The 211,068-nt window shown below is 62.3% G+C and carries 190 protein-coding genes, 2 tRNA genes, 2 pseudogenes and 1 riboswitch (1 of these 195 running past the window's edge); of the genes and pseudogenes, 87 read left to right on the forward strand and 107 right to left on the reverse strand.

What is annotated here, in order from left to right:
• The 4 genes from CO670_RS08130 to CO670_RS08145 all read left to right on the forward strand — a co-directional run.
• A protein-coding gene (locus CO670_RS08130) for an ABC transporter permease (RefSeq protein WP_097589777.1) crosses the window boundary here: on the forward strand, window positions 1–1,471 show its 3' portion. Its footprint begins 1,073 nt before the window's first position; the window shows 1,471 of its 2,544 coding nt (coding positions 1,074–2,544); its start codon lies off the left edge, out of view; it ends in the stop codon at window positions 1,469–1,471.
• A gap of 182 nt (window positions 1,472–1,653) precedes the next feature.
• The gene (locus CO670_RS08135) at window positions 1,654–2,382 is read left to right on the forward strand and encodes a Bax inhibitor-1/YccA family protein (protein ID WP_097589778.1); all 729 of its coding nucleotides are present in this window, start codon (window positions 1,654–1,656) and stop codon (window positions 2,380–2,382) included.
• A 74-nt stretch (window positions 2,383–2,456) separates the two neighbouring features.
• Window positions 2,457–2,777 carry a hypothetical protein gene (locus CO670_RS08140; RefSeq protein WP_097589932.1) on the forward strand — a complete coding sequence of 107 codons (321 nt, stop codon included), beginning with the start codon at window positions 2,457–2,459 and terminating at the stop codon, window positions 2,775–2,777.
• 107 nt (window positions 2,778–2,884) lie between these two features.
• Window positions 2,885–3,442, forward strand: coding sequence for a GNAT family N-acetyltransferase (locus CO670_RS08145; RefSeq protein WP_097589779.1), 558 nt, complete (start codon window positions 2,885–2,887; stop codon window positions 3,440–3,442).
• A 4-nt stretch (window positions 3,443–3,446) separates the two neighbouring features.
• On the opposite strand, the gene CO670_RS08150 is transcribed toward CO670_RS08145, so the two are convergent.
• The 3 genes from CO670_RS08150 to acnA form a co-directional block, all read right to left on the reverse strand.
• Window positions 3,447–3,848 (reverse strand): DUF2794 domain-containing protein, encoded by a 402-nt coding sequence (locus CO670_RS08150; RefSeq protein WP_097589780.1) that lies wholly within the window; start codon window positions 3,846–3,848, stop codon window positions 3,447–3,449.
• A 313-nt stretch (window positions 3,849–4,161) separates the two neighbouring features.
• Complete coding sequence (locus CO670_RS08155) at window positions 4,162–4,902, reverse strand: thioredoxin family protein (protein WP_097589781.1); 741 nt, start codon at window positions 4,900–4,902, stop codon at window positions 4,162–4,164.
• A 234-nt stretch (window positions 4,903–5,136) separates the two neighbouring features.
• Window positions 5,137–7,827 carry an aconitate hydratase AcnA gene (acnA, locus tag CO670_RS08160; protein ID WP_097589782.1) on the reverse strand — a complete coding sequence of 897 codons (2,691 nt, stop codon included), beginning with the start codon at window positions 7,825–7,827 and terminating at the stop codon, window positions 5,137–5,139.
• Window positions 7,828–8,088: 261 nt separating this feature from the next.
• On the opposite strand from acnA, the gene ccmA reads away from it, so the two are divergent.
• The 5 genes from ccmA (at window position 8,089) to CO670_RS08185 (ending at window position 11,232) form a co-directional block, all read left to right on the forward strand.
• Complete coding sequence (gene ccmA, locus CO670_RS08165; protein WP_097589783.1) at window positions 8,089–8,724, forward strand: heme ABC exporter ATP-binding protein CcmA; 636 nt, start codon at window positions 8,089–8,091, stop codon at window positions 8,722–8,724.
• A 265-nt stretch (window positions 8,725–8,989) separates the two neighbouring features.
• On the forward strand, window positions 8,990–9,649 hold the full coding sequence (gene ccmB, locus CO670_RS08170) for a heme exporter protein CcmB (protein ID WP_097589784.1): 660 nt from the start codon (window positions 8,990–8,992) through the stop codon (window positions 9,647–9,649).
• Window positions 9,650–9,697: 48 nt separating this feature from the next.
• Window positions 9,698–10,459, forward strand: coding sequence for a heme ABC transporter permease (locus tag CO670_RS08175; protein ID WP_097589785.1), 762 nt, complete (start codon window positions 9,698–9,700; stop codon window positions 10,457–10,459).
• 3 nt (window positions 10,460–10,462) lie between these two features.
• The gene (ccmD, locus tag CO670_RS08180; RefSeq protein ID WP_097589786.1) at window positions 10,463–10,630 is read left to right on the forward strand and encodes a heme exporter protein CcmD; all 168 of its coding nucleotides are present in this window, start codon (window positions 10,463–10,465) and stop codon (window positions 10,628–10,630) included.
• Window positions 10,627–11,232, forward strand: coding sequence for a DsbE family thiol:disulfide interchange protein (locus tag CO670_RS08185; protein WP_097589787.1), 606 nt, complete (start codon window positions 10,627–10,629; stop codon window positions 11,230–11,232). Before ccmD ends, CO670_RS08185 begins: the two co-directional genes overlap by 4 nt.
• Before the next feature lie 7 nt (window positions 11,233–11,239).
• On the opposite strand, the gene CO670_RS08190 is transcribed toward CO670_RS08185, so the two are convergent.
• The 6 genes from CO670_RS08190 to CO670_RS08215 form a co-directional block, all read right to left on the reverse strand.
• Window positions 11,240–11,827, reverse strand: coding sequence for a DUF2585 domain-containing protein (locus CO670_RS08190; protein WP_097589788.1), 588 nt, complete (start codon window positions 11,825–11,827; stop codon window positions 11,240–11,242).
• The gene (locus CO670_RS08195) at window positions 11,824–12,468 is read right to left on the reverse strand and encodes a septation protein A (RefSeq protein ID WP_097589789.1); all 645 of its coding nucleotides are present in this window, start codon (window positions 12,466–12,468) and stop codon (window positions 11,824–11,826) included. Before CO670_RS08195 ends, CO670_RS08190 begins: the two co-directional genes overlap by 4 nt.
• 78 nt (window positions 12,469–12,546) lie before the next feature.
• On the reverse strand, window positions 12,547–14,103 hold the full coding sequence (gene ftsY, locus CO670_RS08200; RefSeq protein ID WP_097589790.1) for a signal recognition particle-docking protein FtsY: 1,557 nt from the start codon (window positions 14,101–14,103) through the stop codon (window positions 12,547–12,549).
• A gap of 16 nt (window positions 14,104–14,119) precedes the next feature.
• On the reverse strand, window positions 14,120–15,391 hold the full coding sequence (gene mtaB, locus CO670_RS08205) for a tRNA (N(6)-L-threonylcarbamoyladenosine(37)-C(2))-methylthiotransferase MtaB (protein WP_097589791.1): 1,272 nt from the start codon (window positions 15,389–15,391) through the stop codon (window positions 14,120–14,122).
• The gene (gene dapF, locus CO670_RS08210; protein ID WP_097589792.1) at window positions 15,388–16,293 is read right to left on the reverse strand and encodes a diaminopimelate epimerase; all 906 of its coding nucleotides are present in this window, start codon (window positions 16,291–16,293) and stop codon (window positions 15,388–15,390) included. The genes mtaB and dapF overlap by 4 nt, the downstream gene beginning before the upstream one ends.
• A gap of 110 nt (window positions 16,294–16,403) precedes the next feature.
• Window positions 16,404–16,607, reverse strand: coding sequence for a hypothetical protein (locus CO670_RS08215; RefSeq protein ID WP_097589933.1), 204 nt, complete (start codon window positions 16,605–16,607; stop codon window positions 16,404–16,406).
• A 423-nt stretch (window positions 16,608–17,030) separates the two neighbouring features.
• Between CO670_RS08215 and ffh the strand changes: the two genes are divergently transcribed.
• The 10 genes from ffh (at window position 17,031) to CO670_RS08280 (ending at window position 25,637) form a co-directional block, all read left to right on the forward strand.
• Complete coding sequence (gene ffh / locus CO670_RS08225) at window positions 17,031–18,611, forward strand: signal recognition particle protein (protein ID WP_097589793.1); 1,581 nt, start codon at window positions 17,031–17,033, stop codon at window positions 18,609–18,611.
• 16 nt (window positions 18,612–18,627) lie between these two features.
• Window positions 18,628–18,948: a chorismate mutase gene (locus tag CO670_RS08230; protein WP_097589794.1), complete on the forward strand. Its 321-nt coding sequence runs from the start codon at window positions 18,628–18,630 to the stop codon at window positions 18,946–18,948.
• Window positions 18,949–18,997: 49 nt separating this feature from the next.
• On the forward strand, window positions 18,998–19,369 hold the full coding sequence (rpsP, locus tag CO670_RS08235) for a 30S ribosomal protein S16 (RefSeq protein ID WP_097589795.1): 372 nt from the start codon (window positions 18,998–19,000) through the stop codon (window positions 19,367–19,369).
• 116 nt (window positions 19,370–19,485) lie between these two features.
• Complete coding sequence (gene rimM, locus CO670_RS08240; RefSeq protein ID WP_097589934.1) at window positions 19,486–20,055, forward strand: ribosome maturation factor RimM; 570 nt, start codon at window positions 19,486–19,488, stop codon at window positions 20,053–20,055.
• On the forward strand, window positions 20,055–20,756 hold the full coding sequence (gene trmD / locus CO670_RS08245) for a tRNA (guanosine(37)-N1)-methyltransferase TrmD (protein ID WP_097589796.1): 702 nt from the start codon (window positions 20,055–20,057) through the stop codon (window positions 20,754–20,756). The genes rimM and trmD overlap by 1 nt, the downstream gene beginning before the upstream one ends.
• A gap of 211 nt (window positions 20,757–20,967) precedes the next feature.
• Window positions 20,968–21,504 (forward strand): 50S ribosomal protein L19, encoded by a 537-nt coding sequence (rplS, locus tag CO670_RS08250; RefSeq protein ID WP_097589797.1) that lies wholly within the window; start codon window positions 20,968–20,970, stop codon window positions 21,502–21,504.
• Between the two features lie 138 nt (window positions 21,505–21,642).
• Window positions 21,643–22,440, forward strand: coding sequence for a basic amino acid ABC transporter substrate-binding protein (locus tag CO670_RS08255; protein WP_097589798.1), 798 nt, complete (start codon window positions 21,643–21,645; stop codon window positions 22,438–22,440).
• 18 nt (window positions 22,441–22,458) lie between these two features.
• Entirely contained in the window at window positions 22,459–23,274 is an 816-nt protein-coding gene (locus CO670_RS08260) for an amino acid ABC transporter permease (RefSeq protein ID WP_097589799.1), read from the forward strand.
• 243 nt (window positions 23,275–23,517) lie between these two features.
• Window positions 23,518–24,927, forward strand: coding sequence for a 3-isopropylmalate dehydratase large subunit (gene leuC, locus CO670_RS08270; RefSeq protein ID WP_097589800.1), 1,410 nt, complete (start codon window positions 23,518–23,520; stop codon window positions 24,925–24,927).
• Window positions 24,928–25,289: 362 nt separating this feature from the next.
• Window positions 25,290–25,637, forward strand: coding sequence for a cell surface protein (locus tag CO670_RS08280; RefSeq protein WP_097589802.1), 348 nt, complete (start codon window positions 25,290–25,292; stop codon window positions 25,635–25,637).
• Window positions 25,638–25,720: 83 nt separating this feature from the next.
• Here CO670_RS08280 and CO670_RS08285 read toward each other — a convergent pair whose 3' ends face one another.
• Together CO670_RS08285 and CO670_RS08290 are read right to left on the reverse strand one after the other, a co-directional pair.
• Window positions 25,721–26,551 carry an aldo/keto reductase gene (locus CO670_RS08285; RefSeq protein WP_097589803.1) on the reverse strand — a complete coding sequence of 277 codons (831 nt, stop codon included), beginning with the start codon at window positions 26,549–26,551 and terminating at the stop codon, window positions 25,721–25,723.
• Between the two features lie 133 nt (window positions 26,552–26,684).
• Window positions 26,685–27,206: a L,D-transpeptidase family protein gene (locus tag CO670_RS08290; protein ID WP_097589804.1), complete on the reverse strand. Its 522-nt coding sequence runs from the start codon at window positions 27,204–27,206 to the stop codon at window positions 26,685–26,687.
• Between the two features lie 167 nt (window positions 27,207–27,373).
• Here CO670_RS08290 and CO670_RS08295 point away from each other — a divergent pair, with 167 nt between their 5' ends.
• Both CO670_RS08295 and CO670_RS08300 read left to right on the forward strand, forming a co-directional pair.
• Window positions 27,374–28,057: a response regulator transcription factor gene (locus CO670_RS08295; RefSeq protein WP_011427159.1), complete on the forward strand. Its 684-nt coding sequence runs from the start codon at window positions 27,374–27,376 to the stop codon at window positions 28,055–28,057.
• Between the two features lie 216 nt (window positions 28,058–28,273).
• Window positions 28,274–28,729 carry a cyclic nucleotide-binding domain-containing protein gene (locus CO670_RS08300; protein ID WP_097589805.1) on the forward strand — a complete coding sequence of 152 codons (456 nt, stop codon included), beginning with the start codon at window positions 28,274–28,276 and terminating at the stop codon, window positions 28,727–28,729.
• A 31-nt stretch (window positions 28,730–28,760) separates the two neighbouring features.
• On the opposite strand, the gene CO670_RS08305 is transcribed toward CO670_RS08300, so the two are convergent.
• From CO670_RS08305 to tesB, 7 genes are all read right to left on the reverse strand, one after another.
• On the reverse strand, window positions 28,761–29,546 hold the full coding sequence (locus tag CO670_RS08305) for an ATP-grasp domain-containing protein (RefSeq protein ID WP_097589806.1): 786 nt from the start codon (window positions 29,544–29,546) through the stop codon (window positions 28,761–28,763).
• On the reverse strand, window positions 29,546–30,349 hold the full coding sequence (locus CO670_RS08310; protein WP_097589807.1) for an exodeoxyribonuclease III: 804 nt from the start codon (window positions 30,347–30,349) through the stop codon (window positions 29,546–29,548). The genes CO670_RS08305 and CO670_RS08310 overlap by 1 nt, the downstream gene beginning before the upstream one ends.
• A gap of 124 nt (window positions 30,350–30,473) precedes the next feature.
• Entirely contained in the window at window positions 30,474–31,139 is a 666-nt protein-coding gene (locus tag CO670_RS08315) for an outer membrane lipoprotein carrier protein LolA (protein WP_097589808.1), read from the reverse strand.
• A gap of 139 nt (window positions 31,140–31,278) precedes the next feature.
• Complete coding sequence (locus CO670_RS08320; protein ID WP_097589809.1) at window positions 31,279–33,963, reverse strand: DNA translocase FtsK; 2,685 nt, start codon at window positions 33,961–33,963, stop codon at window positions 31,279–31,281.
• A 270-nt stretch (window positions 33,964–34,233) separates the two neighbouring features.
• Window positions 34,234–35,658, reverse strand: a complete 1,425-nt coding sequence (locus CO670_RS08325) for an ammonium transporter (protein WP_097589810.1) — start codon at window positions 35,656–35,658, stop codon at window positions 34,234–34,236.
• Window positions 35,659–35,686: 28 nt separating this feature from the next.
• A complete protein-coding gene (locus CO670_RS08330; protein WP_003543684.1) occupies window positions 35,687–36,037 on the reverse strand; it encodes a P-II family nitrogen regulator in 351 nt (116 codons plus the stop codon).
• A gap of 210 nt (window positions 36,038–36,247) precedes the next feature.
• Entirely contained in the window at window positions 36,248–37,132 is an 885-nt protein-coding gene (gene tesB, locus CO670_RS08335) for an acyl-CoA thioesterase II (RefSeq protein WP_097589811.1), read from the reverse strand.
• An 84-nt stretch (window positions 37,133–37,216) separates the two neighbouring features.
• Between tesB and CO670_RS08340 the strand changes: the two genes are divergently transcribed.
• Entirely contained in the window at window positions 37,217–38,431 is a 1,215-nt protein-coding gene (locus CO670_RS08340; RefSeq protein ID WP_097589812.1) for a ubiquinone biosynthesis hydroxylase, read from the forward strand.
• A 5-nt stretch (window positions 38,432–38,436) separates the two neighbouring features.
• Here the strand turns inward: CO670_RS08340 and CO670_RS08345 are convergent, their stop codons facing one another.
• The 4 genes from CO670_RS08345 to CO670_RS08360 form a co-directional block, all read right to left on the reverse strand.
• Entirely contained in the window at window positions 38,437–38,625 is a 189-nt protein-coding gene (locus CO670_RS08345; protein ID WP_003567459.1) for a Trm112 family protein, read from the reverse strand.
• A 9-nt stretch (window positions 38,626–38,634) separates the two neighbouring features.
• Complete coding sequence (locus CO670_RS08350) at window positions 38,635–39,321, reverse strand: LON peptidase substrate-binding domain-containing protein (protein ID WP_176538902.1); 687 nt, start codon at window positions 39,319–39,321, stop codon at window positions 38,635–38,637.
• 75 nt (window positions 39,322–39,396) lie between these two features.
• The gene (trxA, locus tag CO670_RS08355) at window positions 39,397–40,374 is read right to left on the reverse strand and encodes a thioredoxin (protein ID WP_097589813.1); all 978 of its coding nucleotides are present in this window, start codon (window positions 40,372–40,374) and stop codon (window positions 39,397–39,399) included.
• A gap of 160 nt (window positions 40,375–40,534) precedes the next feature.
• Window positions 40,535–41,044, reverse strand: a complete 510-nt coding sequence (locus CO670_RS08360; protein WP_097589814.1) for a prolyl-tRNA synthetase associated domain-containing protein — start codon at window positions 41,042–41,044, stop codon at window positions 40,535–40,537.
• Window positions 41,045–41,301: 257 nt separating this feature from the next.
• Here CO670_RS08360 and CO670_RS08365 point away from each other — a divergent pair.
• Window positions 41,302–41,376, forward strand: a tRNA-Gly gene (locus CO670_RS08365).
• A gap of 81 nt (window positions 41,377–41,457) precedes the next feature.
• Here the strand turns inward: CO670_RS08365 and CO670_RS08370 are convergent.
• Window positions 41,458–42,066: a TetR/AcrR family transcriptional regulator gene (locus CO670_RS08370; protein ID WP_097589815.1), complete on the reverse strand. Its 609-nt coding sequence runs from the start codon at window positions 42,064–42,066 to the stop codon at window positions 41,458–41,460.
• Window positions 42,067–42,162: 96 nt separating this feature from the next.
• On the opposite strand from CO670_RS08370, the gene CO670_RS08375 reads away from it, so the two are divergent.
• From CO670_RS08375 to CO670_RS08390, 4 genes are all read left to right on the forward strand, one after another.
• On the forward strand, window positions 42,163–42,891 hold the full coding sequence (locus CO670_RS08375; protein WP_097589816.1) for an NIPSNAP family protein: 729 nt from the start codon (window positions 42,163–42,165) through the stop codon (window positions 42,889–42,891).
• Between the two features lie 148 nt (window positions 42,892–43,039).
• On the forward strand, window positions 43,040–44,476 hold the full coding sequence (locus CO670_RS08380; protein WP_097589817.1) for a M81 family metallopeptidase: 1,437 nt from the start codon (window positions 43,040–43,042) through the stop codon (window positions 44,474–44,476).
• Window positions 44,477–44,518: 42 nt separating this feature from the next.
• Window positions 44,519–46,303, forward strand: a complete 1,785-nt coding sequence (locus CO670_RS08385; protein WP_097589818.1) for a gamma-glutamyltransferase family protein — start codon at window positions 44,519–44,521, stop codon at window positions 46,301–46,303.
• A 241-nt stretch (window positions 46,304–46,544) separates the two neighbouring features.
• A complete protein-coding gene (locus CO670_RS08390) occupies window positions 46,545–47,876 on the forward strand; it encodes a glucoamylase family protein (RefSeq protein ID WP_097589819.1) in 1,332 nt (443 codons plus the stop codon).
• A gap of 55 nt (window positions 47,877–47,931) precedes the next feature.
• Here CO670_RS08390 and CO670_RS08395 read toward each other — a convergent pair whose 3' ends face one another.
• The 5 genes from CO670_RS08395 to CO670_RS08415 all read right to left on the reverse strand — a co-directional run bounded on the left by CO670_RS08395 (window position 47,932) and on the right by CO670_RS08415 (window position 54,770).
• Window positions 47,932–48,969 carry an ABC transporter ATP-binding protein gene (locus tag CO670_RS08395; RefSeq protein WP_097589820.1) on the reverse strand — a complete coding sequence of 346 codons (1,038 nt, stop codon included), beginning with the start codon at window positions 48,967–48,969 and terminating at the stop codon, window positions 47,932–47,934.
• Window positions 48,966–50,633: an iron ABC transporter permease gene (locus tag CO670_RS08400; RefSeq protein WP_097589821.1), complete on the reverse strand. Its 1,668-nt coding sequence runs from the start codon at window positions 50,631–50,633 to the stop codon at window positions 48,966–48,968. The genes CO670_RS08395 and CO670_RS08400 overlap by 4 nt, the downstream gene beginning before the upstream one ends.
• A 63-nt stretch (window positions 50,634–50,696) precedes the next feature.
• On the reverse strand, window positions 50,697–51,719 hold the full coding sequence (locus tag CO670_RS08405; protein WP_097589935.1) for an iron ABC transporter substrate-binding protein: 1,023 nt from the start codon (window positions 51,717–51,719) through the stop codon (window positions 50,697–50,699).
• 200 nt (window positions 51,720–51,919) lie between these two features.
• Complete coding sequence (locus CO670_RS08410) at window positions 51,920–53,461, reverse strand: aldehyde dehydrogenase family protein (RefSeq protein ID WP_097589822.1); 1,542 nt, start codon at window positions 53,459–53,461, stop codon at window positions 51,920–51,922.
• 25 nt (window positions 53,462–53,486) lie between these two features.
• Complete coding sequence (locus tag CO670_RS08415; RefSeq protein WP_097589823.1) at window positions 53,487–54,770, reverse strand: FAD-binding oxidoreductase; 1,284 nt, start codon at window positions 54,768–54,770, stop codon at window positions 53,487–53,489.
• Window positions 54,771–54,969: 199 nt separating this feature from the next.
• On the opposite strand from CO670_RS08415, the gene CO670_RS08420 reads away from it, so the two are divergent.
• The 3 genes from CO670_RS08420 to CO670_RS08430 all read left to right on the forward strand — a co-directional run bounded on the left by CO670_RS08420 (window position 54,970) and on the right by CO670_RS08430 (window position 57,506).
• On the forward strand, window positions 54,970–55,878 hold the full coding sequence (locus CO670_RS08420) for a LysR family transcriptional regulator (RefSeq protein WP_097589824.1): 909 nt from the start codon (window positions 54,970–54,972) through the stop codon (window positions 55,876–55,878).
• Window positions 55,879–55,946: 68 nt separating this feature from the next.
• Entirely contained in the window at window positions 55,947–56,183 is a 237-nt protein-coding gene (locus CO670_RS08425; protein ID WP_097589936.1) for an Lrp/AsnC ligand binding domain-containing protein, read from the forward strand.
• 144 nt (window positions 56,184–56,327) lie between these two features.
• Window positions 56,328–57,506: a glycosyltransferase family 4 protein gene (locus CO670_RS08430; RefSeq protein ID WP_097589825.1), complete on the forward strand. Its 1,179-nt coding sequence runs from the start codon at window positions 56,328–56,330 to the stop codon at window positions 57,504–57,506.
• Between the two features lie 22 nt (window positions 57,507–57,528).
• On the opposite strand, the gene CO670_RS08435 is transcribed toward CO670_RS08430, so the two are convergent.
• From CO670_RS08435 to epmA, 9 genes are all read right to left on the reverse strand, one after another.
• The gene (locus CO670_RS08435) at window positions 57,529–60,840 is read right to left on the reverse strand and encodes an alpha/beta fold hydrolase (RefSeq protein WP_097589826.1); all 3,312 of its coding nucleotides are present in this window, start codon (window positions 60,838–60,840) and stop codon (window positions 57,529–57,531) included.
• An 88-nt stretch (window positions 60,841–60,928) separates the two neighbouring features.
• Entirely contained in the window at window positions 60,929–62,107 is a 1,179-nt protein-coding gene (locus tag CO670_RS08440) for a glycosyltransferase family 4 protein (protein WP_097589827.1), read from the reverse strand.
• A gap of 41 nt (window positions 62,108–62,148) precedes the next feature.
• The gene (locus tag CO670_RS08445) at window positions 62,149–64,629 is read right to left on the reverse strand and encodes a glycoside hydrolase family 2 protein (protein ID WP_097589828.1); all 2,481 of its coding nucleotides are present in this window, start codon (window positions 64,627–64,629) and stop codon (window positions 62,149–62,151) included.
• A gap of 16 nt (window positions 64,630–64,645) precedes the next feature.
• Window positions 64,646–65,605 carry a DUF1839 family protein gene (locus CO670_RS08450; protein WP_097589937.1) on the reverse strand — a complete coding sequence of 320 codons (960 nt, stop codon included), beginning with the start codon at window positions 65,603–65,605 and terminating at the stop codon, window positions 64,646–64,648.
• Window positions 65,606–65,613: 8 nt separating this feature from the next.
• Complete coding sequence (locus tag CO670_RS08455) at window positions 65,614–66,522, reverse strand: amino acid--[acyl-carrier-protein] ligase (RefSeq protein ID WP_097589829.1); 909 nt, start codon at window positions 66,520–66,522, stop codon at window positions 65,614–65,616.
• A gap of 5 nt (window positions 66,523–66,527) precedes the next feature.
• Window positions 66,528–67,709 carry an acyl-CoA dehydrogenase family protein gene (locus CO670_RS08460; RefSeq protein WP_097589830.1) on the reverse strand — a complete coding sequence of 394 codons (1,182 nt, stop codon included), beginning with the start codon at window positions 67,707–67,709 and terminating at the stop codon, window positions 66,528–66,530.
• Window positions 67,709–67,960 (reverse strand): acyl carrier protein, encoded by a 252-nt coding sequence (locus CO670_RS08465; protein WP_097589831.1) that lies wholly within the window; start codon window positions 67,958–67,960, stop codon window positions 67,709–67,711. The genes CO670_RS08460 and CO670_RS08465 overlap by 1 nt, the downstream gene beginning before the upstream one ends.
• A 263-nt stretch (window positions 67,961–68,223) precedes the next feature.
• Window positions 68,224–69,276 carry a lysine-2,3-aminomutase-like protein gene (locus CO670_RS08470; RefSeq protein ID WP_097589832.1) on the reverse strand — a complete coding sequence of 351 codons (1,053 nt, stop codon included), beginning with the start codon at window positions 69,274–69,276 and terminating at the stop codon, window positions 68,224–68,226.
• Window positions 69,273–70,334, reverse strand: coding sequence for an EF-P lysine aminoacylase EpmA (epmA, locus tag CO670_RS08475; RefSeq protein ID WP_097589833.1), 1,062 nt, complete (start codon window positions 70,332–70,334; stop codon window positions 69,273–69,275). Before epmA ends, CO670_RS08470 begins: the two co-directional genes overlap by 4 nt.
• Window positions 70,335–70,483: 149 nt before the next feature.
• On the opposite strand from epmA, the gene efp reads away from it, so the two are divergent.
• The gene (gene efp, locus CO670_RS08480) at window positions 70,484–71,053 is read left to right on the forward strand and encodes an elongation factor P (protein WP_008528334.1); all 570 of its coding nucleotides are present in this window, start codon (window positions 70,484–70,486) and stop codon (window positions 71,051–71,053) included.
• An 84-nt stretch (window positions 71,054–71,137) separates the two neighbouring features.
• Here efp and CO670_RS08485 read toward each other — a convergent pair whose 3' ends face one another.
• Complete coding sequence (locus tag CO670_RS08485; protein WP_097589834.1) at window positions 71,138–71,812, reverse strand: GntR family transcriptional regulator; 675 nt, start codon at window positions 71,810–71,812, stop codon at window positions 71,138–71,140.
• Between the two features lie 145 nt (window positions 71,813–71,957).
• On the opposite strand from CO670_RS08485, the gene CO670_RS08490 reads away from it, so the two are divergent.
• From CO670_RS08490 to CO670_RS08505, 4 genes are all read left to right on the forward strand, one after another.
• The gene (locus CO670_RS08490; RefSeq protein WP_097589835.1) at window positions 71,958–72,884 is read left to right on the forward strand and encodes a transporter substrate-binding domain-containing protein; all 927 of its coding nucleotides are present in this window, start codon (window positions 71,958–71,960) and stop codon (window positions 72,882–72,884) included.
• 9 nt (window positions 72,885–72,893) lie between these two features.
• Window positions 72,894–73,637, forward strand: a complete 744-nt coding sequence (locus CO670_RS08495) for an amino acid ABC transporter permease (RefSeq protein WP_097589836.1) — start codon at window positions 72,894–72,896, stop codon at window positions 73,635–73,637.
• 3 nt (window positions 73,638–73,640) lie between these two features.
• Window positions 73,641–74,441 carry an amino acid ABC transporter ATP-binding protein gene (locus CO670_RS08500; protein ID WP_097589837.1) on the forward strand — a complete coding sequence of 267 codons (801 nt, stop codon included), beginning with the start codon at window positions 73,641–73,643 and terminating at the stop codon, window positions 74,439–74,441.
• A gap of 85 nt (window positions 74,442–74,526) precedes the next feature.
• Window positions 74,527–75,723, forward strand: a complete 1,197-nt coding sequence (locus CO670_RS08505; protein ID WP_097589838.1) for an FAD-dependent oxidoreductase — start codon at window positions 74,527–74,529, stop codon at window positions 75,721–75,723.
• Between the two features lie 47 nt (window positions 75,724–75,770).
• Here the strand turns inward: CO670_RS08505 and CO670_RS08510 are convergent, their stop codons facing one another.
• The 6 genes from CO670_RS08510 to metA form a co-directional block, all read right to left on the reverse strand.
• The gene (locus CO670_RS08510; RefSeq protein ID WP_097589839.1) at window positions 75,771–76,499 is read right to left on the reverse strand and encodes an SIS domain-containing protein; all 729 of its coding nucleotides are present in this window, start codon (window positions 76,497–76,499) and stop codon (window positions 75,771–75,773) included.
• A gap of 118 nt (window positions 76,500–76,617) precedes the next feature.
• Entirely contained in the window at window positions 76,618–77,769 is a 1,152-nt protein-coding gene (gene nagA / locus CO670_RS08515) for an N-acetylglucosamine-6-phosphate deacetylase (protein WP_097589840.1), read from the reverse strand.
• A complete protein-coding gene (locus CO670_RS08520) occupies window positions 77,769–78,800 on the reverse strand; it encodes an SIS domain-containing protein (RefSeq protein WP_097589841.1) in 1,032 nt (343 codons plus the stop codon). Before CO670_RS08520 ends, nagA begins: the two co-directional genes overlap by 1 nt.
• On the reverse strand, window positions 78,797–79,570 hold the full coding sequence (locus tag CO670_RS08525) for a GntR family transcriptional regulator (protein WP_097589842.1): 774 nt from the start codon (window positions 79,568–79,570) through the stop codon (window positions 78,797–78,799). The genes CO670_RS08520 and CO670_RS08525 overlap by 4 nt, the downstream gene beginning before the upstream one ends.
• A gap of 128 nt (window positions 79,571–79,698) precedes the next feature.
• Window positions 79,699–80,721 (reverse strand): aldose epimerase family protein, encoded by a 1,023-nt coding sequence (locus CO670_RS08530; protein WP_097589843.1) that lies wholly within the window; start codon window positions 80,719–80,721, stop codon window positions 79,699–79,701.
• Between the two features lie 117 nt (window positions 80,722–80,838).
• The gene (gene metA, locus CO670_RS08535) at window positions 80,839–81,762 is read right to left on the reverse strand and encodes a homoserine O-succinyltransferase (RefSeq protein WP_097589844.1); all 924 of its coding nucleotides are present in this window, start codon (window positions 81,760–81,762) and stop codon (window positions 80,839–80,841) included.
• Window positions 81,763–81,811: 49 nt separating this feature from the next.
• Window positions 81,812–81,889, reverse strand: a riboswitch (SAM riboswitch).
• A gap of 155 nt (window positions 81,890–82,044) precedes the next feature.
• On the opposite strand from metA, the gene CO670_RS08540 reads away from it, so the two are divergent.
• The 3 genes from CO670_RS08540 (at window position 82,045) to CO670_RS08550 (ending at window position 84,509) form a co-directional block, all read left to right on the forward strand.
• The gene (locus CO670_RS08540; protein ID WP_097589845.1) at window positions 82,045–83,895 is read left to right on the forward strand and encodes an ABC transporter ATP-binding protein/permease; all 1,851 of its coding nucleotides are present in this window, start codon (window positions 82,045–82,047) and stop codon (window positions 83,893–83,895) included.
• 78 nt (window positions 83,896–83,973) lie between these two features.
• Window positions 83,974–84,222, forward strand: coding sequence for a type II toxin-antitoxin system ParD family antitoxin (locus CO670_RS08545; protein ID WP_097589846.1), 249 nt, complete (start codon window positions 83,974–83,976; stop codon window positions 84,220–84,222).
• Window positions 84,219–84,509, forward strand: a complete 291-nt coding sequence (locus CO670_RS08550; protein ID WP_097589847.1) for a type II toxin-antitoxin system RelE/ParE family toxin — start codon at window positions 84,219–84,221, stop codon at window positions 84,507–84,509. The genes CO670_RS08545 and CO670_RS08550 overlap by 4 nt, the downstream gene beginning before the upstream one ends.
• Before the next feature lie 48 nt (window positions 84,510–84,557).
• Here the strand turns inward: CO670_RS08550 and CO670_RS08555 are convergent, their stop codons facing one another.
• The 4 genes from CO670_RS08555 to CO670_RS08570 form a co-directional block, all read right to left on the reverse strand.
• Complete coding sequence (locus CO670_RS08555) at window positions 84,558–85,187, reverse strand: hypothetical protein (RefSeq protein ID WP_097589938.1); 630 nt, start codon at window positions 85,185–85,187, stop codon at window positions 84,558–84,560.
• 119 nt (window positions 85,188–85,306) lie between these two features.
• Complete coding sequence (locus tag CO670_RS08560) at window positions 85,307–87,127, reverse strand: ABC-F family ATP-binding cassette domain-containing protein (RefSeq protein ID WP_097589848.1); 1,821 nt, start codon at window positions 87,125–87,127, stop codon at window positions 85,307–85,309.
• A 3-nt stretch (window positions 87,128–87,130) separates the two neighbouring features.
• Window positions 87,131–87,787 carry a thiamine diphosphokinase gene (locus CO670_RS08565; RefSeq protein ID WP_176538896.1) on the reverse strand — a complete coding sequence of 219 codons (657 nt, stop codon included), beginning with the start codon at window positions 87,785–87,787 and terminating at the stop codon, window positions 87,131–87,133.
• A 58-nt stretch (window positions 87,788–87,845) separates the two neighbouring features.
• Window positions 87,846–88,373: a MarR family winged helix-turn-helix transcriptional regulator gene (locus CO670_RS08570; RefSeq protein ID WP_097589939.1), complete on the reverse strand. Its 528-nt coding sequence runs from the start codon at window positions 88,371–88,373 to the stop codon at window positions 87,846–87,848.
• 116 nt (window positions 88,374–88,489) lie between these two features.
• On the opposite strand from CO670_RS08570, the gene CO670_RS08575 reads away from it, so the two are divergent.
• On the forward strand, window positions 88,490–90,025 hold the full coding sequence (locus CO670_RS08575; RefSeq protein ID WP_097589850.1) for an MDR family MFS transporter: 1,536 nt from the start codon (window positions 88,490–88,492) through the stop codon (window positions 90,023–90,025).
• 384 nt (window positions 90,026–90,409) lie between these two features.
• Entirely contained in the window at window positions 90,410–91,954 is a 1,545-nt protein-coding gene (locus CO670_RS08580) for a M48 family metalloprotease (RefSeq protein WP_088677464.1), read from the forward strand.
• 52 nt (window positions 91,955–92,006) lie between these two features.
• On the opposite strand, the gene CO670_RS08585 is transcribed toward CO670_RS08580, so the two are convergent.
• The 5 genes from CO670_RS08585 to CO670_RS08605 form a co-directional block, all read right to left on the reverse strand.
• Window positions 92,007–92,870, reverse strand: a complete 864-nt coding sequence (locus CO670_RS08585) for an RNA polymerase factor sigma-32 (RefSeq protein WP_018244054.1) — start codon at window positions 92,868–92,870, stop codon at window positions 92,007–92,009.
• A 374-nt stretch (window positions 92,871–93,244) separates the two neighbouring features.
• Window positions 93,245–93,817: a CarD family transcriptional regulator gene (locus CO670_RS08590; RefSeq protein ID WP_003543775.1), complete on the reverse strand. Its 573-nt coding sequence runs from the start codon at window positions 93,815–93,817 to the stop codon at window positions 93,245–93,247.
• A 393-nt stretch (window positions 93,818–94,210) separates the two neighbouring features.
• Window positions 94,211–94,549: a ferredoxin FdxA gene (gene fdxA / locus CO670_RS08595; RefSeq protein WP_049733327.1), complete on the reverse strand. Its 339-nt coding sequence runs from the start codon at window positions 94,547–94,549 to the stop codon at window positions 94,211–94,213.
• 194 nt (window positions 94,550–94,743) lie between these two features.
• Window positions 94,744–95,148 (reverse strand): RNA-binding S4 domain-containing protein, encoded by a 405-nt coding sequence (locus tag CO670_RS08600; RefSeq protein ID WP_097589851.1) that lies wholly within the window; start codon window positions 95,146–95,148, stop codon window positions 94,744–94,746.
• 2 nt (window positions 95,149–95,150) lie between these two features.
• On the reverse strand, window positions 95,151–98,348 hold the full coding sequence (locus tag CO670_RS08605; RefSeq protein WP_097589852.1) for a helicase-related protein: 3,198 nt from the start codon (window positions 98,346–98,348) through the stop codon (window positions 95,151–95,153).
• Between the two features lie 797 nt (window positions 98,349–99,145).
• On the opposite strand from CO670_RS08605, the gene CO670_RS08610 reads away from it, so the two are divergent.
• From CO670_RS08610 to CO670_RS32905, 3 genes are all read left to right on the forward strand, one after another.
• Window positions 99,146–99,301, forward strand: coding sequence for a DUF3309 family protein (locus tag CO670_RS08610; protein ID WP_017962528.1), 156 nt, complete (start codon window positions 99,146–99,148; stop codon window positions 99,299–99,301).
• Window positions 99,302–99,328: 27 nt separating this feature from the next.
• Window positions 99,329–99,589 (forward strand): glycine zipper domain-containing protein, encoded by a 261-nt coding sequence (locus CO670_RS08615; RefSeq protein WP_009991900.1) that lies wholly within the window; start codon window positions 99,329–99,331, stop codon window positions 99,587–99,589.
• A gap of 209 nt (window positions 99,590–99,798) precedes the next feature.
• A complete protein-coding gene (locus tag CO670_RS32905) occupies window positions 99,799–99,954 on the forward strand; it encodes a hypothetical protein (protein ID WP_176538897.1) in 156 nt (51 codons plus the stop codon).
• A gap of 333 nt (window positions 99,955–100,287) precedes the next feature.
• Here the strand turns inward: CO670_RS32905 and CO670_RS08620 are convergent, their stop codons facing one another.
• The gene (locus CO670_RS08620) at window positions 100,288–101,013 is read right to left on the reverse strand and encodes a beta-ketoacyl-ACP reductase (RefSeq protein WP_097589853.1); all 726 of its coding nucleotides are present in this window, start codon (window positions 101,011–101,013) and stop codon (window positions 100,288–100,290) included.
• A 72-nt stretch (window positions 101,014–101,085) separates the two neighbouring features.
• Entirely contained in the window at window positions 101,086–102,267 is a 1,182-nt protein-coding gene (locus tag CO670_RS08625) for an acetyl-CoA C-acetyltransferase (RefSeq protein WP_097589854.1), read from the reverse strand.
• Window positions 102,268–102,509: 242 nt separating this feature from the next.
• Here CO670_RS08625 and phaR point away from each other — a divergent pair, with 242 nt between their 5' ends.
• Window positions 102,510–103,082 carry a polyhydroxyalkanoate synthesis repressor PhaR gene (phaR, locus tag CO670_RS08630; RefSeq protein WP_088677459.1) on the forward strand — a complete coding sequence of 191 codons (573 nt, stop codon included), beginning with the start codon at window positions 102,510–102,512 and terminating at the stop codon, window positions 103,080–103,082.
• Here phaR and CO670_RS08635 read toward each other — a convergent pair.
• The 5 genes from CO670_RS08635 to mtgA form a co-directional block, all read right to left on the reverse strand.
• Window positions 103,077–103,484 (reverse strand): hypothetical protein, encoded by a 408-nt coding sequence (locus CO670_RS08635; RefSeq protein WP_088677458.1) that lies wholly within the window; start codon window positions 103,482–103,484, stop codon window positions 103,077–103,079. The two genes, phaR and CO670_RS08635, sit on opposite strands and share 6 nt — an antisense overlap.
• 145 nt (window positions 103,485–103,629) lie before the next feature.
• Window positions 103,630–103,815 (reverse strand): 50S ribosomal protein L32, encoded by a 186-nt coding sequence (rpmF, locus tag CO670_RS08640; protein WP_003543812.1) that lies wholly within the window; start codon window positions 103,813–103,815, stop codon window positions 103,630–103,632.
• A gap of 156 nt (window positions 103,816–103,971) precedes the next feature.
• Window positions 103,972–104,619 (reverse strand): glutathione S-transferase family protein, encoded by a 648-nt coding sequence (locus tag CO670_RS08645; RefSeq protein WP_097589855.1) that lies wholly within the window; start codon window positions 104,617–104,619, stop codon window positions 103,972–103,974.
• A 13-nt stretch (window positions 104,620–104,632) separates the two neighbouring features.
• Window positions 104,633–105,355, reverse strand: coding sequence for a DUF1868 domain-containing protein (locus tag CO670_RS08650; RefSeq protein WP_097589856.1), 723 nt, complete (start codon window positions 105,353–105,355; stop codon window positions 104,633–104,635).
• 96 nt (window positions 105,356–105,451) lie between these two features.
• Window positions 105,452–106,189 carry a monofunctional biosynthetic peptidoglycan transglycosylase gene (mtgA, locus tag CO670_RS08655; protein ID WP_176538898.1) on the reverse strand — a complete coding sequence of 246 codons (738 nt, stop codon included), beginning with the start codon at window positions 106,187–106,189 and terminating at the stop codon, window positions 105,452–105,454.
• Window positions 106,190–106,323: 134 nt separating this feature from the next.
• Here mtgA and CO670_RS08660 point away from each other — a divergent pair, with 134 nt between their 5' ends.
• Window positions 106,324–107,238 carry a polyprenyl synthetase family protein gene (locus tag CO670_RS08660; RefSeq protein ID WP_097589857.1) on the forward strand — a complete coding sequence of 305 codons (915 nt, stop codon included), beginning with the start codon at window positions 106,324–106,326 and terminating at the stop codon, window positions 107,236–107,238.
• Between the two features lie 7 nt (window positions 107,239–107,245).
• Here CO670_RS08660 and hisC read toward each other — a convergent pair whose 3' ends face one another.
• The 4 genes from hisC to CO670_RS08680 all read right to left on the reverse strand — a co-directional run bounded on the left by hisC (window position 107,246) and on the right by CO670_RS08680 (window position 111,809).
• Window positions 107,246–108,307 carry a histidinol-phosphate transaminase gene (hisC, locus tag CO670_RS08665; RefSeq protein ID WP_097589858.1) on the reverse strand — a complete coding sequence of 354 codons (1,062 nt, stop codon included), beginning with the start codon at window positions 108,305–108,307 and terminating at the stop codon, window positions 107,246–107,248.
• Window positions 108,308–108,323: 16 nt separating this feature from the next.
• Complete coding sequence (gene ispG / locus CO670_RS08670; RefSeq protein WP_097589859.1) at window positions 108,324–109,574, reverse strand: flavodoxin-dependent (E)-4-hydroxy-3-methylbut-2-enyl-diphosphate synthase; 1,251 nt, start codon at window positions 109,572–109,574, stop codon at window positions 108,324–108,326.
• Between the two features lie 199 nt (window positions 109,575–109,773).
• Window positions 109,774–110,967, reverse strand: coding sequence for an MFS transporter (locus CO670_RS08675; RefSeq protein ID WP_097589860.1), 1,194 nt, complete (start codon window positions 110,965–110,967; stop codon window positions 109,774–109,776).
• 65 nt (window positions 110,968–111,032) lie between these two features.
• A complete protein-coding gene (locus CO670_RS08680; RefSeq protein WP_097589861.1) occupies window positions 111,033–111,809 on the reverse strand; it encodes a DeoR/GlpR family DNA-binding transcription regulator in 777 nt (258 codons plus the stop codon).
• Window positions 111,810–112,018: 209 nt separating this feature from the next.
• On the opposite strand from CO670_RS08680, the gene CO670_RS08685 reads away from it, so the two are divergent.
• The 4 genes from CO670_RS08685 to CO670_RS08700 all read left to right on the forward strand — a co-directional run bounded on the left by CO670_RS08685 (window position 112,019) and on the right by CO670_RS08700 (window position 115,455).
• Window positions 112,019–112,888, forward strand: coding sequence for a DMT family transporter (locus CO670_RS08685; protein WP_097589862.1), 870 nt, complete (start codon window positions 112,019–112,021; stop codon window positions 112,886–112,888).
• A 153-nt stretch (window positions 112,889–113,041) separates the two neighbouring features.
• Window positions 113,042–113,815, forward strand: a complete 774-nt coding sequence (locus CO670_RS08690) for an amino acid ABC transporter substrate-binding protein (RefSeq protein ID WP_097589863.1) — start codon at window positions 113,042–113,044, stop codon at window positions 113,813–113,815.
• 201 nt (window positions 113,816–114,016) lie between these two features.
• Entirely contained in the window at window positions 114,017–114,697 is a 681-nt protein-coding gene (locus tag CO670_RS08695; RefSeq protein WP_097589864.1) for an amino acid ABC transporter permease, read from the forward strand.
• Window positions 114,694–115,455, forward strand: a complete 762-nt coding sequence (locus tag CO670_RS08700; RefSeq protein ID WP_097589865.1) for an amino acid ABC transporter ATP-binding protein — start codon at window positions 114,694–114,696, stop codon at window positions 115,453–115,455. Before CO670_RS08695 ends, CO670_RS08700 begins: the two co-directional genes overlap by 4 nt.
• Window positions 115,456–115,505: 50 nt before the next feature.
• Here CO670_RS08700 and CO670_RS08705 read toward each other — a convergent pair whose 3' ends face one another.
• The 3 genes from CO670_RS08705 to CO670_RS08715 form a co-directional block, all read right to left on the reverse strand.
• Entirely contained in the window at window positions 115,506–116,078 is a 573-nt protein-coding gene (locus tag CO670_RS08705) for an NAD(P)H-dependent oxidoreductase (RefSeq protein ID WP_097589866.1), read from the reverse strand.
• Between the two features lie 272 nt (window positions 116,079–116,350).
• Window positions 116,351–119,815 (reverse strand): pyruvate carboxylase, encoded by a 3,465-nt coding sequence (pyc, locus tag CO670_RS08710; protein ID WP_097589867.1) that lies wholly within the window; start codon window positions 119,813–119,815, stop codon window positions 116,351–116,353.
• A gap of 178 nt (window positions 119,816–119,993) precedes the next feature.
• The gene (locus CO670_RS08715; RefSeq protein ID WP_097589868.1) at window positions 119,994–120,734 is read right to left on the reverse strand and encodes a LuxR family transcriptional regulator; all 741 of its coding nucleotides are present in this window, start codon (window positions 120,732–120,734) and stop codon (window positions 119,994–119,996) included.
• A gap of 303 nt (window positions 120,735–121,037) precedes the next feature.
• Here CO670_RS08715 and CO670_RS08720 point away from each other — a divergent pair, with 303 nt between their 5' ends.
• The gene (locus CO670_RS08720) at window positions 121,038–122,801 is read left to right on the forward strand and encodes a glucan ABC transporter ATP-binding protein/ permease (RefSeq protein ID WP_097589869.1); all 1,764 of its coding nucleotides are present in this window, start codon (window positions 121,038–121,040) and stop codon (window positions 122,799–122,801) included.
• A 426-nt stretch (window positions 122,802–123,227) separates the two neighbouring features.
• Window positions 123,228–123,581, forward strand: a complete 354-nt coding sequence (locus CO670_RS08725) for a VOC family protein (RefSeq protein WP_097589870.1) — start codon at window positions 123,228–123,230, stop codon at window positions 123,579–123,581.
• Between the two features lie 51 nt (window positions 123,582–123,632).
• Here the strand turns inward: CO670_RS08725 and opgC are convergent, their stop codons facing one another.
• The 13 genes from opgC to CO670_RS08785 form a co-directional block, all read right to left on the reverse strand.
• Entirely contained in the window at window positions 123,633–124,865 is a 1,233-nt protein-coding gene (gene opgC, locus CO670_RS08730) for an OpgC domain-containing protein (protein WP_097589871.1), read from the reverse strand.
• 101 nt (window positions 124,866–124,966) lie between these two features.
• A complete protein-coding gene (locus CO670_RS08735) occupies window positions 124,967–133,486 on the reverse strand; it encodes a glucoamylase family protein (RefSeq protein WP_097589872.1) in 8,520 nt (2,839 codons plus the stop codon).
• 518 nt (window positions 133,487–134,004) lie between these two features.
• Window positions 134,005–134,169: a hypothetical protein gene (locus tag CO670_RS32910; RefSeq protein ID WP_176538899.1), complete on the reverse strand. Its 165-nt coding sequence runs from the start codon at window positions 134,167–134,169 to the stop codon at window positions 134,005–134,007.
• A 124-nt stretch (window positions 134,170–134,293) separates the two neighbouring features.
• The gene (locus CO670_RS08740; RefSeq protein WP_097589873.1) at window positions 134,294–134,482 is read right to left on the reverse strand and encodes a hypothetical protein; all 189 of its coding nucleotides are present in this window, start codon (window positions 134,480–134,482) and stop codon (window positions 134,294–134,296) included.
• A gap of 162 nt (window positions 134,483–134,644) precedes the next feature.
• Complete coding sequence (locus tag CO670_RS08745; protein ID WP_097589941.1) at window positions 134,645–135,394, reverse strand: ABC transporter ATP-binding protein; 750 nt, start codon at window positions 135,392–135,394, stop codon at window positions 134,645–134,647.
• A complete protein-coding gene (locus CO670_RS08750) occupies window positions 135,391–136,224 on the reverse strand; it encodes an ABC transporter ATP-binding protein (RefSeq protein WP_097589874.1) in 834 nt (277 codons plus the stop codon). The genes CO670_RS08745 and CO670_RS08750 overlap by 4 nt, the downstream gene beginning before the upstream one ends.
• Entirely contained in the window at window positions 136,221–137,156 is a 936-nt protein-coding gene (locus tag CO670_RS08755; RefSeq protein ID WP_097589875.1) for an ABC transporter permease, read from the reverse strand. Before CO670_RS08755 ends, CO670_RS08750 begins: the two co-directional genes overlap by 4 nt.
• On the reverse strand, window positions 137,153–138,220 hold the full coding sequence (locus CO670_RS08760) for an ABC transporter permease (RefSeq protein ID WP_097589876.1): 1,068 nt from the start codon (window positions 138,218–138,220) through the stop codon (window positions 137,153–137,155). Before CO670_RS08760 ends, CO670_RS08755 begins: the two co-directional genes overlap by 4 nt.
• 19 nt (window positions 138,221–138,239) lie before the next feature.
• A complete protein-coding gene (locus CO670_RS08765) occupies window positions 138,240–139,883 on the reverse strand; it encodes an ABC transporter substrate-binding protein (RefSeq protein WP_097589877.1) in 1,644 nt (547 codons plus the stop codon).
• Window positions 139,884–139,982: 99 nt separating this feature from the next.
• Entirely contained in the window at window positions 139,983–141,041 is a 1,059-nt protein-coding gene (locus CO670_RS08770) for a dipeptidase (protein ID WP_097589878.1), read from the reverse strand.
• Between the two features lie 166 nt (window positions 141,042–141,207).
• Window positions 141,208–142,233 carry an ABC transporter permease gene (locus tag CO670_RS08775; protein WP_097589879.1) on the reverse strand — a complete coding sequence of 342 codons (1,026 nt, stop codon included), beginning with the start codon at window positions 142,231–142,233 and terminating at the stop codon, window positions 141,208–141,210.
• A 34-nt stretch (window positions 142,234–142,267) separates the two neighbouring features.
• Window positions 142,268–143,809 (reverse strand): sugar ABC transporter ATP-binding protein, encoded by a 1,542-nt coding sequence (locus CO670_RS08780; protein ID WP_097589880.1) that lies wholly within the window; start codon window positions 143,807–143,809, stop codon window positions 142,268–142,270.
• Between the two features lie 69 nt (window positions 143,810–143,878).
• A complete protein-coding gene (locus tag CO670_RS08785; RefSeq protein ID WP_088677430.1) occupies window positions 143,879–144,808 on the reverse strand; it encodes a sugar ABC transporter substrate-binding protein in 930 nt (309 codons plus the stop codon).
• A gap of 366 nt (window positions 144,809–145,174) precedes the next feature.
• Between CO670_RS08785 and CO670_RS08790 the strand changes: the two genes are divergently transcribed.
• Complete coding sequence (locus tag CO670_RS08790) at window positions 145,175–145,672, forward strand: DUF1993 domain-containing protein (RefSeq protein WP_097589881.1); 498 nt, start codon at window positions 145,175–145,177, stop codon at window positions 145,670–145,672.
• Here CO670_RS08790 and CO670_RS08795 read toward each other — a convergent pair.
• Together CO670_RS08795 and galE are read right to left on the reverse strand one after the other, a co-directional pair.
• Window positions 145,660–147,246 (reverse strand): alkaline phosphatase family protein, encoded by a 1,587-nt coding sequence (locus tag CO670_RS08795; protein WP_097589882.1) that lies wholly within the window; start codon window positions 147,244–147,246, stop codon window positions 145,660–145,662. The two genes, CO670_RS08790 and CO670_RS08795, sit on opposite strands and share 13 nt — an antisense overlap.
• Window positions 147,224–148,207, reverse strand: coding sequence for a UDP-glucose 4-epimerase GalE (gene galE, locus CO670_RS08800; RefSeq protein ID WP_097589883.1), 984 nt, complete (start codon window positions 148,205–148,207; stop codon window positions 147,224–147,226). Before galE ends, CO670_RS08795 begins: the two co-directional genes overlap by 23 nt.
• A 230-nt stretch (window positions 148,208–148,437) precedes the next feature.
• Here galE and CO670_RS08805 point away from each other — a divergent pair, with 230 nt between their 5' ends.
• A complete protein-coding gene (locus CO670_RS08805; protein ID WP_097589884.1) occupies window positions 148,438–149,082 on the forward strand; it encodes a ThuA domain-containing protein in 645 nt (214 codons plus the stop codon).
• Window positions 149,083–149,148: 66 nt separating this feature from the next.
• Here the strand turns inward: CO670_RS08805 and CO670_RS08810 are convergent, their stop codons facing one another.
• On the reverse strand, window positions 149,149–149,403 hold the full coding sequence (locus tag CO670_RS08810) for a DUF2934 domain-containing protein (protein WP_097589885.1): 255 nt from the start codon (window positions 149,401–149,403) through the stop codon (window positions 149,149–149,151).
• A 238-nt stretch (window positions 149,404–149,641) separates the two neighbouring features.
• On the opposite strand from CO670_RS08810, the gene CO670_RS08815 reads away from it, so the two are divergent.
• Both CO670_RS08815 and CO670_RS08820 read left to right on the forward strand, forming a co-directional pair.
• A complete protein-coding gene (locus tag CO670_RS08815) occupies window positions 149,642–151,078 on the forward strand; it encodes a DUF6880 family protein (RefSeq protein ID WP_097589886.1) in 1,437 nt (478 codons plus the stop codon).
• Between the two features lie 37 nt (window positions 151,079–151,115).
• The gene (locus tag CO670_RS08820) at window positions 151,116–151,676 is read left to right on the forward strand and encodes a thioredoxin domain-containing protein (RefSeq protein WP_097589887.1); all 561 of its coding nucleotides are present in this window, start codon (window positions 151,116–151,118) and stop codon (window positions 151,674–151,676) included.
• Between the two features lie 53 nt (window positions 151,677–151,729).
• Here CO670_RS08820 and CO670_RS08825 read toward each other — a convergent pair.
• Window positions 151,730–151,819 (reverse strand) — tRNA-Ser (locus tag CO670_RS08825).
• Between the two features lie 305 nt (window positions 151,820–152,124).
• Here CO670_RS08825 and rplU point away from each other — a divergent pair.
• From rplU to CO670_RS08845, 4 genes are all read left to right on the forward strand, one after another.
• Complete coding sequence (rplU, locus tag CO670_RS08830) at window positions 152,125–152,442, forward strand: 50S ribosomal protein L21 (RefSeq protein WP_007824851.1); 318 nt, start codon at window positions 152,125–152,127, stop codon at window positions 152,440–152,442.
• A 33-nt stretch (window positions 152,443–152,475) separates the two neighbouring features.
• The gene (gene rpmA / locus CO670_RS08835; protein ID WP_004127267.1) at window positions 152,476–152,745 is read left to right on the forward strand and encodes a 50S ribosomal protein L27; all 270 of its coding nucleotides are present in this window, start codon (window positions 152,476–152,478) and stop codon (window positions 152,743–152,745) included.
• A gap of 125 nt (window positions 152,746–152,870) precedes the next feature.
• On the forward strand, window positions 152,871–153,527 hold the full coding sequence (locus tag CO670_RS08840) for a GNAT family protein (protein ID WP_097589888.1): 657 nt from the start codon (window positions 152,871–152,873) through the stop codon (window positions 153,525–153,527).
• Window positions 153,524–154,111 carry a GNAT family N-acetyltransferase gene (locus tag CO670_RS08845; protein WP_097589889.1) on the forward strand — a complete coding sequence of 196 codons (588 nt, stop codon included), beginning with the start codon at window positions 153,524–153,526 and terminating at the stop codon, window positions 154,109–154,111. The genes CO670_RS08840 and CO670_RS08845 overlap by 4 nt, the downstream gene beginning before the upstream one ends.
• Window positions 154,112–154,209: 98 nt before the next feature.
• On the opposite strand, the gene CO670_RS08850 is transcribed toward CO670_RS08845, so the two are convergent.
• Window positions 154,210–155,076, reverse strand: coding sequence for an endonuclease/exonuclease/phosphatase family protein (locus tag CO670_RS08850; RefSeq protein ID WP_097589890.1), 867 nt, complete (start codon window positions 155,074–155,076; stop codon window positions 154,210–154,212).
• Window positions 155,077–155,160: 84 nt separating this feature from the next.
• Between CO670_RS08850 and obgE the strand changes: the two genes are divergently transcribed.
• From obgE to modC, 7 genes are all read left to right on the forward strand, one after another.
• Complete coding sequence (gene obgE, locus CO670_RS08855; protein ID WP_097589891.1) at window positions 155,161–156,237, forward strand: GTPase ObgE; 1,077 nt, start codon at window positions 155,161–155,163, stop codon at window positions 156,235–156,237.
• Complete coding sequence (gene proB, locus CO670_RS08860) at window positions 156,224–157,393, forward strand: glutamate 5-kinase (RefSeq protein ID WP_097589892.1); 1,170 nt, start codon at window positions 156,224–156,226, stop codon at window positions 157,391–157,393. The genes obgE and proB overlap by 14 nt, the downstream gene beginning before the upstream one ends.
• Window positions 157,386–158,669 (forward strand): glutamate-5-semialdehyde dehydrogenase, encoded by a 1,284-nt coding sequence (locus tag CO670_RS08865; protein ID WP_097589893.1) that lies wholly within the window; start codon window positions 157,386–157,388, stop codon window positions 158,667–158,669. The genes proB and CO670_RS08865 overlap by 8 nt, the downstream gene beginning before the upstream one ends.
• A 37-nt stretch (window positions 158,670–158,706) precedes the next feature.
• Entirely contained in the window at window positions 158,707–159,306 is a 600-nt protein-coding gene (locus CO670_RS08870) for a nicotinate-nucleotide adenylyltransferase (protein WP_245425776.1), read from the forward strand.
• 483 nt (window positions 159,307–159,789) lie between these two features.
• A complete protein-coding gene (modA, locus tag CO670_RS08875) occupies window positions 159,790–160,578 on the forward strand; it encodes a molybdate ABC transporter substrate-binding protein (protein ID WP_097589895.1) in 789 nt (262 codons plus the stop codon).
• Window positions 160,579–160,790: 212 nt separating this feature from the next.
• Window positions 160,791–161,492 carry a molybdate ABC transporter permease subunit gene (gene modB, locus CO670_RS08880; protein ID WP_097589896.1) on the forward strand — a complete coding sequence of 234 codons (702 nt, stop codon included), beginning with the start codon at window positions 160,791–160,793 and terminating at the stop codon, window positions 161,490–161,492.
• Window positions 161,489–162,556, forward strand: coding sequence for a molybdenum ABC transporter ATP-binding protein (gene modC / locus CO670_RS08885; RefSeq protein ID WP_097589897.1), 1,068 nt, complete (start codon window positions 161,489–161,491; stop codon window positions 162,554–162,556). The genes modB and modC overlap by 4 nt, the downstream gene beginning before the upstream one ends.
• On the opposite strand, the gene CO670_RS08890 is transcribed toward modC, so the two are convergent.
• Window positions 162,557–162,928, reverse strand: coding sequence for a winged helix-turn-helix domain-containing protein (locus CO670_RS08890; protein WP_097589898.1), 372 nt, complete (start codon window positions 162,926–162,928; stop codon window positions 162,557–162,559).
• Window positions 162,929–163,138: 210 nt separating this feature from the next.
• On the opposite strand from CO670_RS08890, the gene rsfS reads away from it, so the two are divergent.
• The 6 genes from rsfS (at window position 163,139) to CO670_RS08920 (ending at window position 168,882) form a co-directional block, all read left to right on the forward strand.
• Window positions 163,139–163,582 carry a ribosome silencing factor gene (gene rsfS / locus CO670_RS08895; RefSeq protein ID WP_088677414.1) on the forward strand — a complete coding sequence of 148 codons (444 nt, stop codon included), beginning with the start codon at window positions 163,139–163,141 and terminating at the stop codon, window positions 163,580–163,582.
• 119 nt (window positions 163,583–163,701) lie between these two features.
• On the forward strand, window positions 163,702–164,184 hold the full coding sequence (gene rlmH / locus CO670_RS08900; RefSeq protein WP_088689073.1) for a 23S rRNA (pseudouridine(1915)-N(3))-methyltransferase RlmH: 483 nt from the start codon (window positions 163,702–163,704) through the stop codon (window positions 164,182–164,184).
• Between the two features lie 167 nt (window positions 164,185–164,351).
• Window positions 164,352–165,752, forward strand: a complete 1,401-nt coding sequence (locus CO670_RS08905) for a murein hydrolase activator EnvC (RefSeq protein WP_097589899.1) — start codon at window positions 164,352–164,354, stop codon at window positions 165,750–165,752.
• Window positions 165,742–167,064 (forward strand): S41 family peptidase, encoded by a 1,323-nt coding sequence (locus CO670_RS08910; RefSeq protein ID WP_097589900.1) that lies wholly within the window; start codon window positions 165,742–165,744, stop codon window positions 167,062–167,064. The genes CO670_RS08905 and CO670_RS08910 overlap by 11 nt, the downstream gene beginning before the upstream one ends.
• A 78-nt stretch (window positions 167,065–167,142) precedes the next feature.
• Window positions 167,143–168,336, forward strand: coding sequence for a divergent polysaccharide deacetylase family protein (locus CO670_RS08915; protein WP_097589901.1), 1,194 nt, complete (start codon window positions 167,143–167,145; stop codon window positions 168,334–168,336).
• Between the two features lie 12 nt (window positions 168,337–168,348).
• On the forward strand, window positions 168,349–168,882 hold the full coding sequence (locus CO670_RS08920) for an RNA pyrophosphohydrolase (RefSeq protein ID WP_097589902.1): 534 nt from the start codon (window positions 168,349–168,351) through the stop codon (window positions 168,880–168,882).
• 108 nt (window positions 168,883–168,990) lie between these two features.
• Here CO670_RS08920 and bfr read toward each other — a convergent pair whose 3' ends face one another.
• From bfr to CO670_RS33335, 5 genes and pseudogenes are all read right to left on the reverse strand, one after another.
• Window positions 168,991–169,476 carry a bacterioferritin gene (gene bfr, locus CO670_RS08925; protein WP_064696427.1) on the reverse strand — a complete coding sequence of 162 codons (486 nt, stop codon included), beginning with the start codon at window positions 169,474–169,476 and terminating at the stop codon, window positions 168,991–168,993.
• Window positions 169,442–169,850: pseudogene (locus CO670_RS08930) on the reverse strand ((2Fe-2S)-binding protein). The gene bfr and the pseudogene CO670_RS08930 overlap by 35 nt, the downstream one beginning before the upstream one ends.
• A gap of 107 nt (window positions 169,851–169,957) precedes the next feature.
• On the reverse strand, window positions 169,958–173,404 hold the full coding sequence (locus CO670_RS08935) for an error-prone DNA polymerase (protein WP_097589903.1): 3,447 nt from the start codon (window positions 173,402–173,404) through the stop codon (window positions 169,958–169,960).
• Window positions 173,401–174,948 (reverse strand): DNA polymerase Y family protein, encoded by a 1,548-nt coding sequence (locus tag CO670_RS08940; protein ID WP_280951334.1) that lies wholly within the window; start codon window positions 174,946–174,948, stop codon window positions 173,401–173,403. Before CO670_RS08940 ends, CO670_RS08935 begins: the two co-directional genes overlap by 4 nt.
• The gene (locus tag CO670_RS33335; RefSeq protein ID WP_245425772.1) at window positions 174,860–175,816 is read right to left on the reverse strand and encodes a hypothetical protein; all 957 of its coding nucleotides are present in this window, start codon (window positions 175,814–175,816) and stop codon (window positions 174,860–174,862) included. The genes CO670_RS08940 and CO670_RS33335 overlap by 89 nt, the downstream gene beginning before the upstream one ends.
• A gap of 162 nt (window positions 175,817–175,978) precedes the next feature.
• On the opposite strand from CO670_RS33335, the gene CO670_RS08945 reads away from it, so the two are divergent.
• A complete protein-coding gene (locus tag CO670_RS08945; RefSeq protein WP_064708126.1) occupies window positions 175,979–176,416 on the forward strand; it encodes a metallopeptidase family protein in 438 nt (145 codons plus the stop codon).
• A 23-nt stretch (window positions 176,417–176,439) separates the two neighbouring features.
• On the opposite strand, the gene CO670_RS08950 is transcribed toward CO670_RS08945, so the two are convergent.
• Together CO670_RS08950 and CO670_RS08955 are read right to left on the reverse strand one after the other, a co-directional pair.
• Window positions 176,440–176,646 (reverse strand): DUF1737 domain-containing protein, encoded by a 207-nt coding sequence (locus tag CO670_RS08950; RefSeq protein ID WP_088677404.1) that lies wholly within the window; start codon window positions 176,644–176,646, stop codon window positions 176,440–176,442.
• Entirely contained in the window at window positions 176,646–177,551 is a 906-nt protein-coding gene (locus CO670_RS08955; protein ID WP_097589905.1) for a CoA ester lyase, read from the reverse strand. Before CO670_RS08955 ends, CO670_RS08950 begins: the two co-directional genes overlap by 1 nt.
• A 113-nt stretch (window positions 177,552–177,664) precedes the next feature.
• Here CO670_RS08955 and CO670_RS08960 point away from each other — a divergent pair, with 113 nt between their 5' ends.
• From CO670_RS08960 to leuD, 3 genes are all read left to right on the forward strand, one after another.
• Window positions 177,665–177,898 (forward strand): hypothetical protein, encoded by a 234-nt coding sequence (locus CO670_RS08960; protein ID WP_097589906.1) that lies wholly within the window; start codon window positions 177,665–177,667, stop codon window positions 177,896–177,898.
• Window positions 177,899–178,006: 108 nt separating this feature from the next.
• Window positions 178,007–178,426, forward strand: a complete 420-nt coding sequence (locus tag CO670_RS08965; protein WP_097589907.1) for a VOC family protein — start codon at window positions 178,007–178,009, stop codon at window positions 178,424–178,426.
• A 133-nt stretch (window positions 178,427–178,559) separates the two neighbouring features.
• On the forward strand, window positions 178,560–179,168 hold the full coding sequence (leuD, locus tag CO670_RS08970) for a 3-isopropylmalate dehydratase small subunit (protein ID WP_097589908.1): 609 nt from the start codon (window positions 178,560–178,562) through the stop codon (window positions 179,166–179,168).
• Window positions 179,169–179,334: 166 nt separating this feature from the next.
• Here leuD and CO670_RS08975 read toward each other — a convergent pair whose 3' ends face one another.
• Window positions 179,335–180,267, reverse strand: coding sequence for a pyridoxal-phosphate dependent enzyme (locus CO670_RS08975; RefSeq protein ID WP_097589909.1), 933 nt, complete (start codon window positions 180,265–180,267; stop codon window positions 179,335–179,337).
• Window positions 180,268–180,435: 168 nt separating this feature from the next.
• Between CO670_RS08975 and leuB the strand changes: the two genes are divergently transcribed.
• On the forward strand, window positions 180,436–181,548 hold the full coding sequence (gene leuB / locus CO670_RS08980) for a 3-isopropylmalate dehydrogenase (RefSeq protein ID WP_097589942.1): 1,113 nt from the start codon (window positions 180,436–180,438) through the stop codon (window positions 181,546–181,548).
• 253 nt (window positions 181,549–181,801) lie between these two features.
• Window positions 181,802–182,554: a lipid A 1-phosphatase LpxE gene (gene lpxE / locus CO670_RS08985; RefSeq protein ID WP_176538900.1), complete on the forward strand. Its 753-nt coding sequence runs from the start codon at window positions 181,802–181,804 to the stop codon at window positions 182,552–182,554.
• Between the two features lie 43 nt (window positions 182,555–182,597).
• Here lpxE and CO670_RS08990 read toward each other — a convergent pair whose 3' ends face one another.
• The 5 genes from CO670_RS08990 to CO670_RS09010 form a co-directional block, all read right to left on the reverse strand.
• Window positions 182,598–184,484, reverse strand: coding sequence for an MFS transporter (locus CO670_RS08990; protein ID WP_097589910.1), 1,887 nt, complete (start codon window positions 184,482–184,484; stop codon window positions 182,598–182,600).
• Between the two features lie 249 nt (window positions 184,485–184,733).
• Window positions 184,734–186,020, reverse strand: coding sequence for an FtsX-like permease family protein (locus CO670_RS08995; protein ID WP_097589911.1), 1,287 nt, complete (start codon window positions 186,018–186,020; stop codon window positions 184,734–184,736).
• The gene (locus tag CO670_RS09000) at window positions 186,017–186,709 is read right to left on the reverse strand and encodes an ABC transporter ATP-binding protein (RefSeq protein ID WP_097589912.1); all 693 of its coding nucleotides are present in this window, start codon (window positions 186,707–186,709) and stop codon (window positions 186,017–186,019) included. The genes CO670_RS08995 and CO670_RS09000 overlap by 4 nt, the downstream gene beginning before the upstream one ends.
• Window positions 186,710–186,715: 6 nt before the next feature.
• Window positions 186,716–187,177 (reverse strand): hypothetical protein, encoded by a 462-nt coding sequence (locus tag CO670_RS09005; RefSeq protein WP_088689061.1) that lies wholly within the window; start codon window positions 187,175–187,177, stop codon window positions 186,716–186,718.
• 96 nt (window positions 187,178–187,273) lie between these two features.
• Window positions 187,274–189,028: an alkaline phosphatase gene (locus CO670_RS09010; protein ID WP_097589913.1), complete on the reverse strand. Its 1,755-nt coding sequence runs from the start codon at window positions 189,026–189,028 to the stop codon at window positions 187,274–187,276.
• A 121-nt stretch (window positions 189,029–189,149) separates the two neighbouring features.
• Here CO670_RS09010 and CO670_RS33235 point away from each other — a divergent pair.
• The 3 genes and pseudogenes from CO670_RS33235 to CO670_RS09020 all read left to right on the forward strand — a co-directional run.
• Window positions 189,150–189,329, forward strand: a pseudogene (locus CO670_RS33235) (hypothetical protein); the annotation flags it as partial.
• 111 nt (window positions 189,330–189,440) lie between these two features.
• Window positions 189,441–190,475 carry an aspartate-semialdehyde dehydrogenase gene (locus CO670_RS09015; RefSeq protein ID WP_097589914.1) on the forward strand — a complete coding sequence of 345 codons (1,035 nt, stop codon included), beginning with the start codon at window positions 189,441–189,443 and terminating at the stop codon, window positions 190,473–190,475.
• A 165-nt stretch (window positions 190,476–190,640) separates the two neighbouring features.
• Window positions 190,641–191,465 (forward strand): lytic murein transglycosylase, encoded by an 825-nt coding sequence (locus CO670_RS09020; RefSeq protein WP_097589915.1) that lies wholly within the window; start codon window positions 190,641–190,643, stop codon window positions 191,463–191,465.
• A 50-nt stretch (window positions 191,466–191,515) separates the two neighbouring features.
• Here CO670_RS09020 and CO670_RS09025 read toward each other — a convergent pair whose 3' ends face one another.
• The 3 genes from CO670_RS09025 to pdxY form a co-directional block, all read right to left on the reverse strand.
• A complete protein-coding gene (locus CO670_RS09025) occupies window positions 191,516–193,129 on the reverse strand; it encodes a GGDEF domain-containing protein (RefSeq protein WP_097589916.1) in 1,614 nt (537 codons plus the stop codon).
• A 96-nt stretch (window positions 193,130–193,225) separates the two neighbouring features.
• Complete coding sequence (locus CO670_RS09030; RefSeq protein WP_097589917.1) at window positions 193,226–193,867, reverse strand: carbonic anhydrase; 642 nt, start codon at window positions 193,865–193,867, stop codon at window positions 193,226–193,228.
• A 72-nt stretch (window positions 193,868–193,939) separates the two neighbouring features.
• Window positions 193,940–194,815, reverse strand: a complete 876-nt coding sequence (gene pdxY / locus CO670_RS09035; RefSeq protein ID WP_097589918.1) for a pyridoxal kinase PdxY — start codon at window positions 194,813–194,815, stop codon at window positions 193,940–193,942.
• 276 nt (window positions 194,816–195,091) lie between these two features.
• On the opposite strand from pdxY, the gene CO670_RS09045 reads away from it, so the two are divergent.
• Window positions 195,092–199,867, forward strand: coding sequence for an NAD-glutamate dehydrogenase (locus CO670_RS09045; RefSeq protein ID WP_097589919.1), 4,776 nt, complete (start codon window positions 195,092–195,094; stop codon window positions 199,865–199,867).
• Window positions 199,868–199,890: 23 nt separating this feature from the next.
• Window positions 199,891–201,279 carry an MFS transporter gene (locus CO670_RS09050; protein WP_097589920.1) on the forward strand — a complete coding sequence of 463 codons (1,389 nt, stop codon included), beginning with the start codon at window positions 199,891–199,893 and terminating at the stop codon, window positions 201,277–201,279.
• Between the two features lie 39 nt (window positions 201,280–201,318).
• On the opposite strand, the gene purH is transcribed toward CO670_RS09050, so the two are convergent.
• The 4 genes from purH to htpX all read right to left on the reverse strand — a co-directional run bounded on the left by purH (window position 201,319) and on the right by htpX (window position 207,246).
• A complete protein-coding gene (purH, locus tag CO670_RS09055) occupies window positions 201,319–202,935 on the reverse strand; it encodes a bifunctional phosphoribosylaminoimidazolecarboxamide formyltransferase/IMP cyclohydrolase (RefSeq protein ID WP_097589921.1) in 1,617 nt (538 codons plus the stop codon).
• A 156-nt stretch (window positions 202,936–203,091) separates the two neighbouring features.
• On the reverse strand, window positions 203,092–204,765 hold the full coding sequence (locus tag CO670_RS09060) for a heparinase II/III family protein (protein ID WP_097589922.1): 1,674 nt from the start codon (window positions 204,763–204,765) through the stop codon (window positions 203,092–203,094).
• A 148-nt stretch (window positions 204,766–204,913) separates the two neighbouring features.
• Window positions 204,914–206,302 (reverse strand): RsmB/NOP family class I SAM-dependent RNA methyltransferase, encoded by a 1,389-nt coding sequence (locus CO670_RS09065; protein ID WP_097589923.1) that lies wholly within the window; start codon window positions 206,300–206,302, stop codon window positions 204,914–204,916.
• A complete protein-coding gene (htpX, locus tag CO670_RS09070; RefSeq protein ID WP_097589924.1) occupies window positions 206,293–207,246 on the reverse strand; it encodes a zinc metalloprotease HtpX in 954 nt (317 codons plus the stop codon). Before htpX ends, CO670_RS09065 begins: the two co-directional genes overlap by 10 nt.
• 111 nt (window positions 207,247–207,357) lie before the next feature.
• Here htpX and CO670_RS09075 point away from each other — a divergent pair, with 111 nt between their 5' ends.
• From CO670_RS09075 to CO670_RS09080, 3 genes are read left to right on the forward strand one after another with little or no spacing between them, the layout of a single operon-like run.
• Window positions 207,358–207,582, forward strand: a complete 225-nt coding sequence (locus CO670_RS09075; RefSeq protein WP_097589925.1) for a DUF1674 domain-containing protein — start codon at window positions 207,358–207,360, stop codon at window positions 207,580–207,582.
• Window positions 207,583–207,630: 48 nt separating this feature from the next.
• Window positions 207,631–207,774: a hypothetical protein gene (locus CO670_RS33340; RefSeq protein ID WP_245425773.1), complete on the forward strand. Its 144-nt coding sequence runs from the start codon at window positions 207,631–207,633 to the stop codon at window positions 207,772–207,774.
• A gap of 12 nt (window positions 207,775–207,786) precedes the next feature.
• A complete protein-coding gene (locus CO670_RS09080) occupies window positions 207,787–208,077 on the forward strand; it encodes a thermonuclease family protein (protein WP_245425774.1) in 291 nt (96 codons plus the stop codon).
• Between the two features lie 29 nt (window positions 208,078–208,106).
• Here the strand turns inward: CO670_RS09080 and acs are convergent, their stop codons facing one another.
• Entirely contained in the window at window positions 208,107–210,062 is a 1,956-nt protein-coding gene (gene acs / locus CO670_RS09085; RefSeq protein ID WP_097589926.1) for an acetate--CoA ligase, read from the reverse strand.
• Between the two features lie 229 nt (window positions 210,063–210,291).
• On the opposite strand from acs, the gene CO670_RS09090 reads away from it, so the two are divergent.
• Window positions 210,292–210,993, forward strand: a complete 702-nt coding sequence (locus CO670_RS09090; protein ID WP_097589927.1) for a DUF1013 domain-containing protein — start codon at window positions 210,292–210,294, stop codon at window positions 210,991–210,993.
• The last annotated feature ends 75 nt before the right edge of the window (window positions 210,994–211,068 follow it).

A 211,068-nucleotide genomic window follows, 5' to 3' on the forward strand; every position in this document is an offset into this window, starting at 1 on the left:
CGCGCTGCTGCTCGCGACCCTCTTCGGCATCCTGACGACGCTCGCCTTCGCCATCCTGCCGCTCGGCCATGCCCGCGAAGTGCCGGCGACGGCACTCTTCCGCGAGCAGGGCTTCGAGGCCCGCCACCTACCGTCCTGGCCCTATGTCCTGCTGGCAGCCCTCTTCATGGCGGCCCTTGCCGGCCTCGCCATCCTCACCGCCTATGACCGCTTCATCGCCGTCGTCTTCGTCGGCGCGATCGTCTTCGCTTTTGTCGTCCTGCGCCTCGTCGCCGCGTTGATCGCCTGGCTTGCGCGCCGCAGTCCGCGCGTCAACTCGCCGGCGCTCAGGCTTGCGATCGGCAACATCCATCGGCCTGGCGCACTGACGCCATCGGTCGTGCTTTCGCTCGGCCTCGGCCTGGCATTGCTGGTGACGCTGACCCTGATCGACGGCAATCTGCGCCGGCAATTGACCGGCCGCATGAACGAAGGCGCGCCGAATTTCTTCTTCGTCGATATCCAGAGCGCCGAGGTCGCCGCCTTCCGGAATCTCGTCCAGGCGCAGGCGCCGAACGGCAAGCTGATGGAAGTGCCGATGCTGCGCGGCCGGATCGTCGCCTTCAACGGGGAAGACGTGAGCAGGATGAACGTGCCGGCCGCCGGTCGCTGGGTGCTGAACGGCGACCGCGGCATCACCTATGCCGACACCTTGCCGGAAAATGCGGCGCTGACCGAAGGCAGCTGGTGGGACAAGGACTACAGCGGCGAACCGCTCGTCTCCTTCTCCTCCGAAGAGGCGCACGAGCTCGGCCTGAAGATCGGCGATACCGTCACCGTCAACGTGCTCGGGCGCAATATCACCGCAAAGATCGCCAATCTGCGCCGTGTCGAGTGGGAATCGCTGTCGATCAATTTCGTCATGGTCTTCTCGCCCAATACCTTCCGAGGCGCCCCGCATGCCTGGCTTGCGACGCTGACCGATCCCTCCTCGACGCCGGCCGAGGATGCGGCGATCCTGAAATCCGTCACCAACACCTACCCGACGATCACCAGCGTCCGCGTCAAGGACGCGATCGATATCGTCAACCGGCTGGTGGCCCAGCTGGCGACCGCGATTCGCGCCGCAGCCTCCGTCGCCCTCGTCGCCTCGATCCTCGTCCTTGCCGGCGCGCTCGCCGCCGGCAACCGGGCGCGCACCCACGACGCGGTGGTGCTGAAGACGCTCGGCGCCACCCGCGCCATGCTGATCCGCGCCTTCAGCTACGAGTATCTGATCCTCGGGCTGGCGACCGCGATCTTCTCGCTGATCGCCGGCGCGGCCGCCGCCTGGTTCATCGTCGCCCGCATCATGCGCCTGCCTTCCACCTTCCTGCCCGATGTGGCGGGGCTGACGCTCGTCACCGCGCTCGTCCTGACCGTCGGCATCGGCCTCATCGGCACCTGGCGCATCCTGGGGCAGAAGGCAGCGCCCGTCTTGCGCGAACTTTGACGAGGCAGCGGCCTCCAGAAGCCCTTCACCTTACGGCGATTTAACCCGGCCGGCCCTTTGCAAGCCCCTTGTTTACAATGGGCGAAGGCCTCATATTGTCTGCAGGCATGCTGGAGCTCCGCAGCGGCGCCCGGGTCGAAAACCCGACACCGTATCTTCATCGGAGCTTGTAAGAGGAAACTATGGCTGATCTTCGTAACTATCAAAGCCGCGCTCAGACCGGCGAGATGATTGATCAAGGCCTGCGCGCATATATGCTCAAGGTCTACAACCTGATGGCGCTGGGTCTGGCGATCACCGGTGTGGCCGCATATCTCGGATTCAACTTCGCTGTTCAGGACGGTCAGCTCACCCAGTTCGGCGAGCTGTTGTTCCGGTCGCAGCTGCGCTGGGTCGTGATCCTTGCGCCTCTTGCGGTAGTCTTCTTCCTGAGCTTCCGCATCCACCGCATGAGCGTGTCCGCGGCGCAGACGACCTTCTGGATCTATGCAGCCCTGGTCGGTCTGTCGCTGTCGTCGGTCTTCCTGGTCTATACGGGTGAAAGCGTCGTCCAGACCTTCTTCGTCACCGCCGCCTCCTTCGGCGCGCTGTCGCTATACGGCTACACGACGAAGCGTGACCTGTCGGCGATGGGCTCGTTCCTGATCATGGGCCTCTTCGGCCTGATCATCGCTTCGATCGTCAACATCTTCCTGGGTTCGTCCGCCCTGCAGTTCGCCATCTCGGTGATCGGCGTGCTGATTTTCGCAGGCCTTACCGCCTACGACACGCAGCGGATCAAGGAACTCTACTACGAAGCCGATGATGTCGCTGTGGCCGGCCGCAAGGCGATCATGGGTGCGCTGACGCTCTATCTCGACTTCATCAACCTCTTCATGTTCCTGCTGCAGTTCATGGGCAACCGCAAATAAGCAGGGGCAGATCGAGATCGAAAAGGCGGCTTCGGCCGCCTTTTTTGTCGTGACGAATGTCGAAGGGGTTAGGCATGCTGCTTCAAGGATTTGTTTTCATCCCGTGCTTTGTCGTTGCCGTACTGTTGGCGAAAGGGTTGCCGGATAGCCTGATCTATTCGGTCGTTGCTTGGCTCAGCGCCGTCATTGCCGCCTTGGCCGGCGCAATTTTAGGGGTTCTGGCAATCGACTATTGGCAGCTGGTACCGATCGACCCGCATACGGGAAATGACCTGGTGCTCTTTGGTGTGGTGCACGTCGTCATGGCTTTCGTCTTGTCGCCATTGCTGATCATGTATGTGAGGCGCAAGGCGCGCAAGCAAGCCGAAAGTTTGAGGATCCAGATTCTCGAATAGCCGCAGCATGAGCATATCGCACCTCGATTTGCGTCGGCTTTTTTGTTGCACTGATTTCGCAGGAATGGTTTTAGAGAAGCCTGCCCCGCCGCTGGACCAGCCGCCCGATGTCTTTCTTTCTGCGCGACGCCTCGCAAGCCGATATCCCCGCCATTACCGATATCTATCGTGAATCCGTCCTGAACGGCACGTCGAGCTACGAGATCGCAGCGCCCTCCGGGACCGAGATGATGCAGCGTTTCGCAGCGATCGTCGGCCAGCACTATCCCTACATCGCCGCAGCAGATACGGACGGAAACCTTCTCGGCTACGCCTATGCCTCGGCCTTCCGCACCCGCCCTGCCTATCGCTGGATGGTGGAGGATTCGATTTACCTTGCGCCTGAAGCCCGCGGCCGCGGCATTGGAAAGGCACTGATGACCGAGCTGATCGACCGTTGCACCGCTCTCGGTTTCCGTCAGATGGTGGCCGTCATCGGCGGCGCAAGCCCTGCCTCGATCGCGCTTCATCTCAAGGCGGGTTTTGTCGAGGTCGGTCTGATGAAGGGCACCGGCTACAAGCACGGCCGCTGGCTCGACACGATGCTCATGCAGCGCAGCCTCGGCGAGGGCATGACGACCGATCCGGATCCGTCCATCTATCCCGGCACGCTGTTCGGAGGCTGAGGGCTTACTTGTCGACCAGCTTCAAGGCCTTGTCGAACACCTTGAGCACCTGGTTCAGCTCGTGCCCGCGCTTCAGGATCATGCCGTTGACGTTGATGACCGAATAGGCGCCTTGCTTGGCGGCGAGCTTCGGGTTCTTTTCGATCCGGAACAGCGGCATCTCGCCGGAGCGCTTGAAGACGGAAAACACCGCCCTGTCTTTCAGGTGATCGATGGCGTAATCGCGCCATTCACCCTCGCCGACCATGCGGCCGTAGATCCGGAGGATCGCATCCAGCTCGCGCCGGTGGAAAGTCACCGGAAGCGGGTCCTTGCTTTGTTTGTATTCCCTGAGATCGACGACGACTGAGGAACTATTGTCGACGGAGCGGCTTTCGCCGTGTCGCAAATCCGGCTGATCTGTCATCAGTCTCCCGAGGCCTCCGCTTGTGACAGGAGAGTGACAGTTTGCCCGAGCCGTCACAAATTGCAAGACCGCTGCCCGTCACATTCGGCCGCACCGCAGCGCCGCGCATGCGAGCACAATGTCCTGGGGAGAGCCGACGCTTTCTCGGCAGCGCCGCATTTCAGTCAAAACAGCGCCTCATTTGCAGGGGATTTATGCATCCCGGTTTGGCGCCAGCGCGCCAAAGGGCCCGGCGGAGCGTATCGACCTTAACCCCAGCCCCGAATACGCTCGGCCGGGCCGCCCGGCATTTCATCCCTATCGGGATGAAATCTCAGATGTTTTTTCCCGCCATCACCACTGTCGCGCCAAGGATCTCGGCCGGATCGCCGTCCGCGGTCGCCGATTGCAGCAGGATCGCGCAGCCCTCGAGCTGCGGCCGTTGCAGCACGCTCGCCGGCAGCGTCAGATTGGTCGCCTTGCCGTCCCACATGCCGACGGTTTCGACATTGGTGACGCTGTGCAGGTAGGAGATTTTCTTGCCGCTGTTCTCGCCCTTTTCGACGTCGATGGTCTTTTCCTTGTCGAAATAGACCATCACGACATTGGCCTTGCCCTGCCCTGCGCCAATCTTGATCTCCAGCTCGTCGCCGCGCATCGCAGCGCTGATCGGAATGGTCAGCCCATTGCCTTCGCTGCTGTAGCTGGCGATCTTGCTGTTTATGCCGTTGAGATCGGCGCCGGCGAGATGGCCGCGTCCGTTGACGATGGCCTGCGGCGTATAGACGTTGCTGCGGCCCATGGCCCTGGCATAGCCATATTGCCGCTCGGTATTTTCCTTCGAACTCAGCGTGTCGGCCCAGCCGAGGTAGTTCCAATAGTCTATGTGGTAGGCGAGCGCGATGACGTCGCCCTGGTCCACCAGCTTGCGGAAGGCGGCGTCAGCGGGAGGACAGGAGGAGCAGCCCTGCGAGGTGAAAAGTTCGACGACGCCTTTCGGCGTGCCGTCTTCGGCATGCAACGAGCCTGCGAGAACAACGCCGGCGATCAGCGGAATCAAAAAACGGGGGGACATTCACCTGCACCTCTTTTTCAGCGTCGCCGGCGTGTTGGAAACCGGAGGCCCTGACATATGAACGTACGAATAATCCTTCCGGGTCCAAACGAAAAGTCACGAACGGGTGAGACGTAGCTCGGCGGGAACGCGCTCGAAACAAATCATCGTGAGCCCGCCCGAATACTGTCGCCGCAAAGAAAAGCCGCCGGAAATTGCTCTCCGGCGGCCATTATCATAGCAAGCTGTTAACAATCAGGCAGCGAGGTCGCGCAGAACCGTCTGCAGGATGCCGCCATTGTTGAGGTAGATCACCTCGTCGAGCGTATCGACGCGCGACAGCAGCGGAACTTCCTTCACGGAGCCGTCGCCATAGGTGATCTTGGCGATCTTCCGCTCGCGCGGCTTGATCTTGTCCAGGCCCTCGATGGTGACGAGTTCGTCGCCCTTGAGGCCGAGGCTCTGCCAGGTCGTGCCCTCTTCGAAGACGAAGGGGATGACGCCCATGCCGACCAGGTTCGAGCGATGGATACGCTCGAAGGACTGGGCGATCACCGCCTTGACGCCGAGCAGGTTGGTGCCCTTGGCAGCCCAGTCGCGCGACGAGCCGTTGCCGTATTCGACACCGGCGAAGATGACGAGCGGCACGCCTTCGGACTTGTACTGCATGGCTGCGTCGTAGATCGAGGTCTCTTCCTTCGACGGGTAATGGATGGTGTAGCCACCTTCCTTGCCGTTCGGGCCGAGCATGTGGTTGCGGATGCGGATATTGGCGAAGGTGCCGCGCATCATCACTTCATGGTTGCCGCGGCGCGTACCGTACTGGTTGAAGTCGGCAACTGCGACGTCATGGCCGATGAGGTAGGCGCCTGCCGGCGAAGCCGCCTTGATCGAACCGGCCGGCGAGATGTGGTCGGTGGTGATCTTGTCGCCGAACAGGCCGAGGACGCGTGCGCCCTTGATGTCTGCGACGCCGGTGCCCTTCTTGCCCATGCCGACGAAATAGGGCGGGTTCTGGACATAGGTCGAGTTGTCGTCCCAGGCATAGGTCTGGCCCGGCGGAACCTGAACTGCCTGCCAGTTGACGTCGCCCTTGAAGACGTCGGCGTACTTGGATTCATAGAGCTCGCGGGTGACGTACTTCTGGATGAACTCCTGCACTTCGTGCGAGGTCGGCCAGATATCCTTGAGATAGACCGGCTTGCCGTTCTGATCCTCGCCGATCGGCTCCTTTGTCAGGTCCTTCTGCACCGTGCCGGCGAGCGCATAGGCGACGACGAGCGGCGGCGAAGCGAGGTAGTTCGCCTGGACGTCAGGCGAGATACGGCCTTCGAAGTTACGGTTGCCGGAGAGCACGCCGGATACGATCAGGCCCTTGTCGTTGATCGTCTTCGAGATCGGCGCCGGCAGCGGGCCGGAATTGCCGATGCAGGTCGTGCAGCCGAAGCCGACGAGGTTGAAGCCGAGCTTATCGAGATCGGCCTGCAGGCCGGACTTGGCGAGATATTCGCCGACGACCTGCGATCCCGGAGCGAGCGAGGTCTTGACCCACGGCTTGGTCTTCAGGCCCTTGGCAACGGCGTTGCGGGCAAGAAGGCCGGCGGCGATCAGCACCGACGGGTTGGAGGTGTTGGTGCAGGAGGTGATGGCGGCAATCGCGACGTCACCATGGCCGAGATCGAAATCCGTGCCTTCGACCGCATAGCGGTTGGCAAGCTGGCCGGGCTTCTTGTAGTCGGCATCCATCGAGCCGGCGAAACCGGAAGCGATGTTTTCGAGCGCGATGCGGCCTTCCGGGCGCTTCGGGCCGGCCATCGACGGCACGACGTCGCCGAGGTCGAGTTCCAGCGTGTCGGTGAAGACGAGATCGGAGCCATCGCCTTCGCGCCACATGCCCTGGGCCTTCGAATAGGCTTCGACCAGCGCGATCCGGTCATGCGTGCGGCCGGACATGGTGAGGTAGTTGATGGTCTCGCCGTCGACGGGGAAGAAGCCGCAGGTGGCGCCGTATTCCGGACCCATGTTGCCGATCGTCGCGCGGTCGGCGAGCGGCATGTTGTCCATGCCGGGGCCGAAGAATTCGACGAACTTGGAAACGACGCCCTTCTTGCGCAGCATCTGCACGACGGTCAAAACGAGGTCGGTCGCGGTGACGCCTTCCTTGAGCTTGCCGGTCAGCTTGAAGCCGATGACTTCAGGCAGAAGCATCGAAACCGGTTGGCCGAGCATAGCCGCCTCCGCTTCGATACCGCCGACGCCCCAGCCGAGAACGCCGAGACCGTTGATCATCGTCGTGTGGCTGTCGGTGCCGACGCAGGTGTCGGGATAGGCGATCGTCTCGCCGTCCTCTTCCTTGGTCCAGACGGTCTGGCCGAGATATTCGAGGTTGACCTGGTGACAGATGCCGGTGCCGGGAGGAACGACGCGGAAATTCTTGAATGCCTGCTGGCCCCACTTCAGGAAGCGGTAGCGCTCGCCGTTGCGCTGATATTCCAGCTCGACGTTCTTGGCGAAAGCCTGCGGCGTGCCGAATTCATCGACGATGACGGAATGGTCGATGACGAGGTCGACAGGAACGAGCGGGTTGATCTTCTCGGGATCGCCGCCGAGCGACACCATCGCGTCGCGCATCGCGGCAAGGTCGACGACGGCGGGAACGCCGGTGAAGTCCTGCATCAGCACGCGCGCCGGGCGATAGGCGATTTCGTTTTCGACCGCACCCTTGTTGTTCAGCCACTCGGCAACGGCCACGATGTGCTCCTTGGTGACCGACTGGCCATCTTCGAAGCGCAGCAGGTTTTCGAGCAGCACCTTCATCGAATAGGGGAGCTTCGATACGCCGGCCAGACCGTTTGCCTCAGCCTTGGGCAGGCTGTAATAGACATAGTCCTTCCCGTTCACGGAAAGCGTGGAACGACAATTGAAACTGTCAAGAGATTTAGACACGAGAAACCCCGTTCTGATAGCCAACACAGTCGTGCGAACGCCTATGCACTTAATGCACATCAGGATGCGGGTACGGCCATTTCCGCTGTCCGCACGTGGAGCAAACGCTCCAAGTTCGGCGCAAGGATGAAATTCACGCCGACCGCTGGCGTGGTTGCCGGTCTTATAGATAATTTCCTAAAAACTTGCCATACCCGAGAACGATCAAAATCGGACATTTTTTGACCCCGCCTGAAGCCGCTACGAAGAAAGAGCCGACGCATGCATCTCACCGCCGAAAATCTGGCTGCAAGGCGTGGTGAGGATCTCATTTTCGTTAACGTTTCCTTTCACTTGGAGGCGGGAGAAGCGCTGGTCCTGACCGGCAAAAATGGATCGGGAAAGTCCACTTTGCTGCGCGTTGCCGCCGGTCTCCTCAGGCCGGAAAAGGGCACGGTGATCTTCCGCGACGAAGAGAGCCCGCAGGGCCGTCATCCCGGCGAGGTCAGCCACTACCTCGGCCATCGAAATGCGATGAAGAATGAACTTACAGTTGTGGAGAATCTGGACTTCTGGCGGAGCTTTCTCGGCAATGCCAGCCTCTCCACGGAGGACGCCGCCGAGGCCGTCGGCCTCTCCGGAATAACCCATCTCCCCTTCGCCTATCTCTCCGCCGGCCAGCAGCGCCGATTCGCCTTCGCCAAGCTACTCGTCGCCCACCGCCCCGTCTGGATCCTCGACGAACCGACAGCGGCATTGGATGCCAGCGCCGACCGGCTATTTGCAGGATTGATCGAAGCGCATCTGGCAAAGGGCGGCATCGTGCTGGCGGCGACACATCAGCCACTGGGACTGAAAAATGCGCGGGAATTGAAGATGACGGGCTTTGCGGGTGTGGATCAGGGGGTGTGGGGATGATGGTTTGTGGAAACTTGCGGGGATACGAGCCCAAAACCCCTCCCCGACCCCTCCCCACAAGGGGGAGGGGCTATCGTGTCGCACCGCCCCATGCCCACCGCATCGTCGTAATCTGCAGAACGGCAACAGAGCATGCGCCGTTTGCTTTTGGCCGCCGTCGGAAACCGCAGCTTAACCCCTCCCCCTTGTGGGGAGGGGTTGGGGAGGGGTTTTCCTCGGCCTCCTGGGACAGGTTTTCCTCACCCATCAGGGAAAAGCACTCCGCATGACCGCCCTCTTCCTCCGCGATCTCAAGCTCTCGATCCGCGCCGGCGGCGGCGCGCTGATCGGCGTGCTGTTCTTCCTGACGATCGTCGCCGTCATCCCCTTCGGCGTCGGCCCCGATCTCAAGCTGCTTTCCCGCATCGGCCCCGCTATCGTCTGGATCGGGGCGCTGCTGGCCGCCCTTCTCGGGCTCGACCGTCTGTTCCAGGCCGAGCGCGACGACGGATCGCTCGATCTGATGCTGATGCAGGAAACGCCGCTGGTCCTTACCGTACTCGTCAAATGCTTTGCCCATTGGACGGCCACCAGCCTGCCGCTGGTCATCGCCTCGCCGCTGCTCGGCCTGTTCATGAACATGGACGAGACGGCGATCGGCGCCACCATGCTGACCCTCTTCGTCGGCTCGCCTGCCATCACCTTCATCGGCGCCGTCGGCGCTGCCGTCGCCGTCGCCCTGCCCCGCGGCGGCCTTCTGGTCTCGATCCTCGTGCTGCCGCTGACGATCCCCGTGCTGATCTTCGGTGTCAGCGCGACATATGCCGCCGTCGAGGAGCCCGCGCCCTTCCTTCCGCCCTTCCTCATCCTGATCGCGCTGACGCTGTTCTTCGCCGTCATCGGACCGGCCGCCGCCGCGCTCGCGCTGCGAAACACGGCGGATTGATTGGCCTTTCGATTGCGGGAACAGCCGGATCAAGATAAGGAAGCGGTCATGAGCGAAACGAGCCTTGCCATCAGCAAATTCAGCGACCTCGCCAACCCGACGCGGTTTCTGGCCCTGGCGGCGCGCGTCATTCCCTGGATGGCCGGCATCACCGCCCTCTGTTTTGCGGCCGGTCTTTATCTGAGCTTCGCCACTGAAGGCGATTATCAGCAGGGCGAGACCGTGCGCATCATGTATGTCCACGTTCCCGCCGCCTGGCTTTCGATGATGTGCTACACGGTGATGAGCCTCTCCGCGATCGGCACGCTCGTCTGGCGCCACCCGCTCGCCGATGTTTCCGCCAAGGCCGCAGCACCGCTCGGCGCCGCCTTCACTCTGCTCGCGCTCGTCACCGGCTCGCTCTGGGGCAAGCCGATGTGGGGCACCTGGTGGGTCTGGGATGCCAGGCTGACCTCCGTCTTCATTCTCTTCCTGATGTATCTCGGCCTGATTGCGCTCGGCCGCGCCATCGACGATCCGTCGAAAGCCGCGCGCGTCTCCGCCGTGCTCATCCTCGTCGGCTTCGTCAATATCCCGATCATCAAATTCTCGGTCGATTGGTGGAACACGCTGCATCAGCCGGCAAGCGTGATGCGTCTCGACGGACCGGCGATCGATCCGGAATTTCTGCGCCCGCTCTTCGTCATGGCGATCGCCTTCACCCTGCTCTTCTTCACGATGCACATCATGGCGATGAGAAACGAGATCTGGCGCCGCCGCATCGCCGCCCAGCGCCGTCTCGCCGCCCGCATGGCCAGCCGGGAGGAATAGGCCGTGACGCATGCCTTCTATGTCTACGCATCCTATGGCTTTGCCGCACTCATAGTGATCGCCGTCATCCTGTGGACCTGGGCAGACGGCCGGGCACGCCGCCGGGAACTCGCAGCCCTCGAAGCCGCCGGCATCCGCCGCCGCTCGGCGCGCCCAAGGAATGGCGAATGAGCGAGACGCCTGAAACCAAGATCAAGCCGCGTGGATTTGCCAGCTATGCGCTGGCGCTTCTGCCGCTTCTCGTCTTCGGCGGCATTGCGGCGACGGCCGCCAAGATGCTCTACGACCAGGATTTCCACGGCAAGAACATCGCCGAAATCCCTTCCGCCCTGATCGGCACCAAGGCGCCGTCGCTGAACCTTCCGCCGCTCGACGGCTCGAACCTGCCGGCGCTGACCGACGCCGCGGTCAAAGGCAAGCTGACGCTCGTCAATGTCTTCGCCTCATGGTGCGTTCCCTGCCGCGACGAACATCCTATTCTGAAGGATCTGGCGAAAGACGGACGGCTGAACATCGTCGCCGTCAATTACAAGGACAAGAACGAGAACGCCCTGCGCTTCCTCGGCGAACTCGGCAATCCCTACCAGGCGATCGGCGTCGATCCCAATGGCAAGGCGGCGATCGACTGGGGCGTTTACGGCATTCCGGAAAGCTACCTCGTCGGCCCCGACGGGACCATCCTCTATAAGCGCGTCGGCCCCTTCGACGATATCAGCCTGAAGGAAGGGCTGTTTCCGGCGATGGAAAAAGCGCTGGGGAAGCCGGCTTCGTAAATATCACCTAAAGCCCACCCTGCCAGACCTTGATCGCCTCCACCGGCCAGATCAGCATCACCACGTTAAGCGTCAGATTGTCCCGGATCACATAGCCGGTGAAAATCTCGAAGAAGATGGCGATCGCCACCGTCAGCGCCACCGGCGCGCGCCAGGCGAAGAAGAAGCCGAGGCACATGAAGACGGTGTCCATCGCCGAATTCAGGATGCTGTCGCCGTAATAATCGAGCGCGATCGTCGCCGTGCGGTAGCGGTCGATGATGAGAGGCGAATTTTCCAGGAGTTCCCAGGCGGATTCGATGAACAGCGCCATGAGCAGCTTTGCCGCCAGCGGCTTGCGGCGCAGGACCAGGTGGGCGAGCCCGTAGAACAGGAAGCCGTGGATGATGTGCGACGGCGTGTACCAGTCCGACAGATGCTGCGAATTGCCGCTGGCATTGACCCCGCCTTCCCACAGTTTGACATAGCCGCAGGCGCAGATCGGCACGCGGCCCATCAGATGTTCGGCGACGATCTGGGCGAGGAGGACGGTGAAGCAGGCGACCAGCCAGAAGGTCTGGTGCCTTATCCGATAATCGGCGTCTGCAGCGCTCACTTTTCACCGCCCGGTTCGGGAGCAAGACTGTGCTTCAGCACCAGCGGCATCTGCGCCAGCGTGAAGATGATGGTGATCGGCATCGTACCCCAGACCTTGAAGGCGACCCAGGTATCGTCCGAGAAATTGCGCCAGACGACTTCGTTCAGCACCGCAAGGAACAGGAAGAAGATGCCCCAGCGGATGGTCAGCTTGCGCCAGCCCTCGGCATCGAGCTGAAAGGCGGCGTTGAAGACATAGCCGAGCAGCGACCTGCCGAAGGCGAGGCCGCCAAGCAGGACGACCCCGAAGAGCGCGTTGACGATGGTCGGCTTCATCTTGATGAAGGTCTCGTTCTGCAGCCAGATCGACAGCGAGCCGAAGATGACGACGACGATGCCTGATACGAAGGGCATGATCGGCAGATGGCCGAGAACGACCTTGGAAACGAACAGCGAAATGACCGTCGCCCCCATGAAGAGCGCCGTTGCCACGAAGAGCGGGCCGCCCAGTTCGGAAAGGGCGGGAAATTTCTCCACCAGCCACTGGCCGCGCAGATTGGCGAAGAAGAAGATCATCAGCGGCCCGAGTTCCAGCGCCAGTTTCAGCATCGGATGATGGCGGTCGGCCGCGCTCGGCGTGATATCGCTTTCGGTGGTCATGCGTTCTTCAAACCTGCTATTTCTGAAAATTCGTTTCCCGACCGTCCCTTGCAGGTCTTCGGCGGCTTATCTGTGGCATCATTGGGGAAGCCCGGCAATGGCATGGGCGAAATCCTCGGCCTCGAACGGCTCGAGATCGTCGACGCCCTCGCCGACGCCGATGAAATAGACCGGCAGCTTGTGCTTGGCGGAGATGGCGACGAGAATGCCGCCGCGCGCCGTGCCGTCGAGCTTGGTCATGATCAGCCCGTTGACGCCGGCGACATTGCGGAAGATCTCGACCTGGCTCAGCGCATTCTGGCCCGTCGTGGCGTCGAGCGTCTGCAGCACCGTATGCGGCGCATCGGGATCGAGCTTGCCGAGCACGCGCACGATCTTCTCGAGCTCGGCCATCAGCTCGGCCTTGTTCTGCAGGCGGCCGGCGGTGTCGACGATCAGCACGTCGCACTTCTTGGCCTTCGCCTGCTCGAAGGCATCATAGGCAAGGCCGGCGGCGTCAGCGCCGAGCTTGGTGCCGACGAATTCGGAATTGGTCCGCTCGGCCCAGATCTTCAGCTGCTCGATCGCCGCCGCGCGGAACGTATCGCCGGCAGCCACCATCACCTTCAACCCGGCGCCCGAAAGCTTCGCCGCCAGCTTGCCGATCGTCGTCGTCTTGCCGGTGCCGTTGACGCCGACGACGAGGATGACATGCGGCTTGTGCGAGAGGTCGAGCTGCAGCGGCTTGGCGACCGGCTTCAAAACCTTGGCGATTTCGGACGCCATGATGCGGCTGACATCCTCGCCGGTGACGTCCTTGCCGTAGCGCTCGGAAGCTAGCGTATCGGTGACGCGCAGCGCGGTTTCGACGCCGAGGTCAGCCTGGATCAGCAGGTCTTCGAGATCCTGCAGCGTCTCGTCATCGAGCTTGCGCTTGGTAAAGAGCGCGGTGATCTGGTTGGTGAGCTGCGAGGAGGTACGCGCAAGGCCGTTGCGCAGCCGCTGGAACCAGCTGAGTTTCGGCTGCGGGATGATGGGTTGCGGTTCGACGATCTTTGGGCCGGTGGCGAAGCCTTTGGGCAGGATCGGTTCAACGGCTGGTACCGGCTCCATAGGTTCCGATGGTGGCAGAGGCGCTTCGGCTGAGATGTCGGCGTCCGCAGCCTCCCCCCCTACCCTGCCGGGCATCCCCCCCACAGGTGGGGGGAAACTCGCGGCAATGTTTTCCGCCACATTGACTGCATCATCCGCAGCGGCGGGCTCGCTCTGCGCATCCATCGTCTGGCGAGCGGCATCCAGTTGCTCAGTCCCCCCACCTGTGGGGGGGACGCCCAGCAAGGTAGGGAGGGTATCTTCCTCCGCTTCCGCCTCGGTCTCCAGCAGCGACAACGGCACGACGCCCATGTCGCCCAGATGATCGGCCGGCGGCAGCACTTCGGTTTCAGCCGCGACAGGTTCCGGCTCTACTGACGCTTCATCAATATCCCCCGCCGGTCCGCCCGCCGTATCCATTTCCTCGGGAAGAACGGGATCGTCCGCGACCGGCAGATCTTCGTCGCGCGAGCGCGGCTCGAGCTCCCTTTCCACGGCATCAGGCACGGGCTCTTCAGCCAGCTTGCCGAAGGTGAAGACCTTTTTGATGAAACTGAGCGCCATGAGGATTCCGTGAAAGTCAGGCCGCTGCGGCCGTCAATTGCATGTCGAGATGCTTGCCATTGTGGCCGGTGATCGTGGCCGGCACAAGTTCGCCGGGGCGAAGGCCGGCGGCTGCGACCAGCGTGAAGTTCTCCGTATGCGCCAGGCCGTTGTTTTCGACAAGCAGCCATTGCCGGGTTCCGACCATGCCATCGAGATGGGATTGATGCAGCCCATGTCCAGTGGCGCGCAGCCGTGCGGCGCGATCCTTGACGAGCGACCGGTCGAGCTGCGGCATGCGGGCGGCAGGCGTGCCGGGACGCGGGCTATAGGGGAAAACATGCAGATGCGCGATGCCGGCCTCTTCGGCGAGCCGCACGGCATTGCCGAACATCTCTTCCGTCTCCGTGGGGAAACCGGCGATCATATCGGCGCCAAAGCTCATCCCGGGGCGCAGGCGACGGGCGTCTTCGATGAAACGCAGCGCGTCGGCGCGCGAATGCCGGCGCTTCATGCGCTTCAAGATCATGTCGTCGCCATGCTGCAGCGACAGATGCAGATGCGGCATGAAGCGCGGCTCGTCGGCGATGAGATCCATCAAATGGGCATCGGCCTCGATGCTGTCGATCGACGAAAGCCTGAGACGGTTTATATCCGGAAGCTGTTTCAGCAGAGTCTTCGCCAGAAACCCGAGCGTCGGCGCACCCGGCAGATCGCCGCCATAGCTGGTGGCGTCGACGCCGGTCAGAACGATCTCGCGATAACCACTGTCGACGAGCTTGCGGGCCTGATCGACGACGGCTCCCATCGGCACCGAGCGGGAATTGCCGCGGCCATAGGGGATGATGCAGAAGGTGCAGCGGTGGTCGCAGCCGTTCTGCACCTGGATGAAGGCGCGCACGTGGCCGTCGATGTGCCTGACCATCTGCGGCGCCGTCGCCTTCACGCTCATGATGTCGTTGACGCGCAGCTTTTCCTCGGCCGAAACGCCGAAATCCGGCAGGCTGCGATAGGAGGCGCTCGAAAGCTTCTCTTCGTTGCCGAGCACGGCATCGACCTCCGACATGGCGGCGAAGGTCTCTTTTTCCGTCTGCGCGGCGCAGCCGGTGACGATGATGCGGGCATGCGGATTGTCGCGCCGCGCCCGGCGGATCGCCTGGCGGGCCTGACGCACGGCCTCGCCGGTCACCGCACAAGTATTGACCAGGACGGCATTGTTGAGCCCGGCCTTCTCGGCCTGCGCCTTCATCACTTCGGATTCATATGTGTTGAGGCGGCAGCCGAAAGTAATGACCTCGATGCCGCTCACTGCGCCTCGACCTCTCGGGTGTCGTCGCGCGACCAGAGACCGGTCGAAGGATCGAGCCTGCCCGACCATTCCCATTCGGCCGGGCCGGTCATGATGACGTGATCGTCGCGCTCGCGCCATTCGATCGAAAGCGTGGCCGGCGGCTTGGCGCTCGCCACATTGATCGTCACCTTGCGGCCGGTGCGGCCGGTGCGCGCGGCGCTGACGGCGGCCGAACAGGCGGCCGAGCCGCAGGCAAGCGTCAGGCCCGCGCCGCGCTCCCAGGTGCGCGTCGTCATCGACGTCGGCGAGGTGACCTGCGCCAGAGTGATGTTGGCGCGCTCGGGAAACATCGGATGGTTTTCCAGCAGCGGCCCGAAACGGGCGAGATCGTAGGACATCACGTCCTTGTCCACCCAGAAGATCGCATGCGGGTTGCCCATCGACATGACCGAGGGCGAATGCAGCACCGGATTGTCGATCGGGCCGATCTGCAGCTCGATGCGGCTGGTATCATGGAATTCTTCCGAGAGCGGGATCTTGTCCCAGTCGAAGACCGGCCGGCCCATATCGACGGAAATCGTCCCGTCCTCGTGCTCGACGGCATTGAGGATGCCGGCGACCGTCTGGAAGGTGAAGGCCTTCCGGCCGGTCTCGGCGGCAAGCGCCTGCACGACGCAGCGCGTGCCGTTGCCGCAGGCCTGCGCCTTCGAGCCGTCGGAATTCAGGATGTCGATGAAGGCATCGGTGCCTTCGGCCTTCGGATCATGGATCGCCATGATCTGGTCGAACTCGGTCTCGGAATCCGCATTGAGCGCGACCGCCGCCGCGGGCGTCACCTTGTCCGGCCGCCCACGCATGTCGACGACCAGGATCTTGTTGCCAAGCCCGTTCATCCTTGCGAATTCGACCGTTGCGCTCATGGTATCATTCCGTCCGTCTTTCCGCTGTATATGGCGGAAATGCGAGGGAATTACCAGTGGGTGAGTGCCGCGCAGGCGTTGAACCGGCCGAGCCTTCGAGCGGCCGGCCTCTACCGCTGTCTGCCGTCGGGCTCGAAAGACGCCGCATGCGCCTCGACGATCGCGGCGGTGATGACCTTTCTCAGCTCGTAGACCATTGAACGGGACCGTTTGCGATCCAGATCCTGTGCCGCCTTTGCCAGATTCAGGCCTTCGTTCAGGACAATATGATGGGCCCGTGCCAGCGCCCAGCTTTCAATATCAGGATTGATCATCGATATCTCCGCCGGATCATCCGGCATCAAGGATATTCACGAATCATTTTACAGGATGCACTTAAGTAGAAAGTAGAATCACAAGCAGAATATTTTGCAACTGGCCGCTATAGCGAATTTGGACTGCGGGCCGGAATTTTTACTGCCGCGCGCCCGCGTCGCACGGCGTCTGAAAAGCCCGCCATGCGGTCATTCCGCGTATTCGCCTTGACTTTCCCGGCGCTTTCCTGTTTATCGCGCCCAATCCGCGACGAGCCGCATGACTCCGAGCCGCCGACCGGGACTTTGAGATCCCGGAGGTCAACACCCGACAGCGCGATGCGCCCTCGGGTGCTTTTTGGCTTTGCGTCTTGTTTTCGTCAAGGAAAAGCACGACGTTCCCGGGCAGATCGAACCCGCCCGAAACGTATCAAGGAAGAGCCGATGTTTGAAAACCTCCAGGACCGTCTTGGATCCATTCTGAATGGACTGACAGGCCGTGGCGCGCTTTCGGAAGCCGATGTTTCCGCAGCGCTGCGCGAGGTTCGCCGTGCGCTGCTGGAGGCTGACGTCGCCCTCGACGTCGTGCGCTCCTTCACCGACCGCGTGCGTGAAAAAGCCGTCGGCGCCGAGATCCTAAAGTCGATCAAGCCCGGCCAGATGGTCGTCAAGATCGTCCATGACGAGTTGATCGAGATGCTGGGCGGCGAAGGCGTCGGCATCGACCTGCATGCGCCCGCCCCCGTCGTCGTCATGATGGTCGGCCTGCAGGGCTCCGGCAAGACCACGACGACGGCGAAGATCGCCAATCGCCTGTCGACGCGCGAGAAGAAGAAAGTGCTGATGGCGTCGCTCGATACGCGCCGTCCGGCAGCCCAGGAGCAGCTTCGCCAGCTCGGCGCCCAGGCCAATATCGATACGCTGCCTGTTATATCAGGCCAGTCGCCGACCGATATCGCCGCCCGCGCCGTACAGGCGGCCAAGCTCGGCGGCCATGATGTCGTCATTCTCGATACCGCCGGCCGCACCCATATCGACGAGCCCTTGATGGTCGAAATGGCCGACATCAAGAAGAAGTCGAACCCGCACGAAATCCTGCTGGTCGCCGACAGCTTGACCGGTCAGGACGCCGTCAACCTCGCCCGCAACTTCGACGAACGCGTCGGCATCACCGGCCTCGTGCTGACCCGCATGGACGGCGACGGCCGCGGCGGTGCCGCCCTTTCGATGCGCGCCGTCACCGGCAAGCCGATCAAGCTGATCGGTGTCGGCGAAAAGATGAGCGAGCTCGAGGAGTTCCATCCCCGCCGCATCGCCGACCGAATTCTCGGCATGGGCGACATCGTCTCGCTCGTCGAGCGCGCCGCCGAAAACATCGACGCCGAGAAGGCGGCCGCCATGGCCGCCAAGATGGCCAAGGGTAAGTTCGATCTCAACGATCTCGCCGATCAGCTGCGCCAGATGCAGAAGATGGGCGGCATGGGCGGCATCATGGGCATGATGCCCGGCATGGCGGGCATGAAGGACAAGATGGCCGCCGCCGGCCTCGACGACAAGCTTTTCGGCCGCCAGATCGCCATCATCCAGTCGATGACCAAGGCCGAGCGCGCCAACCCCGACCTTCTCAAACATTCGCGCAAGAAGCGCATCGCTTCGGGCTCCGGCACCGATGCCGCCGCCATCAACAAGCTTCTGAAGATGCACCGCCAGATGGCGGACATGATGAAGATGATGGGCGGCAAGGGCAAAGGCGGCCTGATGAAGCAGATGATGGGCGGCCTCGCCGGCAAGATGGGGCTTGGGGGCCTCGGCGGCATGGGCGGCATGCCCGATCTCTCGAATATCGACCCGAAGCAGCTCGAAGCCCTGCAGAAGCAGGCGGAAGCCGCGGGTTTGGGAAAACCGGGTGGGGGTATGCCCGGTCTCGGCGGCCTGCCGGGTGGTTTGCCTGGCCTCGGCGGCGCGAAGCTGCCGGGTCTTGGCGGTGGTTTCCCGGGATTGCCCGGTTTGCCGAAGAAGAAGTGAAAGGATCGCTTGCCCCATGATTGATCCAGACGTCAAAGCCCAGCTCGCGAGCTATCGCCAGTCGATCGACAATATCGATGCCGCTCTCGTGCACATGCTGGCCGAACGCTTCCGCTGCACCAAAGAGGTCGGCGTGCTGAAGGCCAAATACAATCTGCCGCCGGCCGACCCGGCGCGCGAGGAATACCAGATCGAACGCCTTCGCCAGCTGGCGAAAGCCGCCAATCTGGACCCGGATTTCGCCGAGAAGTTCCTGAACTTCGTCATCAAGGAAGTCATCCGGCATCATGAGCAGATCGCTGCGGATCACGCTGAACAGAGCGCCCCAGCCCGATAACCATTGCCGCCTCACGAAGCGGTCAAGAAAAGCCTAAGGAGTAAAGAACATGGCACTGAAAATTCGTCTCGCCCGCGGTGGCTCCAAGAAGCGTCCGTACTACCACGTCGTTCTCGCCGATGCGCGCAGCCCGCGTGATGGCCGCTTCCTCGAAAACCTCGGTTCCTGGAACCCGATGCTCGCCAAGGACGACGAGAAGCGCGTTCAGCTGAACGCCGAGCGCATCAAGCACTGGATCGACAACGGCGCCCAGCCGACCGACCGCGTTCTGCGCTTCCTCAATGAAGCCGGCGTCGCCAAGCGCGAAGCCAAGAACAACCCGATCAAGGCGAAGCCGGGCAAGCGCGCCCAGGAACGCGCCGCCGAAAAGGCTCAGAAGGCCGCTGACGCCGCCGCTGCTGCTGCCGACGCCGCGGAATAATCGGGACCTTTCCCTATCGAGCGGGCGGCATGGCGACATGCCGCCCGTTTTCGTTTCCAATCGCCCATACTTCGTTTATGAGAAGCCTGTCTTTCCGGCTTCACATGAAGGAACCCATGACAAAGCTTGAAAACCCCGTTCTGATGGCGACGGTCGGCGGCGCACAGGGGCTGCGCGGCGAAGTGCGCGCCAAGGCCTATACGGCCGACCCGGCCGCGCTCGGCGATTACGGCCATCTGCACAGCATGGACGGACGCAGCTTCGAAGTCCTCGAAATCCGCGAGACGAAGAACATGGTCGTCGTCCGCTTCCGCGGCATCAACGACCGCAACGCCGCCGAGGCGCTGAACGGGCTGGAACTCTATATCGAGCGTGACAACCTGCCCGACGAGGAGCTGGAGGACGACGAGTTCTTTTATGCCGATCTCGAAGGGCTAGAGGCACGCGACGACAAGGGCGTCAGCTACGGCACGGTCACCGGCGTCTTCGATTTCGGCGCCGGCGATCTGCTCGAACTGAAAGGTCCGGGCAAGCGTCCGGTACTGATCCCCTTCTCGGAAGCCTCGGTGCTGGAAATCGACCTGGAGGCCGGCACGCTGCTGATCGATCCGCTGGCAGCAGGACTGGTCGACGACCCGGAAGACCTTCCGAAATTCACGCCCGACAAGCCGAAAAAGAAGAAGTGATGGCTTTCCGCGCGAGCGTGCTGACACTCTATCCGGAAATGTTTCCGGGGCATCTGGGCTATTCCCTTGCCGGCAAGGCGATGGAGCGCGGCCAGTGGTCGCTCGATGCCGTGCAGATCCGCGATTTCGCCACCGATAAACACCGCACCGTCGACGACACCCCCGCCGGCGGCGGCGCCGGCATGGTGCTGAAACCGGACGTTCTCGGCCGCGCGATCGACAGCATCTCTGAAAACGATGCCCGCCCGCGCCTGCTGATGAGCCCGCGCGGCCGGCCGCTGACGCAGGAGCGCGTGCGCGCGCTTGCGGCAGGCGAAGGCGTCATCATCGTCTGCGGCCGCTTCGAAGGCGTCGATCAGCGGGTGATCGAGGCGCGCGGACTGGAAGAGGTGTCGATCGGCGACTACGTGCTGTCGGGCGGCGAGCCGGCCGCACTGATCCTGCTCGATGCGATCATCCGCATCCTGCCCGGCGTGATGGGCAACGATCTTTCCGGCCTGCACGAAAGCTTCGAAGGCGGGCTGCTGGAGCATCCGCATTATACGAGGCCGCAGGAGTGGGAGGGCCACGAAATTCCATCGGTCCTCACGTCAGGCAACCACGGCGCCATCGAGAAATGGCGCCGTCAGCAGGCCGTGCAGCTGACCGAGGAGCGCCGGCCGGATCTGCTCGAAAAGGCAAAAAACGAGAAAAACGGCTGATTCCGCCGGCCTTTTCACAAAAATGTCTTGCGAGGGATGACAAGCCCCGGCCTTTCGTGTATTGGCGCACGCGGAAATGGGGTTAGCCCCGTCTGCCAGCAAACAAAGAATGGCGAATCCGCTCCCGTCCGCAAGGGCAAAATCCTGAGGCTACCCCAAAGGACCAGTGTCGAGCGCTCTGGCTGTTTCAGAAGAACCAAAGGTTAAGACGATGAACATCATTCAGCAGCTCGAGGCCGAACAGGCCGCCAAGATCGAAGCCAAGCGCACGCTTCCCGAATTCTCCCCGGGCGACACCGTCCGCGTCAACGTGAAGGTCACGGAAGGCAACCGTACCCGCGTTCAGGCCTATGAAGGCGTCTGCATCGCCCGCTCCGGCGGCGGCCTGCAGGAAAACTTCACGGTCCGCAAGATCTCCTACGGCGAAGGCGTCGAGCGCGTATTCCCGGTCTACTCGCCGCTGATCGAAAGCGTCGACGTCGTCCGCCGCGGTAAGGTCCGCCGCGCCAAGCTCTATTACCTCCGCGACCGTCGCGGCAAGTCCGCCCGTATCGTTGAAGATACCGGCGTCCGCGCCCGCAAGCTCAACGACGCCGAGCGCGCCGCCATCGCCGAGGAAAAGGCACGCATCGAAGCTGAAAAGGTTGCAGCCGCTCAGGCGCTCGCCGCCGAGAAGGCAGCAGCAGAAGCTGCGGAAGCCAAGGCCGCTGCCGAAGCCGCCGCTGCAGCCGAGAAGGCAGCAGAATAAGATCTGCAGAAAATTCTGTTTCTTGGAAAGGCGGTCTTCGGATCGCCTTTTCTATTTTTTCGGGGCGCATGCAGCCGGCGGCCTTGCCTCAAGCCTATTTTCCGTGACAATTTTCGCTTTCAATTCTGGAGCCGTTCCATGCTGTTTCGCCGTACCGTTCTTGCGAGCTTTGCCGCCCTTTCTCTTCTGCCCTTTGCCGCAACGGCTGCCGAGCTCCCCGATCTCGGCGGCAAGAGCGTCGTCGTCGTGACGGAAAATGCCTATCCGCCGCTGCAGTTCGTCGATCCGAAATCCGGCAAAGCGATCGGCTGGGAATATGATGCGATGAACGAGATCGCCAAGCGGCTGAACTTCAAGGTCGAATACCAGAACACCAGCTGGGACGCGATGATCCAGGCGGTTTCCGACGGCCAGTACAACATCGGCATGACCGGCATCACCATCAAGGACGACCGCAAGCAGAAGGTGGATTTCTCCGACCCCTATCTGCGCTCGCAGCAGTTCATGCTGGTGCGCGGCGACGAGAAGCGCTTCACCGACGCCAAGAGCTTCGGCGCCTTCAACGACGGCCTGATCGGCGCTCAGCCGGGTACTTCGCCTTTCTACACCGCCGTCTATGAAATTCTCGATGGCAACGAACAGAACCCGCGCATCAAGCTTTTCGAAACCTTCGGCGCAACCGTTCAGGCCCTGAAAACAGGCGACGTCGATCTCGTCTTGACCGACAGCGTCGCCGCCAAGGGCTATGTCGATTCCTCGAACGGCGCCCTGAAGGTGGTCGGCGAACCGCTCGGCACGGAGGATTTCGGCTTCATCTTCCCGAAGGGTTCCGACCTCGTCGCCCCGGTCAATGCCGCCATCGCAGCGCTAAAGGCGGACGGCACCTTCGATGCGCTGAACAAGAAGTGGTTCCTCGACTACAAGATGGGCGAATAATTCCCCGAGCGATCGCAGATGGCGCCACAACCATCCCCGCGACACGAGAAGGACGACCGCCCCTGGTGGCTGGCTGTCCTTATCCTGATCGGCATCATTCTCGCCGTCGTCATCGTCACCAACGACATTTATGCGCAGGTCTTCCGGACCGTGGTGAATGGCGCTGGCATTACCGTCTTCGTGACGCTCGTCGCCTTCGTGCTGGCGACGGTGCTCGGTCTCGGCATCGCGCTGCTCGGCCTCTCCGACAGCATCGTGCTGCGCCAGATCGCCCGCTTCTACATCGAGATCATCCGCGGCATCCCGATCCTGGTGCTGCTCTTCTACATCGCCTTCGTCGGTGCCCCCGGTCTTGTGGCCGCCTATAACTTCATGATCACGCCCTTGGTAAAGGCGGGCATTGCCGAGCCGATCCTCGTGCGCGACCTGTCGCTGATGTGGCGCGCGATCTTCGCGCTGATGATCGGCTATTCCTCCTTCATTGCCGAGATCTTCCGCGCCGGCTTCCAGTCGGTCGATCTCGGCCAGATCGAGGCGGCCAAATCGCTCGGCCTGTCGCGCTACCGCCGCTTCCGGCTCGTCGTCTTCCCGCAGGCGATCCGGGTCATCTTCCCGCCGCTCTCCAACGACTTCGTCTCGATGGTGAAGGACTCATCGCTCGTCTCGGTGCTCGGGGTCGCCGACATCACGCAGATGGGCAAGGTCTATGCTTCCGGCTCCTTCCGCTTCTTCGAGACCTATTCGATCGTCACCTACATCTACCTGATCCTGACGATCGGCCTGTCGTTGGCGCTGCGGCGGATTGAAAAGAAGATGAAGCAGAAGCCGCGTTGAGCCGCCTTACGATTCGAATTGCCGTTTCGATCAAAAATCGCTATATCCAGCGCCATGGAATCCAAGTTCAGATGCACTGGCGCGCATGTTTTCGTGCTGCAGGATCATTATCGCCTGCCGGCACGGTTCTTTGCATGCGTATCCGGTGCGCTCAACAGCCGACTTCGTTGATCGAATGACGGCCGGCGGAGCCTGATCCGCTTTTTCCGATTTTCCAAAGCTTCCAAAAACGGACTTAACGCCATGAGCGCACCGCGTACCCTCTACGACAAGATCTGGGACGATCATCTGGTCGACGAACAGGCCGACGGAACCTGTCTTCTCTACATCGACCGCCACCTGGTCCACGAAGTCACCTCGCCGCAGGCTTTCGAAGGCCTGCGCATGAGCGGCCGCAAGGTCCGCGCGCCGGAAAAGACGCTCGCCGTCGTCGACCACAACGTTCCGACGTCTGCCGACCGCCATCTCGGCATCAAGAACGAGGAAAGCCGCATCCAGGTCGAGCAGCTCGCCAAGAATGCCGCCGAATTCAAGGTCGAATATTATTCCGAGAACGACAAGCGCCAGGGCATCGTGCACATCATCGGGCCGGAACAGGGCTTCACCCTGCCGGGCATGACGATCGTCTGCGGCGACAGCCACACCTCCACCCACGGCGCGTTCGGCTCGCTCGCCCATGGTATCGGCACGTCTGAGGTCGAGCACGTGCTCGCCACCCAGACGCTGATCCAGAAGAAGGCCAAGAACATGCTGGTGCAGGTCGACGGCCAGCTGCCGGCAGGCGTCACCGCCAAGGATATCGTTCTTGCCATCATCGGCGAGATCGGCACGGCGGGCGGCACCGGCTACGTCATCGAATATGCCGGCGAAGCGATCCGCGCGCTGTCGATGGAAGGCCGCATGACGATCTGCAACATGTCGATCGAAGGCGGCGCCCGCGCCGGCCTGATCGCGCCTGACGAGATCACCTTCGAATATATCAAGGGCAAGCCGCGCGCGCCGAAGGGCGAAGCGCTCGAACAGGCAATCGCCTACTGGAAGACGCTGAAATCGGATGAAGGCGCTCATTTCGACCGCGTCGTCAAACTGAACGCTGCCGAATTGCCGCCGATCGTCTCCTGGGGTTCGTCGCCTGAGGACGTCGTTTCCGTTCAGGGCATCGTGCCGAACCCGGACGAAATCCAGGACGAGACGAAGCGTGCCTCCAAGTGGCGTGCGCTCGAGTACATGGGCCTCAAGCCGGGCACGCCGATGACCGACATCAGCATCGACCGCGTCTTCATCGGCTCCTGCACCAACGGCCGCATCGAAGACCTGCGCGCCGTCGCCAAGGTGGTCGAGGGCAAGACCGTTGCCTCGACCGTCAACGCCATGATCGTTCCCGGTTCCGGTCTCGTGAAGGAACAGGCGGAAGCCGAAGGCCTCGACAAGATCTTCAAGGCCGCCGGTTTCGACTGGCGCGAGCCGGGCTGCTCGATGTGCCTCGCCATGAACGACGACCGCCTGAAGCCGGGCGAACGTTGCGCCTCGACCTCGAACCGCAACTTCGAAGGCCGTCAGGGCTTCAAGGGCCGCACGCACCTCGTTTCGCCGGCCATGGCGGCCGCCGCCGCGATCGCCGGCCACTTCGTAGATATCCGCGAGTGGAACTGATCCGTCACGGCTCGTAAGAGAATGAAAGCCGCCCGATGCGCTCAGCCCGCATCGGGCGGCTTCGCATTTCATGGCTCCTACCGCTTCGCCCCTCCGCGGCCGCGACCCGTAGCTGCGCGCCTTCCGCGACAAGCAACGATGTCGTAGTCCTTTGAATTTCTATACGAATTCCTTCAATCGCCTCCGATTTGATTACGCGGTGGCGAGCCCGTTTGTGCATGGCCCGCATTCCGGATTTCATCCATTCGGGCAATCGACATCGATATTCTCCTATGGCCTCATCGATACCGGGCGCGACACGGATGCCGTTCTGGCTTCTGCAGGCGGCTTCGGCTAACACCGCGCCATGGGAGAATGTCGCTATGAGGCAGAAAATGGCAAAGAGTATTGCGCAAGCCATCCTGACCGTATTCGCATCGCTGGCATCGATCAGCACAGCCGGCGCCGCGCCGATGCATCCGACCATCACGCCGGTCACGGCCCCTTCGGCCCAGCTGCAACTGGTCGCGCAGACCAAGATACCGATGCTCAACGGCTATCGCGGTTCCAGCAGCGCCCGGGCCGGCTATATCAAGAGCTCCAACGGCTACTGGTATCCCTCGCGCGCCTTCGATGATTATACCGGCTCGATTGCGCGGCCTGAGAATCAGGGGAATGGCTGCAATTACGGCTTTGCCCCGACCAACGGATCGTCCAATTGCAATTATTGACAAAGTGCGCCGCGGTTTTAGCGGCATGCCTTCGTCGAGCCGCCGCGGGCGATCTCTCTTCCGCGGCGGTCGCTGATTGATGATCAGAATGACGCCGTCATCGGGTCGGGCCCCATGCGGGCGCCGGCGCTGTCGAGCTTGGCGATCGCAGCCATGTCATCGGCATTGAGCTTGAAATCGAACACCTGGAAGTTTTCCTCGATGCGCGACGGCGTGACCGACTTCGGGATGACGACGAGGCCGGTGTCGATATGCCAGCGGATGATGACCTGGGCCGGCGTCTTGCCGTGTTTCCGGGCGATCTCGCCGATGACCTTGTTCGAGATGAACTTGCCCTGGCCGAGCGGGCTCCAGGATTCGGTCACGATACCAAGCTTGCCGTGCACCTCCTGCGCCGCGTGCTGCTGGAAGTCGGGATGCAGCTCGATCTGGTTGATGACGGGAACCACGCCGGTTTCGCCGATGATCCGCTCCAGATGTTCGGGATAGAAATTGGAGACGCCGATCGAGCGTGCCCGGCCCTCTTCCCGAATGCGCACGAATGCCTTCCAGGTCTCGGTGTAGAGGCCGCGATGCGGCGACGGCCAGTGAACCAGGTAGAGATCGACATAGTCGGAACCGAGCTTCCTCAGGCTGCCGTCGAAGGCACGCAGCGTATTGTCGTAGCCCTGGTCGGTGTTCCTGAGTTTGGTCGTGACGAAAATATCCTTGCGGTCGAGGCCGGAGGAGCGGATGCCTTCACCCACACCCTCTTCGTTGTCGTAACCGGACGCCGTATCGATATGGCGATAGCCGGCAGCAATGGCCGTGCGCACCGTCGGAGCGGCGATCTCCTGCGGCGTCTGCCAGACACCGAGGCCGACCTGCGGAATGGAATGTCCGTCATGGAAAGTGATGATGGGTTGAGCGGTCACAATATGTCTCCGGAAGTTTGAAGAATTGGACGAGGCATGGATTTGCGCTCGCATTCCGCGAGCGTCCCTGAACGCATCTCAGCCCGCGCGTCCGGTCACCGAAAGCATATAGGCGCCCGCCCTCACAAAACAATCAGAGCACGCGGACAATCGTCCCCTTGCGAAGGTGCGGCAGCAGGCGGCGCATATCGCCGAGACTGACCGCCACGCAGCCGGCCGTTGGCTCGTAGCCTGGCCGGATAAGATGGAAGAAGATCGCCGAGCCGCGGTTGCGCGCCCGCGAGGAGATGTTCCAGTCCATCACCAGACAGATATCGTAGAGCCCGTCGCTACGCCGCATCTCCTCATGGCCGGCGCCGAACGGCGCCCTGACGAGGCGGTTGTAATTGGCATTGCCGGGCTGATCGCACCACAGCATATCGGCGCGGATCCGGCGAAGCGAGAGCGAAGTCACGAGCCGGCCGTTCCGCTCGCCGCGCCGGAAGCCCGATATCAGCTTCATCGACGTGATCGGGGTGGCACCGTCGCCCTCGCGTTTCATCACGGTGCGGCCGGAGCGCCCGATGGCAGCCGGAACGGTGATTGCGCCGATGCTGACGATCGCGCGGCTCTTCTTTCCCGGCGCCGGACGCACCACGACCGTGGGCGGCTTCATCCCTCGGCTCCGCCTTGCTTTTTCCATTTTTCTCGCATGTCTTGCATTGCTTGAGGCTTTCATTGAAATCATATGAAAACCGGGCCGGCAACAGCTCCGCCGGCCGATCCTTGCCAAACCCGCAATTTGGCGTAGGACTAGGGGACCTAACATGAGGACGCAACGGCATGACCGCACGCACCATTCTTCTGGTGGATGACGACGAGGATCTTCGGCAGACGCTGACGGAGCAATTGTCGCTTTATGAGGAATTCACGGTTCTGCAGGAAGCCAACGCCGGCAAGGGTGTTGCGACCGCCCGCTCGACGCCGGTCGACCTCTTGATCATGGATGTCGGCCTGCCTGACATGGACGGCCGCGAAGCGGTGAAGCTGCTGCGCAAGGGCGGCTTCAAGGCGCCGATCATCATGCTGACCGGTCACGATACCGATTCGGACACGATCCTCGGCCTCGAAGCCGGCGCCAACGATTACGTCACCAAGCCTTTCCGCTTCGCCGTGCTGCTCGCGCGCATCCGCGTGCAGCTGCGCCAGCACGAGCAGAGCGAAGACGCCACCTTCACCGTCGGCCCCTATCTCTTCAAGCCGAGCCAGAAGCTGCTCACCACCGACAACGGCCAGAAGATCCGCCTGACGGAAAAGGAAGCGGCGATCATCCGTTATCTCTACCGCGCCGAGCAGAAGGTCGTCACCCGCGACGTGCTTCTCGAAGAGGTCTGGGGCTATAACTCGGGCGTGACCACGCACACGCTGGAAACCCACGTCTACCGGCTGCGCCAGAAGATCGAGCGCGATCCCTCCAATGCCGAAATCCTGGTGACGGAAAACGGCGGCTACAAGATCATACCCTAGAACAGGATGATTTTAGGCCCGTTCGGCCTAAAATCTGAATCCTGTTTTAAACTCAAGAGTTAGAGCATGATGTCGTCCGAAAACCGCTCACACTTTTCGGCATCATGCTCTTAGAGCGTTACCGGTTTCCCGAATGACGGAAATGCTCTATCTCTTTGTTTTCACGCGAAACTGTTCCGCGCTTTTGCTGGAATTGCTCTAAGGCGAAAAGCCCCGATGGCGCTGACCGACGACATTCATCTGCTCTCACAGCTTCCGCTGTTCAAGGATATGAGCGAGGACCAGCTGCGGCTGATCGCCTTCGGCGCCGACCGGCGCATGATCGCCGCCGGCCAGATGCTGTTCCGCCAGGGCTCGCCGGCCGAGAGTGCCTATGTCGTTATCAGCGGCAGCCTGGAACTGAGCACGACGAGCAGCGACGGCATGCAGCGGGCCGAGGCCATCGCCGGCCCGGGAACGCTGATTTCGGAGCTTGCACTGGTCACGCTGGTGGAGCGCAAATTCACCGCGATCGCGCGCGAGGACACCAGCATCATCCGCATCACCCGCGCCCTCTTCCATCGGCTTCTGGAAGAATATCCCGATGCGGCCCGCCTGATCGAAAACCGCATCCGCGACAACCTCGCCGAGCTTGCCGCCAAGGCCGCAAGCCAGTTCCACCGCTTCAGCTGATCCACATCGGTACGCGGCGTTAAGGAAGGCGTCAGTCGCGGACGAGGCCGTCGATTGCTGCTGCGAGCTTCACCAAGTCGGCGGCATAGAAGCCGGCAGCGTTGAGACAGTTGGTCTCGAGCAGCTTCAGCCCCTCTTCGGTGCGGCAGAGATCGATGACATAGGCCGGAGAGTACCCGGGATTGATATCGACCATGCGCTGTCCGAACGCCAGTGCATCCTCGTCGATCTCATGGCGGTGGACGACACGCGATCCGTCCTTATAGAGCGAATAGGTGACTATCCGCCCGTTGACGGCCCACAGACGCCATTCGCGCAAGATGCGAACAGGCTTGGTGAGCATCAGAAGCGTGTCATGGCGAAGCGATCCGCCCGGGATTTCGTCTTCGTCAAGCGTAAGAACCCTCTCCGCCATGCGGATGATCTCACCGGCCGATTTGACATTGCCGGGCTCTTCCTTGCTGTCGTCGACGGGACGCAGAAACCATTCCCTCCCATCGTCGGTCAGCTCGGTCGGAATGTCTCGGAGAGTGAGGAACAGCGCGTCGGCTCCGTTCAGGAGATAGGGATGCCACGCCTTTTCCTGGACGAAAGGACGCAGCTTGAACACGCCCGGCCAGTAACCGTTCGCCTCGGCGTTTCTCCATAGAGTGTAGGAGCCGAACATGATCACCGAACCCGGGTCGGTAACGATCGGCGCGGGGATAAGCTCGCCGACGAACGGGACGACCTTATGCCAGGTGTACGCGATACCGAGCCGGTCGAGTGCCTCGGCCAGCTTATGGGTGTCTTCGAATTCCTGGAGGAGCCACTGCATCAGAAATCGAAACGCGCCGTCACCGGCACATGATCCGAGGGCCGGTCCCAGCCGCGCGCTTCCTTCAGAATCTCGATCCGCTTGAGATGCGGTCCGAGATCGGAGGACGACCAGATGTGGTCGAGACGGCGGCCGCGGTCGGCTGCTTCCCAGTCCTTGGCGCGGTAGCTCCACCAGGTGTAGAGCTTTTCGCTGGCCGGCACGTGATGGCGCATGAGATCGACCCAGCCGCCGCGCTTCATCACCTCCAGCAGCCCGTCCGTTTCGACGGGCGTATGGCTCACGATCTTCAAGAGCTGCTTGTGCGACCAGACGTCGTGCTCCAGCGGCGCGATATTGAGGTCGCCGACGAGAATGGCGGAGGTGTTGGCCTCGCCATTGGCTTTCAGCTGCTTCATCTCCTCGATGAAATCGAGCTTGTGGCCGAATTTCGGATTGATCGTGCGGTCCGGCTCGTCGCCGCCGGCGGGTACATAGAAATTGTGCAGCCGGACGCGGCGATTGCCGCGCTCGAAGATCGCCGATATGTGGCGGGCATCGCCGACCCCGCAATAATCCTGCCGGTGATCCTCCGTCAGCGGAATGCGCGAGGCGATCGCCACGCCGTGATAACCCTTCTGCCCGTGGATGATGATGTGGTCGTAACCCATCGCCCGCAAGGGTGCTGCCGGAAAGAGCTCGTTCGGCACCTTGGTTTCCTGCAGGCAGAGAATGTCAGGCCTGTGCTTGAGAACGAACTGCTCGACGATCGGCATGCGCAGCCGCACCGAATTGATGTTCCAGGTGGTGATCGAAAAGCCCATGCCCACGCCCTTTCCCGCACGCCGGGTTTCGAGGCGGCGTGCTCTCATGAAAGGGCTTTAGAACAAAGGCGGACGGGAGGGAACCGGCCGCGTGCAAAAGCCTCGGGCGATCAACCGAAAACCGTCAGTCGCGTGAGGCTGCCGTGCCCGGAATGCTTTCGTAAGGCACCCGGAAGACGCGGTCGTCGAACTGCACGCCTGTCTTGACGTTGAAGATCATCACCGACGTGTCCTTGCCCTGGTTGTCGGTGATCGTCCACTGCCGCAGGTCATAGGTCTTCGGGTCGAACATCATCGTGATGGTCGAGTTTCCGAACACCGTATTGTTGCCGAGCGCGATCGTCGTCAGGTCCGACTCCTCCTTCACGCCCTTCACCATGCCGGCCGACAGGTCGATCCGCTGCGCCAGGAGCAGGCTGAGCGGCGTCTTGGAGAGCGGATAGAGATCCCAGGTCTTGAGCTTCATATTGCCGATCGCGACATTCTTGCCGTCGGCAATCACCCGCATCGGCGACGGGTCGTCATAGTTGAAGCGCAGCTTGCCGGGACGCTGGATGAAGAACTTGCCGCCGGTCTGCTCGCCGCGCGGGCCGAACTGCACGAATTCCCCCTGCATCGTCGTGACGCCGGAGAAATGGTCGGCGATTGCCTGCGCGGTGCCGGAAGCCGGGGCCGCAGCCTGAGCAAGCGCGCCTAAGGGAAGGGTGCTCGCCACGGCAGTTACGGCAAAGGCGCCCAGAAGTTCGCGGCGCGTCGTCAGGCCGGAGAGGAAGGAATCGGAGTTACTCATCTAAATCTCCTTTATGCGATCTGCATGCCGCCGAATGGCGGCGTCTTCAAGGCGCCGCGATCATCCTCGCGAGAAGCAATGGCTTCATGCTATCAGCTTCCCGCGAAAACACCCGCATGGGAAATATATGGCTGATCTTTCAGCGGTCGAGGATGTCGGCCTCGGTCGGAACGAGAATTTCTCGCTTGCCGGCATGGTTGGCCGGCCCGATGATGCCTTCCTTCTCCATCCGCTCGATCAGCGAAGCGGCGCGGTTGTAGCCGATGCCGAGACGGCGCTGGACATAGGAGGTCGAAGCCTTGCCGTCGCGCAGCACGATGGCGACGGCCTGATCGTAAGGATCTTCCGAATCCGAAAGGTTCGACGTGCCGGCCGGGCCGCCGCCACCGTAATCGCCATCCTCATCCTCGTCGGCGGTGATCGCGTCGAGATATTGCGGCGAGCCCTGCGTCTTCAGATAGGAGACGATCTCTTCCACCTCGACATCCGAGACGAAGGGACCGTGCACGCGCTGGATACGCCCGCCGCCCGCCATGTAGAGCATGTCGCCCATGCCGAGCAGCTGCTCGGCCCCCTGTTCGCCGAGAATGGTGCGGCTGTCGATCTTCGAGGTGACCTGGAAGGAAATGCGGGTCGGGAAGTTCGCCTTGATCGTGCCGGTGATGACGTCGACCGACGGGCGCTGCGTCGCCATGATCACGTGAATGCCGGCGGCGCGCGCCATCTGCGCCAGACGCTGGACCGCGCCTTCGATATCCTTGCCGGCGACCATCATCAGGTCGGCCATTTCGTCGATGATGACGACGATATAGGGCATCGGCTTGAGGTCGAATTCTTCGGTCTCGTACATTGCCTCGCCGGTGTGGCGATCGAAACCGGTCTGCACCGTGCGCGAAATCACTTCGCCCTTCGACAGAGCCTGTTCGACGCGGGTATTGAAGCCGTCGATGTTGCGCACCCCAATCTTCGACATTTTCTTGTAGCGCTCTTCCATCTCGCGCACCGTCCATTTCAGCGCGACGACGGCTTTCTTCGGATCGGTAACGACAGGCGAGAGCAGATGCGGGATGCCGTCATAGACGGAAAGTTCGAGCATCTTCGGATCGATCATGATCAAGCGGCACTGCTCCGGCGTCATCCGGTAGAGCAGCGACAGGATCATCGTGTTGATGGCGACCGATTTGCCCGAGCCGGTGGTGCCGGCGACGAGCAGGTGCGGCATCTTGGCGAGATCGGCGATGACGGCTTCGCCGCCGATCGTCTTGCCGAGCGCCATGGCGAGCTTCGCCTTGCTGCCCTCGAAATCGCGCGATGCGATGAGTTCACGCAGGTAGACGGTCTCGCGCGTCTGGTTCGGCAGTTCGATGCCGATCGCGTTGCGGCCGGGCACGACGGCGACACGGGCGGCGATCGCGCTCATCGAGCGGGCGATATCGTCGGCAAGGCCGATGACGCGCGACGATTTGATGCCGGGCGCCGGCTCCAGTTCATAAAGGGTGACGACGGGACCAGGGCGAACATGGATGATCTCGCCCTTGACGCCGAAATCCTCGAGCACGCCTTCGAGCATGCGGGCATTCTGCTCCAGCGCATCGGCCGAAAGCGTCGAATCGCGCACCACGTTCTTCGGCTCGGCGAGCAGGTGCATCGACGGAAGCTGGAAACCTTCGGGACGGATGAACGAGCCCTGCGCCTCCCGCTCGATACGGGCACTGGGCTTCGGACGCGCGATAGCTGGGACAACGCGCGGTTCAGGCTTACCGGCGGCCTTTGCCGGGGCGCGGATCATCCAGTCGTCGTCATCGTCGTCGGGCAGGATATCGGCCGGGCGCGGCGGCATGTCGGCATCGAAGGGCAGATCGTCGTCGTCATCGTCGTCGACGGAAAGCGACGGCGCGGAGACGATGCGCCGCGGCGAAACGGCCGCCTTTTCCCTCATTGATGGCTCCATCGACGGCTCCATTCGTTCGCCGCGGACGGCCGGCGCCTTGGCGCGGACCGGCTCGTTGAGCGTGCCGAACTCGTCATCGTTGAAGTCATAAGGCGATTCGAAGTCGCCCTGGCGGCGCTTGCGCGGTCCCATGCCGAAGATCCGGCGCAGGCGGCCCTGGCTCATATACCAGGCATGCGTCAGGGCGCCGCTGAAAGCGACCCAGCGGGCTTCGTCCTCCTCGTCCTCGTCGCCGACGACGCGGGCCTTGCTTGTCGTATCGGCGTAGTCTTCTTCGATCTCATCGTCCTCGGCATCGCTGCGGCCGACGAGGCCTGATGCGAACAGCATCATCCACGCAGTCGGCAAGGCGAAGATGCAGCCGACGACCATGGCGAAGGTGCCTGTGGGATAAGCTCCGACGAAGAGCGCGGGAAAGCGCAGGATCATGTCGCCGACGACGCCGCCGATGCCGTTCGGAATCGGCCAGGTGAGCGGCGGCGGAAAACAGCCGATGACGGCGGAGGAAAGCACGGAACCGGCAAGCCAGGCGCCGGCGCGGGCGGGAATGCGGCTGAAGCGGCGGCCCGAGATCAGCGCCAGCGCCCAGGCGACGATCGGCAGCATCGAAACGACGCTGGCGAGCCCCAGGAACTGCATGACGATATCGGCGAAGGCTGCGCCGCTGTAACCGAGGATATTCGTCGGCAGGTTGGCGGTGGCATAGGAATAGCTGGGATCGGCGACGTTCCATGTCGCCAGCGCCGCGACGCCGAGCGCCAGGAGCAGAAAGATCGCAAAGCCGATCAGCGCCTGGATCTGCCGCAGCATGAATGCCGAGAAGGAGAACCGATCCGGACGGCCATCCATTACCGGCGACGTGCTTCTTGCCATATGTCTAACCCGTCCAATGCCTGGGCACGCGAATCACGAAGCTCGCCATGCCAAAATGCGTCCGCTCCACCTAATCAGAGCCCGGTTAAAGCGATGTTAACCATGCACGGCCGGAAGCGCATTCCCGCCGACAAAAAGAAAAAAGCCCGAACCTTGGAGGGTCCGGGCCAAATGCGGTCTATGACAGCTTTTCCGGGTCTAACCCGGAAAAGCTCTAGATAGGCCGCGACGGGCTGTGGAGGGCGCCCGGCCGGGCGCCCGAAGCTCGTATCAGGAGTGGTAAGCGGCTTCGCCGTGGGTCGAAAGGTCGAGACCTTCGCGCTCGGCTTCTACGCTCACGCGCAGGCCGACGACAACGTCGACGATCTTGTAGAGGATCGCCGAACCGATGCCCGACCACAGCAGCGTCGTCAGCACGCCCTTGGCCTGGTTCCAGACCTGGGTTGCCGTGCCGGCATAGGTGGCTGCGAAATCGGGCGTCGAATAGTCGACGATGCCTGCGCCGCCGAGCGCCGGATTGACGAGGATGCCGGTGCCGAGAGCGCCGATGATGCCGCCGACGCAATGGACGCCGAAGACGTCGAGGCTGTCGTCGTAGTTGACCTTGTTCTTCACGACGTCGACGAAGAAGTAGCAGACCGGCGAGACGACGAGGCCGAGAACGATCGAACCCATCGGGCCGGCAAAGCCTGCCGCCGGGGTAACGGCGACGAGACCGGCGACAGCGCCCGAGGCACCGCCGAGCATGGAAGCCTTGCCGCGGGCGAGGCTTTCAACGATGCACCAGGAAACGGCGGCGGCAGCCGTCGCGACGAAGGTGTTGATCATGGCGAGCGATGCGTAGCCGTTGGCCTCGAGGTTGGAGCCGGCATTGAAGCCGAACCAGCCGACCCACAGCAGCGATGCGCCGACCATGGTGAGCGTCATCGAATGCGGAGCCATGATCTCCTTCTTGTAGCCGGTGCGCTTGCCGAGCATGATGGCGCCGACGAGGCCTGCAATACCGGCATTGATGTGGACGACCGTACCGCCGGCGAAGTCGATTGCGCCGTAGGAGAAGATCAGGCCGGCCGGCGAGGTGTAGGAGCTCGGACCGCCCCAGAACCAGACCATGTGCGCCATCGGGAAGTAGATGAAGGTCACCCACAGCACGACGAAGAGCATGACGGCCGAGAACTTCACCCGCTCGGCGAACGCGCCGACGATGAGGCCGGGCGTGATGCAGGCGAAGGTCATCTGGAATACGATGAAAGTGTATTCAGGGATGGCAACGCCCTTCGAGAAGGTCTCGACGAGCGACGACGGGTTCACGCCGGCGAGGAACGCCTTGGAGAAGCCGCCGACGAAGCTGTTCAGCGAGCCGCCGTCGGTGAAGGCGAGCGAATAGCCGTAGGTCACCCAGATCAGCGCCACGACGGCGGTGATCATGAAGACCTGCATCAGCACGGAAAGCATGTTCTTGGCGCGCACGAGGCCGCCGTAGAAGAGCGCGAGGCCCGGGATGGTCATCAGAAGGACGAGCGCCGAGGAGACGAGCATCCAGGTATTGTCACCCTTCTCCATCGTCAGAGCAGGCGCGGCGGCGGCAGCAGCGGCAGGCGCAGCCTCCTGGGCAAAGGCGACGGCCGGCGCGAGAAGCGCAGCCGTTGCTGCGCAAACCCGCGCAAAGGTGGAGGAAAACTTCGAGATCGACATTGAAAAAAGCTCCTTGGTCTGCCGTTCGTTACAGCGCTTCTGAATCGGTTTCGCCCGTACGGATGCGCACGGCATGGTCGATCGAATAGACGAAAATCTTGCCGTCACCGATCTGGCCGGTCTTGGCCGACGCCGCGATGGCTTCGACGGCCCTGTCGACGAGTTCGGATGCAACGGCGATTTCGATCTTGAGCTTCGGCAGGAAGCTGACCGCGTATTCGGTGCCGCGGTAAATTTCGGTATGCCCCTTCTGGCGCCCGTAGCCCTTCACTTCGGTCACGGTCAGGCCCTGAATGCCGATCGCCGTAAGCGCTTCGCGGACCTCATCGAGCTTGAACGGCTTGATAATAGCCATCACAATTTTCATCTGGTTTCCCATCCTTCGTTATCCTCGGCGCGGAGCCGACTCTCCTTGCCGCTGACGTTCCTGAACAGCGACCGGCGATAGACATTCAAAGGGCGTGCCAGATTCGAGGCTTGCTGTAACTTATTGAAATATAAAGAATTTATAAAGGAATGCCAATAAACAGGCAAATGATTGGCCAATAAGCGCACAAATAATGCGCAAATTTCCAAATATGCACTCTATTTAATCATTTGCCTTTTTCCGAATCAGACCCTCCTGGGCGACGGAAGCGATCAGCACGCCCGATCGGGTAAAAAGGCTGCCGCGGGTCAGGCCCCTGGCGCCCGAGGCCGATGGGCTGTCCTGCGTATAGAGCAGCCAGTCGTCGAGTTTGCAGGGCCTGTGGAACCACATGGAATGATCGAGGCTCGCCACCTGCAGGCTCTGATCGAAAATGGAGGTGCCGTGCGCGTAGAGCGAGGTATCGAGCAGCGTCATGTCGGAGAGATAGGCGAGCACCGCCGCCTGATAGAGCCGGTCGTCGGGGACCGGGCCTGTGGCGCGCACCCAGACGTCCTGCCTCGGGTCGAGCTTCTTGTCGGAAAAATAATGTGTCAGCGAAACGGGGCGGATCTCGATCGGCCGCTCGCGCTGCCAGTATTTGCGGATCGCCTCCGGCGCATGCGCAAGATACTGCTCCTTGATCTGCTGTTCGCCGAGCAGCGTCTCCGGCATCGCCACCTCGGGCATGACGATCTGGTGCTCGAAACCCGGCTCCTCCCCCTGGAAGGAGGCCGACAGCGCGAAGATCGCCTTGCCGTGCTGGATCGCCACGACACGCCGGGTATTGAAGCTCGATCCGTCGCGGATGCGCTCGACCTGATAGATGATCGGCACCGAGGGATCGCCGGGACGCATGAAATAGGCATGCAGTGAATGGACGAAACGCGCGGCCTCGATGGTGCGCTGCGCCGCCATCAGCGCCTGGCCGATCACCTGGCCGCCGAAGACACGCTGCCAGCCGACCTGCGGGCTGCGGCCGCGGAAGATATCGACCTCGATCGGCTCCAGATCGAGCGTCGAAAGCAGCGTCTCCATCGCCGAAGGCCCGGTGGTCTCACGCGTCATTTTGTATGCCTCCCGGCGGTAGGAAGTGAGGTTGCGATGATCTATATAGATCACATCTGAGGCACAAGGTACGGGAGCGGCGCGATGCTGGATATGCTGGTTGTGGGCGGGGGTTATGTCGGCCTTTCCGCCGCCGTCGCGGTCAAACAGGCAGCTCCCCATCTCAATGTCGCCGTCGTCGAAGCGGCCCCTGAGCATGTCTGGAAAGGCGATACGCGCGCCTCCGCCATCATCGCCGCGGCCTCGAAGATGCTCGAAGTCTTCGGCATCTGGAACGAGATCGAGCCGGAGGCCCAGCCGATCACCAAGATGATCGTCACCGATTCCAGGACCTCCGACCCGATGCGCCCGGTGTTCCTGACCTTCGACGGCGAAGTGGAGGAAGGAAGGCCCTTCGCCCACATGATCCCGAACGTCGCCATGGTCGCGGCGCTGCGCGGCCTCTGCGAGCGCCTCGGCATCGAGATCCGTCACGGGCTGAGCGCCACCGAACTGAAGACGCACGACACCCATGTCACCGTCACGCTTTCCGACGGCAGCCAGCTGGAGACCCGGTTGCTGGTCGCCTGCGACGGCGTGCGCTCGACGCTGCGCGACCTCGCCGGCATCAAGACCGTCACCTGGGACTACGGCCAGTCCGGCATCGTCGCCACCGTCGAGCACGAGCGGCCGCACGAAGGCTGCGCCGAGGAGCATTTCCTGCCGGCCGGCCCCTTCGCCATCCTGCCGCTCCGCAACAACCGCTCCTCGCTCGTCTGGACGGAACGGACGCATGATGCCGACCGGCTGGTTACCGCCGACGATCTGATTTTCGAAGAAGAACTGGAACGCCGCTTCGGCCACAAGCTCGGAGCGCTGAAACTCGTCGGCGACAAACGCGCCTTCCCGCTCGGGCTGACGCTCGCCCGCTCCTTCGTCGCGCCGCGCTTTGCGCTCGCCGGCGACGCCGCCCACGGCATCCACCCGATCTCGGGGCAGGGCCTCAATCTCGGCTTCAAGGATGTGGCGGCCCTTGCCGAAACCATCGTGGAGGCCGACCGCCTCGGCCTCGATATCGGCTCGATCAACATTCTGGAGCGCTACCAGACCTGGCGGCGCTTCGATACCTTCCGCATGGGGGTGACGACCGACGTGCTCAACCGGCTCTTCTCCAACGACGCGACGCCGATCCGCATCGCCCGCGACGTCGGCCTCGGCATCGTCGACCGCCTGCCGCGCCTCAAATCCTTCTTTATCGGCCAGGCGGCGGGAACGACGGCGAAGGACAATCCGCGCCTGCTGGCCGGCCAGACGATTTAAGGAAGCTATTCGTCGAGGCGCCGGGCCTCAGACACCAGCATGATCGGAATGCCGTCACGGATCGGATAGGCAAGCTGCGCCTTTTCCGAAACGAGTTCATTGTGCTCGCGATCATAGGAAAGCCGCCCCTTCGAGAGCGGGCACACCAAAAGTTCGAGCAGTTTCGGATCGACGCGGCTGAGTTTTTCGTCCATGGCCGAAGTTTACTGCAGAACCGTGTCGGAGTCACCGAAGACCCGCGCCAGCACGATCTCGGTAATGGCGATCAGCGTCTCCGCCCGCGTCTTCAGATCGGGCGCCTCGAGCAGCGCCTGCTTTTCCGCCGGCCCGAAGGGCGACATCATGGCGAGCGAATTGACGAGCGTCAGATTGCTCGCCCGCTCGACGCTCTCCCAATCGGCCTCCAGCTTGTTGGCATCGAGATAGGCCTTGAAGGCCGTCAGAAGCGCCGTGCGATCGACGGCCTCCTCCTCGTTCTCGGCCGAGAGGTCGGCGATGAAGGGGGCGATGCGGAAGGTCCGGAAAGGATCGCCCGTCACTTTCTCCTCCAGCAGCCGGAAGCGGCAAACCCCCGTCAGCGAGACGATATAGCGCCCGTCGCCGGTCTCGGCGAAGGAGGTGATGCGGCCAAGGCAGCCGACGCTGGCGAGACTGTGCTCGCCGCCCTTGTCCTCGTGCTCGCCGAGCGCCGGCTGCACCATGCCGATCAGCCGGTTTCCGGCAAGGGCCGAATCCAGCATCGTCAGATAGCGCGGCTCGAAGATGTTGAGAGGAAGTTGCCCGGCCGGCAGGAGAAGAGCACCGGTCAGGGGGAAGACGGCGATAGCATCAGGCAGATCGCCCGGCTTCAGGTATCTGGCATTCCCGACTTGCATGAAACCGTCCCGCATTCTTGTAACGGGCATGCCCGTCTGACGAGAATGTGGTGCCCCCGCCCAAAAACGCAAGGGCCTGATATTGTAAACTTAGGAAAACAGCATCGCCGAAAGCTTGCGCCGGGCAGCAACCGTCGCCGGATCCTTGAATCCCCAGACCTCGAAGAACTGCAGCAGCTGGCGCCGCGCGCCGTCATCATCGAAGGCCCGGTCCTTGCGCATGATCTGCAGCAGGTGCTCGGCCGCCTCGTCGCGCCGGCCTTCGACATTGAGGATCTTGGCGAGCTTCAGCCGCGCCTCGTGATTATCGGGGTTCGCCGCCAGCTCACCTTCGAGCGCGACCGGATCGCCGAGCTTGCGGGCTTCCTCGATCTGATCGAGCTTCTTCAGGACGGCCTGGATACCGGCATCCTTGGCGATCTCCTCCGGCAGATCGGTCAGCGTTTCGCGCGCCCGCTGATGCTGGTTTGCGGCGATCATGCATTCGGCCATCCCCGCAAGCGCCTTGGCATTTTCGGGGGCGGCCTGCATCACGGCGGCATAAAGCTGGGCGGCCTCGTTGATATTGCCGGCGGCAAGCAGCTCCGCCGCTTCCGCAAGCACGGCCTCGATCTCGGCCGCCTCGTCGGCGCCGGCGGGGCCGCCGACGCGGTCGATGAATTGCCGCACCTGGCTCTCCGGCACCGCGCCCATGAAGCCGTCGGCAGGACGGCCGTTGACGAAGGCGATGACGGCGGGAATGGACTGGATGCCGAGCTGTCCGGCGATCGAGGGATGCTCGTCGATATTCATCTTGACCAGCTTGACGCGGCCCTGTGCTTCATTGACCACCTTTTCCAGAACGGGCGTCAGCTGCTTGCACGGACCGCACCAGGGCGCCCAGAAATCGACCAGCACCGGCTGGTTGCGCGAATCTTCGATGACATCCTTGGAAAAATTGGCGGTCGTCGTGTCCTTGATGTGGCTGCCGGCCGCAGCGGCTGCGGGAGCAGGCTGGGCGCCGAAGCTCGCCGTCGCCGACATCTGATTGCCGAAGGAACTGTTATAGGGGTTGTCGCTGCCGCTCATAGGTCTCTCCCGCCGCGCCGATCCTGCCGGCATCTCTGCTAAAGCATGTCGCGTAAAAATATGTAGCGGTTTTGCGATAAGGACATGCGCAAAACCAAAGACTAAAACGCGGCCGGCAGATCGGAAAGACCGCCACGCGCTTCAGCGCTAAAATCGTATGTCAGGACGTCACTTTCAAGACAAGCGGCTTATGTCCGGTCGCTTCCATGAAACGGATGAGGTCGCCGCTCGCAATCGATGTCGTCGCATCGTTGGTCAACGGATGGCAATTGATGATCTCCTCGCGCATCAGATCGGCATCGAGCACGAAGGTCACGCTTTGGGCGGTATCGTTGATCGCGCCGAAAGCGGTGACCGCGCCCGGGATGACGCCGAGATATTCCATCAGCTTCTCCGCCCTGCCGAAGGAGACGCGGCCGGACCCGCCGATCAGATTGTGCACCTGCTTGAGGTCGACATCGGCATTTTCCTCCACGGTCAGCAGGAAATACCTGTCCTTCTTGTCCTTGATGAAGAGGTTCTTGGTGTGGCCGCCGGGGATCTCGTCGCGCAGCGCGACCGATTCGGCCACGGTGAAGACAGGCGCATGATCCATCGTCTTATGGGCGATGCCGAGTCCGTCGAGGAAGGCGAACAGTTCTTCTCTTGTCTTCGGGGCATTTTCGGACATCGGGCAATCCATTGGATGAGATAGGAAAAGGTCGAGGTGTCCTGATTAAGTCCGTCCACAGCATTTGGCAATCTTCGCCACCGACGCTCTACCCCCACATTTGCGGCCTTTCCGCCCGTCTCGCACGAGCTCGATAATTTTTCTTCGGCTCTTCGTCATTTCCCTGTTGCATTTGAAAATCCGTTAGGCCATATAGCGCCCGTCGCCACGAGGCGGCGCCCACGGTCCAACGACTACCCCGGACCGATGCGGATTGAGCGGGTGTAGCTCAGGGGTAGAGCACAACCTTGCCAAGGTTGGGGTCGAGGGTTCGAATCCCTTCGCCCGCTCCAGTTTTCCCAACGTCCATACCGAATACATAGATAACAAGCCCGTGCCGAGCGGATTGTCGATTGGCTTTTCCTCCGCGCCCGTCAGCGATATTTCGCCGCCAGCAGCGCCGCCAATTCCACACGGCAGTCGATAAGCGGGCCGACGTCCTGGCGCGCCTTAGCCATCGCCATGGCGCCGGAATAGCTGGCGATCACCAACGTTGCGAGGCTCTGCGGATTGAGTTCCCGCGCCCGGTTTTCCCGAACATCCGTCTCGAAACTGGCGGATAGGGCTTCGTGCCAGGCGCCGAATACGACGCTGACCGCCCCGCGCATTTCCACGTCATGCTGGGAAACTTCCATCGCCATGTTGTTGAGCGGGCACCCGGCGACTCGGCCGTTCTGCGTCAGCTCGCCGATGATGCTTTCGAAGACCGAATCGATCGTGGCCGGCGTATCCATGCCGGTGTGGAATGGTTCGATCCATGTTTGCCGAACGGCTTCGGATACGCGATCGCGAATGACCGCAAGTCCGAGGTCGCGTTTGACGGGGAAATGGTGGGCCATTGCGCCGCCGGAAACGGAGGCCCTTTCGCGCAGCTCCAGCATGCCGGTTGCGAGATAACCCTGGGTGACGAAGGCATCATAGGCGGCATCGACGATCCGGCGGCGGACGCCCTCGGGGTCATTGGTTCTTCTGTTTTCGCTCATGATGTCTCAACCGGGTCGGCGCGCAGAATAGCATCTTGACAAAACAGGTCAATTGCCCTGTTCTTAAAACAGGATGATCGACCTGTTAAGGAAACCATGAATCCGCACACCATCTTCGAGCTTCGCCGCTACCGGCTTCTGCCCGAGGGCAGAGAAGCATTGATCCGTCTGTTCGACCGGGAATTCGTCGAGCCTCAGGAGGCGCTGGGCATGCGCGTCGAAGCGGAATTCCGCGATCTCGACGATCCCGATTCCTTCGTGTGGGTTCGGTCCTTCAAGGACATGGAAGCCCGAACGGAGGCGCTCGCATCCTTTTATTCAGGCCCGGTCTGGAAAGAACATGGACCCGCCGCCAATGCGACGATGCTCAATTCGGACAATGTCCTGCTCCTGAAGCCGACCGCCGGCGTCGATCCGTTCGCGCATAATCTGCCAAGGGATGCGGAGGCAGGCCGATCCCGGGCGAAGGGCCTGATCATCGTCAATATCTGCTCGCTCGCGCCTGGAACGGAAGAGGATTTTTCCAGGCTCTTCCGCGACCATGCGCTCCCGCTCATTCAAGAGGCCGGTGCGCGCATCGGTGGCTTGTTCGTGACCGAGCGAAGCAGGAACGGCTTTCCCAGGCTGCCGGTTCGCGAGGGCGAGACTGTGTTCGTCTGGCTTGAATGCCACGCGGATCAGGACAGCCGAACCGCCTATCAGCACCGGTTGCGGCAGAATCCCGTTTGGACGGATGAGATCTACCCGCGGATGGACGGCCAGTGCTGGCGGAAGATCGAGGTCGCGCGCCTGACGCCGACGTCGCGGTCGCTTTGCGCCTGGTGAGCAGCTTCAATTTTGTACTTTATTGCGGTTGATTGGTTCGCTTGGCGAACTATCATCGAGATCAGACAATTCGGCGCCTCTTCGAATCGAAACCCTCCATCGCCGCCCTTAATTTCCTGATTGGTCCCAACGTCAGCAGAGGTTCATCATGCGCATCGCCGTCGGTGGCATTCATATCGAGTGCAGCACTTACAATCCCGTCCTGAACGAGGAGAAGGATTTTCGCGTGCTGCGCGGCGCCTCACTGCTGGAGTCGCCCTATTTCGCTTTCCTCAGGGATTATGGCGCCGAATTCCTGCCGACGATCCATGCCCGCGCCATTGCCGGCGGCCCGGTTTCACGCGCCACCTACGAGGCCTTCAAGAGAGAATTCCTCGAGCGGCTGAAACCGATGCTGCCGCTCGACGGACTCTATCTCGCCATGCATGGCGCCATGTATGTCGAGGGCATGGAGGATGCCGAGGGCGACTGGATCAGCGCCGCCCGCGCCCTCGTCGGGGAGCAATGCACGGTTTCGGCAAGCTACGACCTGCACGGCAACGTCACGCAGCGCATCATCGACGCGCTCGACATCTATTCCACCTATCGCACCGCGCCGCATATCGATGTCGAGGAAACGATGCGCCGCTCGGTCTCCATGCTGGTGAAGAGCCTGAAAACCGGCGTGCGGCCGATCGTTCTCTGGGCACCGATCCCGGTCGTCCTGCCCGGCGAGCGCACCAGCACCGTCGATGAGCCGGCTAACAGCCTCTATGCCTTGCTGCCTGATATCGACGCGATGGACGGCGTCTGGGATGCGTCGCTGATGGTCGGTTATGTCTGGGCCGACGAACCGCGCGCCACGGCCGCCGCCATCATGACCGGCACCGACCGCGCGGTGCTGGAGCGAGAGGCAAAGCGCCTCGCCAAAGCCTATTGGGATGTACGCGGAGACTTCGTCTTCGGCTGCGAGACCGGCTCGATCGAGGAATGCGTGGCGAGAGCCGTCGCAAGCCCGACCGCACCGGTCGTGCTCGCCGAATCCGGCGACAACCCGACCGGCGGCGGCGTCGGAGACCGGGCCGATGTGCTGGCCGAACTGATCGCCAAGGGCGCGACAGGCGTCGTCTTCGCCGGCATTGCCGACAAGGCGGCGACCGAGGCCTGCTATGCCGCGGGCATCGGCGCCAGGCTCGATCTCAGCGTCGGCGGCTCGCTCGACAGCAAGGGCAGCCAGCCGGTCAGCGCCCGCTTCATCGTCAAATTCCTGCATGAGACCGCCGATCCCTCCGACCGGCAGGCCGTCGTCTCGACCGGCGACATCGACCTCGTGCTTTCGGCCAAGCGCCGGCCCTATCACAATATCGTCGATTTCACCCGGCTCGGCCTCGATCCGCACCGGGCGAAGATCATCGTCGTCAAATCAGGCTACCTCTCGCCGGAGCTGGCGCCGATCGCCAATCCGAACCTGATGGCGCTCTCGCTCGGCGTGGTCGACCAGTTCGTCGAGCGCCTGCCGCGGTTGCGCAAGCAGCGCCCGACCTACCCCTTCGACAAGGATTTTGCCTTCGAGCCGCAGGTCTTCCTCTCCGCACGCGCGGCCTAGGCCGATCCCTCAAGGAACGCTCCCCCGGAAAGGAACGCCGACATGACCGCATTCACGACCCGTCCCGAAATCCTCGGCACCTTCGGCGTCGTCACCTCGACGCACTGGATCGGCTCGGCGGTGGGCATGAGCATCCTTGAAAAGGGCGGCAACGCCTTCGACGCGGCAATAGCCACGGGTTTCGTGCTGCAGATCGTCGAACCGCACCTCTGCGGCCCGGGCGGCGACCTGCCGGCGCTGATCTATTCGAAGAAGAAGGACAAGGTCGAAGTCATCTCAGCGCAGGGGCCTGCCCCCGCCGGCGCGACGATCGAGCGCTATACGAGGGAAGGCCTGTCGCTGATCCCCGGCGACGGGTTGCTGGCGACGGTCATCCCCGGTGCCTTCGACGGCTGGATGCTGATGCTGCGCGACTACGGCACGATGAGCGTGCGCGACGTGCTGGAACCGGCAATCTTTTATGCCGAGCACGGCCATCCGCTGCTGCCGCGCGTTTCAGCCACCATCAAGGGGCTGGCGGCTTTCTTCGAGAAGGAGTGGCCGACCTCCTATGAAACCTGGCTGCCGGGCGGCAGCGTCCCTGAAGCGCACTCGAACTTCAGAAATCCGGTGCTGGCCGAAACCTGGAAACGCATCATCGCCGAAGCCGAGACGAAAAGCGGCCGGGAGGCGCAGGTGGAAGCGGCGCGCGATGCTTTCTATCGCGGCTTTGTCGCCGAGACGATCGACGATTATCTGAAGACCGCCGAGGTGATGGATGCGAGCGGCAATCGTCACAAGGGCATGCTCACACCAGATGACATGGCAGGCTGGTCGGCGACGATCGAGGAACCGCTGACCTATGATTACCACGGCTGGACGATCGCCAAGACGAGGCCTTGGGGCCAGGGCCCGGTCTTCCTGCAGGCTTTGTCGATCTTGAAGGGTTTCGATCTGGCCGCGACGAACCCCGCCGGCGCCGACTTCGTCCATACCGTCGCCGAGGCGATGAAGCTCGCCTTCGCCGACCGGGAAGTCTATTACGGCGATCCGGATTTCTCCGAAATCCCCATCGCCCATCTGCTGTCGGAGGCCTATGCGGCGGAGCGCCGCAAGCTCATCGGCGCGGAGGCTTCCCTCGATCTTCGTCCGGGTGTCGTTGCCGGCTTCGAGGCGCAGCACGATCTGACGATGAAGATGCTCGGCGCGGACTCGAAGACCGGCATCGTCTATGAGCCGACCATGGCGCATCTCTCGGAAAAACGCGGCGACACCGTGCATATCGACGTGATCGACCGCGACGGCAACATGGTCTCCGTCACGCCCTCCGGCGGCTGGCTGCAATCTTCGCCCACCATACCGGGCCTCGGCTTCTGCCTCAATTCCCGCGCGCAGATGTTCTGGCTGAAACCTGGCCTGCCGACCTCGCTGGCGCCGGGCAAACGGCCGCGCACGACGCTGACGCCTTCGCTCGGCCTCTATGAGGGCCGCCCGACCCTGGCCTTCGGCACGCCGGGCGGCGATCAGCAGGACCAATGGCAGCTCTCTTTCTTCCTTCGGCATGTGCATCATAAGCTGAATCTGCAGGCAGCGATCGATCAGCCGCTGTTCCACACCGCGCATTTCCCGAGCTCCTTCTATCCGCGCACTCGCGAGCCCGGCAGCCTGATGGTGGAGGCGAATTTCGGCGCCGATGTGCTCGATGCGCTCGCCCGCAAGGGCCATAAGCTGACCGTCGCCGATCCCTGGACCATCGGCCGGCTGACCGCCGCCCGGCGCGATGCCGACGGTTTGATGCGCGCCGCGGCGACGCCGCGCCTGATGCAGGCCTATGCCGTCGGCCGATAGCTTTTACATGCTGCTGAGGTAGGAAATTATTGCAGAAAACAGCGCAAATAGGCCGGTGAAGTGCGGTCTTTTTGCTGCACTGCTTATATTACTTATCCTAGATACTATTTCACTGATAATTGTTAACGCCAACCCTCCCGCTTTTGTGTTCTCTTATCCCTGCGAATCAAAAAGGGTTGATTTGCCGGGGGACGCCTTTCATGTTGAAGCATGGGGCGATGCAACAGTTGGGTAGGAGCCTATGCTGCAACGGATTGAAGACATTGATGCCGCGCTAATCGATAGGTTGCAGCATTCAGCGTTCAAGTATTTCCTGAAATATTCCAATCCCGAAAATGGCCTCGTGGCCGATACTTCGATCGGCGGCGTGCCGGCAAGCATCGCGGCGGTCGGTTTTGCGCTTTCCTCCTATCCCGTCGGCGTCGAGCGTTCCTGGATCAGCCGCAGCGAAGCGGCCGAGCGCACGGTCAATACGCTGCGCTTCTTCGCCGAAGCCCGTCAGGGCGAAGAGCGCCACGCGACCGGCCATCGCGGCTTCTTCTACCATTTCCTGCACATGGATACCGGCAATCGCGCCTGGAACAGCGAGCTTTCGACCATCGACACGGCGCTGCTTCTCGCCGGCGTGCTGACTGCGGCGCAATATTTCGATCGTGAGGACGAGACGGAGACCGAGATCCGCGAGCTCGCGACCTTCATCTACGAGCGCGTCGACTGGCGCTGGGCGCTGAACAAGGGCGACACCATCTCCATGGGCTGGAAGCCCTCTTCCGGCTTTCTGCGCTGGCGCTATCACGGCTTCGACGAGGCGATCATCCTCTATGCGCTGGCGCTCGCCTCGCCGACGCATCCGATCCCGCAATCCTGCTACGACGCCTTTACATCAAGCTATTCCTGGATGATATTCAACGAGCAGCCCTATCTCTATGCCGGGCCGCTCTTCATCCATCTCTTCTCCCACGCCTGGATCGATTTCCGCAGCATCCAGGACAAGCCGATGGCCGAGCGCAACTGGGATTATTTCCGCAACACGCAGGTCGTCATCAACATGCAGCGCGACTATGCCGAGCGCAATCCCGGCCGTTTCGTCGGCTACAACCGGAATATCTGGGGCTTCACCGCCTGCGACGGCCCGCCGCCGACGCGGCGCATGCGCGGCGGCCGCCAGCCGAAGGTTCTGGGTTATGCCGCGCGCGGCGCCCCGCTCGGGCCGGATGACGGCACGATTGCACCCTGGGCGGCGCTCGCCTGCCTGCCCTACGACCGTCAGGCGGCGCTCGACGGCACCAAGGCGCTTCTCACCACCTATCCGAACCTGCTCTTGGAAGGCGGTTTCCCCGGCGGCTTCAATCCGACCGTCCAGACGAAGCGGCCGGAAGGCTGGGTCGACGACCGCACGGTCGGCATCGACCAGGGCCTCGTCGTCATGACCGTCGAGAACGAGCGCTCGGATTTCATCTGGAAGCTGATGCGGCAATCGCCGGTGATCCGCCTCGGGCTCGAACGCGCCGGCTTTACCGGCGGCTGGCTCGAAGGCATCGAGCCGGAAGAGCTGGTGCGCAAATTCGCCTGAGGAACGCATGCCGCCCGGAAGCGCGCAGCGGTTCCAGGATATAGGTCCAGGCGCCTCAGCCTTCGAAGACATGCGCCTTGCCTGATATGTCGAGGCGAACGAGATCGCCTCGCGCCGGAAGCGCGACGCTCGAGGTCTTGATCCTGATCGGCGGCAGGGCGACGCCGTCGAGCGAGACGGCAACGGTGCAGACCGCACCGCCGAATTCCACCTCCACGACCCGTCCGGCATGATTGCGGTCGCTGTCATCGGCAACGACGCGGATCTGCTCGGGCCGCAGCATGATCTCGGCCTTGCCTTGACGGCTGCCCTCGACGGCGACATGGCCCAGCGCGCAATCCGCAAGCCCGTTTCGGATGATAGCGGGAAGCAGCACGGCATCACCGAGGAACAGCGCCGTCTCGCGATCCCGGGGGTGCAGATACAATGATTGCGGCGAGCCGGCCTGGATCAGCCGTCCTTCCCTCAGCACTGCGACCTGATCGGCAAAGCTCAACGCCTCTTCCTGATCATGCGTCACCAGAATGGCGGTGATGCCGGCCGCCTGCAGCACGCGCGCGACCGCCTTGCGCATGTTTTCGCGCAAGCCTGTATCGAGCGCTGAAAACGGTTCGTCGAGCAGCATCAGCCGCGGCTTGCGGCCGAGCGCGCGGGCAAGCGCCACGCGCTGCTGCTGGCCGCCGGAAAGCTGATGCGGGCGCCTGACCAGCATGCCACGGTCGAGCTCGACCATATCGAGCAGCTCAATGATGCGCTTCTCGCGGTCCGCAGCCCCTTTCTCGAAACCGAAGCCGATATTGTCGGCAACGCTGAGATGCGGGAACAGGGCGCCGTCCTGCGAGACGATGCCGATGCCGCGCTTGTGGGCCGGCACCGCTGCCGGGCCATCCGCCAGCACTTCGCCATCCAGCGTCACCTTGCCCGCATCGGGCTGTTCGAAGCCGGCAACGATGCGCAGCAGCGTCGTCTTGCCCGAGCCGGAGGGGCCGACGACAGCCGTGCGGCTGCCCGCCTGCACTTCGAGCGAAATATCCTTCAGCGCCTGCACCGGGCCGTATCGCTTGCTGATATTGTCGATCGTAAGCAGCGTCATTGGCCGGCGGTCCGTTTCGATTGGGTATAGAGCGTCAAGGTGAGCGGCAGCGACAGCACGATCATCATGAAGGCGTAAGGGGCGGCCGAGACATAATCGATCTCGCTGGTCAGCGACCAGAATTTCGTCGCCAGCGTATCGACGCCGTTGGGCGACAGCATCAGCGTCGCCGTCAGTTCGTTGGTGATGCCGAGGGCGGCGAGCGCGACGCTGGCGGCGGCTCCGGGGGCCGCAAGGCGCATGGTGATCTGCCGCACCGCCTGGCCGGGCGTGCGGCCGAGGCCCATGGCGGCGCGCTCTAGCTCCACCGGCGCCTGGGCGATGCTGGCGCGCAGCCCCACCATGGCGCGCGGCAGGAAGAGCATTACATAGGCGACGAGCAGCGTCGCGAAGGTCTGATAGAGCGGCAGCACGAGACGCACGGTGATCGTCACCAGCGCCAACGCTACGACGACGCCGGGCAGCGAGCCGACATAATAGTGGCAGGCCTCGAGCAGGCGCTGGAAGCGGCCGGGCGCACGCACGGAAAGCCAGGCCATGGGCGCGGCGGCAATCGTCGCCAGCACGCCGCCGGCAATGGCGAGCACGATCGTCTGCAGAAAGGCGCTGCCGACTTCGATGCGCCAGATTTCGACACCACCGAGATAGAGCCAGCGCCCGAGCGTCACCAGCGGCACGCCGAGCGTCAGCACCGCGAGCGACACAGGCAGCAGCAGAGCCGGCACCGCAAACCAGCCAAGCCGGCGGCGATCCGCCGGACGCGGCGCGCCGGAGCCGACGCGGGCATAGCGTTCATTGCCGCGCAGCAGCACTTCGAGCCCGAGCAGGAAGAGACAGCAGGCGACAAGCACGCCGCCGAGCATGTTGGAGGCCGGGCTGTTATAGGAGGACTGGAACTGGTCGACGATCGCCGTTGCGAAAGTATCGAAGCGGATCATGACGAACAGGCCGTATTCCGACAGCAGATGCAGCGCGATCAACAGCGAGCCGCCGCAGATGGCAAACCTCAGCTGCGGCAGCACCGCGCGGAAGAAGACGCGCCAGGGATCGAGGCCGAGCGAGGCCGCGGCATCCTCGATCGCCGGATCGAGGCGGCGCAACGCGGCAGCGACCGGCAGGTACAGGAACGGATAATAGGCGATCACGGAGACGAAGACGCCGCTCTGCAGCCCCCGCATCCCAGGAATGACGCTGACCCAGGCATAGCTGTGCACGAAGGCGGGCACGGCGAGCGGAGCGATCGCCAGCCAGGCCCAGAGCCGCGCGAAGGGAATGTCGGTCCGCTCGGTCAGCCAGGCGAGCGTCACGGCAAGCGCGATCGAGAGCGGAATGGTGATCGATTCCAGCAGGACGGTATTGACGAGGAGTTCGCCGACGCGCGGCCGGAAGACCAGCGCCTTCACCGTTTCCCAGCCGACATCATAGGTGATCCAGCCGATGAAGCCGAGCGGCACGAGGCTGAAGATCGCCACGATGGTTGCAAGCAGAACCACGGAAGCGTGCGGCATGCGCCCGCGCGGCAACACCATTCGCACGGCCGCCGGCGCGACCGGCGCCTCGGTGCCGGATGCGAGCAATCTGTTGTCCTGCAGCAAGGCCGATGCCTTCACACGCTGAAAAAGGAAGGCAACCGCCTTTGGAAAGCGGTTGCCGGATATCGTCATGCCCTAAGGTTTTCTTGAGCCAAAAGCAATAGTTTTGGCCGGATGAAGCCTGCGGCAGAAAAGTCAGATCAGGCCGGCGGCCGTCATCAGTTCCACGACCTTCTTGCTGTCCAGCGTCGAAGCCTCGACCTTGGGAGCGTTGAGATCGGAAAGCGGCACCAGCTTGTCGTTGGAGGCCGCATCCTTGCCGACGGCATATTCATAGGAAGTGCCGTCCTTCAGAACCGCCTGGCCCGCCTTGCCGGTGATGAACTTCAGGAAGGCCTGGGCTTCCTTCATGTGCTGCGTGGATTTCAGGATACCGCCGCCCGAAACGCTGACGAAAGCGCCCGGATCCTGGTTCTTGAAATAATGCAGGCCGACATTCTTGCTGTTTTCGCCGGTCTTCGCCTGATCGCCGAACCAGTAGTAATGGTAGATGACCGCGCCTTCGACTTCGCCTGCATTGACCGCCTTCATGGCGACGCTGTTGCCCTTGTAGGGCGTGGCGTTGTCCTTGAGGCCCTTCAGCCATGCCTTGGTGGCGTCTTCGCCCTTCAGTTGCAGCAGGGCCGCGACGATAGCCTGGAAGTCGGCGCCGGCGGGTGCCGCGCCCCAGCGGCCCTTCCAGGCCGGGTCTGCAAGGTCGAGCAGCGACTTCGGCAGCTTGTCTTCCGTGAGCTTGGTCTTGTCATAGGCAAAGACTGTGGTGCGGGCGGCGATGCCGGTCCACATGCCGTCGGCCGGGCGGTACTGCTCCGGAACCTGATCCAGCGTTTCCTTGTCGACCGGGGCGAAGAGGCCCGCGCCGTCGACCAGCGTCATCGCCGGCGAGTTCTCGGTGAGGAACACGTCTGCCGGAGAGGCGTCGCCTTCCTGAATGATCTGGTTGGCGAACTGCATGTCGCTGCCCTGGCGCATGGTGACCTTGATGCCGGTCTCCTTGGTGAAGGCATCGATCCATTCGCGGCCCAGGCTTTCGTGCTGGGCATTGTAGACGACGATGCCGTCGTCCTGCGCCTGGGCGCCGCCGGCGAGTGCGGATGCGGAGAGAAGCGAAGCGGCCAGCGCCAGCACGCGGGAAAATCGGTTAAGAGCAATAGTCATGATGGCCTCCATGGCAATGTCACCCAGGCTCTCGAAGGGTGGTAAGAGGCGTATATTTTTCTTGACTACCCATTTCAAGTTTGGTCGCCACAGAAAAATCATCACAAAATCTTGACTAAATATTTCATATTACAGCGGAATAATCTCAATTTAGCCAAAAAGGGCGACGCGCCTCGCGAGCGCCGCCTTCGAAACCCGGCTCATTCCACGTCGAACTTGACGCCCTGGGCCAGCGGCAGGGTTCTGCCGTAATTGATCGTGTTGGTGGCGCGCCGCATATAGGCCTTCCAGGCATCCGAGCCGGATTCGCGCCCGCCGCCGGTTTCCTTCTCGCCGCCGAAGGCACCGCCGATCTCCGCGCCCGAGGGACCGAGGTTGACGTTGGCGATACCGCAATCCGACCCGCTTGCGGAGACGAAGGTCTCGGCCTCGCGCATGTCATTGGTGAAGATCGACGACGACAGCCCCTGCGGCACGGCATTGTGCAGCGCCACCACGTCGTCGAAATCGCTGTATTTCATCACATAGAGGATCGGCGCGAAGGTCTCGTGCTCGACCGGCCCCGTCTGCTCGGGCATTTCGACGAGCGCCGGGCGAACGTAGAAGGCTCCATCGGCCGAACCATTGTCGATGCGCTCGCCGCCGATCACCTTGCCGCCGGCCGATTTTGCCTCGCCGAGCGCTGCCTGCATCTTCTCGAAAGCCTGGCCGTCGATCAGCGGTCCCACAAGCGTGCCGGCTTCCAAGGGATTGCCGATGGTGACGGAGCCATAGGCCTTCTGCAGGCGCGGCACCAGCTGGTCGTAGACGCTTTCATGCACGAAGAGACGGCGCAGCGTCGTGCAGCGCTGACCGGCGGTGCCCATGGCGGAGAAGGCGACGCCGCGCAGCGTCAGGTCGAGATCGGCGCTCGGGCAGACGATCGCGGCATTGTTGCCGCCGAGTTCGAGAATGGCGCGGGCAAAACGCTGCGACAGGCGCGGGCCGACGGCGCGGCCCATGGCCGTCGAGCCGGTGGCCGAAACGAGCGGGATCTTGGGATGGTCGACCAGGACCTCGCCGACGTCGCGGCCGCCGATGATCAGCGTCGACAGATTGGCCGGCGCCTTGCCGCCTTCGGCGACGAAGCGCTTCAGCGCCTTTTCGAACAGCGCCTGGACGGCGAGCGCCGTCAGCGGCGTCTTTTCCGAGGGCTTCCAGACGGTGGAATTACCGCAGACGATCGCCAGCGCCGCATTCCAGGACCAGACGGCGACGGGGAAATTGAAGGCGGAGATGATGCCGACCACGCCGAGCGGATGCCAGCTTTCCATCATCCGGTGCTCGGAGCGCTCGGTGGCGATCGTCAAGCCGTAGAGCTGACGGGAAAGGCCGACGGCGAAATCGCAGATGTCGATCATCTCCTGGACTTCGCCAAGGCCTTCCGAGGTGATCTTGCCGACCTCGATCGAGACGAGACGGCCGAGCGCCGTCTTTGCGGCGCGCAGCTCCTCGCCGAGCAGACGGACCAGTTCGCCGCGCTTCGGCGCCGGGACGGAGCGCCATTCCAGGAAGGCCTTGTGCGCTTCCTCGATCGCCGCCTTCGTCTCGGAAACGGAATGTTCCCCGAGCTTGCCGATTTCCTTGCCTGTGACCGGCGACGTGACGGATAGCGTGCCGCCCTGATAGCGGCCCGCATCGACGCCGAGTTCGGCAAGCAGCTTGGCGGTTTCGGTGGCGAGATCGAGGACGGCGATGGTCATTGTCGTGGTTCCAATCTTGATTTTGTCAGAAGCGGGCATCGGCGAAATGGGCGACCTGCGCGCCGGCTTCGTACCATATTTCCTTGAGCGCCCGGAAGCTCGGTTCGGTGGGCGCAGTCAGCGGCAGCGGCAGATCGGCCTCTGAAAGCCGGCCCAGAATGTGCTCCGCCAAGGTGCGGCCGAAGACCGTTCCCGGCGCGATGCCGCGGCCATTATAACCGGAAAAGCCGATGACCCCCGGCGCAAATTTGTGGAAGCGCGGCAGCGCATTGTCGGTCATGCCGATCTGGCCATACCATTCGCATTCGAATTCGACATCGCCGATGATCGGAAAGAGCCGCTTCAAGGCGCGCTTGGCCCAGCCCTTGTGTACGGCGAGCCCGGTATTGCGCAGCGCCCCGACGCTGCCGAAAACCAGGCGGCCGGCCTGGTCCATGCGGAAGGAGGAAAGGATGTCCTTGGTGTCCCAGACACCCTCCCGCCCCGGCAGGATCGACTGGCGCAGATTATGGCCGAGCGGCACCGTGGCGAAATTGAAATAGGGCAGATAGACCTGCTCGTTGCGCACCTGCTCGAACGGGCCGGTGCTGTAGGCATCCGTCGCGACGATGATCCAATCCGCGCTGACTTCGCCGTTTTCCGTCTTCACGCGCCAGCGGCTGCCGCTGCGCTCGGTCGCAACGACCGGGCTCGATATGTGGATGGCGACGCCTGCCTTGACGACGGCATGAGCGAGGCCGCGCGCATAGGCAAGCGGCTGCAGCGTTCCGGCGCGCAGGTCGAGCAGCGAACCGGCATAGGCATCGCTGCCGATGCGTTTGGCCGTCTCCGCCGCGTCAAGTAGCCTCACGGGCGCGCCGCGGGCGGACCATTGCGCCGCGCGCTGCTCGATCTCCTTCAGCCCATCCGGCCCGACAGCGCAATGCAGCGTGCCGTTCCGTTCGAGCTCGCAGGCAATCCCATGCCTGTCGATCAGTTCCATGACGAGTTTCGGGGCGCTGCCGAGCAGGTCGAGCAGGCGTTCGCCATGCACCGGGCCGAGCACGCCGGGCAGATCGTCGGGCATCACCCACATGCCGGCATTGATCAGCCCGACATTGCGCCCCGCGCCGCCGAAACCGATCTCCTTGCCCTCCAGCAGCACCACCTTCGAGCCGGCTTCGGCAAGATGCAGGGCGGAGGAAAGACCGGTGTAGCCGCCGCCGACGATGACGACATCGGCCGAAACCGCGCCTTCGAGAGACGAGGTCGCCGGCGCTTCGGGGGCGGTCTTTTCCCAGAGGCCGTGGGAGCGCGGATCATTCAGCATGGCTCGGTCCGATCGGATGGAATGACGGTACTCTACCGCATAAAACGAGGACTTGAAGGGCCGCCTGGTACAGCTGGGACACGAAGACCCTCGGCATCTGGAAGCTCCGGCTCATTCCGTTTTTGCAGGATGAGACTCTTTACAAGCTCCGGAAAGCCGGAAATATCGAAATTTCGGAAATAGCTCATTCTGAACCGGAATGACCATGCTCGCTTCAAGACGTTTTCTGCCATCGATCTCGCATCTCGCCGCCTTCGAAGCGGTCGCCCGCACCGGCAGCGTCACCGCCGCCGCGCGCGAGCTCGACCTGACGCAGAGCGCCGTCAGCCGCCAGGTGAGCGCGCTGGAAGAGCAGCTCGGCGTCGAGCTCTTCCTGCGCGAACGCCAGACCATGCGGCTGACGCTTGCCGGTGACGGCTATGCCCGCGAGATCCGCGAGGCGCTGCGGCGCATATCGAGCGCCTCCTTGAACCTGCGTGCCAATCCGCATGGCGGCACGCTCAATCTCGCCATCCTGCCGACCTTCGGCACGCGCTGGCTGGCGCCGCGCCTCGGGCGCTTCCTCGCCGCCAATCCCGGCGTCACGATCAATCTGGTGACCCGTCTTTCGCCCTTCGATTTCCGCCTCGATTCGATCGATGCCGCCATCCATTTCGGCCATCCGCATTGGCCGGGCGCCGAGCTGGTCTTTCTGATGTCGGAGCGCACGGTGCCGGCCTGCAGCCCAGATTTTCTCAAGCAATACGCGATCTCGCGGCCGGAAGACCTGCTTGCCGTTCCGCTTCTGCACCTGACGACGCGGCCCGACGCCTGGGAGCAATGGTTCGCCGGCAACGGCGTGTCCTTCGAAAGCGTGCACGGCATGCTCTTCGACCAGTTCGCCACGGCAGCACAAGCCGCCGCCGCCGGCCTCGGCGTCGCCCTGCTGCCGACTTTTCTGATGCGGGAGGAACTCAGGCGCGGCGATCTCGTCGCCGCCGTCGACCGCGAGATGGAAAGCCGCGAGCGCTATTATCTCGCCTTCCCGTCCGAGCGCGCCGACTATGCGCCGCTTACCGCCTTTCGCGACTGGATCGTCGCGGAAGCCGCCGCCAACCCGGCGGCGTGACGAACGGCTTGCATCCGTACGGTGCTTTCGACCATTATGCGCGCAAACAAATCTTTCAGGAAATTCCCATGAAGCCGATCTTCGTCCAGCTCCAATGCGCACCCGGCAAGACCTATGAGGTCGCCGACGCCATCTACCAAACCGAACTGGTCTCGGAGCTCTATTCCACAAGCGGCGATTACGATCTGCTGTTGAAGGTCTACATCGAGGAAGGCCAGGATATCGGCAAATTCATCAACGACAACATCGCCAATATTTCAGGCATCGTCCGCTCGCTGACGACGCTCACTTTCAAGGCGTTCTGACTCCCGTCAGAGACGGTTAACCCTGTCGCGAAGAATCGCCTCCGCAGGACGTTAGCGAAACCACGCCTTAACGCCCGAGATATCTGGTCGCTGCTATAAAATCCGCGCCAACACGAGCTTGGCACGCGCAGCGACAGGTGGAAAATGGCGATCATCGAGGCAGACAGGGCGCGCGAGAATCCGCAGCCGGAAACGGCTCCGCTGATCGTCCATGTCGTGCGCCAGTTCCTGCCCAATCGCGGCGGCCTGGAAGACGTCGTCGCCAATCTCGGCCGCCAGACCCTCCGCCGCGGTTATCGCGTGCGCGTCGTCACCCTCGATTCGCTCTTCACAGCCCCTGATAAAAAGCTGCCGCCTCGCGAAGATATCGACGGCATCGAAGTCGTGCGCATTCCCTGGTCCGGCAGCAGCCGCTATCCGCTGGCGCCGCAGGTTTTCCGCCATCTCGCCGATGCCGATCTTCTGCATGTCCATGCCATCGACTTCTTCTTCGATGCGCTCGCCTGGGGCCGGCTGCTGCACGGCAAGCCGATGATCGTCACCACCCATGGCGGCTTCTTCCACACCAGGAAATATGCGGCGATCAAGAAGATCTGGTTTCGCACGCTGACCCGCGCTTCGGCGATGGCCTACCGCCGCGTCGTCTGCTGCAGCGCTTCCGATCTCAAGCAGTTTTCCGAGATCGTGGCAGATAGCCTGCTGATCGAAAACGGCGCCGATATCGGCAAATTCGCCGATACCGCTTCGCGCCGGGCAAGGCGCCGCATCGTCACGATCGGCCGTTTCTCGGTGAACAAGCGGCTCGACCACTTGCTCGATGCGATGGCAGTGCTGAAGGCCCGCGACCCGGAATGGCATCTCGACATCGTCGGCGCCGAATCCGACCTGAACCGCAGGGATGTCGAAAGCGAGATCGAAAGCCGGGACCTGACCGGCCGTGTCACCCTGCATGTCTCGCCCGACAACGATAGCATCCGCCGCATCATCACCGAGGCTTCGCTCTTCGCCTCCGCCTCGGAATATGAAGGTTTCGGGCTGGTGGCGCTGGAGGCGATGAGCGCCGGTCTCCAGCCGGTGCTGAACGCCAACGATGCCTTTGCGACGCTTGCCGCCCGCCATCCCGCCATCAAACTCGCCGATTTCACCAGCCCCGAAACGGCCGCCACGGCGATCGAATCAGCTTATGAAAGTCTTTCGCGCGAACCGGATATCGTCCGCGCCAGACTTCTCGACGCCGCTCGCGGCTATTCCTGGGATATCGTCGCCGGGCGCTACATCGATCTCTACAGATCGTTGAACATCGGCGCCGCCGAAAGTCTCTGAACCCACTCGTTCAAAATTCCGATCATGCTCTGGCGAGACGGATGATCTCGTCGAGCACGAATTTGCGCGACTGCGGCGGCGTCAGATTGTGGTCGGCATCCGGCAGCATCAAGAGCCGCACGTTCGAATAGCGGGAAAGCTTGGCGCCGCGCGGCCCGAAATGGAAATAGACGTGGTCGAGCCCGACGTCGCCCTCGCTGTAGATCAGCGTCAGCGGCACCTTGCGCTTGCTGAATAGCGCGAAGGAATGCCGGACCTCGCGGGCGATATGGCGCCGGTCGGGAAGCAGCTCGAGCAGCGGCGCGACAAAGGGCGACAGCCGCCGGCCGCCGGCAATGACGATATTCTGCAGCGCCGCCACGACGTCCACCTGGCCGCTGATAAGCCGTTTCAACGTATCGAGCCGCGCCAGGCGCTGACCGTAATCGTCGAGGCTCCGGGGGACGGAAACGACATGCTCCCTGCGCACCGGCACTTCTGGATCCCAGTAATAGACGAAGGGATTGATCGAGACGACCGCCTTCAGCCGCTCGTCGGCGACGCCGGCGCGGAAGGCGACGTAGCCGCCGCTGCACCGGCCGGCCACCATGACGGGGCCGGCGACGACGCTTTCGAGCAGATCGAGCGCGGCGATCGCATCGTCGGTCTGCGTCTTGGAATACAGCACCTGTTCCGGCGCGTCCGGCCGCGGCGGGCTGTCGCCGACATTGGCGGAATCGAAGCGCAGTGAAACGACGCCCTGGCGCGCGAGTTCACGCGCCATGTCCACCGTCGTCCGTCCCCAGCCGGCATGCCGGTCATAGGCGGTCGACAGGAAGAGCACGCCATTGCCCTTGATCTCGCCGAGCGGCCGGCTGACGACGCCGACCAGATGATCGTGGCTCCCGAAACGCACCGGCATTTCCACGAAACCCTCGCCGGCAAGCGGCGTGCTGTCGATCGTTGCCGGCGAATGCGCGGCAGATGTTTCCGCCGTCGCGCTATCCAGCCATGCCGTCAGCTGCCCGACAACGGCCATGGGCGTCTTGGCAAAAAGCGGATTGGTGACGAGCTCGTCATAACCTTCGAAGGCGTTCTGCTCGACATCGGCGCCGAGCGCCCTCAGCGCATCGGCAAAGCCCGTATCCTCGGCCCGGATGGGGCGTTCGAGGATCAGGTAACGGGACGCTGCGATCCCCTGCGGCGAGGCGATGTTGAGCTTGCCGAGCTCGGCGGCGATCTCCTCTGGCATGACGAGCCCGGCGATCTGCACCTTGGCGGCCTGCACATGCTCCTTGCCGAGGCCGAGATCGGCGTCAATGATCTTGGACCACATGTTGAGTTCGCGCAGATAGGCCCGCCCGCTCAGCACCGGCGCCAGCATGACGAGGCTGTCGACGCCATCGATCGAAGAGCCGATCCGCTGGGCGAGAGTCCCGCCGAGGCCCTGCCCGATGAGGATGACGCGATCGCAGCCGGTGAGCGACTTCAGCTTGGCCGCCGCCGCGCGGATCGAATTTTCCCAGGTTTCCAGGCTTGCCGGCAGCGCGCCGAAATCGAGCGCATCGCCGGTGCCGCGATAGTCGAAGCGCAGGCTCGGCACGCCGATATCGGCAAAATGCTCGGCCGCAACACGGAAGAATTTGCGGCTGCACATCTCCTCGAAACCCCAGGGGCTGACGAAGAGCACGGCGGCCGAACGCTTCTTCACGTCGGCATTCTCCGGCATGAACAGGCCGACCGTGCCATCGAAGACGACGGGCAGGGCAGCGCGGCGCCCTGCGCCCTCGGCAGGCTCCAGCGAGAATTCGCCGGGGGCGACCTTGGCGCGATCGGGATCGTCGGGAAGCCGCGGCGCAATGAAATTGATGACATGGCCGACCGGCCGCCGCAGCGCGGACGGCATCTTTTCGAGAATGGAGCGCATCACCTCCACATCCTCGCGCGGCACGGCGCGCAGCACGCGAAGCGCGGCGAAATGAGCAAAGGTGCCGGCGATGATCGCGAAGACGAGGCCGACCGGACCATGGACGAATTCGAGAACGGAAATCGCCGCGCAGGCGCACAATACGGAGGCGAGCGTCACCTTCGTCAGGCTTGCGTAGAGACCCGAAAGCTGGGATCCGAATCCGGTCTGTCTGATCATCATCACCGACATCGCAACGAACACGAGAATGCGCACCAGTGCGGCCCCCTCGGCGGCAAGCCTAGGTACGATCAGTAAACAACCGGCTACCATCAGGAGGCCACCTATCACACTGATGTTCAGGCGGGAGCGGGCCTTGTCCATCGACAGAAGATAGAGGCTGAGGATCTGCATGAAAGTATAGGCGGGCGCGACGAGCGCGAGCAGCGCCACCACCGTGCCGCTGCGGCGGAACGCTTCGCCGAACACCACGTACACCAGTTCGCTGGAGATCGCCGCAAGCCCGAGGCTCATCGGCAGCACGATATAGGCCATGCTGCGGGTGACGGCGGCGAAGACCTCGACCGGCAGGGTCGAATCGTCACTGCTGTGCCGGCGTTCGGAATAATAAGGCAGCAGGCTGCCGGTCATCTGGATCGGCAGCTGAAGGGCGATATTGGCGATCGACAGGCCGACGGCATAGTAGCCGACCATTTCCACCGACCAGAACTGCTGCAGGAAGAGCAGCTCGAGCCGGTTGAGAAAAATCGAATCGATGATGAACTGGATCGACAGGATGACGGAGGAAGAGGCGAGATATTTGAGCGAAACCCCGCACCAGTCGCGCCGCGCAAGGAGGATCGGCAGCGTGGCGAAAAACAGCACGAGCTGGCCAAGCGCATAGCCGACGAGGACGCCTTCGACGCCATAGAGGACAGCGCCGCCGGCGACGCCGGCGAGCTGGATGATCGAGACGGCGACCGTCAGCTTGAAGAAGCTGCCAAGCTTCTTTTCGCCGATCAGGTAGAATTTGACGAAGGATCCGATCGCCTGGACGAAGAACAGGGCGCCCGTGACCAGAGCGACGGAAGGCGCGGTTTCCGCCCAGTGCATCTTCTCGGACGTGAGGAAAAACAGGGCATAGAGCGCCAGCAGCACGACGGTCGAGAACATCATGAAGCTGACGAGGATGGAGGCAAAGCCCCGTCGGCGGCGGGCATCATAGCCCTCCGCCGAAAGCTGCGGCAGCGTCTTCAACAGCGTGATGCTGGAGCCGAGCTCGGCGATCGAGGCGCCCGTCACCACCAGCCACAGCGAGAAGGCGACGATGCCGTTGGCCTCAGGTCCGAGCAGCCGGGCGGTTATGATCGAGGAGACGAAGCCTGTCAGCAGCAGCAGCATACCCGCCGCCGCATTCATCACCGAATTTGCGATAATACCCTTCGACATCTATCCATCCGCCAGGATCGGCCTAAGGCCGGATACCCGCCATCTCTAATGCGAAAATGTTAAAATAAAGCGGAGCGGCGATCTCACCTTAGCTGGCTTGCATCGCTATCAGCTTCTGGAGCGCCTTCTCGTAGCTGTTCTCGGCGAGGTAGCGCAGCAGGAATTCGCGCGCCTTGCCGGCCTTCTCCCGCGCAAGCGCGGGCACGCGGAAAATCTCTCTCAGATGCGCGGCCGCGATTTCAGGAGAGGGATCTGCCCAGACCGCGTCCTTGAGCCCGGCAAATTCCGGATGCGTATCGACAACGGGAATGAGGGGAGAGGCGACCGGCCAGCTATTGTCGGGGTCGCAGAAGTCCACTGTCCCCGACCAGGCGGTGGATATGACGGGCGTCCCCTGCATGATCGCCTCGGCAACCGTCAGTCCGAAACCTTCCGAGCGGTGCAGCGAAAGATAGGCATCGGAAGAGCGGATGAGACCGTTGATATCGGCATCCGACAGCCTGTCGGTGACGATCCTGATCCTGATGTCGCCCGCGACCGAAGCGATCAGCTCGCGCAGGTCCGCATCCTTATCGACATTGCCGCTGGCCTTCATCAGCAGAAAGGCGTTCGGGCATTCGGCGGCAAATATCCTGAAGGCGTCGATGACCGCCTGCGGGTTCTTCCTGTTGATCGACGATCCGGCGCTGAAGATGAAGCTGACCAGAAAAGCGTCCTTTTCGATGCCGAACTTCTCTCGCATGCCTTCCGTCGCCGCCTTTTCGGTGACGGGATGCGGAACCACGATGACGGGCGCCTTGGTGAGAGGGGCAATCGTCCGCCTGGTGAATTCCGACGGCACGAAGATCGCATTCATGTAACGCAATCCATTGCGCCACTCCGCCGGCACGACCTCGAGCTCCCAGGCGAAATAGCCGATGTTGAAGGCGCGGGTGAAGTTCGCGAGCCCCTTCTTCAGGATGGCGCGCGGCAGCATCGGCGGATTGAGATGCCAGATCCGGCTCCCCGGCGGTTCGGTGGAGAGATGCGATGGCGCCCAGCCGGCAAAGGACTTCTCATCCGGATGCGTGCTGACATCGGACAGCGAGATTGCCTGCCCCGCCCCCGCAAGCGCGCCGGCGCAGAGCCTTGCCGATTCGCCGACGCCGACGGCCATTGAGAGATAGCCGACGATTTCCATGGGCTTGCGGGGATTGAAGGCAAGGCGCGACCGAGGAATCAGCCGCTGCAGGACGTGAGCACGCAGAAAGCGGTATGTCGTTCTCAAAACAGCTCTTTCTCAATGGATAGGCCTCCCGAGCGGGAGCTTTAGCCCGCGAACGTGACGCGATGCGAACTGCCTAGACTTCTGATTTCGCCCGTCGGCGGAACATCGTTCTCGATACCGGGCAGCGCGTGGAGCCTCACGCGCCGCAATGCGCCGGGAGCAAGGTGGAACCAGTCGTCGTCGGCCCTATAGCCTTCGACGTCGATATGCACCGATTGCGCCAGCCGGTCGGTTCTGAGGTCGACGACCCAGTCGTCGCCGTCTCTGCCGAGCGACGCCTCGATGGCTGCATCATGCAGCGCTTTTCCGCGCCCGCAGGGGAAGTGGAAGCTTTCCGCCAGAACCGCGCTGTCGGCAAGCGAGCGCAGGCGCGCCACGCTTGCATCATGCGACGGCGGCCCGAAACGGAAGGCATAGGTCGTATCGAAAAAGGCGCCGAAGAGCGCGGTCGCAGCGAAACGCTGCGTGTCCCTTGCCGCCAGCTTGAAGGCCAAGCTGCCGCTGACGACCTGCTGCCTTCCATCGCGCAGGCAGGCGACCTCGAGCTCGACGTCGAGATCGGCATCCGTCTCGTTGACGACATGCACATCGAGGCCGTTGGTTCCCTCGTCGGTGAAGATTGCCTGGATCGGCCGGAACGCGCGGCGCATCGCATACCAGACGGGTTTCGGCTCGCCGGTGGAATCGATGACCCCCCAGCCGGGACCGGGCATGAGGTCCTGCAGTGTCCAGACGAGCGCTCCGTTGCAGGCCGAACCCTTGCGCCGCCATTCGGCGAAAGTCTCCTCGATCACCTCGCCGGTGACGGCGCGGGAGAGATCGAGATAGCGCTCCGGGTCTTCGCGGCGCAGCCGGGCCGGATCGAGACCGTAGAGAAGCTCGAGATAGAAGTCGCGAACATCCTCGAAATCCCAGGATGCGCTGCGGTCGCGCGGCACGCGCGCCTTCCAGAGCGGGCTGTGCACGGCGGGCACGTCGAGATGACGCTGCAGCGTCCTTTGCTGCGGCACATGCGCGAAAGCGAGGCTCTCGGAGGCAAACCGCACGTCGGCGCGGCGCGCATCCGCGAGCGGCCGCATATAGGCGCCGACCCCGTAATAATGCGCAATGCCTGAATTGGGCGAGAACGGCATCGCTCCGCCATAGGGCGAGTTCGGAACATAGGGCACGTCAGGACGCATGCGCGCGGTGATCGCCGGGATGATTTCGTCGGTGACGGGCCCGCTCCAGAATTCCATGGGCAGGCCGAGCATCGCCGCCTGCTGGTGGATCTCGCTGCCGCCGCAGAGCACGGCGAGGCAAGGCGAACCCTGGACGCCGTGCAGGAATTCCTCGACCTCGGCTTGGACATGGCCGAGGAAGGCCTTGTCGTTGCGCGGATAGTCGAAATTGGCGAACATGAAATCCTGCCACACCAACAGGCCGAGCTCATCGCAGAGGGCAAAGAATTCGGGCGTCTCATAAGCCATGGTGCCGCCGATGCGGATCATGTTCATGCCGGCTTGCGCGGCAAGCCGCAGGAACGGCTCGTAATCCGCCCGACCGCCCGGCAATCGCGCGATGTCGGCCGTCGTCCATACCGCGCCGCGGCAGAAGACGCGCTCGCCGTTGATCAGGAGCCCAAAATCATCGCCATCGGCGCCGCGCTCGACCTCGATGCGCCGGAAACCAGTCCTGCCGAGCGGATATTCCGCCCCATCAGACACCAGCGTCAGGTCGTAGAGACGCGGAACGCCATGTGTATGCGGCCACCAGGGCTCGATGTCGGAAAGCTTGAGGATGGCGGAATAGTGATTGTCGCCGACCTTCTCGAAGGGCTGTTCCATGCCGCCGCAGTGCAACAGCATCGCCGGCTTCTCGGCATTGCTGTGCAGGGAAACGCTGAGACGGCCGGCGCCGCTCTCATCCAGCACGGCCCGGATGGAGACATTGTCGATCGAGATGGATTTGCGCCGCACCAGCGAAATCGGCCGCCACGGTCCGACGGCATGGATCTCGGGGCACCAGCCGGGCATATGGCCGAGCAGCGTCGTGCGGAAATTCTTCAGCCCCGCCGGCGTGATCATCTGCGGCCGCCAGCGCGCGCGCGGGCCGGGCTCGGACAGGCGCGGCCCGAGCGCGCGGAAGCAGAGCGCCAGCTCGTCACCGCCCAGAAGCGTCACCGGGAGCTCATGCGCCGTGAACATGCTCTCGGAAAAGAGGATTTCCTCGCCATTGAGGAAGACATGGCACAGCGTCGCAAGACCGCCGAAACGCAGGATCGCCTCGCCGGGCTCGGCATCGAAAAGCCGGCAGAGATACCAGGCGTCTTTCGTGTTCAGCGGCTCGGGATTTTCCCGGTCGAACAGCCCGGCTTTCTCAAGCGCCGCGGCAACGGTGCCGGGGACGGGTGCGGGGATGAACTGCGCGGAAAGGTGAATGTCGTGCGGCACGGCGCAGGCGCCCGGCTCCGTCAGGATCAGGTTCCAGCCTTCGGAAAGCACACTTTCCTCGGCTCCGATGCTTGCCAAACGCCCCCGCATGGTCAAATCTCCGGCCTCAGACTCGCTCCGCAAGCGATGCCATCATGGAATCCCATGCATCGGCGGCCGGATCAAGTGCCGCCTGCAGCGGCTCGAACCTCCTGCGGGCGACTGCGCGGGCAAGCTGGAACTGCACGGATTTCGCCGCGTCGGAAATACGCCGGGCATCTTCGGCCGCCGCCGCGAATTCCGAGGAGAGCCAGGCCAGATAATCGGATGCCAGCTCGAAATTGGCGCCGACCTGGCGAAGCGTGTTGAAGGCATATTTGTGGAAGAAGCCGAACGGCCGCTCCGCCACCGCCTCCACCTGCTGCGGAAAGACGGCAGCGAAGGCGCGGATCGGGTTTTCGCGGGGACGCCTGGCGAAATGAAAATCCGCGAGTTGCCGCGCGGTCGCCCTCAGATGCGCTTCATCGGCGGGCTTGTCCGGAAACCGTGCAAACTCCGTATAGGGCAGGAAGGGCGGATCGCTCTCCGCCAGATGCTGCTGGAACAGCCCGTCGAAATCTTCGCCTTCCAGCTGGAAATAGCCGGCATTGTGGAAATACTCGACCCGCTTTGCCGCCACGTCCAGCCGGTTGATTGCCACTGTCGTCTTGCCGTGCTCCTGCCGGTAGGCGGTTCCCCGCGTATCCGGCATGTAGAAGGAATCCATCTCGATCAGGCAGAGGCGGCCGCGCGCAATCTGCACGTCGACATGCCGTTCGACGCGGTCGTAGATCGCAAGCTCGGTCGCGCGGATGCCGTAGAGCGCTTCGAGATCATCGAGCGGCACCTTGAAGAAGGTGAACTGGTCGCCCTCGAAATCCTGCGCCAGGGTGAAACCCAGCATCGCCTCGGGGGCGGCGCCCGCCGTCGCCAGCACCTCGATCCAGAGGTCGACATAGCAATTGGTTTCCGGCCATGCGCGCTCGCCGGAATGCAGCGCGTGCTGCCGGTAGGTTTCCGGGCTGATCCCCGGGAAGACCGATGTCATTGATGTCATCAGCCCCACAGCGTTTTCCGCACGCCGGCCGGCCACTCCTTCACGTCGAGCCCGTGGTGGTGGAAGAGCGCGAGCGCGATGCGCTCCAGCCCGAAGCCGACGCAGGCCGTATGCGCGACGCTGCCGTCCTCGAGGTTGAGGCCCCACTTCAGGCCGAAGGAGTCCTGATGGTAGTTGAAGCTCATGCAGGCCGTCGGCTTCGCCGCCGACGTGATCGGGATCAGCAGTTCGAACTTCAGGTTCTGGTCACGCTGGTTGTTGACCATCATCTTGCCGGCACGGCCGAAGAACGGATCGTTGGCGACGTCGATGGTTACATCGAGGCCGAGCTGCTTCATCATCTCGACACCGCGATCCATCCATTTCTGGCGGAAATCGGTGACGTGCTGTTCCGTTCCCATGCAGACATATTCGCGCATGCGGAACAGCTGCTGGCGCGCCGGATCCTTCGACGGTTCGTGGCGGAAGCAATAGGACTGCAGGTCGAATAGGCCGCCCGTCTTCGGCAGGTTGCCGCGCTTGGCAATCGTCGGATAGAGCGGATAGCAGGCAGCCGGCGTCAGCACGATATCGGTCGCCTGCTGGCCCTTGGTCCAGTCCTCGCCGACTTCCATGCATTCCAGCAGGCTCATGTGATCGAGCTCGCTGCCGCAGAAACTGTGCACCGTGCCGGCAAGCTGCGGGAAGCTCTTCATGTAGCCGCTCTTTTCGAAGAGCGCGCGGTTCATGCCGGGCGGAAAACGCATCGCTTCGGCGCCATCGGCGCCGCCGAATGTATCGATCAGCCGCTCGAAGGCGGTGATGACATCTTCGAACTGGCCGCTGCGGCCATAGAGACCGTCAACGCCGGTATCGATCAGCAGGCCGGATTCGAAGAGCCGGTCCAGAAACGAGGTCTGCATATCCATGACTGTCACCCCAGTAGGCTAGTGTCCTGCTTGTGGACGAGGAGCATGCTCGACGTGTTGCCGAGGATGCGGTCGTTCGAAATCATCAGCTGTGCGGAATGCGCATCGCGCAGATGGCGTCCGAGGCTGAAGGGCGTACCGTTCTTGTAGCCCATGATGCCGCAGATCAGCATGGCGTGATTGACGATCTCCAGGATCGTCTCGGACGAGGCGATCTTGACGTTGTTCATCGCAACCGCAAAGCCCATCGACGACAGCCTGTCGGAATCCGCCTTGGCGTCCTCATAGGCCTTGAGCCCGGCGACGACGTTGGATTTCACCATCTGCAGCAGGTTCGAGACTTCGGCGAGGCGCAGCGCGCCCGGCGGCTGCGCATCCGGCGCCTTGCGGGCAGCGGCGCGCACGAAGGCCTGGGCGCGTGCGACGGCATCGACCGCGATCCCGTACCAGACGCCGCTCCACAGGAGGTGCGAGGAAGCGAGCATGGATTGCGCGGCGATTTCCGCGAAAGGCTTCGGCAGGATTTGTCGCGCCGGCGCTTCGCCTTTGAAGAGGAAGCCGTCGGAACAGGTGCCGCGCATGCCGAGCGTATTCCAGGCATGCGTCTTTTCGAGCGTGTACTGATCCTTGAGGAAGGCCGTCAGCACCTGATCGGAAGAAGCCGCCTGGGCGTGGGCACGCGAAGTGATGAGAATGGCGTCGGCATGCGAGCCGTAGGAGATGACGGTGGCATCCTTTTCCAGCCGGCAGATGTCGCCGTCGACCTCGATCGCGCAGATGCTGTTGCGCAGGTTTCCGCCGATGCCGCCCTCGGTCGTGGCCGACGCGATCAGCAGCTGGTCGGCAGCGATGCTATGCATGAAACTGCGATGCCATTCGCTGTCGGCGCCATGTTCGACGAGGCTCGACAGCTTGATGTGGTGCATGGCGAAGACCATGGCGCTTGCCGCGCAAGCCTGGCCGAGCATCGAGCACAATTCGGCGATTTCGGTGGTCGACGCCGATTCACCGCCGAGCTGGCGGGGAATCTGGATGCCGAGAAGCCTTTCGGCCTTCATCGCATCCACGGCCTCCCGGGGAAAGCGGCCCTCGATATCGACGGTATCGGCGTGTTTGGCCGCAATTTCGGCGACACGGGCGACCCTTGCGACAAGACCGTCCTGCATGATCTTGACGGGGAAGTTCATCAGGCGACCTTCCGGCTGTCCCGGATGATATCGACCGTCTTGGCGATCGCCGAGATGCTCGCGAAGGATTTGCGGTTCAGGAGATTGTCGGGAAATTCGATGTCGAACGCCTCTTCGATGCCCAGCATCAGCTGCACCGAGGCAAAGGACGTCAGGCCCGCCGCATAAAGATCGGCGTCGTCGGCGACCTGATCGATTGCGACAGGAAGCTTGCCGAATTTGGCTACGAGGTCGCGGATTGTCTTATTCATCCCATCACTCCAAGATTCTCATGATCCCGAACCGGCGTTCATCGCCTTGTCATGAGCGTTCTTTTAGTGCGGAAAACAGAACATTCCGCTAATGTGTTGGGTTAAATATGATTGTTGCTCATAGTTAGAATTTTATCGATCCACTCGGACAAGCGGCGAATATTCGTTCTATATCAATGCCCTGGCATCGTTTCAGCCGTAATGTTCTTCACGGCTTGCGGTGAAACGAGTACAGAAATGACACGGAAAAGCGGCGATTTGCCTTAATTAGCAGGCGGATAGGAATGCTCGCCGCCGCGATAATCCGAAACCGAATAACAGCCTTCGCCCGTTGCCCGGACTGTGCTTGCGCTGACGACGGCCTTGCCGTGGCCGCCCGGAATGTCGAGGATGTAGGCCGGCTGGCAAAGGCCGGAAATCCGCCCGCGCAGCGCCGCCACGATCCGCTGCCCCTCCTCGATCGTCAATCTGAAATGACCGGTGCCGGGCGCCAGATCCGGATGGTGGAGGTAATAGGGTTTGACGCGGATTTCGACGAAAGCCTTCATCAGCTCCGCCAGCACATCGGGATCGTCGTTGACGCCTTTCAGCAGCACCGATTGGCTGATCATGGCGATACCGGCATCGACGAGGCGGGCGCAGGCGGCGCGCGCTTCCGCCGTCAGTTCCCTGGCATGGTTGGCATGCAGCGCCACATAGACCGTCTTGCCGCTCGCCTTCAGCGCGTCGATCATCGCCGCGTCGATCTTCTCTGGATCGACGACGGGAACGCGCGTGTGGAAACGCACGATCTTCACATGCGCGATATCCGCGAGCGCCTCCATGATCTCGCGGAGCCGGCGCGGCGAAAGCACCAGCGGATCGCCGCCGGTCAGAATGACCTCCCAGATTTCCTGGTGGCTTCTGATGTAATCGAAGGCTGCTTCCATCGCAGCCGCATCGAGCGTGCCAAGGCCCTGCGGCCCCACCATTTCCCGGCGGAAACAGAAGCGGCAATAGACCGGGCAGACATGCACGGCCTTCAGCAGCACGCGGTCGGGATAGCGGTGAACGATGCCTTCGACCGGGCTATGGGCATGATCGCCGATCGGGTCGGCGCGTTCCTCCGGCGCGACCGTCAATTCGCCTGCGTCGGGCACGAATTGGCGCGCGATCGGATCAGCGGGATCGGCGCGATCGATCAGCCTGGTGACGGCAGGCGTCAGCGCGATCGCATAGCGTGCGGCAACCGCCTCGAGCGCTGCGCGGCCGGCAGGCGCGGCGAGCCCCGCTTTGACGAGATCCTCGACGCTCTTGATCGGTTTGACGGCATTCATTTTCCGTACTCCGCAACCGGCGCCCAGAGCACATGGTCGATGCGCGCGGCCCCCGTCGCCAGCATCACCAGCCGGTCGAAGCCAAGCGCGATGCCGCTTGCCTCGGGCATCAGCGAAAGCGCCGCCAGGAAATCCTCGTCGATCGGATAGGTCTCGCCGTAGATCCGCGCCTTTTCGGCCATCTCGATCTCGAAGCGGCGCCGCTGTTCGGCGGCATTGGTGAGCTCGCCGAAGCCGTTGGCCAGCTCGACGCCGCAAGCATAGAGCTCGAAACGTTCGGCAACCCTGGGATCGCGCGCCGAGGGACGCGCAAGCGCGGCCTCCGAAACAGGATATTCGTCGAGGATGGTGATGCGGCCGAAGCCGAGATGCGGCTCGATCTTTTCGACCAGCACCCGGCTGAAGAGATCGGCCCAGCCGTCGTCATCGGCAACGCGCATGCCGGTACGTCTCAGCTCCGCTGCCAGATGATCGCGATCGGTCGAGCCGTCGGCGCTGACGGAGGCGAGGAGATCGATGCCGGCATGGCGTTCGAAGGCTTCGGCGACACTGAGCCGCTCCGGCCCGGCGAAAGGATCGCTGACGGCGCCGCGATAGGCGAGCGTCTTGGTCTTCACCGTCTCGGCCGCCAGCACCAGGATCCGCACGCAATCCATCATCAGGCTCTCATAGCTTTCGCCGGCGCGATACCATTCGAGCATGGTGAATTCGGGATGGTGCAGCGGCCCGCGCTCGCGGTTGCGGTAGACATGGGCAAAACACGAAATGCGTTTCTCGCCTGCCGCAAGCAGCTTCTTGCAGGCAAATTCCGGTGAAGTGTGCAGGTAGAATGGCGCCTTCTGCCCATCCGTCGTCACCGCTTCCGTCGCGAAGGCATGCAGATGCGCCTCGTTGCCGGGCGAGACCTGCAGCACCGCCGTATCGACCTCGATGAAATCCTCGCGCGCGAAAAACCCGCGCAGCGCAGCCTGGATCGCATTACGCCCGATCAGGAACGGGCGGCGATCGGCATGCACGGACGGGGTCCACCAGGGGGACGCTTTGGCCGAAAAATTCATTCCAAGCTTTCTTCGCCGGAGAAGCCGGTATGGGGGGTGGCTATTTCCCGGATTTTAGGTTAGTTGCGCCCCCAAAGAAAAACATTTGCGTCTTCAGGGCGTCTCGTCAGTCCTCTACGACGCCGAAAGCCGAGTTACAAGGAAGTCTTATGGTCAAGGTCATCGCCTCTTCGGTCCGCAAGGGCAACGTTCTCGACGTCGACGGCAAGCTCTACGTCGTTCTCACAGCCCAGAACTTTCATCCGGGCAAGGGCACGCCGGTCACCCAGGTCGACATGCGCCGCATCGTCGACGGCGTGAAGGTTTCCGAGCGCTGGCGCACCACCGAGCAGGTCGAGCGCGCCTTCGTCGAAGACGTGAACTTCCAGTACCTCTATGAAGACGGCGAAGGCTTCCACTTCATGAATCCGGCGAACTACGACCAGGTGGTCGTCAGCCAGGAAACCATGGGCGACCAGAAGGCCTATCTCCAGGAAGGCATGACCTGCATCCTGTCGATCCATGAAGGAATTCCGCTGGCGCTCGAACTGCCGCGCCACGTCACGCTCGAAATCGTCGAGACGGAACCGGTCGTCAAGGGCCAGACGGCCTCCTCGTCCTACAAGCCGGCCATGCTCTCCAACGGCATCCGCACATCGGTCCCGCCGCATATCGACGCCGGCACCCGCGTCGTCATCGCAACGGAAGACAATTCCTACGTCGAGCGCGCCAAGGACTGATCTCTGGTTTTCGCCTGTTCAGGAGGCCGGCCCGCGCCGGCCTCATGCTGAATTCAGGCAGGCGTCGAATTCCAAGATTCGAATTCAGATTACCTTTCGGACCTCGCTCTCGAAGCTCATGACATGAGCCATTGCGATCCTTTCAGCCTCATCTGCATCACCTCTGCATACGGCCTCAAGCATGAGGACCTGATCATGCAAGACGTCCTCAAGACGCGGCACCAGCGTCGGAAACCGTTTCATGGCGACGTACAGGATTCTCAGCGACAGATTGTGGTAGTGATCCAGCGTGTCGAATAGGAAAGAGTTCTTCGCCACTTTGTAAATGAAGCGATGAACCCGGCGATCTAGGGCAAGGATGTCTTCCAGCGCCATCGGACCGGTTGTCTGCTTGAGCTCATCGATCAGTTGCCGCGCTTCTTGCCGCTCGAACTCGCGCAGCCTTTCCGCAGCCAGTCGCGTCGCCCAGGATTCGATCCGTGCTCGTGCCTCGTAAACGGCAGTAAGATCATTGATATCGATCTTGCTGACAAATGTGCCGCGCCGCGCGCTGACGACGACGAAACCGTCATATTGCAGGCGCTGAAGCGCCTCCCGGACCGGCGTGCGCCCGACTTCCATGCGTTTCATGAGCTCGGCCTCCCGCAGAAGCGTGCCCGGAGGAAGCAGTGTCGTAATGATATCATCGCGCAGCCGAATGTATGTCCGCTCCGCCAGCGTTGATTCAGCCGCTTCGTACTCCGCTTCGAATACCGACATATTCAGCGTGTTCCTCTTTCTGTCCATTTCCGCATAGCCAAACACTGCGCCGCCTAAAAAAGCGCTCAACGAATCTGCTTGACTTCGTATAGTGTCGGCATATCTTCAATATATCAGCAATATATAACCACAAAGAGGGGTTCAAATGAAACATGCTGAATTGAAGAAAAAATCGCCGGCGAATGGGATCGTTGCCCTGGCGATATTGAGTTTGGAACTGTTCGGGACGGCCGTGCCACCCGCAGCCGCCGCCGACGATCTGGAACTGATGAAGCCCGGCACGCTCGTCGTCACGGTGCAGCCCTACATGCCCTACACGGCGGTTAAGGATGGGAAGCTCGTCGGCCTTGACAGCGACATCCTGACAGCCATCGCCGATAAGCTCGGCCTGAAGATCGAAATCAACGTCACCGACTTTCCAGGCATGCTGGCTTCCGTCCAGACGCAGCGGGCTGACATAACCATTGGCGGAATCGCATGGTCCGACGCCCGCCAGAAAGTCGGCCTGTTCACGGACCCGCCGTATTATTCGCCACCGGCCATGGCTATAAGCGGCACGGCAAGCTTTCCGGATGTTGCGAGCCTGGAAGGCAAGAATCTCGGTACCGTCACCGGCTATGTCTGGGCGAAATCCATCGCGCAGGTCCCGAACGCATCACCCCATACGTTCCCGAGCGCCGACAGCGTGTTCCAGGATATTTCTGCCGGGCGCCTCGACGTCGGCTTTCTCGATCCGCTGCTGATCACCTATCAACAGCAGCAGCGCCCTGACATGAAGGTCCGCATCGAATATCTGAAGCCGCCGACGAACGAACAGGTCGCCGCGCACCCCGATTACAAATATTTCCAAGCCTATATGACCGGATTCTACCTTCCAAAGCAGTCGCCGAAGCTGGCTAGGGCTGTTTCCGATCAGATTGACGGCATGTACAAGGACGGATCGCTTGCGGCTTTGATCACGAAATGGGGCGGCGATCCCCGGCAGTTCTTGGTCCCATCGCCCGAAATGGCGGCACAGCGGCGCGGCGTTGACCGTCCCGCCGACTGGAACCCGCCTTCCATCGCAAAGTGAGGTCGAAGCATGACGGCGCTGTCATCCTTCACCGATATGTTCCAGGTTCCCTGGAACGACTACGTCGGAAACATTGCCGGAGGTCTGCTCAAGACCCTCGGCTACACCATGGCGAGCTTCGTCGGCGCGACGATCCTTGGTCTTGCACTTGCATTGATGAGGCTCAACCGGCGCCGGCTGGTTCGCGTCCCCGCGGCGCTCTATACGGAGCTTTTTAAAAACGTACCGCTCCTCGCGATCATTTTCCTCACCTACTTCGGCCTGCCTTCCATAGGCATCAGGCTGGAGGTTTTCGAAGCTGGCGTATTGAGCCTAGTGCTCTTCTACGCAGCCTACCTGTCCGAGATCTTTCGGGCAGCTATCGCCGGTGTACATCGAGGACAGCAGGAGGCGTCTCAAGCGCTCGGATTAGGGCGCGGCAAAACTTTCAGCCATGTCGTTCTGCCGCAGGCGGTGCGGCTGGCGCTTCCCGGTACGAACACCATGTTCGTCGACCTGATCAAGTCGACCTCGCTGCTTGTGACGATCTCCGCTGCCGAACTGATGACGCAGGCCCAATTGATAGCCTCGGAAACGTTCCGAGCGCTGGAAGTGTATCTCGTGATCTCGGCCGTCTATTTCGTCATCTGCTATCCGGTGTCACAATGTCTGCTCCTGCTTGAGCGCAAGATCCATGCGGGTGTGCCGTTGTCATTGGCCAGACGGCGCCGGCTGAAATTGGCCAAGGCCTATCTCGCCGAGGGGAAAGTCTGACCCATGACCAGCACTCCTGCCAAAACTGCCTTCGTTTCAAAGCAGCCGGTCGGTCGCCCCGCCGTCAAAATAAGCGGATTGCGCAAGTCTTTCGACGGGTGCCTGGTGCTTGACCGCGTCGATCTCGATGTTCCCACAGGCAAAATCGTCAGCATCATCGGTCAGAGCGGTGGAGGAAAGACCACCCTCATGCGCTGCGTCAATTTGCTTGAGCGTCCCGATCAGGGAACGATCACTGTCGACGATGAGACGATCTTCGCTGACGGCAAAATAACCTGCCGCAGCCTTGCAAAACTTCGGCAACGCGTCGGCATGGTGTTCCAGCGTTTCAATCTGTTCCCGCATCTGACGGCCGTGGAGAACGTCATTCTCGCTCAGATGCAAGCAGCCGGGATTGCGGAGAGACAGGCTGTGGAACGGGCCGTGAAACTTCTGACCAGAGTGGGCCTTGCCAAACGGGCTATGGCTTATCCGGAGCAGATGTCGGGCGGCGAGCAGCAGCGTGTGGCGATTGCACGTGCCCTGGCGCTGGAACCCACGGTGTTACTCTTCGACGAGCCGACGTCGGCGCTCGATCCTGAATCGACCGGCGAAGTTCTCCGCGTCATGCGGGAACTCGCCGCCGACGGCATGACGATGATCCTGGTCACCCACGAGCTGCCCTTTGCGAAAGAGGTGTCGGACTGGGTCGTGTTCATCGATGGCGGTCTTATCATCGAGCAGGGAACCGCCGCAGATGTGCTTGACCGTCCAACGGAAGCACGCACGGCTGCCTATGTCGCGCGTTACGCTTCCCCAGGCTAGCCTTGCGTGATCTGAACGCTCCGGCGGCGCATGGCGCCGCCGGAGAGTCCGGTCGGCATCAGGCCTCGTTCCTCCAAGGTATCCGATGAACAAGCTCACAACAGATATCGCCGTCATCGGCGGCGGTGTGATCGGCGTGGCAACCGCTCTGCGGCTGCGTGCCGACGGTCGCGATGTCGTGCTGATCGAACCGAACAAACCCGGTTCGGGCGCATCCTACGGCAATGCCGGAACGATCGCCGATTATGCGATCATTCCCGTCGGCACGCCCGCTGTCCTTAAAAACCTGGCCGCGCTGCTTCTGAATTCCGACAGCCCTTTATCCATCCGCAAGGCCGCTTTGCCGACGTTATTTCCATGGCTGGTGCGTTTTGCCTACGAATCCCTCCCTCACAGATACAGAGACAATACGAGCCGCATCGCCGATCTTCTGTCCGACGCTTCATCGGAATGGCTCGAACTCGCAGCGGAAATCGGCGCATCCGATCTCTTGAGCGCGAAAGGATGCCTCTATCTCTACCAAACACCCGAGGCCTTCAAGGCGGCCGCTTCGGATGTCGAGCTTCGCCGAAACTACGGGATAGGGCAGCAGCTTCTCACTCCCGAGGAAGTGCAAAGCCTCGAGCCCCGGCTGCCGCAGGTCCATGGCGGAGGGCTTTTCTTTCCAAAGGCGATAAACTTCACCGATCCCGGCCAGGTCATGAGCGTGATGGAAGCCGCCGCCAGACAAGCGGGGGTCGAGTTCGTCCGAGACTCCGTGACGACTATTTTGCGTCAGCGGAATGGAGTGAGGATGCTGGCTTCAGCCCACAGCATTCATGCCCGAGCGGCGGTGATCGCCGCCGGGGCACATTCCCGCGGGCTGGCTCTGCAGCTTGGAGAGCGGGTCCTGCTGGATACTGAGCGGGGTTATCATCTCGAGTTCGATATGGAAACGCTGCCGGTGGAACGGCCGGTATGCCCGACGCATCATGGATTTTACTTTTGCCCGATGCGTGGCCGCTTGCGCGTGGCCGGGACTGTGGAGCTCGGCGGCATTACCGCTCCTTCGAACCCGAGGCGCCTCCAAGTGTTGCTTGCAAATGCGCGCAGGATTTTCCCAACGCTTGGTGAACCAAGTCGGAGCTGGATGGGTTTCCGTCCTTCCATGCCCGATTCCGTTCCCGTCATCCGGCCTTCAAAAGGAGGAAGGGACGTCGTGTTTGCTTTTGGACACGGGCATATCGGTTTGACGCTGGCACCGCGGACTGCCCGCATGGTCAGCTCCATTCTGGCCGCTTGATCGCGTCATGAACCGTGCTTGCGACAGCGGCAGCCCTTTTATCCGGCTCAGAGATGCGGGTTGCGCGGCCGGTATTTCTTGACGAGCTTCTGGTTGATCTCGGCGGCCCCGGGCATGTTGGCGCTGAGATAAACAGGCGCATCGCCTGACTTGGAAAGCTCGGAGGCGACTTCGGCGAAGATCGCATTGATGACCGTCACCCCGACCGCCGTCGAGACCGGCCCGACCCGAAGGCCGGTGCCTTCGAGATCGACGACGGCGTCGCCGGGCGGCAGTCCGTTGTCGAGCACGATATCGGCGACCTCGGAAAGCCGCCGGCGGCCATTGGCGATCGCCGTGGAATAGGCGATCGAGGTGATGGCGATCACCCTAGCACCGATTTCATGCGCATAGTCGGCGGCCTCGATCGGCGCGGCGTTTACGCCCGAATTCGAAGCAATGATGATGACGTCGCCCGGCTGCATGCCGTATCGCTCCAGCATCGGCCGCACGAGGCCCTGAGTCCGCTCATAGACCGAGCTGATGACCGCGCCCTCGTGCAGCATCGCCGATCCGACCAGTACCGGCACGGTGAAGGCGAGCCCGCCGGCGCGATAATGCACCTCCTCCGCCAGCATATGCGAATGGCCGGTGCCGAAGACATAGACGCGCTTGTCGCCGCGGGCAGCATCGAGGATCACCGCCGCCGCCTGCGCCATCGGTTCGGCAAGTGCCTGCTTCAGCGTCTCCAGCCGGCCGATCAGATTGGAGAAATAGGCATCCGTGATCGCAGTCATCCCAGGTCTCCCAAAGCAATTCCCGGAAAAGTGCGAAGCGGTTTTCCATCCGGAATTGCGTAAAAGCAAAAGGTTAGAGCGGTTCTGTGCTTCGTTGGAAGCGGAACCGCTCTTGATGTCAGGCCGCCTCGCCGGCAAGCCAGGTGGCGGTAACGGTCAGGGCATCGGTGAGATGGACGAGATCGGCGCGCGCGCCCGGCGAGAGCTGGCCGCGATCGGCAAGCCGCAGGAAGCGCGCGGGATAGAGGGTCGCCATGCGTAGAGCCTCGGCGAGCGTCAGGTCGAGATAGGTGACGCCGTAGCGGATCGCCGAAATCATATCGACATCGGAGCCGGCGAGCGTGCCATCGGAAAGCACCAGCTTCGAGCAGAAACCGCCCCTTTCGCGCCGGACGGTGCGGCCGTTCAGCGTAAACGAATCCTTTTCCGAGCCGACGAGCGACATCGCATCGGTGACGAAGAACAGCTTGCCTTCCCCGCGCTTGGCCCGCAACGCCGTGCGCAAGGCCTTGGGATCGACGTGATGGCCGTCGGCGATGACGCCGCACCAGGTCGAGGGATGGTCGATCGCCGCGCCGACGAGGCCGGGGGCGCGATGCCCCATCTGGCTCATCGCGTTGAAGAGATGTGTCACGCCCCGCGCGCCTGCATCGAAACGGTCTTCCGCCGCCTTGCTCGAACAATCGGAATGGCCGATGCTGACGGTGACGCCGGCTTCGGCAAGCGCGCGCACCTGGGCGACCGTCACCTGCTCGGCGGCAATGGTGACGAGCAGCGTGCCGATCGCTTCGCGCGCCTGAATGAAGGCCTTGACGTCGCGATCCTCGACCGGCCGCATCAGTTCGGCGAGGTGGGCGCCTTTGCGCGCGGGTGCGAGATGCGGGCCTTCGAGATGCAGACCGGCGACGCCGCGGTTGGCCTTGACGGCCTCCTTCGCCGCTTCGATGGCGGCAGCCGATGCCTCTGACGTATCGGTAATCAGCGTCGGCAGCAGCGAGGTCGTGCCATAGGGCCGGTGCCCGCCGGCGATGATGTCCATCGAGGCGGCTGACGGTTCGTCGTTCAGCATCCGGCCGCCGCCGCCATTGACCTGCGCATCGATGAAGCCGGCCGACAGGATGCCGCCCGCAAGCGTCACCGTCTCGCCGGCTGGCAGATCGTTGCCTGAAACGATTGCTTCGACGCGGCCGCCGGCAACGACGAGCGCTTTGTCGTCATGGAAGCGCTCGCCGTCGAAGATGCGGGCGCCGATGAAGATCTTGCGGATCATCAGACCGTCTCCGTCACCTTGAGCAGGTTGGCCGGCCGGTCGGGATCGAAGCCCTTGCGGCGCGTCACCGACTCGATCAGCCGGTAATAGACGAGCAGCGATACCAGCGGATCGAGGAGGCCGTTGCCCGTCGTCGGCACGCGCAGATTGATGCCGGAAAGCGGCTGGGCCGAGAAGCCGACGGTGGTGGCGCCGAGCTTCTGCAGCCGCTCCAGCGCCTTGCCGTTATTGTCGAAGGCCGCATCATCAGGCGCGAAGGCGACGATCGGAAAGCCCGGCTGCACCAGACGCATCGGGCCATGCATCAATTCCGCCAGCGAAAAGGCCTCGGCATGCACGCCGGAGGTTTCCTTGGCCTTCAGCGCCGCTTCGAGCGCAATCGCGAAGGCCGGGCCACGGCCGGCCGTATAGAGCGAGGTCGCGTTGAAGAGCACCTCCTCGGCCGCCGCCGTATCGATTCCCGCGGTCGCCGAAAGCGCCTCCGGCAGCTTGGCGAGCGCGGCCTGCAGCCCGGACGCGCCGCCGATCGCAGCCGTCACGCCGGAAAGGGCGGCGACGGAGGCGATGAAGGATTTCGTCGCCGCGACGCTCTTTTCCGCGCCGGCATTGAGGCCGAGAACGATATCCGCCTGCTTGGCGAGCGGGCTGTCGGTGACGTTGACGACGGCGATCGTCGTCGCCCCGCCCTTCTTCGCCGCCTCCTGCAGCGCCACGATATCGGGGCTCGCACCCGACTGCGAAACGGTGAAATGCACGCCGCCCTTCAGGTGAAGGGCAGCGCCATAGACGGAAGCGATCGACGGGCCGACCGATGCGACCGGAACGCCGCAGCTGATTTCGAAGAGATATTTGAAGAAGGTGGCGGCATGGTCCGAGGAACCGCGCGCCGCCGTCGTCACCACGCTCGGGCGGGTCGACGAAAACAGCCGGGCGATCTCGTCAAAGACCGGTTTTTCCTTCTCGAGAAGCGTGGCCACCACCTCCGGCGATTGGCCGGCTTCCTGCAGCATCAGCGACTGGTTTTCACTCATGGTTCATCTCCAATTCTCAATTCTGCAACGAAATCATAGGCATCGCCGCGATAATGCGAGCGGGTGTATTCGACGACGCGCTGATCTTCCAGGCGCGAAACACGTTCGATCAGGAGCGCCGGCGCGCCAGCCTTGACGTTCAGCATCGCGGCGTAGGACGCATCGAGCGTCACGGCGGTCAGCCGTTGCAGCGCGCGCACCGGCCGATGGCCGTTCGCCGCCAGCGCGTCGTAGAGCGATCCTTCGCCGCCGGCATCGCCGCCGAGGAACTTGACCGGCACCACGGCCCGCTCGATCGCCAGCGGCAGTCCGTCCGCGAGGCGCAGCCGGTCGAGCCTCAGAACCGGCTCGTCGCTGCCGAGACCGAGCAGGAAGGATTCCTCCGGCGACGGCGTGTTGACCTCCCGCGACAATATCCGTGCGGCCGGCAGACGCCCGCGTGAGCGCATGTCGGCGGAGAAGGAGGAGAGTCGCCAGAGCGACTGTTCCATCCGCTCGACCTTGCTCGATACGAAAGTACCGCTTCCGTGGCGCGATTCCAGTGCGCCTGAAGTCATCAGATCGCGATAGGCGGTGCGCACGGTGACGCGGCCGAGCTTCAGGGCCTCGGCGAGATCACGCTCACCCGGCAGCGCCGTGCCGGGCTTCAGCAGGCCTTCCTGAATGAGGCTGGTCAGCGCCTGCGCCAGCCGCTTGTAGAGCGGGCCGGTCAGAGCTTCGTCGCGCAGCCCGCGCCTGCTCAGTTCCGCTATCAGACTGGTTCTATCCATGGGGACACAATAGAACCTATTTAGAACCAATCGACAAGGCCAAATCGGCTGCCGACAAGAAAAAACCCTCTCCGGACCGGAGAGGGTTCATAGCGGTGAAATTCGACAGCCGTGCGTCCCGAGGACGCTCAGCTCTTGGTGAAGATATAATCCGTCTCCTGGCGCAGCACCTCGCCCGGGCGCAGGATCGCATTCGGAAAACCTTCATGATTGATGGCATCCGGCCAGACCTGCGTCTCCAGGCAAAAGCCGGCGAACGGGCCGTATTTGCGCCCGCCGAGGCCGGGAGCCCCTGTGTTGAGCTTGAAGCCGGCATAAAACTGCACGCCCGGCTCGGTGCTGCGCACCTCCAGCGACACGCCCGAATAGAGGCTGCGGGCAAGCACGACGCTGCGCTTGGCGGTGCGTTCGGCCGACAGGCAGAAATTATGATCGTACAGCGCCTGCTCGCTGCCGACGAAACGCTTCATCGGCGCCATTTCGCGGAAATCGAACTCCGTGCCGGCGACGGAACGGATCTCGCCGGTCGGCACCTGCTTCTCGTCGGTCGGCAGATAGTGATCGGCTGCGATCATGATGTCATGGCCGAGCGCGTCCTCGCGGCCGTCGAGATTGAAATAGGCGTGCTGGCAGACATTGGCGAGCGTCGGCTGATCGCTGGTCGATTCATAAATGATCGACAGTTCGCCGTTGCCGTGCACCCAGAACGTCGCCTGGATGGTGCAATTGCCGGGGTAGCCGGCGCGGCCGTCGGGATCGACGATCTTCATCACCAGGCGGTCGACATCGTGCTCGACGATCGTCCAGTTGCGCTTGGCGATGTTGTCGCTGCCGCCGTGCAGATGCGTGACGCCGTTTTCATTCGGCTCGAGCTGATAATTCATGCCGTCGAGCGTGAACCTGCCGCCGCCGACGCGGTTGGCGCAGCGGCCGGGGGTCGCGCCGAAATAGGCCGAATAGAGCGGGTAGCTGTCGAAATCCTCGAAACCGAGCTGCAGCGGCGCATCATGTCCTTCGAGGCGCAGATCCTGAATGACCGCGCCCCAGGTGATGATCTTGGCCGTCAGCCCGCCGCCCTTGATGACGACACGGTGGACGGTCTCGCCCGCCTTCGTCTGCCCGAAAACTTCCCGCTCCAACTTATCCGACATGATCGACCGTCCATTCTATGCGCGTTCGATAAAGACGCGCGGCGCTATAGGGTTCGGACCGGAACCTGCCCGCATTTGCTCCAAACCGCAACCGGGCAGATCGGAAAGAAACGCCGCTCAGAGGTCCATGCCGATCTCTTCGACGTCGTAGGGCGTCGTCTGATAGATCTCGTTGATCCAGTTGCCGAACAGGAGATGCGCATGGCTGCGCCAGCGGTTCTGCGGCGGAAGTGCGGGATCGTTATGCGGAAAGTAATTGTGCGGCATCTTGATCGGCACGCCGGCATTGACGTCGCGGAAATACTCGTCGGAGAGCGAGGTGGAATCATATTCGACGTGGTTGAACATATAGAGCCGCCGGCCTCGCTTCTCGTGCACGAGGCAGACGCCCATCTCGCTGGATTCCATCAGGATCTCCAGGCTGTCCGATTTCTCGATATCGGCGCGCCGTACCTCGGTCCAGCGCGATACCGGCACCTCGAAATTGTCGGAGAAACCGTTGAGATAGATCGAGGAGGGCTTGAGGTTCCGGTGGCGGTAGACGCCGAAGGCCTTCTCCTTGAGCTCGTACTTGGGAACGCCGTGGAAGTGATAGATCGCCGCCATCGCGCCCCAGCAGACGTTCATCGTCGAATGGACGTTGGTTTCCGTCCAGTCGAGAATCTCCCGCATCTCTGACCAATAGGTGACGTCCTCATAGGGCAGGAGCTCGATCGGCGCGCCGGTGATGATGAAGCCGTCGAATTTGCGCTGCTTTACTTCCTCCCAGGTCTGGTAGAAGGCAAGCAGGTGATCTTCGGAGGTGTTCTTCGCCTTGTGCCCGCCGATGCGGATGAGAGACAGTTCCACCTGCAGCGGCGAGGCGCCGACGAGACGCGCCATCTGCACTTCGGTCTTGATCTTGTTCGGCATCAGGTTGAGCAGCCCGATCTGCAGCGGTCTTATATCCTGACGGATCGCCATCGTCTCGGTCATCACCCGCACACCCTCTTGAACCAGGGTTTCGAAGGCGGGCAGCGTATCGGGGATCTTGATGGGCATTGCGGTCACTCGATCAAAAACAAAAAACCGGCGGCGACAAAAAATCGCTACCGGTCCGCACGCGGCCCTTTAGCGAATTTTTTAACGTGGCTGCAAGCCGGCCGGCCAAATCACCACGGAGTGTCTAATTAGCCCCAGTCGGGCGACGAATCAACTGCCGAATGCATGGGCAGGCGGCCCGTGCAAGCATCATCACAGTTTAATGACTGATAGAATCTGTTGATAGACCGGTAACGCCACCATGTTAATAATGAGGGGTATGGGCGGTGTTGGAAAAGCGTGATGGCAGATAAAAGCAAGGGGAGGCCGGGCATTCGAAGGCAGGATGGGGTAGGGTATGATTTCAGCCTGACATATCGCCTCGGAGTGATGTTCTCAGCATTCTGGAATTCTGAAGTGCGTGGCAAGGTGCTGTTTCTGGCGACCGTGCTGATCCTCGTCATCCTGGCGACCGCCTATGGCCAGGTGATTCTCAACGAGTGGAACGCCCCGTTCTACGATTCGCTCGAACGCCGCGACCTCGGCGAATTCTTCCATCAGCTCGAAATCTTCGCGATGATCGCCGGCACGCTGCTGCTGCTCAACGTGCTGCAGGCCTGGCTGAACCAGATGACCGCGCTCTATATGCGCGAGGGCCTGTCGCGCGATCTCGTCGATCAGTGGCTGAAGCGCAAGCGGGCGCTGCGGCTCGCCTCCAGCGGCCTGATCGGCGTCAATCCGGACCAGCGTCTGCATGAGGATTCCCGCAACCTCGCCGAAAGCACGACGGGCCTCGTGCTCGGCCTGCTGCAATCGACCATTCTTCTGGTGAGCTTCATCGGCGTGCTCTGGGAGCTGTCGAGCGGCTTCATCTTCCACATCAGCGGCCACAGCTTCTCCATTCCGGGCTACATGGTCTGGGCGGCGATTTTCTACGCTGCCTCCGCCTCGGTGCTGAGCCAGGTCGTCGGCCGCAAGCTGGTGAAGCTCAATGCCGACCGCTTCTCGAAAGAGGCCGAGCTTCGCTTCACCCTGATGCATGCCAACGAGAACATGCCGGCGATCACCGTCGCCCGCGGCGAGGAGAACGAGCGCCGGCGCATCAACACCGACATCAGTTCGGTGCTGCGGGTCGTCAAGCGGCTCGCCATGGCCAATACCAACCTCACCTGGGTGTCGGCCGGCTACGGCTGGCTGGTGATCGTCATTCCGATCATCGTCGCAGCGCCCGCCTATTTCTCCGGCGGCCTCACTCTCGGCCAGCTGATGATGTCGGTCGGCGCCTTCAACCAGGTCAACACGGCGCTGCGCTGGTACGTCGCCAATTTCGGCCCGATCGCCGAATGGCGCGCCACGCTGATGCGCGTCACCGATTTCCGCCAGGCCCTGCTCGACATGGACGAGGACTTCGATGTGAAGGGCAGCATCGCCTATGAGAACACTGCGCCCGACACGCTGACGCTGAAGGATGTGGTAATCAATGCCAAGATCGGCGAAGACATCGAAGAATGCGGCGGCTTCCGCCTGCGCGAAACCGATGTCGTGATCAAGGCCGGCGAAAAAATCATGATTAACGGCGATCACAGCGTCAATCGCAAGCTCTTGTTCCAAGCGATGGCCGGCCTCTGGCCATGCGGCAGCGGCACGATGGGCCTGCCGCCGGCCGACGACATGCTGTTCGTTCCGCAGATCGCCTATGTCCCCGGCGGAACGCTGCGCGAAGCGCTGGCCTTCCCGGAAAGCCCCGATGCCTATGAGAAAGCAGCCGTCGAGGCGGCTCTCGAAAAGGCCGGCCTGCACTCGCTGATCGCAAGGCTCGATACCCGCGCCCGCTGGGACAAGCTGCTCGATGGTGACGAACAGAAGGCGATCGGCTTTGCCCGGCTGCTTCTCGTGCGCCCGCGCTGGATCGTCTTCGATGAAGTGCTTGAGGGCATGGAGCCGGAATGGCAGGAAACCATGTGCAGTGTGCTGACCTCCATGCCTGATACCAGCATGATCTATATCGGCCGCTCGGAAACCTATCTCGAGACCCTGCAGCCCCGCGTCCTGCATCTGCAGGCCCTGGCGGCAAAATCCGAAGCACCGCCCGTGGTCCAGACCGGCGCCAGCGCCAGTGCGGGCACCGCCGCCGTTCCCGCGCCGGCGCTCTAGAACAGCGCTTCGCCAGTATAGCAAAAACGGTGCAAATTTTGGCAAACTATGCCATAATGGCTGGGCGAGGTAATTGATATGGCGACGATGAATGTTTCCCTGCCCGATCCGATGAAGGAATGGGTCGATTCTCAAACCAAAACTGGTCGTTACAGCAATGCGAGCGACTATGTTCGCGACCTCATACGACGCGACCAAGAGCGTTCGGATAAACTGGCGGAATTGCAACGCTTGATCACGGAGGGGTTGGAAAGCGGCGTCAGTGATCGCTCCAAGGAAGATATCCTTCAAATTGCACGTGAACGGCTGGCTCAGCGCCGCGTATGAAATACCGCAAAACCGTCGAAGCGGATCAGGACATCGCCGAAATTTATGTTCGCGGTGCCGACCAGTTCGGCGTACGGCAGTCAGAACGATACATCGAAGACCTCTTCAGCACTTTTGAATTGCTCGCCCGCAATCCACGCATGGTTCGTGAGCGCCGTGAATTGAACCCGCCGATGCGGCTTCATCCTCATCATGCGCATATAATCGCCTACCTGATCCGCGAGGAAGACATCCTGATTGTTCGCGTGCTGCACGGGCGAGAAGACTGGCAAAGCCTCTTCGCCTAGAACTGCAGGAGCCTTTGGCCTAGAACTGCAGGAGCCTTTGCCGGCCCGTCACATCGGCGGCGTGATGCCGTTGAGGCCGACGGCGACCTGGCTGGCTGAAATGCTGCCATCCGCCGCCTTCTCGCCGGTGACGATGACGCCGGCGCCGGCCTTCAGATCATCCTTGGTCGCGGGCGCCAGAGTGACGATCGGCGTTGCGTCAGCGATGGTGATAATCTTTTCCTTGCCCTGATAGGTCAGGGTGATCGTGTGGCCGTCGACCGATTTGACCGCATTGCTGACGGTTGCGTTGGTCATCTGGCTGTTCGGCTGCGCATCCCAGGGACGGTTGCCCTCGCCGGTCCCCTTCATCGACGCCGGAAAGATCAGCACTTCGATCGCCCCATCCGGGCCGCTGCCCTTCGGAAGCGAGGCCACGCCGACGAAATCGCCGGGCTTGATATCCTCGACCGAGGCCCGCCTGACGCCCGCGACCTTCCAGCCGGCTTTCAGCGCGATGGTCGCATCGCCGCCTTCGCGCGTCCTGACGACGAGCCTATCGCCGCTGAGGCTTTCGATCGCGCCGCGAACGCGAGTGCGCTCACCATCCTGCGCATCGGCCGCCTGCAACAGGGCGAGCGCAGCGAAGCTGCCGGCGGCAAGTGTTTTGAAAAAATGGGAATGAGGCTTGCTAGACATATGATCTTCCTTGGTCGCCATTGCGATCGGCATATCCCCGGCTGCCGGACGGCACCTTATGCCGCACGACGATACACTGGCGAATCAAGGAAAGGTGAGCCGTCGAAGCTGGGAAGGGCTCAGCCCTCCAGCTCCTCCCGCAGCATTTCGAGCTCCAGCCATTCCTCTTCCATCTTCGTGAGGCCGGCACGCAGCTTCTCCATCTCGGCGGCCAGCCGGTTGAAGGCTGCGGGATCGCGGGTGAAGAGGTTGGGATCGGCCATCACCTGTTCGCGCTTGGCGATCTCGGCTTCGGCCTTGGCCATCTCCTTGGGCAGGTTTTCGAGCGCGAATTTCTGCTTAAAGGAAAGCTTGCCCTTCGAGCCGCCGCCGGAAGGCGCTGCCTCCTGCGCCTTCGGCTTCTCCGCCGCCTTCTCGGCCTTCCTGCGCTCTTCGAGCGCGCCCTTGCGCTGCGCCAGCATATCTGTGTAGCCGCCGGCATATTCGATCCACCGGCCGTCGGGCGCATCCGGCACGGCCGGCGCGATCGTCGACGTCACGGTGCGGTCGAGGAAATCGCGGTCGTGGCTGACGAGGATGACGGTGCCGGGAAAACCGGCGACGATTTCCTGCAGGAGGTCGAGCGTCTCGATGTCGAGATCGTTGGTCGGTTCGTCGAGGATCAACAGGTTTGCCGGACGCGAGAGAATGCGCGCCAGCATCAGCCGAGCGCGCTCGCCGCCTGAGAGGCTCCTGATCGGCGTGCGCGCCTGTTCCGGCTGGAACAGGAATTCCTTCATGTAGCCGGTGACATGGCGCTGCTCGCCGTTGACGAGCAGGTTTTCGCCGCGCCCGTCGGTCAGGTAATTGGCGAGCGTATCCTCGGGATCGAGATCCTCGCGCTTCTGGTCGAGAGTAGCGATCTCCAGATTGGTGCCGAGCTTCACCGTGCCGCTGTCGGGAGAAAGCTGCGCAGTCAGCATCTTCAGGAGGGTCGTCTTGCCGGCGCCGTTCGGCCCGACCAGGCCGATGCGATCGCCGCGATGCACCCGGATCGAGAAGGGCGCAACGATCGCGCGGTCGCCGAAGCTCTTGGTGACCTTGTCGGCCTCGATGACCAGCTTGCCGGATTCCTGCGCGTCCGAAGCCGTCGCCTGCACGGTGCCCTGCGGCCCCTTGTGGCCGCGATACTGCGAACGCATCGTCTGCAGCTCGCCGAGGCGGCGCATATTGCGCTTGCGCCGCGCCGTGACGCCGTAGCGCAGCCAGTGTTCCTCGCGCTCGATCGCCTTGCCGAGCTTGTGCTGCTCCAGCTCCTCGGCCTCCAGCACCTGATCGCGCCAGGCTTCGAAATGCCCAAACCCCCTGTCGAGCCGGCGCGACGTGCCGCGGTCGAGCCAGACGGTCGCCGTCGAGACCTTTTCGAGGAAACGCCGGTCGTGCGAGATCAGCACCAGAGCGCTGCGGGTTTTCTGCAGCTCGCCTTCCAGCCATTCGATGGTCGGCAGATCGAGATGGTTGGTCGGCTCGTCGAGCAGGAGAATGTCGGGTTCCGGCGCCAGCACGCGGGCAAGGGCTGCCCGGCGCGATTCACCGCCGGAAAGGTTTTTCGGATCTTCCTCGCCGGTCAGTCCGAGATGGGACAGAAGGTAGGTGACGCGATAGGGATCGTCCCCCGGCCCGAGCCCGGCTTCGGCATAGGCCTGAACCGTGCTGAAGCCGGCAAAATCCGGCGCTTGTTCGAGATAACGCACCGTCGAGGACGGATGGCGGAAAACCTCGCCGGACTGCGCCTCGACCAGGCTGGCGGCGATCTTCAGCAGCGTCGATTTTCCCGAGCCGTTGCGCCCGACGAGGCAGATCTTGTCGCCGGGCTCGACCTGCAGGGACGCGCCCGCCAGCAGCGGCGCACCGCCGAAGCTCAGGAAAATATCGTCGAGTTTCAGAATGGGAGGGGCCAAAAATCAGACTCCGGAAAGATCATAGGGTCGGGCAAGCACGATCGCCCGGCCGCTGCCAAGCGAAAAACGAACCTTGCCTTCCGCGACATTGGAAATGGTGCGCGACGAGCCGAAAGGCAGATGAAAATCTGTCAGCGGATAACGCGCATTCTCGATGGAAAGTCCCTTCAGCTCGCTGAAACCGGGAACTGAAAACAGGCTGCCCTTGGGAAGGTCCAGTTCGATCGTGCCGGCAAGCAGCGGCACGGCCTCTTCCCTGCCGGAGGTCAGCAGCACGTCGAAACCTTCTTCGGCAAGGCTGACGGCCGACAGCAGGTGCTGAAGCGCATGATCGGAGCGTTCGCCGCCGAGCGCGCCGGCGAGGACGAGACGCCGGGCGCCCCGCGCAATCGCTTCCGACACCGCGATTTCGCCGTCCGTCGCCGCCTTTGCCGCGGGATAAGGCTGTTTCGGCACGTGGGGAAATGCGTTGTCCAGATCGGGCGGCGTCGAATCGAAATCGCCGACCCAGAGCTCCGGCGTGACACCGAGGGCCGCCGCATGCCGCATGCCGCCGTCGGCAGCGATGAAACGGCTGCCGCCGACGACATGGCGCAGGCGCTCCGTCAGGCTGAGTTCGCCGCCGAGCAGAATGGTGAAGGTGGATTGGCTCATGGGCATTGCCCTTAGCGCAAACGGGGGGTCGAGGGGAAGGGGCCGAAGGATCGGCAGGCTCGCCTCAGCCCGGCGTATCCTTGTCGCGCGACAGGAAGACCGCCTCGTAACCGCCGATGAAACGCTCGAAAAGCGCCGCGAAACGTTCGACATCCTCATCCGGCCAGTCGGAGACGATCTCGGAGATGATCGCCAGTTTCTGCGTGAGGATCGCGGCAAGCAGGTCCTGGCCGGCCGGCGTGATGACCACGACGATCCGCCGCGCATCGGCCTGCGAGGCCTCGCGGCGCAGCACGTTGCGCCCGACCATCTCGGCCACCACCCGGCTTGCCCGTGACGGATCGATGCGCAGCATCTCGGCGATCATGCCGACCGTGACCTCACCGGCCGGCTGCGCCCTGCGCACGGCATCGAGCACATCGAGATGCGAAAGCTCCAGGCCCGGCGCCGCACTCTGGATCGCCAGCCGTCCGATCAGCCGCCGTCCGGTCATCAGCCGCATGCGCGCCATGCTCCGGCCGATGCGCGGCACGTTTTCGCCGTCCGGATCGGCCGGGCTTTTCGACAGGTTCTTCGTCATCGCTTCATTCATCAATAGGACCATAACAGAGCGGACTCGGAAAATGAATATGCTGGTGTCATTCATGTGCCATTGACAATTGTATGCTAATAGCACATAAAGACACCTCAAACCGGATTGTCATCCCCATGGACATGCAACTCGCGCCTGCGCCGCTCGTGACGGATCCCCGTCGCCGGCTCATCCTCTTCTTCTTCCTGATGACGGCCATGTTCATGGCGACGCTTGATAATCAGATCGTTTCCACGGCGCTGCCGACCATTGTCGGCGAATTCGGCCATCTCGAGCGCTTCGGCTGGATCGGTTCGGCCTATCTCCTGTCGCTCAGCGCCGTCATGCCGCTCTACGGCAAGCTCGGCGATCTCTTCGGCCGCAAATATGTGATGATGACGGCAATCGCGATCTTCACGGTCGGCTCGGCGGTCTGCGGCCTTGCGGTCTCGATGAACACGCTGATCGCCGCGCGCGTGCTGCAGGGCCTTGGCGGCGGCGGCATCATGGTCTCGATCTTCTCCGTCAACGCGGACCTTTTCGAGCCGCGGGAGCGGGCGCGCTATCAAAGCTATTCCAGCCTCGTGCTGATGGCGTCGGGCGCGATCGGCCCGGTGCTCGGCGGCACGATGAGCGATCTCTTCGGCTGGCGCTCGATCTTCCTGGTCAACGTGCCGATCGGCTTCATCGTGCTCACCGGCCTCGCCTTCATGCTGCCCTACCGGAAGCCGCATCGCCGCCCCAAGATCGATTATGCCGGCGCGCTGCTGCTCGCGCTCACCACGACGAGCATCGTGCTCGCGACCGACAGCAGCGAATTGTTCGGCGCGTTGATCTCGCCGCAGAGTATCGGCATCGTCGCCTTCGGCGCCGTCTGCGCCGTCGCCTGGGTACTCGTCGAGCGCCGCGCGCCGGAGCCGATCGTCCCGTTGCAACTCTTTCGCAATTCGACCTTCAGCCTGCTGCTGGTGATCTCGGTCATGGGCGGCGCCATCGCCATCGGCATGGTCAACTATCTCGCGCTCTTCCTGCAGACCACGACCGGCCTTTCACCCTCCGCCGCCGGCCTTCTCTTCATTCTGCTGACCGGCGGCCTCGTCTGCGGATCGCTGTCCGCGGGCCGCATCATCTCGACGACCGGGCGCTACAAGCCCTTCGCCATCGCAAGCCTCACCTGCAGCGCCATTGCCTTCGCCCTGATGTCGCAGGTCCACGCGGGAACGCCGATCGCCTTGATCGGCGCCATCATGATGCTGCATGGCATCGGCATCGGTCTTGCGCAGCAGGTTCCCGTCATCGGCGTGCAGAATGCCGCACCCGCCCGCGACGTCGGTGCGGCGACCAGCGCGGTAACGCTGTCGCGCATGGGAGGCGCCTCGATCGCCATTTCCATCTATGGCGCCATCATCGCCTCCGGGCTCTGCAAGGTCGGCGTCTCCATTCCCGGCGTCGCCGACATCGAGCAGCTGACGCCGAAGATGATGGCCTCCCTTCCCGAGGCCAGCCGCCAGGCCGTCGCCGATCTCTATGCCGCCGCCTTCTCGCCGCTTTTCATGACCTCCTGCGCCATCGCCGTCACCGGTCTCGTCGTCGCAATCCTATTGAAGCCGGTGCAGCTGCCTCGCGCCGGCAAGACGACGGCGCAAACGCCGACCGCGGAAGCTGCGGAATAACCGAATCGCCGGAATGCTTCATCGGAAGAGGTTCGGCATTCACCGTATCCATCCTCAGTTGTAAAATTCCCGCGAGATTGCCTTCTCCGGGCCGGTTGCTTCAATCGGCCCGTTCTTTTTCCGCGCCGCCGACGAATCTCATCCTGGTGATGGAACTTTCGCCATAATTTCATCCGAGCGAAGGAGAACTTCAACCTCTGAGGCATTGCCAAAATGCAACGCCGCCACATTTAAACAGAGTCTCGCTATGCAACCGATGCGTAAATCAGCTACAGCAACGAATTGTATCGGCCGTTTGTGCAGCGCGAGATCAGGGGTAGGCACCTGTTGAATTCCCCTTGCCACGGCCGGTCCGAACATGCGGCAAACCGGCAAAACAGCGACATGATGCGGAGAACCAGACTGGACTGCTTGACGACGTGGACATCGCCCGCGCTTTCCAGTGATGCCGTTTCCGCGCCGCGCCGCTTCGCGCGTCGCCTGATGCTGGTTTCGGCCATGGCAGTCGCGCTGAACGGTTGTCAGTCGCTGATCGAACAGTCCTATCAGCCGAGCGTGTCGCCGTCTTCCAATCCACAGATCGTCGACGAAGTGCAGAAGAACGATCCGCGCGCCGCGATGGGCGCCCGCGAGCATCCGCGCATCGTGGCAAGCTATGGCGGCGAATATAAGGACGCCAAGACCGAGCGGCTCGTCGCCCGCATTGCCGGCGCGCTGACGGCGGTGTCGGAAAATCCGAGCCAGTCGTATCGCATCACCATCCTCAATTCGCCGGCGATCAACGCCTTCGCGCTGCCGGGCGGCTATCTCTACGTCACCCGCGGCCTGCTTGCGCTGGCCAACGACGCCTCCGAGGTCGCGGCCGTATTGTCGCACGAAATGGGCCACGTGACCGCCAACCACGGCATCGAGCGGCAGAAGCGCGAAGAGGCCGAGGTCATTGCCAGCCGCGTCGTCGCCGAGGTCCTGTCGAGCGATATTGCCGGCAAACAGGCGCTTGCCCGCGGCAAGCTGCGGCTCGCCGCTTTCTCCCGCCAGCAGGAACTGCAAGCCGACGTGATCGGCGTGCGCATGCTCGGCGAAGCCGGCTACGATCCCTATGCCGCCGCCCGCTTCCTCGATTCCATGGCGGCTTACAGCCGCTTCATGTCGGTCGACCCCGAGGCCGACCAGAGCCTGGACTTCCTGTCGAGCCATCCGAATTCCGCCCAGCGCATCGAGCTCGCCCGCACCCACGCCCGCGCCTTCGGCCAGGAGGGTTCGGTCGGCGACAAGGGGCGCGACTATTATCTCGACGGCATAGACGGCCTGCTCTATGGCGACAGCCCGGAAGAGGGCTATGTCCGCGGCCAGACCTTCCTGCACGGCGGCCTCGGCATCCGCTTCGACGTGCCGCCGGACTTCAAGATCGACAACAAGGTCGAAGCGGTCATGGCGACCGGCCCGAACGATATCGCCGTCCGCTTCGACGGCGTTGCCGACAACCAGAACCAGAGCCTGACCAATTATATCTCCAGCGGCTGGGTGACCGGCCTCGATCCGTCGACCATCCAGCCGGTCACCATCAACGGCATGGAAGCCGCGACCGCCCGCGCAAGCGCCGACCGCTGGGATTTCGACGTTACCGTCATCCGCAACAATTCGCAGATCTTCCGCTTCCTGACGGCCGTCCCGAAAGGCAGCGACGCCCTCGAACCGACCGCCAACGTCCTGCGCGCAAGCTTCCGGCGCATGACGCCGGCCGAGACCGCCTCGCTGAAGCCGCTGCGCATCCGCGTCGTCACCGTCCGTCCGGGCGAGAACATCTCGACGCTTGCCGCCCGCATGATGGGCACCGATCGGAAGCTCGATCTCTTCAAGCTCATCAACGCCCTGCCGACGGGTGCAGCCGTTTCGCCCGGCGACCGCGTCAAGATCATCGCCGAATAAAAGAGGCCCGGATCGCGCCGGGCCAGTCAGTGCTGCTGGAAAGTAAAGACGTTCAGGCGTAGGCCGCCATATGCGGGTCGGCGCTGACGAGCGCGCTGCGAAGCTTCTCCATTGCCCGGCTTTCGATCTGGCGCACACGTTCCTTGGAAATGCCGAGATCGGCGCCGAGCTCTTCGAGCGTGGCGCCGTCTTCGGCCAGACGCCTTGCGCTGATGATCTTCATCTCGCGCTCGTTGAGATGTTTCAGGGCCGAGGCAAGCCAGACGCGGCGGCGCTCGCCGTCGATCATGTTGGAAACCTGCTCGTCCGGCAGGGGATCGTCGCTGACGAGGAAATCCATCTTCTCCGCGCTCTCCGCATCGCCGGAGACCGAAGGCGCCTGCAGCGACGCGTCATTGCCGGAAAGCCGCGCATCCATCGTCTGCACATCGGCAAGGCTGACGCCCAGCGCCGCGGCGATTTCCTGATGAATGGATTGCAGCGTCAGCTGCGTGTCGCCCTTGGCAAGCTTGGCGCGCAGACGGCGCAGATTGAAGAACAGCGCCTTCTGCGCCGAGCTCGTGCCGCCGCGCACGATCGACCAGTTGCGCAGGATATAGTCCTGGATCGAGGCCCGGATCCACCAGCTGGCATAGGTCGAAAAGCGCACGTCGCGTTCGGGCTCAAAGCGAGCGGCTGCCTCCAGCAGGCCGACATAGCCCTCCTGCACGAGATCGCTCATCGGCAGGCCGAAATTGCGGAACTTGCCGGCCATGGAAATGACGAGGCGCATATGGGCCATGGCGATCTGGTTGCGCGCGCCGCGGTCGTCGTGATCCTTCCACCGGGTGGCGAGATCGTGTTCTTCCTGACGGGCGAGATAGGGGGCGGCCATCGCGATTTTGATCATGCGCCGATCTGCAGACATGTTCTTCATTTCGATCTCCTGAAACAGGCCTCTCGCCCAAAATGAACAATAAAACTCACTTTCCGGAACATCGCTGTCCGGACCGAATGGGTTCTGAATGCATAAAAGGCCTCGCCCCTGGACTTTTCAGGGGGAGGCCCTATGTCTCATCATGTGCCGGTAAGACGGCTGGGTTGGACCTGTTTCTTCACGTTGCCGGATGGGCAAGACTGAAAAGGCATGATCCGCTCCTCATCGAACATTGACGGAACAGCGGTTCGCCCGTCGAGGCATTGCCTGGCGAGCAGTCCGCAATTACGTGTGTTAACGCGCCAGCGCGGAAAAAGTTCCAATAAAAAACCCGGCTCGAAGGCCGGGTTTTTTGATGGAGCAGACAGGTCGCCTTATGCGGCTTCGTCCTGCGAGTCGTCCTCTTCGATTGCCTTGCCGCGCTTCGGCCCCTTGTTGAGATTGGTCTCGACGAGGCGGACGGCTTCGGTTTCCGACATCTTGTTGACGGCGGCGATTTCGCGCGCCATGCGGTCGAGTGCAGCTTCATAGAGCTGGCGCTCGGAATAGGACTGCTCGGGCTGGTTCTCGGCACGATAAAGATCGCGCACGACCTCAGCGATGGAAATCAGATCGCCGGAATTGATCTTGGCATCATATTCCTGGGCGCGGCGGGACCACATGGTGCGCTTGACGCGCGCCTTGCCCTGCACGACCTTCAAAGCACGCTCGACGAAATCCGTTTCCGAAAGCTTGCGCATGCCGATGCTCATGGCCTTCGCGACCGGCACCTTGAGGCGCATCTTGTCCTTTTCGAAATCGATAACGAAAAGTTCGAGCTTCATGCCGGCGACTTCTTGCTCTTCGATAGCGGTGATGGTACCGACGCCATGAGCGGGGTAGACGATCGATTCACCGGTCTTGAAGCCGTGACGTGCTGTAGAAGGCTTTTTCTGCTGAGTCGTCATTCTATTCAAAAACTCCCTGTTACGCTTCCGGCGGCGGCCGGAGCCGGGTCAGTCAGGCCCGGATGAGACGGGTAGATCCGTCGGGTGACTTCACTCTGGTCCCATCAGGCAAAAGCAAATATGTCTTGCGCGCCATCTTGGGATGCGACGCTCAAGGCGTTGATATGTCACGGAAACCGTGGGACGGATTTGTTTTGCTTTCGTGATGGTTTTGGGCATGCGTCATGCCACAAATGGAACAGTGCACGAAACCTATCACAAAAATATGAGGAAATCAATAATTTGCTTCGCTTGAGTCATGCGGGCAACACAAGTCACCCATATGCCAGGCGCAGGATTTAAAACGTTTCACCGCACGGCCGCCCGAATTCGGGCGCCGAATGTGACGGCTCCTCAGTCGCCGGAGCCGGGCTTCTCCGAGAAATATTTCTCGAACTTTCCGGTCTCGCCGTCCATTTCCTTGGCCTCGGGCAACGGATCCTTCTTGACCGTGATATTCGGCCAGATGCTCGCATATTCCGTGTTGATCTTCAGCCACTTGTCGAGGCCTGGCTCGGTATCCGGCTTGATCGCCTCGGCGGGACATTCCGGTTCGCAGACGCCGCAATCGATGCATTCGTCGGGATGGATGACGAGGAAGTTCTCGCCTTCATAGAAGCAGTCGACGGGGCAGACTTCCACGCAATCGGTGTATTTGCACTTGATGCAATTGTCGGTCACGACATAGGTCATGAAGAACTCCAGGATTTCCACGCAGATGGGGCCGGGCAACCTGGAACGTCGCGCCTATCCCCGTGCCGGAGGAACAGCGTAGGCAGGCCTGAGAGGCAAGCACGCGTCCGGCGGGTTGTCAGTCACGTATCGGCTTTGGCGCCGGATTTCAAGGATAAACGATCTGCAAAAGCCGCCGCCGCAGGCAGAGTTTTCTAATCCTCATCCGACATCAGCTTGTCGATTGCGCGTCTTTCCTTTTTGGTGGGACGGCCGCTGCCGGTCGCTCTGATCGCCTGCTCATAGGGGGTGAGGCGTTTTGCCTCACCCGGCGGCGGCGACAGGTCTTCATAGAGCAGCCGCGCCTCCTCGTAAGGCCCGCGCCGCTCGCCGGCAAGGCGTACGAGGAGAACGACGTCGCGCCGCTCCAGCGTCAGCTCGACGCGGTCTCCTGGCTTGACCATCTGGCTCGGCTGGCTGCAGCGCTCGCCGTTGATGCGCACATGGCCCGACTGCACATGGCTCTGCGCCAGCGAGCGCGACTTCACCATGCGCGTGAAGAACAGCCATTTGTCGATACGCTGACGCGAACCGTTTGCCGGCTGTGTCTCCCCGCTCATGATTACTTCTTCATCTGCTCCTTGAGGGCAGCGAGCTTGGCGAAAGGCGAATCCGGATCGATCGGCTTCTCCTTGCGCGGCGGCTTGGCCTCGAAGCGCAGCGGCTGCGAGCCGCGGTTGTTGTTGCGATCGTTGCGATCATTACGCTCGCCGCGATCCTTGCGGTCGCCACGGTCCTGCCGGTCGCCGCGCGGCTGGTCGCCCCGTGACTGGTTGTTGCGATCGCCCCTTGCCTGCTGCGGCCTGCCGCCGTCGCGACCGTCGCCGTCCTTGGCGCGGTTGTGGCGATTGTTGTCGCGGCCGTCACCGCCGCGATTGCCGTCGCCGCCGCCCGGGCGGCGATTGCGGTCGCCGCGTTCCTGGTTCTGGCCGCGCTCTTGGCCGTGACCGCCACGGCGTTCGCCATGGCCGCCGCGCGCCTGGCGCTGGTTGTCGTTGCGGCCGCCGAGACGCCACAGAAGAACAGGCTTCGGTTCGACCGGCTCGCCGGCTTCCTCAGCAGCGGATGCCTCCGCCGGAGCGGCCGTCTCAGCTGCTTCGGTGGACGCCTGGGTCTCGCTGGCCTCCGCGACCGGCGCATCGGCAGCCGCCGCCGCGTCGGTTGCGGGCGCTTCGGCAGCGGTTTCCTCCGCCGATCCGTCGGCGTCGTCGTGATCCGCCTTTTCGGCCGTCTCGTCCGCCGGCGTTTCCGCGGAGGCGGCCGGTGCGGAAGCCGCATCCTGCGTCGCAAGATGGGCAGACGCTTCTTCCGCCTTCACGGCATCGGCGCGATAACCGAGACCCTTGAGGATTTCCTCCATATCCTCGAGCGTCGCGCCGAGGATCGACAGCATCGCCGTCGTTGTCGTGAAGCGGCGGCCGTCATAGGCGCCCTCCGGACGGTTGCTCTGGCCGGGCTTCCATTGCAGCAGCGGACGGATGATGTCCGCCAGCCGTTCGAGAATATCGATGCGCACGGCGCGCTTGCCGAGGAAACGGAAGCCAGCGAGCTTGTAGAACATCCGCTCGAAGCTCGGATCGGTGACGACGGACGTGCGCCCGGCCGCAAGCACCGGAATGAGATCGCCGTAGCCCGGCTTGTCCAGGCCATCGTTCTTCAGCGCCCAGAGCAGCGTGATGAGCTCGGCCGGGGCCGGCTTCAAAAGCGCCGGAACGAAGATGTGGTAGGCGCCGAACCGCACGCCATAGCGGCGCATCGAGGCGCGGGCCTCCTGATCCAGCGACTTCACCTCTTCCGTCACATCGCGGCGGAAGAGCACGCCGAGATTCTCGACGAGCTGGAAAGCAAGCCCCTTGGCGAGACCCTGGAGGTCCTCGGCGCGCGACAAATCGTCGAGCGGCTTCAGCACCGTGCTTATATGATGATTGACGAAGCGCTCGATCCGGGCGGCGACGTGATCGCGGGCATTGCCCGTCAGCTGCTCGTCGGCGAGCAGAATCACCCGCGGGCGCATGACGTGATCGCTGCCCGAAAGCCGCGCCACCGGATCGCCGAGCCAGCGGATCAGCCCATCCGAGCCGATCGCCAGATCGCTATTGCCTGCGGCATGCAAGCGGGCCGCACGGGCTTCGAATTCGAGCGCGAGCGCCTTCTGCGACGCAGCCTGAACCGCCTTGGCATCCGGTCCGTCCGTTCCCGCCACCGGCGTGAAACGGAATCCGCTCAACTGCCCTACATGATGTCCTTCAACGAAGACATCGCCATTCACACTGATTTCAGCTTCCAGCATCGCATTCTCTCTCAGGCGCTTCATGAGCACAGATGTCCTGCGATCAACAAAGCGTTTCGTCAACCTTTCATGTAACGCATCGGACAATCGATCTTCGATTTCCCGCGTCTTTTCCTGCCAATGTGTCGGATCGGCCAGCCAGCCGGGCCGATTCGAAACGTAGGTCCAGGTCCTTATCTGCGCGATTCGCGCCGAAAGCGTGTCAATTTCCCCATCAGTCCGATCGGAGCGATGCACCTGCTCCGCGAGAAACTGCTCGTTCACCGTGCCATAGCGCACGAGATCGGAAAAGAGGGTCGAAATAAGATCGGCATGTTGTGCCGGAGTGATACGCCGGTAGTCGGGCAGCGCGCAAGCCTCCCAGAGTTTTTCGACGCGCGCCGGCCTGTCGGCGAGGTCGATCACTTCAGGATAGCGCGAAAGCTGCTCGAGCGCCTGCTGATCGACCGCGGGCAGCGCCCGCGTCAGCCCCGGCACGCGCGGCCCGACCTCGAGGCTCGCCCGCAGCGACTGGATCGAGGAGAAGTCCATCTCGGTCGTGCGCCACTGCAAGACCTTGACGTTGTCGAATTCATGCCCCTCGATGCGCTGCACCAGCTCCTCGTCGAAGGGCGAGACCTGTCCGGTGACGCCGAAGGTGCCGTCCCGCACATGCCGGCCGGCGCGCCCGGCGATCTGGCCGAGTTCGGCCGGATTGAGATTGCGGAACTGGTAGCCGTCGAATTTCCGGTCCTGGGCGAAGGCGACGTGATCGACATCGAGGTTGAGGCCCATGCCGATCGCATCGGTCGCCACCAGATATTCGACGTCGCCCGCCTGGTAGAGCGCCACCTGCGCATTGCGGGTGCGCGGGCTGAGCGCCCCCAGCACGACAGCCGCGCCGCCGCGCTGGCGGCGGATGAGCTCGGCGATGGCGTAGACCTCGTCGGCGGAAAAGGCGACGATGGCCGAGCGCTGCGGTAGCCGGGTGATCTTCTTCTGCCCGGCATAGAACAGATGCGAAAGCCGTGGCCGCTCGACGATCGTAATGCCGGGCAGGATCTGTTGTAGGATCGGCCGCATCGTCGCCGCGCCGAGCAGCAGCGTTTCATCACGGCCGCGAAGATGCAGGATGCGATCGGTGAAGATATGGCCGCGCTCGAGATCGCCGGCGAGCTGCACCTCGTCGATCGCGACGAAGGCGGCTTTGGTCTCCCGCGGCATCGCCTCGACCGTGCAGACCGAAAAACGCGCATTGGGCGGCGAAATTTTTTCTTCGCCGGTGACCAGCGCCACGTTCTGCACGCCGACCTTCTCCACCACCCGCGTATAGACCTCGCGCGCCAGCAGCCGGAGCGGCAGACCGATCACGCCGGTTCCGTGCGCAACCATGCGCTCGATGGCATAATGGGTCTTGCCGGTATTGGTCGGTCCGAGCACGGCGGTCACACCGCGCCCGCTCAGAATCATCGGCTGCGAAGTCAGAGTCATCGGTCCATGCAAAACGAGGCGGGCAGCCCCAGGAAAATCTTGCTCCCCGGATGGAAGCACAGAACACATGGACAGCCGCCGCCGCAAACGCAAGGGAAGATTTCAAAATGCCGATGGGAATTACGACCTTTGCGAGTCATCCGGAACGTTCGAAGTCATGATTCGGAACACCCTGAGAACGAATCAGCGACGAATCGCTGACTCTCGCTGATTCAGCTTTTGTTCACGACTAAGTATTGATTTTGAATCACTTTTTCCCACTAGATGCTGAATCGCGAGACTCGCGCTCATCGGCATTTTCGCCACCGCGATCGACGATTTCCGGGCAAACGCCGGCAATCGGAAATTGCGCCCGAAATTAACGTCTCGACCAAAGCCGGAACGAATCGGAGACGAATCGCCGACCGCACCGTTTTCGCCTTTCGTTCACGGCCATATCTGGTGGCCGGGTCCGGCTGGAGCGCTAGATGCGGATCGTGGGAAAATCGTCTCGCCCCGCATCTGCGCACCGGCATTAATCTTTTCAGGGCCGGATTCAGAAGGCGTTAGGCCGAACCGGCCGATATCGACGTACTGATCAAAAACGGAACGAATCGCTGACGAATCGGCGACATCGGGACTTTCTTCCTTTGTTCACCGCAACATATTGTATTTAAACGTCTTTTTAACCATATGAATGGGTTTTCGAGATAACGGGAGCTGGAACCCGCCACATTTACTGGCTTAACCGGGAACAAAAATCGCCAATACGTGTTTTCAATCCATCCAAATTGCGGATGAAATGAAGGAAACACACCATGCTTGGCACGATACTTCTTATTATCCTCATTCTGCTCCTGATCGGAGCCTTGCCGAATTGGGGTTACAGCCGTGGCTGGGGCTATGGACCTTCTGGCGGTTTGGGGCTAGTTCTCGTGATTATCATTATCCTTGTACTAATGGGCCGCATCTAAGGCCCACCTAACCTGGGGAGTTACGACATGATGAAGAAGATCGTTCTTATTGGCGCACTCGTCGGCGCTTTGGCATCCTGCACGGCGACCGAGCAAGGCACGGCGATCGGCGCCGGCACCGGCGCGGTCATCGGTGGCGCCGTCACCAACAGCTGGGGTGGTGCCGCAGTCGGCGCCGTTGCCGGCGGTCTGACCGGCGCCCTCATCGGCCAGTCGGTCGAACGCCGCGGCTACTGCATCTATCGCGACCGCTACGGCCGCCGCTACGAGGCCCGTTGCCGCTACTGATCGGCAAAAGCATATCGGACTCCCAACGGGCGCTTCTGCGCCCGTTTTTCTTTGCCGGTCGCCCCGTCAACATGACGTTGACGATCGGTCGCAAAAGTCAAACCTACCCCTGGTCACGAAGCGGGCACATATTCCTTCATAAGCACAAGGGTAGGCAGAAGGCCGCCCGGGGCAGCCGAACTGCCCACGCCTTTGAAAGGAATGCTTCCATGGCCCAGATTTTTCTGAATTCCGCCGTCGCCGTTCTCATCGCATCGGCTTTCCTGACAACCGCGATCTCGGCTCTTCGCGGCGAAGATCGCTCGTTGCGGAAAGTGCCGGTCAAAGTGCGCGCGCAGCGTCATCAGACGGGCCGCCGCTCTTAGAACAGGATGATTTTAGGCGGTTGGCCTAAAATCTGAATTCTGTTCTCAATTAAAGAGTTAGAGCATGATGTCGTCCGAAAACCTCTCACACTTTTCGGCATCATGCTCTAGGTTTTGTGAAAACAGCGATCCGAGGCCACAGCATCGCCGACACTGGCATCTGCTCGGCAGATCGGCTTGAGCACGGCAGCGTCCCAAGCCGGCAATATGCAAAAGAAAACTAACGTCATCCTCGGCCTAATTGTAAAGCCGAGGACCTGTTGTATATCGAACCTAGCCGAAGCTCGGCACAGGCCGAGCATGACAAGAGAGGCTTTCTAAGCCCATCTTGCGTTAGACGAAGAACTGCCCGCCATTGGCCGTCAGCGTCGAGCCGGTGATGAAGCCGGCATCGTCGGAAGCGAGGAAGGTGACGCAGCGCGCGATTTCCTCAGGCTCGCCGAGACGGCCGACGGGAATCTGCGGGATGATGCGCTCGTTCAGCACCTTCTCCGGCACGGCAAGCACCATCTCGGTCCCGATGTAACCCGGGCAAATGGCGTTGACGGTGATGTTCTTCGCCGCCCCTTCTTGGGCGAGCGCCTTGGTGAAGCCGAGATCGCCAGCCTTGGCGGCGGAATAATTCGCCTGACCCATCTGGCCCTTCTGGCCGTTGATCGACGAGATGTTGATGATGCGGCCGAAACTGCGGTCGCGCATGCCGGTCCACACCTGATGCGTCATGTTGAACAGGCCGGTGAGGTTGGTGTTGATCACCTCATGCCACTGCTGCGGCGTCATCTTGTGGAACATTGCATCACGGGTGATGCCGGCATTGTTAACGAGGATTTCGACCGGGCCGATCTCGCTTTCGACCTTGGCGATGCCCTCGCCGCAGGCGGCGTAATCCGAAACATCCCATTTGAAGACCGGCACGCCGGTGGCCTCGTGGAAGGCTCTGGCTTTCTCGTCGTTGCCGGCATAGTTGGCGGCAACCCTGTATCCGGCGTTTTTCAACGCCACGGATATTGCCGCACCGATGCCGCGTGTACCCCCGGTGACCACTGCCACTCTGCTCATGTTCCGCTCCCTATCCTTGTTCTATGCCCGCCTCCCGGAGGGCTTTTCAATCAATGACGGATCGTATGCTATTTAAAGTGCTTCGAAGCACATGGCGACACCCATGCCGCCACCGATGCAAAGCGTGGCAAGGCCCTTCTTCGCGCCGCGGCGCTTCATTTCGAACAGCAGCGTGTTGAGAACGCGTGCGCCGGAAGCGCCGATCGGATGGCCGATCGCGATCGCTCCGCCGTTGACGTTGACGATCGAGGGATCCCAGCCGAGATCCTTGGTGACGGCGCAGGCCTGCGCCGCGAAGGCCTCGTTGGCCTCGACGAGATCGAGGTCGCCGACCGACCAGCCGGCCTTTTCGAGCGCCTTGCGCGAAGCCGGGATCGGGCCGGTCCCCATGATCGAAGGATCGACGCCGGCCGTCGCCCAGGAGACGATGCGGGCGAGCGGCTGGATGCCGCGGCGCACCGCTTCGGCTTCGCTCATCAGCACTGCGGCGGCGGCACCGTCATTGAGACCGGAGGCATTGGCGGCTGTCACCGTGCCTTCCTTGTCGAAGGCTGGACGCAGCTTGCCCATCGCCTCCAGCGTGGCGCCGTGGCGGATATATTCGTCGGCATCGACCGTCACATCGCCCTTTCGCGTCTGGATGATGTAGGGAATGATTTCGCCCTTGAAGCGGCCGGCCTTCTGCGCCGCCTCCGCCTTGTTCTGCGAGGCGACGGCGAACTGATCCTGCTCGTCGCGCGACAGCTGCCACTGGCGCGCGATATTCTCGGCGGTGATGCCCATGTGATAGCCGTGGAAAGCGTCGGTCAGGCCGTCCTTGATCATCGTGTCGACCATCTTCGCGTCGCCCATCTTGACGCCGCCGCGCAGGTGCATGGCATGCGGCGCCATCGACATGGATTCTTGGCCGCCGGCAACGATGATCTTGGCGTCGCCGGTGGCGATCTGCTGCATGCCGAGCGCGACGGCGCGCAGGCCCGAGCCGCAGAGCTGATTGACGCCCCAGGCCGTCGCTTCCTTCGGAATGCCGGCCTTCATCGCGGCTTGACGGGCGGGGTTCTGGCCCTCGCCGGCGGCAAGCACCTGACCGAGGATGACCTCATCGACTTCGCCGGCATCGACGCCGGCGCGCTCGAGCGCACCCTTGATCGCGGCCGCGCCGAGTTCGTGTGCAGGGACCGTTGCGAAAGCGCCGTTGAACGAACCGACGGCGGTCCGGCCTGCGCTGGCGATGACGATGGATGAATTGCTCATGGGGAGGCTCCTCGCTTTTTTCGTCCCACTTACATAAGTGGAAACTGGCAAAGCTTTGAGCGCAAGTCAAACGCGAACACCGGCCGCCGGCATTTTTCGGCGGCACGCCCGCCGAAGCCGATTCATCTGGTCTGTTAAAGGTTTGCCGCAACGCACAAAGAGATTGTCACCGGCCTTCTTTTACGTTTACAGTCTGAGGTGGAGGAACATCCATAAATCAGACGGGGGTTCAGGAGACTGATATGGCGAAGAATGAGGGTCAGATTGTCATCAAGAAATACGCCAATCGCCGCCTGTATAACACAGGCACCAGCACTTATGTGACGCTGGAAGATCTGGCAGAAATGGTGAAGAAGGGCGAAGATTTTATCGTCCAGGATGCAAAAAGCGGAGATGATATCACCCATTCGGTGCTGACCCAGATCATCTTCGAGCAGGAATCGAAGACCGGCAACACACTGCTCCCGATTTCCTTCCTGCGCCAGCTCATCACCTATTACGGCGATCAGATGCAGATGGTCGTGCCGAGCTTCCTCGAACATTCGATGCGCGCCTTTACCGAACAGCAGGCCCAGATGCGCGAACAGGTGAACCGTGCCTTCGGCGAAACGCCGCTCGGCAAGAACCTGCAATTGCCGATGCAGATGGTCGAGGATCAGGTACGCCGCAACACCGAGCTGTTTCAGCAGGCGATGCAGATGTTCTCGCCCTTCATGACGCCGCCGGCCAAGGAAAGCCGCAAGGCCGAAGCCAAGGATATCGATGAACTGAAGGAACAGCTCCGCGCCCTTCAGAACAAGCTCGACAACCTATAATCCGATAGAAACATCCCGCCCGGCGCTTCGGATCGAAACGGCAAACCCGCCGATCACATCGATCAAAGCGATCGTCATCAAAATGAAGAATACCTGTGTTGCAGCATCCTGGACGAGCAGAAACTCGACCAGGAAGGCAATGAACACAAGCATCGACAAGATGTGGTTGAGCAGGTTGCCGGGGCCGGTTCTGGTTGCCTTCAGGATTTCGAAGAACAGCACCACAAGCGCTATGACGATGAAGAGATCGCCGAGCGCCATGCTCCAGATCGCGCCCGATAGCATCGACAATACGATAATGTCATGCTGCAGCGCTGCAATACCGCCGTCGCCCATCAGGCCGAGCATCGCCAGATTGTAGAGAATAAACGGGATAATCATCAGCGGCATTGCGGCAATCATCGGCAATCTCCTTGGCGGCCGGAAGAATACTGCCGCAAACCGTCGGCTCACCGCAAGTGACCGCAAAGATTATATCGCCGGAACGCAAAAGGCCGGCGTGACGCCGGCCTTGAAACTTTACGATCGGACGAGCCGGATCGGAAAATTATGCGCTTTCCTTCGGCGTCAGAACCTGGCGGCCGCGATACATACCGGTCTTCAGGTCGATATGGTGCGGGCGGCGCAGTTCGCCGGAGTTCTTGTCTTCGACGTAGGTCGGAGCCTTCAGTGCATCTGCCGAACGGCGCATGCCGCGCTTGGACGGGCTCGTTTTTCTCTTCGGTACAGCCATTTTTCTTACTCCACTTGCGGGCAAAACATTCCCACGGCCAGACTGGCGGCCGAAACGGACATGTCGCGATTTCGGAAATTTTGCGCGCTTATACATGCAAGGGGCGGCCTTGACCAGTCCCCATGCGCATTTTTTGCGAAGCCGATGATTCCAGCCTCAGACCTCGACTTCCGCGACGATCCAGGGCTCGGCGCGGGCCGCCTCTTCCCATTTCCGCCAGGCCGGATGCGCCTTCATCGTCTTCATATAGGCCAGCGTATCATCCCGGCTGACGAGATCATAGACATCGAAGCGGTTGACCACAGGCGCGAACATCGCATCCACGCCGCTGAACGTGCCGAAGAGAAACGGCCCGCCGGATTTCTGCAGAAGGTCGCGCCAGATCGTCTCGATACGGCCGATATCGGCTTCGACGCCTTCCGGCAGCGCGATCTTGCCCTGCGGCCTGCGGATATTCATCGGGCAAGCGTTGCGCAGAGCCCGGAAGCTCGAGAGCATCTCCATCGAAACCGAACGGGCGAGCGCCCGGTCGGCGCGATCTGCGGGCAGGAGGCCGGCATCCGGATGAAGCTCGGCGGCATATTCGATGATCGCCAACGATTCCCAGATCTTCAATTCGCCATGCTGCAGAAGCGGTACGCGGCCGGTCGGCGAGATGGCTTTGATATCGGGATTGCCGCCGGGATAGTCGAAGGGGATCAGGATTTCATCGAAATCGACGCCGGCGCCCGTCAGCGCCATCCATGGCCGGAACGACCAGGACGAATAGTTCTTGTTACCGATGTAAAGCGTCGGTCTGTTCATGGGCTTCTCCCGTTCAGGTGTCGATATCGAAGATCAGCAGTTCATGGAAATGGTTCATGTCCTCAAACACGCAGAATGCCGGCGGCGTCAGCTCCAGGACGGGTGTCTTGTGGCGGATATCCTCGGCCACCGCGTCGAGCATCTCCTGCCAGCGCGGCAGGGCGTCGTCCTCCAGCCATTCGATCGGATAGGCGAAGGTGATGTGGAATTTGTAATCCAGATGGTTCGGCTGGCGATAGCCGAGAAGATCGGCAAAGGCGTCGCGCCAGGCGCGCATGATCTTGCGGTCATTCTCCGTCGCCCCGTCGACCAGCAGGCCCGACGGGCGGGCTCCGACGACGGCGGCCTTGAAAGGCTCGGCCATCGAAAAACCTTCGAGCCGGGCCGCCAGCAGCGCGGTCATGTCGTCAATCGGTGCATCGAGAGGAAGATCGTGCGGCCAGCACTCCTGCCGGCGCCTGGTCTCGATGATGCCTTCGAAAAGCGTCATATGAAGGCTTGAGACCGGCGTGAAGAGGAACTGCGACGCCTCGGGCATCGCCAGATATTTCTCGCGCGCCTCGATCAGCACCGCCTGCGTCCGCGACGCCTTCTCGGCATGACAGACGATGGTATTGCCGGCTTCCGGCAGGAAGCCGCCGGCCTTGCGATAACGGCTGCCGAGATGGGCGGGCGGATTTGGATTGTGCCTCTTCGAATAAAGAAGAAGCTCTGGCGAAAAGGTCATGGCGATCATGGGCGACTCGGGGGTTCTGGTTGGACTGTATTCGCCCATATGGCAGAACCAAGAATGTCAGATGACGCTTGCCGCTTCTAACGACAAGTTCTGATCTCACTCATAGATACACTTGATGTAATCGCCTGAGCCCTGCGCACGCCTTTCGATGACGCCGGCCAGCCGGCGAAGGCCGCGTCCCGGTTTGCCGGCATTGCGGTCGATCGGGTTCGGCAGCGAAACGGCGAGCAGCGATGCCTGGCGCCGCGTCAGCTTCGAGGCCGGCACTTTGAAATGATGCTGGGCCGCCGCCTCGATGCCGTAAATGCCCGGACCCCATTCGGCAATGTTGAGATAGATTTCCATCAGCCGCCGTTTCGACAGGACGAAATCCGTGGTGACGGCGAGCGGAAGCTCCATCGCCTTGCGCACGAAGGAGCGGCTGTTCCAGAGGAAGAGGTTTTTTGCCGTCTGCATCGGAATCGTGCTGCCGCCGCGCGTCGCCTGACCTTTGAGCGTATCCTCGACCAGCATGCGCATCTCGGCCCAGTCGACGCCGCCATGGAAACAGTATTGTCCGTCTTCCGACATCATGACCGACTGCACCAGAACCGGGGCAACCTCGTCCAGCGAGACCCATCTGCGGTCATAGCCGCGCAGCAGCACGAGATCGCGCAGCATCAGGGTCGAGACGGGATGAATGAAGGGCAGCAGGTAGAGGAAGATCAGGACGTAGGGAAGGACCAGCACGGCCACCAAGGCAAGAACGATGCGCTTGAGCACAGGCCGATCCTCGAACCATCGCCGACGGGCCGGCATGTCGGCGATATCCTCTGTCTCCGGCGCTATATCCAATGTCCCCAGTCCACTTCGCTCCCTGTCGTTCTCATAACGCCTGTGAGGCGCTTATGCCAGAGCACATGGGAAATCTTGCTGCAGTCATCGACAATTCCGTTGCAAGCCCCGGTGCCCCATGCCAAACAGCGCCCATGGACGCGAACCGGCACACTTTCGAGACGAGGCTCAGCAAAAACGCCCGCGAGACCGAGGCGCTGCTCGAAGCATTGCTGTCACCGAGCCCCCTTTCCGATGAAATCGCCAGGCCCGATACGCTGCGCAGCGCCATGCATTATGCCGTGCTGAACGGCGGCAAACGGCTGCGCCCCTTCCTTGTGACCGAAAGTGCCGCCCTCCTCGGCGGCGATGCGCAGGCCGCTCTTCGCATCGGCGCAGCACTCGAATGCGTTCACTGCTATTCCCTCGTGCATGACGACCTGCCGGCGATGGACGATGACGACCTGCGCCGCGGCAAGCCGACGGTGCATATCAAGTTCGACGAAGCCACTGCGATCCTTGCCGGCGACAGCCTGCTGACCTACGCCTTCGACATCATCGCAGCGCCGGAAACGGCTCTTCCCGATACGAGCAAGGCGGCGCTGGTGCTGGCGCTTGCCCGCGCCGCCGGTCTTGGCGGCATGGCCGGCGGCCAGGCGCTCGATCTGGCGGCGGAAAAACAGGCGCCTGACGAAGCGGGCATCATCCGACTGCAGGCGATGAAGACAGGCGCGCTGATCCGCTTCGCCTGCGAGGCCGGCGCCATCATCGCCGGAAGCCCGCCGGAAGATCGCCGCCGCCTGCGTGCCTTCGGCGAAAAGATCGGCCTGGCCTTCCAGCTCGCCGACGACATTCTCGACCTGACCTCGGATACCGCGACCATGGGCAAGGCGACCGGCAAGGATGCGGCCCGCGGCAAGGGAACGCTGGTCGCGCTCCACGGCATGGATTGGGCCGAGACCGAACTCCGCCAGCATGTCCGCGATGCCGAGGATCTGCTCGCCCCCTACGGCGCCCGCGCCTCGATCCTCACCGCCGCGGCGCATTTCGTCGCCGACCGGAAAAGCTGATCAAAGATCAGGCCGCCAATATTTCCTTGAGAGCCGAAACCAGCCGAGCACATTCTTCATCCGTGCCGATGCTGATGCGCAGGAATTCCGAAATGCGCGGCTTGGCGAAATGCCGGACGAGGACGCCGCGCTCCCGCAGCGCGGCGTTGAGTGCCGCGCCGGACCGGCTTTCGTGTCTTGCGAAAACGAAATTCGCGTGAGACGGCAGAACCTCGAAATCCAGCGCTTCGAGCTCCCGGACGAGGCTTTCCCGGCTGGCGATGATTTTCCGCCGGCATGTATCGAACCAGGCTTCGTCCTTGATCGCCGCCGTGGCGGCGGCCTGCGCCAGCCGATCGAGCGGATAGGAATTGAAGCTGTCCTTGACGCGCACCAGCGCCTCGATCAGATCCTGCTGCCCCAGCGCGAAGCCGACGCGCAGACCCGCGAAGGAGCGGGATTTCGACAGGGTCTGGACCACGAGCAGGTTGGGATATTTGGAAATCAGCGGCACGGCGCTTTCGCCGCCGAAATCGACATAGGCCTCGTCTATCACGACGACCGCATCCGGATGGGCGGCAAGAAGCGCCTCTATCCCAGTCAGCGGCAGGCCGGTACCGGTCGGCGCATTCGGATTGGGGAGGATGATCGCGCCGCACGGCCTGTCGTAGTCCGACAGCCGGATCCGGAACTGATCATCGACCGGCACTTCGATTGCTTCGATCTCGTATAGCAGGCTATAGGTCGGATAGAAGCTGTAGCTCACATCAGGATAAAGGAGCGGCAGCTCATGTTTCAGCAGCGCCTGAAACGTGAGAGCGAGAACCTCGTCCGAGCCGTTGCCGACGAAGACTTCATCAGCCGACAGCCCGAAACGCGCCGCGATCGCTTCGCGCAATCCGGTGGCCGCGGGATCGGGGTAGAGGCGCAGGCGCTCGTCCGCCGCTTGCTGGATCGCTTCCAGCGCCTTCGGCGAAGGCCCGTAGGGATTCTCGTTGGTATTGAGCTTCACGAGGCCCGGGATGCGGGGCTGCTCCCCCGCGACATAGGGCCGAAGCGTGCTGACGATGGGCGACCAGTACCGGCTCATCTAACCCCGCCGGTCTTCATTCCGCCGCAGTCCGCTGGCCGAAGCGCTTCTCGATATAATCGACGACAAGTGCTTCGAAATCAGCGGCGATGTTCGGCCCGCGCAGCGTCAGGGCCTTCTTGCCGTCGATGAAAACCGGTGCTGCGGGCGTCTCGCCGGTGCCGGGAAGCGAAATGCCGATATCGGCGTGCTTGCTTTCACCCGGTCCGTTGACGATGCAGCCCATGACGGCGACGTTCAGCGCCTCGACGCCGGGATATTTCTCGCGCCAGACCGGCATGTTCTTGCGGATATCGTTCTGAATGTTCTGGGCGAGTTCCTGGAATACCGTCGAGGTCGTGCGCCCGCAGCCGGGACAGGCGGCGACGACGGGCACGAACTGGCGGAAGCCCATGACCTGCAGGATTTCCTGCGCCACCTGGACTTCACGCGTGCGGTCGCCGTCCGGCTCGGGGGTCAGGGAGACGCGGATCGTATCGCCGATGCCGTGCTGCAGCACGAAGCCCATCGCCGCCGACGAGGCGACGACGCCCTTGGTGCCCATGCCGGCTTCCGTCAGGCCGAGATGCAGCGCGTGATTGGAACGCTCGGCGAGCATGGAATTGACGGCGATCAGATCCTGCACCTGGCTGACCTTGGCCGACAGGATGATGCGGTTGCGCGGCAGGCCGATCTCCTCGGCAAGGGCTGCCGAAAGCAGCGCCGACTGCACGATCGCCTCGCGCGTCACCTGCCGGGCCGAAAGCGGCGAGCCGGCTTCGGCGTTCTGGTCCATCAGCGCCGTCAAAAGATCCTGATCGAGCGAACCCCAGTTGACGCCGATGCGCACCGGCTTGTCGTAGCGGATCGCCATCTCGATGATCTCGGCGAACTGCTTGTCCTTCTTGTCCTTGAAGCCGACATTGCCGGGATTGATGCGGTATTTCGCCAGCGCTTCGGCGCAGGCGGGATGATCGGCAAGCAGTTTGTGGCCGATATAATGGAAGTCGCCGATCAGCGGCACATCCATGCCGAGCCGCAGCAGCCGCTCGCGGATCTTCGGCACGGCGGCCGCACTCTCGTCGCGATCGACGGTGATGCGCACCAGCTCCGAGCCCGCCCGGTGGAGCGCCGCAACCTGCGCGACGGTCGAATCGATATCGGCCGTATCCGTATTCGTCATGGATTGCACGACGATCGGCGCACCGCCGCCAACGATGACGCCGCCGACATCGACGGCGACGGAAGCGCGGCGCGGTTTCGGATCAAAATCGGCGGCTGACAACATGGAAAGCTCTTGCACCCCTAAGCATGTCGCGCAAAAGTGCGCAGCGGTTTTGCGATGACGACATGCGTAAAACAAAGATCTAAAGCGCGGCAAGCGAATCTGAAAAGATTGCGCCGCGCTTTAGAAATGGTGCCTTTCAGGTGGATCATGACCGCTTTCTTGTCAACCGCTTCCCATATCACTTTTGTTTGGAGGCGGCTCAGTGGCCGCCTCCGGAGACCCCGTCGGCATAGTGAGCGAGCTTGGAGAACAAGAGTACAAAGAGCAGCAGCACCGGCAGCGCCATGAAGACGACAGCAAAGCCGATATGCTCGGCGACGAAGCCGATGACGGACGGCGCAACCAGCATGCCGGAATAACCCATGGTCGTGACGACGGAGATGCCGATGCCGGGTTTGAGGCCGGGAATATTGCCTGCCGCCGAGAAAGCGATCGGCACCATATTGGAAATGCCGATGCCGCAAAGCGCAAAGCCTAGAATGGCAATCTCCGCGTCCGGCGCAAGGCCAGCAAGCAACATGCCCGCGATGGCAAACAGCGTGCAGATGCGCAAGGTCTTGACGCCGCCCAAACGGTCGCGCACCAGGTCGCCGGCAAAGCGCATGATCGCCATGGTCGCCGAAAAGGCTGCAAAACCGAGACCGGAAAGCGCGACCGAAGCATCCATTTCCTGGCGGAGATAGAGCGCGCCCCAATCCAGAACCGCGCCTTCCGGCACCATGGAAAAGAGGGCCATCAGGCCGAGCAGCCATGGCAGCGGCACCATCGGCAGCTTGGTCTTTTCCTTCTTGGCGTCGGGATGCGGCGGATCGGCAAGGATCATCGGCCAGGCGATGGCAAGAAAGATCGCCGCCAGCACCGTTGCCAGGTACGCATGGCCGAGAATGCCGAGCTTGGCGATGACGATGCCGCCGAGGCCCGAGCCGATCAGGCCGCCAAGGCTCCAGAAAGCGTGGCAGGACGACATGATGGCGCGGCGCATGGATTTTTCGACCGACACCGCATTGGCATTCATCGCCACATCCATCGCGCCGATGAAGCCGCCGAACAGGAAGAGCGCGATCGCGCCGGTGATTACGTTCGGCGCCAGTGTCAACGCCAGGAGCAGCGGCAGGACGCAGGCGGAAAATACGCGAACAACGACGCGCGAGCCGTGTCTGGCGATCTGCGCACCGGCGATCGGCATCATGACCAGGGAGCCGACGCCGAAGATCAGGATCATCAGCCCGAGCTCGAACTTGGTCAGCCCGAGACGGTCGGCGAAGTCAGGGATCTTGGGCGCCCAGCAGCCGACGACGAAGCCGTTCATGAGAAACAGCAGGGAAACCGCGGCCCTGCTTCTGGTAATGAAGCCGCTCCTGGCTCCCCGCGATGCACTCACATGACTGTCCATTTCTCGGTCTTTCCTCTTTGCCGGGCTGTATGCGCCCGGTTTCCCTAAACTCTATGACAGCGGTCTCAGTTCGTTTGCTCGGCGATGACGGTCCTGCATCCACGCTCGCGGTAGCCCGCAAGAATGGCAGGATCCGCATCGTGCTCGACGACGAGGCATTCGCAATGTGCGACCGGCAGGATGCTATGTGGCGCAGCCGTGCCGAATTTCTCCGAGGTCACCGCCGCCAGCACTTTTCTGCTTCTGGATGCCGCAAACCGCTTGAACTCCGCATCCTCGAAGCCAAAAGCGGTGATGCCGGCCTCCAGATCGACACCGCAGGCGCCGAGGATGCAGAGATCGGGTGAAAGCTGCTCCATATCGCGCAACGCCTTGGCGCCGAGCGCGCCGCCCGTTTGCCGGTCCACCATGCCGCCGATCAGGATGACGTTGACGGCAGGCTTGTCGATCAGCGCTGCGGCGATCACCGGCGCATTCGTCGCGGCCGTCAGTTCCAGTTCGCCCGGCAATGCATTGGCGATCGCCAGATTGGTGCTGCCGGCATCGAAGAACACGCACGAACCGGCGGCGATCTGCTGTGCCGCGGCGCGGGCCAGCGCCTGTTTGCGGTCGGCGGCAAATCCCATGCGCTGCGTCAGGTTTCCATGCGCCGGCGATACCGGCAATGCGCCGCCATAGACCCGTTCGCAGAGCCCTGCCGCCGCCATCTCGCGCAGATCGCGCCGCACCGTGTCTTCGGAGACGCCGAATTCAAGCGCCAGTTCCGCCGCCAGCACGCGGCCATTCAGCCGCAGCCTCTCGGAAATCACACCTTGGCGCTCTCGCAACAGAAAATCCTGCATGTTTCTACCGGGTCAATAGGTGAAATAATGAAACCGTGCATAAACACTTACGATCGTGCAGGCAATATGCACAGTTACACGTTTTCTGACGCTATGAAACAAAGCTCGCCACCGGCGCGACTATGGCTATTGACCAGGGACAGGGCCGGGAATACCGATAAGGTATTCCCCGATTCCCGCCGGCCTATTCGCCACCTGGTGCTTTCCCCGTGAAAAACTCCGTCAGCCTGGGCATTCTGCTCACGAGCGTCGCCTACATGGCGTTCACCTTTCATGATGCGATCATCAAGATCCTGACTTCAAGCATTCCGGTCTGGCAGATCCTGTTTTTCCGAAGTCTCACGATCCTTCTCGGCTGCCTGGCCTATGGCCGCGGCAGGCTGGTCCATCAGGTCATGACATCACCGATCATCAAGCCGATGATCGCGCGCAGCCTTCTTCTCCTCTGCGCCTGGCTTTCCTATTATTCCGCCGCAAGCCGCCTGCAGCTTGCCGAGGTCACCACGCTTTATTATGCGGCGCCCGTCGTCGGCACCGTGCTTGCCTGGCTCATCCTGAAGGAGGAAGTTACGCCGGCGCGCTGGCTTGCCGTCGGCGTCGGTTTCGTCGGCGTGCTGATCGCCTGCAATCCCGTTGGCCTGGCGATTTCCTGGCCGGTCTATCTGGCGCTGCAGGCAGCCGTCCTCTGGGCTGCCGCCATGGTGCTGCTGCGCAAGACCTCACTGCATGAGAAGACCATCGTCCAGCTTGCCGTTTCCAATATCTTCTTCCTTGCGATGACGGGCGTTGCTGTCCTTTACACCTGGAAAACTCCTGATATGACGCAGCTGGCGCTTCTCATCGCCATCGGCGTCGTCGCCGGCGCGGCGCAGTTCGCTCTCTTCGAGGGCATGCGGCTGGCGCCCGTCTCCGTGCTTGCGCCGTTCGAATACACCTCTCTCGTCTGGGCCTTCCTGCTCGGCTATCTGATCTGGGCCGATATCCCGATGCTGAATGTGGTCGCCGGCGCGGCCATGATCCTCGGCGCCGGATTGATCATCATCGTCAGCGAAAGATTGCGCCGCCGCCTCACAGCATGATGCCTGTTTCTGCAGGATTCATGGCATGGGGCGCGGCATGAGAAAAATATTTGCAGTTGCTGCTTTTATTCGCAGTTTTCTTCGCTTCCGCCGCCCTAGTTTTCTGCAAAGTATCCCTCATCCGATCACAACCTCCCAAGGATGGATAGAACAATGAACTGGTTGAAAACCGTCGCCGCCGCTGCCCTCATTCAGGCTGCGGCCCTCCTGCCTGCCCATGCCGGCGAGAACCTCGCCGCCATCAAATCGGCCGGCGTCTTCAAGATCGGCACCGAAGGCACCTATGCGCCCTTCACCTATCACGACGAAAGCGGCAAGCTCGTCGGCTTCGATGTCGAGATCGGCGAAGCCATTGCCGCCAAGCTCGGCGTCAAGGCCGAATTTGTCGAAGGCAAGTGGGACGGGCTGATCGCCGGCCTCGACGCCAAGCGCTACGACACGGTCATCAACCAGGTCGGTATCACCGAAGCCCGCAAGCAGAAATACGATTTCTCCGAACCCTACATCGCTTCGAAGGCCGTGCTGATCGTCCGCGAAGGCGAAGACAGCATCAAGACCTTCGCCGACCTGAAGGGCAAGAAGTCCGCCCAGTCGCTGACCAGCAACTTCGGCAAGCTCGCAACCGAAGCCGGCGCCGAACTCGTCGGCACCGACGGCTTCGACCAGTCGATCCAGCTCGTGCTGACGAAGCGCGCCGACGCGACGATCAATGACAGCCTGTCCTTCCTCGATTTCAAGAAGCACAAGCCGGACGCGCCGGTGAAGATCGCCGCCGAGCAGGAGAATGCCGATTATTCCGGCATCATCATCCGCAAGAACGAGCCGGAGTTGCTCGAGGCGATCAACAAGGCGCTCGCCGACATCAAGGCCGACGGCACCTACAAGAAGATCGCCGACAAGTATTTCGGCCAGGACGTTTCGAAGTAAGCTCAGGAAAAGTCCCCTTCCCCACAAGGGGGAGGGGCTTAAAGGCCGGCCGCCTCATTTCAAAAAACCGTTTCGGCCTGCAACCCGGCTGCTATTTTGTGCCGAGCGAGGGACGAGATTTAGTCCCTCCCTCTTGTGGGGAGGGGTTGGGGAGGGGTATTTCGAGATATCCCTGCCCAAACCCACGAGAGGGAATGCCCCTTGCCGCACTGGCTCCAACTGATGGCGGAATCGCTCCCCTCGCTCCTCTGGGCGGGATTGATCTTCACCATCCCCCTCACGCTGCTTTCCTTCGGCTTCGGCCTGATCCTCGGGCTGATCACCGCGATTGCCCGCCTTTTCGGACCTGCGCCCGTCGCCGCTATCGCCCGTTTCTATGTCTGGGTCATCCGCGGCACCCCGCTGCTCGTCCAGCTTTTTGTAATCTTCTACGGCCTGCCGAGCGCCGGCATCCTGCTCGACGCCTTTCCCGCCGCCCTTATCGGCTTCACCCTGAATATCGGCGCCTACAGCTCCGAGATCATCCGCGCCGTCATCTCCTCCGTGCCGAAGGGCCAATGGGAAGCCGCCTATTCGATCGGCATGAGCTGGCGTCAGGCGATGAGCCGCACGATCCTGCCGCAGGCCGCCCGCGTCGCCGTGCCGCCGCTGTCGAACACCTTCATCTCGTTGGTCAAGGATACTTCGCTCGCCGCCGCCATCACCGTGCCGGAACTCTTCCAGGCAGCGCAGCGCATCGTCGCCACCACCTATGAACCGCTGATCCTTTATATCGAGGCGGCGCTCATCTATCTCGTCCTGAGCTCGATTCTCTCGCAGCTGCAGGTGCGCCTGGAACGCCGCTTCGCGCGTTACGGTGGCATGCTGGAGGCAAATGCATGATCGAGCTTTCCAACATCGAAAAGCGCTTCGGCGATGCCGTCATCCTGAAGGACATCAGCATCCGCATTCCCGAGGGCAGCGTCACCGCCCTCGTCGGCCCGTCCGGCGGCGGCAAGAGCACGCTCCTGCGCTGCATCAACCTGCTCGAAATCCCGACCGCGGGCATGATTCGCCTCGGCGAGGAGACGCTCTCCTTCGCGCCCGGCAAAAAAACGGGCTGGCAGGCGATCCAGAAGATCCGCCGTCAGACCGGCATGGTCTTCCAGAATTTCCAGCTTTTCCCGCATCAGACCGCGATCGAAAACGTCATGGAAGGCCTCATCACCGTGCTGAAATGGCCGAAGGAGAAAGCGCGCGACCGCGCCCTGGAGCTTTTGACCAAGGTCGGCATGGCGCACAAGACCGATGCCTGGCCCTCGACGCTCTCGGGCGGCCAGCAGCAGCGCGTGGCGATTGCCCGGGCGTTGGCGCCGTCGCCGCGCGTGCTGCTCTGCGACGAGCCGACCTCGGCGCTCGATCCGGAACTGTCTGCCGAAGTCGTCGATGTTCTCGGCCAGCTTGCCCGCGAAGGCACGACGATGGTCATGGCGACCCATGATCTCCGGCTCGCCTCGAAGATCGCCAACGACGTCGTCTTCCTGGAAGCCGGCAGCGTGGTGGAAACCGGCAGCGCCAAAGCGATCTTCAGCGCGCCGCAACGCGAACGCACCAAGCGCTTCATCTCGACGATCAACGCTGCCCATACCTACGATATCTGAAATGTCTCACGTGAATCGTGATTCACGTGAGACGCTTCCTGTGACCTGCCTTAAGCCGCGGTGACGACCGAGCGCGCCGCCTTGAGCGCATTGCCCCACCAGATCAGCTGGTCGAGCTGGTTCTTGGCCGCCTCGTTGAGGTGCGGGTAGTCGCTGAGGCTTTTGCCCTCCTTGAGCACACTCAGATATTCGCTGAAAGCGATGTGCACGCCCGTTTTCACCGAAGCGGCAGCCATTTCCACGAAGATCAGCCTGAGATGCTCGACGGCACGCGCGCCGCCGACACCGCCGTAACCGACGAAGGCGACCGGCTTGTGGATGAATTCGCCGAGATCGATGGCGTTCTTCAGAACCGCGGTCGGCGCATGATTATATTCGGCGGCGGTGAAGATGTAGCCGTCGAATTCGCGCAGTTTCTTCTTCCAGCGCTCGGCCGTCTCGTTTTCCGCCTCCGTCGCGCGAGCGTCGCCGAAGAACGGCAGCGGATAATCGCGAAGATCGAGCACCTCGACGGCAAGCTCGGAACGCTCCTTGGCAATGCCGGCGATCCATTGAGCGGGATGCTCGGCGAAGCGGCCGATACGCGTACTTCCGACGATGACGGCGATTTTCAACTGGCTCATGGGGTTCTTTCCTGTTGAATGGCGGGTTCGCTGGAGCGCCGCGGCCGATCGGACGCGATATGGACGCTCCTCGCTTTGAAAGGGCGCATAACCCTGGGTTTATGCGCCAGCCATTTCTAGGAAATTAGCGGCATGCCGGGCAAGCCGGGCGAGGCTAGGAAACGAAGGAAAGTTCCATCATTCCGATCCGCCGATCGCACACAATCGAGTGATCGGCGACCGATGACGATGACTGCCGGAGCGACCTCGATCGCTCCGGCAGCCGAACTGTTTTACCCGCCGTAGACGACGAGCAGATCCTTGGCATCGATCTGGTCGCCGGCCTTGACGAGAACTTCCGAGATCGTGCCGTCCTTTTCCGCATGGATCGCGGTTTCCATCTTCATCGCCTCGATGGAGACGAGCACGTCGCCGGCACTGACGGTCTGGCCTGAAGAGACGAAGACGCGGCTGATGACGCCGGGCATCGGCGCGCCGACATGGGCGGCATTGCCGGGCTCGGCCTTGCGGCGCACGGCCGCACCCGTCGCCCCATGCGCCCGGTCCGGCACCTTGATGCGGCGCGGCTGGCCGTTGAGCTCGAAGAAGACGGTCACCATGCCCTGGCTGTCGGTGGCGCTCATCGCCTGATTGACGATGACGAGCGTCTTGCCCTTTTCGATGTCGGCAAACAGCTCCTCGCCATCGGCAAGCCCGTAGAAATAGGCCGGCGTCGGCAGCACCGAGACCGGGCCGTAGGTATCGGAGGCGAGCGCAAAGTCGGTGAACACCTTCGGATACATCAGATAGGAGGCGAACTCGAAGTCGCTGACCTCGCGCTCGAGCTTGGTCTCGATGACCTTGCGCTCGGCATCGAGATCGGCCTCCTTCAGCAGCGAGCCGGGACGCACCGTATAGGGCTTGTCGCCCTTCAGCGCCTTCTTCTGCAGCGCTGCCGGCCATCCCGACGGCGGCTGGCCGAGATCGCCCTTCAGCATCGACACCACCGATTCCGGGAAGGAGACTTCACGCTCGGGGCTGACGACGTCGGCAACCGTCAGGTCCTGGCTCACCATCATCAGCGCCATGTCGCCGACGACCTTGGAGGAGGGCGTCACCTTGACGATGTCGCCGAACATCTGGTTGGCGTCGGCATAGGCCTGCGCCACCTGATGCCAGCGGGTTTCGAGACCGAGCGAGCGCGCCTGCTCCTTGAGGTTGGTGAACTGGCCGCCCGGCATTTCGTGGAGATAGACTTCCGAGGCCGGACCCTTGAGGTCGCTTTCGAAGGCGGCATACTGGTTGCGCGCCGCTTCCCAATAGAAGGAGATGCGGCGGATCCATTCCGGATCGAGACCGGGATCACGCTCGGAGCCGGAGAGCGCCTCGACGATCGAGCCGAGACAGGGCTGAGAGGTATTGCCGGAAAGCGCATCCATCGCCGCATCGACGGCATCGACACCGGCTTCAACCGCAGCAAGCACCGTCGCCGCCGCAATGCCCGACGTGTCATGCGTGTGGAAATGGATCGGCAGGCCGGTCGCCTCGCGCAGCGCCTTGAACAGCACCTTCGCCGCCGCAGGCTTGAGCAGACCCGCCATGTCTTTCACAGCGATGATATGGGCGCCGGCCTTTTCGAGTTCGACGGCAAGGTCGGTGTAGTATTTGAGATCGTATTTCGGGCGAGCCGAATTCAGGATATCGCCGGTATAGCAGATCGCCGCCTCGCAGAGCTTGTTCTCCTCGGCGATGGCATCCATCGACACCCGCATGTTCTCGACCCAGTTCAGGCAGTCGAAGACGCGGAAGAGATCGATGCCGCCACGGGCCGCCTGACGGACGAAATATTTGACGACATTGTCGGGATAGTTGGTGTAGCCGACGCCGTTGGCGCCGCGCAGCAGCATCTGCAGCAGCAGGTTCGGCGCGCTTTCGCGAATCAGCGCCAGCCGTTCCCACGGATCTTCCGTCAGGAAGCGCATCGAAACGTCGAAGGTGGCGCCGCCCCAGCATTCGAGCGAGAGCAGGTTCGGCAGCGCATGCGCATAGGTGCCGGCGATGCGGGCGATGTCATAGGTGCGCATGCGGGTGGCGAGCAGCGACTGGTGACCGTCGCGCATCGTCGTGTCGGTCAGAAGCACGCGCTTCTCGTTGCGCATCCATTCGCCGAATTTTTTCGGCCCGAGTGTGTCGAGCAGTTGCTTCGTGCCGTCCTTCACCCCGTTGCCGTTGGCATAGGGCACCACCGGCTTGGCGGCGTTTTCCAAAGGCTTCGGCCTGTCCTTGGCCTCGGGGTGGCCGTTGACGGTGACGTCGGCGAGATAGGTCAAGAGCTTCGTCGCGCGGTCCTGGCGCTTGACCTGCTGGAAGAGTTCCGGCGTCGTGTCGATGAAGCGGGTGGTGTAGCTGTTGTCGCGGAATTTCGGGTGACCGATGATCGCTTCGAGGAAGGTCAGGTTGGTGGCAACACCGCGGATGCGGAATTCGCGCAGCGCGCGGTCCATGCGGCTGATGGCTTCGGACGGGTTCGGCGCCCAGGCCGTTACCTTGACGAGCAGCGGATCGTAATAGCGGGTGATGATGGCGCCGGAATAGGAGGTGCCGCCGTCGAGACGGATGCCGAAGCCGGAAGCCGAGCGATAGGCGGTGATGCGGCCGTAATCCGGAATGAAGTTGTGCTCCGGATCTTCCGTCGTGATGCGGCACTGCAGCGCATGGCCGTTGAGGCGGATGTCGGCCTGGGCGGGAACGCCGGATTCCGGCGTACCGATCGCAGCCCCGTCGAGGATATGGATCTGCGCCTTGACGATGTCGATGCCGGTGACGACTTCGGTCACCGTGTGCTCGACCTGGATGCGCGGATTGACCTCGATGAAGTAGAATTTGCCGGTATCGGCATCCATTAGATATTCGACGGTGCCGGCGCCGATATAGTTCGTCGCCTCTGCAATCTTCAGCGAATAGCCGGCCAGTTCCTGGCGCTGCGCCTCCGAGAGATAGGGCGCCGGGGCGCGCTCGACGACCTTCTGGTTGCGGCGCTGGATGGAGCAGTCACGCTCGAAGAGATGCACGACATTGCCATGCGTGTCGCCGAGGATCTGGCTCTCGACGTGACGGGCACGCTCGACCAGCTTTTCCAGATAGACCTCATCCTTGCCGAAGGCGGCCATCGCCTCGCGCTTGGCCTCGGTCACCTCGCGGGCGAGATCGGCTTCGGCGCGGATGACGCGCATGCCGCGCCCGCCGCCGCCCCAGGAGGCTTTTAGCATGACGGGATAGCCGATCGCCGCCGCCATCTTCGCCACTTCGGCCATATCGTCCGGCAGCGGCTCGGTCGCCGGCACCACGGGCACGCCGACCGATATCGCCAGATTGCGCGCCGCCACCTTGTTGCCGAGCTGGCGCATCGTATCGCCCTTCGGGCCGATGAAGATGATGCCGGCCTTGTTGCAGGCATCGACGAATTCGGGGCTTTCCGACAAGAGGCCGTAGCCCGGATGGATCGCGTCGGCGCCGGAAAGCTTGGCGACGCGGATCACCTCGTCGATCGACAGGTAACTTTCGATCGGCCCGAGATCGCGCGCAAGATGCGGGCCGCGGCCGACCTGATAGCTCTCGTCCGCCTTGAAGCGGTGCAGCGCCAGCTTGTCTTCCTCCGCCCAGATCGCCACCGTTTTTATTCCAAGCTCGTTGGCCGCGCGGAACACGCGGATGGCTATTTCAGAGCGGTTGGCAACGAGTATCTTGGAAATGGGCAAAACGGTTTCCTCCACGTTCAGACGCGGGCATGCTGCACCCGCGAAGAAAATTCTTAACTTCTTGTCACAGGAAGTTCAATTTCTCTTGCGACTGCGAAACGCACTTTCTCGCCATGCCGATGCGCGCCGCCGAGAAAATAGGCAGCGTCGTTTATACGACATATGCGAAGAGGAAGCTTTAGCTGATCAGGCCGTGACGGAAGGCAAGCGCCACCGCCTGTTGCCTGTTCTTCGCCTTGAGCTTGTCCTGCAGACCGTTCATATACCAATCGACGGTGTGGTTGGAGATCTTCAGCAGTTTGCTGATCTCCATCGATGTCATGCCTTCGGCGAGGTAACGCAGGATTTCCATCTCGCGCCGCGTCAGCGGCGTCTCGGCCGGCAGCACCGTCTCCAGCGCCTGCGCCTCGCCTTTCAGATCGAGCAGCCGCCAGAAAGCCTTGCGCGCCACCGCCTCGAACAGCGCAAGCTCCACCGGCGACAGTTCGACCGGCTTGCCGCTGATGCTGAGGCTGCCCAGAATGCCGTTGCGCCCATGGACCGGAAAAATATAGCCGTCCTCCAGCCCATGGCCGAAGGCGTCGACCATCATCTGCTCCATGCGGCGCTCATGCGCATCCTTGCGGAACGCCTTCATGCTCTCCCGCCAGCGGAAGGGCCGCTGGGCGTGGTTGAGATAGCGCACCATCGGGTCGATCAGGACATATTTTTTCGCGGCATAGATCTGTGGCCATTGTTCCGGCCAGCGATCGGCAAGCGCCGCGGCCCAAGGTTCCGGCTTCTGCTGCGAATGGCGCACGAGGCCGTAATAGTCGAAGCCGCAGCCCCGGATGACCTGTTCGAGTTCGCCGACCAGCGCCTCAGCCTTCGAGCATTCCTCCAGGACGACAAGCAATTGAATTAACGAATTAATATTCACAAAAATGCCCCTTGCGAGGCCGTCGGCGGCTTTCGGATTGGTCGCGAAACGGTCTTCTTCAAAAAATGCAGTCTCTAATTTAATGCTGCGCTAAATATTTATTAAAATGCAAGCGCAAATTGTTCGCGCCTATACCGCAGCGATAATTTTCGCGCCACAACCATTTTCGTCGCAGCCTGCGATAGTACGTTCGTGTTAATCACCTACGCCGGCAAACCCTGAATGCGCCGTTAATCGCCGGTTCAGGTAGCCTTTTGTAGCATTGCATCATCCCCGTTTTCGCAGATGCACAAGAGGTTAGACGTGTCCCTTTTCAAGGTCTATGCAAGAGCTCTGCGCTATCTTGGCGCCTATAAGCTCCGCGTATCCCTGGTCGTTCTCGCAAACATCGTTTTGGCGACCATCACGATTGCAGAGCCGATCCTGTTCGGTCGCATCATCGATGCGATCTCGGGCAAGGGTGAGGTCAAGCCCATCCTCTTCATGTGGGCAGGCTTTGCCGTGTTCAATACCGTCGCCTTCGTGCTGGTGGCCCGCGAGGCCGACAGGCTCGCCCATGGGCGGCGCGCGACGCTGCTGACCGAAGCCTTCGGCCGCATCATTTCCATGCCGCTCGCCTGGCATCATCAGCGCGGAACGTCCAACGCGCTGCATACGCTGCTGCGCGCCTGCGAGACGCTGTTCGGCCTCTGGCTGGAATTCATGCGCAACCACCTCTCGACGGTCATCGCGCTCGCCCTTCTGATCCCGACCGCCATGTCGATGGATCTGCGCCTTTCCGCCGTACTCATGGTGCTGGCCGTCGCCTATTGGCTGATCGGCCGCGTCGTCATGAGCCGCACCAAGGACGGCCAGGCTTCGGTCGAGGATCACTATCACACCGTCTTCTCGCATGTCAGCGACTCGATCAGCAACGTGTCGGTGCTGCATAGTTACAACCGCATCGAGGCCGAAACCAAGGCGTTGAAATCCTTCGCCGACCGCCTGCTTCAGGCGCAGTATCCGGTGCTCGACTGGTGGGCGATCGCCAGCGCCCTGAACCGCATGGCCTCGACCATCGCCATGATGGTGGTCTTGATCATCGGCACGATGCTCGTCCAGGCCGGCCAGCTGCGCGTCGGCGACGTCATTGCCTTCATCGGCTTCGCCAACCTGCTGATCGCCCGCCTCGATCTGATGCGCCAGTTCGCGACCCAGACGTTCGAGGCTCGCGCCAAGCTCGAAGATTTCTACGCGCTGGAAGACTCCGTGCGTGAACGCGAAGAGCCGGCCGGTAACGGCGAGATCAAGGACGTCAAGGGTGCGATCGAATTCCGCGACGTATCCTTCGGCTTCGGCAACAGCTCGCAGGGGCTGCACAATGTCTCCTTCTCGGTCAAGGCAGGCCAGACGGTTGCGATCGTCGGCCCGACCGGCGCCGGCAAGACGACGCTCGTCAACCTGCTGCAGCGCGTCTACGACCCGCAGGGCGGCCAGATCCTCGTCGACGGCACCGATATCACCAAGGTGACCCGCAAGTCGCTGCGCCGCCACATCGCCACTGTCTTCCAGGATGCAGGCCTGCTGAACCGCTCGATCAGCGACAATATCCGCCTCGGCCGCGAGGGGGCCAGCGAAGAGGAAATGCGCCGTGCGGCCGAAGCCGCCGCCGCTGCCGACTTCATCGAAACCCGCGAGGACCGTTACGATACGCATGTCGGCGAACGCGGCAACAAGCTCTCCGGCGGCGAGCGCCAGCGCATCGCGATCGCCCGCGCCATCCTCAAGGACGCACCGATCCTGGTGCTCGACGAGGCGACCTCGGCGCTCGACGTCGAGACCGAAGCCCGCGTCAAGGCGGCGATCGACAACCTGCGTGAGAACCGCACCACCTTCATCATCGCCCACCGCCTGTCGACGGTCCGCGAAGCCGATATGGTGCTCTTCCTGGACAACGGCCGCGTCGCCGAACAGGGCAGCTTCGACGAGCTCAGCCACAGCAATGGCCGCTTCGCCGCCCTGCTGCGCGCCAGCGGCATCCTGACGGACGAAGAGGTCCGCAAGGCCCATACGACCGAAGCCGCCTGATCGGATTCGGCTCTCAAAGATCAAGGCCGGAGGGATTGTTCCCTCCGGCCTTTTTGTTTGGTTGCGTTAAGCCAGCCCAATTCCTGCGACACACTTCAGGACCTCGTTTTCCCTTCCAAACCGGTGCTGACGACACAGAGTAACGGTGTACCATGCGGCCACCCCTCCCCTGCGAGGCTCTTCCCCACAAGTGAGGAGATTGGCTGGGCGCGATAGTTCCCCAGCCAACAACGAACCCGTGTTCCGCACGGCGGCGGAAAGGGACTGGGCCAACCACTGGCCAATCTCCCTCCTTGTGGAGAGATGCCCGGCACAGCAGAGGGAGTGTCACACTCTGCAACGTCCCCGTTGCAAGCCCAAACCAATTGACGCTCCTACCGATCTTCCTACCTTCCGCCTTGTCCCCAAGCATTGGAAGGAAACCCCATGAAGGTCCTGCGCATAGTCGCCAATATCGAGGCGCCCGACATCACGCCGGCCAGGCGCTTCTATCAAGATATCCTCGGTCTCGACGTGGTGATGGATCACGGCTGGATCACGACCTTCGGCGGCCCCAGGCCGATGAGCGTTCAGGTGAGCATTGCCACCCAAGGCGGTTCCGGAACGCCGGTGCCCGACCTCTCGATCGAGGTGGACGAGCTTGATGCCGCTTTCGAGGCGATGACGGCCGCCGGTTTTCCGATCGAATATGGCCCGACCGACGAACCCTGGGGTGTCAGGCGCTTTTACGTGCGCGACCCTTTCGGTAGGCTGGTGAACATCCTCGTCCATAAAAATTGAGCCGGCGGTCATCGGCCACCGGCTCCTCCATGTCGATCGATAGACCGATCGCTATTTCCGATCGGCCCTGTGATAGGCATTGGCCGCCCCGCGGACACGGACCGGAACGGCTATGGTGGCCGGCTCGGTGAGCAGTTTGACCTTGCCCTGCTGGCGCTTGTGCTCGAGGTAGTAGGCATAGGCGAATTGCGTCGCGATCCCCGCTATGACGAAGAGCGGCCCGACCAGCGGATCCTTGTTGGTGATGAAGAGCACCACCTGTCCCACCATGGCGAGGATCGTGCCGGCAACGAAGATGTTCAACGAATGGCGGCCGAGGATCGTCAGCGGATGGTCGGCGGGACGGCGCAAGATACGCGAAAGTGCCGGAATGCTGATGACGAGATAGGTCAGCGCCAGCACATGCAGCAGTCGCGGCAGCGACAGGAAAGTCTTGTCGAAGCCGGTGATGACGGTCGGCAGGCCAAGGGCCGCGAGCGAGTTGCCGAAGGCCCAGAGATGGCCCATCACCCAGACGAAAGACAAAAGCACGTAACCGGCAGCGGCCGCAAACAGCAGCGGATGGCGCGGGATCGTGCCGCCGCGCTTGATATGCAGGATCGAAACGATGCCGATCGTAAACAGGAACTGCCAGGAGAGCGGATTGAGGAACCAGTAGCCTTCGATCAGCAGGTTGTGCGGCGCCACCTGATAGATGCCGGCAAGCAGCCAGACCGTGCCCGAGACGGCGAGCGCCAGCAGCGGGCTGCGCGCATTGAGCAGCAGGATGACCGGCACCATCAGCAGCAGCGCGCCATACATCGGCAGGATATTGTTGTAGCCGATCTGGTGGCCGAGCAGCAGCAGCGCCGGAATGCCGTCCTTCAGGTTCATGAGAACCGCCAGGATGTTGATTTCGACAAGCAATCCCGGCCGGTGGAACAGCCAGGCGCCGCAGATGAACAGCGCCAGGGTCATGAAGGTGGTGATCATATGGGCGAGGTACAGCGTGAAGGCGCGCCGCGCCGCCTTGATCGCCGTCTTGATGCGCGCACCCGGCTTGAAGCGGGAGCCATAGGCAAGACCGACGGCGATGCCGGAGATCAGGACGAAGGCTTCCGCGGCATCGGAGAAGCCGAAATTCTTCGTCGTCACATATTCGAAAATCTGCCCGGGAACATGATTGATGAAAATCATGATCAGGGCCAGGCCACGCAGCACATCGAGCCGTGTATCGCGTCCTGCCGCAGCTCCGGATAGGGAACTGCGCTCGGCGCCGATGGCTTCGGTCAGCGTGCTTGCCATAGAGGTCTCTCCTGTTATCCGATTTTGCAAACGCGACGACGGCCAAAAGGGTTCCCTTTGGCCGCCGCGAATCGCCGTGTTCATCAGCGTGGAGAACGCTGCTATCCGAGCGGATATCCCTCTTCGGGATCGGTGACTTCGCTGCCGTTGACCGACAGAGTGTAGCCGCTGGCATTGGACGCTTTTGAGACCGAAATACGGTATTTGCCGCCGCCCTGCTCCACCTCTGCCGCAAATCCGTCCCATTCCGACGGGAGCGCCGGACGCACGTAGAGCCGGCCGTCCTTCAGGCGAATACCGAGGATGCCTTCGACGGCAGCACGGTAGAGCCAGCCCGCGGAGCCGGTGTACCAGGTCCAGCCGCCGCGCGACGTGTAGGGATCATGTCCGTAGACGTCGGCCGCCACGACATAGGGTTCGACGCGGTACTGTTCCGCCGAAGCCTTGTCGAGCGCATGAGTGATCGGATTGAGGATCTGGAAGCAGCGGAAGGCATCGTCGCCGCGCTTCAGCTCCGCCAGCGCCATCACCACCCAGGTCGCGGCATGGGTATATTGCCCGCCGTTTTCACGCACGCCCGGCGGATAGGCCTTGATATAGCCGGGATCCCGCGCCGAGTTGACGAAAGGCGGCGTGAACAGGCGGATGATGCGGGCTTGCTCGTCGACCAGCTGATCGAGCACGGCATCCATGGCCTTGACCGCGCGGGCCGGGTCGCCCTCGCCGGACAGAACGCTCCAGGACTGCGCGATCGAGTCGATCCGGCATTCCGGGCTTTCCTTGGAGCCGAGCAGCGCGCCGTCGTCGAAGGTGCCGCGGCGATAGTAACCGCCGTCCCACGCCGCGGTTTCGAGCGCCTTTTTCAACCCGGTCAGATGTGCGGACCAGCGCTCGACGCGAGCCGTGTCGCCGCGCTCTTCGGCATAGGGAATGAAGGAGCGCAATGCCCCCGCCAGGAACCAGCCGAGCCAGACGCTGGTGCCGCGCCCGTCGATGCCGACGCGGTTCATGCCGTCGTTCCAGTCGCCGCCGAGGAACAGCGGCAGGCCGTTTGCGCCCTTGCGGGCGATGGCGAGATCGAGCGCCAGCGCCGCATGTTCGTAGACGCTCGCCTTATCCTCGGAAATCTCCGGCTTGTAGAAGGAATCGTGCTGACCTTCGAGAAGAGCCGGACCTTCGAGGAAGGCAAGCTCCTCGTCGAGCACGCTCTTGTCGCCGGTGACGCTGCAATAGTGATGGATCGCGTAGCTCAGCCAGACGACATCGTCCGAGATCAGGGTGCGAACGCCTGCACCCGTTCCCGGCAACCACCAATGCTGCACGTCGCCCTCGCGGAACTGGCGCGAGGCGGCATTCAGGATCTGGCGGCGGGCAATCGAAGGCTCGTGCAGCAGGAAGGCCAGCGTGTCCTGCAACTGATCGCGGAAGCCGAAGGCGCCGCTTGCCTGGTAGAAGGCGGTGCGGGCCATGATGCGGCAGCCGAGGCTTTGATAGGGCAGCCAGCTATTGACGAGATTGTTCATCCCGCGATCCGGCGTCGAGATCTGCAGCCGGCCGGTGAAATCCCGCCAGAAGGCGCGGTTCGCCTCGACGGCATCGTCGAACGAAGCCTTGCGGATATCCGCGATGAGGCTGCGCGCCTCGTCTTCGGTCTTGGTATCGCCGAGGAAGAAGGTGAAATCACGCTCCTCGCCGGCGCCAAGCTCGATGTCGATCGCGAGAGCCGCGGCCGGATCGCCGTCGAGTTCCGTCGCACCGGAAAGCACGGCGGCCGACGTGACGGCCTGCGGGGTCTGGATCGTTCCCGCCTTGCCGATGAATTCCCGCCGGCTTGCCGAGAAGCTCGAAAGCGTCTCGCTCGCCGCGAAGAAGGCGATGCGGTTGGAATGGTCGATGCTGTAGGGATTGGTGGCGAACAGCGCTCCCGTCTCCCCATCATGCCGCGACAGGATGAAGGGCGCCGTGCGTCCCGGATTATTGCCGAGGATCCATTCGACATAGCCGTAGAGACGCAGCCTGCGGCCGCTCGAACCGGTGTTGCGCAGGCGCAGGCGCTGCAGCTTCACCGGCTTGTCGCGGGCGATCGTCTGCGTCAGCTCCAGCGCGATATCGTGCTGGATGCTCGAGAAGACCGAATAGCCGAGCCCGTGGCGAGCCTCGAAACGAATGTCCGGCCGGCCGGAGAGCGCCGCGAAGGGCGTCATGACCGCACTACTGTCGAGATCGGCGAGATAGAAGGCCTCGCCTGAACGGTTGACCACCGCATCGTTCGACCAGGAGGTCAGCTGGTAGTCGCGCGAGTTGACGCTCCAGGTGAAGCCCGCCCCTTCCGCCGAGACGTGGAAGCCGAACTTGTCGTTGGAGATCACGTTGATCCAGGGCTGCGGCGTCGCATGGCCGCCGGGAAGGCGAACGACATATTCGCGGCCGTCGCGGGAAAAGCCGCCGATGCCGTTCCAGAAGTCGAGGTCGCCTTCCTCTTCGATGACGACGGCGGGCACGGCAGGCGGCGGCACCGGGGTGACGCGTTTGACCGGAGCCTTGTTGCGCTCGGCCCGCTCCATCTCCTGCTGTTCTTCCTTGGAGGGTGCGGTGAGCGCGACGGCGCGGCTGATCTGATCGACTACCTTGCCGTTCTTGGCATGCAGGGTGACGCGGGAAGCCGCGATCAGCGCGTGATAGGTGCTCTCCTCCATCAGATCCTTGCGGACAGCGAAGATGTGCTGGCGCAGCCCATCGGCCTGGCCCATGCGGCGCACGTTCTCGCACATGGCGTCGAGCGCATGCTGCATGTCCTGCGCATAGGAAGAGGCGCGTTCGTTCATGATGACGAGATCGGCGGTGACGCCGCGCGAACGCAGATATTCCTGCGCCAGCAGCGCCTCGCGGGCGATGTCGAGATCCATGTCGTCATTGACGCGCAGGGTGAAGATCGGGAAGTCGCCGGAGATCGCCAGCGGCCAGAGGGCCGATTGCGACTGCAGGCCGGCCTCGACGGTCGCCTCGTCCTTGCGCAGTTGCATGTCGGGATAGACGAGGTAGCGTCCGAGATGCTGGAAGGCGGCCGCCTGCTGCGAGGTGACGCCGACATGGCGCATCTGCACCTGCGTGCGCGTCCAGGCCTGGACCAGTTCGTGGTTGAAGGCGTCGGGGTGACGGTAGCGGTTGACCGCCTTGTCGACCTCGTCGCGGCTCGGCGCCGCGATCGTCCAGAAGAACACGCTGACCTTCTTGCCGGCCGGCACGCGCACGGTGCGGCGCAGCGACATGACGGCGTCGAGCATGAAGCCGTCGCTGCCGGAAAGCGTCGCACCCGGATCGAAGGCCGCCGCATCGGCGAGGCTGCGGCCACGGCCGATGAACTTGCGCCGATCGGTCTCGAATTCGGTGTGGCGGGTATCGCCGGCATTGTCGACGATCAGATGGGCGATGCTGATATTCGGCTCGTTCGGATCGCGCTTGTTGCGTTCCGCGCGAATGACGTCGCCGCGCTTGCCGATCTCGGTCTTGATGAACATCCGGGCGAATGCCGGATGCGCATTGTCGGTATCGTCGGAGGTAATGACCGGTTCGAGGTAGGAGGTGACTTCGATGAAGCGGTCTTCAGTGCCCATGTTGAGCAGGGTGACGCGGCGGGCCTCGGCATCATGCTCGGTCGCGATGATGCATTCCACTTCGCTCGTCAGGTCGCCGACCGCCTTGGTGAACTGCGCCTTCTCGTCGGCGAATTCGACCTTGATCTTTTCGCCCTCGACACCCTTCGGCTCTGCTGTCGCCGACCACCATTCGTTGGTGGCGGTATCGCGCAGGAAGATGAAGGTGCCCCAGCGGTCTTCGGTCGGATCGGCCTTCCAGCGGGAAACGGAAAGACCGTTCCAGCGGGAATAGCCGGCGCCCGTCGCCGTCAGCATCATGGAGTAGTGGCCGTTCGACAGGAAGACGAGTTCGCGGTCGCGCGAGGCCGGGTCGCTGATCTTCCTGATCTCCGGCCGCAGCAGATCGTCCTGGATGCTGGCTGGCGTATCGGATTCATGCTTGCCGCTCATGACGGGAATGTCGCGCGGCGCCTTTTCCTGCAGCAGAAGCTCGGCCGCCTCGATGACCGGGTCGGAATGGAAGAGCTCGCGCAGATGGCCGTTGAAGGCGACGTTGGCGACGGCGGCGATCGACATGCCGTGATGGTGGGCATAATAGTTGTAGACCACCGCGCATTTCTTGCCTTCCGGCACCCGCGTCGGCGTAAAATCGACGGCGTCATGGAAGCCGAACTTGCCGAGCGCGCCGAGCTTGCGCAGCTTCTGCAGGTTTTCCAGCGCACCCGGCGGATCGTACTGGCTGGCCAGCAGCGAGGCATAGGGCGCGATGACGGCATTGTGGCCGAGGCCGCGTTTCAGACCGAGCGTCGGCACGCCGAAATTCGTGTACTGATAGTTGAGGTTATGGTCGCGGGCATTGAAGGCCGCTTCCGAAATGCCCCACGGAATGCCGAGCTTGCGGGCATAGTTCATCTGTTCGACGACAACCAGATTGTTGGTCTGGTTGAGAATGCCTCCGCCGCGCTCCTGCATGACGAGCGGCGGCATCAGATATTCGAACATCGAACCGGACCAGGAGACCAGCGCGCCGCGCGATCCCACAGGCACGACCTGGCGGCCGAGGCGGTACCAATGTTCCGTCGGCAGATCGCCCTTGGCAATGCCGAAGAGGCTGGTCAGGCGGCATTCCGAGGCGAGAAGATCGTAGCAGGCCTGATCGAGCTCGCCGCTCTCGACGCGGTAGCCGATCGACAGCAGGCGGCGCTCCGGCCGGAACAGGAAGCCGAAATCCATCGAGAAGGCGAGATCGCGGGCCTTGTCGCGCAGCGCCACTAGGCGCGGCCTGAGGTCATCGACCTTGGAAAGGTCGAAGGTGCTGTCCGATATATGCGCCTCGCAGACCTTCACCAGCGACGCCGCCCATTGGGTGACCTCTTCGCTCTGCTTAGACTTGACCTCATGGTCGAGATTGGCGGCGAGCTTTTCGATGTCGCGTGCGAGAACGGCAAGGTTGATGATGCGGATCGAGGCGAATTCGTGCTCGCGCTTGACGGCGGCAAGCGCGTTCTGGAAGCCGACGATGCGCTCTTCCAGGCGCCGGCGCAGCGGGCGCACGGTCTTGCGGTCGTCGGGCAGATCGGCCAGCACCTCTCCGAGAATGCCGGCCGTGTCGCCGACACCGTCGAGATTGCCCTGCATATGGGCCGAGGGCGCCTCCGCCCAGTTGCGGCAGGCCGACGAAATGGCGATCAGATGGCCGGCGAGATTGCCGCTGTCGACCGCCGAGACGTAACGCGGCCCGAGCGTCTGCAGCGTATCGGTGTGATACCAGTTGAACAGATGGCCGCGGAATTTCTCCATCTTGTCGATCGTCGCGATCGTCTGTTCCAGCCGCTCGATCGTCTCCTCGAAGGAGAACCAGCCGAAATGCCGGCCGGAAACAACCGAAAGCAGGTAGACGCCGATATTGGTCGGCGAGGTGCGCGCCGCGACGATGACATGCGGCGTTTCCTGGATATTGTCCGGCGGCAGATAGTTCTGCTCAGGAGTCGTGAAGGTCTCGAAATAACGCCAGGTGCGCCGCGCGATCTTGCGCAGTTCGCTCGACACCGAGTCGGCGACTTCGAGCCGGTCTTCCGTCTCGGCCGACTGGCTGACATACCAGGCGACGACAGGCGAGAGGATCCACAGCAGCGCGAAGGGAATGCCGACGAGGAAGGCGTTGTCACCAGGGAGCGCCGCGAAGGCGAGCGCCAGCAGCGCCAGCGCCGGCGCATGCCACATCGTCTTGTAATAGGAGGCGAGAGTGCCCTGGCGGCCGGCCTGAACGCTGGCGGCAGTGCGCCACTGCAGCATCAGCTTGCGGCTGACGAACAGGCGGTAGAGCGAACGGCCGATCGCATCCGCCATCATCGCCGCGGAATCGGCGATGAAGACGATGCGCAGCGCAACCTGCGCATTGGCGGCGGTGATATCGGACCAGACCGTATAGAGATGGGCGCGGGCGACGATATCGCTGGTGCGCGGGATGATGCCGTTGATCAGCGACAGCGTCGGTGCGACGAAGAGGCAGAAGATCAGCAGAATCTGCCAGACCAGCGCGCCGAGCGGGCCCATGAAATACCAGCCGAGCACCGAGGCGAAGAACCAGGCGATCGGCGTTAGCGAACGGCGCAGATTGTCGAACATCTTCCAGCGGCCGAGGGCCGTGACGCCGTATTTCGGATTGAACATGTAAGGCAGGAGCTGCCAGTCGCCGCGCGCCCAGCGATGCTGACGCGAGGTTTCCACCTCGTAGCGGATCGGGAAATCCTCGACCAGCTCGAGATCGGTGACGAGCGCGCAGCGCGCCATCGAGCCCTCGAGAAGATCGTGGCTGAGGACCGAATTCTCCTCGATCCGGCCCTTCAGCGACGCTTCGAAGGCATCGACATGATAGAGGCCCTTACCGGTGAAGGTGCCTTCGCCCGCGAGGTCCTGATAGACGTCGGAAACGGTGAAGACATAAGGGTCGAGGCCGCGGTTGATCGAAAACACGCGCTGGAAGACCGACGCGTCCTTGCCCGTCGTCAGCGACGGGGTGACGCGCGGCTGCAGCACGCCGTAGCCGCTCTCGACGCGCCCGGTTTTCGGATTGATGACCGGGCGGTTGATCGGGTGGTAGAGCTTGCCGACGAGCTTGGTGACGGCATCGCGCATCAGGCGCGTGTCGGCATCGAGCGTCATGACATATTGCACGTTGGCCGGCACCGCATTGGCGCCCGGCAGATAGGTCGTGTCGCGGTCGCCGCGCAGCAGCATGTTCAGCTCGTGCAGCTTGCCGCGCTTGCGCTCCCAGCCCATCCACACGCCTTCGGCGGAATTGTAGAGGCGGCGGCGATGCAGGAGATAGAAGCGCGTCTTGCCGTCATAAGCATAACGGGCGGAAAGATTGGCGATCTCGCGCCTTGCATAGTCGAGAACCTCGAGGTCGGCGGCCGTTTCCTCGACATCGCTGTCCGGCCAATCGCTGAGCATCGCGAAATAGATCTCGCCGCGCGGATTGGCGAGATAATGAACCTCGAGATTGCGCACCTGGTCGTCGACGCTGTCGCGGTTGGAGATCAGGCAGGGCACGACGAGCAGCGTGCGCGCATCCTCGGGAATGCCTTCCTTGAATTCGTAGCCGACGAGTCGCGCCGGCGTCACGAAGAAGGAGAGCAGGGTGTTGAAGAGACCTGTCGCGCCTTCCGAGGCCGGCAGCGAGAACATGATCAGCAGCACGGCGATTTCGAGCGGACCCATGCCGGCATTCGCCATGAACTTGCCGACGACGGCCATGGCGATGACGGTCAGCAGCATGACGGGAACGGCGATCGCCAGCCAGTTGAACTGGCGCACGGCGCGGACGAAATGCTGGGTGATCGTCGGGCGGTAATTCGCCCGCGCCTCGAGCTTCGGCCGCTGCGCGCCGGACAGGAAGCCGCCGACATTCGGTTCGTGCGGCTGCGGCTCGCCGGAGGCCTTGGCCTCTTCCGTCATGTCGAGCGCCAGCTGGGCGATTTCCATTTCCGTCAGCGGCGAGCGCTTGGCCAGCTTCTCGATCTGCTTGCGGTATTTGTTGCGCGAGCCGGAATCGAGGATGCCGTAGTCCGAATGCTCCCAGAGCAGCTTGTCGACATGGCTGACCTGCTCGACCCAGACCGACCATTCCGTATCGTCGATCTCGCGAAGGCTGCGGATGATGTTGCCCATCGTCACGTTGCCGGAAGACAGGCGGCTGTGTTCGGCCGTCGTGGCCTCTTCGGTATTGCGGCCGAGTTCTTCCAGCCGCTCGTCGAGCCAGGTGATCGCCAGGCTCGATGTCTGCGAGCCGTCGCGCATGCGGTAGAGGAACTGCGTCGAGAAGGTATTGTCCTCGGCAAGCGGCTCCAGCGTCTTCAGATAGGCGGCGGCCTTTGCCGGATCGGTCAGGCGGACCAGTTCGTCGGCCGCCTCGTTGGCGCGCCGGCGCAGGCGGCGGCTGGCTTCGACACGGCTCGAAATGCGGCGAAGGTTTTCCACCAGCACGTAGCGCACGAGCGAGGGCAGGGCCCAGAGTTCGCCGATCCGGAGCGTCTCGCTGGTCTGGAAGCCGTCGACCAGCGCCGTCAGGCTTTCCTGCGAGATCGTGCTGTGGGTATGGGCGACATAGAGCCAGGCAAGGACCAGGGTTCGCGGTATCTCGACACCCCCGACAGAAATAGTCGGCAATTCGCGGTAGAAACGCCGGGGAAAGTCGCGCCGCACCTCCTGGATCGCCTCTTCGACGATATAATGGTTGTCCAGCAGCCATTCCGCCGCCGGAGTGATCGTCTCTCCGGCCTCGACGTCCGTTGCCGTGGTGCGATAGACGCGCAGGATTTCCTTCTCGTTTTCCTTATGGCGTGCGAAGAAATCGAAGGGAGCGAAAGCCGGCAGCTTGCTGACGCCGTTGCGGGCGACCGCCTCGCCCATCGCCTTGATGTCCTCGATGGAAAGATAGGTCGAGCGGATCGAATCATTGTGATCGATCTGCTTCGTATCGGGGTCGCGCGGAAGGCTCGGAGAAAGATTGGCAATAGACATGGGTTCGGTTCTGGATCCAAACAAAGTTATGGCTGTTTTGCTCAGCCTTTTGCACTGCTTATCATGACTGCGACATGAACGGAGCCCGATTCTTCGAAGATCGATGGAGCCGGGATGAATGACACTTGGGCGAAGCGACGCAAACGCACTGAGCCCCGGTTCAGGGCGGCAGACGGATGATGGAAATCATCGATATCCTCTCCGCGAAAGCCATGGCGAAACTTGGACAAGGGACAATTCAAGTCAAGAGGCGGGAATGCGGCCCGTCAGGCTCGTCTCGGCGGCGGGAGGGCGAAAATACCGGCATCTGGCCTGGCGGCAGCGCGGAAAGAAGTAAAGACTGAAGCGCGCCCGTGAACGAACGTCGATGCAGGCGCGCTGGCGTGACTGACATAGAGAAGAATGGGGATTGGGACCACTCCCCTGGACAGGCTGCCGTCAGGAGAGTGCCGAGGCTTGCAAGCATCGGCAAGGCGCGGAAACCGCCGCGGCACCTGCCGATCTTATGATGCGCCGGATTAGCCGACGAGGCCGCAAACCATGGCGACGACGAACAGGAATGCTGCGGTGAAGATCGCTCCGTGGAGCATGGTCTGAAGCCTGTTACGCGCGGTCAGCGGCTTCTTGTCCGCGACGGAACCATAGTGGTTCACGTGAGTATGCGAAATACCCAGATCTGCCATATGTTGCCTCCGTTGTTTTCCTGCGGCCGGTTGTGCGGCTCGGTTTATAAATATTTTCTCTATCAGGTAGGTAGAGATAAATTTCCGTCCAGAGCGAGCGGAAGAGAAAATTCAACCAGCTCTATCAGCAGAGCGTGCGCCATGCCCAGATCCACGAGCGCTCGACGGCGCTCTCGTCCTGCGGCGGGTTGGAGGGAGTGTCGATCAGCCTGCGGTCCTTTTCGGCAGGAATGGATACCGAGATCTGTTCCCCGCGGTCGGCTTTGACGGGAGGATCGAGGTAGCCCATGGTCATGCCACCGAAAAAGAACATGCCTCAACCTCCATCGATCACGAAAGCTAACAATCGTTAACAGGATCATGACAGAAGCGGGGCAGCTGTCAATAGTCTAGTTGGTTGGTCGTCTTTTAGGGAAGCGTTAGCCTTAACGGTCGCGCGGGGCTTTTCTTTTCAAGGGTTTGAAAAGATTGCTCTTCAGGCTTTGACGAACCCCTTGCTGGCGATCATCAAATTTCTCGTATAGTCCTCGCGGACGGCGCCCTTCGCCAGCTCTTCCGAGCTCAGGCGTTCGACGACCGCACCGTTGCGCATCACGGCGAGCCTTTCGCACATATGGGTGATGACGCCGAGATCATGGCTCACCATTACGAAGGTAAGCTTGCGGTCGCGCCGGATCTGTTCGAGCAGGTTCAGGACCTCGGCCTGCACCGAGGCATCCAAGGCCGATGTCGGTTCGTCGAGCAGCAGGATCGACGGTTCGACGATCAGCGCCCGGGCGATTGCCACACGCTGCCGCTGGCCGCCGGAGAGCTGGTGCGGATAGCGGAAACGGAAGCCGTTACCGAGGCCGACTTCGTCGAGCGCCCGGGCGATACGCCGGTCGCTGTCGCCGATGCCATGGATCGCAAGCGGTTCGAGCAGAAGCCGGTCGATCGTCTGGCGCGGATGCAGCGAACCATAGGGATCCTGAAAGACCATCTGCACGCGCCGATAGAAACTCTTGCTGCGTTTTGCGCCTCGAAGCGCTTCCCCCTCGATCTGGATCGTCCCGCCGCTGACCGGCGCAAGCCCGGCAACGGCGCGCAGCAAGGTCGATTTTCCCGAACCGGACTCGCCGACAAGGCCGAAGGACTCGCCGCTTTCGACCGCGACGCTGACATCCTTCAATGCATGAAATTCGTCATAGACGACGCTGAGATTGTCGATCTGGAGCGCTGCGCTCATGCCGCCCACTCCGGCTTGCGATCGAGCACCGGCAGCGGATGGCGGTTTGCGCCGATCTCAGGCATGCAGTTCAGCAGCCCCCTGGTATAGGGATGCTGCGCTTGTTTGAGATCGGCGGCCGCGAGCTCTTCGACGATCTTGCCTGCATACATGACGATGACGCGGTCGCAGAAGGAAGAAACCAGCCTCAGATCGTGGGACACGAAGATCAGTCCCATGCCGCGCTCCGACACCAGCCTGTCCATGATCCGCAGCACGTCGAGCTGGACCGTCACGTCGAGCGCCGAGGTCGGTTCGTCGGCGATCAGCAGTTCCGGTCCGGCAATCAGCATCATGGCGATCATAGCGCGCTGTCCCATCCCGCCCGAAACCTCGTGCGGATGCAGGTCGAAGACGCGTTTGGGGTCGCGGATCTGCACCGCCTCCAGCATGGCCAGCGCCCGCTCGCGCGCCTCCGCCTTGCCGACCCTCTCATGCGTGCGCAGCGTTTCGCAGATCTGCCGCCCGATCGTCATGACGGGGTCGAGCGAATATTTCGGATCCTGCAGGATCATGGCGATGCGCTTGCCGCGCAGCCTGCGCCTTTCGCCGGCGGAAGCCTTGAGAAGGTCGATGCCGTTGAAATCCAGCCTGTCGGCGGTGACGACGCCGTGTTTCGGCGTCAGTCCCATGATGGCCCGGCCGGTTTGCGACTTGCCGGAACCGGATTCACCGACGATGCCGAGCCTTTCCCTGCCAAGCGTGAAGGAAACGCCGCGAACGGCCTCGATCACGCCGGTGCGGGTGGGATAGCTGACCTTGAGCTTGTCGACCGTCAGAAGTGTCGTCATTGGCCGCTCTCCTTCGGATCGAGCGCGTCGCGCAGTCCGTCGCCGAGCAGGTTGAAACCAAGGCTGACGATGAGGATGGCGATGCCCGGCATCGCTGCGACCCACCATTGATCCAGGATGAAGCGCCGGCCCGAGGCGATCATCGCGCCCCATTCCGGCAGCGGCGGCTGCGCGCCGAGACCGAGGAAGCCGAGACCGGCCGCCGTCAGGATGATGCCCGCCATATCGAGCGTCACGCGCACGATCAGCGAGGAAATGCAGAGCGGCATGACATGGCGCACGATGATGCGCAGCGGCGAGGCGCCCATCAGCTTCACCGCCGAAATATAGTCGGATCGCCGGACCGTCAGCGTCTCGGCGCGCGCGATGCGGGCATAGGGCGGCCAGGAGGTGATGGCGATGGCGATGATGGCATTTTGGATGCCCGGGCCGAGCGCGGCGACGAAGGCGAGCGCCAGCACCAGCTTCGGAAACGCAAGGAAAATATCGGTGATGCGCATCAGCGTCGCATCCACCCAGCCGCCGGCATAACCCGAAACCGTGCCGACGATCAGCCCGATCGGCGCGGAGATGATGGCAACGAGCACGACGACGAGCAGCGTCAGTCGCGATCCGTGAACCAGCCGCGAAAAGATATCGCGGCCCTGATCATCCGTGCCGAGCAGGAATCCGCTCGTTCCCGGCGGCAGCAAGCGGGCATTGCGCAGATCGCCGACAACAGGATTGTGCGTGGCGATGAGATCGGCGAAAGCGGCAACCAGCAGCAGCGCGACGATGATCATGAGGCCGACGACGGCGAGCCTGTTTGCGGTGAACTGCCGCCAGGTGACGTAGGCGCGGCCGAGGCGGGCCTGCAGGCGCGATTGCGGCCGGTCGGAAAGCAGCCATTCGCGGCGGCTCATCGCTGGAGATGGGGTGGCGGGCGCCGTCATCGGCTTCGCGTCCTCGGGTCGAGCGTCCGGTAGAGAAGATCGGACAGAAGGTTGATGCCGATGAAGACAGTGCCGATGACGATGGTGCCGCCGAGCACGGCATTCATATCGGCATTCTGCAGCGAATTGGTGATGTAAAGCCCGATGCCCGGCCAGGAGAAGACGGTTTCGGTCAGAACCGAGCCTTCGAGCAGGCCGGCATAGGAAAGGGCGATGACGGTCACAAGCGGCACTGCGGCATTGCGCAGCGCGTGGCCCCAGATCACCCTTGTTTCCGACAGCCCCTTGGCGCGCGCGGCAACGATATATTCCTGCGAAAGCTCGTTCAGCATGAAGCTGCGCGTCATGCGGCTGATATAGGCGAGCGAGAAATAGCCGAGCAGCGAGGCGGGCAGGATGATGTGACGGAAGACGTCGTAGAAGACGTCCCATTGCCCCTGCCAGGCGCTGTCCAGCAGATAGAAGCCGGTGATCGGCGTGAACGTATATTCGAAGACGATATCGATGCGGCCGGGAAAGGCCACCCAGCGCAGTTGCGCATAGAAGATGACGAGCGAGATCAGCGCCAGCCAGAAGATCGGCACCGAGTAGCCGATCAGGCCGATGACGCGCACCACCTGGTCGGCGATGCTGCCGCGCCGCACGGCGGCGAGAACGCCGAGCGGCACGCCGACGCAGGCGCCGATCAGTGTTCCCAACGTCGCGAGCTCGATCGTCGCCGGCATGACGCGGCGGATATCGACCATGACCGGATTGGTCGTCAGCACCGAATTGCCGAAATCACCGGACAGCACCCCTTTGATATAGATGTAGAACTGCTGATAGAGCGGCAGATTGAAGCCCATTTCCTGGCGCACACGCTCGACGACATGGGTGGGCGCGCGGTCGCCGAGAATGGCGAGCACGGGATCGATCGGCACGACGCGGCCGATGAAGAAGGTGACGGCCAGCAGGCCGAGATAGGTGGTGACGGCGGCGAACAGGAAACGTCCCGCCGCCTTCACGAAGACGCCGGCACGGCCCTTGCGGGGCCGCGCCTCCTGCCTGGTTTCGACGGTGCTCAAGCCACTCAACCCCGCCGGATCATTCCTTGGCGATCGGGCCGACGAAGTTGGTGTCGAAACTCGGACCCAGCTTGAAATCCTTCAGGCTCTTCCGATAGCCGGCCACTTCGGTCTGCTGGAAGATGATGACGAAGGGGCTGTTGGCGAGGAACTTCTTCTGGACATCCTCGTAGATTGCCGCGCGCTTGGCGCCGTCACGCTCGAGCAATGCGGCCTTGGTCTGCTTGTCGAGTTCCGGCGCTTCCCAGGTGTTGCGCCAGGCGAGCGTCTTCACCGTGCCGGCGTCGGAATTGTCGGGGTTGCTGGTAAAGGTGTCGGCATTGGAATTCGGGTCGAAGTAATCGGAGCCCCAATTGCCGATATACATATCGTGGGTGCGGGCGCGATATTTGGTCAGCGTCTGCTTGCCGTCGCCGGGGATGATCTCCAGCTTCACGCCGGCCTGCGCCAGCGTCTGCTGCATGGATTCGGCAATGCCGGTCACCGGCTGCGTGTTGCGCACGTCCATGGTCACCGAGAAGCCGTCGGGCACGCCGGCCTTGGCCAGCAGCTCCTTGGCCTTGGCGACATCGAGCTTGTAGGGATTTTCGTCGAGAGCGCCGAGCTGACCCTCCGGCAGGAAGGTCTGGTGGATCTCGCCGATGCCCTTGATCAGCGTCGCGCCGATCGCATCGTAATCGACCAGATATTTGAAGGCCTCCTGAACCTCGGGCTTCTTCAGGTTCTCGTTCTTGTTGTTCAGGCTGACGTAATAGATCGTGCCCTTCGGCGCACTTGTGGTCGCCAGATCGGCATTCTTGGAAACGGCGTCGATGTCGCCCGGCTCGAGGTTGCGGGCGATATCGATGTCACCGGCTTCGAGCGCCAGCCGCTGCGCCGAGCTTTCCTTCATGTAGCGATAGATGACGCGGTTGAGCTTCGGCTTGTCGCCGTAATAATTGTCGTTGCGCTCCAGCACGACGACTTCGTTGGCGCGCCATTCGCGCAGCTTGAAGGCGCCGGAGCCGGCATAGCCGGTCTTCAACCATTCATTGCCGAAATCATTGTCGTATTTGTGCTCGGCATCCGGCGTCACGGCCTTCACATGCTCCAGCACCAGCTTCTTGTCGACGACGGAAGCGACGGTCGCCGTCAGGCAATTGAGCACGAAGCTCGGCGCATAGGCCTTGTCGACCGTGAAGACGAAGGTATTGGCGTCGGCCGCCTTGGCCTTTTCGGTGACGTTGTCGCCGGTCAGGCCGAACTGCGTGAGAATGAAGGCGGGGCTCTTGTCCAGCTTGACGGCGCGCTCGAACGACCAGGCGACATCTTCGGCGGTAATCGGATTGCCAGAGGCGAATTTCAGGCCGGGTTTCAGCTTGAACGTATAGGTGAGGCCGTCATCCGAAACGCTCCAGCTTTCGGCGAGATCGCCTTTCACCTTGGATGTATCGGCAAGATCGAGGCGGACAAGCAGGCTGTAGCTGTTGCTGGTGATCTCCGCCGTCGAAAGCTCGAAAGCCTCGCCGGGATCCATCGTGATGATGTCGTCGATGGCAAAACCTTCGACAAGCGTGTCCTTGGGCGTTTCGGCGAAGGCGGAAGGTGCCGTCATCATCAGGAGCGAAAGGGCGGCTCCTGCGGAGAGAATGCGGATATTGCGGCTGAGCTTGGTGATCATCATGGTCTGTTCCCCTGTTCTTGATTGATTACGAAGCGTTAGGTCGGTCATTCCCCATTAAACTATTGTCCATTCCGAGCGCGTCCAGAGGCGCGCGGCGCTTTAGGCGCGGTCTTCCCGCCAAGCTTGCGCCAGAATACGAAGCCAATTTTCACGGGCAAGTTTCGTGAGATCCTCCTCACCATATCCAACCTCCCGGAGAGCGACAATCAGCTTCTGATTGCCGGCCGCATCGCCGATTTCCTCAGGAATGGTGGCGCCATCGAAGTCCGATCCGAGCGCCACGCAATCGATGCCGATGCGGTTCACGAGATAGTCGATATGGCGGATCATATCGGCAAGCGGCGTATCGCTGTCCGAGCGGCCGTCGGCACGCAACATGGCGGTCGCATAATTGACGCCGACGAGACCACGGCTTTCACGGATCGCATCGAGCTGCCTGTCCGTGAGGTTGCGCGCCACCGGCGTCAGCGCGTGGGCATTGGAATGGCTGGCGACCAGCGGCTGGTCAGTTGTTTTCGCCACGTCCCAGAAACCCTTCTCGGTGATATGGGCAAGGTCGATCAGGATACCGAGACGATTGCATTCCTTCACCAGCGCAAAGCCCGCGTCGGTCAGGCCGGGCGCGGTATCCGGCGACATCGGGAAGGCGAAGGGCACGCCGTAACCGAAGACATTGTGCCTGCTCCAGACGGGACCGAGCGACCGCAGCCCTGCCGCATGAAACACTTCGAGCGCCGAGAGATCGGCGCCGATCGCCTCGCAGCCTTCCATGTGCAGGACGGCGGCGAAGACGCCGTCCGCCATGGCGCCGCGGATATCCTTGACCGTCCGGCAGAGCCGCCAGGCGCCCGCCCGGTGGAGCCGCAGCGCGATCGCCGCCATCTCGTTGGCAACGACGAGAGAAGGCAGCGGGTCGAGAGGAGCCGCCATCGGCGTGACATAGCGGCCTTCGGCATCCGGATCGGCAAAGACGAGATCGCCGGAGGGAATATAGATGGCGCAGAGGCCGCCGGAGAGGCCGCCTTCCCTGGCTCGATGCGCATCGATATGGCCGGCCGTCGTGCCGTCTTTGAATTCAGCGATCGGATCGTTGCCGTCTTTTGCGTGTGTCCAGAGCCGAAGAAGAACGTCGTTATGACCGTCGAATACGAATTGCATTTGGCTTCCTGCACTGGCCGAGGCGGGCGTATGACGTGGCAGAATAGAAAAGCTGACGGGATTCGCCATCTCTTTTTTAAAAATCTGCGTCGTCTTCAAGAGCTTCGCCGCAAATGGAAACGGGGGCCGAAGCCCCCGCATGGTGATCGGTTCTCACTGATCGAGATCAGTGCTTGCGCCTTTTCTTCTGCCTGTAGACGTCGACGACGACGGCCGCGACGATGATGACGCCCTTGACGATTTCCTGGTAGTAGGCGTCGATCCTGAGGAACGTGAAGCCTGACGTCATGACGCCGAGGATGATGGTGCCGATGACGGTGCCGGTGATGCGTCCGACGCCGCCGGTCAGCGAAGTGCCGCCGATGACGGTCGCGGCGATCGCGTCGAGTTCGTATCCGACGCCCATGCTCGCCTGTGCGGTTTCAGCACGCGCCGCCGTGACGATACCGGCAAGCCCGGCGAGCAATCCGGCAATCACGTAGACCTTGACGAGATGCGCCTCGATATTGATGCCCGAAACGCGCGCGGCCTGCGGGTTCGCGCCGATGGCATAGGTGAACTTGCCGTAGCGGGTGTAGCGCAGCGCAATGTGGAAGATCAGCGCCACGACCAGGAAGACGACGACCGGCCAGGCCTTGGTCCCGATGAAGTGGAACTGCTCGGTGATGCCGGAAACCGGCTGTCCCTTCGTATACCACTTCGCGATGCCTCTGGCCGAAACGAACATGCCGAGCGTTGCGATGAACGGCGGGATCTTCGTATAGGCGATGAGCGCGCCGTTTATGAGACCGGCAGCCGCCCCGATCAGGAGGCCGATCATGATCGGCACGACGGCGGGCAGATCGGTCAGCGAGGGGAAGACGGCCCGTCCCCAGGTGGAGGATTGGGCAAAACTCGTCGCGATCATCGCCGTCATGCCGACGACCGATCCCGAGGAAAGGTCGATGCCGCCGGTAATGATGACCTGGGTGACGCCGACGGCGATGATGCCGATGACGGAGACCTGCAGGATCATGATCGTCAGGCGCTGCGAGTTCATCAGGAAGCTCTGGCCGATGAACAGCCAGCCGAGCACTTCATAGACCAGCGCGATGCCGACGAGCACGAGGAAGATGCTGAGTTCCGGCGGCATGCGCCGCCGTCTCGGCCGGGTTGCGAGCGGGGCGGTGCCCTCTGCTGCCTTGCTATTCATGTCAAACCTCCCTTGGGCGATCACAGGCGGCGCGTCACCGCGCAGCCAGCTCCATCACCTTGATCTGCGTTGCTTCATCGCGATTGAGGAAACCGGTCACGCGGCCTTCATGCATGACCATGATGCGGTCGCTCATCCCGAGCACTTCGGGCATTTCGGACGAGATCATGATGATCGCGACGCCGTTTCGCGCCATTTCGGTGACCAGGCGGTGGATTTCGGCCTTGGCCCCGACATCGATGCCGCGCGTCGGCTCGTCGAGGATCAGGATCTTCGGATGGGTGAGCAGCCAGCGCCCGATCAGCACCTTCTGCTGATTGCCGCCCGAAAGATTCTCCACGCGTTCGTACAGGTTGGGCGTTTTTACGCGCAGCCTCTTCGCCATGTCTTCGCAGGTCGCCTCGAGCGCGCCCTGCTGCACGAAGCCACCCTTGACGTATCTGTCCTGCAGAACGGCGATCTGCATGTTTTCAAGAATATCGAGGATCAGCAGGCAGCCGGTATCCTTCCGGTCCTCCGTCAGGAACGCCATCTGATGGCGGATGGCGTCGGTCGGCGAGGCAATGTTCACCGGCTTGCCGAAGAGTTCGACCGAACCGGAGCTTGCCGGCGTCACGCCGAAAAGCGTTTCTGCCACATTCGACCGCCCGGAGCCGACGAGGCCGGCCACGCCGAGGATCTCGCCAGCCCTCACCTCGAAGGAAACGTCGCGGAAGACGCCATTGAGACAGAGATCCTTGACGGAGAGCACGACCTCGCCGATCGGCACTTCTTCCTTCGGAAACATCTGGGTGATCTCGCGCCCGACCATCATGCGGATGATGTCGTCGCGGGTCACCTCGGTCGAGGCATGCGTGCCGATATAGCGGCCGTCGCGGAAGACGGAGAACTCGTCGGCGATCTCGAAAAGCTCGTTCATCTTGTGGGTGATGTAGACGATGCCGATGCCCTGGGACCTGAGATCGCGGATGATGCGGAAAAGATGCTCGACCTCGCGCTCCGTCAGCGCCGATGTCGGCTCGTCCATGATGAGGACGTCGGAATTATAGGAAACCGCCTTGGCGATCTCGACCATCTGCCGGTTGGCGACCGAGAGGTGGCGGACTTCGATTTCGGGATCGAGCGCGATGTTCAGCCGGGCAAACAGCTCCTCGGTCATGCGGCGCATCGCGCCATGATCGACGAAACCGAAACGGTTCTTCGGCTCGCGGCGGATCCAGATGTTTTCCGCGACGGTCATGAACGGCATCAGGTTCAGTTCCTGATGGATCATGGCGATCCCGTTCTCCAGCGCGTCGAGCGGGGATTTCAGCCGGATTTCGGCGCCCTTGAGGCGGATATCGCCCTTGTCGGGCGTATAGATGCCGGCGAGGATCTTCATCAGCGTCGATTTGCCGGCGCCGTTTTCGCCCATCAGCGCATGCACGGAGGCGCGCTTCAGCCGGAACTGCACGTCGTCGAGTGCGATGACGCCTGGAAATTCCTTGCGAACGCCCTCGGCGCTCAAGAGATATTCCGCATTCGGAACCGCGCCGCTTGCGCGCACGGCTGCCATGGTTGTCGGGCTGACGGCCATATCATCTCCTCCGGATACGGACAGGCTGAAAGGATGCGGGCCGAGCCCGCATCCTGCTTGGCGTTCGCCTCAGTTCTTGGCGACGAAGTCCTTGACGTTTTCAGGCGTGACGAGCTGGAAGGGGATGTAGACCTTCTTCTCGACCTTTTCGCCCTTGGCGATCTTGAGCGCCGTATCGAGCGCGCCCTTGCCCTGGCCGGCCGCGTCCTGGAACACGGTGACGTCGAGGTCACCTGCCTGCATGGCGGCAAGCGCGTCCTGCGTGGCGTCGACACCGCCGACGACGACCTTGGTCATATCCTTGCCGGCAGCCTTCAGCGCCTGGATGGCGCCGATCGCCATTTCGTCGTTGTTGGAGATCACCGCGTCGAATTCGATGCCGCTGGAGAGCCAGTTGGTCATCAGGTCGGCGCCCTGGGTGCGGTCCCAGTTGGCCGTCTGCTCTTCGACGATCTCGATGCCCTTGCACTCGTCGGTCTTGACGACGTCATGAATGTCCTGGGTGCGCATGCGCGCGGCCTGGTTGGAAAGCTCGCCCATGATGACGACGGCCTTGCCCTTGCCACCGAGAATGCGGCAAATTTCCTTGGTCTCCAGCGTGCCGGATTCCTGCTCGTTGGAAGCCACGAAAGCCTGCTTTTCCGGCAGCGTGTCGACGTTGACCGGCTGGCGGTTGACGTAAACCAGCGGAATGCCGGCATCGGCCGCGAGCTTCGACATCGCCGTCGTCGCATCGGTATCGACAGGGTTGACGATGATCGCATCGACCTTGGAGGCGATGAAGTTCTGGATCTGGCTCTGCTGCTTGGAAACGTCGTTCTGTGCGTCTTCGACCTGCAGCGTCACGCCATTCAGCGTCTTTGCATAATCGGTCATGCCGTTGCGCAGAACGGTCAGGAAGTTGTCGTCGAACTTCGCCATCGACACGCCAACCGTTTCCGCGTGGGCCGCCGTCGACATGACGAGCGCCATCGCAGTGCCCAGGATAAACTTTTTCATTTCACTTCCTCCACAAATGGTGCCCGGCTGCACCCTCCTCACGCCGGAGCTCCAGGCTATTTGCCCTGAGAGCTGCAATCCCCTGCATGCACCACCTCTCCCGTGGCACCCCGCAAAACGGAACAAACAAACCGTAAAATTTGTTATGCGGAATATTTATTCCATTTTCTGGGAACGGCGTCAAGTCTCTTTAGCGGCGATGAGGCGAGGATGGCGGCATGGCAGCCCGACGCCGCGACCGGCATCCGCATTCCCTCCATTGTGAAAAACGAAGGCCGCCTCCATCTATGCGGGATCGCGGCCAGCACACGGCCTTCGGCCTCTTGCTGCGGTCCGATCGTTTGAAGATTTTTGGAGACAGGACTGATGTCCATTTCGATCTATCGCCTTACCGTTCCCATGTTCCAGCGCGGGCTTGCCAGCCTGAAAACCTATCTCGACAAGGCCGAAGCCTATGCGCGGGAAAAGAATATCGATCCTGCCATATTGGTTTCCGCCCGCCTTGCGCCCGACATGCTGCCGCTTTCCGGCCAGTACCAGCGCGCCAGCGACAGCGCCAAATTCGCCGTCGCCCGCCTGAGCGCGACCGAAGCGCCGAAATTCGAGGACAATGAGAAGACGATCGACGAACTGCGCGAGCGCCTGGCAAAGACCGAAGCCTATCTCGCCGGCTTCTCGGAGGAAGCACTGGAGGGCACGGAAAGCCGTGAGATCACCCTACCGGGCAAGAGCGGAATCGTGCTCCCGGGCAGCGAATATGTCACCATCTTCGCCTTGCCGAACTTCTATTTCCACGTCGCCACCGCCCATGCGATCCTGCGCAATCAGGGCGCGCCGATCGGCAAGCGCGATTATCTCGGCTGATCTGACATCTTATATGAGGGCCGGCGGATCACCGGCCCTTTTTCCGTCAGCTCGGTATAGGCGAGCGTTTGGTCCAAATGCCGCGCTCTGAGCGAAAGCAGCTTTTCGGCATAGGCAAGTCGCACCGCGGCACGGGCCGGATCCGCCGCAATATTGTTCAACTCCATCGGATCCTCACGGAGATCGAAGAGCAGCGGCGGCAGCGCGGTGAAATGCACATATTTGAACCTAGAATCGCGGATCACGGCGAGATTGCATTCGTTGGAGCCGATGCCGAAATGGCGCTCAGCATCGCTCCCGGCAATGTCGCGGAAATCGAATTCCCAGAATGCCGCGTCCCGCCAGGCCTCCGCGCGCCCGCCTTGGACGAACGGCATGAGCGACCGGCCATCGAGACCGTTCTTCGCGTCGATGCCAAGCCTTTGGCAAAGGGTCGGAAAAATATCGGCGGCACTGGTGAAATCGTCGACTACCCCGCCGGCAGCAGCGCTTGCAGGATCGCGAATGACAAGCGGAATATGATAGCTGCCGTCGAAGAAGCCGCCCTTCCCGAGCGTCCAGTGATCGCCCGCCATCTCCGCGTGGTCGGAGGTAAAGACGACAAGCGTATTCTCCCAGGCGCCCGCGTCCTTCAGGGCCTGCCAGATGCGGCCGAGCTGGTCGTCGACCTCCGCTATCATGCCGTAATAGATCGCCCGGATCGCCGCGAAATCCTCCCCGTTCCAGCCGCTGAGCGGCCCGCTGGCGCCGTGGACGAAACTGCTCTTGCCGGAGCGCGGCATGGCATAGGCGAGATAGGGATGACTGTCCTCTTCCGCCTGGGCGTTTGCCGCGCGGGCAAAAGCCGGCCCGTCACCTGGCTTGAACATCCGGTTGAACGGTTCCGGCACGGAAAAGGGCGGATGCGGACGCAGGAAAGAGACATGCGCAAACCACGGCCTGTCCTGTTCGCCCATCCAGCGGATGAACTCGCCGGCCAGGAAAGCCGTCTGCGTCTCGTCACGCGAATAGGCCGGCGCCGCATCGGAGATTTCTCCCGGCTCTGCGCCGACGGGAATATGGATGTCACGGCTGACCGCATCGGCATGGCCGCAGGACCTGAGCCAGGAGAGCCACTGCCTCTCATGCTCGGGCAGAAGCTGGCGAGCGGTGAAGCCCGGCAGCACGCCTTCATAGGTCGTCAGGTGCGGATCATTGGCATCCATGCCGCGCGGATCGGGCGCCGTGTCGGTATAGCCGAACAGCGTCGGATCGTATCCCGCCCGCCGGGCCGCCAGCGCCAGATTGTCGAAGCGGGCATCGAGCGGCGAACCATTGCGGCAGACGCGATGGTTCATCTGGTAGAGGCCGGTATAAAGTGTCGCCCGCGCCGGCGAGCAGGGTGCGGCCCCGGCATAGTGCCGCCGGAACAGCGTGCCTTCCCGCGCCAAAGCATCGACGGCAGGCGTTTTCACGCAGGCATGGCCCAGGGAAGACAGGCAGTCGCCGCGCCACTGGTCCGCTGTGATCAGCAGAACGTTCGGCCGGCGGCCCGTTTCAATTCCGGTTGGCTCAATGCTGGTTGGATTTTGCATGCCAGTCCCAGGCGGAGCGGATGATCTGACTGAGATCATACTGCGGCACCCAGCCGAGCACGTCGCGCGCCTTGTCGTTGTTGGCGACCAGCGTGTGCGAATCGCCTTCGCGCCGGCCGATATATTCGACCGGGAAAGGCCTGTTCGACACGTCCTCGATCGCGCCCAGCAATTCCTTCACCGTCGTGCCGGTGCCGGTGCCGAGGTTGAGCGCAACGGACTCTCCGCCCTTCAACAGATATTCGACGGCACGCACATGCGCATCGGCAAGGTCGAGCACATGGATATAGTCGCGCACGCAGGTGCCGTCGCGCGTCTCGTAATCGCTGCCGAACACCTTGAAACCCTGGCGGCGGCCGAGCGCGGCATCGATCGCCAGCGGGATCGCATGGGTTTCCGGCTGGTGCCACTCGCCGATCCGGCCTTCGAAATCGGCACCGGCCGCATTGAAGTAGCGCAGCACCACCGAGCGCAGGCTCTTATACTGATCGTAGTCGGCGAGCGCCTGCTCGACGATATATTTCGTCCGCCCATAAGGATTGATCGGCACCTGCCGGTGCGTCTCGTCGAGCGGCACGCTCTGCGGCAGACCGTAGGTCGCGCAGGTGGAGGAGAAGACGAAGGCGTTGATCCCGGCCGCCTGCGCCGCCGAAAGCAGCGTCAGAGTGCCGATCACATTGTTCTCGTAGAAGGAAAACGGATCCTTGACCGATTCGCCGACCTCGATCAGCGCTGCGAAATGCAGGATCGCCGCCGGCTTGTGCTTGGCAAGCACCTCGTCCAGCCGGGCGCGGTCGCGAATATCGCCTTCCTCGGCCGGCCCCCATTTGACGAACTCCCGGTGACCGTTCGAAAAATTGTCGAAGACGACAGGCTTATAGCCCTTGTTCGCCAGGTCGAGACACGTATGCGAGCCGATATAGCCGGCGCCGCCGACCACAAGAACCGTTTCACCTGCCATGCACCACCCTTGTCATTCAATGAGAGATAGGCGGAACCTAGACGAGATACACGTCAATAAAAAGAAGGAACTTCAATCCGCTTGAACGGGCAATACGTCGAATGCCGAAGAGCTCCCGACCGACTGGAGTACGCCGCGAAGCATTGCTGTGGGCCTTCGCGCATTATTCGCGTGATTTGCATAACCGCCTGCTCTAGTGGGCGAAGAATGATTTGCGCGGAGGGCATGACATGAAGAAGGCGATCATCGTCTGGGGCGGCTGGGAGGGCCATGAGCCCGAACAATGCGCCTGGATCGTCGCCGAGCTCCTGCGCGAGGACGGTTTCGCCGTCGACGTGACCGGAGATCTCGGCATCTTCGCATCGCCTCAGCTCGCCAAGACCGATCTTCTCGTGCCCATCATCACCGGCGAAACGCTGGAAAAGCCCCATGCCAGCGCCCTTGTCGAGGCGGTGCGCGGCGGGCTGGGGCTCGGCGGCCATCACGGCGCGCTTGCCACCTCCTTCAAGGAAAGCGCCGCCTTCCGTTACGTCTCCGGCGTCACCTGGGTCGCGCATCCCGGCAATATCATCGATTTCCACGTCGGCGTCACCCGCCAGGACGACCCCATCATGGAGGGCATTCCAGACTTCGACTATCACTCGGAGCAATATTATCTGCATTACGACCCGAGCGTCGAAATCCTCGCGACGACGACTTTTACCGGCGCTTATGACCCAGCAGCGCGCAATGTCGTGATGCCCGTCGTCTTCAAGCGCCATTTCGGCGCCGGCCGCATCTTCTATTCGGCTCTCGGCCACGTCGCCGCCGAATTCGACCATCCCTATATGCCGCTGATTCTGCGCCGCGGCCTGGGCTGGGCCGCCCGCCAGTAGCGTCGGGCAGGTCTCTTCTGTGCCAATCCGGACAGGAATCCGCTCGGCGTCTTTGCTGAAATTGCTTTAAAAGGCTGCTTTCCGTTGCCCCTCGTTTTCGATTTCGGGGACCGGCTCGCCATAGACCCGCATCAGCCGCCCGGCCGCCTTCAGCTTTTCGATGAGATCATTTCCATCGGGCGAGGCCTTGGTCAGCTCCAGCTGCTCGAATTCCTTGAGCGCCTGCATCCAATGGCTTTCCCCACGCCCCTCCGGCCGGCCTTCCGATTCCCACAGCGAATAAGCGCGCTGGCTGACCCAGGCGTCCCTATTGTGACTCATTACCAACCCCAGCCGAAAAATTTGGAAGCAGATATCGATAGCAGCAAGGTGCCAAACCCGGCTTTAGGAGTCGTTACGAGGCAGCGTTATTTTTTGGCTAACGTCCATGATTCGGCGAGACTAACCGCCGATAAAGTCATACGAATTCACGATACGATATACCGGCAACTCCTCCCTCGGCAGCTTGGACTGATTTGATTACCGAGTTAGGCTCGGCGCGAAACGACAGCAGGGATCCATGGCAGCAAAGACGACGCTCAACGCGAAGAACCTGGAAGCTCTCGGGGCGCAACGTCTCGCCGAACTGCTGATCGAAATCAGCACCGGCAGCGCCGCCCATAAACGGCGGCTTCGCATGGAACTGGCCGGCAATCAGGGCAGTACCGAGGTCGCGCGCGAGATCCGCAAGCGCCTCGGCAGCATCGCGCGAGCGCAGAGCGTCATCGAATGGCATAAAGTAAAAACCGTCAACGCGGACCTTGAAACGCAGCGATCCGCGATCGTCACCGTCGTGGCCGCCGACGATCCGAAGGAAGCGTTCGATCTCATCTGGCAATTCCTTGCCGTTGCCGATTCGATATTCCATCGATCCAACAGCAGCGACATCCCCTTCATCGAGACGTTCCATCAGGCATGTGCCGATGCCAGCATCATCGCCAGATCCGCAGGCATTGGCATCGATGTCCTTGCCGACAAGGTCTTCGCTGCGCTGCAGAACAACGACCACGGGCAATATGATCCACTGATCGCCGAGATGGTTCCGGCGTTGGGCAAGGACGGCTTGGAGCGTTTGAAGAGCCTTCTGGTGCAATGGTCGAACGAAGCGGAGGAGAAGCCTGCCGACGCCGACCGGGAAATTCTCGGCTGGGGCGGCAGTGGGCCGATCTACAAGGACGAAATCTACGCCAGCCATCGGCGACAGACCGCACGCATCGCTCTGCAGGAAATTGCCGATGCCCAGGATGATGTCGACGCCTTCATCGCCCAGCAGCCGAAAGAGACGCTGAGGACGCCGATGGTCGCGTCAGAGATTGCCAACCGCTTGCTCTCGGCTGGACGCGCCGAGGAGGCATTGAGGATTTTGGACCGCGCCGATCACAGGGGGCGGTTCGAAGTGCCTTTTGAGTGGCAGCGCGCCCGCATCGAAACACTCGATGCGCTCGGACGGGAAGAGGAGGCGCAGGCCTATCGATGGCAGTGCTTCGAGCGATCGCTGAACGGGGAGCATCTTCGCGCTTTCCTGCGAAAGCTCGCCGACTTCGACGACATCGAGGCCGAGGAAAAGGCATTCGCCTTCGCCCACGATTTTCCGGATGTTCATCAAGCCCTTGCCTTTTTCCTTGCGTGGCCCGCACCTGCCGAGGCGGCGAAACTCATCTCCAGGCGCCAGGCGGAACTGGACGGCAATCTTTACGAACTGATGACACCGGCCGCCGAGATGTTGCGGGAAAAATACCCGCTCGCGGCAACCACGGTGCTGCGGTCGATGATCGGTTTCGCTCTCGAATACGGCCGATCCAGCCGTTACAGGCACGCCGCGCGCCATCTTGCCGAATGCGCGTCGCTCGCGCCCCATATCGATGATTTCGGCAGCGCCCGACCTCACGACACCTACGTCACCGAGCTGAAGCGCCAACATGGAAAGAAGCATGGCTTCTGGAGCCTGATACGTTAGGCCCGATATCCGATTTCACAAACAGAAAGGACACCACATGACTGGAACTTCGTGGCATGCAGATCCGCTGGCCTGGGGCAATGGCCCGCGCATTTTCGAAGTATTCCTGGAGCCCACCTGCCCGTACTCCGTCAGAGCGTTCGGCAAGCTCGATGCGCTTCTCGATCAAGCCGGCAAAGACAAGATCACGATCAAGATCCGCCTGCAGTCGCAGCCCTGGCATATGTATTCCGGCGTGATCGTCCGCTGCGTCATCGCAGCCTCGACCCTGGAGGGCGGCAAGGAGACGGCGAAGAAAGTTCTAGCCGCCGTCGCCGCGCATCGGGAGGAATTCGAATTCGAGCGTCATGCTGGCGGCGCGAATATGGATGTGACGCCGAATCAGATCATTGAGCGCCTCGAAAGCTATAGCGGCGTGAAGCTCAAGGACGCCTTCGCGATTCCCGATCTCGACCGGGAAATCAAATGGCACTGCAAATATGCCCGGCAAAACGGCATTCATGTCTCCCCGACCTTCATCATCGACGGTCTGGTGCAGGCGGATATGAGCAGCGGCGATGAAATTGCGGTCTGGGTGAAGAAGGTGCTGGGTAACTGACGCCAGCTATGCCGGCGTCCGAAAATCACAAGCGCTGGCACCAGAAAAAATTATGGCGGAGAGGGTGGGATTTGAACCCACGATACCCTTGCAGGTATGCCGCATTTCGAGTGCGGTGCATTCGACCACTCTGCCACCTCTCCGCGGTCAGGTCGGCGCTTGTTCGGCGCGGGCGTTCTCATAACGGGCATATGACAGGTTGGCAAGCCGAAAAGTCAAAGCATTCCATCCTTTTGCCTTGACACTTTTTTGTCACTCGCGTATCTCGGCTGCGCAATAGGTTCGGAGTAATCCGTGCCTTGCCAGTCCCACGCTCGCGTGGGGCTTTTCACCGGCAGGAAGAGCTCGAGGCCAGCCCTCTGAAATCCCTGCTTAACTTCGACTGATAAAAAGACGGCCACCCTGCTGATCAGCGGGGAGAGCTGGAACGAACATGAAAGGATAAAAAATGTTCGCAGTCATCAAGACCGGCGGCAAGCAGTACCGTGTGGCAGCCAACGACGTGCTGACCATCGAGAAGCTTGAAGCATCCGCTGGCGACTCCATTGAATTCACCGAAGTTCTCGTGATCGGCGAAGGCGCCGACGCGGCGATCGGTGCGCCCTTCGTAGCCGGCGCCTCCGTCAAGGCGGAAGTCGTCGACCAGACCCGCGGCAAGAAGGTCATCGCCTTCAAGAAGCGCCGCCGTCAGAATTCGAAGCGTTCGCGCGGCCATCGTCAGCATCACACGGTCGTCCGTATCACGGACATCGTGGCTGCCAAGTAAGATCAACGGGACAAGGTTTAAAGGAGAACTCCAATGGCACACAAAAAAGCTGGCGGTTCCTCGCGCAACGGTCGCGATTCCGAATCCAAGCGCCTTGGCGTGAAGAAGTTCGGCGGCGAAGCCGTCATCGCAGGCAACATCATCGTGCGTCAGCGCGGTACGCAGTGGCATCCCGGTTCCAACGTCGGCCTCGGCAAGGATCACACGATTTTTGCGCTTACCGCCGGCAATGTGAACTACCGAACGAAGGCCAACGGTCGCGTCTACGTGTCTGTCATGCCGAAAGCGGAAGCAGCGGAATAAGCCGGTAGCGCTCAAAAACAGCCGGCGTCTCATCGACCCGGCTGGCCGTACCAGGTTCAGTCCAGAAAACAGGGGAGATGGGGCGCCATCTCCCCTTTTTCTTTGTCCAAACAGGAGGACTGAACATGCAAGGCGAATTGATAAGGGTCGACCAATCACGGTCGCCCAGGGAAGACCAGCGGTCTCCCAAGGAACGGCTGAGGCCGGAGCGGTTAAGGACCGATTGCCCTGTCTTGTTATCGGAACGGCTCGTCATGCGCGCGCCGCACGAGGAAGACATCGACGCCCTTGCCCATCTCGCCAACAACGCCAAAGTCGCCACCATGGTATCGCGTATGCCGCACCCCTATACCGCCGATGATGCCGCCGACTTTGTTTGGCGTACGCGAAATGGCGAGATGGGCAAGTGCGTCTATGCCATCACCAAAGCCGAAAACGGCGCCTTCATGGGGTGCTGCGGCGTGGAACCGCATACTGACGGCAGGACCGTCGAGATCGGTTACTGGCTGGGTGAGCCCTACTGGAACCAGGGTTATACGACCGAGGCCTGCCATGCCCTGGTCGATATGGTGTTCAGGACGCGTCAGGACGTCGATCAGATCGACGCCCGCTGCCGGGTCATGAACGTCGCCTCGCGGCGCGTCATTCAGAAGTGCGGCTTCCAGTTCCAGGGATCGGGGCTCGCAGCCTCGCTGGCGCTCGGCAGCAACGTGCCTGTGGAATGGTACAGGCTCGACCGCAAGACCTGGATGTCTCTCAGAAGCTGGGGGAACATCGCATGAGCACGACGGCACTGCAAAGGCCGGAGTTGAAGTCGATGATGCCCGGCCCCGCGCCGGTCATCTCGACAGCCCTGCTGACGCTTCGCCCCCACAGGCTGAGCGATGCGCCCGCCATCGCGGAATCGCTGTCCGATTTCGCGGTGACGCGCATGCTCTCCCGCGTACCGGCGCCCTTCGACAGGCAGGATGCGCTGGATTGGCTCGTCCCGGTCACCTCGGGCACGCTGCCGGACTGGCCGCTGGCGATAACAGGCAAGGACGATGTCCATATCGGCAACGTCTCGATCGAGCTGCGCCACGGCCGCTGGCACCTCGGCTACTGGCTGAACCGCTACTACTGGCGGCGCGGCTATATGAGCGAGGCGGTGGCGGCGATCATCGAGCGCTTCTCGCGCCGCATGCCGGAGACGCCGATCCATTCCGGCGTCTTCGCCGACAATCCGGCTTCGCTCAGACTGCAGGAGAAGCTCGGTTTCCGCATGACGGGTTGCGGCGAAATCTATTGTTTCGCCCGCAACACCATGGTGTCGCACATCGAAACCGTGCTGCAGCCTGGCATGCTGCCGCCGCGAAAGGTTGCCTGACAGAGCATGATGCCGAAAAGTGTGAGCGGTTTTCGGATAACATCATGCTCTCATACCAATAGAGAAAAGGAGACGCCGCCCGACCGGCGGCGTCTTCGTCAATCATCGATCTCGACCCATAGGGGGAAGTGATCGGACCCAACGGATTGCGTATCGATCCGTGCGGATTTCAACCGGTCCTTCAGGCCGCAACTGACGAAGCAATAGTCGAGATGCATGCGTTCGCCGTCATCCTCAGGATTCATCCAGCTGTAGCTTCCCGGGCGATAGGCGCCGAGATCGGCAAAGGCGTCGATCGGCGTGCCGATCCTCGCAACCCGGCCGTAATACCCGCCGGCAGCCCCCGCAAGCGCGCAATATTCCGGCGATTCCGGCACCATGTTGAAATCGCCCATGATGACGTAATGCTCCGGCAAAGGCGGCTCCGGCAGGTCGAACTCGGCTGCCCCGGTCAGCGATCCGCCGTCCTGGACAAAGGCGTTGATATGCATGTTCAGGAATTGCAGCTGGCGGATGCGCTCGTCGGGCGAGACATGGTCGAGATGGACCGAATAGACGCGGAGCGCTCCGCCGGGAGCGGCGATCACCGCCTCGGTGGCGCCGCGCTGCGGATTGATCTTGCCGATCGTGCGGCTGCGCGGCAGAAGCAGCGTCCGCGTCGAAAGGATCGGCCAGCGCGACAGCACCATGTTGCCGAACTGGAAGCGCGTGCCGCGCACCGGCCGCAGCCCGCTTTCAGCGGCCTCGATATGCAGATCGCAGGCCGGCCCATACACCCAGAAATGGTCGGGAAAGAAGGCTGCGATATCGCCCGGCATATCGGCGAAACGGTTGCGGGAGAAGCCGCGGGTCACCTCCTGCAGGGCGATGACATCGGCGCCTTCAAGGCTCCGGGCAATTCGTTCCAGATCGTATCTGCCGTCGAGACCGAAGCCGTACTGTATGTTATAGCTCGCAAAAATCACGATAATCTTTGACCTCCGTCGGAACCGCCTATATCGAATGGGCCAAGACGGGCCGTCCAACTGCCACCGGATACTGGAAGTAAAATGAAATTTCTCGACGAAGCAAAGGTCTATATCCGCTCAGGCGATGGCGGCGCGGGCAGCGTTTCCTTCCGGCGCGAGAAATTCATCGAGTTCGGCGGCCCCGACGGCGGTGACGGCGGGCGCGGCGGCGACGTCTGGGTCGAGGCCGTCAACGGTCTCAACACGCTGATCGACTTCCGTTATCAGCAGCATTTCAAGGCGACGATCGGCACCCATGGCATGGGCCGCAACCGCACCGGCGCCAACGGCAGCGATGTGACGCTGAAGGTCCCTGTCGGCACCCAGATCTTCGAGGAAGACCGGGAAACGCTGATCTGCGACCTGACCGAGGAAGGCCAGCGCTTCTGCCTCGCCCATGGCGGCAATGGCGGCTTCGGCAACGCACATTTCAAATCCTCGGTCAATCAGGCGCCGGACTGGGCCAATCCCGGCCTGCCCGGCGAGGAAAAGACCATCTGGCTGCGGCTGAAGCTGATTGCCGATGCCGGCCTCGTCGGCCTGCCGAATGCCGGCAAATCGACCTTCCTTGCGTCGGTCACCCGCGCCCGGCCGAAGATCGCCAATTATCCCTTCACCACGCTGCATCCCAATCTCGGCGTCGCCACGGTCGACGAGCGGGAATTCATCCTTGCCGATATTCCGGGCCTGATCGAAGGCGCCCACGAGGGCGTCGGCATCGGCGACCGTTTCCTCGGCCATGTCGAGCGCACCCGCGTGCTGCTGCATCTCGTCTCCGCCCAGGAGGAAAAGGTCGGCAAAGCCTATAAGACGGTCAAACATGAGCTCGAAGCCTATGGCAACGAGCTGACCGACAAGCCCGAGATCGTGGCACTGTCGCAGATCGACGTGCTCGATGAGGCCGAACTGAAGAAGAAGACGAAAGAGCTGGCCAAGGCCTGCGGCAGAACGCCGTTCCAGATTTCGGCGGCCACCGGCAAGGGCATGACCGAGGTCCTGCGCGCGCTGCGCGACATCATCGTCGAGGCGAATACGGAGGAAAAACCGGCCAAGGTGCCTAAGCTCAGGCATCGCGACATGATCGTCTCCGAAGAGGACGAGGCCGATGACCAGCCGTAAACCGCTCGGCCGCTACCGCCGCATCGTCATCAAGATCGGCTCCGCCCTCCTGGTCGACCGCAAGGCCGGATTGAAGAAGGCCTGGCTCGATGCCATGTGCGCCGATATTGCGGGCCTGAAGGCCAAGGGCATCGATGTGCTCGTCGTTTCCTCGGGGGCGATCGCGCTCGGCCGCTCGGTGCTCGACCTGCCCTCGGGCGCGCTGAAGCTTGAGGAAAGCCAAGCGGCTGCCGCCGTCGGCCAGATCGCGCTGGCGCGCGCCTGGTCGGAAAGCCTGTCGCGCGACGAGATCGTCGCCGGCCAGATCCTGCTGACGCTCGGCGACACCGAAGAGCGCCGCCGCTATCTCAATGCGCGCGCCACCATCAACCAGCTTTTGAAAATCGGCGCCGTGCCGATCATCAACGAGAACGATACGGTCGCGACCAGCGAAATCCGCTATGGCGACAATGACCGCCTCGCCGCCCGCGTCGCGACCATGACCGGCGCCGACCTGCTCATTCTTCTCTCCGATATCGACGGCCTCTACACCGCGCCGCCGCATCTCGATCCGAATGCGGCCTTTCTCGAGACGATCGGCGAAATCACGCCCGAGATCGAGGCGATGGCCGGCGGTGCGGCCTCCGAGCTTTCGCGCGGCGGCATGCGCACCAAGATCGATGCCGGCAAGATCGCCACGACATCGGGCTGCGCCATGATCATCGCTTCGGGCAAGACCGAGAGCCCGCTGTCGGCGATCGAAACCGGTGCCCGCTCCTCCTGGTTCGCCCCTTCGGGCACACCCGTCACCGCCCGCAAGACCTGGATCGCGGGGCAGCTGCAGCCGGCCGGCGAACTGCATGTCGATGAGGGCGCCGTCACGGCGCTCGGCGCCGGCAAGAGCCTGCTTCCGGCCGGCGTGCGTAACGTTACCGGTCTCTTCAGCCGCGGCGATACCGTGGCGATCGTCGGCCCTGAAGGCCGCGAGATCGCCCGTGGCCTTGCCAGCTACGATGCCGAGGACGCCCGCCGGATCGCCGGCCGCAAATCGGCGGAGATCGAGGCCATCCTCGGCTATGCCGGCCGCGCCGCCATGGTCCATCGTGACGACATGGTGATGACCGCGCAAATCAGACAGAAATCGGAAAGGCAGAAGAAGGACGCGAGCTATGCTTGATACCGTTGCGCCGAGCCCTGACATTGACGCGCTGATGAACGACATCGGCCGCAAGGCGAAGGCTGCCGCGCGACCGTTGGGCTTTGCGTCCACCGAGGCGAAGAACCGCGCCCTGAATGCCATGGCCGATGCAATCCTGGCGAACAAGGCGCAGATCCTGGCCGAGAACGCCAAGGACCTGAAGGATATCGAAGGCAGCGAGACGCTGGCCTCCTTCGTCGACCGGCTGACGCTGAACGACAAGCGCATCGCCGAAATGGCCGAGGGAATCCGCGCCATCGCCGCCCTTGCCGATCCGGTCGGCGAAGTCATCGCCGCCTGGGACCGCCCGAACGGCCTTAAGATCGAGCGCGTTCGCACGCCGCTCGGCGTCATCGGCGTGATCTTCGAAAGCCGGCCGAACGTGACGGCCGATGCCGGCGCGCTTTGCCTCAAGGCGGGCAATGCGGTCATCCTGCGCTGCGGCTCGGATTCGCGCCGTTCATCGCAGGCTATCCATGTCTGCATGGTCGAAGGCCTGAAGGCGGCAGGACTTCCAGAGCATACTATCCAACTCGTTCCGGTGACCGACCGCGCCGCCGTTGGTGCCATGCTGCGCGGCCTCGACGGATCGATCGACGTCATCGTGCCGCGCGGCGGCAAGAGCCTGGTCGCCCGCGTGCAGAACGAGGCCCGGGTGCCGGTCTTTGCCCATCTGGAAGGCCTTTGCCACATCTATGTCGATGCATCGGCCGATCTCGATATGGCGAAGAAGATCGTTGTCAACGCCAAGATGCGCCGCACCGGCATCTGCGGCGCAGCCGAAACGCTGCTCGTCGATGGCGCGGCGATCGGCACGCATCTGACGCCATTGCTTGAGGTTCTCACGAATGCCGGCTGCGAGATCCGCGCGTCGGCAGCGGTGCTGAAGGTCGCGCCCGGCATGAAACCTGCGACCGAGGAAGACTGGTCGACCGAATATCTCGACGCGATCATCTCGGTCGCCGTCGTCGACGGCATATCGGGCGCGATCGCCCATATCCAGAAATACTCCTCGAACCACACCGAGGCCGTGATCGCCGAAGATCCCGCCGTCGTCGAGCGCTTCTTCACGGAAGTCGATTCGGCGATCCTGCTGCACAATGCCTCGACGCAGTTTGCCGATGGCGGCGAGTTCGGCATGGGCGCGGAAATCGGCATTGCCACCGGCAAGATGCATGCCCGCGGCCCCGTCGGCGTCGAACAGCTCACCTCCTTCAAATACCGGGTGCGCGGTGCCGGACAGACCCGACCCTGACGTGACGGCGGAAAATCTGGACCGGCGCTATCTCCGCATGCCGCACAGCGAGCGCGGCATGATCATCGGCCTGTTCGGCGGTTCGTTCAATCCGCCGCATCAGGGCCATGCACTGGTCGCCGAGATCGCCATCAAGCGGCTCGGCCTCGACCAGCTCTGGTGGATGGTAACGCCGGGCAACCCGCTGAAAAGCCGCAATCTTCTCGCGCCGCTTGCCGCGCGCATCGCGGAGAGCGAGCGGATCGCCGCCGATCCGCGCATCAAGGTCACCGCTTTCGAACAGGCGCTCGGCGTCAGCTATACCGCCAATACGCTTGCCCGCGTCAAAGCCCGCAATCCGCATGTGCATTTCATCTGGATCATGGGTGCCGACAGCCTGCAGACCTTCGACAAATGGCAGAAATGGCAGGAGATTGCCCGCACCTTCCCGATCGCCGTCATCGACCGGCCGGGCGCCACACTCTCCTACCTCTCCTCGAAAATGACGAGAACCTTCGATTTCGCCCGGATCGACGAGGACGACGCACGCGTTCTCTGGAAGAAGCCGGCCCCGGCCTGGACCTTCATCCACGGGCCGCGCTCCGGCCTGAGCTCGACGGCCATTCGCAACGGCGCGCTGCCGGGCAAGGCCGAATAGACTGTTTTTCAGGGATGCCAGAAACGAGAAAGCCCGACGGGGGAGGAGATCCGTCGGGCTTATAAACTCGATCGACAACTGGGAGGAGGAGTGTTGCCGATCCTGTCGAACGGCTATGGGAGGAGGAGAAAGCCGTTTCGATGAGTGTGTTGTATCATATTCCCGAGAAAGGTGAATATCGATTTGTGCAATGCAGCAATGCGAACGATGCAAGACTGAGGGCGGGAGGCTTGAACTACTGCCGATATTATCGGCACGGCCCCGCAAATTGGCCCTTTCCCACGGCAGTTCGCATGGTTTGAGGGCTGGCATCCCGTGCTCGTCGCGCCTGCACAGATATCTCCGTCTCATAAAGCTATGCGCCTCATGAAGACGTAACTCCAGCGGCCGCAGATACGGTTATATTTCTATGGATATATCCCTAGCCAAAATGCCGGCATCGTTATATTCGCCAAAATATTTCGAATCCTGGGGAGTGACAGCATGCAGAACCGCCGCCAATGGATGAAACTGGCAACCGCCGTGATCGCGGCGCTCTGGTCGACCGCCGCATTATCAGTACCGGCCGCAGCCGCCGAAAAACTGACCGTCTTTGCCGCGGCAAGCCTCAAGAATGCTCTCGACGCCGCCAACGCCGCCTGGGCGAGGGAAAGCGGAAAGGAGGCCGTCGCCTCCTATGCGGCAAGCGGAGCGCTGGCCAAACAGATCGAAAACGCCGCACCCGCCGATATCTTCATCTCGGCCGATCTCGACTGGATGGATTACCTCGCCAAGAAAAACCTGATCAAGGCCGACACCCGCACGAACCTGCTGGGAAACAGGATCGTGCTCGTTGCCGAAAAGGACAAGGCAAAACCCGTCGAGATCAAGCAGGGCTTCGATCTTGCCGGTTTGCTGGGCGATGGCAAGCTCGCCATGGGTGAGCCGAAATCGGTGCCCGCCGGCAAATACGCCATGGCCGCGCTCGAAAAACTCGGCGTCTGGACATCGGTCGAAACCAAGGTCGCCGGCGCCGAAAGCGTGCGCGCCGCCCTCGCCCTCGTCTCCCGCGGCGAAGCGCCCTGTGGCATCGTCTACCAGACGGATGCGGCAGCCGATAAGGGCGTCGCCATCGTCGGCACCTTCCCGGCCGAGTCCCATCCGCCGATCATCTACCCGGTCGCAATTCTTGCCGAAAGCAAGAACCCGGATGCGGCAGCCTATCTCGATTTCCTGAAATCGGACAAGGCGGCCACCTTCTTCACGTCGCAGGGATTTATCGTTCTCGAGTGACTGAGGGGCGAAATGATTGCGGAATCAACAACCACCGCTTAGCGTGAAGGCTGACAGAACCGGCTATTGCTCCTTCGTCATGCTCGGGCTTGTCCCGAGCATCTGCATCCGCTTGATAGGGCAGCAGATCCTCGGCACAAGGCCGAGGATGACGCGGAGTAAAAGGTGAACTGAGCCTCAGTGAGCCTTCGATTTCGTGGAGACAACAGCATTTGGATATACTGGGCCTGAGCAATGAAGAATGGACGGCGATCCTGCTCAGCCTGCGCGTCTCGCTGGTCGCCATGCTGGCGAGCCTTCCCTTCGGCATTCTGGTCGCGCTGCTGCTTGCCCGCGGCCGCTTCTGGGGCAAGTCGGTGTTGAACGGCTTGGTTCACCTGCCGCTGATCCTGCCCCCCGTCGTCACCGGTTTCCTTCTCCTGATCCTCTTCGGCCGCCGCGGCCCGATCGGCAGCCTGCTCGATCAGCATTTCGGCATCGTCTTCTCCTTCCGCTGGACGGGTGCAGCACTCGCCTGCGCCGTCATGGCCTTTCCGCTGATGGTGCGCAGCATCCGCCTGTCAATCGAAGTGGTCGACCGCAAGCTGGAAGAGGCAGCCGGCACGCTCGGCGCCGGTCCCGCCTGGGTTTTCCTGACGATCACCCTGCCGCTGATACTCCCGGGCATCATCGCCGGCATGGTGCTTTCATTCGCCAAGGCGATGGGCGAGTTCGGCGCCACGATCACCTTCGTCTCCAACATTCCGGGCGAAACCCAGACGCTGCCGGCTGCGATCTACACCTTCACCCAGGTACCGGGTGGCGATGCCGGCGCGCTGCGGCTGACGCTGGTCGCCATCGTCATTTCCATGGCCGCCCTGCTCGCATCCGAATTCCTCGCCCGCCTCGCCGGCCGGAGGATCGATCCGGAATGACGCTGATCGTAGAGGCAAAACAGAGGCTCGGCGCCTTTTCGCTCGACGCTGCCTTCACCTCCGAGCGCGGCGTCACCGCGCTGTTCGGCCGTTCCGGCTCCGGCAAGACGTCGCTGATCCGCATCATCGCCGGGCTTGCCCGCCCCGATGAAGGCCGCGTCATGCTCGACGGCGAGGCGCTGACGGAGACCGCCGGCGGCATCTTCGTCCCGAAACACCGCCGCCGTTTCGGCTACGTCTTCCAGGAGGCGCGGCTGTTTCCGCATTTGAGCGTCCGCGCCAATCTTTCCTATGGTCGCTGGTTCGCGCCGCAGGCGGCAGGCCGCGAGAGCTTCGACCGCATCGTCGACCTGCTCGGCATCGAGGCGCTGCTCGAGCGCAGCCCCGCAAAGCTTTCCGGCGGCGAGAAACAGCGCGTTGCGATCGGCCGCGCCCTTCTCTCTTCCCCCCGCCTGCTGTTGATGGACGAGCCGCTCGCCGCCCTCGACGAGGCGCGCAAGGCCGAGATCCTACCCTATCTGGAGCGGTTGCGCGATGAGACGGAAATCCCGATCGTCTATGTCAGCCATGCGATCGCCGAGGTGGCGCGCCTGGCAAACCAGGTCGTCCTCATGCGCGACGGCAGGGTGGAAGCGACAGGTCCGGCCCTCGACATATTGAGCCGTCCCTCCGCGGCTTCCGACAGGAAGGAAGCGGGCGCTCTGCTGCAGGGCACCGTCGAAAGCTTCGATGCCGGTCACCACCTGTCGATCGTCGCCCTGAAATCCTGCCGGCTGCATATTCCCGGCGCCGCCCTTGCGCCCGGCAAGCCGGTCCGCATCCGCATTCCCGCACGCGATGTCATGCTGGCGACGGCAAGGCCCGAGGGGCTGAGTGCGCTGAACATTCTCGAAGGTAGGATCGAGGACATGTCGCCGCAGCACGACGGAACGGTCGAAATCCGGATCGATTGCGGCGGCGATGCCATTCTCTCGCGCATCACCGCCTTGTCCCGGGAGCGTCTCGATCTCCGGCCCGGCAAGACCGTCTTCGCCATCGTCAAGACGGTCGCCCTTGAAGCCTGATCAGCTGCCCTGCTGCCGGCTGCGCTTGCCTTCGAGCCAGGCGAGGTCCTCGGCGAGGCTCTCCCGCATCGTCTTTTCCATCCGGCGGAAGCGGTCGAGCAGTTCCTCGCCGAACGGCGTCAGCGCCGCGCCACCGCCCTTCTGCCCGCCGCGCTGCGATTCCACCACCTGTTCTGAGAACATCCGGTTCATCTCGCTGACGAGCAGCCATGCCCGCCGGTAGGACATGTCCATCGCCCGTCCCGCCGCCGAAATCGAGCCAGTCTCGCGAATATGCTCCAAGAGTTCCATCTTGCCGTGACCGAGACGATCCTCATCCGGAAAGCTGATTCGCAGGACGGGAACGATTAATTTTGCAGCCGTGTCGGTCATCGAAGCCAGAAATCGTGAAATTTGCCGCACTTTACGCTGCGGCATGGAAACTGTACACCGCCCGCAAGAAGCAGCTCCAGCGGCAATATTCTTTAATTCTAACGTAAGATCGGCTTTTCCGCCGCTCGGTACGTTAGCGCGTCTTGAAACATTAATGGTTTGATGCCTATCTTAACCATGATCCGGTCGTTTTCGGATCTCGTGTTGTGCATGGTTTGTCATTCCAGGAAAGGGAAAGCACTGACAACAGTACACGCCAAGGGAAAAACGCTCGCCGTTGTCCCGAAGAGTGCGGAACGTGGCGCCGATGCCGCCGCCCGTACCTTAGAAGCCGTCCTCGCCAGCCTCGAGGACTCCAAAGCTGAAGATATCGTCACCATCGACATTGCCGGCAAATCGGCGCTTGGAGACTACATGATCGTCGTCTCCGGCCGCTCGAACAGGCATGTCATGGCGATCTCGGATCATCTGCTCACCGATCTTAAGGACGAGGGCTTTGGATCAGCCCGCGTCGAAGGTCAGGAGGGCGGCGATTGGATCCTGATCGACACCGGTGACATCATCGTGCATGTGTTCCGTCCCGAAACCCGCGAGTTCTACAACATCGAAAAGATGTGGGCGGCTCCGGATATGGACGAAGAAACACGGCACTGACAGGCGGGCCGGCACTTCGCTCGGCGCCTGAGACGTGGCATTGACTGGCCGGGAAACACAGCAAGCCGGCCTGTGGCGCATCGTGCGTCTGAAGTGCCGCCATGAACGGGAGCGGGTGAATGCGAATTGGTCTTTTTGCTGTGGGACGGCTGAAGTCCGGCCCCGAAAAGGATCTTGTGGCCCGTTACCTGGACCGTTTCGCCAAGGCCGGCTCCGCGGTCGGCCTTGAATTCACTCGCGTCGCCGAAGTTGCCGAAAGCCGCGCCTCCAATGCGGAAACCCGCAAGCGTGAAGAGGCGGCCATGCTTTTGAAATCGCTTGCCGAGGGCAGCATCCTCATCCTGCTCGACGAGCGCGGCAAGGCGCTCGACAGCGAAGCCTTCGCCAACCTGTTGGGCGGTTATCGCGACCAGGGCAAGCGCGAGCTGACGATTGCGATCGGCGGCGCCGATGGCCTCGATCCCGCCCTTTACGACCGCGCCGATGCGACGCTGTGCCTGGGAAAAATGACCTGGCCGCACCAGATCGTCCGCACGCTGATCGCCGAACAGCTCTATCGCGCCGTCACCATCCTCTCCGGCCACCCCTATCACCGCGTCTGAAAAGACCCGCGGCGCGTATGCGTCGGATTGTCACGCAGGCTTGTTTTGCCTGGCTGTTCGTTCTGCGCCAAACTTTCTGGCAAAGCGCGCCAAATCAGCTTAGTCTCCGCGCGATTTGAAAGAGTGCCCAGACACGCATGACGAGAACAGCAACCAGGCAACACCGCATGATCCTGCCGGCTATTGCGGCCGGTTTTGGTGCGGCGCTGGTCGTTATTCCGGCAAACCCCTTTACCGTCCAGGCACAGGATGCCACGCCTGAAGCGGTGCAATCTCCAGCCTCGCCGGCAGCCGTGCCGCCGCCGCCCGATCCGGCCGCCGAACTCTCCGCCAAACGCGACCAGACCCGTGCCGAGCTCGAAACCCTGTCGAAATCGATCAGCCTTTCCTCCGACAAGGTGAGCGAGCTTCAGCAGAGCATCGCCAGCCTGGAAAAGAGCACGCAAAGCATCCGCCAGGCGCTGATCGATTCCGCCGCCCGCCGCAAGGGGCTCGAAAAACAGATCCTCGAAAGCGAAAAGAAGCTTGCCGATCTCGGCGTCAAGGAAGATGGCATCCGCCGCTCCCTGCACGAACGCCGCGGCCTGCTGGCCGAGGTGCTGGCGGCCCTCCAGCGCATGGGCCGCAACCCGCCGCCCGCTTTGCTCGTCACCCCCGATGATGCGCTTGCATCCGTGCGTAGCGCCATCCTGCTCGGCGCCGTCGTGCCCGGCATCCGCAAGGAAACCGACAAGCTTGCCGCGGACCTTGCCAGTCTCGCCGCCTTGCAGACCGCAAGCGCTGCCGAAAAGGCCAGCCTGACGGCGACGATGACCGACAATATCGAGGAAGAACGGCGCATGGACCTGCTGCTTGCCGAAAACGACAAGCTCAGCCGCAGCGATGCCGCCGAACTCGAGGCAGAAAAGAAGCGTTCGGAGGAATTGGCCGGCAAGGCTACCAGCCTCGAAAGCCTCGTCGCGTCGATGGAATCCGAGATCGCCTCGGTGCGTGAAGCGGCCGCCGCCGCCCGCCAGGCAGAGGAGAACCGCAGGCTGCTGACGGACGAGCAGCGCGCCCAGGCGAAGGCTCTGGCCGAGAGCGGTGTGCCCGATAAAAACCGCATTGCGCCCGCATATCCCTTCGGGGAATTGAAGGCGAAATTGGAACTGCCCGTGGCGGGCGATATCCTGCGCCAGTTCGGCGATGCCGACGGTACGGGACATGAGGCCATGGGCATGACGGTCGCCACCAACCCGGAGACGGTGGTAACCGCCCCTGCAGATGGCCTGGTGGTTTTCGCCGGCGCTTTCCGCAGTTACGGCCAGATGATCATCCTCGACACGGGCGACGGATATCACCTGGTTCTCTCGGGAATGGATACGATCAATACCCGTCAGGGAAAATTCGTTTTCGCCGGCGAGCCGCTCGCCGTGATGGGAGCGAAAAGAGTGGCGAGCGCAACTGCATTGGCGCTGGAAACGGACCGGCCAACGCTTTACATTGAATTTCGAAAAGACGGTAAACCGGTCGATTCCCGACCGTGGTGGACCGCCAAGGACACTGGAAAGGCACGCAATGATTCGTAGGGCTTCTCTTGTTCTGGTCGGCGCATTGATGGGTGCGACCGCCATGAGCGTCATTTACTCGGCGGGTGTGCCGGCAGAAGCGGCCGGATCCTCCACCTACAAGGAACTCTCGATTTTCGGCGATGTCTTCGAGCGTGTGCGTGCCCAATACGTGACGCCGCCGGCCGAGGACAAGCTGATCGAGAATGCCATCAACGGCATGCTCTCCTCGCTCGACCCGCATTCGAGCTATATGAATGCGAAGGACGCCGAGGACATGCGCACCCAGACCAAGGGTGAGTTCGGCGGCCTCGGTATCGAAGTCACGATGGAAGACGAGCTCGTCAAGGTCATCACCCCGATCGATGACACGCCCGCCGCCAAGGCCGGTGTTCTCGCCGGCGACTATATCTCCGAGATCGACGGCCAGTCCGTGCGTGGCCTGAAGCTGGAAGACGCCGTCGAGAAGATGCGCGGCGCCGTCAACACGCCGATCAAGCTGACGCTGATCCGCAAGGGCGCTGACAAGCCGATCGAGCTGACGATCGTCCGTGACGTCGTCGCCGTCCAGGCGGTCAAGTCGCGCGTCGAGGACGATGTCGGTTATCTCCGCATCATCTCCTTCACCGAAAAGACCTATCCGGACATGGAGAAGGCGATCAAGAAGATCAAGGACGCCGTTCCGGCCGACAAGCTGAAGGGTTACGTCCTCGATCTGCGCCTCAATCCGGGCGGCCTGCTCGACCAGGCGATCAACGTCTCCGATGCCCTGCTGCAGCGCGGCGAGGTCGTTTCGACCCGCGGCCGCAATCCTGACGAAACCCGCCGCTTCAACGCCGGCCCAGGCGACCTGACGGATGGCAAGCCGGTCATCGTGCTGATCAACGGCGGCTCGGCTTCCGCATCGGAAATCGTCGCCGGCGCCCTTCAGGATCTGCGCCGCGCCACCATTCTCGGCACGCGCTCCTTCGGCAAGGGTTCCGTCCAGACGATCATCCCGCTCGGCGAAAACGGCGCGCTGCGCCTGACCACGGCGCTCTATTACACGCCGTCGGGCCGCTCGATCCAGGGCACCGGCATCACCCCCGACATCAAGGTCGAAGAGCCGCTGCCGCAGGAGCTGCAGGGCAAGATGGTGACCGAAGGCGAATCCAGCCTGCGCGGCCACATCAAGGGCCAGAGCGAGACCGACGAAGGTTCTGGCTCCGTCGCCTATGTGCCGCCGGATCCGAAGGATGACGTTCAGCTGAACTACGCGCTCGATCTCCTGCGCGGCAAGAAGACCGATCCGGCCTTCCCGCCGAATCCTGACAAGGCCGTCGTCGCCAAGTAATCGATCATCTCAAGGCCGGGCACCTCGCCCGGCCTTGAGCCTTTCTGCTGTTTCCCGGTTTTGGAGCGGGCGAGAAAATTGGGAACGGATCTGCATGCGCCTTTAGGCCGCAACCGCAAAGCCGGCAGCCGGCGCCCGGGCGTTCTGCGCCTCGGCCGCATCGCCGCCAGCCTTTGCCTTTTCGCCATCGGCGGCTTCTCCCTCTATACGGCGTTTCGCGGCGATGGGCTCGAACGCAAAAAAACCGCCGCAACCGAGCAGGCGGCGCCCCCCTCCGGCGCATCTCAACAGGCGGCGGCGCCGGCTGGCCAGCCAGCGAACGGCATGCCCCGCGCCGAGCCCCGTTCGGGCGCCAATGTCGAGCAGATGGTCACCGGCGATGGCTCGGTCGTCACCAAATACAGCCCCCGCCCCCGTGACGGCAGCGGGCCTGTCCTGGTCGATGCGATGCAGATCGGCCAGGATCCGCGCATGGCGGCCCAGCCCAACGAAACGCTGCTGGAAGAATCTCCCTATGGCAGGCTGCCGATCGTCGGCCCCGATGGCCGGCGGCCGATGGATCAATATGCGCGGCCCTCGTCCGGCGCGCGCGGCGTCCGGGTCGCCATCGTCGTCAGCGGCCTCGGGCTGAGCCAGACGGGAACGCAGCGCGCCATCGCCGAACTGCCCGAGGAGATCACGCTTGCCTTCGCAACAAGCGGCAACAGCCTGCAGCGCTGGATGCAGGAGGCCCGCCGCGGCGGCCACGAAATTCTTCTGCAGGTGCCGCTCGAACCTTTTGATTACCCGGCGAATGATCCCGGTCCGGAAACGCTGCTGACGTCGAAGCCGGTGGCCCGCAACATCGAAAACCTGCACAAGGCGATGGGCGAGATCACCAACTATACCGGCCTCATGAACTATCTCGGCGGCCGTTTCCTGTCCGATCCCACCGCCATGGAACCTGTCATGCGCGATATCGGCAAACGCGGGCTGCTGTTCCTCGACGATGGCAGCTCCGCCCAGTCGAAGACGGCTGATGTCGCCAAGGGAACGGAGCTGCCCTATGCTTTCGCCGACCTGCAGCTCGACGGCCAGCTCGATATCAATGCCATCCTGCAGAAACTTGACGAACTCGAGCGCGTCGCCCGCAAGAACGGCCAGGCCATCGGCGTCGCCTCGGCTTTCGATGAAAGCGTCGACGCCATCGCCAGATGGAGCCAGGAGGCGGCGATGCGCGGCATCGAAATCGTCGGCATCGCCGCCCTCGCCAATGATCCCAGGAATCCGTGAACGGAGAAAAAAATGAGCCAGGCGACTGTGAAAGCAGAGGATCTGCCTTACCGCCCCTGCGTCGGCGTGATGATCCTCAATCGCGACGGCCTGGTCTGGGCCGGGCGGCGGATCGCTGACGGAAACTCCGAATTCGATGGCTCGCCGCAGCTCTGGCAGATGCCCCAGGGCGGCATCGACAAGGGGGAGGACCCTTTGGACGCCGCTTACCGCGAGCTTTACGAGGAAACCGGCATCAGGACGGTGACGCTGCTTGCCGAGGCACGGAATTGGATCAATTACGATCTGCCGCCGCAGCTGATCGGTATCGGACTGAGGGGGAAGTTCCGCGGCCAGACGCAGCGCTGGTTCGCCTTCCGCTTCGACGGCGACGAAAGCGAGATCGCCATCAATCCGCCGCCCGGCGACCACGAGCCGGAATTCGATGCCTGGGAGTGGAAGCCGATGCAGGAATTGCCGGGACTGATCGTCCCCTTCAAGCGCGCCGTCTATGACCAGGTGGTCGCCGAATTCCAGCACCTGGCAACGCTTCAATCGGAAGATTGATAAGGGCGGACCGGCCGCTCTTTTCACGCTCGCAAGACACAGCAGAAGGCGCCCGGTGATGCCGGATCGGGAATACCGGCCGTCGGGGACGGCCGGCATCGCTCGTATTTATTCGGCTTCGTTGGCGGAATCGGCGTTGAGCTGGCCGTATTTGCTTTCGCCGATTTTCTCGAGCAGATCGAGCTGGGTTTCGAGGAAGTCGATATGGCCTTCCTCATCCATCAGCAGCTCTTCGAAGAGCTTCATCGAAACGTAGTCGCCGGCCTCGTGACAGATATCGCGGGACTTCTTGTAGGCCGTGCGGGCGTCGTATTCGCCGGCAAGATCGGCTTCCAGGACTTCCTTGACGTTCTGGCCGATTCGCAGAGGCGCCAGCGTCTGCAGATTGGGATGACCTTCGAGGAAGATGATGCGCGCAACAAGCCGGTCGGCATGGTGCATCTCTTCGATGGATTCGGCGCGCTCCTTCTTGGCGAGCTTGGTGTAGCCCCAATCTTCAAGAAGACGATAGTGAACCCAATATTGGTTGACCGCACCGAGTTCGAGGAACAATGCCTCGTTAAGCCGCTCGATGACCTTTTTGTCGCCTTTCAATGTCCGCTCTCCTGTTTTCCTCATGGAATTGTTTCAAGCGAGACATGAAATCAAATATTTCGGCTTCCGTCGAGTGGCGACGGGCGTGATATTCCTCGGTCGTCTGGATAATGATGTCGACCACGTTGGGGAAACAGCCGCAGCAGCGACCGCGTTTTTCCATGGCGTGATAGACCTTCGCAGGCACGATAAGCTGCCAACAGTCTTCGTCGAGAAGGTTGGTGATAACCTCCCGGATTTCCTTGTCGGTTATATAATTGCAGCTGCAGACAAGCACGTCTTCATTTCCAAACATGACACTGACTATCGTGTTTTCTGCTAAAGAAGATGGTGGCTGTCAAGAAAAAATTCGAGTCCGATCCTCTGGAAAGCAACGTCAGGCGGGGACTGTTGCAGATTGTCTAATATTACGAGGCACGTCCGGGACGATGAATTCAACTCGCAAAAGCCCGCCGAATGATCCCGGCCGGCGCGGCGCGCTTCAATGGAAGTTCCGCCCGCGCGGCATGACTTCGGCGGTTTCCGCCACGCCCGAATGGCGGCTTGCGGCTGCCGTTCCTCTTTCCTGCCCCGGCCTCTTGCGCGCATCCGCGGCCTGGCGCTGGTCGATTCCCGGCCTCAGCACCTCGTCCGAACGTTCGCAGGCGCCGAAACGTCGGGCCTCGCGCTGCAGGATGCCGAGCGCCGGCGTCATGTCCTCGATATGCTCGACGACGGTATGGATCACGCCGCTATGACTTTGCAGCCTGCCGCGGATTTTCACGAGCCGGGCGCCCATCACAACCGCCTGGTATTTGTCGAATATCGTGCTCCAGACGATCGCATTGGCGACCCCGGTCTCATCCTCCAGCGTCATGAAGATCACGCCCTTGGCCGAGCCTGGCCGCTGGCGCACCAGCACGAGGCCGGCGATCGTCACCCTCTTTCCGTTCGGCACCCTCAGAAGATCGACATTGCGCGTGATGCCGATCTTCTGGAACTCCTCGCGCAGGAAGGAAACCGGATGCGCCTTCAGCGACAGCGAGAGATAACGATAATCCTCGATCACCTGCTCGCCCGGCTGCATCTCCGGGAGGCGGGCCTTCGGTTCGACCTGAAGGTCGATATGGTTGACCTGATCGAACAGAGGCAATGTCTCGGGCGCGTATTTTGTGTCCAGCGCCCTTGCGGCCCAGAGCGCCTCGCGTCTCGACAGGCCGATCGAACCGAAGGCGTCGGCATCGGCAAGCCGCTCGATATCGCCCCTGTCGAGGCCGGACCGCAGCCAGAGGTCGCGAACCGAGCCGTAGCCGGCGCCCCTGTGGGCGAGAAGGCCCTCCAGCGCTTTCTCGGACAGGCCCTTGATCTGCCGGAAGCCGAGGCGGACGGCCCGCTTCGACTTGATGATCCCACGCATATCGGCATGCCGCCTGTCGACGGCATTCCTGTCGAACACCGCCTCTTCGAGCCGGCAATCCCAATCGGAGCTGTTGATGTCGACCGGCCGGATCTCGACCCCGTGTTCCCTGGCGTCGCGGACGAGCTGCGCCGGCGCGTAAAAACCCATCGGCTGCGAATTGAGCATGGCCGCGCAGAAGACGTCGGGATAATAGGCCTTGACCCAGGACGACGCATAGACCAGCAGGGCGAACGAAGCCGCATGGCTTTCCGGAAAGCCGTATTCACCGAAGCCCTCGATCTGGCTGAAGCAGCGTTCGGCAAACTCCTTCGGATAGCCTCTCCTCGTCATGCCGTTGATCAGGTCGTCCTTGAACTCGTTCACCTTCCCCAACCGCTTGAAGGTCGCCATCGAGCGGCGCAGACGGTCGGCCTTGGCAGGCGAGAATCCGGCCGCGGTGATCGCGATCTGCATGGCCTGCTCCTGAAAGAGCGGGACACCGAGCGTCCGTTTCAGGATCGGGATCATTTCGTCTTTCGGATATTCGATCTTGAAATCGGGGGAATGCGACTGCTCCCGCCGTGTGAGATAGGGATGAACCATGTTGCCCTGGATGGGGCCGGGACGGACGATCGCCACTTCGATCACGAGATCGTAGAATCGCCGCGGCTTCAGGCGGGGCAGCATGCTCATCTGCGCCCTGCTTTCGATCTGAAAGACGCCCAGCGTATCGGCCCGGCACATCATGTCGTACACCGGCACACCTTCGTCCCCGTGTTCCCTGTTGCCGAGATCGGCAAGGGTTTTCTTCACGTCGTAATGCAGCGCGAGCAGTGAAAAAGCCTTTCTCAAGCAGGTCAGCATTCCGAGTGCCAGCACATCGACCTTCAGGATCCTGACATTGTCGAGATCGTCCTTGTCCCACTCGATCATGAAGCGGTCCGGCATCGCCGTCTTCATGATCGGCACGACTTCGTCGAGCCGGTCCCGTGTGATGACGAAGCCGCCGACATGCTGGGTCAGATGGCGCGGAAAACCGAGGAGTTCCGAGGCATAGCGCAAAACATTCAGGGTCACAGGGTCCGAAATGTCGAGCCCGGCCGCCTTGGCATCGCGCTCAGACAGATTATCCTCCGACCAGCCCCAGACCAGGCTGCTGATCGCCGACTGCACATCCTCCGAAAGCCCGAAGGCCTTGGAGACCTCGCGGCCGGCGGAACGGGTGCGATAGGTGGTGACGCCAGCCGTCAGCCCGGCATGCTCCTTGCCATATTTCCCGTAGATGTGCTGGATGACTTCTTCGCGCCGGTCATGCTCGAAATCCACGTCGATATCAGGCGGCTCGTCGCGATCCATCGAGATGAAGCGGTCGAAGAGCAAGGTGCTTTTGGTCGGATCGACTTCCGTGATCTCGAGGCAATAACAGATGACCGAATTGGCCGCCGAACCGCGGCCCTGGCACAGGATCTTCAATTCATAGCGGGCATGCTGAATGAGCTTGTGGACCGTCAGGAAATAAGGCTCGTATTGTTTCTCCCTGATGAGATTGAGCTCATAATCGATCTGGGTCTGGATTTCACCGGGAACACGCTCCGGATAACGCTTCGCTGCCCCTGCCCGCGTCAGACGTTCGAGGGTCTCATAGGGCGTCTCGCCGGGATCGTTTTCAGGCGGATAATTGTGTTTGAGTTCATCGAGCGAAAACGAAAGCCCGCCGAAGAACGTTTCCGTATTGGCAATCGCCTCCGGATAGTCCCGGAAGACGCGGGCCATTTCACGTGAATCCTTGAGATAACGCTCGGCATTCGGCGCAAGAAGAAAACCTGCCTCGGCAATCGGCACATGCTCCCGGATCGAGATGACGATATCGGAAAGGGGACGGCGGTCGGTATGGTGATAGAGCGGCTGATTGGTCGCGATGACAGGAACGCGGCTGCGGGCGGCGATCATGGAAAGAACGGCGAAAACCTGACGGTCGCGGCCGTCATAGGAAGGGGCCAGCGCCATGTGGAACGCCTTGCCGAAACGTTCCCGGAAGCGTTCGAGACAGGCCTGCAATTCCTGCTCACCATCAGCCTTGCCGGCAACCGAGGAATCGGGAACGAGGGCGAGCATCATCTCGTCTCCCCATTCCATGATATCCGCCTCGTAAAGCAGGCAGGATCCTTTTTCCGCCCGCAGATTTCCCGCGCTCAGCAAACGGCAGAGATGCGCCCACCCCCGTCGGTTCTTGGGGTAGGCAAGGATGTCGGGCGTTTCGTCCGCAAAGACGAGCCGGGCGCCCGGCTGAATGCGGATCGGATCGAGGATCGGCCCTTCCTCTTTTCCGTCGAGGTTCTTCTCGTGCCTTCTGTTGAATTTCTCTTCGATCTCCTGCGCCTGCGCATAGGCCCTGACGACGCCGGCAACCGAGTTCCGATCGGCAATCCCAAGACCGGAAAGCTTCAGCATGGCGGCCTGCACCACCATTTCCTCGGGCTTGGAGGCACCTTCCAGAAAGGAAAAATTGGTGCGCGCCCCGATCTCGAAAAATGCCGGCGCCGTCTTCATGCGAAAACCCCGTGCATGAACCAGCGCGGCGGGTCCTTCTCGCCGTAAAAGCCTTCGCGATAGATCCAGAAGCGGTGCCCGGCCTGGTCTTCGACACGGAAATAGTCGCGCGTCCGGGCATCGGCGCCATCGATCCACCACTCCATGGCAAGGCGTTCGGGACCTTCGCTACGAAGGATCCGATGCTGCATGCGCCGCCAGCGGAAGCTTTGCGGCGGCCCCTCCGGAACTTCGGCAAGCGAAGCTTCCACCGGTTCCGGCTTGGCAAAAAGCCGCAAAGGCCGCTCGCTGCGAGAGGGAGCGATATGGCTTTTGCCGCTTCCGCGCTGCGCGGGAAAACTCTCCATGAGAGGAATTGTTATGACCGCGCGCTCCGGCACGTGGCTTTCGCGAAACTGAAAGCCCTGCAGGCAGTCCGCACCGAGGCGGGCCGAAACGCGATCGATGAAAGCGGCCAGCGAAATCTCTCTTTGCCGGCCGCCGTCGAAATCCCCCTGCGTGGCTTCGAAGGGCTCATGGCGCACGACATTCAGCCGCAGGATTTCGAAACCGTAACCGGCATCGAGATCGTCATGAATGGCCTGCAGGCGCTGGGAAAACAGATCCGCGATCCGCTTCGGCTCCCTCAGCGGCCGCGAAGCCCCGACGGAAATCCTGAAAACCCTGCCGTCGACCCGAAACAGCACGAGTTCGAAAGTGCGGCCCCCGGCGCCGCGGGCTTCCAGGGACGGTTTCAGCGATAAAGCCACCTGGCCGGCAAGGGCGAGAATATCCTCCTCGGTGCCGATCGGCTCGGCCAGGCGCCGTTCGGCCGACAGGCTCGCAACGGGCAGCCGCGGCGAAACCGGCTCCTCATCATGTCCGAGCGCCTGATCGAGCCGCAGAAGCAGGCTTGCTCCGAAACGGCGGGTCAACGGCGCCCGCGGCGCGTTCATGACATCGCCGATATATTTCAGCCCGAGCTTCCTCAGCGATCCCACGGTCTCCTCGCTCAACCGAAGAGCCGCGACCGGCAGCGGCGCCAGCACATCCTCCATCTCCTCGTCCTCGATGACGCCGCCATTGCCGAAACGGGCGACGGCCGAGGAAAGGCCGGGCGAAGAGGAGATCGAGCCGCGCACGTCGAGCCCCATATGGAAAAGCCTGAGGAGAATATCCTTCAGCAGCGCCTTTTCGCCGCCGAAGAGATGGGCGCAGCCGCTGATGTCGAGGAACAGCCCGTCCCGCCCGTCGATCGCCACCAGCGGCGTATAGCGATCGCACCAGTCGGCAACGGCTTCGAGCAGCCGCGCGTCGGCGGCCGGATCCTCCTCGACGATATCGAGCTTCGGGTGCATGGCGCGCGCTTCCGCGACCCCCTGGCCCTTCTTCAGCCCGAAGGCTTCCGCGACCTCGTCCAGCGCCGTCAGCCGCATGGCATTCTCGTGCTTTCCGGCACAGACGATCGGCGCCGCTTCAGGACGCCCTTTCGAACGCCAGGAAACTCCCCATTTTCTGCGGGCGACCCTGTCCGTCGGAAGATGCGGAAAACTGAGCGCCAGGATACGCTGACCGTTCGTCTGGAGGGAGAGCTTGCCTTGGTTCGCCGGCGAGGAAAAACTGACGTTCATGGGGGTTCCACTCCAGAAGAAGGGAGAGCGGAGCCGGGTTACGGCTCTTCTCCAGGCTGAGACGAAAAACCGGATTGCCGATGCTGCCGGCAAACCTCGATCCATCCGGCAGGGCCCGCGTGCCGGATGGCGCGGGTTCGGCAAGCAGGCGGAAGACGGCGCTGCTCGCCTCCTCCTCTCCGGCCTGCCGAAGCAAAAGGAGCGGCCGGCCGGCCGCCTTGGCGCGAAGACAGAGCCGCCGGCTCTCGGTCAGGCCGAAATGGGCAGGATTGCCCCTCATCTCCAGGATGACGACCGAAAAGGCGCCGCTTTCCACCGCACATTCCGCAAGCCAGAGCGCCTCCTCGAGCTTGCGCGGCAAGGCATGCAGAAAGCGATCGGGCCGCAGGCCGAAATCTTGCAGGCCCACCGCATAGGGAAGGCCCGCCTCCATCGTCGAGATCGTATCGCCGATCCAGAGGATCGGCGAATGGTCGCCGTCATCCTCCTCCAGCCGCTGCAGCAGGCAAGCAGCGGCGAGCGCGAAGCCGCATGAGGCTCCCGCATCGCGAAGAAGGGTGGAACGGATTTCCGTGATCGCGTCGAGCGGCAGGCCGCCTTCCATCGCCTCGTCGAGCGGCGCCACGCCCAAGGGCAGCCGAAGCCTGCGGTCATTCCGTTCCGCAGCCTGCCCGCCGGCCTGTCCCGATGCCAGGGCTTCCCGCTCCGCCGCCGCAAGCGCCGGCGCAGGCTTTCCTTCCAGCTTAGCGATGGTTTCGCGGAGCGCAAAAAGCCGCTCGCGCGCCAGGGCGTTCTGCGCCATGGCGTTCACTCCGTCCGTCTTGTTCCTGTTATGTTCTTATGGATTCCAGAGAGCCGGAGAAGAGTCAACAACCATTTTCTATGAATTTATTCCTGCCTTTGATTCCACACTCGAAAAACCGCGATAAAGGTTCTATATGGGCCCGCAAAGGAAGGAACATTCATGGCCCGCATAGACCAGAGCGATGATTGGCGGGACCGCCATGCGCCGACGATCAGCACTTTCGAGTCGCTGGCCATGGAGGCCTATAGCCATTTGCCGGATGAATTCCGCCAGCTGACCACCAACCTCACGATCGAGATCGAGGACTTCCCCGATGACGACGTTTTCGAGGACATGGCGCTGGAAACCCCTTTCGACCTGCTCGGTCTTTTCGAGGGCAGAGGCATTTCCGAACGCTTCACGGTCGAAACCGGCGAGATGCCGAACCGCATCCGCCTCTACCGGCGTCCCATCCTCGATTACTGGGCCGAAAACGACGAAACGCTCGGCGATATCATCACCCATGTCCTGATCCACGAAATCGGCCACCATTTCGGGCTGAGCGACGAGGACATGGAGCGGATCGAGGCCAGCGCCGAGGAAGCCGCCGAGCGTTAGGGGCTCAATCCTGGAAGTAAGTCTTACTGCTCCGAGAGCTTCATCTCAGGATCGTAATCCTTGCCTTCGACATTCTTGACGACGGCCTGACCGCACTGCATCGCACCGGTTGCGGCGTTGAAGGCATAGGTTGGCGAGCCCTCCAGCGACCAGCCCTTGTTGAGGGCGGCGGTGACCTTGTGGCAGAAGGAAGCGTCGTCGGGACCGGTCAGGAAGCGGTAGAGTTTCATCAGGCGGGCTTTCTTGCAGAAATCAGGCGAGCTTTATGGACCAGAGCTTCGGCCTGGACAAGGTGCAGCCGCTCGATCATCCGCCCGCCCGCATTGATGACGTTGAGGCCCTCGGTCTCAGGATCGGCAAAGGCTGATATGATCGCTTCGGCTTCCATTATCTCCTCCGCGCTCGGTCCGAAATGCCGGTTGGCGGCCGTAATCTGCGAGGGATGGATCAGCATCTTGCCGGCAAAGCCCATGGCGCGGCCCTGCCCGCATTCGGCATCGAAGCCCGCGTCATCCTTGAAATCGTTGAAGACGCTGTCGAGCGCATCGAGCCCGTAAGCCTTGACCGCCAGGATCACCTGCATCAGCCAGGGCACGAGATAGTTCCGCCCCGGCTGCGGCAGCACGCCCGTTTCCTTGCGCAGGTCGTTGAGGCCGACGACGAGACAATCGAGCCGCGATCCCGGCGTGCGGCCGGCTTCGGCGATCGCCCCGACATTCAGCACGCCGCGCGGCGTCTCGATCATCGCCCAGATCCGCAGTTCCTCCGGCGCATCCGCTTCCGCGAGAAGATCGCCGGCTGCCATGACGTCCTGGGGCTCATCCACCTTCGGCAAGAGAACGGCATCGGGCAAGACATCCTTGACCAGGTCGAGATCCGCCTGCCCGAATTCGGATGACAAAGAATTGATGCGGATGATCTTTTCCTTGCCCTCAAGCGGCGGCCTGGCAAAAAAACGTCTCAGATTTTCCCGCGCCTCCGCCTTCTTCTCCGGCGCGACGGAATCCTCCAGATCGAAAATAACGCCATCGCAATCAAGGGAATGGACCTTCTCGAGCGCGCGCAGATTGATGGCGGGCACGCTCAGCACCGAGCGGCGCAGGTTGAAGGAACGGAGAGGTACGGTTCGGCTCATGGAACATTAGTGCCAAGCTTCGCAAAGCCCGGCAAGACAACAAAAAGCCATGCTTGCCTTGCAGAGAGGAAAAAGAAGGACCACATTCCTTTCCGAAGAAAGGTCTCAAACTCATGCAGAACATTCGCTCCATCTTCATCATGCTTGCCGGCGCCACGGTTTTGGTGGCCATGCTGCTTTTCACCTTCTCGGTGACGCTCGCCGTCGGCGGCATTCTGACCGTGCTCATGGTCGGCCGCGCGCTTTCGATGAAGATGAAGCCCGCTCCGGTCCGCGCCAAGGCGAACAACCGTAAGCCGGAGATGCGCATCTGGAACGACGGCCGCGGCACGATCATCGATCTCTAAGCCGCTTTTGCATTAAAAACTGACCGACACTGTCGGATCATGCTTCCATGATACGTCTTTGAAGCAGCCAGGCATTCCGCCGGCGCTTGAAAACGATGGAGGACGAGCATGGATACGACGGAAAACAATCCGGTTAAAATGCCGCCGGTCAAGAATGGCTTGCTGCCCTATCTGACGGTCGAAGGCGCGGTGAAGGCTGCGGAATTCTACAAGAAGGCTTTCGGCGCCGAAGAAGCGCACAGGGTGCCGGTCGACGAGAGCGGCCGGACGATGCATGTGCATCTCTATATCAACGGCAGCTCCCTCATGCTGGCGGATTCCTATCCCGAATACGGCCATCCCTTCAAAGGCCATGAAGGCTTCGCCATCCAGCTTGTCATCGACGATATCGATTTCTGGTGGGAGCGCGCGGTTGCCGCCGGCGCCGAAGTCGTCATGCCTGTCGAATTGATGTTCTGGGGCGACCGCTACGGCCAGCTTCGCGATCCTTTCGGCGTCCTCTGGGGCCTGAACGCCCCGACCAAGTAAGAACGCGTGCACTCTTGTGGCCGCGCGAAACGTCGCGCGGCCACCATTTTAGAAAGATTCTCCTTCATTTCGGCGGAAAACTGGACTAGATGCACATTCAGGAAAGTACATTTGCTGAAGTGGAGCATGGGTCATGGATAAATTCGTGAAGCTCACGGGCGTTGCGGCGCCCCTGCCGGTCGTCAACATCGACACCGACATGATCATTCCGAAGGACTATCTGAAGACCATCAAGCGCACCGGCCTCGGCAAGGGTCTTTTCGCCGAAGCCCGCTACAATGAAGATGGCTCCGAAAACGCTGGTTTCGTGCTGAACAAGCCGGCCTATCGCGATGCCAAGATCCTCGTTGCCGGCGACAATTTCGGCTGCGGTTCCTCGCGCGAACACGCGCCTTGGGCGCTGCTCGATTTCGGCATCCGCTGCGTGATCTCCACCAGCTTCGCCGATATTTTCTACAACAACTGCTTCAAGAACGGCATCCTGCCGATCAAGGTCAGCCAGGAAGATCTCGACAAGCTGATGGACGACGCCTCGCGCGGCTCCAACGCCATCCTGACGGTTGACCTGGAGAATCTCGAAATCACCGGTCCCGATGGCGGCTCGATCAAGTTCGATCTCGACGAGTTCAAGCGCCACTGCCTGCTGAACGGCCTCGACGATATCGGCCTGACCCTGGAAAAGGGCAAGGCGATCGACGAATTCGAAAAGAAGAACGCCTCTTCGCACCCCTGGGCCGCTTAAGCCCTGACGAATTGCCGATCGATCGAGCCGGGCTTTCGCCCGGCTTTTTCTTTGGTTTAAAGCATGTCGCGCAAAACTGTGCAGCGATTTTGCGGCAACGACATGCTTCAACAAAGAGCCTAAAGCGCAAGGAGCGAATCTGAAAAAACGCGACGCGCTTTAGGGATCAGAGAAATTTCTCTTTCCAGAGCCTCAGCTTTTCGAGCGACACGCCGATGCCGCCACAGACTTCGATGAGCGGATTGTCGAAGCGCGCCAGCAGCCCGGCATGCACATCGGCAACAGCAAGCGCCGCCCCGCAGGCCGGCTCGACCAGAATGCGCTGCGCATCGGCAAATTTCAGGCAGGCGGCAACGGCATCGGCATCGCTGACGAGAACGCTTTCGATCGGGTGCTGTTTCGGCAGGTCGAAGACATGCTGCGCCACCTGCCGCGCGCCGAGCGACGCGGCGATCGAAGTGATGGCGGGGAGCGTAATGCGCTCGTTTGCCTTGAGGCTTTCATGGAGCGAGGCCGCCCCTTCGGTCTCGACGGCGATGACGGGCACGTCTGAAAGCCCGTTCCGCTTCAGCCCCTCGACGATGCCGGCAAGCAGCCCGCCGCCGCCGACGCTAGTGACGACGCAATCGAATGCCGCTCCCTTCGCCACCACCTCGTCGACCAGCGTGGCATGGCCATCCCACAGAAGCGGATGGTCGAAGGGATGCACATAGGTCGCCTCGCGGCTGCGGGCGAGGGCGACCGCATGGGCATTGGCTTCATCGAAAACCGAGCCGTGAACGAGAACGTTAGCGCCTGTCGCGGCAATCGTCTGCCGGACATCGGCCGCCGTCGTCTCCGGCACGACGATCGTCACCGGCACGCCAAGCGCCCGGCCGGCATAGGCCGCGGCAATGCCGGCATTGCCGCCGGAAGCGCAGAAGATCTCCCGCGCGCCATTTTCCACCTCGTGCTGGCAGAGCCGGCCGACGCCGCGCAGCTTGAAGCTGCCGGAAGGCTGCAGCGCGTCGAGCTTCAGCCAGAGCGGTTTGCCGCTGGCGCTGTAGCCGGCTGCCGTACGGACCAGGGGCGTGTCGAGATGGAGAGGTGTCAGAGCCATGGGAACATCCAGGAGAATAAAAGGCGATGCAGCCGTTCTAGCCCGTTTGTAGGCGCAGGGGCAATCATCGCCGCTGAGGGCGAAGCGTACCGATTCACGGCTTCTCTCGCTTGAAATGCCCATTTCCGGGGTCTAAGAAGCCGCAACTTGTTTTTCCAGGAGGGTTTCATGACAGCGCGCAATCTTTTCCTGCTGCCGGGTGACGGCATCGGTCCCGAGGCCATGGGCGAGGTCCGCAAGATCATCGCCTATATGAACGAGGCGATGAACGCCGGTTTCGTCACCGACGAAGGCCTTGTCGGCGGTTCTGCCTATGACGCCCATGGCGCGGCGATCTCGGAAGCCGACATGCAGAAGGCGCTTGCTGCCGATGCCGTTCTCTTCGGCGCCGTCGGCGGCCCGAAATGGGATAGCGTGCCTTACGAAGTCCGTCCGGAAGCCGGCCTGCTTCGCCTGCGCAAGGATCTGCAACTTTTCGCCAACCTGCGTCCCGCCATCTGCTATCCGGCACTTGCCTCGGCCTCGTCGCTGAAGCCGGAACTGGTCGAAGGCCTCGACATCCTGATCATCCGCGAGCTGACGGGCGGCGTCTATTTCGGCGAGCCGAAGGAGATCATCGATCTCGGCAACGGCCAGAAGCGCGGCATCGACACGCAGGTCTACGATACCTACGAGATCGAACGCATCGCCGGCGTCGCCTTCGAAATGGCCCGCACGCGCCAGAACCGCGTCTGCTCCATGGAAAAGCGCAACGTCATGAAGTCGGGCGTGCTCTGGAACCAGGTGGTGACTGAGACGCACAAGGCGAAATATTCCGACGTGCAGCTCGAACATATGCTCGCCGATGCTGGCGGCATGCAGCTCGTGCGCCAGCCCAAGCAGTTCGACGTCATCGTCACCGACAATCTCTTCGGCGACATGCTCTCCGACGTCGCCGCCATGCTGACCGGCTCTCTCGGCATGCTGCCCTCGGCCTCGCTCGGCGCGCCCGACGGCAAGACCGGCAAGCGCAAGGCGCTCTACGAACCGGTACACGGCTCCGCCCCCGATATCGCCGGCAAGGGCGTTGCCAATCCGATCGCCATGATCGCCTCCTTCGCCATGTGCCTGCGCTACTCCTTCAACATGGTGAAGGAAGCCGACGACCTGGAAAAGGCGATCGCCAACGTGCTCGACAAGGGCATCCGCACCGGCGACATCATGGCCGATGGTTGCAAACAGGTCGGCACCGTCGAGATGGGCGATGCGATCCTCGCGGAGTTCAAGGCGCTTTCTGCCTGATATATTTCACGTGAAACAGCTTCAGCCCTTCGCATCACCCATGCGGAGGGCTTTTTATCGGGAACGGACAAGCCGGCGGCTTGGCCGATTTATCCGAAACGGACTATCCTCGGCCATAATCTCGTGTATTTTTGCGCCGATTTAACGGGCGCATTCAGTGGCCGGAAACGATTTCCGGCTTGCGCGCCAATTCAAAAGTGAGAACGCCTGTCGGATGCGCGGGCGCTCGAAGACCAATCGAACGGACGACGGAATGCGGGCATTTTGGGCTTCCCTGGACAGGCGCTGGCGCCGGAGCGGCGCGGCCATGCCGCCTTTGCGCTGGCAGGCCTGCCTCTTCATCACGATCAATGCCGTGATCCTTTCCATGCTGCTCTTCGATGCGCCGATCGGCGCCAGCAAGCCCCCCGCATCGGTGAAGCAGCTTGGCGAGCTCCTGACCGGTTTCGGCGATTCCGCCTGGCTGATCCTGACAAGCATCCTGCTCTTCTTTCAAGGCAGGGCGGGCTACAAGCTCGTGAAGACGGCGCGCTCCAGGGCGCAGGCACTCTATGTCAGCTGGATCGGCGCCTATCTCTTCACTACGGTCGTTTTCTCCGGGCTTCTCGCCAATCTCCTGAAGCGGGCGATCGGAAGGGCCCGTCCCGATCACTTCCACGATTACGGCATGTTTTCTTTCACGCCGTTTTCGGGCCATTCCGCTTTCGAAAGCTTTCCCTCCGGCCATTCCACCACGGTCGGCGCCTTCTTCGCCGCCTTCGCGCTTCTGTTTCCGCGCTACCGCGTTGCCTTCATCGCCTGCGCCATCTGGCTCGGCATGACGCGTGTCATGGTCGGCGCCCATTATCCGAGCGATGTCATCGCCGGCCTTGCCTTCGGCGCCTGGTTCTCGCTGCTGACGGCGATCGTCTTTGCCCGCTGCGGCTTGCTCTTCAAACTGGCGCCGGACGGCTGGCCGCTCGCCAAGCGCCTCTTTCCTGACATGGAAAAGCCCGGCGCCTTGTGAGCGCCGGGCCGGTTTCTCAAGCCTCTGAGACGCGAGCGCGCCATCAATCCATTGCGTGGATGTCCCTGTTCTTCGTTTCCGGCAGGAAGATCAGGCCGATCACCAGCGTGATCGCCGCAAAGACGATCGGGTACCAGAGACCGTAGTAGATATCGCCCGCCGCAGCGCTCATCGCGAAGGCCGTTGCCGGCAGCAGGCCACCGAACCAGCCGTTGCCGATGTGATAGGGCAGCGACATGCCGGTATAGCGGATGCGGGTCGGGAAGAGCTCGACCAGAAGGGCTGCGATCGGGCCGTAGACCATCGTCACATAGAGGACGAGGACAAACAGGATGGCGATCGTGCCGATCCAGTTGACGCGGGCGGGATCGGCGGTCATGGCGAAGGTGCCGCCATTGGCGATGTTGTAGACCGCCATGTCGGTGACGCCATTGGCCTCATCGGCCGTCAGCAGCTTGCCTTCGACCAGCTTGGCTGCCGGCATGGTTTCCTTCTCGCCGGCGCGCACCGCATCGGCATTGAGCGCCAGTTCCGGATTGGCGGCGATGAAGGCATCGAGCTTGGCATCCGGCACCTTGGCGACGCCGCGCTTCAGCGGATAGCCGGCATCGTGAAGCGCGATGTTGACGCTCTTTTCGAAGGCGGCAGTCATGCCCTTGGCCTTGTCGCCGGCGGCAGCGGCGTCGAAGCTCGTCACCGTCGCGTTGCCGATCTTCACGGTCGCCGGCTGTCCGGCAGGGCCGGCCACGACGTCATAAGGCACCGAGTTCTTCGTCAGGAACGCCGTCGCCACGTCGCAGGAGCTGGTGAATTTCGCCGTGCCCGTCGGATTGAACTGGAACTTGCAGTCCGCCGGATCGGCCGTAACCGTCGCGCGGATCGAAGCCTGCGCTTCGGCAAGCGCCGGGTTTGCCGCCCAGGTCATCGCCTTGAACAGCGGATTGTAGGTCACCGCGGCGATGAGCAGGCCGGCCATGATGATCGGCTTGCGGCCGATCTTGTCGGAGAGCGCGCCGAAGATGACGAAGAACGGCGTTCCGAGCAGGAGCGCGATGGCGACCATGATGTTGGCCGATTGCAGATCCACCTTCAGCACGTTCTGCAGGAAGAACAGCGCGTAGAACTGGCCGCCGTACCAGACGACCGCCTGGCCCATCGTCGCGCCGAGAAGCGCGATGATCGCGATCTTGGCGTTGCGCCATTGGCCGAAGGCTTCGGTCAGCGGCGCCTTGGAGCCCTTTCCTTCCGCCTTCATACGCTGGAATGCGGGCGATTCGTTCATCTTCAGGCGGATCCAGACGGAAATGCCGAGCAGGACGACCGAAACCAGGAACGGAATGCGCCAGCCCCAGGCGGCGAATTGAACCGGGCCCATGAGGGACTGAACGAGGATGATGACGATCAGCGACAGGAACAGGCCGAGCGTCGCCGTCGTCTGGATCCATGAGGTGAAGTAGCCGCGGCGCCCGTTCGGCGCATGTTCGGCGACATAGGTTGCCGCACCGCCATATTCGCCGCCGAGCGCCAGGCCCTGGAGCAGGCGCAGGCCGATCAGGATGATCGGAGCTGCAATGCCGATCGTGGCCGCGCCCGGCAGGATGCCGACGAGGAAGGTCGACAGACCCATGATCATGATCGTCACGAGGAAGGTGTATTTGCGGCCGACGAGATCGCCGAGACGTCCGAACACCAGCGCGCCGAAAGGACGCACCAGGAAGCCGGCGGCAAAGGCGAGCAGCGTGAAGATGTTGCGCGTTGCCTCAGGATATTGGGTGAAATAGGTCGCACCGATATAGGTGGCGAGTGAACCGTAAAGATAGAAATCATACCATTCGAAAACAGTGCCGAGCGAAGAAGCGAAGATGACCTTCTTCTCCTCGCCCGTCATCGGACGGGCCTTCGCGCCGTCGATGCTTGCGACATTTGCCATTGTCTGTCCTCCACAGAGTGATGAGCAACGCGCGCGACCTACTCTCTCCTCAAAAGCAAATCCCCGGCCGCGACACGCCTGACGAGAGTGTGCCAGAAAAGACAGGCCGCAAAGAGAGATGCTTTGGGATTATGACTTTAGTCTAATGACAGCGCGGCGTTATCCACATCCAGCCATAGGCCGCGCTCAAGGATCCGGCTGCCGGAACGCTTTTTTACCGGCAAGCGGCATTGATGAAGGCGGAGGCGGCTATGCCCTCAGCGCCTGCGCCGGCGATTGCCTGTAGGCGAGCACCGCCGGCAGCGCGGCAAGAATCGCGGCAAAGCCGAGCAGCACCGCGGCAAGCGCGAGATCTTCACGGGCAAAGCCGACCGGCATGGCGATGCCGCTCGTCTGCGAGAACAGGCCCGATAAGGTCAGTGCTGCGGCAAAGCCGAGCGCGAATCCGAACCCGATGCCGGCTGCGACGAGGGTGAAGAATTCCAGCCAGACGATGCCGAAGATCGCGCCGCGCGGCGCGCCGAAGGCTCTCAACGCGCCGATCTGCCGGCGGCGCTGGCCGATATGGATGACGGTGACCAGGACGAGCGAGGCCGCCACGAGTGCCTGCGCGCCGGAAGCAACCGCGACCAGGATCTGCTTGGCGTCGCCGAGCGTGGCGTAGAGATTGGTCAGCACCTCGCCCGGGAAGACGGCGATGGTATTGCCGCTGCGATAGTCCTGCCGCAGCTTATAGGCGTCGGCGATCGACTTCGGCTTGACGAGGATGGCGGGAAGGCCGGGAGCATTGGCAGTCCAGCTTTCGTCAAGCGCGGCATCCGGGTGGGCTTCGCCATGATGTTCATGCCCATGCCCGTGAGCATCGTGACCAGCACCGGCCTCCTCATGATCGTGCTCTGCCTCCTCGGCACCTTCCGCATCCGCCTCTGCTGCCCCCAGCCCATGAATGTGCCAGACGGCCTGGATCGGAACGAGAATGGCCCGGTCCCAGGCTGTTCCCGTCGGCTGCAGGCGGCCGGCGATATGATAGACGAGTTCGGTGTGGGTCTCTCCTCCCTCTTCCGCCGAGCCGTGCATCGGCTTGATCTCGCCGCCGAGCGGCAGCTTGACGGCAGAGCCGATCACCGCCTCTCCCTCGCGCGCGAAAACCTTGCCCTCGGCAAAGCCGCCGGAGAGCTTGTCCGCCAGCGCCACCGTCGTGCCGACGATGGGATAGCCGGAGAAGGAATCGCCGAAGCCGACCGGAGCGGCCCAGTCGACACGGGGGTCGGCGGCGAGCCTGGCCAACACGTCGCCCGGCATCAGCGGCAAAGGCGAGGGCTGCAGGAAGACGGAAGACAGCACGAGCTGCGTCTCGCTGCCGCCGGCGCCGATGACGAGGTCGAACTTGTCGGCGGCGCGGGCGCTGCCGAGACGAAGCGCCCGCTCCTGCAGCACGACGCAGACGCCGAGTGCGGTCGCAAGCGTCACCAGCAGCACGACCACGAGCGCCCCCGCCCAGAGGCGGCGAAGATCGGCGAGGATGAAGCGGATCATGCAGCCTCCCCTGCCGCAACAGCGGAATCATCGCTGATCCGGCCTGAACCGAAGGTAATGCGCCGGTCGAGCCGGCCGGCCAGGCGCTGGTCGTGCGAAACGACGATCAACGTGCTGCCTTCGGCCATGGCAAGATCGAGGATGAGATCGCCGACGGCCTCGCCGCTCTCGGCATCGAGGCTCGCGGTCGGCTCGTCGGCGATGATGACGCCCGGCTTGCGCAACAGCGCCCGGGCGATCGCCACGCGCTGCATCTCGCCGCGCGACATGGTCTCGATCTTCTGGCCGGGACGGGAAAGGCCGACCGTGCTCAAAAGCGCATGCGCCCGCTCGATAATGGCGGCCGTGGCAGTGCCGGCAAGGCGCGCGGGCAGAAGGACGTTTTCCAGTGCCGACAGGCCTGGGAAGAGATGAAACTCCTGCATGACGAGGCCGATATTGGCGGCGCGGAACCGGTCCCGCCGGCTTTCGGAAAAACCTGCAATATCCTCGCCGTTCCAGCGAATGCGGCCCTGCCGTGTCCGCTCCAGCCCGGTGACGATATTGACGAAGGTGCTCTTGCCGGAACCGGATGCCCCTGTGATGGCGACCCTGCTGCCGGCTTCGATCGACAGGCGGCCGATCGCCAGCGCCGGCGAAGACAGGCCTGGGAAAGTGATGGTCAGGTTTTCGATATCGAGAGCGAGCATGTCGGTTCAGACGGCGGAATATTCGGCTTGACGGATGCGCAGGAGGCTGACGAAGCCGGTTTCGGGATCCGTCCAGGAGCCGTATTCCAGCGTGCCGCGCACTTCGATCGTCTGGCGCGGCTGCACGAAGGTCTGTTTCTCCAAGAGATAGACGACGACGATATTGTCGGGCCAGTCCGCATCCGAGGAACAGAAGGGGCAGAGCGACATGGGCACTTCGGTCAGCACGAAGAATTGGGCTTCGGCCTTCAATGGCGGCGCCATGAAGCCCTTCATGCTGATTTCCTGACCGGCGAGACGCTTCACCTTGTCGGAGAATTCGAGGCCGAGCACGCCGAACTTGCCATAGAGCTCACCGAAGGCGAGCGAAGAATCGGCCGCGCGAACGAGGGAAGCGGTGAAGGGAAGCACAATGGCGGCGCCGATCAGCCGGCGGCGGCTGAGATGCAACGAAGAAACTGTTTCCATGGCGAACTCCAAGAAGCAGGTCCCGGCCGTGAACGGCCGGGACCATGATCGGTGAAAGAGCAAGGCCGGCAAGCGGCGTTGCAGGATCAATTCGGATCAGTTCGTCTGCTTCGCGCCGAGAGCAAAGGTGTCGGCGAGCACATGATAGATGTCGCTCTGTTCCATGTAGCCGCGGAAGCCTTCGGCGCCCGGACCGGCCGACTGCAGGACGACGTCGTCGACGGCGTGAACGCCGGAATCGCCGGACTTCGGAATATTGCCCTGGACGAAGACGGCGCCGGGCACATCCTTGTACTGCTCGTTGGCGACATATTCCTTCTTTTCGTTCTGAACAGCCGGAACGAACGGGCCTTCGAGCTTCGGACGGAAGGTCTCGTAGTGATCGGGGCCGTTATTGGCGTTCAGGAACAGGCGGCGGCTGACGTCGATCTTGTCGGGATAGCCGTCGCCGTTCTCGTCCTTGTAGTTCGGGAAGCCGGCTTCGGCATAGATCCCAACCTTTTCGCGCATTTCCGTGCCGGGTTTCTCATCGTCGACAGTGCCGATGATGGAAACGCCGTGCGTGTGGTCGCCGGTGACGACGATCAGCGTATCGGGATGGGCCTTCTGGAATTCGCGGGCGACGCCGATGGCCTTGTCGAATTCGATGGTATCGACGACCGCGCGGTCCCAATCGAGCGGATGGGACATCTTGTCGATCGAGGAGGCTTCGACCATCAGGAAGAAACCTTCGGGATTCTTCGAGAGGCGATCGAGCGCGACCTTGGTCATCTCGACGAGACCCGGCTGGTTCGGGAACTTCTCGACCGTGCCCTTCTTCAGGAATTCGCGGTCGAGCATGACGTCCATATTGCCGGTGTGGAATAGGCCGAGCAGATTGCCTTCAGCCGATGCATTGGCTGCGAGCTCGTTCTTGTCGGTCGCAAGCTTGTAGCCGGCCTCCTGGAACAGCTTGATGTAATCCTGATTGTCCTTGCGCTTGGAACCGGCGACCTCCTGGCCGAGGAAATAGGCCGAGCCGCCGCCAAGGAGAACTTCGGGCTTGACCTCGAGCAGCATGCCGACGATGTCGGCCTTGTCGTTGCGGTTGCGGGTGTGGGAAACGACCGCAGCCGGGGTGGCGTCCTCGACTTCGGACGTTGCGACGATGCCGATCGACTTCTTGGTCGTGCGGCGAAGGGCTTCCGCGATGGTTTCGACACGCGGGTCATCGAGCGAGGACGGCGTGCGGTCCGCGTAAACGCCGAGCGCGTTGACGGCCGTCTTGTGGCCGGTCATGTAGGCCGACATGGTGTTGGCCGAATCCGTGGCGACGGCATTCGTCGAAGACGTGCCGACGAAAGCCATATGGTCGAGATCGTCCATGTTCAGGCGGCCATTCGCCTTCCCTTCGGTCATGCCCTTGGACATGATGCGGGCAGCGGTGCGGTGCGCAACGGAAAGCCCGTCGCCGAGCAGGAAGATGATGTTCTTGGCCTTCGGCTGGCTGGCGGTCTCGTAGACGTTCCAGGTAACGGATTTCGTTTCGTCACCGGCAGCGACCTCGACCTTGTAGGCGCCGGGAGCCGAAATCTTCAGGCCGCGCAACAGAAGGGCGGAGCCGAGAGCCTTGTCTTCCTTGCCCTTTTCGAGCTCGACGAACTGCGCCTCGCTTCCGAGAATGGTCTTGTAGTCCTGGCCGTTGACCGTAATCTTCACGTCTTCGGGCTTGACCTGCTTGTTGAGCTCGACCTTGAAGTCGAACGGCGAACCGACAAGAATCGTCGCGCGATCAAGCGGGTAGACCGTCGTCGCCTGAGCGGCGCCAGCGAGAATGGTGGTGGCCGCAAAGGCGGCGAGAAGCATACGCATGGAAAACCCCCGTTTTCGTTGCAGATATTAACAACCGGGTCGGGATTACCCCCGGGTGATGACAGCGGCATGACAAAGGCGCCGCAGGACGGCACCACCCCTTCCGCTTGGAAGCTGTCGCCGCAAAAACCTTGACTCCTGTGGAAAACCTTCTAAGAGCAACAGCGGAAAAGGAATCTCCATGGTTCACGACGAACACGCCATTGCCGAATGCAATGACCGGGCACGGGTTGCCGGGGTGGAAATTGCCGTTCCGGTTTCTTCCAAAACCAAGGCCAAAACGACGACGAAAACCGTCTGACGTCTCTGGCCTGCCGCTCTCTCCCCGGCTCGGCTGGGGATCAGGAAGACGCGATTATTCGCGCCTTTCCCCTCACCGGACAGAGGAGAGAAGAGAAAGAGAGCTTGAGAAATGGGTTTCAAAGTAGCAATTGCGGGAGCGACCGGAAATGTCGGCCGGGAGATGCTCAACATCCTCTCCGAAAGAGGCTTCCCCGCCGATGAGGTCGTGGCGCTCGCCTCGGCGCGTTCGCAGGGCACCGAAGTTTCCTATGGAGACCGGACGCTGAAGGTCTCCAACCTGGAGAATTACGATTTCTCCGATACCGACATCTGCCTGATGTCGGCCGGCGGTGAAGTCTCCAAGAAGTTTTCGCCGAAGATCGGTCAGCAGGGCTGCGTCGTCATCGACAACTCCTCGGCCTGGCGCTACGACGCCGACGTGCCGCTGATCGTGCCGGAAGTGAACCCGGACGCCGTCACGCAGTTCACCAAGCGCAACATCATCGCCAATCCGAATTGCTCGACCGCCCAGCTGGTGGTGGCTCTGAAGCCGCTGCACGACTTCGCCAAGATCAAGCGCGTCGTCGTTTCGACCTACCAGTCGGTCTCCGGCGCCGGCAAGGACGGCATGGACGAGCTCTTCAACCAGACGCGCGCCGTTTTCGTCGCCGATCCGATCGAGAACAAGAAGTTCACCAAGCGTATCGCCTTCAACGTCATTCCGCACATCGATAGCTTCATGGAAGACGGCTACACCAAGGAAGAGTGGAAGGTGCTGGCCGAGACGAAGAAGATGCTCGACCCGAAGATCAAGGTGACCTGCACGGCCGTGCGCGTGCCCGTCTTCATCGGCCATTCGGAATCGGTCAACATCGAGTTCGAAAACGAGATCACCGCCGACCAGGCCCGCGATATCCTGCGCGACGCACCCGGCTGCCTCGTCATCGACAAGCGCGAGAACGGCGGCTACATCACGCCTTATGAATCCGCCGGCGAAGACGCGACCTACATCTCGCGCATCCGCGAGGATGCGACGGTCGAAAACGGCCTCAATATGTGGGTGGTCTCCGACAACCTGCGCAAGGGCGCGGCGCTGAACGCCATTCAGATCGCCGAGCTGCTCGTCAATCGCGGCCTCGTCAAGCCGCGCAAGCAAGCCGCCTGATACCAATTGTAAACCATAACGTGCTAAAGCCCTGCTCCAGGAGCGGGGCTTTCCGGCAGATACGGCCATGCAAAGCGCTCGCCAAAAGGTGATCGTGACAAAATCGCTGATGGCTGGCATTCTCTTGCCGGCCAAAAGCTATGCAGATCGAGAGCGGGGTTCTCAATGCGCATGACAAAATTCTTTCTGGCGGCCGCCACGGCAATGGGCGTCCTCCACGCGATACCTGCGTTCGCGCAGGGCGCGCAATGTGGCAATACCGGCGCCGGCTTCGATGCCTGGGTCAGCGATTTCAAGCAGACGGCGGCGGCCAATGGCGTCAGCCAGTCGGTCCTCAATCGCGCCTTCGCCAATGTCAATTACAACAAGCCGACGATCGCCGCCGACCGTGGCCAGAAAAGCTTCAAGCTGTCCTTCGACGCCTTCATGAAGAAGCGCGGAGGTGCCGCCATCATCTCCCGCGGCCGCAGCATGCGGGCCGCCAACCAGGCCCTGTTCGCCTCCATCGAGCGCCGTTTCGGCGTTCCGGCCGGCCCCCTGATTGCGATCTGGGGCATGGAAACCGGCTTTGGCAGCTATATGGGCAATCAGCATACGCTGTCGGCTGTTTCGACGCTCGCTTACGACTGCCGCCGGTCGGAATATTTCACCGATCAGCTCTATGCTGCGCTCCAGCTCGTCTCCGAGGGTTATCTGAGCCCGCAGGCGAGAGGCGCTGCCCATGGTGAAATCGGCCAGACGCAGTTCCTGCCGCGCAACGTCGTCCGCTTCGGCGCCGACGGCGATGGCGACGGCCGCGTCGACATGGTCGGTTCCCGCGCCGATGCGCTCGCCTCGACGGCGAATTTCCTGAAGGGCCATGGCTGGCGCCCCGGCGCCGGCTATCAGCCGGGAGAACCGAACTTCGCTGCCATCCAGGGCTGGAACGCAGCCAGCGTCTACCAGCAGGCGATCGCCTATATCGGCGAGCAGATCGACGCCGGCAGATAAGCCTTCACCGATAACGACAATCTGAAACGCCGCTGCAACAGCGGCGTTTTTCATATGCGGGAATCGAAGCCGCCGGCGGATGCCGCCTTGCGCCGCTCTTCCGGCGCCGGCATGGTCGGCCCCGAAACGACGCAGTTGCGGCCGGAAGCCTTGGCGGCGTAAAGCGCCAGGTCGGCACGTTTGACCAGATCCTCGAAGTTCCGGTTGAAGCCTTCGTTTGCCCGGCCGACGCAGCCGAAACTCGCCGTGACCTTCAGACGATCGCCGTTCGCCAGAGGGATTTCCGCCGCTTCGATCGCCAGCCGCACGCGTTCGGCAACCCTTGCCGCATCATCGGGTGTCGAATCCGGCAGCAAAGCCAGGAACTCCTCGCCGCCATGGCGCACCAGGAGATCGAAGGAACGGAAATTCTCTCGCGCCACACTCGCGACATGCCGCAAGACGGCATCGCCGGCGTCATGGCCGTGAACGTCGTTGATCTTCTTGAAATGATCGAGGTCGAAGAGCACGACCGAGATCCAGCGCGACCCATGTTCCGCCTGGGTGAGAAGCGCCGATGCGGCGACCTCGAAACCGCGCCTGTTGTAAAGCCCGGTCAGAAGGTCGGTCTGGGCGGCGTTGCGCAGCTCGCCCACCAGCGTCTCACGATCGCGCGTCAGCCGGTCGATCAGCCGCAAGCCCCTTGCCGCCAATACCATCACCAGGGTGGCGAGAATGAGCAGGCCGGCGCACAGCGACAGGATCAGCGTCAGGTGAATGTGAGCTCGCGTCGAAAGGCCTTCGCCGGTCTCGTGGATATCGTTGGCGGCCTCGACGATCTTCTGCTGCAGGAAGGCCATGCGCTCGTTCTGCGCCGCGGTCCAGATGTCGCGCACCTCGCGCGTCGGCCGCGATCCGGCGAGAATGGAATCGGTGATCGCGTTGGCCTTCACCTGGCTGCTGCGGCCGAGATAGGCAACGATGTCGCGTACGGTCGAGTTCGAGGAATGGAAGACCATATGGTCCATTCCGTCGCCGAGCATGACCTTGCCCTGCACGAAAAGTTCAATCGGAAATCTGGCGGAGGAGCTCTGGTCGAGATAGCGGGTGCCGACGACGGTGATCAGCCTTTCGCCGTAATAGGTCAGCAGGATGCCCATCAGCTGATTGGATTTCTCCAATAGCACCGGATCACTGATCAGCGGCGAGAGCGCATCGACGACGGCAAGCTGCTTCTGGGCCGCATACCAATAGATATAGCCGGGATCGCTATTGATATAACGGCCTTGGTCGACGGCGCTTCGCGCCGCCACGATGCGGCTGTAGGCAAGGTTGAGAGCCGACAGTTCGTCCACGAGCCCCTCGTCCAGCATATCGCGGGAGGGCAGGCTGGCGTAGAAGGCGCGGCGTTCGTGATCGAGCATCGCCCGGCTCCGCTGCATATCCGCCGCCGCCGGTTCGCTGGGGTGCGCGATGTAGCGGCGGGTGGCGCCGATTTCAGTCAGGATCTCCGTGGCCGCGATAGACCCGCCGCGGGCAAGCACATCGGCGAACTGCCGATCCTTCTCGAGATCCCAATATTCCTTGATCGAAGACCGCAGGAGGATGACGCCTTCAATGACCATGAAGACGAAAGGCAGCATGATCGCGGCCAGAATAACCTTTTTGATGGTTTCGAACTTCATTGCCAATCGCCACGGTGATCAAAATGTCGGTCGTGCGCGACCAATCGACGGCGATCTTATCAATAATTCTTAAAAAACTGATAAAGCGGCGCGTCCCTAGATTTCGGGACGAATGAAGTCGCGCGTTTCGGCGTCCATGACCCAGAGTTCCCCGGTCGAAATATCGAACCAGGCGCCGTGAAGATGCATTTGTCCTGCTTCCTCGAGCGCCTTGATTTCAGGGAAAGTCCTGAGATTGTTGATGGAGTTGCGGATGGAGACACGCTCGAGCGCGGTCTGCCGCTCGGCAGCCGTCATCACGTCGTTGCTCTGGATCTGCTCGGCGGCAGGTTTGACCAGCGACATCCAGCGGCCGATGAAATCGCCGGGCGACAGCGGCTCGGCATTCGGATCCAGGGCTGCGCGGATGCCGCCGCAGCGTCCGTGGCCCATGACCACGATGTCCGAGACCTTCAGCGCCTGCACGGCGAATTCAAGCGCAGCCGACGTCGAGTGGAAATGACCATCCGGCTCGTAAGGCGGCACCATGTTGGCGACGTTGCGGATGACGAAGAGTTCGCCCGGGCCGGCATCGAAGATCAGCTCCGGCGCCGCTCGCGAGTCCGAACAGGCAATGACCAGGGTACTCGGACTCTGGCCGTTTTCGGCAAGCTGCCGATACCTGTCGCGGGCATCGGCATAACGCCCGTTCATAAAGTTGCGATAGCCGTCCAGAAGGGGTGTTGGAAAACGCTGCATGTCTTCTGGATTAGCGCGCGCCGAAGACAAGATCAACTGCTGCACCGCAAAATGAGTGCATCGGCAAATGCGTCATTTTTTCCGCCGCTGCGCCGGGTGCACGAGCCGGCGCATCTGCACCATCGCCATCGGCGTCGAAAGACTGGATGCATCGCTTGCCAGCATCAACTCGTTGCTGCCGCGCTTGACGGCACGCGCAAGCACCTCGAAGACGCTGGCGGTGGCAAGCTGCAGCGCCTTTTCGTCTTCCAGACCGGACAGCAGGCGCGACAGGAAGACGGCGGCAAGCAGATCGCCGAGACCGTTCGGCGGGTTTTCGACGACGCGATGCTCGGCGAGAAGCGCGTGGCGGCCCGAGAGATAGAGATTGCCGGTGCCGCCGGACATCATCGGCACGGCCGACGTGACGAGCATGCGCGACGGTCCGAGCGCCAGCGCCGCCTCCATGATCGCGCTGTTGTCTTCGAGGGCCGCCCCCGAAAGCCATGCGAGCTCGTAGCGGTTCGGCGTGGCGAGCGAGGCAAGCGGGATCAGATGGTCGCGAATGGCCTCTGCCGTCGCCTCCGGCACATAAAGGCCCCCGAGATCGCCCATGACGGGATCGCAGACATAAATGAGCTCGGGATTGTCTTGCCTGAGCGCACCGATCAGCCGGGCGACGGAACGCGCCTGGGCGGCATTGCCGAAATAGCCTGACAGCACCGCCTTGACCTCACCGATCCACGGCGCGCGGATCAGATCATCGATCGCCGCGTCAAAATCCGCTTCCGCAAATGTCAGCCGCGTCGCGCGGCCGTGGCCCGGGTGCCAGGGCAGCACGATCGTCGGCAATGCCCAGACCGGGTGACCGAGCGTCTCCAGCGCGAAGACGGCGGCGCGGTTTCCGACCGAGCCGCGCACCACATGGCTGGAGATGACGATGACCGCGCCTGCTGCATTTTCCGACATGATATCAAGGTCCGAATGATGATGGCGTTTGATGATCTTTTTGACGCCGCGCTGTCAACCATTCTTCACGCGAGCATGGAAATGTGCGGCGGAACGAAAAAACGGAAAAGGGGCCTTCCCGTTCGTTTTGGCCACGAAAGCGGAAAAATCTCTAACAAATTCCCATTTTGAGCGTCAAAAAAGCATCAAAGCGACCCTTCAGACCTCTATTTTAGAGATTTTTTCGGGGAATCTTCTGCTAGCTTGCAGAAATAAGTCCATTGCGGGAGGCGATTCATGGCTGCCAGAAACAATCCGAAACGGGAAAAGCAGATCGAAAATGCGCGCAAGATCGCCAAGGCGACGGGCGAGGCGCATCTCGATCCCGATATTCTCTTCGGCAGGGCCAGCAATGACGATCTCGAACTCTATACGCCCGAGATGCTGGCGCTTTCCGCCGTACACTCGGCCAAGGAACTCGCCGCCTGGAACGGCAAGACACCGCGCGTCAGCATCGACACCATTGCCGATGTGACGCCTGCCGGCACCGCCGTCTCGGTGCTCTCGGTGACTGACCGGAACATGCCTTTCCTCTATGAATCTGTCATGGGTGAAGTGACGAGCACGCACCGCGATCTCTTCATGGCCGTGCATCCCATCCTGGTGATGGAAAAGGGCAAGGCGCCCACGCTCTATTCCGCCGATCACCCGAGCGATCCCGCCGCCCGCGTCAGCCATATCCAGCTTCATATCGCGCCGCTCAATTCCGCCCAGGCCGCCGATCTCGTCAAACGCATCCAGACCGTGCTCGAGCAGGTCCGCCTGTCTGTTTCCGACTGGAAGCCGATGCTTGCCAAGCTCGACGGCGTGATCACCGAGCTTTCGGCCAATGGCGCCGGCCGCAGGAAGGCCGAACACGCCGAGGCAGTCGCCTTTCTGACCTGGCTGCGCGACGAGAATTTCACCTTCCTCGGCATGCGCGAATATGTCTATTCCGGCAAGGGCGCCGATGCCAAGGTCGAGCGCGACAAGGGGGCGGGTCTCGGCATCCTCTCCAATCCCGACGTTCTCGTGTTGCGCACCGGCAAGGACGCCGTGACGACCACGCCCGAAATCCTCGCCTTCCTCGACGGCCCCGAATTCCTGATCGTCACCAAGGCGAATGTGAAATCGATCGTCCATCGCCGCGCCTATATGGATTATGTCGGCGTCAAGCGCTTCGACGCCAAGGGCAATGTCACGGGCGAACTGCGCATCGTCGGCCTCTTTACCTCGACGGCCTATACCTCGCTCGCCTCCGAAATTCCTCTGCTGCGCTCAAAGATCGAGAAGGTGAAGGAGCATTTCGGCTTCGACCCGATGAGCCATTCGGGCCGCATGCTCGACAACACGCTGGAATCCTATCCGCGCGACGATCTTTTCCAGATCGACACGACGCTGCTGGCAAGCTTTGCCGAACAGATCAACGATCTCGCCGACCGGCCGCGCGTGCGCGCCCTGCCGCGCATCGACCATTTCGACCGTTTCGTCTCGGTGATCGTCTACGTGCCGCGCGAGGAATATGATTCGATCGTGCGCGAGCGGATCGGCACCTATCTCAAGACCGTCTATGACGGCCGTGTCTCTGCCTATTACCCGGCGTTCCCGGAAGGCGGCGTGGCGCGTGTCCATTTCATCATCGGCCGCTCCGGCGGCAAGACGCCGCGCATTCCGCAGGCGAAGCTGGAGCAGACGATCCGCGAAATCACCGCCCGCTGGGACGACCGTTTCGAGGCGCTCGCCGGACCCAAGGCACCGAAACTATCGGTCGACCAGGCCTTCCAGGATTCCTTCACCCCTGAAGAAACCGTGGCCGACCTCACCGATATCGGCGCCTGTGCCGCCGGCGAACCGCTCCGCATCCAGTTTTACCATCGCCAGGAAGATGATGGCCGCATCCTGTCGCTGAAGATCTTCCACGCCGCCGGCCAGCTGGCGCTGTCGCGCCGCGTGCCGCTTCTGGAAAATCTCGGCTTCAACGTCGTCAGCGAACGCACCTTCGACATCGGCGTGCTGGCCGCCGATGGGAAAACGAAGCTCGTCGTGCTGCACGACATGGAACTCGAAACCCGCACCGGCCGCGAAATCGATCTGCAGCGTCACGGCGCCGCCCTGGAGGAAGCCTTCGTCGCCGCCTTTGCCGGCACGATCGACAATGACAGCTTCAACAGGCTGATCCTGTCGGCCGGGCTTTCGGCCCGCGAGGTCAACATATTGCGCGCCTATGCGCGTTATCTGCGCCAGGCCGGCATCGCCTATTCGCAGGATTATATCGCAACGACACTCGATAAATATCCGACGATTGCCGCAGCCATCTTCCGCCTCTTCCACGACACGCTCGACACCAAGCTTTCGGAAAAGGCCCGCGTGAAGAGGCTTGCCGAGCTGCATCAGGCGATCGAGGCCGAACTCGCCGACGTGCCGAGCCTGGACGACGACCGCATCCTGCGCCGTTACGTCAATATCGTCGATGCGACGCTGCGTACCAATTATTTCCAGCGGAACCCGGACGGTTCGCCCAAGGCGATGCTGGCCTTCAAGCTCGATCCGCACCTCGTCGATGGGTTGCCGGAGCCGAAACCCTTCCGCGAAATGTTCGTCTACGGCGTCGAGGTCGAAGGCGTGCACCTGCGCTTCGGCAAGGTGGCGCGCGGCGGTCTGCGCTGGTCCGATCGCGCCGAGGACTACCGCACCGAAGTGCTCGGCCTCGTCAAGGCGCAGCAGGTGAAGAATGCCGTCATCGTGCCGGTCGGCGCCAAGGGCGGCTTCTATCCGAAAAAGCTCCCCATTGGCGGCAGCCGCGACGAAATCTTCAATGCCGGCCGCGAGGCCTACAAGACCTATATCCGCACGCTGCTTTCGATCACCGACAATATCTCCGGCGCCGATATCGTGCCGCCGAAGGATACGGTGAGGCTCGACGGCGACGATCCCTATTTCGTCGTGGCCGCCGACAAGGGCACGGCAACCTTCTCCGACACCGCCAATGCGCTGGCCCAGGAAGCCGGCTTCTGGCTGGACGATGCCTTCGCCTCCGGCGGCTCTGCCGGCTACGACCACAAGAAGATGGGCATCACCGCCCGCGGCGCCTGGGAAACCGTCAAACGCCATTTCCGCGAAATGGACATCGACATTCAGACGACGCCCTTCACCGTCGCCGGCGTAGGCGACATGTCGGGCGACGTCTTCGGCAACGGCATGCTGCTTTCTCCCAAGATCCGGCTCATTGCCGCCTTCGATCACCGTGACATCGTCATCGATCCCGATCCGGACATGGAAAAGACGCTTGCCGAGCGGCAGCGTCTCTTCAACCTGCCGCGTTCGAGCTGGCAGGATTTCGACAAGGGCGTGCTTTCGAAAGGGGCGATGATCATTTCCCGCTCGGCGAAATCGGTCACGCTGACACCCGAAGCGGTTGCCGCGATCGGCATCGAAAAGGCGGTCGCCACGCCCTTCGAGATCATGACGGCGATCCTGAAGAGCCCGGTCGATCTGCTCTGGTTCGGCGGCATCGGCACCTATGTGAAGGCCCCGTCCGAAACCGATACCGAAGTCGGCGACCGTGCCAACGATCCGATCCGCATCACCGCGGCGGAGGTTCGCGCCAAGGTCATCGGCGAGGGCGCCAACCTCGGCGTCACCCAGAAGGGCCGCATCGCTTACGGCCTCAGCGGCGGGCGTTGCAACTCCGACGCCATCGACAATTCGGCCGGCGTCAACACCTCGGACGTCGAGGTCAACATCAAGATCGCGCTGGCAGCGGCCATGCATGACGGGCGCCTGACACGGGCAAAACGCGATCAGCTTCTGTCGTCGATGACCGAAGAAGTGGCGGCCCTCGTGCTGCGCAACAACTATCTGCAGTCGCTGGCGATCTCGCTGACATCGCGCAAGGGCACGGCAAACGGCCTGGAGCTCGCCCGCTTCATGAGCGTGCTCGAAACCGCCAAGCAGCTGAACCGCAAGGTCGAGACGCTGCCCGACGACGCAACGCTTGCCGAGCGCTACGCAGCCGGCAGGCCGCTGACGCGGCCGGAAATCGGCGTGCTGCTGTCCTATGCCAAAATCGTGCTCTTCGATGCGCTCGCCGCCAGCGATCTGCCCGACGACACCTATTTTGCTGCGACGCTGTCGAATTATTTCCCCGTGAAGATGCAGAAGTCGAACGCCGGCGACATCGCCGGCCATCGGCTGAGGCGCGAAATCATCGCGACCGTGCTTGCCAACGAGGCGATCAACCGCGGTGGCCCAAGCTTCACCGTCGCGATGATGGATGCGACGGCGGCGTCTGCGCCGGAAGTGGTGCGCGCCGCCATCGTCGCCCGCGACGGTTTCGACCTGGCCCGGCTCTGGGCGGAAACGGACGCGCTCGACGGCAAGGTTTCCGGCGAGATGCAGAACCGCATCTATGAGGAGATCAGTCACAGTTTCATCGTGCTGACGCGCCTGCTCCTGAAGACCGGCATGACCAAGGCCGATATGGCGGAGGTGATTAGCCGGCTGCAGGCAGCCCTGAAGAAACTCAAGCCCGCCTTCGCCGAACAGTCGGCCGCCGATGCCGCCGCACGCCAGGCGGACTATGTCCTGGCCGGCGTGCCGGAAAAACTCGCGGCCGAGATCGCCAATCTCCAGAGCTTCGCGCTGGTGCCGGAGATCATGCAGATCGCCGAACGCACCGGCGAACCTCTGGTGCGCGCCGCCGAAAACTATTTTGCGGTATCGCAGACCTTCCGCATCGGCCGGCTGCTGGCAGCCGGCGGACGTATCCTCACCTCCGACCACTACGAGAACCTGGCGCTTGCCCGCAGCATCGACCAGATCGCCAGCGCCAGACGCGATATCGTCATCTCGGCTCTTTCCGATCACGGCAAGGAGAAGCTGCCCGTTCAGGCCTGGCATGCGCAGGATCGCATTCGCATCAACCGCATCGTCGAGGAGCTTTCGAGCCTCAGCGACGGCGGCGATCCCAATCTTGCGCGCATTACCGTTGCTGCGGGCATCCTGACCGACCTTGCGCGCGACCGGGTGAGGTGAGACAGTCCGCCAAAAAGGAGCGGATGTTGAATCGCATCGACTGGACAGGAACGCAGCCGCCGAAGGCCACGGAGAAGGGCATCTGGGGTTGGATGTTCTTCGACTGGGCGGCACAGCCCTTCTTCACTGTCGTCACCACCTTCATCTTCGGGCCTTATTTCGTTGCGCGCCTGACCGATGATCCGGTGTCCGCCCAGGCGATGTGGAGCAACGTGGCGACGATCTCCTCGGTGATCATCGCCGTGCTCTCGCCCGTTCTCGGCTCGATCGCCGATCAGTCCGGCGCGCGCAAGCCCTGGATCGGCTTCTTCGCGGTCATCAAGATCGCGAGCCTTTTCGGCCTGTGGTTCGCCGCCCCCGGCTCGCCGATCCTCTATCCCGTGATCTTCATGATCCTCGCCTCGATCTCGGCCGAGTTTTCGATCGTCTTCAACGATTCGATGATGCCGCGCCTCGTCGACAGAACCGAAGTCGGCAAGCTTTCCAACACCGCCTGGGGGCTTGGTTACCTCGGCGGCATGATCGTCCTCATCGCCGTCGTGACGCTGCTTGCGGCAAGCCCCGAAAGCGGCAAGACCATCCTCGGCCTCGACCCGCTTTTCGGTCTCGATCCGCATGCCGGCGAGGATGCGCGCGTCACCGGGCCGATCTCGGCCGTCTGGTATCTGATCTTCATCCTGCCGATGTTCCTGTTCACGCCCGACGTCCGCCGCGGCCTTCCCTTCGGCGCTGCCGTCCGCTTCGGCCTGAAAGAACTCAGAAACACGCTCGGGGAACTCAAGGAGCGGCGCGGCATCCTCAAATTCCTGGTCGCCCGTATGATCTATCAGGACGGCGTGAACGGCCTGCTGATCCTTGGCGGCGTCTTCGCCGCCGGCATGTTCGGCTGGGCGACGATCGAGATTGGCATCTACGGCATCATCCTGAATGTCGTGGCGATTCTCGGCTGCCTGCTCGCCGGCCGCATCGACAAGGCTGTCGGCTCGAAGGCGACCGTCGTGATCAGCCTGACCATGCTGCTTCTCGCCACCCTCGGCATTATTTCGACGGGACCGGGCTACACCCTGTTCGGCCTGATGCCGCTGCCGACAGTGGATTCCGGCGGTCTCTTCGGCACCGCCGCGGAAAAGGCCTATATTCTCTACGGCCTGCTGATCGGGCTCGCTTTCGGGCCGGTGCAGGCCTCATCGCGCTCTTATCTCGCCCGCAGCGTCAGCCTTGAGGAGGCAGGCCGCTATTTCGGCATCTACGCGCTTTCCGGGCGCGCCACGAGCTTCATGGCGACGCTGCTCTTCTCGCTGGTGACCTATATGAGCGGGTCGCCGCGGCTCGGAATGGCAACGCTGATCCTGTTCCTCGCCGGCGGCCTGGCGCTGCTGGTCCGCACGCCCTATCCGGCCGACCGCGCGTAGGAAATACGACGCGCGGTCGGACCTGATGGCAGTCCTCATTCAGTGCCGGAAATGGCGCATGCCGGTGAAGACCATGGCGACGCCGTGTTCGTTCGCGGCATCGATAACTTCCTGATCGCGCATCGAGCCGCCCGGCTGGATGACGGCCGTCGCCCCTGCAGCGATCATCGACAGAAGACCGTCGGCAAACGGCAGGAAGGCTTCGGAAGCGACCGCCGAGCCCTTTGTCATCGGAACCGCGAGGCCGAGCGCCTTGGCGGCCTCTTCGGCCTTCAGCGCGGCGATGCGGGCGGAATCCACCCGGCTCATCTGTCCGGCGCCGATACCGGCGGTCTGGCCGTCCTTGGCATAGACCACGGCATTCGATTTCACATGCTTGCCGACCTTGAAGGCGAATTTCATGTCCTCAAGCTCCTGTGCCGTCGGCGCGCGCTTGGTGACGACCTTGAGCTCCAGATCCTCGACCATGCCGTTGTCGCGGCTCTGGACGAGCAAGCCGCCGGAAACCGTCTTCGCCGTCAGGCCCGCGGCGCGCGGATCGGGCAGGCCGCCCGCCAACAGCAGCCGCAGGTTCGGCTTGCGGGCGACAATCGCCTTCGCCTCCTCGGTCACGTCGGGCGCGATGATGACTTCGGTGAAGAGCTTGACGATTTCTTCAGCCGTTTCCGCATCCAAGGTCTGGTTGAGCGCGATGATACCGCCGAAGGCCGAAACGGAATCGCAGGCCAGCGCCCGCCGATAGGCTTCGACCAAGCTCGCGCCGGTCGCAACGCCGCAGGGATTGGCGTGTTTGATGATGGCGCAGGCCGGCGCCTTCTCCGGCAGGAACTCGGCGACCAGCTCGTAGGCCGCGTCGGTATCGTTGATGTTGTTGTAGGAGAGCTGCTTGCCCTGGAGAAGGGTGGCCGTCGACACGCCGGGGCGCTTCTCGCCGGTCACATAGAAGGCTGCCTTCTGATGCGGGTTTTCACCGTAGCGCATCTCTTCCTTCAGCGCGCCGCCGATGACGCGGTGACGCGGCGCGTCGATCGACAGCGCCTCGGCGAACCAGTTGGAAATCATCGCGTCATAGGCCGCGGTGCGGGCATAGGCCTTGGCGGCCATGCGCTGACGGAAGGCATAGGCGGTCTTGCCGCCATCGGCGGAAAGCTGCTCCAGCAGTTCGGCATAATCGGCCGGATCGGTCAGGATCGTCACATAGGCATGGTTCTTGGCCGATGCGCGGATCATCGCCGGACCGCCGATATCGATATTCTCGACCGTCGTCGGATAATCGCCGCCGGCCGCGCGTACTTCCTCGAAGGGGTAGAGATTGATGACGGCGAGGTCGATGGCCTCGATGCCGTGCTTTTTCATCGCCTCCTGGTGCTCGCCATCGTCGCGGATCGCCAGCAGGCCGCCATGCACCGTCGGATGCAGCGTCTTGACCCGTCCATCCATGATCTCGGGAAAGCCGGTGATTTCGGAGACATCGGTGACGGCAAGGCCGGCAGCGGCGATCGCCTTGTAAGTGCCGCCGGTCGACAGCAGCCGCACGCCGCGCTCGGACAGGGAGCGGGCAAGCTCGACGACCCCGGTCTTGTCGAAGACGGAGAGGAGGGCGGTCTTGATTTCGACCTTGTCGGGGGCGGGGATCTTCTTGGAAATGACGGCCATGAAACCTTCTCCGTTCGGGCTCGGGAGACATCCGGAGGGGACGCCTGCATGTTGGCGTCGCGTTAGCACAGCTTTGCCCCCGCGCAAACAGGAGTCAGCACAGGATCTGACACATGTCGCTCAAAACGCTGCAGCGGATCGCGATTGCGAGACGTTCTAACCCTTGCGAGACAGGAACCAGCGGATTTCCGTCTTCCCGGCAAGATCGAAATCGATCTCGATCTGGTCCGAGCCGCAGATGCCGGAGCTGTCGGCGAAGAAAATATCCTCGGTGATCAGCACTTCATTGCCGGGCGCGGAAAACAGCCAGCTTTCGCCGTCCGGCGCCGTCAGCAGCACGGATTCGCCGTCGCTCTGCTCCAGCACGATCGACGGGTGAATGTGAAAGCGGGCGACCGCCTTCAGCGGCTCGTCACTCTCATATCCTTCCCGGACGACGAGCCGGTCGCGGCCGGTGACGATCGAGCCGGCGGCATTGAGCGTCAGTTCGCGCTCGTGCATCACGCCGAAGGCTTTGAGATAACCATCATGGCTGAGCTTGATGCCGTCGCGTCCATCCTCCGTTTCGGCCCGCTCGACGGTGACGGTTCTGACCGGTTCGATGATCGCATGGCTGAGAAAAGGAGAATGTGAAAAACGGCTGGACGAGGTGTCGTTGAGGATGACGGTCGAATGCGCCGCCGTCGTGCGGGCCATCTGGACATAACGATGCCCGGCAAATTTCGGCGAACCGGAATTGACGATGAAGCGATGCCGGCCGGACGACATCTCGAAGGAGAGGCTGCCGGCATGCGCGGTTCGCAGCGCGCCTCCCGAAGGCGGCACGCCGGTATCGGCGATGATCACCGTCTTACCCGCGGAAAGCCGCTGATAGCGCGACTGCGGCAAGGCCTTGAACGGCTGGCCTGCCGTCTCGTCATATCTGAGCACGGACATCAGCTCGTTTGCGAGTGTCGAGGTGGCGCCATTGAAAAGCGCCAGATCGCCGTCCTGATGGCGGAAGAACCGCAATGCCGGATACATGCGGTCGATGCCGGAGATCAGCTTCTGCGGCAGATCGTGGCCGAGATTGACATAGGTCTGCCGCAGCGGCAGCAGATCGAGCAGCAGTTCCAGGCCGGCGCGCGGGTTGCGCGAGACGTGGCCGCCATCCGGCAGAATCTGGCTATCGAACTCGCGGTCGAGGGCCTGCGCGGCTCTTTTCAACGTCGATGCGCGGGTCGGCATGGCCACGGAGGCCATGGCGAGCGCGATGCGCAGCCGGAACAGCTCCAGGCCGCCCAGCGTGAACGGCGCCATCCGGTGCAGGAATTTCACCTGGAACGCCAGCGACTTCATGAAACGGCGATAGAAGCCGCGATCGGCATTCTGCAGCACGACAGGCGAGTGCGAGAGCCAGGCAATGACGCGCTGGGCGGTGACGTCGGGCTCCCAGGCGACGCCCTCCATGCGGCCGGCATGGATGGAAAGCCAGCTGTCGACGATTGCACGGGCAGCGGCCGCGCTGCGCTCCGTCTTGTGCGCCCGCATATGCCGCAGCCAGCCGAAGCTATGGAGGCGAATCGCAAAAGGGCGCGAGGGCAGGGTGAAGGTAAAGGGCGATTTTCCACTGGTCTCGAGCATACGCCCGGCCAGCAGAAAGCGCCCGTTGAGGATCTCGTCGGCGACATGCGGATCGATGCCGCGAAGGTCGGTCGGCGCGACGATCAGGCGCTCGGGCGGTTTGATGGAATGGCGAATGAGCTTCAGGCGCAGCAACGCGACGCGGCGCAAGGCGCGCCGCCAAGCCTCCCGAACATACATGCTCGCAAAACGCCGACCGGACTGCATATTCTATTGTCTATTGACCCTCGTGGTTAAGAATAGGTGAAAAGCGGCCGATTTCATCGCCCGCAATGAATTAATTTGTGACAAGGTTCGAATATACTCAAATTCATGCGCGCCGCCGGAGATTATCCAACGGTTCTCGGAGCTGCGATTACGCTGTTCGACGCAGCACGGCCGCATAGAAGCCGTCGAGGCCGGAGGCAACACCGCCGGTCATTTTCAGCATTGTGGGGAGGGTTCGGAATTCCCCGAGCGGCGTGACCGCCGCTTCGAGGCCCGGCCAGTCACAGGCGTCGATCGCGACGCGCTCGACCGCATCCGTATCGGCGAGAATACGGGCAACGACCTCTTCACCTTCTGCCGGATCGAGCGAGCAGTTCGAAAATACCAGCATGCCGCCCGGTTTCAGCAAAGTCAGCGCATGACGCAGCAGCCGCTCCTGCAGCGCCGCAAGCCGGGCGATATCGTCAGGCCCTTTGGTCCACAGCACGTCGGGATGCCGGCGGGTGGTGCCGGTCGAGGAGCAGGGAGCGTCGAGCAGGATCGCATCGAAGCGCTCGGCCGGCTCGAATTTGGTCAGGTCCGTCGCGATCGTCTCCGCCTTCAGGCCAAGCCGTTCCAGGTTCGACCGCAGCCGTCTTAGCCGGCTTTCCGATTGGTCGAGGGCGGTGACGGCAGCCCCGGCAAGGATGAGCTGCGCCGTCTTGCCGCCGGGCGCGGCACAGAGATCGGCAGCGCGTTTACCCGAGAGATCGCCGAAAAGCTTGGCCGGAATGCTGGCCGCCGCATCCTGCACCCACCATGCGCCCTCGTCGAAACCTTCGAGCAAGGGGATGCCGCCTTCAAAGGCCGCAAGCCTCACGCCGCCCGTCGGCAGAACGACGCCGTTCAGGCGCTTCGCCCAATCTTCGGGTGCGGATTTGACGGTCAGATCGATCGCCGCGGGCTCGAGCTGGGATTCGGAAATCGCCAGCGCCGCTTCCCGGCCATAGGCTTTTTCCAGCCTCGCAATGAACCAGGCCGGCATCGGCGCAACCTTGCCGATCTCTTCCAGCACCTCGTTCTTCTCGCGGCCGAGACGGCGCAGGATGGCATTGACCAGCTTGGCGAAACGGCGATTGCGCGGATCCTGATTGGCCTGTTCGACGGCAAGATCGACGGCCGAATGATCGGGCACATCGAGATAGAGGATCTGCGCCGCGCCGATGGCGAGAACGTAATGCAGCGCCCGCGCGCCCTCGGGCAGCGGCGAATCCAGGAGGGCAGCGATTGCCGCGTCGATGCGCGGCAGATGGCGAAGTGTGGTATTCAGGATGGCGCGCACAAGCGCCCGATCGCCCTCGCCCAGCGCCTTATAGGCGGGATTGCCATGTTCGTGGTCGAGAGCGCCATCGAGCGGCAGCTTGCGGTCGACCACGGCAGCCAGGATTTTCGCCGCCGCGGCCCGGGCCTGCAGGCCGGGCTTGGCCGGCGCCGATCGGGGCGCGGAGGGCTTCTGTTTGCGGAATGGCTTCTTCGTGCCGTCAGAATTCAAGACCACGGACCTTTTGGCGGTTGCGAACCACCGCGACCCGTATTCGGAACAGAGCGCGATTTGCGCGACGGATTAGCAGCACGAACCGGTCCCGTCGAGACATTCATGCCGCCCTGCGCCATCTCCTGCAGCGCGGCGATGCGGTTTTCGGTATTCGGGTGCGTGGAAAACAGATTGTCCATGCGCTCGCCGGAGAGCGGATTGATGATGAACATATGCGCCGTCGCCGGATTGCGTTCGGCGTCTTCGTTCGGAACATGCGCAGCACCCCGCGCGATCTTGCCGAGCGCCGAGGCGAGCCAGAGCGGGTTGCCGCAGATCTCGGCGCCGCGGCGGTCGGCCGAGTATTCGCGCGTGCGGCTGATCGCCATCTGCACCAGCATGGCGGCGAGCGGCGCCACGATCATCGCGACGAGGACGCCGATGAAGCCGAGCGGATTGTTGTTTTCGCGGTTGCCGCCGAAGAAGAAGGCGAAATTGCCGAGCATCGAGATCGCGCCGGCAAGCGTTGCCGTGATCGTCATGGTCAGCGTGTCGCGGTTCTGGATATGGGCAAGCTCATGCGCCATCACGCCGGCGACTTCCTCCGGGGACAATGCTTGCAGCAGACCCGTCGAGGCGGCGACAGCGGCATTTTCGGGATTGCGGCCGGTGGCGAAGGCATTCGGCTGCGGGCTGTCGTAGAGATAGACCTTCGGCATCGGCAGGCCGGCATTGCGGGCGAGATCGCGCACAATCGCAAAGAATTCCGGCGCGTTGCGTTCATCGACCTGCTGGGCGCGGTAGGCCGAAAGCACTAGGCGGTCGGAGTTCCAGTAGGAAAAGAAATTCATGCCGGCCGCAATGACGAATGCGATCATCATGCCGGCCCGACCGCCGATCAGGAAGCCGACAAACATGAAAAGCGCCGTCATGAAGGCGAGCAACATGGCAGTGCGGACGAGGTTCATCGCGGATCTCCAACTCCGATTTCGCCGTCACGAGCTTTCAATCCCGGTGCCGGCGCATTATGATTTGGTTATTCACCCGCCATTTTCAATGTTTTCCGGCAGGAGAAGCCGATGCAGGAAGCCGACAACGACAATAGCGAAATCGCGGCCGCCGAGGGATCGGAGCCGCCGCGCAAGATGCTGTCTCCGGCTGCCAGGCGTGCACTTGCCGAAGCCGAGGAACGGCGCAAGAACCAGAAGCCCCTGGAACTACCGCCCGAGATCGGCGGCCGCGGCGGAGCGGAGCCCGCCCGCTTCGGCGACTATGAGATCAATGGCCGGGCAATCGATTTCTAAGTAAATATTCCTATTGACTTCGCGTCATGATCGGAATTTATTCCTTTCATGACACGATTCCTGCCGATGCTCGTCTTCGTCGCTCTCGCCGCCTCTGCTGTCACGGCGCGGGACGCGATCGATGGTCCGGTATCGGCTGAAATCCTTCGCGTCATGGATGGCGATACGCTGCTGGTGCAGGCAATGCCCTGACCGCAGCAGACGATGGAAGTCTATGTGCGCATCCGCGGCATCGATGCGCCGGAACTGCATTCCAAGTGTCATGAGGTACGGCAGGCAGGTCTGGAGGCGCGCCATGCGCTGGAGGAGATGGCGGCCCATTCGCCCAGAATCCGGCTGACGAACATCTCCGGCGACAAATATTTCGGTCGCATTCTGGCGACGGTCACCCTAGCGGACGGACGCGACGTCGCCGGCAATCTTCTCTCCGACGGCTTCGCGCGTGAATATGGCGGAGGCCGCAAACCGCGCTCGCCCTGCGCAGAGGAAAAATGAGCCGCCCCCGGAGAGGGCGGCTCTGAATATCAGGCCGTCACCTTGTTCTGCCGGTTGGCGATCAGATCGTCGACGACGGCCGGGTCGGCAAGCGTCGAGGTATCGCCGAGAGCGCCGAAATCGTCCTCGGCGATCTTGCGCAGGATGCGGCGCATGATTTTGCCCGAGCGGGTCTTCGGCAGGCCCGGCGCGAACTGGATCTTGTCGGGAGCGGCGATCGGGCCGATTTCGGCGCGCACGTGTTTCACCAGTTCCTGGCGAAGCGTGTCCGTCCCCTCGTGGCCGGCCATCAGCGTCACGTAGCAATAGATGCCCTGGCCTTTGATCGAATGCGGATAGCCGACGACCGCGGCTTCCGAAACCAGATTATGCGAGACGAGCGCGGATTCGACTTCCGCCGTGCCCAGCCGGTGGCCGGAAACGTTGAGCACGTCGTCGACGCGGCCGGTGATCCAGTAATAGCCGTCTTCATCGCGGCGGCAGCCGTCGCCGGTGAAATATTTCCCCTTGTAGGTGGAGAAATAGGTCTGGATGAAGCGCTCGTGGTCGCCATAGACCGTGCGCATCTGGCCCGGCCAGCTGTCGGTGATGCAGAGATTGCCGTCGGCCGCACCTTCCAGCACCTTGCCCTCATTGTCGACCAGCTGCGGCTTGACGCCGAAGAACGGCGTCGTTGCCGAACCCGGCTTCAGGTCGGTAGCGCCCGGCAGCGGCGTGATCATATGGCCGCCGGTTTCCGTCTGCCACCAGGTATCGATCACCGGGCAGCGTTTGTCGCCGACGACATTGTAATACCACTCCCAGGCTTCCGGGTTGATCGGTTCGCCCACAGTGCCGAGCAGGCGCAGCGAAGAGCGTGAAGAGCGCGTGACGAAGTCGTCGCCGACGCCCATCAGCGATCGGATCGCCGTCGGTGCGGTATAGAAGATATTGACCTTGTGTTTGTCGATGACTTCCCAGAAGCGGCCCTGATCGGGGAAGTTCGGCACGCCCTCGAACATCAGCGTCGTTGCGCAGTTCGCGAGCGGCCCATAGACGATATAGGAATGGCCGGTGACCCAGCCGACATCGGCCGTGCACCAGTAGATATCGCCATGATGGTAGTCGAAGACATATTCATGCGTCATCGAGGCGTAGACGAGATAGCCGCCCGTCGTGTGCAGCACGCCCTTCGGCTTGCCTGTCGAGCCTGACGTATAGAGAATGAAAAGCGGATCTTCGGCCCTCATCTTTACCGGCGGGCATTCCGCCTTCACCGTGGCGACTTCCTGGTGATACCAGAGATCGCGGCCCGGCGCCCAGCCGGTCTTGCCGCCGGTGCGGCGCACCACCAGCACCTTGCTGACATGCACATGCTGGCGGGCGGCGATGTGGATCGCCGTATCGGTATTGTCCTTCAGCGGCACCGGCTTGCCGCCGCGCAGACCTTCGTCACAGGTGATGACGAAGGTGGATTCGCAGTCGACAATGCGCCCGGCCAGCGCTTCCGGCGAGAAGCCGCCGAAGACGACGGAATGCACCGCGCCGATACGGGCGCAGGCGAGCATCGCATAAGCCGCCTCGGGAACCATCGGCATGTAGATGGTGACGCGATCGCCCTTCTTGACGCCGTGCTTCTTCAGCACGTTTGCCATCCGGCAGACATGCTCGTAGAGCTCGTTATAGGTGATCTTCTTGTCGATGTAGGGATTGTCGCCTTCCCAGATGATCGCCACCTGGTCGCCATTCGTCTTCAGATGGCGGTCGATGCAGTTATAGGAAACGTTAGTCTGGCCGTCCTCGAACCACTTGATCGAAACCCTGCCGGTAAAGGACGTGTTCTTAACCTTGGTATAGGGCTTGAACCAGTCGATCCGCTTGCCGTGCTTGCCCCAGAACTTGTCCGGATCCTCGACGCTCTCCTCGTACCATTTCAGGTACTTTTCCTTATCGATCAGGGCACGCGCCTTCACCGGCTTCGGCACCGGATGGATCTTCTCCGACATGGAACTCCTCCTCATGGGACATGCGACGGGCCAAGCGATCTATGAGCCCGGACTTCAAATCACGGCAATTCATAGCAGGTCGCATCGCCACGGCAATTAGACAAAGGTCATTTGATTTCGGAAGAATTGCAATTCTGCGACAGTACGGTTATATAGCGGCATATTTCCCGGACATTGTGGTGACAATCCACGGACCGCGACCGGCGCGGACGATAGAAGGACTATATCCATGGCTCAAACATTGCTCATGCCGAAGGCGACCGCCATCTGGCTTGTCGACAACACGGCGCTGTCTTTCGATCAGATCGCGCAGTTCTGCAAACTGCATCCGCTGGAAGTCAAGGCGATCGCCGACGGCGAAGCGGCGCAGGGCATCAAGGGCCTCGATCCGATCTCGACCGGCCAGCTCTCCCGCGACGAAATCGCCCGCGCCGAAGCCAATCCGAACCACAAGCTGAAGCTTTCCGAACCCAAGGTGCGCGTGCCGGAATCCAAGCGCCGCGGCCCGCGTTATACGCCGGTTTCCAAGCGCCAGGACCGCCCGAACGCCATTCTCTGGCTCGTTCGCAACCATCCGGAGCTGAAGGACGCGCAGATTTCCCGCCTCGTCGGCACGACGAAATCGACCATCGAGCAGATCCGCGAGCGCACCCACTGGAATTCCGCAAACCTGGCGCCGATGGATCCCGTCACGCTCGGCCTCTGCAGCCAGATCGATCTCGACATGGAAGTGGAGAAGGCTTCCAAGGGCCGTCCGCTGCCGACCGCTGCCGAGCTTGGCGCAACGCTGCAATCGGCCCAGGAAACCGAGCGCCTGACCCCGAGCTATGAGCGCGAAGAGGAAAAGGAAATCGACGCCGATGCTGTCTTCCGCAAGCTGAGCTCGCTGCGCTCGGCCCCGAAGGACGAAGACGACGAAGCTCAGTACTGAGCTATCAGCTGCCTCATCAAAAACCCCGCCGGGTGAACCTGAACTGACCCCCGAAAGTTGGACACCCAACTTCGG

The organism is Rhizobium sp. J15 (assembly GCF_002531825.1).
Lineage (GTDB): Bacteria > Pseudomonadota > Alphaproteobacteria > Rhizobiales > Rhizobiaceae > Rhizobium.

Excerpts from the sequence above, each read along its gene's own strand:
- rplU (WP_007824851.1), top strand. The coding sequence starts at position 152,125 with ATGTTCGCAGTCATCAAGACCGGCGGCAAGCAGTACCGTGTGGCAGCC.
- CO670_RS08810 (WP_097589885.1), bottom strand. The coding sequence starts at position 149,403 with ATGAGTCACAATAGGGACGCCTGGGTCAGCCAGCGCGCTTATTCGCTG.
- lpxE (WP_176538900.1), top strand. The coding sequence starts at position 181,802 with ATGCGGGCATTTTGGGCTTCCCTGGACAGGCGCTGGCGCCGGAGCGGC.
- CO670_RS33340 (WP_245425773.1), top strand. The coding sequence starts at position 207,631 with ATGACACGATTCCTGCCGATGCTCGTCTTCGTCGCTCTCGCCGCCTCT.
- CO670_RS08340 (WP_097589812.1), top strand. The coding sequence starts at position 37,217 with ATGCTGGATATGCTGGTTGTGGGCGGGGGTTATGTCGGCCTTTCCGCC.
- CO670_RS08635 (WP_088677458.1), bottom strand. The coding sequence starts at position 103,484 with ATGATTGCCGCAATGCCGCTGATGATTATCCCGTTTATTCTCTACAAT.
- CO670_RS08390 (WP_097589819.1), top strand. The coding sequence starts at position 46,545 with ATGCTGCAACGGATTGAAGACATTGATGCCGCGCTAATCGATAGGTTG.
- CO670_RS09015 (WP_097589914.1), top strand. The coding sequence starts at position 189,441 with ATGGGTTTCAAAGTAGCAATTGCGGGAGCGACCGGAAATGTCGGCCGG.
- CO670_RS09000 (WP_097589912.1), bottom strand. The coding sequence starts at position 186,709 with ATGCTCGCTCTCGATATCGAAAACCTGACCATCACTTTCCCAGGCCTG.
- epmA (WP_097589833.1), bottom strand. The coding sequence starts at position 70,334 with ATGAATTTTTCGGCCAAAGCGTCCCCCTGGTGGACCCCGTCCGTGCAT.
- CO670_RS08310 (WP_097589807.1), bottom strand. The coding sequence starts at position 30,349 with ATGGGCTTTTCGATCACCACCTGGAACATCAATTCGGTGCGGCTGCGC.
- CO670_RS08195 (WP_097589789.1), bottom strand. The coding sequence starts at position 12,468 with ATGACCACCGAAAGCGATATCACGCCGAGCGCGGCCGACCGCCATCAT.
- CO670_RS08320 (WP_097589809.1), bottom strand. The coding sequence starts at position 33,963 with ATGGCAAGAAGCACGTCGCCGGTAATGGATGGCCGTCCGGATCGGTTC.
- CO670_RS08735 (WP_097589872.1), bottom strand. The coding sequence starts at position 133,486 with ATGTCTATTGCCAATCTTTCTCCGAGCCTTCCGCGCGACCCCGATACG.
- rpmF (WP_003543812.1), bottom strand. The coding sequence starts at position 103,815 with ATGGCTGTACCGAAGAGAAAAACGAGCCCGTCCAAGCGCGGCATGCGC.
- CO670_RS08140 (WP_097589932.1), top strand. The coding sequence starts at position 2,457 with ATGCTGCTTCAAGGATTTGTTTTCATCCCGTGCTTTGTCGTTGCCGTA.
- CO670_RS08455 (WP_097589829.1), bottom strand. The coding sequence starts at position 66,522 with ATGGATATGCAGACCTCGTTTCTGGACCGGCTCTTCGAATCCGGCCTG.
- CO670_RS08330 (WP_003543684.1), bottom strand. The coding sequence starts at position 36,037 with ATGGGAAACCAGATGAAAATTGTGATGGCTATTATCAAGCCGTTCAAG.
- CO670_RS08145 (WP_097589779.1), top strand. The coding sequence starts at position 2,885 with ATGTCTTTCTTTCTGCGCGACGCCTCGCAAGCCGATATCCCCGCCATT.
- metA (WP_097589844.1), bottom strand. The coding sequence starts at position 81,762 with ATGCCCATCAAGATCCCCGATACGCTGCCCGCCTTCGAAACCCTGGTT.
- CO670_RS08990 (WP_097589910.1), bottom strand. The coding sequence starts at position 184,484 with ATGGCAAATGTCGCAAGCATCGACGGCGCGAAGGCCCGTCCGATGACG.
- ispG (WP_097589859.1), bottom strand. The coding sequence starts at position 109,574 with ATGTTGTCAGCCGCCGATTTTGATCCGAAACCGCGCCGCGCTTCCGTC.
- CO670_RS08650 (WP_097589856.1), bottom strand. The coding sequence starts at position 105,355 with ATGATCGCCATGACCTTTTCGCCAGAGCTTCTTCTTTATTCGAAGAGG.
- CO670_RS08495 (WP_097589836.1), top strand. The coding sequence starts at position 72,894 with ATGACGGCGCTGTCATCCTTCACCGATATGTTCCAGGTTCCCTGGAAC.
- CO670_RS08465 (WP_097589831.1), bottom strand. The coding sequence starts at position 67,960 with ATGAATAAGACAATCCGCGACCTCGTAGCCAAATTCGGCAAGCTTCCT.
- ccmA (WP_097589783.1), top strand. The coding sequence starts at position 8,089 with ATGCATCTCACCGCCGAAAATCTGGCTGCAAGGCGTGGTGAGGATCTC.
- CO670_RS08610 (WP_017962528.1), top strand. The coding sequence starts at position 99,146 with ATGCTTGGCACGATACTTCTTATTATCCTCATTCTGCTCCTGATCGGA.
- CO670_RS08745 (WP_097589941.1), bottom strand. The coding sequence starts at position 135,394 with ATGAGCGCAGCGCTCCAGATCGACAATCTCAGCGTCGTCTATGACGAA.
- CO670_RS08790 (WP_097589881.1), top strand. The coding sequence starts at position 145,175 with ATGTCCATTTCGATCTATCGCCTTACCGTTCCCATGTTCCAGCGCGGG.
- CO670_RS08700 (WP_097589865.1), top strand. The coding sequence starts at position 114,694 with ATGATCGAGCTTTCCAACATCGAAAAGCGCTTCGGCGATGCCGTCATC.
- CO670_RS08345 (WP_003567459.1), bottom strand. The coding sequence starts at position 38,625 with ATGGACGAAAAACTCAGCCGCGTCGATCCGAAACTGCTCGAACTTTTG.
- CO670_RS08590 (WP_003543775.1), bottom strand. The coding sequence starts at position 93,817 with ATGACGACTCAGCAGAAAAAGCCTTCTACAGCACGTCACGGCTTCAAG.
- CO670_RS08890 (WP_097589898.1), bottom strand. The coding sequence starts at position 162,928 with ATGACCGACACGGCTGCAAAATTAATCGTTCCCGTCCTGCGAATCAGC.
- CO670_RS08470 (WP_097589832.1), bottom strand. The coding sequence starts at position 69,276 with ATGAATGCCGTCAAACCGATCAAGAGCGTCGAGGATCTCGTCAAAGCG.
- CO670_RS09010 (WP_097589913.1), bottom strand. The coding sequence starts at position 189,028 with ATGCGTATGCTTCTCGCCGCCTTTGCGGCCACCACCATTCTCGCTGGC.
- CO670_RS08805 (WP_097589884.1), top strand. The coding sequence starts at position 148,438 with ATGAAGAAGGCGATCATCGTCTGGGGCGGCTGGGAGGGCCATGAGCCC.
- CO670_RS08780 (WP_097589880.1), bottom strand. The coding sequence starts at position 143,809 with ATGGCCGTCAGCCCGACAACCATGGCAGCCGTGCGCGCAAGCGGCGCG.
- CO670_RS08705 (WP_097589866.1), bottom strand. The coding sequence starts at position 116,078 with ATGAGCCAGTTGAAAATCGCCGTCATCGTCGGAAGTACGCGTATCGGC.
- CO670_RS08920 (WP_097589902.1), top strand. The coding sequence starts at position 168,349 with ATGAGCCAGGCGACTGTGAAAGCAGAGGATCTGCCTTACCGCCCCTGC.
- CO670_RS08400 (WP_097589821.1), bottom strand. The coding sequence starts at position 50,633 with ATGACGATATCCGGCAACCGCTTTCCAAAGGCGGTTGCCTTCCTTTTT.
- CO670_RS08795 (WP_097589882.1), bottom strand. The coding sequence starts at position 147,246 with ATGCAAAATCCAACCAGCATTGAGCCAACCGGAATTGAAACGGGCCGC.
- rlmH (WP_088689073.1), top strand. The coding sequence starts at position 163,702 with ATGCGAATTGGTCTTTTTGCTGTGGGACGGCTGAAGTCCGGCCCCGAA.
- CO670_RS08620 (WP_097589853.1), bottom strand. The coding sequence starts at position 101,013 with ATGAGCAGAGTGGCAGTGGTCACCGGGGGTACACGCGGCATCGGTGCG.
- CO670_RS08755 (WP_097589875.1), bottom strand. The coding sequence starts at position 137,156 with ATGACGGCGCCCGCCACCCCATCTCCAGCGATGAGCCGCCGCGAATGG.
- CO670_RS08935 (WP_097589903.1), bottom strand. The coding sequence starts at position 173,404 with ATGAAGACGGCGCCGGCATTTTTCGAGATCGGGGCGCGCACCAATTTT.
- CO670_RS08975 (WP_097589909.1), bottom strand. The coding sequence starts at position 180,267 with ATGGCTCTGACACCTCTCCATCTCGACACGCCCCTGGTCCGTACGGCA.
- CO670_RS08430 (WP_097589825.1), top strand. The coding sequence starts at position 56,328 with ATGGCGATCATCGAGGCAGACAGGGCGCGCGAGAATCCGCAGCCGGAA.
- CO670_RS08505 (WP_097589838.1), top strand. The coding sequence starts at position 74,527 with ATGAACAAGCTCACAACAGATATCGCCGTCATCGGCGGCGGTGTGATC.
- opgC (WP_097589871.1), bottom strand. The coding sequence starts at position 124,865 with ATGGCAAGCACGCTGACCGAAGCCATCGGCGCCGAGCGCAGTTCCCTA.
- rimM (WP_097589934.1), top strand. The coding sequence starts at position 19,486 with ATGACAAAGCTTGAAAACCCCGTTCTGATGGCGACGGTCGGCGGCGCA.
- CO670_RS08370 (WP_097589815.1), bottom strand. The coding sequence starts at position 42,066 with ATGAGCGAAAACAGAAGAACCAATGACCCCGAGGGCGTCCGCCGCCGG.
- obgE (WP_097589891.1), top strand. The coding sequence starts at position 155,161 with ATGAAATTTCTCGACGAAGCAAAGGTCTATATCCGCTCAGGCGATGGC.
- CO670_RS08950 (WP_088677404.1), bottom strand. The coding sequence starts at position 176,646 with ATGAAACTCTACCGCTTCCTGACCGGTCCCGACGACGCTTCCTTCTGC.
- CO670_RS08680 (WP_097589861.1), bottom strand. The coding sequence starts at position 111,809 with ATGCAGGATTTTCTGTTGCGAGAGCGCCAAGGTGTGATTTCCGAGAGG.
- CO670_RS08445 (WP_097589828.1), bottom strand. The coding sequence starts at position 64,629 with ATGCGGGGGCGTTTGGCAAGCATCGGAGCCGAGGAAAGTGTGCTTTCC.
- CO670_RS08350 (WP_176538902.1), bottom strand. The coding sequence starts at position 39,321 with ATGCGGGACGGTTTCATGCAAGTCGGGAATGCCAGATACCTGAAGCCG.
- CO670_RS08385 (WP_097589818.1), top strand. The coding sequence starts at position 44,519 with ATGACCGCATTCACGACCCGTCCCGAAATCCTCGGCACCTTCGGCGTC.
- CO670_RS08555 (WP_097589938.1), bottom strand. The coding sequence starts at position 85,187 with ATGTCTAGCAAGCCTCATTCCCATTTTTTCAAAACACTTGCCGCCGGC.
- CO670_RS08910 (WP_097589900.1), top strand. The coding sequence starts at position 165,742 with ATGATTCGTAGGGCTTCTCTTGTTCTGGTCGGCGCATTGATGGGTGCG.
- pdxY (WP_097589918.1), bottom strand. The coding sequence starts at position 194,815 with ATGTCGGAAAATGCAGCAGGCGCGGTCATCGTCATCTCCAGCCATGTG.
- CO670_RS08865 (WP_097589893.1), top strand. The coding sequence starts at position 157,386 with ATGCTTGATACCGTTGCGCCGAGCCCTGACATTGACGCGCTGATGAAC.
- CO670_RS08405 (WP_097589935.1), bottom strand. The coding sequence starts at position 51,719 with ATGACTATTGCTCTTAACCGATTTTCCCGCGTGCTGGCGCTGGCCGCT.
- leuD (WP_097589908.1), top strand. The coding sequence starts at position 178,560 with ATGGATAAATTCGTGAAGCTCACGGGCGTTGCGGCGCCCCTGCCGGTC.
- CO670_RS08645 (WP_097589855.1), bottom strand. The coding sequence starts at position 104,619 with ATGAACAGACCGACGCTTTACATCGGTAACAAGAACTATTCGTCCTGG.
- CO670_RS08550 (WP_097589847.1), top strand. The coding sequence starts at position 84,219 with ATGAAATACCGCAAAACCGTCGAAGCGGATCAGGACATCGCCGAAATT.
- CO670_RS08395 (WP_097589820.1), bottom strand. The coding sequence starts at position 48,969 with ATGACGCTGCTTACGATCGACAATATCAGCAAGCGATACGGCCCGGTG.
- CO670_RS08740 (WP_097589873.1), bottom strand. The coding sequence starts at position 134,482 with ATGTTCTTTTTCGGTGGCATGACCATGGGCTACCTCGATCCTCCCGTC.
- rpmA (WP_004127267.1), top strand. The coding sequence starts at position 152,476 with ATGGCACACAAAAAAGCTGGCGGTTCCTCGCGCAACGGTCGCGATTCC.
- CO670_RS08785 (WP_088677430.1), bottom strand. The coding sequence starts at position 144,808 with ATGAAAAAGTTTATCCTGGGCACTGCGATGGCGCTCGTCATGTCGACG.
- purH (WP_097589921.1), bottom strand. The coding sequence starts at position 202,935 with ATGGCCGTCATTTCCAAGAAGATCCCCGCCCCCGACAAGGTCGAAATC.
- CO670_RS08585 (WP_018244054.1), bottom strand. The coding sequence starts at position 92,870 with ATGAAGAACATGTCTGCAGATCGGCGCATGATCAAAATCGCGATGGCC.
- CO670_RS08600 (WP_097589851.1), bottom strand. The coding sequence starts at position 95,148 with ATGAGCGGGGAGACACAGCCGGCAAACGGTTCGCGTCAGCGTATCGAC.
- rpsP (WP_097589795.1), top strand. The coding sequence starts at position 18,998 with ATGGCACTGAAAATTCGTCTCGCCCGCGGTGGCTCCAAGAAGCGTCCG.
- ccmB (WP_097589784.1), top strand. The coding sequence starts at position 8,990 with ATGACCGCCCTCTTCCTCCGCGATCTCAAGCTCTCGATCCGCGCCGGC.
- leuB (WP_097589942.1), top strand. The coding sequence starts at position 180,436 with ATGACAGCGCGCAATCTTTTCCTGCTGCCGGGTGACGGCATCGGTCCC.
- CO670_RS08295 (WP_011427159.1), top strand. The coding sequence starts at position 27,374 with ATGACCGCACGCACCATTCTTCTGGTGGATGACGACGAGGATCTTCGG.
- CO670_RS08375 (WP_097589816.1), top strand. The coding sequence starts at position 42,163 with ATGAATCCGCACACCATCTTCGAGCTTCGCCGCTACCGGCTTCTGCCC.
- CO670_RS08725 (WP_097589870.1), top strand. The coding sequence starts at position 123,228 with ATGAAGGTCCTGCGCATAGTCGCCAATATCGAGGCGCCCGACATCACG.
- CO670_RS08260 (WP_097589799.1), top strand. The coding sequence starts at position 22,459 with ATGGCGCCACAACCATCCCCGCGACACGAGAAGGACGACCGCCCCTGG.
- CO670_RS08315 (WP_097589808.1), bottom strand. The coding sequence starts at position 31,139 with ATGAGTAACTCCGATTCCTTCCTCTCCGGCCTGACGACGCGCCGCGAA.
- CO670_RS08150 (WP_097589780.1), bottom strand. The coding sequence starts at position 3,848 with ATGACAGATCAGCCGGATTTGCGACACGGCGAAAGCCGCTCCGTCGAC.
- CO670_RS08135 (WP_097589778.1), top strand. The coding sequence starts at position 1,654 with ATGGCTGATCTTCGTAACTATCAAAGCCGCGCTCAGACCGGCGAGATG.
- CO670_RS08380 (WP_097589817.1), top strand. The coding sequence starts at position 43,040 with ATGCGCATCGCCGTCGGTGGCATTCATATCGAGTGCAGCACTTACAAT.
- CO670_RS08510 (WP_097589839.1), bottom strand. The coding sequence starts at position 76,499 with ATGACTGCGATCACGGATGCCTATTTCTCCAATCTGATCGGCCGGCTG.
- CO670_RS09005 (WP_088689061.1), bottom strand. The coding sequence starts at position 187,177 with ATGGAAACAGTTTCTTCGTTGCATCTCAGCCGCCGCCGGCTGATCGGC.
- CO670_RS08820 (WP_097589887.1), top strand. The coding sequence starts at position 151,116 with ATGACTGGAACTTCGTGGCATGCAGATCCGCTGGCCTGGGGCAATGGC.
- CO670_RS08460 (WP_097589830.1), bottom strand. The coding sequence starts at position 67,709 with ATGAACTTCCCCGTCAAGATCATGCAGGACGGTCTTGTCGCAAGGGTC.
- CO670_RS08605 (WP_097589852.1), bottom strand. The coding sequence starts at position 98,348 with ATGACTCTGACTTCGCAGCCGATGATTCTGAGCGGGCGCGGTGTGACC.
- CO670_RS08770 (WP_097589878.1), bottom strand. The coding sequence starts at position 141,041 with ATGCAATTCGTATTCGACGGTCATAACGACGTTCTTCTTCGGCTCTGG.
- CO670_RS32905 (WP_176538897.1), top strand. The coding sequence starts at position 99,799 with ATGGCCCAGATTTTTCTGAATTCCGCCGTCGCCGTTCTCATCGCATCG.
- CO670_RS09090 (WP_097589927.1), top strand. The coding sequence starts at position 210,292 with ATGGCTCAAACATTGCTCATGCCGAAGGCGACCGCCATCTGGCTTGTC.
- CO670_RS08490 (WP_097589835.1), top strand. The coding sequence starts at position 71,958 with ATGAAACATGCTGAATTGAAGAAAAAATCGCCGGCGAATGGGATCGTT.
- phaR (WP_088677459.1), top strand. The coding sequence starts at position 102,510 with ATGGCGAAGAATGAGGGTCAGATTGTCATCAAGAAATACGCCAATCGC.
- CO670_RS08845 (WP_097589889.1), top strand. The coding sequence starts at position 153,524 with ATGAGCACGACGGCACTGCAAAGGCCGGAGTTGAAGTCGATGATGCCC.
- efp (WP_008528334.1), top strand. The coding sequence starts at position 70,484 with ATGGTCAAGGTCATCGCCTCTTCGGTCCGCAAGGGCAACGTTCTCGAC.
- CO670_RS08435 (WP_097589826.1), bottom strand. The coding sequence starts at position 60,840 with ATGTCGAAGGGTATTATCGCAAATTCGGTGATGAATGCGGCGGCGGGT.
- CO670_RS08230 (WP_097589794.1), top strand. The coding sequence starts at position 18,628 with ATGATTGATCCAGACGTCAAAGCCCAGCTCGCGAGCTATCGCCAGTCG.
- CO670_RS08305 (WP_097589806.1), bottom strand. The coding sequence starts at position 29,546 with ATGCAGTGGCTCCTCCAGGAATTCGAAGACACCCATAAGCTGGCCGAG.
- CO670_RS08905 (WP_097589899.1), top strand. The coding sequence starts at position 164,352 with ATGATCCTGCCGGCTATTGCGGCCGGTTTTGGTGCGGCGCTGGTCGTT.
- CO670_RS08215 (WP_097589933.1), bottom strand. The coding sequence starts at position 16,607 with ATGATCAATCCTGATATTGAAAGCTGGGCGCTGGCACGGGCCCATCAT.
- CO670_RS09025 (WP_097589916.1), bottom strand. The coding sequence starts at position 193,129 with ATGAAGTTCGAAACCATCAAAAAGGTTATTCTGGCCGCGATCATGCTG.
- CO670_RS09050 (WP_097589920.1), top strand. The coding sequence starts at position 199,891 with ATGTTGAATCGCATCGACTGGACAGGAACGCAGCCGCCGAAGGCCACG.
- CO670_RS08155 (WP_097589781.1), bottom strand. The coding sequence starts at position 4,902 with ATGTCCCCCCGTTTTTTGATTCCGCTGATCGCCGGCGTTGTTCTCGCA.
- CO670_RS08425 (WP_097589936.1), top strand. The coding sequence starts at position 55,947 with ATGAAGCCGATCTTCGTCCAGCTCCAATGCGCACCCGGCAAGACCTAT.
- rsfS (WP_088677414.1), top strand. The coding sequence starts at position 163,139 with ATGGTTTGTCATTCCAGGAAAGGGAAAGCACTGACAACAGTACACGCC.
- CO670_RS08575 (WP_097589850.1), top strand. The coding sequence starts at position 88,490 with ATGGACATGCAACTCGCGCCTGCGCCGCTCGTGACGGATCCCCGTCGC.
- CO670_RS08530 (WP_097589843.1), bottom strand. The coding sequence starts at position 80,721 with ATGTCGGATAAGTTGGAGCGGGAAGTTTTCGGGCAGACGAAGGCGGGC.
- CO670_RS09080 (WP_245425774.1), top strand. The coding sequence starts at position 207,787 with ATGGAAGTCTATGTGCGCATCCGCGGCATCGATGCGCCGGAACTGCAT.
- CO670_RS08690 (WP_097589863.1), top strand. The coding sequence starts at position 113,042 with ATGAACTGGTTGAAAACCGTCGCCGCCGCTGCCCTCATTCAGGCTGCG.
- CO670_RS08960 (WP_097589906.1), top strand. The coding sequence starts at position 177,665 with ATGCAGAACATTCGCTCCATCTTCATCATGCTTGCCGGCGCCACGGTT.
- CO670_RS08280 (WP_097589802.1), top strand. The coding sequence starts at position 25,290 with ATGAGGCAGAAAATGGCAAAGAGTATTGCGCAAGCCATCCTGACCGTA.
- CO670_RS08815 (WP_097589886.1), top strand. The coding sequence starts at position 149,642 with ATGGCAGCAAAGACGACGCTCAACGCGAAGAACCTGGAAGCTCTCGGG.
- CO670_RS08360 (WP_097589814.1), bottom strand. The coding sequence starts at position 41,044 with ATGTCCGAAAATGCCCCGAAGACAAGAGAAGAACTGTTCGCCTTCCTC.
- CO670_RS09045 (WP_097589919.1), top strand. The coding sequence starts at position 195,092 with ATGGCTGCCAGAAACAATCCGAAACGGGAAAAGCAGATCGAAAATGCG.
- galE (WP_097589883.1), bottom strand. The coding sequence starts at position 148,207 with ATGGCAGGTGAAACGGTTCTTGTGGTCGGCGGCGCCGGCTATATCGGC.
- CO670_RS08570 (WP_097589939.1), bottom strand. The coding sequence starts at position 88,373 with ATGAATGAAGCGATGACGAAGAACCTGTCGAAAAGCCCGGCCGATCCG.
- htpX (WP_097589924.1), bottom strand. The coding sequence starts at position 207,246 with ATGAACCTCGTCCGCACTGCCATGTTGCTCGCCTTCATGACGGCGCTT.
- CO670_RS08625 (WP_097589854.1), bottom strand. The coding sequence starts at position 102,267 with ATGAGCAATTCATCCATCGTCATCGCCAGCGCAGGCCGGACCGCCGTC.
- CO670_RS08415 (WP_097589823.1), bottom strand. The coding sequence starts at position 54,770 with ATGCTGAATGATCCGCGCTCCCACGGCCTCTGGGAAAAGACCGCCCCC.
- CO670_RS08520 (WP_097589841.1), bottom strand. The coding sequence starts at position 78,800 with ATGAGTGAAAACCAGTCGCTGATGCTGCAGGAAGCCGGCCAATCGCCG.
- dapF (WP_097589792.1), bottom strand. The coding sequence starts at position 16,293 with ATGAGCGCAACGGTCGAATTCGCAAGGATGAACGGGCTTGGCAACAAG.
- CO670_RS09020 (WP_097589915.1), top strand. The coding sequence starts at position 190,641 with ATGCGCATGACAAAATTCTTTCTGGCGGCCGCCACGGCAATGGGCGTC.
- rplS (WP_097589797.1), top strand. The coding sequence starts at position 20,968 with ATGAACATCATTCAGCAGCTCGAGGCCGAACAGGCCGCCAAGATCGAA.
- CO670_RS08660 (WP_097589857.1), top strand. The coding sequence starts at position 106,324 with ATGGACGCGAACCGGCACACTTTCGAGACGAGGCTCAGCAAAAACGCC.
- leuC (WP_097589800.1), top strand. The coding sequence starts at position 23,518 with ATGAGCGCACCGCGTACCCTCTACGACAAGATCTGGGACGATCATCTG.
- CO670_RS08870 (WP_245425776.1), top strand. The coding sequence starts at position 158,707 with ATGCCGCACAGCGAGCGCGGCATGATCATCGGCCTGTTCGGCGGTTCG.
- proB (WP_097589892.1), top strand. The coding sequence starts at position 156,224 with ATGACCAGCCGTAAACCGCTCGGCCGCTACCGCCGCATCGTCATCAAG.
- CO670_RS08615 (WP_009991900.1), top strand. The coding sequence starts at position 99,329 with ATGATGAAGAAGATCGTTCTTATTGGCGCACTCGTCGGCGCTTTGGCA.
- tesB (WP_097589811.1), bottom strand. The coding sequence starts at position 37,132 with ATGACGCGTGAGACCACCGGGCCTTCGGCGATGGAGACGCTGCTTTCG.
- hisC (WP_097589858.1), bottom strand. The coding sequence starts at position 108,307 with ATGAGCCGGTACTGGTCGCCCATCGTCAGCACGCTTCGGCCCTATGTC.
- CO670_RS09060 (WP_097589922.1), bottom strand. The coding sequence starts at position 204,765 with ATGCAGTCCGGTCGGCGTTTTGCGAGCATGTATGTTCGGGAGGCTTGG.
- CO670_RS08175 (WP_097589785.1), top strand. The coding sequence starts at position 9,698 with ATGAGCGAAACGAGCCTTGCCATCAGCAAATTCAGCGACCTCGCCAAC.
- nagA (WP_097589840.1), bottom strand. The coding sequence starts at position 77,769 with ATGATCCGCAAGATCTTCATCGGCGCCCGCATCTTCGACGGCGAGCGC.
- modA (WP_097589895.1), top strand. The coding sequence starts at position 159,790 with ATGCAGAACCGCCGCCAATGGATGAAACTGGCAACCGCCGTGATCGCG.
- CO670_RS33335 (WP_245425772.1), bottom strand. The coding sequence starts at position 175,816 with ATGGCGCAGAACGCCCTGGCGCGCGAGCGGCTTTTTGCGCTCCGCGAA.
- CO670_RS08410 (WP_097589822.1), bottom strand. The coding sequence starts at position 53,461 with ATGACCATCGCCGTCCTCGATCTCGCCACCGAAACCGCCAAGCTGCTT.
- CO670_RS08840 (WP_097589888.1), top strand. The coding sequence starts at position 152,871 with ATGCAAGGCGAATTGATAAGGGTCGACCAATCACGGTCGCCCAGGGAA.
- CO670_RS32910 (WP_176538899.1), bottom strand. The coding sequence starts at position 134,169 with ATGGCAGATCTGGGTATTTCGCATACTCACGTGAACCACTATGGTTCC.
- CO670_RS08955 (WP_097589905.1), bottom strand. The coding sequence starts at position 177,551 with ATGAGCCGAACCGTACCTCTCCGTTCCTTCAACCTGCGCCGCTCGGTG.
- CO670_RS09075 (WP_097589925.1), top strand. The coding sequence starts at position 207,358 with ATGCAGGAAGCCGACAACGACAATAGCGAAATCGCGGCCGCCGAGGGA.
- CO670_RS08540 (WP_097589845.1), top strand. The coding sequence starts at position 82,045 with ATGGCAGATAAAAGCAAGGGGAGGCCGGGCATTCGAAGGCAGGATGGG.
- CO670_RS08675 (WP_097589860.1), bottom strand. The coding sequence starts at position 110,967 with ATGGACAGTCATGTGAGTGCATCGCGGGGAGCCAGGAGCGGCTTCATT.
- CO670_RS08500 (WP_097589837.1), top strand. The coding sequence starts at position 73,641 with ATGACCAGCACTCCTGCCAAAACTGCCTTCGTTTCAAAGCAGCCGGTC.
- CO670_RS08450 (WP_097589937.1), bottom strand. The coding sequence starts at position 65,605 with ATGACATCGGTCTTCCCGGGGATCAGCCCGGAAACCTACCGGCAGCAC.
- trmD (WP_097589796.1), top strand. The coding sequence starts at position 20,055 with ATGGCTTTCCGCGCGAGCGTGCTGACACTCTATCCGGAAATGTTTCCG.
- acs (WP_097589926.1), bottom strand. The coding sequence starts at position 210,062 with ATGTCGGAGAAGATCCATCCGGTGCCGAAGCCGGTGAAGGCGCGTGCC.
- CO670_RS08525 (WP_097589842.1), bottom strand. The coding sequence starts at position 79,570 with ATGGATAGAACCAGTCTGATAGCGGAACTGAGCAGGCGCGGGCTGCGC.
- CO670_RS08185 (WP_097589787.1), top strand. The coding sequence starts at position 10,627 with ATGAGCGAGACGCCTGAAACCAAGATCAAGCCGCGTGGATTTGCCAGC.
- CO670_RS08945 (WP_064708126.1), top strand. The coding sequence starts at position 175,979 with ATGGCCCGCATAGACCAGAGCGATGATTGGCGGGACCGCCATGCGCCG.
- CO670_RS09030 (WP_097589917.1), bottom strand. The coding sequence starts at position 193,867 with ATGCAGCGTTTTCCAACACCCCTTCTGGACGGCTATCGCAACTTTATG.
- fdxA (WP_049733327.1), bottom strand. The coding sequence starts at position 94,549 with ATGACCTATGTCGTGACCGACAATTGCATCAAGTGCAAATACACCGAT.
- CO670_RS08290 (WP_097589804.1), bottom strand. The coding sequence starts at position 27,206 with ATGAAGCCGCCCACGGTCGTGGTGCGTCCGGCGCCGGGAAAGAAGAGC.
- CO670_RS08325 (WP_097589810.1), bottom strand. The coding sequence starts at position 35,658 with ATGTCGATCTCGAAGTTTTCCTCCACCTTTGCGCGGGTTTGCGCAGCA.
- CO670_RS08485 (WP_097589834.1), bottom strand. The coding sequence starts at position 71,812 with ATGTCGGTATTCGAAGCGGAGTACGAAGCGGCTGAATCAACGCTGGCG.
- CO670_RS08580 (WP_088677464.1), top strand. The coding sequence starts at position 90,410 with ATGATGCGGAGAACCAGACTGGACTGCTTGACGACGTGGACATCGCCC.
- CO670_RS08300 (WP_097589805.1), top strand. The coding sequence starts at position 28,274 with ATGGCGCTGACCGACGACATTCATCTGCTCTCACAGCTTCCGCTGTTC.
- CO670_RS08765 (WP_097589877.1), bottom strand. The coding sequence starts at position 139,883 with ATGATGATCACCAAGCTCAGCCGCAATATCCGCATTCTCTCCGCAGGA.
- CO670_RS08995 (WP_097589911.1), bottom strand. The coding sequence starts at position 186,020 with ATGATCCGCTTCATCCTCGCCGATCTTCGCCGCCTCTGGGCGGGGGCG.
- ftsY (WP_097589790.1), bottom strand. The coding sequence starts at position 14,103 with ATGGCGCTCAGTTTCATCAAAAAGGTCTTCACCTTCGGCAAGCTGGCT.
- trxA (WP_097589813.1), bottom strand. The coding sequence starts at position 40,374 with ATGAGCGGCAGCGACAACCCCTATAACAGTTCCTTCGGCAATCAGATG.
- CO670_RS08545 (WP_097589846.1), top strand. The coding sequence starts at position 83,974 with ATGGCGACGATGAATGTTTCCCTGCCCGATCCGATGAAGGAATGGGTC.
- ffh (WP_097589793.1), top strand. The coding sequence starts at position 17,031 with ATGTTTGAAAACCTCCAGGACCGTCTTGGATCCATTCTGAATGGACTG.
- CO670_RS08750 (WP_097589874.1), bottom strand. The coding sequence starts at position 136,224 with ATGACGACACTTCTGACGGTCGACAAGCTCAAGGTCAGCTATCCCACC.
- modC (WP_097589897.1), top strand. The coding sequence starts at position 161,489 with ATGACGCTGATCGTAGAGGCAAAACAGAGGCTCGGCGCCTTTTCGCTC.
- CO670_RS08420 (WP_097589824.1), top strand. The coding sequence starts at position 54,970 with ATGACCATGCTCGCTTCAAGACGTTTTCTGCCATCGATCTCGCATCTC.
- CO670_RS08255 (WP_097589798.1), top strand. The coding sequence starts at position 21,643 with ATGCTGTTTCGCCGTACCGTTCTTGCGAGCTTTGCCGCCCTTTCTCTT.
- CO670_RS08565 (WP_176538896.1), bottom strand. The coding sequence starts at position 87,787 with ATGCCCATGAGCCAATCCACCTTCACCATTCTGCTCGGCGGCGAACTC.
- CO670_RS08965 (WP_097589907.1), top strand. The coding sequence starts at position 178,007 with ATGGATACGACGGAAAACAATCCGGTTAAAATGCCGCCGGTCAAGAAT.
- CO670_RS08775 (WP_097589879.1), bottom strand. The coding sequence starts at position 142,233 with ATGAATAGCAAGGCAGCAGAGGGCACCGCCCCGCTCGCAACCCGGCCG.